The 230,686-nt window shown below is 46.1% G+C and carries 192 protein-coding genes, 2 tRNA genes, 2 pseudogenes and 1 riboswitch (1 of these 197 running past the window's edge); of the genes and pseudogenes, 89 read left to right on the top strand and 107 right to left on the bottom strand.

What is annotated here, in order from left to right:
* The 10 genes and pseudogenes from tssH to MD588_RS03500 all read right to left on the bottom strand — a co-directional run.
* Positions 1–804: the start of a type VI secretion system ATPase TssH gene (gene tssH / locus MD588_RS03545; protein ID WP_265695470.1), read on the bottom strand. Its footprint begins 1,809 nt before the window's first position; 804 of the gene's 2,613 nt are visible here — the first part of the coding sequence; the start codon lies at positions 802–804; the stop codon falls past the left edge of the window.
* A gap of 15 nt (positions 805–819) precedes the next feature.
* Entirely contained in the window at positions 820–1,797 is a 978-nt protein-coding gene (locus tag MD588_RS03540) for a type VI secretion system baseplate subunit TssG (RefSeq protein ID WP_265695468.1), read from the bottom strand.
* Positions 1,779–3,563 (bottom strand): type VI secretion system baseplate subunit TssF, encoded by a 1,785-nt coding sequence (gene tssF, locus MD588_RS03535; RefSeq protein WP_265695467.1) that lies wholly within the window; start codon positions 3,561–3,563, stop codon positions 1,779–1,781. Before tssF ends, MD588_RS03540 begins: the two co-directional genes overlap by 19 nt.
* Positions 3,556–3,978 carry a type VI secretion system baseplate subunit TssE gene (tssE, locus tag MD588_RS03530; protein WP_265695465.1) on the bottom strand — a complete coding sequence of 141 codons (423 nt, stop codon included), beginning with the start codon at positions 3,976–3,978 and terminating at the stop codon, positions 3,556–3,558. The genes tssF and tssE overlap by 8 nt, the downstream gene beginning before the upstream one ends.
* Positions 3,975–5,348, bottom strand: coding sequence for a type VI secretion system contractile sheath domain-containing protein (locus MD588_RS03525; RefSeq protein WP_322784225.1), 1,374 nt, complete (start codon positions 5,346–5,348; stop codon positions 3,975–3,977). The genes tssE and MD588_RS03525 overlap by 4 nt, the downstream gene beginning before the upstream one ends.
* Before the next feature lie 40 nt (positions 5,349–5,388).
* Positions 5,389–6,870, bottom strand: a complete 1,482-nt coding sequence (gene tssC / locus MD588_RS03520) for a type VI secretion system contractile sheath large subunit (protein WP_265695464.1) — start codon at positions 6,868–6,870, stop codon at positions 5,389–5,391.
* Positions 6,870–6,980: pseudogene (locus tag MD588_RS26050) on the bottom strand (type VI secretion system contractile sheath small subunit); the annotation flags it as partial. The pseudogene MD588_RS26050 and the gene tssC, both read right to left, overlap by 1 nt.
* 77 nt (positions 6,981–7,057) lie before the next feature.
* Positions 7,058–7,567 (bottom strand): type VI secretion system contractile sheath small subunit, encoded by a 510-nt coding sequence (gene tssB / locus MD588_RS03510; protein WP_265695461.1) that lies wholly within the window; start codon positions 7,565–7,567, stop codon positions 7,058–7,060.
* 82 nt (positions 7,568–7,649) lie between these two features.
* Entirely contained in the window at positions 7,650–8,168 is a 519-nt protein-coding gene (locus MD588_RS03505) for an Hcp family type VI secretion system effector (RefSeq protein WP_265695459.1), read from the bottom strand.
* Between the two features lie 44 nt (positions 8,169–8,212).
* A complete protein-coding gene (locus tag MD588_RS03500) occupies positions 8,213–9,577 on the bottom strand; it encodes a type VI secretion system protein TssA (protein ID WP_265695458.1) in 1,365 nt (454 codons plus the stop codon).
* 766 nt (positions 9,578–10,343) lie between these two features.
* On the opposite strand from MD588_RS03500, the gene MD588_RS03495 reads away from it, so the two are divergent.
* Genes MD588_RS03495 through MD588_RS03485 form a run of 3 tightly spaced genes read left to right on the top strand, consistent with a single transcriptional unit; the run spans position 10,344 to position 13,218 of the window.
* Entirely contained in the window at positions 10,344–12,350 is a 2,007-nt protein-coding gene (locus MD588_RS03495) for a type VI secretion system Vgr family protein (RefSeq protein ID WP_265695457.1), read from the top strand.
* Positions 12,350–12,919 carry a DUF6931 family protein gene (locus tag MD588_RS03490; protein ID WP_265695456.1) on the top strand — a complete coding sequence of 190 codons (570 nt, stop codon included), beginning with the start codon at positions 12,350–12,352 and terminating at the stop codon, positions 12,917–12,919. The genes MD588_RS03495 and MD588_RS03490 overlap by 1 nt, the downstream gene beginning before the upstream one ends.
* 2 nt (positions 12,920–12,921) lie before the next feature.
* The gene (locus tag MD588_RS03485) at positions 12,922–13,218 is read left to right on the top strand and encodes a PAAR domain-containing protein (protein WP_265695454.1); all 297 of its coding nucleotides are present in this window, start codon (positions 12,922–12,924) and stop codon (positions 13,216–13,218) included.
* A gap of 66 nt (positions 13,219–13,284) precedes the next feature.
* On the opposite strand, the gene MD588_RS03480 is transcribed toward MD588_RS03485, so the two are convergent.
* From MD588_RS03480 to ppsA, 4 genes are all read right to left on the bottom strand, one after another.
* The gene (locus tag MD588_RS03480) at positions 13,285–14,502 is read right to left on the bottom strand and encodes an L-lactate MFS transporter (RefSeq protein ID WP_265695452.1); all 1,218 of its coding nucleotides are present in this window, start codon (positions 14,500–14,502) and stop codon (positions 13,285–13,287) included.
* Positions 14,503–14,660: 158 nt separating this feature from the next.
* Positions 14,661–15,383 carry a LytR/AlgR family response regulator transcription factor gene (locus MD588_RS03475; protein ID WP_265695451.1) on the bottom strand — a complete coding sequence of 241 codons (723 nt, stop codon included), beginning with the start codon at positions 15,381–15,383 and terminating at the stop codon, positions 14,661–14,663.
* Positions 15,384–15,403: 20 nt separating this feature from the next.
* A complete protein-coding gene (locus tag MD588_RS03470; RefSeq protein WP_265695628.1) occupies positions 15,404–17,029 on the bottom strand; it encodes a sensor histidine kinase in 1,626 nt (541 codons plus the stop codon).
* Between the two features lie 238 nt (positions 17,030–17,267).
* Positions 17,268–19,637 (bottom strand): phosphoenolpyruvate synthase, encoded by a 2,370-nt coding sequence (gene ppsA / locus MD588_RS03465; protein WP_265695450.1) that lies wholly within the window; start codon positions 19,635–19,637, stop codon positions 17,268–17,270.
* Between the two features lie 218 nt (positions 19,638–19,855).
* On the opposite strand from ppsA, the gene ppsR reads away from it, so the two are divergent.
* From ppsR to MD588_RS03445, 4 genes are all read left to right on the top strand, one after another.
* Positions 19,856–20,689, top strand: coding sequence for a posphoenolpyruvate synthetase regulatory kinase/phosphorylase PpsR (gene ppsR / locus MD588_RS03460; RefSeq protein WP_265695449.1), 834 nt, complete (start codon positions 19,856–19,858; stop codon positions 20,687–20,689).
* Positions 20,690–21,015: 326 nt separating this feature from the next.
* Positions 21,016–21,714 carry a hypothetical protein gene (locus MD588_RS03455; protein ID WP_265695448.1) on the top strand — a complete coding sequence of 233 codons (699 nt, stop codon included), beginning with the start codon at positions 21,016–21,018 and terminating at the stop codon, positions 21,712–21,714.
* Between the two features lie 596 nt (positions 21,715–22,310).
* Entirely contained in the window at positions 22,311–23,045 is a 735-nt protein-coding gene (locus MD588_RS03450; RefSeq protein ID WP_265695447.1) for a protein-L-isoaspartate(D-aspartate) O-methyltransferase, read from the top strand.
* A complete protein-coding gene (locus MD588_RS03445; protein ID WP_265695445.1) occupies positions 23,045–25,453 on the top strand; it encodes a spermidine synthase family protein in 2,409 nt (802 codons plus the stop codon). The genes MD588_RS03450 and MD588_RS03445 overlap by 1 nt, the downstream gene beginning before the upstream one ends.
* Before the next feature lie 439 nt (positions 25,454–25,892).
* On the opposite strand, the gene MD588_RS03440 is transcribed toward MD588_RS03445, so the two are convergent.
* From MD588_RS03440 to MD588_RS03420, 5 genes are all read right to left on the bottom strand, one after another.
* Positions 25,893–26,498 (bottom strand): cytochrome b, encoded by a 606-nt coding sequence (locus tag MD588_RS03440; RefSeq protein ID WP_265695444.1) that lies wholly within the window; start codon positions 26,496–26,498, stop codon positions 25,893–25,895.
* A gap of 231 nt (positions 26,499–26,729) precedes the next feature.
* Complete coding sequence (locus tag MD588_RS03435; protein ID WP_265695443.1) at positions 26,730–27,146, bottom strand: putative quinol monooxygenase; 417 nt, start codon at positions 27,144–27,146, stop codon at positions 26,730–26,732.
* A 72-nt stretch (positions 27,147–27,218) separates the two neighbouring features.
* A complete protein-coding gene (locus MD588_RS03430; RefSeq protein WP_265695442.1) occupies positions 27,219–28,256 on the bottom strand; it encodes an alkene reductase in 1,038 nt (345 codons plus the stop codon).
* Between the two features lie 184 nt (positions 28,257–28,440).
* A complete protein-coding gene (locus MD588_RS03425; protein WP_265695440.1) occupies positions 28,441–29,001 on the bottom strand; it encodes a carboxymuconolactone decarboxylase family protein in 561 nt (186 codons plus the stop codon).
* 209 nt (positions 29,002–29,210) lie between these two features.
* Positions 29,211–30,110 (bottom strand): LysR family transcriptional regulator, encoded by a 900-nt coding sequence (locus MD588_RS03420; RefSeq protein WP_265695439.1) that lies wholly within the window; start codon positions 30,108–30,110, stop codon positions 29,211–29,213.
* A gap of 226 nt (positions 30,111–30,336) precedes the next feature.
* Between MD588_RS03420 and MD588_RS03415 the strand changes: the two genes are divergently transcribed.
* From MD588_RS03415 to MD588_RS03390, 6 genes are all read left to right on the top strand, one after another.
* Positions 30,337–30,660: a putative quinol monooxygenase gene (locus MD588_RS03415; protein ID WP_265695438.1), complete on the top strand. Its 324-nt coding sequence runs from the start codon at positions 30,337–30,339 to the stop codon at positions 30,658–30,660.
* Between the two features lie 70 nt (positions 30,661–30,730).
* Positions 30,731–31,267: a nuclear transport factor 2 family protein gene (locus MD588_RS03410; protein ID WP_265695437.1), complete on the top strand. Its 537-nt coding sequence runs from the start codon at positions 30,731–30,733 to the stop codon at positions 31,265–31,267.
* A 142-nt stretch (positions 31,268–31,409) separates the two neighbouring features.
* Entirely contained in the window at positions 31,410–31,943 is a 534-nt protein-coding gene (locus MD588_RS03405) for a peroxiredoxin-like family protein (RefSeq protein ID WP_265695436.1), read from the top strand.
* Between the two features lie 49 nt (positions 31,944–31,992).
* Complete coding sequence (locus tag MD588_RS03400) at positions 31,993–33,042, top strand: alpha/beta hydrolase (protein ID WP_265695434.1); 1,050 nt, start codon at positions 31,993–31,995, stop codon at positions 33,040–33,042.
* Positions 33,043–33,452: 410 nt separating this feature from the next.
* On the top strand, positions 33,453–33,896 hold the full coding sequence (locus MD588_RS03395; RefSeq protein WP_265695432.1) for a DMT family transporter: 444 nt from the start codon (positions 33,453–33,455) through the stop codon (positions 33,894–33,896).
* Positions 33,893–34,345: a DMT family transporter gene (locus tag MD588_RS03390; protein ID WP_265695430.1), complete on the top strand. Its 453-nt coding sequence runs from the start codon at positions 33,893–33,895 to the stop codon at positions 34,343–34,345. The genes MD588_RS03395 and MD588_RS03390 overlap by 4 nt, the downstream gene beginning before the upstream one ends.
* A 296-nt stretch (positions 34,346–34,641) precedes the next feature.
* On the opposite strand, the gene MD588_RS03385 is transcribed toward MD588_RS03390, so the two are convergent.
* The 9 genes from MD588_RS03385 to MD588_RS03345 all read right to left on the bottom strand — a co-directional run bounded on the left by MD588_RS03385 (position 34,642) and on the right by MD588_RS03345 (position 47,680).
* The gene (locus tag MD588_RS03385; protein WP_265695429.1) at positions 34,642–35,631 is read right to left on the bottom strand and encodes a CHAD domain-containing protein; all 990 of its coding nucleotides are present in this window, start codon (positions 35,629–35,631) and stop codon (positions 34,642–34,644) included.
* Between the two features lie 157 nt (positions 35,632–35,788).
* The gene (locus MD588_RS03380; protein ID WP_265695428.1) at positions 35,789–38,653 is read right to left on the bottom strand and encodes a response regulator; all 2,865 of its coding nucleotides are present in this window, start codon (positions 38,651–38,653) and stop codon (positions 35,789–35,791) included.
* A 16-nt stretch (positions 38,654–38,669) separates the two neighbouring features.
* Positions 38,670–39,599, bottom strand: a complete 930-nt coding sequence (locus tag MD588_RS03375; protein ID WP_265695427.1) for a 6-bladed beta-propeller — start codon at positions 39,597–39,599, stop codon at positions 38,670–38,672.
* A gap of 216 nt (positions 39,600–39,815) precedes the next feature.
* Positions 39,816–41,567, bottom strand: coding sequence for a PTS fructose transporter subunit IIBC (gene fruA / locus MD588_RS03370; RefSeq protein ID WP_265695426.1), 1,752 nt, complete (start codon positions 41,565–41,567; stop codon positions 39,816–39,818).
* A gap of 21 nt (positions 41,568–41,588) precedes the next feature.
* Complete coding sequence (pfkB, locus tag MD588_RS03365) at positions 41,589–42,548, bottom strand: 1-phosphofructokinase (RefSeq protein ID WP_407676537.1); 960 nt, start codon at positions 42,546–42,548, stop codon at positions 41,589–41,591.
* A gap of 17 nt (positions 42,549–42,565) precedes the next feature.
* Entirely contained in the window at positions 42,566–43,684 is a 1,119-nt protein-coding gene (fruB, locus tag MD588_RS03360; protein ID WP_265695424.1) for a fused PTS fructose transporter subunit IIA/HPr protein, read from the bottom strand.
* A 305-nt stretch (positions 43,685–43,989) separates the two neighbouring features.
* Positions 43,990–45,537, bottom strand: coding sequence for a GTPase family protein (locus MD588_RS03355; protein ID WP_265695423.1), 1,548 nt, complete (start codon positions 45,535–45,537; stop codon positions 43,990–43,992).
* Positions 45,512–46,633 (bottom strand): YcjF family protein, encoded by a 1,122-nt coding sequence (locus MD588_RS03350; protein WP_265695627.1) that lies wholly within the window; start codon positions 46,631–46,633, stop codon positions 45,512–45,514. The genes MD588_RS03355 and MD588_RS03350 overlap by 26 nt, the downstream gene beginning before the upstream one ends.
* 93 nt (positions 46,634–46,726) lie before the next feature.
* The gene (locus MD588_RS03345; protein WP_265695422.1) at positions 46,727–47,680 is read right to left on the bottom strand and encodes an SDR family oxidoreductase; all 954 of its coding nucleotides are present in this window, start codon (positions 47,678–47,680) and stop codon (positions 46,727–46,729) included.
* 398 nt (positions 47,681–48,078) lie between these two features.
* Here MD588_RS03345 and MD588_RS03340 point away from each other — a divergent pair, with 398 nt between their 5' ends.
* From MD588_RS03340 to MD588_RS03320, 5 genes are all read left to right on the top strand, one after another.
* The gene (locus tag MD588_RS03340; RefSeq protein WP_265695421.1) at positions 48,079–49,233 is read left to right on the top strand and encodes an acyl-CoA dehydrogenase family protein; all 1,155 of its coding nucleotides are present in this window, start codon (positions 48,079–48,081) and stop codon (positions 49,231–49,233) included.
* A gap of 91 nt (positions 49,234–49,324) precedes the next feature.
* Positions 49,325–50,938 carry an acyl-CoA carboxylase subunit beta gene (locus tag MD588_RS03335; RefSeq protein ID WP_265695420.1) on the top strand — a complete coding sequence of 538 codons (1,614 nt, stop codon included), beginning with the start codon at positions 49,325–49,327 and terminating at the stop codon, positions 50,936–50,938.
* Between the two features lie 23 nt (positions 50,939–50,961).
* Complete coding sequence (locus MD588_RS03330) at positions 50,962–51,774, top strand: enoyl-CoA hydratase/isomerase family protein (RefSeq protein ID WP_265695418.1); 813 nt, start codon at positions 50,962–50,964, stop codon at positions 51,772–51,774.
* A gap of 48 nt (positions 51,775–51,822) precedes the next feature.
* The gene (locus MD588_RS03325; protein ID WP_265695416.1) at positions 51,823–53,823 is read left to right on the top strand and encodes an acetyl/propionyl/methylcrotonyl-CoA carboxylase subunit alpha; all 2,001 of its coding nucleotides are present in this window, start codon (positions 51,823–51,825) and stop codon (positions 53,821–53,823) included.
* A complete protein-coding gene (locus MD588_RS03320) occupies positions 53,820–55,610 on the top strand; it encodes an acyclic terpene utilization AtuA family protein (RefSeq protein ID WP_265695415.1) in 1,791 nt (596 codons plus the stop codon). The genes MD588_RS03325 and MD588_RS03320 overlap by 4 nt, the downstream gene beginning before the upstream one ends.
* A 180-nt stretch (positions 55,611–55,790) precedes the next feature.
* Here MD588_RS03320 and MD588_RS03315 read toward each other — a convergent pair whose 3' ends face one another.
* From MD588_RS03315 to MD588_RS03265, 11 genes are all read right to left on the bottom strand, one after another.
* Positions 55,791–56,927, bottom strand: coding sequence for an AI-2E family transporter (locus MD588_RS03315; protein WP_265695414.1), 1,137 nt, complete (start codon positions 56,925–56,927; stop codon positions 55,791–55,793).
* Positions 56,920–57,591 carry a potassium channel family protein gene (locus tag MD588_RS03310; protein WP_265695412.1) on the bottom strand — a complete coding sequence of 224 codons (672 nt, stop codon included), beginning with the start codon at positions 57,589–57,591 and terminating at the stop codon, positions 56,920–56,922. Before MD588_RS03310 ends, MD588_RS03315 begins: the two co-directional genes overlap by 8 nt.
* Positions 57,592–57,641: 50 nt before the next feature.
* Entirely contained in the window at positions 57,642–58,523 is an 882-nt protein-coding gene (locus MD588_RS03305) for an HlyD family secretion protein (RefSeq protein WP_265695626.1), read from the bottom strand.
* Between the two features lie 17 nt (positions 58,524–58,540).
* A complete protein-coding gene (locus MD588_RS03300; protein ID WP_265695625.1) occupies positions 58,541–58,744 on the bottom strand; it encodes a DUF1656 domain-containing protein in 204 nt (67 codons plus the stop codon).
* A 5-nt stretch (positions 58,745–58,749) separates the two neighbouring features.
* On the bottom strand, positions 58,750–60,387 hold the full coding sequence (locus tag MD588_RS03295) for a TolC family protein (protein WP_265695624.1): 1,638 nt from the start codon (positions 60,385–60,387) through the stop codon (positions 58,750–58,752).
* 24 nt (positions 60,388–60,411) lie between these two features.
* Positions 60,412–62,727 carry an FUSC family protein gene (locus MD588_RS03290; protein ID WP_407676534.1) on the bottom strand — a complete coding sequence of 772 codons (2,316 nt, stop codon included), beginning with the start codon at positions 62,725–62,727 and terminating at the stop codon, positions 60,412–60,414.
* Between the two features lie 226 nt (positions 62,728–62,953).
* A complete protein-coding gene (locus tag MD588_RS03285) occupies positions 62,954–64,267 on the bottom strand; it encodes an amidohydrolase (protein WP_265695411.1) in 1,314 nt (437 codons plus the stop codon).
* A 45-nt stretch (positions 64,268–64,312) separates the two neighbouring features.
* Entirely contained in the window at positions 64,313–65,398 is a 1,086-nt protein-coding gene (locus tag MD588_RS03280) for a lipocalin-like domain-containing protein (RefSeq protein WP_265695410.1), read from the bottom strand.
* Entirely contained in the window at positions 65,398–67,857 is a 2,460-nt protein-coding gene (locus tag MD588_RS03275; protein ID WP_265695408.1) for an ABC transporter permease, read from the bottom strand. The genes MD588_RS03280 and MD588_RS03275 overlap by 1 nt, the downstream gene beginning before the upstream one ends.
* Complete coding sequence (locus MD588_RS03270; protein ID WP_265695407.1) at positions 67,838–68,509, bottom strand: ABC transporter ATP-binding protein; 672 nt, start codon at positions 68,507–68,509, stop codon at positions 67,838–67,840. Before MD588_RS03270 ends, MD588_RS03275 begins: the two co-directional genes overlap by 20 nt.
* Positions 68,510–68,773: 264 nt before the next feature.
* Positions 68,774–70,144: an MATE family efflux transporter gene (locus tag MD588_RS03265; protein ID WP_265695406.1), complete on the bottom strand. Its 1,371-nt coding sequence runs from the start codon at positions 70,142–70,144 to the stop codon at positions 68,774–68,776.
* A gap of 139 nt (positions 70,145–70,283) precedes the next feature.
* On the opposite strand from MD588_RS03265, the gene MD588_RS03260 reads away from it, so the two are divergent.
* A complete protein-coding gene (locus MD588_RS03260; RefSeq protein ID WP_265695405.1) occupies positions 70,284–71,744 on the top strand; it encodes an SDR family oxidoreductase in 1,461 nt (486 codons plus the stop codon).
* 65 nt (positions 71,745–71,809) lie between these two features.
* Here the strand turns inward: MD588_RS03260 and MD588_RS03255 are convergent, their stop codons facing one another.
* From MD588_RS03255 to rsuA, 3 genes are all read right to left on the bottom strand, one after another.
* Positions 71,810–72,460: a DUF2913 family protein gene (locus MD588_RS03255; protein ID WP_265695404.1), complete on the bottom strand. Its 651-nt coding sequence runs from the start codon at positions 72,458–72,460 to the stop codon at positions 71,810–71,812.
* Positions 72,461–72,468: 8 nt separating this feature from the next.
* Entirely contained in the window at positions 72,469–73,659 is a 1,191-nt protein-coding gene (locus tag MD588_RS03250) for a Bcr/CflA family multidrug efflux MFS transporter (RefSeq protein WP_265695402.1), read from the bottom strand.
* Positions 73,660–73,854: 195 nt separating this feature from the next.
* Positions 73,855–74,550, bottom strand: a complete 696-nt coding sequence (gene rsuA, locus MD588_RS03245; protein ID WP_265695400.1) for a 16S rRNA pseudouridine(516) synthase RsuA — start codon at positions 74,548–74,550, stop codon at positions 73,855–73,857.
* 256 nt (positions 74,551–74,806) lie between these two features.
* Here rsuA and MD588_RS03240 point away from each other — a divergent pair, with 256 nt between their 5' ends.
* Together MD588_RS03240 and MD588_RS03235 are read left to right on the top strand one after the other, a co-directional pair.
* Entirely contained in the window at positions 74,807–75,301 is a 495-nt protein-coding gene (locus MD588_RS03240) for a GNAT family N-acetyltransferase (protein ID WP_265695399.1), read from the top strand.
* A gap of 189 nt (positions 75,302–75,490) precedes the next feature.
* On the top strand, positions 75,491–77,233 hold the full coding sequence (locus MD588_RS03235; protein WP_265695398.1) for a DEAD/DEAH box helicase: 1,743 nt from the start codon (positions 75,491–75,493) through the stop codon (positions 77,231–77,233).
* A 70-nt stretch (positions 77,234–77,303) separates the two neighbouring features.
* Here MD588_RS03235 and MD588_RS03230 read toward each other — a convergent pair whose 3' ends face one another.
* Positions 77,304–79,472 (bottom strand): TonB-dependent hemoglobin/transferrin/lactoferrin family receptor, encoded by a 2,169-nt coding sequence (locus MD588_RS03230; RefSeq protein WP_265695396.1) that lies wholly within the window; start codon positions 79,470–79,472, stop codon positions 77,304–77,306.
* Between the two features lie 412 nt (positions 79,473–79,884).
* Between MD588_RS03230 and rplY the strand changes: the two genes are divergently transcribed.
* Positions 79,885–80,163 carry a 50S ribosomal protein L25 gene (gene rplY, locus MD588_RS03225; protein ID WP_265695395.1) on the top strand — a complete coding sequence of 93 codons (279 nt, stop codon included), beginning with the start codon at positions 79,885–79,887 and terminating at the stop codon, positions 80,161–80,163.
* A 58-nt stretch (positions 80,164–80,221) separates the two neighbouring features.
* On the opposite strand, the gene MD588_RS03220 is transcribed toward rplY, so the two are convergent.
* A complete protein-coding gene (locus MD588_RS03220) occupies positions 80,222–80,482 on the bottom strand; it encodes a DUF1289 domain-containing protein (RefSeq protein ID WP_265695394.1) in 261 nt (86 codons plus the stop codon).
* A 244-nt stretch (positions 80,483–80,726) separates the two neighbouring features.
* Here MD588_RS03220 and MD588_RS03215 point away from each other — a divergent pair, with 244 nt between their 5' ends.
* Together MD588_RS03215 and MD588_RS03210 are read left to right on the top strand one after the other, a co-directional pair.
* On the top strand, positions 80,727–81,038 hold the full coding sequence (locus tag MD588_RS03215) for a hypothetical protein (protein WP_265695393.1): 312 nt from the start codon (positions 80,727–80,729) through the stop codon (positions 81,036–81,038).
* A gap of 355 nt (positions 81,039–81,393) precedes the next feature.
* Positions 81,394–83,025, top strand: a complete 1,632-nt coding sequence (locus MD588_RS03210; RefSeq protein WP_265695392.1) for a methyl-accepting chemotaxis protein — start codon at positions 81,394–81,396, stop codon at positions 83,023–83,025.
* Between the two features lie 54 nt (positions 83,026–83,079).
* Here MD588_RS03210 and MD588_RS03205 read toward each other — a convergent pair whose 3' ends face one another.
* Complete coding sequence (locus tag MD588_RS03205; RefSeq protein WP_265695391.1) at positions 83,080–85,458, bottom strand: DNA polymerase II; 2,379 nt, start codon at positions 85,456–85,458, stop codon at positions 83,080–83,082.
* A gap of 121 nt (positions 85,459–85,579) precedes the next feature.
* A complete protein-coding gene (locus tag MD588_RS03200) occupies positions 85,580–86,353 on the bottom strand; it encodes a nucleotidyltransferase domain-containing protein (RefSeq protein WP_265695390.1) in 774 nt (257 codons plus the stop codon).
* A gap of 330 nt (positions 86,354–86,683) precedes the next feature.
* Here MD588_RS03200 and MD588_RS03195 point away from each other — a divergent pair, with 330 nt between their 5' ends.
* Both MD588_RS03195 and MD588_RS03190 read left to right on the top strand, forming a co-directional pair.
* Positions 86,684–88,279, top strand: coding sequence for an EAL domain-containing protein (locus MD588_RS03195; RefSeq protein WP_265695388.1), 1,596 nt, complete (start codon positions 86,684–86,686; stop codon positions 88,277–88,279).
* Positions 88,280–88,476: 197 nt separating this feature from the next.
* A complete protein-coding gene (locus MD588_RS03190) occupies positions 88,477–88,803 on the top strand; it encodes an HI1450 family dsDNA-mimic protein (RefSeq protein ID WP_265695622.1) in 327 nt (108 codons plus the stop codon).
* A gap of 250 nt (positions 88,804–89,053) precedes the next feature.
* On the opposite strand, the gene emrD is transcribed toward MD588_RS03190, so the two are convergent.
* Positions 89,054–90,262, bottom strand: a complete 1,209-nt coding sequence (gene emrD, locus MD588_RS03185) for a multidrug efflux MFS transporter EmrD (protein ID WP_407676533.1) — start codon at positions 90,260–90,262, stop codon at positions 89,054–89,056.
* Between the two features lie 306 nt (positions 90,263–90,568).
* Positions 90,569–91,480: a LysR family transcriptional regulator gene (locus MD588_RS03180; protein ID WP_265695387.1), complete on the bottom strand. Its 912-nt coding sequence runs from the start codon at positions 91,478–91,480 to the stop codon at positions 90,569–90,571.
* 106 nt (positions 91,481–91,586) lie between these two features.
* Here MD588_RS03180 and MD588_RS03175 point away from each other — a divergent pair, with 106 nt between their 5' ends.
* Entirely contained in the window at positions 91,587–91,964 is a 378-nt protein-coding gene (locus MD588_RS03175) for a nuclear transport factor 2 family protein (protein ID WP_265695383.1), read from the top strand.
* Positions 91,965–92,095: 131 nt separating this feature from the next.
* On the opposite strand, the gene MD588_RS03170 is transcribed toward MD588_RS03175, so the two are convergent.
* From MD588_RS03170 to MD588_RS03160, 3 genes are all read right to left on the bottom strand, one after another.
* Positions 92,096–92,695 carry a GTP cyclohydrolase II gene (locus MD588_RS03170; RefSeq protein ID WP_265695382.1) on the bottom strand — a complete coding sequence of 200 codons (600 nt, stop codon included), beginning with the start codon at positions 92,693–92,695 and terminating at the stop codon, positions 92,096–92,098.
* A 373-nt stretch (positions 92,696–93,068) separates the two neighbouring features.
* Positions 93,069–93,431, bottom strand: a complete 363-nt coding sequence (locus MD588_RS03165; RefSeq protein ID WP_265695380.1) for a hypothetical protein — start codon at positions 93,429–93,431, stop codon at positions 93,069–93,071.
* Between the two features lie 102 nt (positions 93,432–93,533).
* The gene (locus tag MD588_RS03160; RefSeq protein ID WP_407676536.1) at positions 93,534–94,826 is read right to left on the bottom strand and encodes an alpha/beta fold hydrolase; all 1,293 of its coding nucleotides are present in this window, start codon (positions 94,824–94,826) and stop codon (positions 93,534–93,536) included.
* Between the two features lie 205 nt (positions 94,827–95,031).
* Here MD588_RS03160 and MD588_RS03155 point away from each other — a divergent pair, with 205 nt between their 5' ends.
* Positions 95,032–96,555: an EAL domain-containing protein gene (locus tag MD588_RS03155; RefSeq protein WP_265695377.1), complete on the top strand. Its 1,524-nt coding sequence runs from the start codon at positions 95,032–95,034 to the stop codon at positions 96,553–96,555.
* Positions 96,556–96,825: 270 nt separating this feature from the next.
* Entirely contained in the window at positions 96,826–97,731 is a 906-nt protein-coding gene (locus MD588_RS03150; protein ID WP_265695376.1) for a manganese-dependent inorganic pyrophosphatase, read from the top strand.
* 62 nt (positions 97,732–97,793) lie between these two features.
* On the opposite strand, the gene MD588_RS03145 is transcribed toward MD588_RS03150, so the two are convergent.
* Both MD588_RS03145 and cydH read right to left on the bottom strand, forming a co-directional pair.
* Complete coding sequence (locus MD588_RS03145) at positions 97,794–99,017, bottom strand: patatin-like phospholipase family protein (protein WP_265695375.1); 1,224 nt, start codon at positions 99,015–99,017, stop codon at positions 97,794–97,796.
* A gap of 105 nt (positions 99,018–99,122) precedes the next feature.
* Entirely contained in the window at positions 99,123–99,212 is a 90-nt protein-coding gene (cydH, locus tag MD588_RS03140; RefSeq protein WP_265695374.1) for a cytochrome bd-I oxidase subunit CydH, read from the bottom strand.
* Between the two features lie 144 nt (positions 99,213–99,356).
* Between cydH and MD588_RS03135 the strand changes: the two genes are divergently transcribed.
* The 6 genes from MD588_RS03135 to panP all read left to right on the top strand — a co-directional run bounded on the left by MD588_RS03135 (position 99,357) and on the right by panP (position 105,638).
* A complete protein-coding gene (locus MD588_RS03135; RefSeq protein ID WP_265695372.1) occupies positions 99,357–99,959 on the top strand; it encodes a hypothetical protein in 603 nt (200 codons plus the stop codon).
* Between the two features lie 389 nt (positions 99,960–100,348).
* Positions 100,349–101,830, top strand: a complete 1,482-nt coding sequence (locus MD588_RS03130) for a sodium-dependent transporter (RefSeq protein ID WP_265695371.1) — start codon at positions 100,349–100,351, stop codon at positions 101,828–101,830.
* A gap of 2 nt (positions 101,831–101,832) precedes the next feature.
* Positions 101,833–101,934, top strand: a complete 102-nt coding sequence (locus MD588_RS03125; protein WP_265695369.1) for a MetS family NSS transporter small subunit — start codon at positions 101,833–101,835, stop codon at positions 101,932–101,934.
* A gap of 218 nt (positions 101,935–102,152) precedes the next feature.
* Positions 102,153–102,665 (top strand): hypothetical protein, encoded by a 513-nt coding sequence (locus tag MD588_RS03120; protein WP_265695367.1) that lies wholly within the window; start codon positions 102,153–102,155, stop codon positions 102,663–102,665.
* Positions 102,666–102,872: 207 nt separating this feature from the next.
* On the top strand, positions 102,873–103,853 hold the full coding sequence (locus MD588_RS03115) for a DUF2860 domain-containing protein (protein ID WP_265695366.1): 981 nt from the start codon (positions 102,873–102,875) through the stop codon (positions 103,851–103,853).
* A 138-nt stretch (positions 103,854–103,991) separates the two neighbouring features.
* Positions 103,992–105,638, top strand: a complete 1,647-nt coding sequence (panP, locus tag MD588_RS03110; protein ID WP_265695365.1) for a pyridoxal-dependent aspartate 1-decarboxylase PanP — start codon at positions 103,992–103,994, stop codon at positions 105,636–105,638.
* Positions 105,639–106,206: 568 nt separating this feature from the next.
* Here panP and torR read toward each other — a convergent pair.
* Entirely contained in the window at positions 106,207–106,920 is a 714-nt protein-coding gene (gene torR / locus MD588_RS03105) for a two-component system response regulator TorR (protein WP_265695364.1), read from the bottom strand.
* Positions 106,921–107,120: 200 nt separating this feature from the next.
* Between torR and torC (MD588_RS03100) the strand changes: the two genes are divergently transcribed.
* The 4 genes from torC (MD588_RS03100) (at position 107,121) to MD588_RS03085 (ending at position 112,544) form a co-directional block, all read left to right on the top strand.
* Positions 107,121–108,287, top strand: a complete 1,167-nt coding sequence (gene torC / locus MD588_RS03100; protein ID WP_265695363.1) for a pentaheme c-type cytochrome TorC — start codon at positions 107,121–107,123, stop codon at positions 108,285–108,287.
* Positions 108,288–108,368: 81 nt separating this feature from the next.
* Positions 108,369–110,900 (top strand): trimethylamine-N-oxide reductase TorA, encoded by a 2,532-nt coding sequence (gene torA / locus MD588_RS03095; protein ID WP_265695362.1) that lies wholly within the window; start codon positions 108,369–108,371, stop codon positions 110,898–110,900.
* A 208-nt stretch (positions 110,901–111,108) separates the two neighbouring features.
* Positions 111,109–111,762 (top strand): molecular chaperone TorD, encoded by a 654-nt coding sequence (gene torD, locus MD588_RS03090; protein WP_265695361.1) that lies wholly within the window; start codon positions 111,109–111,111, stop codon positions 111,760–111,762.
* A gap of 215 nt (positions 111,763–111,977) precedes the next feature.
* Entirely contained in the window at positions 111,978–112,544 is a 567-nt protein-coding gene (locus tag MD588_RS03085) for a hypothetical protein (protein WP_265695360.1), read from the top strand.
* A gap of 83 nt (positions 112,545–112,627) precedes the next feature.
* Here the strand turns inward: MD588_RS03085 and MD588_RS03080 are convergent, their stop codons facing one another.
* From MD588_RS03080 to MD588_RS02990, 19 genes are all read right to left on the bottom strand, one after another.
* A complete protein-coding gene (locus MD588_RS03080; protein ID WP_265695359.1) occupies positions 112,628–112,840 on the bottom strand; it encodes a hypothetical protein in 213 nt (70 codons plus the stop codon).
* 133 nt (positions 112,841–112,973) lie between these two features.
* Positions 112,974–114,092, bottom strand: a complete 1,119-nt coding sequence (eutH, locus tag MD588_RS03075; RefSeq protein WP_265695358.1) for an ethanolamine utilization protein EutH — start codon at positions 114,090–114,092, stop codon at positions 112,974–112,976.
* A gap of 213 nt (positions 114,093–114,305) precedes the next feature.
* Positions 114,306–114,854: a BMC domain-containing protein gene (locus MD588_RS03070; RefSeq protein ID WP_265695357.1), complete on the bottom strand. Its 549-nt coding sequence runs from the start codon at positions 114,852–114,854 to the stop codon at positions 114,306–114,308.
* Between the two features lie 67 nt (positions 114,855–114,921).
* Positions 114,922–116,256 carry a 4Fe-4S dicluster domain-containing protein gene (locus MD588_RS03065; RefSeq protein WP_265695356.1) on the bottom strand — a complete coding sequence of 445 codons (1,335 nt, stop codon included), beginning with the start codon at positions 116,254–116,256 and terminating at the stop codon, positions 114,922–114,924.
* A gap of 14 nt (positions 116,257–116,270) precedes the next feature.
* Entirely contained in the window at positions 116,271–116,927 is a 657-nt protein-coding gene (eutL, locus tag MD588_RS03060) for an ethanolamine utilization microcompartment protein EutL (protein WP_265695354.1), read from the bottom strand.
* 14 nt (positions 116,928–116,941) lie between these two features.
* Entirely contained in the window at positions 116,942–117,844 is a 903-nt protein-coding gene (gene eutC / locus MD588_RS03055; protein ID WP_265695353.1) for an ethanolamine ammonia-lyase subunit EutC, read from the bottom strand.
* Between the two features lie 10 nt (positions 117,845–117,854).
* A complete protein-coding gene (locus tag MD588_RS03050; protein WP_265695352.1) occupies positions 117,855–119,219 on the bottom strand; it encodes an ethanolamine ammonia-lyase subunit EutB in 1,365 nt (454 codons plus the stop codon).
* A 13-nt stretch (positions 119,220–119,232) separates the two neighbouring features.
* Positions 119,233–120,666, bottom strand: a complete 1,434-nt coding sequence (locus MD588_RS03045) for an ethanolamine ammonia-lyase reactivating factor EutA (protein WP_265695351.1) — start codon at positions 120,664–120,666, stop codon at positions 119,233–119,235.
* Positions 120,666–121,904 carry an iron-containing alcohol dehydrogenase family protein gene (locus MD588_RS03040; protein ID WP_265695350.1) on the bottom strand — a complete coding sequence of 413 codons (1,239 nt, stop codon included), beginning with the start codon at positions 121,902–121,904 and terminating at the stop codon, positions 120,666–120,668. Before MD588_RS03040 ends, MD588_RS03045 begins: the two co-directional genes overlap by 1 nt.
* A 3-nt stretch (positions 121,905–121,907) precedes the next feature.
* Positions 121,908–122,744 (bottom strand): ethanolamine utilization protein EutJ, encoded by an 837-nt coding sequence (gene eutJ / locus MD588_RS03035; RefSeq protein ID WP_265695348.1) that lies wholly within the window; start codon positions 122,742–122,744, stop codon positions 121,908–121,910.
* Positions 122,745–122,747: 3 nt separating this feature from the next.
* Complete coding sequence (locus MD588_RS03030; RefSeq protein WP_265695347.1) at positions 122,748–124,157, bottom strand: aldehyde dehydrogenase family protein; 1,410 nt, start codon at positions 124,155–124,157, stop codon at positions 122,748–122,750.
* 20 nt (positions 124,158–124,177) lie between these two features.
* A complete protein-coding gene (locus MD588_RS03025) occupies positions 124,178–124,477 on the bottom strand; it encodes a EutN/CcmL family microcompartment protein (RefSeq protein WP_265695346.1) in 300 nt (99 codons plus the stop codon).
* Between the two features lie 61 nt (positions 124,478–124,538).
* Entirely contained in the window at positions 124,539–124,814 is a 276-nt protein-coding gene (eutM, locus tag MD588_RS03020) for an ethanolamine utilization microcompartment protein EutM (RefSeq protein ID WP_265695345.1), read from the bottom strand.
* A 20-nt stretch (positions 124,815–124,834) separates the two neighbouring features.
* Positions 124,835–125,152 carry an ethanolamine utilization microcompartment protein EutM gene (gene eutM, locus MD588_RS03015; protein ID WP_265695344.1) on the bottom strand — a complete coding sequence of 106 codons (318 nt, stop codon included), beginning with the start codon at positions 125,150–125,152 and terminating at the stop codon, positions 124,835–124,837.
* 37 nt (positions 125,153–125,189) lie between these two features.
* Entirely contained in the window at positions 125,190–126,167 is a 978-nt protein-coding gene (gene pta, locus MD588_RS03010) for a phosphate acetyltransferase (RefSeq protein WP_265695343.1), read from the bottom strand.
* Complete coding sequence (eutT, locus tag MD588_RS03005; RefSeq protein ID WP_265695341.1) at positions 126,154–126,990, bottom strand: ethanolamine utilization cob(I)yrinic acid a,c-diamide adenosyltransferase EutT; 837 nt, start codon at positions 126,988–126,990, stop codon at positions 126,154–126,156. Before eutT ends, pta begins: the two co-directional genes overlap by 14 nt.
* 2 nt (positions 126,991–126,992) lie before the next feature.
* Positions 126,993–127,730, bottom strand: a complete 738-nt coding sequence (gene eutQ / locus MD588_RS03000; protein ID WP_265695339.1) for an ethanolamine utilization acetate kinase EutQ — start codon at positions 127,728–127,730, stop codon at positions 126,993–126,995.
* Positions 127,731–127,759: 29 nt separating this feature from the next.
* Complete coding sequence (locus tag MD588_RS02995) at positions 127,760–128,230, bottom strand: EutP/PduV family microcompartment system protein (protein ID WP_265695338.1); 471 nt, start codon at positions 128,228–128,230, stop codon at positions 127,760–127,762.
* Between the two features lie 3 nt (positions 128,231–128,233).
* The gene (locus tag MD588_RS02990; RefSeq protein ID WP_265695336.1) at positions 128,234–128,584 is read right to left on the bottom strand and encodes a BMC domain-containing protein; all 351 of its coding nucleotides are present in this window, start codon (positions 128,582–128,584) and stop codon (positions 128,234–128,236) included.
* Positions 128,585–129,187: 603 nt separating this feature from the next.
* Between MD588_RS02990 and MD588_RS02985 the strand changes: the two genes are divergently transcribed.
* Positions 129,188–130,324, top strand: a complete 1,137-nt coding sequence (locus MD588_RS02985) for a multidrug effflux MFS transporter (protein ID WP_265695334.1) — start codon at positions 129,188–129,190, stop codon at positions 130,322–130,324.
* A 129-nt stretch (positions 130,325–130,453) separates the two neighbouring features.
* Here MD588_RS02985 and MD588_RS02980 read toward each other — a convergent pair whose 3' ends face one another.
* The 4 genes from MD588_RS02980 to hutW form a co-directional block, all read right to left on the bottom strand.
* Complete coding sequence (locus MD588_RS02980) at positions 130,454–130,849, bottom strand: hypothetical protein (RefSeq protein ID WP_265695333.1); 396 nt, start codon at positions 130,847–130,849, stop codon at positions 130,454–130,456.
* 183 nt (positions 130,850–131,032) lie between these two features.
* The gene (hutZ, locus tag MD588_RS02975) at positions 131,033–131,590 is read right to left on the bottom strand and encodes a heme utilization protein HutZ (RefSeq protein WP_265695331.1); all 558 of its coding nucleotides are present in this window, start codon (positions 131,588–131,590) and stop codon (positions 131,033–131,035) included.
* A gap of 2 nt (positions 131,591–131,592) precedes the next feature.
* Entirely contained in the window at positions 131,593–132,120 is a 528-nt protein-coding gene (gene hutX, locus MD588_RS02970) for a heme utilization cystosolic carrier protein HutX (protein WP_265695329.1), read from the bottom strand.
* 122 nt (positions 132,121–132,242) lie between these two features.
* On the bottom strand, positions 132,243–133,610 hold the full coding sequence (hutW, locus tag MD588_RS02965; protein WP_265695327.1) for a heme anaerobic degradation radical SAM methyltransferase ChuW/HutW: 1,368 nt from the start codon (positions 133,608–133,610) through the stop codon (positions 132,243–132,245).
* Positions 133,611–134,081: 471 nt separating this feature from the next.
* Between hutW and MD588_RS02960 the strand changes: the two genes are divergently transcribed.
* From MD588_RS02960 to MD588_RS02885, 16 genes are all read left to right on the top strand, one after another.
* Positions 134,082–134,843: an energy transducer TonB gene (locus MD588_RS02960; protein ID WP_265695325.1), complete on the top strand. Its 762-nt coding sequence runs from the start codon at positions 134,082–134,084 to the stop codon at positions 134,841–134,843.
* Between the two features lie 3 nt (positions 134,844–134,846).
* Positions 134,847–135,533 (top strand): MotA/TolQ/ExbB proton channel family protein, encoded by a 687-nt coding sequence (locus MD588_RS02955; RefSeq protein WP_265695324.1) that lies wholly within the window; start codon positions 134,847–134,849, stop codon positions 135,531–135,533.
* A complete protein-coding gene (locus MD588_RS02950; protein ID WP_265695323.1) occupies positions 135,530–135,952 on the top strand; it encodes an ExbD/TolR family protein in 423 nt (140 codons plus the stop codon). Before MD588_RS02955 ends, MD588_RS02950 begins: the two co-directional genes overlap by 4 nt.
* Complete coding sequence (locus tag MD588_RS02945) at positions 135,949–136,785, top strand: heme/hemin ABC transporter substrate-binding protein (protein ID WP_265695321.1); 837 nt, start codon at positions 135,949–135,951, stop codon at positions 136,783–136,785. Before MD588_RS02950 ends, MD588_RS02945 begins: the two co-directional genes overlap by 4 nt.
* 22 nt (positions 136,786–136,807) lie before the next feature.
* A complete protein-coding gene (locus MD588_RS02940) occupies positions 136,808–137,860 on the top strand; it encodes a FecCD family ABC transporter permease (protein WP_265695320.1) in 1,053 nt (350 codons plus the stop codon).
* Entirely contained in the window at positions 137,860–138,687 is an 828-nt protein-coding gene (locus MD588_RS02935) for a heme ABC transporter ATP-binding protein (protein WP_265695620.1), read from the top strand. The genes MD588_RS02940 and MD588_RS02935 overlap by 1 nt, the downstream gene beginning before the upstream one ends.
* Before the next feature lie 426 nt (positions 138,688–139,113).
* Positions 139,114–140,121, top strand: coding sequence for an HTH-type transcriptional repressor PurR (purR, locus tag MD588_RS02930; protein WP_265695318.1), 1,008 nt, complete (start codon positions 139,114–139,116; stop codon positions 140,119–140,121).
* 206 nt (positions 140,122–140,327) lie between these two features.
* Positions 140,328–140,433, top strand: a riboswitch (cyclic di-GMP riboswitch).
* Positions 140,434–140,559: 126 nt separating this feature from the next.
* A complete protein-coding gene (locus MD588_RS02925) occupies positions 140,560–141,147 on the top strand; it encodes a TfoX/Sxy family DNA transformation protein (RefSeq protein WP_265695316.1) in 588 nt (195 codons plus the stop codon).
* 108 nt (positions 141,148–141,255) lie between these two features.
* Positions 141,256–141,819 (top strand): hypothetical protein, encoded by a 564-nt coding sequence (locus MD588_RS02920; RefSeq protein WP_265695314.1) that lies wholly within the window; start codon positions 141,256–141,258, stop codon positions 141,817–141,819.
* 162 nt (positions 141,820–141,981) lie between these two features.
* The gene (locus MD588_RS02915) at positions 141,982–142,572 is read left to right on the top strand and encodes a carboxymuconolactone decarboxylase family protein (RefSeq protein WP_265695313.1); all 591 of its coding nucleotides are present in this window, start codon (positions 141,982–141,984) and stop codon (positions 142,570–142,572) included.
* A 12-nt stretch (positions 142,573–142,584) separates the two neighbouring features.
* A complete protein-coding gene (locus MD588_RS02910) occupies positions 142,585–144,807 on the top strand; it encodes an FAD-dependent oxidoreductase (RefSeq protein ID WP_265695312.1) in 2,223 nt (740 codons plus the stop codon).
* Between the two features lie 4 nt (positions 144,808–144,811).
* Positions 144,812–145,993: an ABC transporter substrate-binding protein gene (locus tag MD588_RS02905; protein WP_265695311.1), complete on the top strand. Its 1,182-nt coding sequence runs from the start codon at positions 144,812–144,814 to the stop codon at positions 145,991–145,993.
* A gap of 52 nt (positions 145,994–146,045) precedes the next feature.
* The gene (locus MD588_RS02900; RefSeq protein WP_265695310.1) at positions 146,046–147,782 is read left to right on the top strand and encodes an ABC transporter permease; all 1,737 of its coding nucleotides are present in this window, start codon (positions 146,046–146,048) and stop codon (positions 147,780–147,782) included.
* Entirely contained in the window at positions 147,748–148,416 is a 669-nt protein-coding gene (locus MD588_RS02895) for an ATP-binding cassette domain-containing protein (protein ID WP_265695309.1), read from the top strand. The genes MD588_RS02900 and MD588_RS02895 overlap by 35 nt, the downstream gene beginning before the upstream one ends.
* Positions 148,410–149,021 carry a CDP-alcohol phosphatidyltransferase family protein gene (locus tag MD588_RS02890; RefSeq protein ID WP_265695307.1) on the top strand — a complete coding sequence of 204 codons (612 nt, stop codon included), beginning with the start codon at positions 148,410–148,412 and terminating at the stop codon, positions 149,019–149,021. Before MD588_RS02895 ends, MD588_RS02890 begins: the two co-directional genes overlap by 7 nt.
* Positions 149,022–149,148: 127 nt before the next feature.
* A complete protein-coding gene (locus MD588_RS02885) occupies positions 149,149–149,346 on the top strand; it encodes a DUF2986 domain-containing protein (RefSeq protein ID WP_265695306.1) in 198 nt (65 codons plus the stop codon).
* A gap of 159 nt (positions 149,347–149,505) precedes the next feature.
* On the opposite strand, the gene punR is transcribed toward MD588_RS02885, so the two are convergent.
* Positions 149,506–150,408, bottom strand: a complete 903-nt coding sequence (punR, locus tag MD588_RS02880; protein ID WP_265695305.1) for a DNA-binding transcriptional activator PunR — start codon at positions 150,406–150,408, stop codon at positions 149,506–149,508.
* 103 nt (positions 150,409–150,511) lie between these two features.
* Here punR and punC point away from each other — a divergent pair, with 103 nt between their 5' ends.
* The 8 genes from punC to torA (MD588_RS02840) all read left to right on the top strand — a co-directional run bounded on the left by punC (position 150,512) and on the right by torA (MD588_RS02840) (position 159,438).
* On the top strand, positions 150,512–151,720 hold the full coding sequence (punC, locus tag MD588_RS02875; RefSeq protein WP_265695304.1) for a purine nucleoside transporter PunC: 1,209 nt from the start codon (positions 150,512–150,514) through the stop codon (positions 151,718–151,720).
* Positions 151,721–152,031: 311 nt separating this feature from the next.
* Positions 152,032–152,760 (top strand): arginine ABC transporter ATP-binding protein ArtP, encoded by a 729-nt coding sequence (gene artP, locus MD588_RS02870; RefSeq protein ID WP_322784224.1) that lies wholly within the window; start codon positions 152,032–152,034, stop codon positions 152,758–152,760.
* 91 nt (positions 152,761–152,851) lie between these two features.
* Entirely contained in the window at positions 152,852–153,583 is a 732-nt protein-coding gene (locus MD588_RS02865; RefSeq protein ID WP_265695302.1) for an arginine ABC transporter substrate-binding protein, read from the top strand.
* 1 nt (position 153,584) lies between these two features.
* Complete coding sequence (gene artQ / locus MD588_RS02860) at positions 153,585–154,274, top strand: arginine ABC transporter permease ArtQ (RefSeq protein WP_265695300.1); 690 nt, start codon at positions 153,585–153,587, stop codon at positions 154,272–154,274.
* Positions 154,271–154,942 (top strand): arginine ABC transporter permease ArtM, encoded by a 672-nt coding sequence (gene artM, locus MD588_RS02855; RefSeq protein WP_265695299.1) that lies wholly within the window; start codon positions 154,271–154,273, stop codon positions 154,940–154,942. The genes artQ and artM overlap by 4 nt, the downstream gene beginning before the upstream one ends.
* A 606-nt stretch (positions 154,943–155,548) precedes the next feature.
* On the top strand, positions 155,549–155,725 hold the full coding sequence (gene torE, locus MD588_RS02850; RefSeq protein ID WP_265695298.1) for a trimethylamine N-oxide reductase system protein TorE: 177 nt from the start codon (positions 155,549–155,551) through the stop codon (positions 155,723–155,725).
* A 44-nt stretch (positions 155,726–155,769) separates the two neighbouring features.
* Positions 155,770–156,954 (top strand): pentaheme c-type cytochrome TorC, encoded by a 1,185-nt coding sequence (gene torC, locus MD588_RS02845; protein WP_265695297.1) that lies wholly within the window; start codon positions 155,770–155,772, stop codon positions 156,952–156,954.
* Between the two features lie 21 nt (positions 156,955–156,975).
* The gene (gene torA, locus MD588_RS02840) at positions 156,976–159,438 is read left to right on the top strand and encodes a trimethylamine-N-oxide reductase TorA (protein WP_265695296.1); all 2,463 of its coding nucleotides are present in this window, start codon (positions 156,976–156,978) and stop codon (positions 159,436–159,438) included.
* A 119-nt stretch (positions 159,439–159,557) separates the two neighbouring features.
* Here torA (MD588_RS02840) and MD588_RS02835 read toward each other — a convergent pair whose 3' ends face one another.
* Both MD588_RS02835 and MD588_RS02830 read right to left on the bottom strand, forming a co-directional pair.
* A complete protein-coding gene (locus MD588_RS02835) occupies positions 159,558–160,754 on the bottom strand; it encodes an alpha/beta hydrolase family protein (RefSeq protein WP_265695294.1) in 1,197 nt (398 codons plus the stop codon).
* A gap of 130 nt (positions 160,755–160,884) precedes the next feature.
* Positions 160,885–162,141, bottom strand: a complete 1,257-nt coding sequence (locus MD588_RS02830; protein ID WP_265695293.1) for a DUF5666 domain-containing protein — start codon at positions 162,139–162,141, stop codon at positions 160,885–160,887.
* 205 nt (positions 162,142–162,346) lie between these two features.
* On the opposite strand from MD588_RS02830, the gene MD588_RS02825 reads away from it, so the two are divergent.
* Positions 162,347–163,024 carry a type 1 glutamine amidotransferase domain-containing protein gene (locus tag MD588_RS02825; RefSeq protein ID WP_265695292.1) on the top strand — a complete coding sequence of 226 codons (678 nt, stop codon included), beginning with the start codon at positions 162,347–162,349 and terminating at the stop codon, positions 163,022–163,024.
* Positions 163,025–163,140: 116 nt separating this feature from the next.
* On the opposite strand, the gene MD588_RS02820 is transcribed toward MD588_RS02825, so the two are convergent.
* The 3 genes from MD588_RS02820 to MD588_RS02810 form a co-directional block, all read right to left on the bottom strand.
* On the bottom strand, positions 163,141–165,084 hold the full coding sequence (locus tag MD588_RS02820) for an LTA synthase family protein (protein ID WP_265695291.1): 1,944 nt from the start codon (positions 165,082–165,084) through the stop codon (positions 163,141–163,143).
* Between the two features lie 27 nt (positions 165,085–165,111).
* On the bottom strand, positions 165,112–165,483 hold the full coding sequence (locus MD588_RS02815; RefSeq protein ID WP_265695289.1) for a diacylglycerol kinase: 372 nt from the start codon (positions 165,481–165,483) through the stop codon (positions 165,112–165,114).
* A 439-nt stretch (positions 165,484–165,922) separates the two neighbouring features.
* Positions 165,923–166,255, bottom strand: coding sequence for a tRNA-binding protein (locus MD588_RS02810; RefSeq protein WP_265695288.1), 333 nt, complete (start codon positions 166,253–166,255; stop codon positions 165,923–165,925).
* Positions 166,256–166,465: 210 nt separating this feature from the next.
* On the opposite strand from MD588_RS02810, the gene MD588_RS02805 reads away from it, so the two are divergent.
* Positions 166,466–167,470: a substrate-binding domain-containing protein gene (locus MD588_RS02805; protein ID WP_265695287.1), complete on the top strand. Its 1,005-nt coding sequence runs from the start codon at positions 166,466–166,468 to the stop codon at positions 167,468–167,470.
* Between the two features lie 96 nt (positions 167,471–167,566).
* Here MD588_RS02805 and galM read toward each other — a convergent pair whose 3' ends face one another.
* The 4 genes from galM to galE all read right to left on the bottom strand — a co-directional run bounded on the left by galM (position 167,567) and on the right by galE (position 172,087).
* A complete protein-coding gene (galM, locus tag MD588_RS02800; protein ID WP_265695284.1) occupies positions 167,567–168,643 on the bottom strand; it encodes a galactose-1-epimerase in 1,077 nt (358 codons plus the stop codon).
* An 11-nt stretch (positions 168,644–168,654) separates the two neighbouring features.
* Positions 168,655–169,848: a galactokinase gene (galK, locus tag MD588_RS02795; RefSeq protein ID WP_265695283.1), complete on the bottom strand. Its 1,194-nt coding sequence runs from the start codon at positions 169,846–169,848 to the stop codon at positions 168,655–168,657.
* Positions 169,849–169,871: 23 nt separating this feature from the next.
* Positions 169,872–170,927, bottom strand: a complete 1,056-nt coding sequence (locus MD588_RS02790; RefSeq protein ID WP_265695281.1) for a UDP-glucose--hexose-1-phosphate uridylyltransferase — start codon at positions 170,925–170,927, stop codon at positions 169,872–169,874.
* Positions 170,928–171,076: 149 nt separating this feature from the next.
* On the bottom strand, positions 171,077–172,087 hold the full coding sequence (gene galE, locus MD588_RS02785) for a UDP-glucose 4-epimerase GalE (RefSeq protein ID WP_265695280.1): 1,011 nt from the start codon (positions 172,085–172,087) through the stop codon (positions 171,077–171,079).
* 395 nt (positions 172,088–172,482) lie between these two features.
* Here galE and ebgR point away from each other — a divergent pair, with 395 nt between their 5' ends.
* The 10 genes from ebgR (at position 172,483) to MD588_RS02735 (ending at position 189,595) form a co-directional block, all read left to right on the top strand.
* Entirely contained in the window at positions 172,483–173,457 is a 975-nt protein-coding gene (gene ebgR / locus MD588_RS02780; protein ID WP_265695279.1) for a transcriptional regulator EbgR, read from the top strand.
* A 307-nt stretch (positions 173,458–173,764) separates the two neighbouring features.
* Entirely contained in the window at positions 173,765–176,845 is a 3,081-nt protein-coding gene (gene ebgA, locus MD588_RS02775) for a beta-galactosidase subunit alpha (RefSeq protein WP_265695278.1), read from the top strand.
* Positions 176,845–177,297, top strand: coding sequence for a beta-galactosidase subunit beta (locus tag MD588_RS02770; protein ID WP_265695277.1), 453 nt, complete (start codon positions 176,845–176,847; stop codon positions 177,295–177,297). The genes ebgA and MD588_RS02770 overlap by 1 nt, the downstream gene beginning before the upstream one ends.
* A 126-nt stretch (positions 177,298–177,423) precedes the next feature.
* Positions 177,424–178,845, top strand: coding sequence for an amino acid permease (locus MD588_RS02765; RefSeq protein WP_265695276.1), 1,422 nt, complete (start codon positions 177,424–177,426; stop codon positions 178,843–178,845).
* 261 nt (positions 178,846–179,106) lie between these two features.
* Positions 179,107–182,265, top strand: coding sequence for a sensor domain-containing protein (locus MD588_RS02760; protein WP_265695275.1), 3,159 nt, complete (start codon positions 179,107–179,109; stop codon positions 182,263–182,265).
* A gap of 80 nt (positions 182,266–182,345) precedes the next feature.
* Positions 182,346–182,684, top strand: a complete 339-nt coding sequence (locus MD588_RS02755) for a hypothetical protein (RefSeq protein ID WP_265695274.1) — start codon at positions 182,346–182,348, stop codon at positions 182,682–182,684.
* A gap of 705 nt (positions 182,685–183,389) precedes the next feature.
* On the top strand, positions 183,390–184,613 hold the full coding sequence (gltS, locus tag MD588_RS02750) for a sodium/glutamate symporter (protein ID WP_265695273.1): 1,224 nt from the start codon (positions 183,390–183,392) through the stop codon (positions 184,611–184,613).
* 248 nt (positions 184,614–184,861) lie between these two features.
* A complete protein-coding gene (locus MD588_RS02745; protein WP_265695272.1) occupies positions 184,862–185,098 on the top strand; it encodes a YdcH family protein in 237 nt (78 codons plus the stop codon).
* Positions 185,099–185,463: 365 nt separating this feature from the next.
* Positions 185,464–186,690, top strand: a complete 1,227-nt coding sequence (locus MD588_RS02740) for an L-lactate MFS transporter (RefSeq protein WP_265695271.1) — start codon at positions 185,464–185,466, stop codon at positions 186,688–186,690.
* 580 nt (positions 186,691–187,270) lie between these two features.
* Positions 187,271–189,595 (top strand): cytochrome c peroxidase, encoded by a 2,325-nt coding sequence (locus MD588_RS02735; protein ID WP_265695270.1) that lies wholly within the window; start codon positions 187,271–187,273, stop codon positions 189,593–189,595.
* 227 nt (positions 189,596–189,822) lie between these two features.
* On the opposite strand, the gene MD588_RS02730 is transcribed toward MD588_RS02735, so the two are convergent.
* Positions 189,823–189,899 (bottom strand) — tRNA-Asp (locus tag MD588_RS02730).
* A gap of 42 nt (positions 189,900–189,941) precedes the next feature.
* A tRNA-Ser gene (locus MD588_RS02725) sits at positions 189,942–190,032 on the bottom strand.
* Between the two features lie 296 nt (positions 190,033–190,328).
* On the opposite strand from MD588_RS02725, the gene MD588_RS02720 reads away from it, so the two are divergent.
* The 4 genes from MD588_RS02720 (at position 190,329) to tusE (ending at position 194,283) form a co-directional block, all read left to right on the top strand.
* Complete coding sequence (locus tag MD588_RS02720) at positions 190,329–191,246, top strand: SPOR domain-containing protein (RefSeq protein ID WP_265695269.1); 918 nt, start codon at positions 190,329–190,331, stop codon at positions 191,244–191,246.
* Positions 191,247–191,492: 246 nt separating this feature from the next.
* Positions 191,493–192,719 (top strand): amino acid ABC transporter substrate-binding protein, encoded by a 1,227-nt coding sequence (locus MD588_RS02715; protein ID WP_265695268.1) that lies wholly within the window; start codon positions 191,493–191,495, stop codon positions 192,717–192,719.
* A gap of 431 nt (positions 192,720–193,150) precedes the next feature.
* Positions 193,151–193,816, top strand: coding sequence for a Bax inhibitor-1/YccA family protein (locus tag MD588_RS02710; protein WP_265695266.1), 666 nt, complete (start codon positions 193,151–193,153; stop codon positions 193,814–193,816).
* A gap of 137 nt (positions 193,817–193,953) precedes the next feature.
* A complete protein-coding gene (gene tusE, locus MD588_RS02705; RefSeq protein WP_265695263.1) occupies positions 193,954–194,283 on the top strand; it encodes a sulfurtransferase TusE in 330 nt (109 codons plus the stop codon).
* A 72-nt stretch (positions 194,284–194,355) separates the two neighbouring features.
* On the opposite strand, the gene yccX is transcribed toward tusE, so the two are convergent.
* Positions 194,356–194,628 (bottom strand): acylphosphatase, encoded by a 273-nt coding sequence (yccX, locus tag MD588_RS02700; RefSeq protein ID WP_265695261.1) that lies wholly within the window; start codon positions 194,626–194,628, stop codon positions 194,356–194,358.
* Between the two features lie 98 nt (positions 194,629–194,726).
* Between yccX and MD588_RS02695 the strand changes: the two genes are divergently transcribed.
* Both MD588_RS02695 and MD588_RS02690 read left to right on the top strand, forming a co-directional pair.
* A complete protein-coding gene (locus tag MD588_RS02695; protein WP_265695259.1) occupies positions 194,727–196,127 on the top strand; it encodes a methyl-accepting chemotaxis protein in 1,401 nt (466 codons plus the stop codon).
* Positions 196,128–196,356: 229 nt separating this feature from the next.
* Positions 196,357–197,547, top strand: coding sequence for a class I SAM-dependent methyltransferase (locus tag MD588_RS02690; protein WP_265695258.1), 1,191 nt, complete (start codon positions 196,357–196,359; stop codon positions 197,545–197,547).
* A gap of 146 nt (positions 197,548–197,693) precedes the next feature.
* Here MD588_RS02690 and MD588_RS02685 read toward each other — a convergent pair whose 3' ends face one another.
* Both MD588_RS02685 and MD588_RS02680 read right to left on the bottom strand, forming a co-directional pair.
* A complete protein-coding gene (locus MD588_RS02685; RefSeq protein WP_265695257.1) occupies positions 197,694–198,452 on the bottom strand; it encodes a sulfite exporter TauE/SafE family protein in 759 nt (252 codons plus the stop codon).
* A 153-nt stretch (positions 198,453–198,605) separates the two neighbouring features.
* The gene (locus MD588_RS02680) at positions 198,606–198,986 is read right to left on the bottom strand and encodes a VanZ family protein (RefSeq protein ID WP_265695256.1); all 381 of its coding nucleotides are present in this window, start codon (positions 198,984–198,986) and stop codon (positions 198,606–198,608) included.
* Positions 198,987–199,199: 213 nt separating this feature from the next.
* Here MD588_RS02680 and MD588_RS02675 point away from each other — a divergent pair, with 213 nt between their 5' ends.
* A complete protein-coding gene (locus MD588_RS02675; RefSeq protein ID WP_265695255.1) occupies positions 199,200–199,844 on the top strand; it encodes a YccT family protein in 645 nt (214 codons plus the stop codon).
* A 152-nt stretch (positions 199,845–199,996) separates the two neighbouring features.
* Here MD588_RS02675 and MD588_RS02670 read toward each other — a convergent pair whose 3' ends face one another.
* Complete coding sequence (locus MD588_RS02670; RefSeq protein WP_265695254.1) at positions 199,997–201,229, bottom strand: EAL and HDOD domain-containing protein; 1,233 nt, start codon at positions 201,227–201,229, stop codon at positions 199,997–199,999.
* Between the two features lie 533 nt (positions 201,230–201,762).
* Between MD588_RS02670 and MD588_RS02665 the strand changes: the two are divergent.
* The 3 genes and pseudogenes from MD588_RS02665 to MD588_RS02660 all read left to right on the top strand — a co-directional run.
* A pseudogene (locus tag MD588_RS02665) lies at positions 201,763–204,963 on the top strand (chitinase C-terminal domain-containing protein); the annotation flags it as partial.
* Positions 204,943–205,119: a cellulose-binding domain-containing protein gene (locus MD588_RS26195; protein ID WP_322784228.1), complete on the top strand. Its 177-nt coding sequence runs from the start codon at positions 204,943–204,945 to the stop codon at positions 205,117–205,119. The pseudogene MD588_RS02665 and the gene MD588_RS26195, both read left to right, overlap by 21 nt.
* 535 nt (positions 205,120–205,654) lie before the next feature.
* Complete coding sequence (locus tag MD588_RS02660; protein ID WP_265695250.1) at positions 205,655–206,302, top strand: murein L,D-transpeptidase catalytic domain family protein; 648 nt, start codon at positions 205,655–205,657, stop codon at positions 206,300–206,302.
* Between the two features lie 253 nt (positions 206,303–206,555).
* On the opposite strand, the gene MD588_RS02655 is transcribed toward MD588_RS02660, so the two are convergent.
* The 7 genes from MD588_RS02655 to MD588_RS02625 form a co-directional block, all read right to left on the bottom strand.
* Positions 206,556–207,536, bottom strand: coding sequence for a class I SAM-dependent methyltransferase (locus MD588_RS02655; protein WP_265695248.1), 981 nt, complete (start codon positions 207,534–207,536; stop codon positions 206,556–206,558).
* Between the two features lie 252 nt (positions 207,537–207,788).
* Positions 207,789–208,904: an alanine dehydrogenase gene (gene ald / locus MD588_RS02650; RefSeq protein ID WP_265695247.1), complete on the bottom strand. Its 1,116-nt coding sequence runs from the start codon at positions 208,902–208,904 to the stop codon at positions 207,789–207,791.
* Positions 208,905–209,537: 633 nt separating this feature from the next.
* Positions 209,538–209,804 (bottom strand): hypothetical protein, encoded by a 267-nt coding sequence (locus MD588_RS02645; protein WP_265695246.1) that lies wholly within the window; start codon positions 209,802–209,804, stop codon positions 209,538–209,540.
* A gap of 79 nt (positions 209,805–209,883) precedes the next feature.
* Positions 209,884–210,573 (bottom strand): HAD family hydrolase, encoded by a 690-nt coding sequence (locus tag MD588_RS02640; protein ID WP_265695245.1) that lies wholly within the window; start codon positions 210,571–210,573, stop codon positions 209,884–209,886.
* 141 nt (positions 210,574–210,714) lie between these two features.
* Complete coding sequence (locus MD588_RS02635) at positions 210,715–213,606, bottom strand: bifunctional diguanylate cyclase/phosphodiesterase (RefSeq protein WP_265695244.1); 2,892 nt, start codon at positions 213,604–213,606, stop codon at positions 210,715–210,717.
* A gap of 299 nt (positions 213,607–213,905) precedes the next feature.
* Positions 213,906–215,138 (bottom strand): organoarsenical effux MFS transporter ArsJ, encoded by a 1,233-nt coding sequence (arsJ, locus tag MD588_RS02630; protein WP_265695619.1) that lies wholly within the window; start codon positions 215,136–215,138, stop codon positions 213,906–213,908.
* 80 nt (positions 215,139–215,218) lie between these two features.
* Complete coding sequence (locus tag MD588_RS02625; RefSeq protein ID WP_265695242.1) at positions 215,219–216,220, bottom strand: ArsJ-associated glyceraldehyde-3-phosphate dehydrogenase; 1,002 nt, start codon at positions 216,218–216,220, stop codon at positions 215,219–215,221.
* A 289-nt stretch (positions 216,221–216,509) separates the two neighbouring features.
* Here MD588_RS02625 and MD588_RS02620 point away from each other — a divergent pair, with 289 nt between their 5' ends.
* Positions 216,510–218,147 (top strand): tetratricopeptide repeat protein, encoded by a 1,638-nt coding sequence (locus MD588_RS02620; RefSeq protein WP_265695241.1) that lies wholly within the window; start codon positions 216,510–216,512, stop codon positions 218,145–218,147.
* A 225-nt stretch (positions 218,148–218,372) separates the two neighbouring features.
* On the opposite strand, the gene MD588_RS02615 is transcribed toward MD588_RS02620, so the two are convergent.
* The 4 genes from MD588_RS02615 to MD588_RS02600 form a co-directional block, all read right to left on the bottom strand.
* Entirely contained in the window at positions 218,373–218,867 is a 495-nt protein-coding gene (locus MD588_RS02615; protein WP_265695240.1) for a phosphatase domain-containing putative toxin, read from the bottom strand.
* A gap of 38 nt (positions 218,868–218,905) precedes the next feature.
* Entirely contained in the window at positions 218,906–219,691 is a 786-nt protein-coding gene (locus tag MD588_RS02610; RefSeq protein ID WP_265695618.1) for a metalloregulator ArsR/SmtB family transcription factor, read from the bottom strand.
* A 152-nt stretch (positions 219,692–219,843) separates the two neighbouring features.
* A complete protein-coding gene (locus MD588_RS02605; protein WP_265695239.1) occupies positions 219,844–220,932 on the bottom strand; it encodes a PGAP1-like alpha/beta domain-containing protein in 1,089 nt (362 codons plus the stop codon).
* Positions 220,933–221,200: 268 nt separating this feature from the next.
* A complete protein-coding gene (locus MD588_RS02600; protein WP_265695238.1) occupies positions 221,201–222,838 on the bottom strand; it encodes a GMC family oxidoreductase in 1,638 nt (545 codons plus the stop codon).
* Between the two features lie 270 nt (positions 222,839–223,108).
* On the opposite strand from MD588_RS02600, the gene MD588_RS02595 reads away from it, so the two are divergent.
* Both MD588_RS02595 and MD588_RS02590 read left to right on the top strand, forming a co-directional pair.
* Positions 223,109–225,100: an SDR family oxidoreductase gene (locus MD588_RS02595; RefSeq protein WP_265695237.1), complete on the top strand. Its 1,992-nt coding sequence runs from the start codon at positions 223,109–223,111 to the stop codon at positions 225,098–225,100.
* Between the two features lie 60 nt (positions 225,101–225,160).
* Entirely contained in the window at positions 225,161–225,427 is a 267-nt protein-coding gene (locus tag MD588_RS02590) for an acyl-CoA-binding protein (RefSeq protein ID WP_265695236.1), read from the top strand.
* 61 nt (positions 225,428–225,488) lie between these two features.
* Here the strand turns inward: MD588_RS02590 and MD588_RS02585 are convergent, their stop codons facing one another.
* From MD588_RS02585 to MD588_RS02575, 3 genes are all read right to left on the bottom strand, one after another.
* Complete coding sequence (locus tag MD588_RS02585) at positions 225,489–228,269, bottom strand: hypothetical protein (RefSeq protein ID WP_265695235.1); 2,781 nt, start codon at positions 228,267–228,269, stop codon at positions 225,489–225,491.
* A 250-nt stretch (positions 228,270–228,519) separates the two neighbouring features.
* On the bottom strand, positions 228,520–230,184 hold the full coding sequence (locus tag MD588_RS02580) for a wax ester/triacylglycerol synthase family O-acyltransferase (protein ID WP_265695234.1): 1,665 nt from the start codon (positions 230,182–230,184) through the stop codon (positions 228,520–228,522).
* Positions 230,185–230,269: 85 nt separating this feature from the next.
* A complete protein-coding gene (locus MD588_RS02575) occupies positions 230,270–230,635 on the bottom strand; it encodes a phasin-related domain-containing protein (RefSeq protein ID WP_265695233.1) in 366 nt (121 codons plus the stop codon).
* Between the last annotated feature and the right edge of the window lie 51 nt (positions 230,636–230,686).

Here is a 230,686-nt window from a genome sequence, read left to right as displayed (position 1 = left end):
ACTCGCCCCAGCCTGAAGCAGTGCCAAATCCAGCGTGCGCAGTTCAACATTGGCCAATGATGGCGGTACATTGCCGTCTACAATCTGCTGTACCAGACCTTCGACAATCGCCGTCTTACCAACACCCGGATCACCGACCAAAATCGGGCTGTTCTGACGGCGACGACAAAGAATATCAATAGACTTTCGGATTTCGGTATTCCGTCCCGAGATAGGGTCCAACTCCCCGTTTCTCGCGGCTGCCGTCAGGTTCTGGGTGTATTTGTCCAACGCAACGGTGCTGGCCTCGCCACCTGCCAATACTTCGGCCGAGCCGGTGGTGAGTTCGGCACGCTGGGTTGGCAATTGCCTGGCTGCACTCGCTTTCAGCGATTCCGTCGACAGGGTATTTAGCCAGCCACTGAGATCACCGTTATAACCACCCTGTACCATCCGCTGCTTCAGAACCAGCAAAATATGATAGCCGTTCACTTCACCATGACTGTGATTAACCGATGCCAGCAACCAGGCATCTTTGAGTAGCTCTACCAAGGTCGGTGACAAGGCCGGCGAGTTATCGTTACCACGAGACAATCCGCTCAAATGACGAGATAGCAGATCCACGATTTGGTCACGACCAATATTTCCTTGCTGCAATAACTCAACCCAGCCACTCTTGGGCTCATTCAATAGCTGGTTAAACCAATGCTCTTGCTCAATACTAAAGTGAGTGCGTGCCATGCAATCACCCGCGGCAGCTTCAAGTGCACTCTTTAATGGTAAGGCAAGCCGTTTTACCAGGCTCTGTAATTCAACATTGATCATGCTGTGTCCTTGCTGTTATTTAAGTGGCATTACCACGTGTTCTCGAGTTATCTGTTTCGGGGCAAGCCAAGTCGATTGCGCCAGACGAATATCGGTACTACTTTCTGTGCTCAGGCGTAAGCCAGGTAGATACTTACCGTTAACCTTGATCATCAGTTTCAGCTTGATATCGACCCCCATGTAATGCCGAACGAAAGCATCTATTGCACTAACCAGCCGGTTGTCATTACGGATTTCGTTAAACTGGTGGTTATTATTGGGTTTGATCATAATTTCCAGACGCTGGAATGCGGTGACAGCACTTTTACCGACCAAGGCACCAAAACCTAATTGGTTGTTTTGTCCTGTTTTTCCCAGCTTGGTCACGCTACATGGCAGCAGTGGTACATAGTCAACATCGCCATATTCGACATCAAATTCGTACTCAAAATAGTCGCCAAGTAAGTCTTTCAACGTGTGTGGGCAGGACAATTTCAGTCCCAGCAAACCCGAATACTGGATCAGATGATCAGAAGGCAAAATACGGTTATTACCAAGATCACCATTAAGGTTGGCCAGCATCGTGGTCAGCGAAGCGCTATGACGATTCCAGCTAAAATGCTCTTCCTCGGCCTGGGCTGCTAAATCATTTTTTAACTCCGCCTGGCAATACAGCCGGTAATAACGGTTATTAAAGCCGTCCAGGAAATCGATCAGGGCATCGTTACCCTGTTCGAATAGCTCCTTGATCGACTCGATATAGCTATGGCGGGGCATAACGCCCTGACTGCCAGATAACGCGGGCAGATCACAGGTAAATGCCCATTGCCCGGCAACCGGGTTACTGACTTCAACAATATCCGCCTGCTGATAGGCAGGCAGCAGACTAGCAGTGAACGTCAATGCCGGTCGCTTGCCCAAGGTTGCTGCTTCATGCTTAACCAGCTGTACTGCGCGATGAAGATCGAAGGTATAGGGCTCTCGAAGAAGCTGAGTCAGAGCATGTTCTTGCATCCAGACCTCCTCGGAAAGACTTTATGTTCGCCTTCGGCGCCTTCAATCAGAATCACAACCTGAGTAAAGCTGTTAAAACCGGCAAAATATGCGAAGAACCGATCCAGCAACTGAGAGAGCAACTCAACCCCACCACCACCTAGCTCTTTGGTATTGAGGGTGACACTGATACGGGTACCATAGGCAAAACAGCTCTTGCCCGAAATACGGGTAGGTGCAACAACTTGCTCTTGTTCCAGAGATTGAATCGCAGAGATATACGCAACGTTTTGCGAGCTTTCGGTATGGTTATAAAGATTCAGCATGGCCTTTAAAGCCGATACAGGATCGTCTGCCCCAAGCAATGCATGATAGTTAAAGTGCAGATGCGCCAGTAGAGGCCAGGCATTTTGCTCAGCTGACTTAATTCGAATTTGCTTAGTCGGACGACGAAGCAGCTGTAATTTTGCAGGTAGCGAAATGGAATCACGGCAGCTAACCTGACTCGAAATCGATAACTTGCTGGCTGTGGGTCCGTCCGAGCATGTGGCGGATACCAGCCAGGTTCTTGCCTCACTGGCAGCACTTTTGTGTTCAAGATCGGCCACACGCAAGCTGCTTTGCAACGATGTCTCGTTCTGCCACTCTTGAACCAGCTGCCACCTTAGGCCAGTTTCTGCACCTTTGTATTTTTCACCGTATAGCGGCGGTACTGAACAACTATTCTGTTCTGTCACATCGGTCACTTGATCTATAGCAAACAGCTGCAGCTGTTGCTGCCCTCCCGCATCAAGCACAATAGGATATTGGCTATGACCAAAATTCACCGTAAGCGGCTCGGCGGTCAGGGTTTGCAAATTGACGATTGGGGTACAAAACAAATGAAAATTATCTGCCCCAAGGCTACGAGACAAATCAATCGCCATATCATCGAGAAAAATCTGGATCTTAATCTCGTTGGTATGTGCGTAGCGCAATGACTGAGCAAACGCTAAGTCAATGACATGAAACCGCTCCGGAAAAGTGAAGAATTCGGTCAGCAACTTAAAACCACCAAAACTTCGTGAACTATAAGGTAGCACCTGATTCTGACCATCAAAACCAACAGGCTTCAGTGCATCGCGGCCTAGCAGCACTCGATTTTCACCGAACTGGACACACACTTGTTTCACCCCGGACAACAGGTGATCATACAGCCGCAATACGGATTGCGTTTCACCACGCAAGAACAGCTCAAGAGAGGCCAGATCAAGATCAGAAAACAAAATACCGGGATCCGTTGTCTGCAACTGGATCTCAAGCATCGCCTTAGCTTGCTCGCCGCCTTGTGGCTTTTCAACATCAAACGGCGCCATCGCCACATAGGCCGAAGCTAGCTTGATCGGAAATAACGTCACATCCTGACAGGTACGAAAAACCGTCGTTTCAATCTCAGTGTCCGAGACGCCCAGATGAGTACCTTGTGGAATAAAATGCTTAGCACTGACTTCATCGGAAGGCTGCATCTTCATGATGCTGTATGCCGGGATCGGACGAAGATAGTGAGGAAACAGCAGACGCAACAGACTATCTGTCAGCTGCGGAAACGAATCGTCCAGTCGCTGTTGCAAACGCGCATTAAGCAATGCAACGCTGTCAATCAAGCGAGAAATTTGTGGGTCATCAACACTGTCATCACTAATACCCAGAGATTTCGCCGAGCCAGGATGACGACGAGCAAATTCACCCGCTTCTTGGCGAATAAAAGCCAGCTCTTGTTCAAAATAACTTAATAATGACTCAGACAAGGTTCGTCTTCCTTACATCTAAACTGCTAGTGGTAAAATCCAGACTTGAATCAAACACCACCACTTCTTCACCAAACTTACTGCTGATCAGGCCTTCAATCCGAAACTTCAGCTTATTGGTAGCAACAGAACTTTCGTCCAGCTCGACAACAACGTCTTGCAAGCGCGGCTCGAACTGAACAATTAGCTGCTTCACGTCATGGAGGATCAAATCACTACTGCTCTTACCTTGGCTGCGCAATGAGCTCACCATGCCAAATACAGCAATAGAGTCAGATGTTAACGGGCCCAAGTTGGCGCCATGCCACATCGGAGCCCGTGCCGATAACACAGCCGACAGATTTTCAATAATGGCATCGCGAACATCATCAACATCCCCACGCCACTGGCCTTTCAGCTTTGCCATCAAACTCATTGCGCTTCCCCTAGCTTGTCTGATGAAACATCAGTCATCAGCGTGATATGGGTATCCAACATTTCGTACTGGTATTGCGGCTGCAGTTTAATTTCACATCGATACCGGGTGGAGTCGTAGCGGTTTGCAATAAACCGAACCTCTGCGTGTTTGAGCGGATAACGCGCCATAATGGACTCGTCGCCATAGTCGACATTGCTGATATAAGATTGCAGCCATTTGCTCAAATCACGCTGGCAAGTTGCCGCGCTGTCAAAGCTACCGACACGATCACGCATCTGAGCTTTGATATAATGACCAAAACGGCAGGCCATCAAGTTGGTTTGCAGCATTCCGCTGGTTTTGCTGGCTTCGTTTACAGGTTTCCACACCGACTGGTTGCTAAACAGACCCAGCTGACCACTGAGATAAATACTCGATACCGGAACAAAGCCCTGATCGGCCCAGAAACCATCGCTCTCGCTGAAAATATCGATACGAGCTTTAAGTGGCGTACAGACACTGTCGTTTAAATCAACCAACACACCATGGTTTCCGGTGCTGTCGTGCGCCCTTAAAAAGCCGAACCAGCTGATACGGTCAAATTCACGAATCACATTGGCAGCTAATAGATAAGCAGCATTGCCCCACAACACACTGCTGTTAGTATTTGCTTCACTGAATACAAAGCCCGCAGGATAATGCTTCCTTGGTGTACGAATTCGGTATTCAGGCAATACAAGGTGTAAAAAACGGCTTGAGCTGTGTTCCCGCAACAATTGCCAGCTCTGTAAATCCTGGCTAGTTAAAATGCGATTAATTCGTGCATGGTCATGAACCAATCTTGCCGGATCATCACCGAAAAAATAGTTATCGACACCAAGTACGACAGGACACAGCGAGCGCTCACCCAGCTCTGCGAGCAATTGCAACGTGTAGAGGTCATCAAAATCACCACCTTCATCCAGATCAGAGCAAACATGGTGATCGACCACCAGCAAACCGAAAGGCTGGCCGCCTGCCGTATCAAGCTCTTTGGCATACACCTTTTTAAACAGTGCACTGCGGTTGATTTCAAACGACTGGTTTAAATCCGTCGATAGCATATGCCAGCTGAAATCAAGCAGTTTCACTTTAATGCGGCGACTAGATACCGGGAGTTGAACCAAGCTATGCAGCCCGGACCACGACGCTTCAAGTTGCTTGAACTCCTCGGCTTGAATAACAGCGGAGAGTTGCTCGCTCAATAATTGATCCAACTGAGTGATCACACGGCTGAGCAATGCTTTAAATTGGGAGACATCGTGGTTCTGAGCATGCTCGAACAGCATTCGCCACAGCCCTGTGTCATTAAAGACATTGGCGGATGATGTTGGATTGGTCACTGTCATAGATGCTCCATTCGGGAGCCGAAGCTCCCGAAAGTATTAATTAACCTGGAATGTTCGCGACCATACGTAGAGAGGTCGTTAACTCTTCCATTTGTAGCCATGGACGAAGGTGGGCAATAGCAGAATAGCTACCCGGACGGCCAGCCTGTTCCTCGACAACCACTCGAGCTTCCACAAGTGGATACTTGGCTTTCGCTTCATTACCGATCGCATTCGGGTTAACGTACTGCTGGACCCAATTAGTCAGTTCTTTCTCGACCTCGTTGGCGTCAATATTTGAGCCAATACGGTCACGCCCCATTACTTTCAGGTACTGAGCAATACGGCTGCTTGCCATGGTGTATGGCAGACGTGCAGAGATCGCCGCATTGGCCGTCGCATCCGGATCGGTATATGTTTTTGGCTTATGCGCCGTTTGTGCGCCCATGAATACGGCGTAATTAGTATTCTTGTAATGCACCAAAGGCAGGAAGCCTAGATCACTTAGCTCTTTTTCACGCTCATCCGTCAGGTTCACTTCAGAAGGACATTGCTGCAGCAAGTCACCAGCCGGAGAGTGATAGGTGAAGTTAGGCAGGTTTTCGACTTTACCGCCGTTATCCGTACCACGGATCGCTGTGCACCAACCGTACTGGGTATAGGCCTGGGTCAACAATAAACCGAATTCATAGGCCGCGTTGCTCCAGACAAAATCATCCTGAGATTGCGGTACCGCCTTGCCATTGGCATCAGTGGCGAACTCTTCATACTGGAAAGAACTTACTGGAACTGTACCTTGCCCGTAAGGCAGACGGGCAATAGTTTTAGGCAGTGTTAATGCGACATAGCGTGAATCATCACTCTCACGGAATGCATTCCAGCTGGCATACGCCGGAGAGTCAAAACCGGCTGCGACTGGCTTGCCTTCGTTGAAGCTCTCGAACGACTCAAAATCGAACATCTCGGGATTTGTCGCTGCAATGAACGGGGCATGTGAAGCGGCGGCCACTTCGCCCATATAGCGAAGCAAGGCAACATCTTCATCGCCGTAGCCAAATTCATAATCGCCCAGCAGCACACCGTAAGGCTGGCCACCTGCTGTACCAAATTCTTCCTGGTAAATCATGGTGAACAAACGGCTACGGTCAATAGCAGGCGCATCTTCAAACTGCTCAAGCAGCTCGTCTTTGGTATAATCCGCCAGTTTGATCTTAAGATCAGGGCCAAGTTCGCTGTTTTTTACCAGCTTTTGCAAACCTAACCACGTCCCTTCCAATTTCTGGAAAGCATCATTTTTCATCACTGTAGAAAGCTGATCTGAAATTTTCACATCCAGAGCTGCGATGGCTTTCTCAATGGTCAGCGTCAGGTTCTTATCCCAGGTTACTGTGCCTTCAAGTGCCTGTGACATCAGTACGGACAGCAGTTCTTTGGTAGTATCAACCGGGGTTTGTGTCGTGGCTGAAATAGCACGATCAAGAAAGCTGGATTCTGCACCAGCGGCTTCAGCCTGCTGAGCTACATTTTGTTGTTCTGTCGACATTATTTACCTTCCCCTTTTTGAACAGAAAGTTCACCTGCAAGATGTTGGATTGCATCTGCACTTTGCAGCAATTCTTTTAACAACCGTTCTAAATCGCGTGAACAATCAGAGATTGCACGATCAAGGACACTGACCTCAACAGCGACAGCTTCAGCCTGCTTGGCTACATTTTGCTGTTGTGGCGCCATTATTCAGCCTCACCTTTTTCTACACCCAGTTCACCGGCAAGGTGTTGGATAGCATCTGCACTTTGCAGCAACTCTTTTAGCAGTCGCTCCAGATCACGAGAGCGATCGGCTTTGCTCAATAGCACTTTCAGCTGGTTACGAGTCTCAACCAACTGCTTTAATGGTTCGATATTTTCAACCACGTGCTCAGGGTGGAAATCCTTCATAGATTTGAAGTTCAAATTCACTTCAAACTGGCTATTATCATCAGCCAATTTGTTGTCGACTTTGTAAGACAGACTTGGGTTAATTTGTTCCATCACAGTGTCGAAGTTATCTTTATCAACACCGGTAAATTCACGTTCTTCTAGATCGACTTTTTCACTTTCTGGTTTATGGCCAGAGAATTCACCAATAACACCCACAACAAAAGGCAGTTCTTTTGTTTCAGTTGCACCATTGGTTTCTACGTCATAAGTGATGCTGACGCGGTTTTTACTGACACGCTTATGTTGCGAGTTAAGAGCCATGCATTCCTACCTTTTGATTTATGCTGAAAACCTAACAAAACTGTGAATATGCGCCGCTGTAACAGCGGCGCATAACAGCAGATTACTTCGAACCAGAAAGCATCTTGCCTTGTGGTACGTGGTAAGAAACAAGACCACCTTTTTCCATTTTGCCGCCGTTGTCTTCATGCCAGTGCAGCTGGTCAAGCTGAACGTAAGAAAGTGCGATGCTTTCAAATGGCTGTGAACCGTCAGAGCCACTCACGTTGTATGAAACAAGACGGGCTTTATCTAGCTTCACCTGGAAGTAGATCTCAGCGCCAGAACCATCACGTGCAGGTTTAGTGAAAACGATCTCAACATCTTTACCTTCGGCACCAGGGCTGAATAGGAAAGACAGTAGGTCTTCAGAGGCACCGTCCACTTCTTTAGTGATGTTCACTTCGCTCATGGCAACCATGCCTGAGTCAGCATTTGTACCGTTACCAATATCCATAGCAACAGAACGTACCGCGCCCCAGCTGTATGAATTTAGTGCGAACCAGCCCTCACCCGGCAATCCTTCAATTGTTGCGCCGCCATCAACTTGAACGCCGTCTATACGCATGTAAATGCTCGCCATAATAACTATCCTCTTTTTTTATGATTAAGCAGTAACAGCACGCTCTACCACTGCAATGCACCGCTAGATTTTGATTGCTGCTCTGTTTTTTGTGGTTCTTGATTAGGTGTTTTCTCTGTTTCAATAACAGGGGAAACAGGCTTCATTTCTACCGCCGGCTCTGGCTCGCTTGTAACCGCCGGCGTAGATAAAACTGGTGTAGTAGCGACCGGTTGCTTAACTTCGGGTAATGTAATCACCCCGTCCTCGTCCAACCCTGTCAGGTTGAATACCCGGTCAATCGTCTCTTGCTGGTTTGATAGCAACTCAGTCATTAATTCCGGAAGCGGCATGTACCCCCAACGTATTGCCTTTTCAAGCAAATATGCGACCGGACTATGGGGCTCAGTTTTCCTGAAATAGTCTGCAATATCTCGCAGTTGGTGAAACACCTGATCGCGATTAACAACTTGCTGAGTGGCAAGCGAAGAAATTGAAACAGACTGATTAACCGCTGGAAGCTCTTGCATATCTTGATGTCTCGAAGTGGCTTCCTGCGTATGTTCTTCGGCCTGTGTTGATAAAATTGGTTGCGAATCATCAACCGGCGCAGCAGTCGCAGAAGGCTTCAATCCTGAAATAAACTCAATCGCACGTAATATCTTGTTGAAAAGGCTAATAACAAAATTAAATCCAACTGAAGGAAGAAGGTTTTGCTGGCAGATTGCAGTCACTTTCTGGTCAATCGCAACAAAAGTAGTTTTGATGCACTCTAGATTGTTGATTAAACAAACAACTTTAGTCCGCTCGGTTAACGCAAGATTATGATACTGACTGCGAAGCTCGGACAAATTGCCCTTATGCTCTTCGCTTTGGTAACGAGCAAAATCTAAATCGCCAATTAAAGGCGTCATTAATAAGGGGGAATACAGTAAGCCACTATCTTCACTTTCCCCCAACAGCTGAACAAATGCCTTTACTTTAAATGCATTAATCTCTTTTAACTTTTCACTCTCGCCTTCAGCTTTAATTTTATTTTCAGGTAATACTGGATGAAGCGTTTCCCAATGAGCAGTGACTAATTCCTCAAGCCACAAAGCCAATTCTTTTACTCCAGCTAAACTAGGATCAATAATGATTTGTGCAGCCATCATCCAACTGGCTAATTCGATATCACGAGATGAGTTCGCAAACACATTAGCAAGGCTATCTGACAATATATTCCAGTTCTTGATGTTCTCTTCGAGTAATACATCAAGTTCACTACGTTCAGGGTTCTGAGTCAGTTTTCTTAATGAAGTTTGCGCTAAATTGAACTCATTTCGAAGTGGCCTAAATGCCTGTCGATCTGACTTTAAATACAAGCCACAGAAGTTATCTTCTTTTAATGGCGACAATAAACTCTGACGTTGGCTCTCGGTAAATTTCATTGTATCTGTCACTTATATTTATTAGTAATCGCTAAATAAAAAAAATATTAATATTTTCCATAACAGCAACTATTAATAGAAAACACGTTGCATGCATTTATTTTTATATAATTTAAAAATCCATACACACCAATGAAAAACGTTGCGTACTAATCTCTCACACGAACCGCTGAACTAATATAATTTTTGAATGCTATCAGCTGATTATATAATTTGACAGTATTTTTTTGTCTCATCAGACCACACAAAATACCTGTATAGAATACTGGACATTTTAAATTGACACGTTGGAATAGTTTATTTCGAGGAATATGGGATAGAATAAAGCCACAGCTAATACTAAAGGGGTAGAAAATAGACCAGGAGGTACGGGTGCAATCGATTTCAACATAAAGAGGTTTTAAAAATACTATTTTATTTGCAAAGATAGTAACGATTAAAATAAGCAGTCTTAACTGGGCATATAAAAGATGCTATATATTTACACCTTTATATCAGAGCTCAAAATAAACGAGTTAAGTTAAGTTTTCGCATGTTGATTTAACAAACTCATCTGAGCTGTATAAAAGATATATTTAATATATAATTATACTTATTGCCTTTAATGATTTATAAATGATTGCAGCTTGTGTAAATGCATCTTTGACTGGCAACAAAAACAAAACAATAATAACAATGCAGCTACATTTGGAATTAAGCCTCAATTACTACACTTTCGCACTTTTGATTTTTAAAAAACTTTATAGAACAAAAAGAGAGTCACGACATGTCAGCCCCCAATTATAATGAAGAACAGCGGCCTATTCTTGCAAAGTTGGATGGCAAAGGGCCTTACATCGTTACCCGGCTAACGATTAAAGAACAGATCTCAGATAGTTCAAATTTCACGGCGACATTGGTATCAAAAGAAAAGCTATCTGCAAAGATGCTCGGAAAAGTGTTGGATATTCAATATTCAGCAGGAATTGAAGGAGACAGGGTCAAAAGCCGGCGCTTTTTTGCCTTGATTTCATCATTGGAAAATCTTGATTTTAGCATCAACAAGCAGCTCTATACTTATCGGGTCGAGGCCATCGATCCACTTTCCATCTTCGCTTATCGCACAACAAGCCGGAGTTTTCAGGATATGACGACTAAACAAATAATTGAAAAAGTCATATCCGACTCTGGTTTAAAAAGCCATTTCAAGCTATCTCCACGAAATGCGGGCACAAAGCATAGCTACTGCATTCAATTTAATGAAAATGATCTAAGTTTCATTAAGCGACTATTGGCTTATGAGGGCTGGCATTACCATTGCGATCATAGTGGAAGTCAACCATCGATTGTTGTTGCTGACAGTAACCAAGATTTCGCTAAAGCGGCAAACGACAAAGTGCCATTCATAACTCAGGCCAGCAACAAAACTTACACTATTAGCCAATGGCACTATCGTAGCCAGCTCGGCACCAGTAAATTGAGCTTGGCTGATCACAACGAAGAACTCGCTGAATGTTTATCCAGTGGCGAGAGGAATACAACGACTACAATCAAAAACAACGCCCTGAGCCAGTACTTTTTTGGCCAGGGAAATACAGCGAAGAGCGCGATTCGTGATGCAGCCAAGCGTCAGATGGAAAGCTTAGACTGCCAAAAAGTTGTCATCAATGCTGCCTCGGCCATCCCCTCACTGGGAGCCGGCCTGCGTTTTAGCCTGATCGATCACACTGAGTCCGACTATAACCAGGAATATGTCATTACCCAGGCAGAGCATTACTTCGAAGCCACAGAGAATAGCTTTGATGTCGAGTACAAAAATAGTTTTCAGTGCATTCCGGCAAGTACCCCCTGGCGCCCCGCTTTCATTGATAAGCCAAGCATACACAGTATTCAGAGCGCAGAAGTGACCGGGCCAAGTGGCGAAGAGGTCAACCAAGATAAATTTGGCCGAATCAAAGTTCACTTCCACTGGGATAAAGACGGCAAAAAGGACGAGAACAGCTCTTGTTGGATCCCTGTCGCGCAACCAACTGCCAGCAATGGTTTTGGCATTCAGTTCATTCCACGAATTGGTGATGAGGTTCTTATTAGTTTCATTGACGGTGACCCCGATCGCCCGGTGATCTCGGGTTCGATATACAATGGGAAAAACAAGCCACCTTACAGCACAGCCACACAAAGTGGTATAAAGACGCGAACCACTCCTAATGGCAGTAGTAATACCGCCAATGAGTTGAGGTTTGAAGACAAGAAAGACAAGGAAGAAGTATTTCTTCAGGCAGAAAAAGATCTCACCATCAATGTCAAAAATGACTTAAACCAAACGGTCAAAGGAAAAGCGAACCTTGATGTTGAAAAAGCCGTGAGCTGGACAAGCAAAGAAGCCATGAGTTTCAACACTGAAGATCAATTCAGCGCCACTGCCAAAAAAGATCTCATCGTAAAATCAGATGCGACGATCAGTAGTACCGCCGGTAAAAATGCTGAAATCAGTGCTTCATCAAAAATCATCGTTGACGGTCAAAGCATCGACCTCAAGGGCAAAACAAAAATCAAGTTATCTGTTGGCGGCAGTTCCATCGAACTGAGCCAAAGCGGGATCAAGATCTCTGGTACTCAAATCTCGATAAAAGGACAAGCCAAAGCAGAAATGAAGGCTGCAATGATTGCGATACAAAGCCAGGCCAAAACCGATGTAAAAGGCGCTTTGGTCGAAATTAACGGAAGCGCGATGACGCAAGTAAAAGCCGGCGCTATGGTGCAGGTTCAAGGAGCTATCGCGAAGGTTAACTAATGACTTACTTAAAAATTCCACATCAAACTGCAGATGACATTCTACGTCTGTATGAAGCTAGTGATGAACTCACTGATCTGGCAGAGCTGCACAATAAGCCTTCGACACTCATTCATGCGGCCATTGATGCCGAATTATTCAGTGATGCGGTGATCTTCATCGCACATGCACTACCGGTTAGAGAAGCCATTTGGTGGGCATGTTGCTGTGCGGAGCAGAGAGATGATTGGAACCCTGATGAAGCCAATGCCATTCGGGCAGCAAAAGCATGGGTTCATACCCCTGATGAAACATCGCGTCGATTTGCAGAAAAAATGGCAGAAAAAGCAGAGTTACAAACAGGTGCCGGCTGGGTTGCTCAAGCAGCATTCTGGAGTGGCGGTAGCATGATAGCGCCTGGAGAGCCGGTTGTTCCTCCCCCTGAATATTTATATTCGCATGCCGTTGCCGGTGCCGTGAACCTAACGGCGGTCATGCCTGACGGGTTGGAAGCCAAGCAACGTTACTCACGTTATTTCAAAATAGGTTTAAATATCGCCCAGGGTGGTAACGGTCAAATAGGTGCCTAATTATGCTACCAGCAGCAAGAGCAACCGATATGCATGTCTGCCCGATGCAGACCCCCGCACTAGTTCCGATCCCTCATGTCGGTGGTCCGTTGCTTCCTTTACCGACAACGGTTTTAATCGGCAATATGCCTGCGGCTACGTTAGGCCAAATCTGTGTTTGTGTTGGCCCGCCAGACAGTGTGGTTAAAGGAAGTGCAACAGTGCTCGTGAATAATAAGCCCGCAGCCCGTATGGGTGATACAACAGCTCACGGCGGAACGATCATCATGGGCATGCCGACCGTCTTAATTGGCGGTTAATATTAGGCTCGGAATTCACCGAGCCTTTTTTATACCAAACTGAATAATGGCTAGTAGTCCTAAATCCTAGTTTGCTGCCAGCGGTTCAGCCGTGAATTCGTCTTGCTCTGTACCCGGCGCTTTGATTGTCAGCGAAATTGCCAGTGAGACAATCAGCAGAACCAGCATCAGATCGAACGTTGCAGCAAAACCACCGAACAGCGAAGCAACCACCGAACCGATAAAGCTACCGATACCGAAATTCAGGTAAATAAAGCCGTAGTTTTGGGTCAGATTATTAAGGCCGAAGAAATCACTAACCAGTGATGGATAGACCGTGATTGTACCGCCGAAACAGAAAGCGATGCAGGCTACCGCAAAATAGAAGCTCATTGCACTTGCTGGTGCAAACAGCAGAGCACAAACGCCAAGCAGGCAGACAAATAGTGCAATGGCAATTGCTTTGGTACGGGCGATGCGATCAGACAGGATCCCCAGCACCAGGCGGCCCCCCAGGTTACCAACTGCGATAATCGCAACGGATGCCGCAGCTGTCGTCATCGACAGGTGAACGTAGTTTTCGCCAATATCTTTCGCCACACCGATGACATACAGACCGCTCATGCATACTGTCAGGAACATCACTGCCAACATCCAGAACTGACGGCACTTCATGGCTTCAGCCAAGCTATAGTCACTGGATACTGAGTTGTTGGTTCTTTGGGTTTCCAGTTTAGGCGCGTCTTTCATCATCAGGCCGCCGATGATCACCATAACCATACAAATGAAGCCCCAAATTTCAAATGTGATTTCAAGGCCTGTGTTGGTCAGAAGGTACATAAGGATGTATTTGAAGGCTAGCGCGCCAAGACCGTAAGCACCAATGGCACAGGCAGAAGCCAAACCTTTACGCTCAGGAAAGAATTTCACACAGTTCGACAGCACCATCAGGTAACCGGTGCCGTCAGCAAATCCCACCAGCAGCCCGGCAAAAATGTATAACATAATAAGGTTAGTGGCGTGGCCGGTCAGATACAGGCTGATGCCAATCATCAGGCCTGAAGCGATAGTGACTTTACGGATACCAAAGCGTTCTTGCAACTTACCCGATAACGATGAAGCAACTGCCAATGACAAGCTCATAATACCGAATGAAAATGCAACACGACTCACCGGCTCCGTAAGCTTGTCTGCAAGCTGAGCATTGAACAGACTCCATGTATACACAGAACCCAATGCAAACTGAGTAAGAATAGTGCCTAGCAGTGTAAGGCCGCGGGAGCGGCTCGATACCTGAGTGGCCATAATGTTAATCTCCAACGAATATAAAAGCGTTAAGATGGCTGTCTCGCCACCTCTTTTACACGCCAAGATACGGTTCCCGTTGGTGATAACAATAGGTAGAAAAGATTAAAAAATGAGATACCTTTACTGCGGAATGAAATGCAATATAGCGGCACGAATTACAATTGCATCAACTCTCGAAACGCCTTTATATTGCTGCGGCTAACAGGGATTTCAGCATCGATATCGAATACTTTGAGCATATAGGTGCTGTTTAGCCAAGGGACTATTTCCTGTATTTTATTTATATTCACACAATATGAGCGATGGGACCGGAAGAAGTCGCGCTCTGGCAAGCGCTTCATCAATTCACTAATGGTAAAAGGCGCCACATAAGCCCCCTCTTTGGTATAGACATCAGTCACTTTTTCATTGGCGACCGCATAATAGATGTCTTCTACCGGGGTGACTCGGATACGGTTATCTTTGCTCAGGTTAACTGTCTTCGGGCGCTGATTATCCTCGACTTGAGGCTGACATTGATGAGCCGCTTCAAGCTTATTTAACAGCCCGATAACCCGATGTTCATTCAACGGCTTTAAAATATAATCGAACGCCTCTAGTTCAAAGGCATCGACGGCAAACTCTTTGTAAGCGGTTGTGAAGACAATATGTGGCTTCTGAGAAAACTGATGGATATTCCGAGCCAGCAACATCCCGTCAATCGAAGGAATATTGATATCAAGAAACGCAATATCAACTTTGTTACTCTGTAAAAACTTAAATGCTTCCAGACCATCTTCAAAAGCGGCAACAATTTTTATATTACTATGTGTTTCAATCAAATACGTCAGCTCTTCCCTTGCCAGATATTCATCTTCAACAATTAGGGCTTTTAACATCACATTACCTACTACTTCGTTTATTTGACGTAAAACGTCATTTCCGTACCTTGAGCCAACCGCATAATATGCAAGCCTTCGCCATACAACAAGGTCACTCGCTGATGAACATTCATCAAGCCAATATGCTGGTTATCCAAAGATCCGCTATACAGCTTGTCGATCACATCCTGTCGAATACCCACCCCTGTATCACGTATCGTAATTTTGACGCGCTCACCGTCCTGTTTAACCGCAATCATGACTTTACCCGGTGACGAGGATGGCTGGATACCATGTAAAATGGCGTTCTCCACCAACGGCTGGATCAGCAGACAAGGGATCTCAAAATGAAGTTCATCAACATCAAAATCCACAGTTAGCTTTTTGCCAAAGCGTGCCTGTTCAATCGAGACATAATCACGCACTTGCTGCAAAGCTTCCTGGATATCAATCAATTCAGCATTGCGCTCGAGGTTATAACGTAGAAAATCAGCCAAATTTGCAATCAACTGACGCGCTTGGTCCGGGCGTATCCGAACTAAAGTTGAGATTGCATTCAAAGCATTAAACAGGAAATGGGGATTAATCTTGCTTTGCAACGCGGTAAATTCTGCTTTGCTTGCCATCGCTTTCAGGTGCTCTATCCGCGACACTTCCATTTGCGTGGAAATCAGTTGTGACAAACCTACCGCCATTTCACGCAGTGACGGCCGAATACGATGTGGCTGACGGTAGAAGATCTTCAAGGTACCGCTAACCGTACCATTTTCCCACAATGGGATGATCAGCAAAGAATGGAAGTCATGGACATTAAGGTTGTTGCTGATGATCAGCTCGCCGGTGGCAACCGCTTGCTGAGTCATGTCACTGATTTTATGGTAGGCATCCAGGTAATTCTCCTGACCTACCCCGCTATATGCTAAGACATCTTGGGCATCGGTGATCGCAACAGCATCCGCTTCAGTGTCTTCGCGGATGATATTACATACGTCTTCCAGAGATTCTCGACTGCTTTTACGGAAATACGGTAAGGTTTTATTGGCGATATCCAGCGCGAGTTTGGCCTGTCTGGCCGCAACCAGATCTTTTTCTTCGTCTAAATCCTGAACCAACTTAATGATCAAGCCAATACACAAAGCACCCGTTATCATGGGGATGCTGATATGGGAAACGATGCTATAGGCCAGCGTTTTATTCTCTGACAAAAGCACTATTAGGATCATTGTGAAAACTTCGCAGAACATGCCGGCCATAATCCCAAAACGGGCATAATGCTTTTTCGGACATTTGGTATAGATCCAGGTAGCGAGCAGCCCTGCAATAATACTGGTGATCAAACATGCTACCGAGGTAGGCCCGTCAACATCAATCAAGTAACGATGAACACCAGAAACGATACCGGCAGGGATCCCCACCCAAGGGCCAAAAATAATCCCACCCGATAGCACGGCGATAATTCGCACATTCACCAGCGATCCGTCTACTTCTATACCGGTATAGGTACTAAACACTGCGAACACAACGAACAGCAAAGAAATCATCGCAGTTTCGACGGGCCGGCGATGCTGCTTCTTGACTATATGCTGAAACAGGTGAGTTCGGGTTAACAAAAAAAGCATCATCAACATGAGTGCCGCTCGCTCAAAAACAGCCAGCAACATCATAAGTTGTTCGGTGTACACAAATTGCCTCGGGATAGAACCGTAAAGAAAAACGCTGGGATTGTACGCTCAAGTCCCTAAGAGCAACAGGGGCAATTGGATATGGAAATATAGTTTGCGGAAAAATCTAACACTTGCGCCAGAAGGTGAAAACTAAAAAGCCCACATAACCTTTAAGTTCTTCGAAAGAAAAGGCGATGCGGGCTTTATTCAAGTACCTAGGTAGTTATTACAATAATTCCTAACTTGATTTTTTACCTAGATGCAGCCAGGTTTCAACAACGGTATCTGGGTTGAGAGAAACCGAATCAATACCCTGCTCCATTAGCCAATCAGCAAGATCTTCATGATCCGAAGGTCCCTGGCCACAGATCCCAACATACTTACCCGCTTTGTTGGCTGCTTGAATCGCCATCGACAGCATGGCTTTAACGGCTTCATTTCGCTCATCAAACATATGGGCGATGTCACCAGAATCACGGTCAAGGCCGAGAGTAAGTTGGGTCATATCGTTCGAACCAATCGAAAAACCGTCAAAGTACTTCAAGAACTCTTCAGCCAGAATCGCATTAGACGGCAACTCACACATCATGATGACTTTCAGGCCATTCTCACCACGACGCAGATCGAACTTAGCCAGTAGATCTATGACAGAGGCCGCTTCGCTAACAGTACGAACAAACGGGATCATGATCTCGACATTTTTCAGTCCCATGCGCTCACGAACGCGCTTTATAGCTTCACATTCCAGAGAAAAACAATCTTGGAACTGTGGGGAGATATATCGAGATGCTCCGCGGAAACCGAGCATTGGGTTTTCTTCCGTCGGCTCGAAGTTCACGCCACCAATCAGATTACGGTATTCGTTCGACTTAAAGTCTGACATTCGCACAATGACACGTTTTGGCCAGAATGCCGATGCCAGCGTCGAGATCCCTTCGGTGAGTTTTTCGATATAAAATTCAACCGGGTCACTATAACCAACAATACGTTGGTCAATCACAGCTTTCAGCTCATCAGACTGCTCGTTATAGTTCAGCAGTGCTTTAGGGTGAACACCGATCATTTTGTTAATGATGAACTCGAGTCGTGCCAGGCCGATACCTTCATTCGGAATACAGGCAAAGTCAAAGGCTCGATCCGGGTTACCGACATTCATCATCACTTTCAATGGTAGTGTCGGTAAATCACTCACTTCTGAACGGCGAACTTCAAAATCTAACTCACCTTCATAGATAAAGCCGGTTTCACCTTGTGCACACGACACTGTTACCTGCTGACCGGTTGCCAGCAATTCAGTGGCGTGCCCACAACCGACAACGGCTGGAATACCAAGTTCACGGGCAATGATAGCGGCATGGCAGGTACGCCCTCCCCGGTTAGTGACAATTGCCGAAGCTTTCTTCATCACAGGTTCCCAGTCAGGGTCTGTCATGTCAGCCACCAGCACATCACCGGCCTGAACTTGATCCATCTGGCTTAAGTCAGATACAACCCGAACAACCCCAGAACCAATTCGCTGACCGATAGCCCGGCCTTCGATGATGGCCTTACCGTTACCATTAAGGTGGAATCGCTCCATAACCTGGGCATCATCACGAGAGCGTACAGTCTCTGGACGGGCCTGAACAATAAACAGCTCGCCCGTTACACCGTCTTTCGCCCACTCAATATCCATCGGACGATTGTAGTGCTTCTCGATAATCATGGCCTGCTTAGCCAACGACTCAATTTCTTCATCAGATAGCGAGAACTGCTTCCGTTCCGCATCTGAGGTATCCATCACCTCAACCTGAGTACCAAGTTCCTCGCCTTCGGCATAAACCATCTTGATCAGTTTCGAACCAAAGGTACGGCGAACAACCGCGGGTTTACCGGCCTGAAGGGTTGGCTTATGGACATAGAATTCATCTGGGTTTACTGCGCCCTGAACCACCATTTCGCCCAAGCCCCAAGAGGAAGTAATAAATACCACTTGGTCAAAGCCTGATTCTGTATCCAGGGTAAACATAACCCCTGACGAGGCCACATCGGAGCGAACCATACGCTGAATACCAGCCGACAAAGCCACACCTTTGTGCTCAAAGCCCTGATGGACACGGTAAGAAATTGCACGGTCATTGAACAGTGATGCAAAAACATGCTTAACGGCTTCAATGACGGCATCAATACCACGCACGTTAAGGAAAGTCTCTTGCTGACCGGCAAACGATGCATCAGGTAAATCTTCAGCCGTTGCAGAAGAACGAACAGCGACGGAAAGCATCTCGTCACCTTCACCCAATTCGCTATAGCATTCTCGAATGTCCTTCTCTAAATCTGAAGGAAGCGGCGCTTCAAGAATCCAATTTCGGATCGTTTCTCCTGCCTGCTGCAGCGCATTCACATCATCTACATCCAGTGCATCTAAAAGATCATGGATGCGATCATTCAAATCGCTTGCATCAAGAAACTGGTTAAATGCATGAGCCGTTGTCGCATACCCATTAGGTACTTTAACGCCTGCACCGGCAAGGTTGGCAACCATTTCACCCAGTGATGCATTCTTTCCACCCACTTTGTCAACATCATTCATTGACAAAGCATCATACCAAACAACATTCTGTTGCACGGCAACTCTCCTTTATTGGATTCAACAGTTTATGTGGGCAACCTCTCAACGGAAACGATTGCGTTAGCAGTCAAAAAAATACTGCGTCACAATATGTCCCCGTTAAGCATTCTTCTTTACTCAAAACATGTAAAAGAAGAATAGCCACCCTGTAAGGTTATTGTTATAAGTATTAATGACTATTAAGTTACAGAATAATTTTAAGGATTCAACTTTTTATGCAGCGCAAATCCAATTTTCGTGATGTGTTTTACGTTTCTGACGGTACAGCGATTACTTCTGAAACACTTGGGCATGCGGTTCTGGGTCAATTCGACATTGAGACCCGCCAAACAACCCTTCCGTTTGTCGAATCAGTCGATCGGGCGATAAGCGTACAGAAACAGATCGATCTCGCTTATGAGCAAACAGGCATAAAGCCTTTAGTTTTTTATTCAATTGTGGTTCCTGAAATCAAGGCTATTATCGAGCAAAGCCAAGCCAATCTTTACGACGTTCTGCACGCTATTGTCGAGCCTCTGAAGCACGATCTTAATATGGAACCTCAACCACAACTCCAACGTTCTCATAGCATCAATAAAGATGCTGCCAGTTATCAAGATCGTATCGCTGCAATCGAGTATACCCTCGCCCACGATGATGGGGTTTCACTGAACAATCTTGAACAAGCCGATATTATTCTTCTCGGTGTCTCTCGTTGCGGTAAAACCCCGACGAGCCTTTATCTGGCAATGCAGTTCGGGATCCGTGCAGTCAACTACCCTTTCATTGCAGAAGATATGGCAAGCCTGAAATTGCCCCCGGCCATCGAGCCCTTTCGTTATAAAACCTACGGGTTAACTATCAATACCGAACGCTTGGTTGCAATCCGTAATGAGCGGTATGCCAACAGCGATTATGCCAGCCAAAAACAATGCGAGGCCGAGCTGCATAAAGTCGAATCTATGTTCCGTCGCGAAGCGATTCCCTACCTGAACACCACATCGCTATCTGTCGAGGAAATCTCGACCCGCTTACTCGACATCAGCGGCCTTAAACGTCGTATGTGTTAGTGATACACATTTTTATTATCGAAAATTAATCGATTACATTTGGCTCTCACCGCCCCTAAAGAGAGCGTGATTTTCCCGCAGAGGGGTTGAAGCTGACAAATCACGTTCTCTTTTATGCCAACAACCTCAGATAGGATAAAAAACCAGCAAAAAAGCGCTTTGAGATTTTATATCTCCACAAATTCTCATATCTGAGAGCTTTATTCTTATTTCTTATCAGTCACTTACAAATTAGTGATTTTTCTCCCTTCTATTCATCAAAAAATCACTAGTTCTTGCAATATGCTTACTTTGAGCTTCACAAATAAATACAACGGGGTTCTAAGATGATGAGGCCAGCGCTAACAATTTTTGTTTCTCTGTGTATTGCCGGGTGTGGCGGAGGAAGCAGTTCATCAGATCAGACACCATCACAAGATGAACAAGCGGCGACTCGGCAAGTCAAGTTTGAGTTCGTCAATACCACGGATGATGCGACGGATTTTTTCCTTAAAGATGCTAGCAACGAAGCAAGCCTTTTTGATGAAAGCAACAAGGTTGTAATGAACAGCGAAAAGGCAATAAACCAACACACAGTAAGCTGGTCAACGCCGACTCCTCTGACAGTCGATATCGGCGCCTTGGAAACCAACAGTCTGTCTGAGATTGGCAAAATTGAGGACCTTGTAACCAACACTGGTGAAAGTTATTGGTTAATAGCCTGGGAAGATACAGAGCTTGGTGAAACGCTATTCGTTGCAGAGCGTCATGAAAAGCTCGATAACGAAGACCAATACGGCATTCGCATATTTAGCCTTCAAGATATAGAAATCAATATCATAAAACCGACAACTGGTGTTATGAGCAACAGCCAGATAAAAAAAGGCCAGATCTCGGAACAGAAGATTCTTGGGAGCTGCATTGGTGAACTGTTCATGAACAACCAAGCCACTATCGATTTTTGTGGGGATGGCGTAACGCCCGGTAAGTCTTACTTACTGGTTATAGATGAAGAGAGTGTACTATTTGCAGCAGAAGAAAAATAAATAATAACAACAAAACTTTTTGGGGACGATAACAAGCATAATAAAGCTAATGCGCAATTTCAGTGGCAACACTGCTTAGTGAACGCAAGGAGAGCCTACAACTAATAAGATGTGATTATCGATACAAGTTCAATTGTGCATCTGTACCTTGTACAGACCAATGGGGGAAATGAACTTAGCTTACCAGCTTTGCTGGAGCCATGATAAATCGCAAAGAATCCGTAGGCAGCGGTGGCAAAAGCCCCGGCATTAACAATGCCGGGGCTTTCTTTATATGTAAAGTGTACAGGCACACGTTCGATCCACATCAACTGTGTTGACTAATACTCTGACAGTGGCTCTTATCAAATATTAATTGATTCCAGAATGGTAAATTGTGCCAATTGCTCACATAAGTTCAGCACAAGCCTCATCTAGCGAAGCTTTCTATTAAATGACTTCTTCTATTGGATGAGACCTGATGGATATGCCACACAGGTTGTTGCCTACTTAAAATAAACACACGTTCATTCTTCCTATACTCTATATACCCAAGCATCTTGAGGTTACTTGGGTATAGTGATTTAGTTATTTCAAAATCCTGTAGGGAGTGCGCTATGGGTAGGTTATTGTTTCTATTTATTACCTTTGTCATATTTGGGATCCAGCCCCTTGCATCATTAGCGGTGACTGATTCCGAAAAAAATGTCCGTGCCCGAGAGATAATGGTCCAAAACCAGCTAACCAAGCGCGGCATTGTAGACAAGAGAGTGCTAATGGCAATGAGCAAGCTCCCTAGGCACCTTTTTGTTCCGAAGATTCTGGCTTTAAAAGCGTACTCGGATTCCCCCCTGCCGATCGGCGAAGGACAGACCATATCACAGCCATATATTGTTGCCCTGATGACGGAAGTGCTCGAACTCACTGGCAGTGAAAGAGTACTCGAGATAGGAACCGGCTCTGGTTACCAGGCAGCAGTGCTTTCCGAGGTAGCAAAAGAGGTGATTAGCATCGAGATCAAGGAAAAGCTCTGCACTAAGGCCAGCAAACTTCTGGACTCTCTTGGCTATACCAATGTTAAAGTACGATGTGGTGACGGCTACTTCGGCTGGAATAAGGGAGCGCCCTATGATGCTATTATGCTCACCGCTGCTGTTGACCATATCCCTCCGCCTCTTTTGGCGCAGCTTACGGATGGAGGGCGGCTGGTTCTTCCATTGGGAAACCCCTTCAGCTATCAGAACTTAGTCCTCGTCACCAAAAAGGGGGGGGACTATACGGTTTGGCAAATCGCTGGTGTTCTCTTTGTTCCCATGACCGGACACGCGATGAAGGCCTCCGGTAAAAAGTAATGATGCTCCCGACAGTTTTTCTTGTATCCCTATCTTCTCTTGCCTTCGAGATACTTCTGGCCAGGATATTCTCGATCAGCCAGTGGAATCACCTCTCTTTTATGGTGATCAGCATCGCTCTTTTCGGCTTTGCCGCAAGCGGCACCGTACTGAGTATTCTCGATTCAAGGAAAAATGGCTGGATAAAACGATTTGCAACAGAGAAAGCAACAACGGTTTTGGTGCTTCTCTACAGCTGCTCTACGCTTATTTCCTTTATTATTCTTACAAAGCTTCCCCTTGATTACTTCAGGCTATCGCTGGAGTCGATTCAGGCATTCTATCTTTTTCTCAGCTATACGCTTCTCGCGATACCGTTTTTCTTCGCAGGTTTTGTTGTGCTGGCAGCTTATGTAGAACAGCCAGAAAACACCGGTATAATCTACTTTTCCACTATGGCTGGTTCTGCTCTTGGAACAATTCTTCCCTCCCTATTACTGCCTTTTATCGGGGAAGGAAAACTCGTCATTACCGTTGCGATAGTCCCCCTTTGTTATGTCACTGCAGCCGCTTTTATAAAGAGCAAAATCAACATCGGTCCCCGTTTTCTGGTCCGGAATCTATTCTTCCCCCTAGTAAGCGTTGGTACTATGCTGCTTACTGCGACTCTGCTCTTTACCCCATGGGGAGGTGCTCAGCTGGCTGTCACCCCTTCGCCGTATAAATCGCTGAGCCAGCTTCTGCAGTTTCCACACTCAACAGTCACAGAATCGCTAAGCAGCATAACCGGCAAAATAGAAAACGTTACCAGCCCTTATATCCGTTACGCACCTGGCCTCAGTCTAAAATATAGCGGCAGCCTTCCTGAGCAAAAATCCATTTTTCGGGACGGAGACGAACAACTGGTCCTCTATGGGGCCGGCGGCAGTTCAAAGGCGTTCGATTTTGCGGCGTTTACCTTGCCAGCGGCAGGTTACGATCTTGTCCCCCTCCCTCAAAGCGCACTTCTTATCATAAGAAACGGAGGGACCAGCATACCTGCGGCACTTGCTGCTGGGATCCCCGAACTGATCGTGATTCATGAGAGCCCCAGTATATCCCGCGCCATTGGGGAGCATTATAATTTGCGTACAACCTCCGAAAATCCTCGAATATTTCTCAGGCAGTCGCAAAGAAGATACGACATCATCCATCTGGAAAGCTGGGGAACCTCCCTGCCTGGATCTGCAGCGCTGAGCCAGGAGTACCTTTTCACCAAAGAAGCCTTCGGGGAGTATCTGAACCATCTTTCTGAAAAGGGTATCATCGTTATTTCACGCAAGCTGCTTCTTCCTCCTTCCGACTCGATCCGCCTTTTTTCCACAGCACTTCAGGTCCTACGGGAGCGCGGTAAAAAAAATCCGCAGCATCACCTTGTTCTATTAAGAAACTGGGGCATTTTCACACTGATCGTTAGCAACAACCCTATTGAAAATATAGGCATTCCGGTGGACTTTGCTGAGAAGCTGAATTTCGACATTGTTTATATCCGGGATATACAGTCTTCCCTTGCCAATCGCTTCAATATTTTCGAACTCCCCCATCATTACCTTGCTATCAAGGAGCTGATCCAGCATTACAGTGAAAAAAGGGATGAACACTTTTTCGATAATTACCTTCTGGATACTGCACCACAGGATGACCACAGGCCGTTTCCAGGCCGCTTTATCAAGTGGGACAGGTTAGGTGATTTGTACCAGAGCATGGGAAGCAGACCCTATTCAATGCTTTTGTCCGGCGAAATCGTCATTGCTGTAGTTTTTTTAGAAGCGCTGGCTGTCGCTGCTTTGCTATTGCTGCTTCCCAGGCTCCTTGCCAAAGGGAGAAAAGAGCACGTTCCTTTAACGCAGAAGCTCTACTTCTTTTCCATTGGAGCAGGATTTATGTTCGTGGAGATCTATTTTATCAAGGCCTATATCCTGATCTTTTCCAGCCCGGTGTTCAGCTTTACTTTTGTCCTGGCAGGTATTCTACTCTCTTCTGGGATCGGCGGGTGGTGGTCTCAGAGAATGGGACGAAATGCTGTTATCTATTCTCTTACGTGTCTCTGCCTAGCGCTCCTTGGAATTATTTTCTTTATGGATCTGCTACTCGATTACCTTCTGAGGTTACCCGCACTACTTCGTTATCTATTTGCTCTGCTTATACTTTTTCCGTCGGGGATTTTAATGGGAGTGCCGTTCGCTCTGGGGATGCGCTGCCTTCTTACGACCCCTTTACAGCGGTCCTATGCCTGGGCGATGAACGGATGCGCCTCGGTTCTCACCTCTATTGTAGCGGCTGGACTTGCCCTGCATTTCGGCATCCAGTCCATTATGCTTTGCGCAGTAGCATTTTACTTCTTAGCGGCACTATGCTCGAAAGGTGTCAGGACAGATCATAGACAATAATTTAAGCAATATTAGAGACAGATACACACTTCGACGTACTACACTCTCCGAGCTTGCTCAGCTAAGTCAACGACTTGGGGGATTGTTGCATATGATTTAATATCTGTTATTACCCTTGTTCTAATCCATTAGATTGAGTTATGCTGAAAGTGGTTTAGCAAACTCACATTTGATTTATCCTTCTCATCTACCTGCATTATTCTCTAATGGAATAGATGACATTCAACCTTACATATTTACATTAATTAAAATCTATTATTCTTTTGCCTTATCTAAACCAGACTTTAATAAACGACAGGTAAGTAATGATATAGCGGTTAAATTTTGCAAACTCAAAACTCAACCCATGCTCTTAAATAATAGTTCAAGTTCAGAGGCCATAATAAGCATAACCTCTGACCGCTTGGAAAATGAGTGATTTCTGTTCTTACATAGCCGCTTATTTAATCCATGGTGCCATACGTTTTAGGACAATATCTTTTCGAGCAACATGATGATAAAGTGCAGCTCCAGCGTGCAAAGCAATCAGAAGCCAACTAATATATGCACCTGTGTTTTTATGAATTGCATCGATAATCGGCTCAAAGTGTTCCCAATCGGTTTGCAACCACCGTTCGACAATAAGGGAATATAGTGGTGTGTCATTAAATTTGGGAATGTCAAATAGGAAGAAAAAATTAGTATCTAATTTGGTTCCCATGTAACCCGTTATTGGCATAATAATCATGACAGCATATAAGCTCCAATGCATGGCATGAGCTGAAACGTGTTCAAACTTGCCTCCTCCTTGAACATCATTTGGCGTTTTATTCATCAGCTTCCAAAGTATGCGCAAAGCGACAAATACTGCAATAGTGATCCCAAAAGATAAATGCAGATAGAGTGCAATCATATTTGAGTTCAGCTCGGTCATGCTAAAGCCACCTTCACTAAACCAATGTCTATAGTAGACTGAAATGTAAGCACCTAAGAATCCAAATGCCACTAGCCAGTGAATAGCAATCGCAATTAGACCGTAGCTTTCCTTTGTATTTCCAAACTTCATATATATTTCCCGTTTTCGAACTTTAAAGCAGGTAATGAAAGATTGCCTATAGAATTCCATCCATTTCGTTACTGAACAATTAGTAAAAATCGACTAAGTTGTTCGATTAATTAGATAGAGTAGGATTATTTCTGGTAAGTGGTGAGAAAAGAAAGTTGCGCTGAAATCTCACCCGTCATGGCACGACGGGCGAATAAGGTTTCAACATAACAACCTAATGAGGAGCTGGTTTTATTGATGCCACTCTTTCAGCAAGTCCAGAAAGGTAATGCTCCTTGGACTAGTCAGCATTTTCGGCAAATTCTCTTCATATTCCTTACGGTAGTCTTTGGCATTCAACTGATTCTCGAAAAAGGCCTCACGGCTTGATTCAGACCATACCTCATACAGAGTGAATTTGTTTGGATCATTGGCATCGCGGTGCATGTAGGCGCTGACAAAAGTGTCCTCTTTTGACATCTTTTCGATCACGCCCAAGGCCCCCTGCTTCCACTCATCGATATATTCAGGCTTAAGATTGAATTCCACATAAAAAGCAAGCTTAGGTTGTTCCTCAGCGTAGGCTGGATTATAGCTAAGTGCTAATGTCAGCAAAGCCATTACAGCAACGACCCAACTGCTGATCTTTTCCATTTTCAAATATTGCATAGTGATACTCTCTTTAATGTTGTAGTGCTACTTGAGCAGGGATCCTTAAACATTCCTTTCTTTACTCATTCTTCATACCAGCTCGTTCAGCATCTCAACGCTGTAAGTGGTTAGAGGCTGTCGGGTACGCACCTTTTCAACGTAATCCGGGTTGGCGATCAGCGGACGGCCAATAGCGATCAGATCTGCATCCCCTTTGTGTAACGTCTTGCGGCCCCGCTCAGCATCATAGCCTCCACACGCGATCACAATGCCTTTATAAAGGCTGCGGATATATTGGGTTACCGTGCCGGCAAGATGCTCCTGCTCACTGTCTTCAAACATCCCCGTGTGAACATAGGTCAGATCGTATTGATTAAAGCGTTGCAATACATAATCCGAGACGGTTTTATCGCGTTCATCATGTTCCAAGTGTAAATAGCCCACCGGTGATACACGTAGGCCGACATGGGCAATTTCCTGCTTCACCGCATCCAGTACTTCAAACAGAATACGGGCCATGTTCTCTTCACTGCCACCCCAGTCATCTGTACGACGGTTGGTATCCCAATGCAGAAACTGATCCAACAGATAACCATTGGCAGCATGGACCTCTACACCATCAAAACCGGCTTCGCGGGCATTGGCCGCAGCCTGTGCGAAGTCCTGAATCATCAGCCGGATTTCCATCTCAGTCATTTCACGCGGCACATCGTATTGAAGATCATTAGTGCGCGGTACGCGTCCCTTCAAGGCAACGGCCGAAGGCGCTATAGGCTTCTCACCATTGAGGTAAATGGGGTGAGAAACCCGGCCGGTATGCCAGATCTGGGCGAAGATTTTGCCGCCTTTTTCATGGACTTTCCTAACCACCTTTTTCCAGCCTTCTACCTGTGCCGGGGTGAAGATAGCTGGGGTGTTGGGATACCCCTGGGCGCTTGGCGATATCATCAGAGACTCGGTGATGATCAGGCCAGTGTCAGCACGGCGGGCGTAGTAATCAGCCATCGCACCGGTCGGTACTAAATCATCATCGGCCATGCTACGGTTCATGGGGGCCATGACAATACGGTTGCTCAGAGTAAGATCACCGCTGAGCTCAAAATTGTTAAACAGGATATCTTGGTTCATAAAATACTTACCTTGCTTTAAATCGTTTTACTGGCCTCACTCCCGGCTAAACCTGGTTTACCCGGGATAACCCCGTTCAGGATTAATTTGCCCAGCGAGTCTGGTTCATACCGCCGGTAATAGCGGCCACTTTACCTTCAAGTTTCTTAGTCATAACGGTTTCCTTTAATTTACAATTTCGTATTTAACGTTCACTGGCTGGTGACCAGCGCTTGGCCATGGATATACCATCGAGCTCTGTGCCGACTAAATGATTGGTGTAATTGCTCATTACCTTTAAAGTGATCAGGGCGATTACTTCCAGTGCGTTTTGCTGGCTGTAACCGGACTTAAAAAAAGCGTCAACCAGCGTCTGTGACATCACCCCGCGCTGCTCGACAAGCTTTAGTGCGAAACTGCGTAACGTGGCTAATTTGGGATTCCCTATCGGCTGGTCATCGCGAATGGCATTGATCACTTCCATATCCACCCCGTGCGTCTCAGCGTACTGGGTATGACCAGCCATACAGTATCGACATTCATGAAAGCGATTGACTGTCATCAGTACCACCTGACGCTCGGTCGGGGTTAAGTCTGTTTTACCGGTTTGCTCAGACAGATAGACATAGCTATTGAGCAGAACCGATGATTCGGCCATGTAACCGAGCAGATTCGGTACAAAGCCCATTGATGCTTTCGCTGCCTCAAGCTGAGCCAGAGAGTCTTGTGGTGCGTTATATTGGCTGTACTTGATAAATTTACTCATTATCCCCCCTCCGGAAAGCCGTTGTTTTGCGATGGAAGAAAGATAACCGACATGCTTATCGAATAGAACGCATGGAATATGAATAGCAACTATTCCAAAACAGAATTGATAGAATGGGTAAATTGCACTTATTTGATATTTCACAAAATGGGGAGATCCGGCTCTGTATGCCGGAGAGAATTGTTATTGCCAGCCTAGTAGCCGGCAATTTACTGATAAAGAGTTTTATCAGATAACTTTTGTTTCAAGAAATCGACAAAGCATCGAACTTTAAGCGGCACATAGCGACTTTGAGGATAAATCGCATTAAAAGGAAGCGGTTTTGCTACAAAATCAGACAAAATCTGTTTCAGCTCACCCGATTTAAGATGTTCATCGACCATCCAAACCGGTAGCTGGGCAAGTCCCGTTCCATCAAGAACCAGCTTAAGGATCACATCACCGTTATCGCCCTGAAAGTTTCCATTAACAGCGACGGAGATATTCTTGTCCTGATGGAAAAAATGCCAAATGTTGACAGTTTTCAGCATCGAATACACCAGGCAATTATGGCGTCGTAATTCAGTGGGCTCTTTAGGTTCACCGTGTTGAGCCAGGTAGTCAGGAGCGGCGACTAACAACATAGGATTGTCGAACAGATGCCTGGCTATTAGGGATGAATCTTCCAGCTCTCTGGCCCGGATTGCCACATCAACACCTTCGCTGATAAGGTCCACATGCTTGTCACTTAATGTCAAATCCACCTTGATTTCAGGGTAGAGGGATAAAAACTCTGACAGTATTGGCGCGATGACAAGGCGACCAAAAACAACCGGTGCCGTGATCCTGATAATACCTTTTGGTGAAGCTACTTGGGAGCGAGCACTTGCTTCCGCTTCATCCAGTTCACCAATGATAGACACACATTTCTCATAGTATTCCGCGCCAACCTGGGTCAAAGAGAGCTCTCGGCTGCTTCTGGTTAACAACTTGACACCCAGCATGGTTTCCAGGGCTGCAACTTTTTTGCTGATTGTGGCTTGAGTTGTGTTTTTCTCTCGGGCCGCCGCTGAAAAACTGCCGGTTTGCACTACCCGGATAAAAGCCCGCATTGCACCTAACTGATCCACTTGCCTTCCTTATTAATTCCAATATCGAATAGATGGTATTCATTTTAGCATTCTTATATTCGATTTGGTTAGCGCCTATTATTGCTTCAACGTTAGGCAGCAGTCATGACCGGCCAGTTAGACCTACTGGCCAAAAATGCCCTGAAGAATATAAAGCAGCCTACCTGAATGGGAGCGATAGGCCCCTGATTAATAGAAAACATAACGTTTTAAGAGGTAAACCATTATGTCTAAACATCTCGTATTTTATGTCGAATTTGATGTAAAGCCTGAGTGTGTCGACAAGTTTGTCAAAGGCGCAACCGGTGTCCTAGAGGCGATGTCCCACGAAGATACCTTTGTATCGACCTACTTTCATCGCCACGCCGACAACCCTAACAAGTTCACCCTATACGAGCGCTGGGACGAGCCGTCCATGGATGACTTTATGAAGAACCAGTTGCAAGGCAAGTCATACCGCGACGAGTACGAAGCCTACTTGCCGGATCTACTGGCCAGCCCACGAAAGTTCACCGTACTGGATCCGATTGATGAATGGGAAAGCAAATAACCCCAGCTTTCGTTAATAACATAAACCCGCCTCAGGCCTCGCCAGAAGCGGAAAATCCGAGGAAATAATCATGAATATGCAACAAAAGATGCAAGAGCTTCTCGATAAGCAGGAAATGACAGAAATCATGTATAAGTTCGCCCGCGCCCTGGACCGGGTTGACGGTGAACTAATGAAGTCAACCTACTGGGAAGATGCGATTGAAGAACATCAGGACCCTATCTTCCCGGATCTGTTCTTTTATAACGATAATGCTCACGCCTTTGTTGAGCCTGCAATGGAAGGGTTCAAAGCCCTGAAAGTCACTCAGCACCGTATCAGCAATCCGCTGATCGAAATTGACGGCGATAAGGCGACAGCCGAGTGCTATGTCTGGGCTTACCATGTTCACGAAGAAGACGAGGTCGACAAAGAGGGCATCTTGGGTGGCCGACATCATTTCCGCTTTGAGCGTCGCGACGGCGTCTGGAAGATCAAGCACCGCTCAACCGTATTTGACTGGAACCAGAACCAGGACGCTACAGCGATCTGGGCGGAAAACTACAGCGATAAGTTACGCGGTAAACGTAATCAAGATGATGACAGCTATAACTACATCAGCATCTAAGCTGAAACCATTGTGATTGTTTAGCAGGCACAACATTTTCAAGCGGTAGTGAAGCAGTATATCCACTGCCACTGCTTCACTACTGCCTGATTTGTGCATTACCAGACGCTATTCGTATGCAAACTATGAGAAGGAAAACCCAATGACGGCGAACAAATTTAAGGCTGGCGATCAGTTTCCAATTATCGAGTTGCCCACATTAGACGGCGACAACATTTCCCTTGGTATTCCACAAACCGGCTTTGACTGGAAAATGGTGGTGGTCTACCGAGGCAAGCATTGCCCGCTTTGTACCCGCTACCTCAATGAGCTTGAAAAGCTCAAAGAAGACTTTTTTAAGCTTGGTATCGATATTGTCGCAGTTTCTGCCGACAGCGAGACACAAGTAACGGCCCATATGGCAGATCTGACGGTAAGTTATCCAGTTGCGTATGGCCTGAGCATAGAGCAGATGCAACAGTTGGGACTCTATATATCCCATCCTCGTTCGGCGCGGGAAACCGATCATCCATTTTCCGAACCCGGCCTTTATGTGATTAACGACAAGGGCCAGGTACAAGTTCTCGATATATCCAACGGTCCCTTTGTCCGACCTGAATTGGGGGTCCTGCTCTCCGGATTATCATTTATCCGCAACCCGGAGAATAACTACCCGATCCGCGGAACCTATGAGTAAACGCCAACTTAAATGACTTATTGCACGAGTCAATGAGGATATGATGAACATGAAATTACCCCAACAGTTATTAGTCACCACCTTACTATTCAGCTCTATGGTTGGTTGTGCAGCAGAACAGCCGGCAATAGAAAGTGCGGCTGCAGATCTACAGTCACAAAACGCCAGGGAATTTATCGATCCGGCTATCAAGGCTCCGCTAGAACAGCTTCCGCCAGCATTGTCTTTGATCACCAAAGATTCTGTCCTTGATGCCAGAGCCACTGTACACAAAATGCTGAAATTTCCGGACACCCCGGGCGTGAGGGTTGAAAGAAAGGAGATATTAACTACTGAAGGCGAGGTGCCTGTATTTGTATACCGTCCCGAAAATAGTACAGCGATCACCCCTGCTATCCTATGGATCCACGGTGGTGGCTATATTATGGGACGGGCGGACAGCAACGATTTTGCCGGAGAGTTTGCCAAAGAGCTAAACGCTACCGTGGTCTCTGTTGAATACCGGTTGGCTCCGGAACATCCATTCCCTGCCGGGCATAATGATGTTTATGCGGCCTTTTTATGGCTGGTAGACCACGCCAAGGAATTAGGAATCGATCCTGAACGAATTGCAGTTGGAGGAGATAGCGCCGGTGCCGGCATGGCGGCGGGGATGGTATTGCATAATCGTAATGCTCAGGGCCCGGCAATTGCTTTGCAGCTACTGATTTACCCAATGTTGGACAACTTGCACGATACCCCATCTGGCTCTATCGAAGACTATCCGGTTTGGAACAGAGAAACCTCGTTCAATGCCTGGGATATGTACCTGGGTGGCAACAACCCTGGTGAAGCGGCATCACCTTATGCGGCACCTGCCAGAGCAAAAGATGTCAGCGGATTGCCTAAAACCTTTATGACAATCGGCGCCGTTGATCTGTTCAGAGACGAAGTTGTCGATTATGCCCAACGATTAATGGCGTCAGGCGTGCCGACTGAACTGGCCGTCTTCCCGGGAATGTACCATGGTGGCCAGGTGTTCGTACCCGATGCGCCTGTTAGCCAGCAAATGCGTGGTGCATACCTATCAGCTCTGAAAGATGCACTCGCCGAGAAATAACCGTCTTTTACACAACGTCCACTCCCTTCACTTGCCTCTAAACCAGGTGAAGGGATCACCTTGGCTGTCGCTTCACTTTTCAGAAGCTTTATGTCGAGAAGCCAGCCTTTCTACAAGAAGTAAATATATGAAGATAATAAAAGAGGCATTAAGCCTCCGCCGTACAATAGGAGTAATGCTGCTCTTAGTATTGGCGATCACACCCCACGTATCCTTTGCTGGAGAAACCGCCAATGGTACTGGGTTTGAACGGCAATTCAGCGATAAAAACTGCAACAGTTATTAGATAAACAAGAAATGACAGAGGGACCAACTGCAGGGGAGCCATGGGGCATGCAGTTAGAGCTTATCTCTATTTCAAATGGCAAAACATTTATGAATCGTAACTTAGTTAACCGGTTTGACCCACGATGAACATTTTATTTGTAATATTAATTATTTTGGCTGGTATGGGGCTTTCATTTGAAGCAGGCATCCTTGGACCACTAGGCTCACAAGTTGGTAAGTTATGGGCGACGATGAGCATTGTTAGTGTGGGGGCTTTGGTGCTGTGGTTAGTTGATTACTTCACTCCACAGCAGAAGCAATATAAATGGGAAGAAATTCCTAGGTGGCAACTTATTGGTGGGATCCTTGGTTCCTTATATGTTGTCGTGTTAACGCTATCTACCCCAGTAATTAGTGTGGCAATGACCATGGTTTGCGTTTTATTTGGTCAAATCACTAAGAGTTTTGCGATCGATTATTTTGGATGGTTTGGCGTAGCTAGAAAACCAACAAACCCTATGAGAGTTATAGGGCTTATCTTCGTTCTAATTGCACTCTGCTTTAGTTATCTTGGAGCAATATTATGATTCTAATTATTTTACTGGCTATTGCCTCAGGTATGGCGTTAAGCACACAAGCCGCGATTAATGGTCAATTAGGTGAGAAAATCGGTGTTGTAAAAACCGCACTTATCACATTCGGTGTCGCTACGGTAATTACTGCATTACTTATTTTGTTTTTTGAACCTGTTTATGAATCAAATTTACTCACTGTACCTAAATGGCAACTGACTGGCGCATTCTTTGGTATTTTATATCTGGTCGTCATGGTGGCTTCAGTTCCTCGAGTTGGTATAGCAATAGCAACCGTTTCTACTATACTTGGCCAAATGATAATGAGCATGATCATTGATACGCAGGGTTGGTTGGGCAACACGCCTATCGAACTAAATCCGTGGCGAGTATCAGCCATGCTTTGTATCGCGGTAGCGCTATTTTTTATATATAAAGCAAACCAGCAAGAAATAGCACCATAAAATCTTTCTACAAAGTGACTCAGTATAGCGACGGTGATACTCATGCAAGCTTTAGAATAGAGCTTTCTGTTTCTCCGTCGCTGTAACTCAACCAGAAACTCAGTCTTATACTCCGATTTTTTTTGTAAAAGTGTTTTTTGTTTCGTATGATTTCGATTGACATCAGTTATACGTGAACATTTATATGAGAGTTATAAAAAATATCGGTATATATTTTAACTAGTTTCCTTGTTATTACTTAATATGCCAATCTGAAAGTAATTTAGAAGACTATAACCTAATCCACATCAACATTGTTAATGTAGTAGCGGTCTACTCGCTGGTAATTGGCACAATGCCTCATAATCGCTCTCAGTTTGCACTGCCAAAAAAATATCCAGCTGCTGCAATACATGAACTCTAGATTTCTGATGCTCCCTCTGAGTAATACGCAACAACTGGCTTACTGCTTTATAGCTGTGGCTGTTTTCTTTTTTACGCGCCAAATAGCGTAACAAAAAGTCCTGCTGTACAGAACTATCGTTAAAGTCCCCCAAGTAATTTTGCAGATGTTTTAACGTATTAAGCTCTCGTTGATACTCATTTGTTTTAAACAAGGGCTCAAAGTATTCCAGCAGATAACGCAACTTTTTGCAGTCAATTCTTAGCTGATGGATATCCGTATCTTTACTCTGCTCATTAATGTCTCCAGCCCGTACGCGGACTTTTTGATAACGCTTCCAAACGGCTTGCCGACCATAAACTTCGCAGGAGGTCGAGGCCGATTGCGGGGGAACATTAACCTGAATAGCATGGATATGAGCTTCAATATCCTGACAGTTTCTCCTATATAAATCTGAATTTAACCAACCGCACAGTCGTTTAAGCTCTGTTTTCCGGCGTAACTGAATATCATCAAAAAATAGCGCCAGTCCATTATGATGCTTCTGGCTAACCTGGCGGAAAAAAGTATTTGATTTCATCAGGTAGACATCTAGATCGCGCAACAAATTGGTTTCTTGCATCAGTTGCTTTAGCAAATCAGACAACCGCTTCTTATTCTCAGCTGGGTAAAGATCTTTAAGCAGGCTTATAATGGCACGGTTACGCCTGAGACAGACCCGGTATTGGTGGAGAAACTCGGGATCTACACCTTGTAATATCCCTGCTTCATAGCGACGTGCATTGGCAAACTCGATTTCAAAATAAGCATAGGTAGAAAGATAGATAGGCTTACCGGGATCCATGGTGACTTTATGTCTTTGAATTTTTTTCAATTCAACTTCACCTCGATCCTTTACACTCATGCCACTCTCCGTGTCTTTATTCTTTGATTAAGCTTAGTCAGCATAATGAGAATAAGCGATACGACATAAAGCTATCAGGCCTATAACGATCGAAGGGCAAAAAAGTGGTTCGCAACACAGTGATTTGAAATCGCTATGTCCTGAAAGTCGCCAACACTTATACCTCGATTATCTTTTCCTTATCTGTCTTAGCTAATTTTATTTTTTCAGCAAGTTCATCCTTTCTTAGCGGCTTGGCCAGGTAGTCATTCATCCCCGCATCAAGGCACTTATCCTTGTCTCCTTCCATTGCGTTTGCGGTCAAGGCGATAATATAAACATCTGAAAAAGCATGCTTGCTTTGGCGGATTTTTCTCGATGCTGTATAACCGTCCATCACAGGCATATGGCAGTCCATCAACACCAGGTCATAAGGAGACTGCATCAGCATAGCGAACGCTTCTTCACCATTCGAAGCTATATCCGCAGTGATACCAAGCTTTTTTAGCATTAAAGCAGCTACATTTTGATTCACCTTATTATCATCAACCAAAAGAACATTCATATCACTTTGCCCTATTGGCACCACTGCAGCAGGCTTTACTACCGATGAAGGCATATCTTCTGCTTGACTTGAAACTAACGCATGATGGGGATTAGTTTGCTCAAAAGCTTCGGTCATTACATTCAGTAAATCTGATGGTTTAACCGGATTGCGTAGTTTCTTAGTAAAACAAGGGGCGGCTGATTCTCCCCAAGCTTTTTTATCCATTGACTGAAGCATAACCAGTTGTACATTTTGGAATATTAACGGTAGATTTTCACGGAGAGAGAAATCTATTTCTGCCGATTCCACCAAGTCTTCATCAATTAACAAGAGATCATAGTGACTTTGTTCACGGCTACACCGTTGCATGCAATCCATCATCTGCTCAACTGTTGCTGCACGACTAAAATTCAACTCCCAGGTTTCAAGCTGTGACTGTAGCAACTTGCTACGTATTTCATGACTATCAACTAACAATATGTGTAGTTGCTGCAAGTACTTTACTGGAAATACGTTATGATTCTTCTGCTTATCGAATAGTATATTGAATTGAAAAACAGAACCTTGGCCGCTTTGGCTAGTAACTGACATTTGTCCCCCCATTGATTCTGTCAAACTTTTACTAATTGATAACCCAAGTCCCGTACCACCAAACTGACGGCTGGTTGAAGAATCTGATTGAGTAAATTGCTGGAACACCATATCCAGCTTATCTTCATCAATCCCGATACCGGTATCCGTAACTTTAAAGACGATATTCTCTTTACCGTCTAGTTGCAGCTGCTTTTCAATACTTAATTGAACATACCCTTGATGAGTGAACTTAATACCATTTCCAATCAAGTTAAGCAGAATTTGTCTGACTCGCCCAGGATCTCCTTTCACTATCTGAGGAACGCTTTGGTCAAAATACAGCAACAGATTAAGATTTTTATCTACAGCGCTATGATATAGCTGCTCTACAACGCCTTCGGCCAATTGCAATAAATCGAAAGAAACATTTTCAAGCTCAACCTTGCCCGCCTCAATCTTTGAGAAGTCCAAAATGTCATTTATTATTTTTAACAATGACTCAGCACTACTCGTTATTACGTTAAGATGCTTGGCTTGCTCATCGCTCATGCCTGTATCTTCAAGAACTTGCAGCATCCCCAATACACCATTCATCGGTGTCCGAATTTCATGACTCATTGCTGCCAGAAACTCGGACTTAGTTCGGGTCGCCTGCTGTGCTTCATCGCGTGCCAGAATAAGTTGCTGTGAGTTAATCTCCAGTTCAACTTTTGCTCTTTCGGCTTCTTCCTTCTGAAGTTGCAGCAAGTAGTTTTGTTGCTCCATTTCTTTAGAGGCGACTGCAAGTTGATGGGTCTGCTGCTCCGAATGCCTTAGGAGCTGATTTAAATTCTCTCTATATTCTGCCGAGTTAATCGAGATAGTCAGTATTTTCAGGCTTTCTTTAAGCAAAGCATGTTGATAACCACTAAGCGATGATAACAAGCCGAATTCAACGACCCCCTGTAACTCATCGGTTTGCTCCTTAAGTACTGGGATGGCCAATATCCGTTTAGGGTTGATGGAACCGAGACCGGATGTTATTTCAATATAGCCCTGCGGTACTTTATCCAGCTCAATCGCTTTTCTTTGCTCGGCTACTTGGCCAATAATACCCTCACCAAAATGATAAAGCTTATCGGTATCACCGCTATAGGCATAACCTTGCTTAAAGCACAAAACATCATTTTCTAGATAATAAAATGCAGCAACGCCTATCCCGAGTTCCGGGGCCAAAAAATCTAAAAAGGATTTAGTCAATCTACCTATGGAATACTCACCACTGAGTAAACGGGTTAGTTCAGCCGCCTTCTGCTGAACTTTACTCTGTTCTAATTTAGCTTTCGCGCGTAATGCTTGCTCTGAAGCCGCTTTTATACGTTTGAGACTATGATGTATAAATATTGTTCCCAAAAACAAAACCAGTGTAAGAAGAGACATTGTAATAACGGTTATCGTAAATACAACATTGAGCGATGAGTTTATATCCTTAACCCGGCCAAGGCTCTCTAATTGATCAAGCATAAAGTTAAAATTGCCACCAACCTCATCGGTAGAACGCCGACTTTCGTCAATCAGAATTCTCACCGATTTAATTTTGCTTGCGCCTTGTTCAGCCTTCGGTATCAAATTCTCTGTCGTTTTATTGTCTAGTTCGCTTGCACGTAATTCTTTAAGTAGTTTTTTGACATACGCATAACCAATATTCGCTTCAGATCTTGCTTTATCTATTCGTGCTATAACTTCTCTTTGCTCGTTAAGCATTGGCGTCAGCGTCGATAGCGAATATTGCGCACTATTGCTTACCTCACGAGCAATCTGCCGGCTTTGATACAGCTTATAGTTAATAAACAAACCACTCAGCAAACCAACAAAAGTAACCATAATTAGACATAGAACAATATATCGACTGTAACTGTGCTGTGAATTCAGGCCATCATTCATACCATGTCACTCTTATTTATTGGTTTTGAGGAGCAAAGACTTGTATGCGGTTATTGCCCGTATCGGCAGCAAAAACATAGCCTCTTTCATCGACAAGCAGCCCATGAAGATTTTTGAACTGACCGATACCACTGCCGTGCTCTCCCCAAGTTGCCAGCAAATTAAAATCCTGGTCGAATACCTGTATTCTATCGTTATGTGCCTCGCTAACGTAAATATGATCTCTGCCGTCTATTGCTAAACCAACAGGCTTATCAAATTCACCCGCGCGTTTTCCATATTTTCCAAGTTTACGTTTAAATATTCCCTCACGATTAAAGTGCAAAACGCGATCATTCCCCATATCGACAACGTAAATATCACCAGTCGATGTCGATTTGGCGGCCTGTGGGGCCTCTAGGGAACCTTTATGGTCAAATAAAAATAAAAAATTTCCCTCGAGGTCAAAAACATCGACTCGGTTATTTCCTTTATCAGCCATATACAGGCGATTTTCGTATATTGTCATAAACTCCGATTCCATATTTTCCCCAGGGTCTATGCCAAAATCACTGAAGGTAATAATATGAGTAAAATCTTTATCGTATTTTTTTATATACCCATTGACATAATCAGCGATATAAATATTTCCAACAGCATCGACAGCAATACCTTCAGGTTTTTCAAACTTTCCTGCACTTCCCCCTTCGAAGGTACCTAGATACTCGCCAGAATATTTGTCAAATATTTGAACGTTGCTATTTCTCGCATCGGTTACAAGTAACCGTCCCTGGCTATCAATAGCGAAATCTTCAACATAACGAAACTGCCCGATACCGGCGCCTTTGCTTCCGATCGTCATGACATGCTTAAACTTTGTTTTTCCAGCAATGACTTCTGGTGCTGCCGCCAGCGCATTAGCCGAACCAATCAACCAAACGCAAAGAATAGTAATCAATCCCTTCATTTTTATTCCTTATATTGGCTCTAAAGGCCTCACCATCTCAGTTGCGGTTTGCAATCTTTCTAAACTTTAAAAATCACGCTATAAATCAGTATAGTAAAAGATATGAAACCAGTCTTATATTTATATTAAACACTCACCACAGCTTAGAGCCGTGGTTTTGAGCTGACAAAAAAAAGCCCCGACATTCACAATGCCGGGGCTCTCTTTATTTCAATACTACTTTGCGGTTGCGGCTACCAACTGCTCTTCGTCAGATTTCTTCAAGAAGGCATAAGTCACACCAGTTACAACTGTACCCGCAGCGATAGCAACCAAATACATTAGTACAGGGGTAATCGCATTCGGAATGAACAGCACAAACAAGCCACCGTGTGGTGCCATCAGCTTCGCGCCGAATAACATAGAAAGTGCACCAGTCAGAGCTCCCCCTGCCATACAGCTTGGGATAACACGCATAGGATCACGCGCTGCAAACGGAATTGCACCTTCTGAGATAAAACACAGACCCAGTACAAAAGACGCTTTACCCGCCTCAGATTCACTCGCATTGAACTTACGTTTGGCAAGGAAAGTCGCCAGTCCCATACCAAGAGCCGGAACCATACCAGCCGCCATTACTGCAGCCATCGGCGCATAAGTTTGTGATGCCAACAGACCAACCCCAAAGGTATATGCCGCTTTGTTAACCGGACCACCCAAGTCGAAACACATCATACAACCAAGGATAATGCCCAGCAGTACAGCATTCGCCGATCCCATATTATTAAGGAAATCAGTCAGACCTGTCATCGCAGCAGATACCGGGCCACCAACAACGTATATCATGATCAAACCGGTGATTAAACTTGCGACCAAAGGAATAATCAAAATCGGTTTCAGTGCTTCCATCGACTGCGGCAACTTCACTTTATCTGCCACCAGCTTGGCGCTGTAACCCGCAAGGAAACCCGCCACGATACCACCGAGGAAACCGGCCCCAGTCGAGCTTGCCAACATACCGCCAATCAAGCCCGGCGCCAGACCGGGACGGTCAGCTATAGAGAAAGCAATGAAGCCGGCAAGTACTGGAACCATAAGGGCAAAGGCCGAACCGCCACCAATAGTCATCAGGGCTGCCGCCAGTGTCCCCTCTTCCTTAAAGGCTTCGATACCGAAAACGAAAGACAGCGCGATAGCCAAACCACCAGCAACAACCAACGGCAACATATGCGAAACACCTGTCATCAAGTGTTTGTAGGCTCCCGTTTTTTCTTGCTTTTGTCCTGCTTCAGAAGATGCCCCTGCTTCGTGTTTATACACCGTGGCAGTTGTGAATGCTGTATCCAGCTCCTGAGCTGTTTTCTTCAGAGCTAGACCAGTACTGGTTTTATACAGCTTTTTACCGTCGAAACGGGCCAAATCAACTTCAATATCAGCCGCAATAATCACCAGATCAGCCGCTGCAATTTCATCTGCGGTCAGCTGGTTCTTGGCCCCCACAGAGCCTCGGGTTTCTACCTTGATTTGGTGCCCTTGGCGTTTGCCCTCATCTTCCAACGCCTCGGCGGCCATAAAGGTGTGTGCAACCCCTGTCGGACAAGCCGTGATCGCTACAATTTTCTTCGCTCCTGTTGATACAGCCGTGACAGCACCTGCCGAAGGAGTTGTATTAACGACTTTCGAGACCCGAGCCTGGGCAACCGCTTGTTCAAGATACATTTTCGGATCAGCAAGACAAGCACCGATATCAGACTGATATACTTTCTTTCCTTTGAAACGTGTCGTGTCGACTGCCGTATTGGCAGCAATCACGATACAATCCGCGTCAGCAATCTGGGTATTCGTTAACGCCTTGACCGGCATTACCGTTGACTGACATTCAATATCAGCCGTCCATTTTAGTTCAGCTGCGGCCTTTTCCATTAAGCCCGCGGCAATCACGCTATTTGCAATGCCACTTGGGCAAGCTGTTACAACTGCGATTTTCATCTTGATACCCTCTGATCCGTGTTAGCTCTTCACGTTATTGTCTGATAGTTGCACGCTTTCTTTGACAGCCAGTACCGCGTTGAGATCTTCAACCCCGACGCCTACCTGGCTGACAGCCAGCGCTGAAAGCGCGGTGGCAAAACTAAGCGTCTCTTGTTTGTTCCAGTTATTAAGTTGCCCCCAGCACAGCCCAGCCACCAAGGTATCCCCGGCTCCGACAGTGCTCACAACATTCATTTTTGGCGGCAATGAGCGCAACCATCCTTCATGATTGAGCCACATCACGCCTTCTGCCCCTAAAGACACCACCACATTGGCGATATCTTTTCGAGCCAGCTGCTCCGCCGCCTCAATTAAATCGTGCTCTGTTTCTAACTCACACCCAGCCCAATCTGACAGCTCCTCATCATTCGGCTTCACCAACCAAGGCGCGGCATTCAAGCCGGCAGACAGTGCGGCCTTGCTGCTATCAAAAAAGACATGCTTACCACACGCTTGAAGTCGGGACACCCAGGTTGCACACAGCTCTGGGGTAATACCTCTTGGCAAGCTTCCCGCCATCACAAACACGTCGTGGCTTTCAGACAAGGCAAACAGGGTTTGCTCAAATTGTTGGATATCGTGCTCTGACACTACAACACCCGGGAAGTTAATGTCGCTGACCTGCCCACTGGATTCGACTAACTTGACGTTGATACGGCTCGCGCCTTGAACACGTACAAACTCGTCGTTTACCCCCAGCTCCTCAAACAGCTGGCAAAACGGTTCTTGGTTATCGGCGCCTAATAACCCGGTTACCGTCACCTCCGCACCCAGTTCAGCAAGCACTTTAGCCACATTCACCCCTTTACCGGCAGGATGCAGGCTTCCCTTTTCGACAAGGTTTACCGTACCAGTGGTCAAGGCCTTCAGGTTACCCGTCAAGTCCAGAGCCGGATTCAAGGTTATGGTGACGACCTTTGGCTTTTGACGACTAACCATTGTTTCGAAATCAGTCATTATTTGCCCTCACCCAAACCATCAGCGATAGCTTGTCCGATCGCGGCAAGCGCAAGCTCGGCATCATCCCCCTGGGCGGTAAACTGCAACTCGTGGCTCTGCTTCACACCCAATGCAATCACCTTCATCAGGCTCTTGGCATTCACCGCCTTGCCATCACCATTTAAGTTCGAAACCAGAATGTTCGATTCAAACTTCTTGGCGACACTTACCAGCATCGCACCAGGACGGGCATGCAAACCGTGAGGGTTGCGGATCTTGAACACATCCGTATTACCTTCGATGGTTTCTTGCGTCAGCAACGAAACAATTTTGTCTTTGTCTGCTGAAACAAGCTTTTCTGCCTGCTGCTTATAGAGCAGTTGGGAAAGATAATTCATGTTATTAAGGTGCGAACCATTGCACGCAGCTACCATCAGTAACCCTTTCACGGGTTTGCCCTGCTCTTCGAATTCGGTGGCAGGCGTAACAAAGGCCAGTGCTGTTTTGCTGACGTCTTTACTACTTTTGGCCAGCCACAAACCTTGTCCCAGATAACTGACACCTGATGAAATAGCATCCGCAACGCAGGCATTTCCTGCAGCTTCTCGGTTCTTAATCAAACCAGCAGCTACGGCCGTTAACTGAATAAGGTCTGTTGCCGGGAAAGCGAGTTGAATGAGTCCGGTATCAAATTCGGCTTCCGATTGCTCATCACCATTAAGGATAGAAATTAAGCCTTCAGCGCTATCACTTTGCTTCAGCTTTTCTTCAACGCCATCGGCAGACAGCACTTTTGTCAGTTGCTTCAAAATCCCGAGATGCTCATCCGACTTAGCAGCAATGCCAATTGCTAGGTAAGCGGTATTACCACCCCCCCAATCTACACCTTGCGGGAAGTGATGGATTCGTACACCCGTTTGCTTTACCAGCCCTCGGGTGTCCGTGGTTCCGTGAGGAATAGCAATACCATTACCGAGGAACGTTGAATTCTGGGCTTCACGAGCCAGCATGCCGTTGACATAACCGCTTTCAACCAGGCCTTGCTGTTCCAGACCTGCAGCCAATGCCTTAATGGCTTCTTGTTTATCAGCTGCGCCTTGCTTTAGCTGAATATCATTAATTGATAGTGACAACATTCACTCTCTCCAGTATTCGGTTAGTCGACGAAAGGCCAGTTCGCACTTTCTCTACACGCCTTTAATTTTAGTTAGCTTTCAACTTTGCTGAAACCTTTCAGCTTTTACTGAAATAAAAAGATTCAGAAGAACTGTGATTATTGCTGAAGCTCTGCTGAAACCTTTCAGCTCTAATGCTGAATTGTTTCAGCTTATTTTGCAAACACTACATAGCAAATCTGTTACGAATATATGATCAGTCGCACAATTACACGAATGATTATGCATCAATTTGAATGATGTAAGACAGGTATAGCCACTAGCGGCTATTTTTGAAGAAATGTTGTTTGCAGCGCCTTTTGTCCTAACCGGTACATTCGTTTGAATTGATCAGTAAGATGGAGATTACGAGTATCGATACGACGCCTGTTCAGCTGAACATTGACGCCGTTTTCATAATTAAAGAGTATAAATTCAGCTATTTTTTCGATGTTATAATTTTCGGCACCATCCCGCACAGCTATAGATAGGATCTCATCTGGCATTATTTGCTGCTGGTTAAAATCTTGCGCTGCCTTAATCGTCTTGGCTTTTGCGCTACTTGGTTGAACTAGATCATAAGGAGGTTGCCATTCATGTATTGGCTGCAACCTATCTATCTGATTAACAAGAGCTAAAATTAACGGTTTCTTCCGATTTCGATTTTTTTCGTCGCAATAAAATGCATCAAACTGACGTTTCAGTTCAACATCGAGCTGGCGAGCCGGTTGATTTGCTTTCATCACCCAAAATACCAAATCGCTGCTGACCATTTGCTCCAGCAGTAATTGATCAGTCACTTGCTTGCCATCAATACCGGGTAGATCGACAAGATGTATCCAATCAATACCATCAACATCACAACGGTGCACAGTCACATTCTCGGTTGATGGCAAGACACTAACCTCTGCGACCATACTGCCCGCAATAGCATTGATCAGCGAAGATTTACCTGCACTTATTTGCCCCACAACAGCGACTCGCAGAGGTTCTATCTCTGCAACAAACCTTTGCTGGTCGGCTAATGAAACTTTGCTAACATCAAGTTCATGATCTCTTTTCGTAAAACGGCCGCTGTATAAGTCGATGGCTACTGATGCGACTTCCTGAAGCAATACACGCTTCAATTTTGCTTGAACCTCGTCACTCACTTCATCAAACAAACGCCCCAACAGTTGCCCTCTCGCTTCCGCGACCAACCCTGCTGGTGTCATCATCCTAAATACCCGATAAATATCATAGGCATGCTTTGCGACACCTAATTTATCTTTTTGCTCATATCCTTGCTTAAGCGTCGTCAGGCGAATCTTTTCCACAAAGGGGACATGATCCAAGAGAAACTGGCGGTAACGCCGGCTGACTTCCTCAACCATCAGCAAGAATTCCGGTGCTGTAAAGGCTAATTCCTTCGCTGATTTGTCCGGGTGATATTGTTCTGCCACTTCGGTTGCGAGGTCTAGCGCATGTTCACGCAACTGGCTCCATTCACAGGCTGATGCCAGTTGGCTGTCTATCTTACAGTTAAGTTGTTGCCATACTGCCTGATCAAACTCACTCCACTGCCCCGAAGTCTCGACCTCGTAGTCAGCCAACGAGCCCACTTCAACCTCAGCCTGTTGCCTGTTCTTACGTAGCCAGAAATATGGTAACAGTACCGCTGCTGCAGACAGACCAAGCAACAGAGCAAACATAAGCCAATAGCCATTCTGGATCAGGCTCACAACCCCGATAAGCGCCAGCACCAATACCGGCAACACCAAGAGTGTCATAAGCAACGGTAATACCCCGCCTGAAAGCTGGGTTAATGCATTAATGCTGTTTTTTGTTCGCTTCACGCGCTGCTACATCCTTGCCATGATTAAAAGCTTGCTCGAAAGCCCGTTTGATTTCCCGCTCGGAAACAGGCTCGCCTTTACTGATATGATAGAGGTATTTACATACTGCTCGCCCGATGGCATATGTCGAGCCAAAACTCACCGCTGCAGCCGTCGCACTGCCTACAGTTTGCCCATAGACAGGAATTAATTTCACCAATTGTCGCAGCCCAAGCTTAGATAGGTACTGAACCACAAAGCTGGTACCAAGCAGGCCGGCAAATTCACCAAATCGTTGCTTATCCCACTCGACACCATATTGGTTTGCCAAACTGTGCAACATTTTTCCCTGGATAGCAGGTACGGAAACCAAACCGACAGCCGGAATAGCATCGCTTGCCCCGGCAGTACCCGCATACCACATCACTTCACGCTTCAATCGGCTAAAATTGGCTTCTTCACGGCTTTGGTGTTCTTTCTCATCCCCCAGCAGGTACAGGATCGGTAACATTTCAGCTAACGCTGCGTTAAGCTCAGTCATCCCAGCAGCCAGCTCTCTCTCAGAACCGAAATCTAGGCAAACTGATTTCACCTCACCGCCCCAAATCTGCTGTACCTGATCCTGGTTGTAGCCAATCGCCCGTTGCCGCTCCTCCTGACCAGGCAAAGCACAAATACCGGTATGAACGACTAACAACTGCTTAATTGCACCTGATTTTCGGATTTTCTTCAATGCATTAAGCACGCTGCTCTGTTCAGGCTCTTCGGCTTTCATCACCACCAGTAACGCGTGGCTCTGATGTTGGCAGGCTTCGATATCATCCTCGGGATCATAATCGGCTTCAGAAAGCCCACGGGTATCAAGAAAACAAAACAACGGATTAATTTCTGGATACCGGTAAGTCACCGATGTTTGGGTACACGGCTGAAAGCCATTACCCACCTCAATGGCCGAGTTGCCTGTAACCGCCTGAACCAGAGACGACTTCCCCGCCCCGGTCTTACCAAGCAACCAGATAGTCGGCAACTGCGACTGCCATTGAGATGCGGCAGGCTTAAGATCTGTATTTACCGTTGGATTGATATAGTCATATAGCTGTTTAAAGAAATGATTCATTGCCACAAAGACTCCCGACTGGAGCTGATTCAACTCCTGCATCACCGATAGTGTCTGTGACAATAGCATAACTATCAAGGACTAGGGTGTTTCCTAGCCTTCCAGAAAGAGATCCCGCTGCAAGCTCGCGCCCGGTTTACAGGCATAGCGGGAAAAATCAGTGATCCCTTGATGTTTGAGCACCTCTTCATCAATAAAGAAATTCCCTGAACAATGCTGAGCATCGCGAGTAATGATTTCATAGCAGGCGTCAGCCATGATTTCAGGATGCCGAGAGTGATCCTTCATCAGTTTACCCGTGCTCATATTCAATATCGCAGCTGTCGCAATCGATGTTTTCGGCCACAAAGCGTTAGACGCTATACCATAGGTATTAAACTCCTCAGAGAATGTCAGTGCCAGCATCGACATGGCATATTTTGAGGTGGTATAGGCACCGTAGTTCTTGAACCATTTAGGACTAAGATTAATCGGTGGTGAAAGCGTCACAATATGTGGGTTGTCTGAATTTCTCAGATAAGGCAGGCAGGCTTGGGTCAGTAAATAGGTGCCACGGACATTGATAGAATAGAGAAGATCAAACCTCTTACTGGGGGTGTTTTCGGTATTTTCCAGATGAATAGCGCTGGCATTATTGATCAGGACATCGATACCAGTCGTCTGCTCAACAGCTTGTTCTACGGCCTGTTTTATTGCGGTTTCATCCCGAATATCCAAGACGACAGGAATCGCCCTGCCTCGCCCCATTCGATTGATTTCGTCGGCTGCGGTATATATTGTCCCCGGTAATTTCGGATGTGGCTCGGTGGTTTTCGCTGCGATAATAACAGTCGCTCCTTCCTCTGCACAGCGCTTGGCAATGGCAAAGCCAATGCCTCGGGAACCTCCACTGATAAAAACCGTTTTGTTTGCCAAACTTCCTGAAAAATCGGTTAACGGTGCGCTGCTATTCGCTTCATCGGGTTTGACTTTAGGCAATCTATAGGTACTTGTGATCACTTCCAATCTGTTGATCAAGCGTCTGGCCTTATCGAATATTGTTCCCATGATTTTTCACTTCCTTTTGTGTTTTCAACTTTTTCAACGTTAATCCCGCACGTCACTTTCTTGTTTCGTTTCTTTCTGTTCCAGTATAGAGCAAATATTCAACTTTCCACTTATCCATCGCAGACCAAACCAAACTAGGGCTGCCGCCTTTTCTTAAATATTAGATTTTTACTAATTAGTTATACTCCCTTCCTAATAGATGGAACAATTACTCAGCAAGCTCATGAGTTGATGACTAGACTACTACAGGGTAGAAATGGCTGACCCCAGAAATTCCTACCAAAGACAGTCAGTTGCTCCGTACTAACCAGCAAGTACAACGCACTGGCTGAACAGTCAAAGTTAGCGATTATGCCTACAAACAGCGCAGTAATACTGTTTTTTGCATGGAGGCAAATATGAACTTTACCGAAGAGCATGATGCGATTCGCCAAACAATTTCCCGGTTTATCGACAAAGAAATCAACCCATACTGTGACCAGTGGGAAAAAGACGGAATATTTCCGGCCCATGAGCTTTTCAAAAAAATGGGGGATTTGGGCTTATTAGGTATAACCAAGCCGACTGAGTATGGAGGTCTAGGCCTGGACTATAGTTACCAAGTTGTATTTTCTGAAGAACTCGGCCGGATCACCAGTGGCGGTGTCTCCATGGGTATTGGGGTGCAAACAGATATGGCCACCCCAGCCTTGGCCAAGTTTGGCAATGATGAACTGCGTCGCGACTATTTATCCCTGGCAATTTCCGGTGAAGCCGTATTTTCCATAGCAGTCAGCGAACCTCATGCCGGATCCGATGTTGCAGCGATCAAAACAACCGCCAGAAAAGATGGTGATGATTATCTGATCAACGGGACCAAAATGTGGATCACCAACTCTACGCAAGCTGACTACCTGTGTGTATTAGCCAATACCAGCGAAGGTAACCCCCATCAAAACAAATCCTTGATCCTTGTTCCTACCAATCTGCCGGGCGTGTCACTTTCTAGCAAGTTGGACAAACTGGGCATGCGCTCCTCAGATACCGCACAGGTCTTTTTCGACAACGTCCGTGTCCCTCAATGCAACCGTATCGGGGAAGAAGGTGCCGGATTCGGTTATCAGATGTTGCAATTTCAAGAAGAGCGCCTCTTTTGCGCAGCTGGTCTCCTTAAGACCATGGAAGCCTGTATAAATAACACCATCGAGTACACAAGTGAACGCCAGGCCTTTGGCAAGGCGATCCTCGACAACCAAGTGGTGCACTTTAGGCTCGCGGAGTTACAAACTGAGATCGAAGCCTTAAGAGCGCTGGTCTACGATGCAGTCGAAGGTTATATCAGCGGTAGAGATGTCACTATGAAGGCATCTATGGCCAAGCTCAAAGCGGGCCGACTGGTACGGGAAGTAACCGACTCATGCTTGCAGTATTGGGGAGGGATGGGTTTTGCGTGGGATAACCCGATTTCCCGCGCGTACCGTGATACACGTTTGACATCTATTGGTGGCGGTGCCGATGAGATCATGCTGGGTATCATTTGTAAGCATATGAACACACTACCTAAAAAGAGATAGTAACGTATCGGGTAGTTTCGTAATTGCAAAGCTCCCACAACTTGTCATTTCAGGAACGGAATGACGCATTGACTACGGATAGGGTGGAAGTATGGCCATCATTGAATCACGGATTGACACAAATTCTGAAGCCTTTCGCCATAATGCCCGGATCATGGGCAAGGCTGTTGATGAGTTTCGAGAAATTGAACAGAAGGTTATCGCGGCGGCCGAGTCCAAGGCGCCTCGTTACATAAAAAAAGGCCTGCTCCCACCCCGTGAGCGCCTGGCTCAGTTACTCGACGCCGCGACGCCATTTTTGGAATTATCGACATTATGCGGCTACATGCAGGAAGAAGATACGGATGGCTCTGCGGCAGGAGGCAGTTGTATCACTGGGATAGGTTATGTTGCAGGTGTACGCTGTATTGTCATGGTGGATGATTACCTGACCAAAGGCGGAAGTATTACTGAGCTGGGCAGCCACAAGCGTCGTCGTATGATGCAGCTAGCCCAGGAAAATAAGTTGCCGGTTATCGTTTTGGCGCAGAGCGGTGGTGGCAACCTGAAACTATTAGGAGACTGGTTTGCCTTTTCGGGTGCCGGTTTTGCCCAACAAGCCCGGCTCTCTGCTGCCGGAATTCCCCAGATCACCGTTGTGCACGGCGGCGCCACCGCCGGCGGAGCTTATCAACCCGGTCTATCCGATTATGTCATCATGATCCGCAAGCAGTCGACCGTATACCTGGCCGGCCCTCCCTTGTTAAAAGCCGCTACCGGAGAAATTGCCACCGACGAAGAGATCGGGGGGGCCCAAATGCACGGCGAAGTTGCGGGCACCGCTGATTACCTAGCCGAAAATGATGCTGACGGTATTCGAATTTGCCGCGAAATCACGGAAAAGCTCGGCTGGAATAACAAGATGCCCGTACAAACAGAGCCTGAGTATAAAGCGCCACTGTACCCTACAGATGAATTGCTGGGGATTGTGCCGGAAGATCCCAAAACACCTTATGACGTACGCGAAATCATCGCCCGCATCGCAGACGGTTCAGACTTTCTCGAGTTCAAGCCCGACTATGACATGGGTACGATATGCGGCCACATAGAGATTGAAGCCCGGGCATGCGGCGTGATTGGAAACAACGCCCCCATCACTGCCAAGGGTGCTGCCAAGGCCGGGCAATTTATCCAGCTCTGCGAACAATCTGGAACACCACTGCTGTTCTTGCACAACACCACCGGCTTTCTGGTAGGAACCGAAGCAGAGCAAGCCGGCATTATCAAGCACGGAGCCAAGCTGATCCAGGCAGTCACCAATTGCAGCGTACCCCGTATCAGCATAGTGATCGGCGGCTCCTATGGCGCGGGCAACTACGCCATGAGTGGCCGTGGCATCGATCCCCGATTTATATTTGCCTGGCCCCGCAGCGTCGTTTCTGTGATGGGCCCCACGCAGGCCGGCAGTGTACTGCGCACAGTCGCTGAAGCCAAAATGAAACGCTCGGGGCAAGTGAACGAATCACTGCTGGATGCGCTGGAAAAGGACACGGTCGATACGATGGAAGCCAAGTCACATGCACTGGCCAACACAGCACGGTTATGGGATGACGGGATCATTGATCCGAGGGATACCCGTGCTGTGGTGGCATTTGTGCTGAGCGTCTGCCGAGAAGCCGAAATGCGTACCGTCAATACCAATACCTTCGGAATTGCTCGTTTATAAGCTTGTTTATAAGGAACCAAAACATGCTCCCTGAATGCCAAGAGATCCTGCTGGAAAATAGCGATGGTGTGCTTACCCTCACCTTAAACCGTCCCCACAAGCGCAATGCGATGAATGCTGGGTTAGTCAAAGAGATCATGAGTGTATTTGAGTCGATCAGCGATGATCGCAGCATTCGTGTCGTGGTATTGCGAGGTACCGGAGGCAACTTCTGTGCGGGCGGCGATATCTCGGACATGAATAGCACCGAATGTGATGCTAACGGCAATCTTATATCTGCTGAACAGGCCGCCTGGCATTTCAGCCGCCTTTTTGGCCATATGATCACATTAGTGAACAAGGCTCCCCAGGTAGTTGTTACCCTGCTCGAAGGAGCTGTCTTGGGTGGAGGTCTGGGTCTGGCATGCATCTCCGATGTGGCAATTACGGATAAACATGCCAGGTTCTCAATGCCGGAAACCAGCCTTGGCATTATCCCGGCACAAATCGCTCCTTTTGTGGTATCCCGAATTGGTCTCACCCAGGCCCGCCGTCTGGCATTACTCGGCGAGCGTATTGACGGTGAAGCCGCCCGTGAATTGGGTCTCGCTCATTACCTCACATACTCGGAAGACGAGATGCAGGCGCAACTCGAAGATGTCTTAAAGCATGTAAAGCGCTGTGCGCCAGAAGCCAACGCCAATACCAAAGCATTGATGCTGCAGGTTGGCAGCGTTGAGATCGAAATGCTGCTAGATAGCGCTGCAGATATGTTTTCAGCCGCATTGCAAAGTTCAGAGGGGCAAGAAGGCACCAAAGCCTTTATGGAAAAACGAAAACCCCATTGGACGCTATAGCTTATTGAAACATATTGCCTGTGATATAGGACATGGAGAGCCATACCCATGAGTACAAAACCCATCAATAAAATTCTGATTGCCAACCGCGGAGAGATTGCTGTACGGATCATCCGCACAGCCCGTGATCTCGGCTTCCGTACCGTTGCTGTCTACAGTGACGCTGATGAAAATGCCCTTCATGTGAGCGAAGCAGATCAAGCTGTACACATAGGCGCAGCAACAGTGGCTGAATCTTACCTGGCAACAGACAAGATCCTGGACGCAGCCCGAAAGACAGGGGCTGATGCGATCCACCCCGGTTATGGTTTCCTGTCGGAAAACGCCGGATTTGCCAGGGCATGTGAAGCTGATGGCATTATCTTCATCGGCCCTTATGCCAGTGCGATTGAATTGATGGGCAGTAAACGTCAGTCAAAAATTGCCATGATGGCAGCTGATGTACCATGTATACCCGGTTATCAGGGCTCTGAACAATCTGATGAGGCACTAATTGCCAATGCGCTGGAAATTGGTTTTCCGCTAATGGTGAAAGCATCAGCCGGTGGCGGTGGCCGCGGTATGCGTCTGGTATCGAAAGAGGGTGAGCTGGCCGAGCAGATCGCTACGGCACGCTCTGAAGCGGAAAGTGCATTTGGGAGCGGAGAGCTGATCCTTGAACGCGCGCTGATTGAACCGCGTCATATCGAGATCCAGATCTTCGCCGATGCCCATGGTAATGCCGTCTATCTGGGTGAGCGTGATTGTTCTATCCAGCGACGCCATCAGAAGGTCGTCGAAGAGGCCCCCTCCCCTTTCGTAGACGACAGCCTACGCCTACGGATGGGCGAAGCCGCAGTAAACGCCGCTAAATCCTGCCACTATCTGGGAGCCGGTACGGTGGAGTTCCTGGTCGATAAAGACAAGAATTTCTTCTTCCTGGAAATGAACACCCGCTTGCAGGTTGAACACCCCGTGACGGAGCTGATCACCGGACTGGATCTGGTAGCCTGGCAGCTTAAAGTCGCAGCCGGTGAAGCCCTGCCATTGACTCAGGCGCAAATCACACTGACTGGCCATGCGCTGGAAGTACGTCTATATGCCGAAGACCCACGCCAAGATTTTATCCCCCAGACAGGCCAGGTCCGCCTTTGGCATGTTCCTGTGCGGCACGGCGTCCGTATCGATCATGGAATCCAAACGGAGCAAGAGATATCCCCTTACTACGATCCGCTGCTCGCAAAGTTAATTACATATGGTGATAACCGGGACGAAGCGATCCGCCGGCTGGCATCTGCCCTGCAAGACACCCAGTTGCTGGGCGTGAATAACAACAAGCTATTTCTGCAAAATATCTTACAACACCCTGTCTATGCAGCCGGTGAAGCCACCACCGCCTTTATCGAACGTCACTTTACCACCGATCCCAGCATGATCCAGAAAGCGCCGTCGACCAAAACACTAGCCAAGGCAGCCCTGCTGTATTTTCATAAGGGCATTGCGGCTAGTCCCGGAGAACTGAGCTGGGGCGGCATAACCTCGCAGCGCTATGTTTACCAACTAGAATGTGGTGGCCAATCCCATTCTGTCTCTCTGGAGAGAAGGAGCCTAGAGAAGAAAGGGCACTATTATCACTTGACTGTCGGCGATGAAGAGCTGGTATTGGAGTGGGTTCGCTCTGACAACCCTTACTGCATACTCGTTGACGACGGAGTACGTGAGACCCTGCACTTTGCCTTCGATGACAAGACGCTCTATCTCGATGACGGCAGCGGCCACTTTATTTTTGAGGATATCACCCATAAGCCCGCGGCAACTGCTGGCGGTGTCGGCAGCGGCCAAATCCTCGCTTCTATGGACGGCATCATCGTTGATGTACCGGTAAAAAACGGCGATAGCGTAAAAGCAGGACAAACTCTGGTCGTATTGGAAGCGATGAAGATGGAACATCCGCTCAAGGCGGATATCAGTGGCGTGGTAACAGCCATCACCTGCCAGCCAGGGCAACAGGTCAGATCCAAACAATTGCTGGCCACAGTACGCTGTGACGCTGAAGAGGTATCATCATGATCAATGATAAAGATAAGAAAGTACGTATTGGCTGTGCCTCGGCCTTTTACGGCGACAGCCAACTGTCAGCTCGTCAGCTAGTGGAAAAAGGGAATATCGATTACCTGGTTTTCGATTATCTGGCTGAAGTGACCATGGCTATCCTCTCCCGCGCTAAAGCCAAAGACGAACAGTTGGGCTATGCGGTGGATTTTGTCACCGTTGCGATGAAAGATGTCCTCACAGACTGCGCCAGACAAGGTATCAAAGTGGTGGCCAATGCCGGTGGCGTCAATGTACCTGGCTGTATTGCCGCGCTGGAAAAACTCTGTGATATTTTGCAACTCGACTTAAAGGTTGCCGGTGTCTATGGTGATGATCTGCTGCCACGCAGCACTGCACTCGCGACGGGTGACATGCCCGAGATGCAAACCGGCGCACCGCTTCCAAACAAACTAGCCAGCATGAACGCCTACCTTGGGGCCAAACCGATTGCCGATGCCTTGGCGGCAGGCGCCGATATTGTGGTGACAGGCCGTATCGTTGACAGCGCCGTGGTACTCGGGCCGCTGATGCATGAGTTTGGCTGGCAGCACGCCGCCTATAACCGGTTGGCGCAAGGGGCTCTGGCAGGGCATGTGATTGAGTGCGGCGCTCAGTGTACAGGCGGCAACTTTACAGACTGGCACCTGGTGCCCGACTTTTCCAATATGAGCTACCCCATTGCCGAAATCAGTGCCGATGGCAGCTTTGTCATTGAAATCCCGCAAGGTACCGGCGGGCTAGTCAGTATTGGCACCGTGGCAGAGCAGATCCTGTATGAAATCGGCGATCCGGCCAACTACTTGCTGCCGGATGTGGCCTGTGACTTCAGCAATGTAAAACTGAAACAGCTAGGCAAGGACAGGGTCCACGTAAGAGGTGCCGTCGGACGCGCTCCGGGAGAGCAGTATAAAGTCTGTGCAACCTATGTAGATGGCTATCGCCTGATCGGTACTTTCTTTATGGGAGGTCTGCGTTGTGCGGACAAAGCCCGTACCAGCCTGGAAGCTTGGGTAAAGCGAACCCGTGATGTCTTTGAAAAAAAAGGCTGGGAGGATTACCGCGAGGTCAGCATCGAGATCATCGGTGCCGAAGCCACTTACGGCCCACACAGCCGCGTACAAAACACCCGCGAGGTGATAGGGAAATGCGGGCTGCACCATAACAGTCGCGAGGCACTGCAGTTTGCTTCCCAAGAGATGGCCTACCTCGCCACCTCGGCAGCACCGGGCTTAGCCGGGTTTGGCGCTGGCCGGGCGCGCCCCTCCCCGCTAATGCGCGTTCACTCCTGCTTGATCCAGAAAAGTCAGGTACCCGTTAAGGTTCAGCTTGGCACCGAGGTGATTATCGAGAAATGCTACGACAAGGACGAAACCTCCGACATGGCCTTGGGCATACATTATGCCTTAGATGCTACAGCCCCAAGTGAGGTATTAATTGACGTCCCTCTGGAAACACTGGCCTATGCGCGCAGCGGAGACAAGGGCAACAACGCCAACATTGGCATTATTGCGCGCAAACCGGAGTATTTGCCGTACCTCTATGAACAGCTAACTGCCGACGCTGTGGCCGGCTACTTCGCCCACACCGTCAAAGGTCAAGTAGAGCGCTTTGATGTTCCCGGCGTGAATGGGTTCAACTTCCTGATGACTGAGGCCTTGGGCGGAGGAGGTACCGCTTCATTATTGGTGGATTCTCAGGGTAAGGCATTGGGCCAGATGCTGCTTTCGATAACCATATCGGTGCCGGCATCCCTGCTTTTATAAGATGAAATTGATATTGCTTAAATTGCATCGCTCCATAACCTTCGGTACCGACAGTAATAAGCCACTCGAAAACGAGTGGCTTTGAAGCTGCCCCAAACAAGGCTATTGTTCACTTTACCATCCTAATTGCCTCTAATGTTCAGTACCTATTTCGGAGCCCTGGCCATAATGCTTATCCAATCATTGATTACTTTCAGATTGCGTGCTTTGGGCCAGTTTCTCTTCTGACGCTTCTACTGTTGCCTCATGCTGTTCCAGTTTTATCCAAGTGGTAAACAATTCATACCAAATTGCCAGAATTACCGCCCCTAAAAACAGGCCGATAATACCCGCAGAGATCATCCCCCCTATGGCACCGAATAAAATTACCGGCATCGGGATAGAAACTCCCCGTCCCATCAGTAACGGCTTCAAAAAATTATCCGACAAGCCTGCGATTAATACCCATACCGTAAAAATCGTCGCCGGGGTAGTATCTTGAACTGAAAATACATAGAGAACTACCGGCAACGCTACCAAGGTGGCTGGTAGCTGCGCAATACCAAAAATAAAGACGATAAATGTTAACAATTCTGCGGCCGGCACACCGAAAATAAAAAAAGCCGACCCCACCAAGATAGACTGGATGAATGCCACCCCAACAACCCCGAGCAATACACTGCGAACCGTTGCCGCTGTCAGGTTTGCCCACTCTTCCCCATGTTTGCCCACAACTCGGACCGAGAGAGTTTGGACGGCTTTAGACATCGATTCAGCATGCGTCATAAAGCCTGCCGCTATTAGTAATGAAATAATGAACATGACCAAAGTAGCAAGACTGCTGCCCAAGATACCTGCCGCGGCACCCACAGCGGCTTTTATTTCAGGCAAATAACGAGCAACTGCAGCCTCCAGGTTTGAGGCAAACAAGGCCCAGACTTCATAAAGTTGGCCTCCGATCAAAGGAATATCAGCAACGCGCTGTGTTGGCCCAGGGATTTTTACGTCACCCTGTTGCAAGACATCAGTCAAGCTTGTAGCGGCGTCAATGATTGAGCCTGATACCATCACAAAGGGAGTGACCAGCAAGGCAACACCTAACAGGGCCAATATAGTAGCAGCCCAACCGCGCCTGCCATTAAGTAACGCTGCCAGTTTTATCGTCAGAGGCATAAGTGCGACAGCAATAATAGCCCCCCAGAGTACTGGAATAATAAAAGGCTTAATAATGTCATAAGTCCAAACAATCAAGACAAATAGCAACCCAATCCTAATTGCAGACTCAACCATATTACTAACAAATATATTGCTTTGACGTTTTTCGAGTTGTTTATCCATCGCTCTTTTCCTGATTACTTTGGCTGGCGCCAACCAGACTGGCCACTACGATAGCCATATAGAACACACCCGCTATTGCTTCCAAATACACAATAACTTGGGCAACCGGTGAAATCGGGCTTATGTCACCGTAACCAAGCGTCGTTAGGGTAACAAAACTGAAATAGGTCGCTTTACCATAATTGTCGGCCCAAGGTAGCTGAGTCATTCCGGTGAAAGCTTCCGCCGAGAATTCGAGGATCATTAAATAGGCAATTGCCCACATTAATCCCAGCAGTAAAAACAAAGCCAGCGAACCGACAACCTTATTGCTATCAATGCTCCCCGTCATCAATATCTGACGGACGATAGATAAAAAAGTCCCCAAATAGAAAGTAAACATTAAAGTCAGAGCGACAATATCAGCCTCTTTAATCCCTAACACTCGCTGGATAACTGATACCACGGCCCAACAAATCGCCAACACCAGCAAAAAGCGGAACCATTTTTGGTCAAACTTGAGACTCAACAAACAGACAATAAAAGTGAATACCGTCACCCCCTGTAGTAGGAAATCCAGGAAGCCGGTGGTTAACACCTGTTCGAAAGAAGAGCACAGCAATAAGATAACCAGTGCTAAGGTCAGATAATAAAAATTATTCTGTTCTGTGATTTTTTTACCCATAGGTCCTCTTCACCCCTCTACACAGAAAATGCCACAGCCAAAACAAGGCATTATTTTTTTGTATCATCCTGCATAACCATAATAGAAGCCGTCAGGCCAAATCTCAGATCAACACCTTCCGGTAATTGCTTAAGTGCAATACGTACCGGTATACGCTGCGCTAGCCGGATCCACTGAAATACCGGGTTAACATTCGGCAGTAAATTGTAGCCAACGCTGCCGTCTTTCGGAGCGATCCCCCACCCCAATGAATCAACTACCGCATCAATGGGTTGCTCGGGATAAGCCATTAAGGTTACCCTCGCCGGATTACCAATACTGATGCTCTCTAACTGGCTTTCGCGGAAATAGCCAAAAACCCAGAAACTGGTAACATCAACCAAAGCAACCAGCGGCTGATTAGCAACGGCCTGAGTCCCTTCCTTAATATCAAGGTTCGAGACATAGCCGTCGACGGAGGCGACTACTTTTGTGAATGCCAAATTCAGTTTCGCGGCTTTTAATTGCTGCTCTGAGACTTTAATTTTCAGCAACGACTCCTGATAGGCTATCTGTCGTCGAACAAGATCTTTATGCGAAACCGCCCCCTTATCCCTGGCTCTTATATCTAGCAAGCGGTCATATTCAATTTTCTTACCACGCGAACTAATCACATCTCGCTCCAACGAGGCTTCTGCCTGAGCAAGTGACACTTCATAGGTGCTTGGATCAATTTGAAACAGTAAATCACCTTTGCGAACAAATTGGTTATCATTTACCGCCACATGGACAACCGGGCCGGACACTCTCGGAGCAACCTTGATCACGTTGGCCCGAACTTGACCGTTCCGGGTCCAGGGATTATTGAAGTATTCTTCATACTTTTGGTACCCAAAATAAACAGCGCCACCAATGATCAGGACGTTAAGCGCGATGACGAATAACTTTTTAATCTTGTTCACGTTCACACCTAAAACCGCAAGAAAAATGAATCGATAGCAACGATATACAACAGCGTAATTGCCAAAAACGTCACCGAAGGAAAAGCGATCAACCGTGAAAGCCGGGTCTTATTCAAAACGGCAACGGAAACCCACGTCGCAATAACGGCCATAATCACCACAAGAAGAAAGGGCGAGAAATACACATCTCCGATGGCTAGCTCGTGAGGCATCTCCATCATGGGTCTCCCCCATTGTCGACACTGTCTGTTCTTGCTTTGTCACCAAATGGAATTTGTGCCTTGTTCACTTGGTCGGTCGACAAAGGCGGAAGAACCGGTTGATCTAGCATGTCTCCCCAGTTTGTTCGGCCTCTCATTTGCTCAATATGCTGCTCTTTGACAAATGCCCTGCCGGTATATGCCTCCCAGCCACCACCAAGCGATTTATAAAGTGCAACCACCTGATTGGCGACATTACCTTTGACTAGCGCATAGCTATCTTCACTTCGGGTCATTTTCTCGATAGAGTTCAGCAAACGCTCAAACGATATTTCACCATTTTCATATTGCGTCAGAGAGATATTAAAAGCCCGCACTGAAGCATTAACTGAATTAAACGCCAATGCCTTCTGTTCTGTATTAAGCTGATAGGCCTCCAGCGCATTACTCACTTCCTGCACAGCAAGCAAGACTCGCTTGTTGTAGTTCGTCAACGTTTCCTGAAAACGTGCATCTTCAAGCCGAATATTATTTTTCACTCGCCCGTATTGAAAAATGTTCCATGAAAACGATGGCCCCAGAGACAAGGTTAGTGAATCACTGAAGCTAAAATCATTCCCCGCCGGGACCGTACTGTTGATGCCAATCGCACCAAACAGAGAAAACTTTGGAAATAATTCTGTTTCAGCAACACCAATTTGCGCGCTTTGAGCATGGGCCTGAAGCTCGGCCAACTGCAAGTCAGGGCGGCGTAACACCAGGGATGCATCAACTGCGGTACGTACTGAAGGCGGACGGGGGATCAGTGAGTACTGATCATAGCCGATTAACTTTTGCTGATTACGGCTTCTGGTATATTTGTCATCAAAGGAGTTGATCTTGGCATCAATGGCTGAAGACCCCAGCAGCCCCTCCACCTCTTCAGGCAAAATACCGAGCAGGACAGCCAATGCATTACGCGACTGCATCATTCCTATTTTAAGTCCCGGCAGTGCAGACTGAGTGGTATAGAGTTGAGTTTTGGCCTGTTGGACATCAAGTTCCGTCACATTCCCTGAATCAAACTGAACCTGGGTGATCCTGACAACCCGCTTCTGAATGTCGATATTGCGCTCAGAAAGCAACACCCTTTCCTGAAAAGTACGATAGTTAACGTAGTTTCGAGCGACCTCTGCCGTAATAATCACCATAATGTCACTGTATGAGGCTATAGAGGCATACAAGCCCGCTTCAGCAGACTCTATACCACGAGCAAACTTTCCCCATACGTCCAACTCCCAGCCAGCATCAAAACTCAGTGTGGCGTTATCGAAGGTCCTTTCATTTTGATAAACTTTTGCCAAGTTACCTGACACAGCCTGACGTTGTGGATACCGAAACGAATCAGCAATACCCAGAGCAGCACGTGCCTGTAAAATTCGCATCCCGGCGGCTTCCAAATCGAGGTTTTGTCTTGATGCCAGATCGACAAGGCGGTCAAGAACAGGATCACTAAACTGGGTCCACCATTGCGCGGTTTTCCAACCACTATCTAAATAATCCAGCTGGTTCCACTGCGCAGGCAAAGCGGCCTTTTCAACCCCTTCAAAGTCAGGACCTGATACAGAACAAGCTGTAAGCGTTCCAATCGAACAGAGAGCAATAATGGTTTTCATGACTTTCAGCACTGCCCCCTCCCACTAGAATTTACTTTCAGTTAACGATGACCAATTAATTGCATCGCTTGACTCTTTGCTCTGCATCAACGACTCAAAAACATTTTTTTTCAAGTTTAGAAAAATATAAAAGCCTGCTATGTCTGATTTTGAATACTCAGACCATTTTATATTTATAAAGAAAGTATCTAGCTGCTTTTCAAGCTCACTATAATCCTGTTTTATATTCGACAACTCATCGAGTTGATTATCGGTAATTGTCTTTTTCACATTTAATTCGGCCAACTGTCGTGCCACTACCGGTACAACATGGTCGCGATGTGCCACCCTTGCTTGAGCGACTAATCGATTTGCCCTGAGTCCAGGCTCAGCTTTGCTTAGAGTAACCAAATGATGACAAAGTAAATCACAGTGATTAGCGAACGCCATCAACTGCTCTGTAGACAGATTCTCATAGTAATCAGCATTGACCTTACTCCCCCACATTTTGAGCTTTTTTGCTGTCACTTTCATGGTTACTAGGTGCCACCTCAAACGCCATCGATTCCAAACAGTGAGTGATAAACGCTGATGACAGGAAATGACGCCAAATACATGTCTAAAAAAACGCTCTCTCATCACCAGAAATAGGTGTTCAGGCCGGGAAGAAAAAGGCAGGTAATAAGACAATACAACAACAAATACCACTATGTAAAATAGGGTTATAATGGTCATAATAATGCCAAAATGATAAATCATGTTGTTATCAATGCCTAAGGTAAACATCCCAATTAAAAAGAAGATAGTGATCGGCCCTTTAAATAAATAAAAGCCAACAAAAGTATAGATAAAAATAAAAATGGCCAACTCAGAACCAAGTGTTAGCTGCGGCAAAATAAACACATAGGCTGGTACTGAAAAAATAAACCCCAGGGTAAAAAGAATAAACAGCATGACCGGGTGCACAGGCAAAAACGAGAGGATTGAAGCAAACAAAGTCGAAAAAACAACAAAGGTATACCCGCCCGGGGGGTTAAATAAGATCCATATCAGGCCGGTGAACCAATAGACAACAAACACTTTTATGGCCGATTTGGCATTTTCGGCATCCCACCAGCTGAAACGTGGCTGTGCGCTTGGCAAGGATTCAGCAAACGCGACACGACCAGTTACTGAATCAATGCAGCTGATAGTACTGATAAGACGGTTCAACTTTTCACCCAGCTGATGATAAAGGTACCCAGTTGTAATCGTGGTACCTCGTAGTAAGTGACCACTTCGTTTCATCTGCTCAGTATCGTACAGAACGGCAATACTCTGCTCATGTGTTTTTAGATCTTTCTCCTCCCACGCCCTGGGAAGCAGCTGAAATCGTTGCCTTATATCACCTACAAGTTGGTCATAGTTTTCAATATAGTGGTGTGACTGCACCGAAAGTTGATCGTGGGCTTTTGCGGCAAAAAGCAGTAACTCGGTAATTTGCTTATAGTAATACAGCGCATAATCCCATTCTTTTTTATATGCTGAAATTTCACTGCATTCTTTGCTGATGCTGCTGTACCGAGATTCAAGAGCATCCTGGGCTGCATAGAGAGCCGAGATTAATTCTGAAACTGTAGGCTGAGGCGGGCAATCAGGCTCTACCGCTTCACCCTCAGTTCCAGTCTCTTCAGTCGCTTCACGCTCTTTGTCTGTTACGATAGCCTTATCACTGATTAACTCGAATAATTGGTACTGTATCTTGCCAAGTTCGTCAGCTAGCTGATGCAGATTTTGTTCGATACGGGGAGGAAAGATAAACACGCCGACCAGGGTGTAAATCACAACCCCAAAAACTGTCAGGTGTGTTCGGTCTAAACCATATATAAAAGCCCCTTCTGCCTCACCGCCATTAAACATCATCAAGATCATGACACCAGTCAGCATGAACAGTGTCGGATCCTCTAGGTAAGCATTGCGGATATAAAAAATGACAGTGACAACAATCGACACCGAAAGCATGTAAAGCAACCGATCCTGGGCAAAAAAGCCGACCAATATCAAACCAATGATCGCGCCGACAATAGTCCCCAGCACCCTAAGCGTACCTTTCGCTATCGACTCTCGACGGCTGCCCGTTGAGGCAATTAGCATAACAGTCGTTGCAGCCGTAGATGCTTGCGGCCAGCCCAGCGCCATGGGGATTAAGAATGCCAGCGTCAGACTAATCGCCACTCTGGTAGCAAATTTAAACTTTTCACTAAGACAAAATGGGATCAGCCAGTTATTGACGCTAAAAGACGCAATATTGATAGAAGTGGGATCTATTGATAAAAATCCACGTGCTGATGGCACATCTTTATCTGCGCTTTTTTCGGCCATCGGCAACCCCGCACATACTAATTAAAGTCTTTTTAGACTAGATGAATTTAGGCGCGCGGAAGCAAAGAAAGTGTCTTAGATGTAACACGGTTTTGTTCGTGGTTAGGAAAGATTTACTCTGAAGCATGGCTAGCAGGACAATGGCACCCGGCGGTGCCATCCCCCAAATAGCCAACTTAATATCGGCCGAACCGCGTCAAGACGAACGCTGACTATAATCTACTGATTATGCGATATCGTCTGGATCTACTGTCGTTTGTACCTGTCGAATTGCATTGATAAACAGCTTAACCGCAGGCAGCATCCGGCTTTCATCAATATCAAAATCACCGTTGTGGTGACCAGCAGTCAGGTCAGATCCCACCAGGCAGTAAATCGCTTTGCCGCCGCGCGACTGTACGCGGTCAACCAGATAGCCTGCATCCTCACTGGCACCAAAATCTTTTGCTTGGATAATCTCAGTAAAGCCGCTCTGAGGGCCTACCTTGGCGATTAATTCAACCAGTTCGGTGTCGTTTTGCAGCCCAATGGCTTCGCCTTGCGCTTTGATATCAACCTGAACGCCGTGCATCATAGCAGAGGCCTGTGCAATCTGCTCAACCTGCTGATACATATAGTTATTCAACTCGCGGTTCTCACCTCGGGTCTCTCCCATCAGCACAGCATTGGCAGGGATCACATTACGTCCATCTCCGGCATGCAACTGGCCTACATTAACACGGGTCATACCATCTCGATGACGCGGAATGGCTAACATTTGCGAGACTGCGGTACAGGCCGCCGCGAGGGCATTTCGACCGGCATTCGGTTCAATACCGGCATGAGCAGGTTTGCCCGAAAAATGAAGATCGAACTTAGAGCTACATAAAAAATGCTGTGGGTCACACACCAAGGTGCCGCTAGGTACGTTCATTCCAATATGGGCAGCAAAGAAGTAGTCAACGTCATCCAGCCAACCGCTTTCGGCAATTGCCTTACCAGCACGGCAGCCTTCCTCTGCAGGCTGAAAAAGTAACTTTATTTTGCCGCATAAGGTGTCTTTATTTTCTGCCAGCACCTCTGCGATACCCAGTCCGATAGCAGCATGGGCATCATGTCCACATGCATGGGCAACCCCCGGCGCTAAAGAGGCAAAGCCTAAAAAACGAGGGCGATGCGAATCATCTTGGCTTTCCATCACATCGACAGCGTCGATATCAAACCGAATGGCCATGACCGGGCCAGGACGTCCGGTATCTAGGATCGCCCCGACACCGGTAACCCCATCCATTTGGGCGAGGAACTCAAGCTGAGCTCCCCATGTAATAGCACGCTCTTGAGCTTTGACAATGTTAGCGTCATCCCGCCCCATAATGGTGTCACGCGCTATGATCGCATCAGAAAAACAAAGCTCGTATCCCAGCAATTGTAAATGACCCGCAATTCGGCTGGTTGTAAAAAACTCACACCATGCCGATTCAGGATAACGATGAAACTCACGACGATAGTTCATTAATCGCTGGGAGAGCGCTTGTTCATCAACTGTAAAATTATTTACCACTTTTTCGTCCTATTTATCTTATGGCGCACCGGTATGCGTTTGCACTTAATAACCGGTTAGCTCCATAAATCCTTGTCCAGAGTGACTGCCGCTGACTTTTATCGGTCCTTCCCAGTAGGAGAACACAAATGGCAACCACTGCTCCTTGCGGACAACATCCACTTTTAGTTCGATCTGATGTGCAGGCACATCTACACGCCAATCCAACGGATAATTCTTCCCTTTATGGGTCGTAAAAGACATTGGCGTCAGCCTAATATCACCAGGCTGTAAGATAATAGTCTTTCCATCCGGCCAGCTTAGAGAACCAAAATAATACGGTTTGGCATCTTTTTCCCTGATCTGATATACCATCAGGGCACTTCCGTCATCTAGATGAATAGAAAACCAATCCCAACCCAGTTGTTTTTCTGATAACCCGACACTGCTCCACTCGCGGTCATACCAGCCATTGCCCTTCACCTGGTAGGATTTTCCATCCAGTTGTAATGACCCGCTGATATCTAGAAACGGTGCGCTGAAATAGTAGGAAGCGATATCTTCGGTCGCATGTTTTTTGCTATAACCATTATCACCTTGGTAAATCAGCGCCCCCTGGTTACTGACCGTCAAATCACCAGCCATCGCCCCGTCAGCAAATTCTAGCTGCCCAGGAAAAGGCGTGTCACCGTAGGAACGCCATGACCAGTTATCTAACCAAGCCCGATAAGGCTTAGACACCACACCGGCCTGTCCAATTCCGCCACGGGCAAAGCGTTCCGCATGCCATGTTTTATTTTTGCTGGTAACAACCGTATGGGCCATATACATCTGCGGACTTTTCCAACCGTCACCTTTTTCCGTGCTGGTTGCAAAGCGAAACAGCGTCCACTGGACACCAAAGGTCTCCCCTGTGTCAGACTCAAGGTTAGCCGTCAGGTACCACCATTCCGCTCGGAAACCTGGATGAGCTAGGTGATCTTGCGGAAAGGACAGTGGCTTACCTGGCACCACAGGCTCGAAAGTACCAGTTAGATCCTGACGAAGAATATCAGACGCGTTTGACTGCTGTTCAACCGGTTCGCAGCCCACTAATGCGAGCGCACACAATAGTAATGCCACAATTTGACGCCGGGCTATATTAACTGTCATTAGAAAGCCTCCCTTAGCGACAAAATGGCAGAGCGTTTGACCAAACGCCAAACGGGCCAAGCTCCCGCCAGCAATAAAACCACCAAGGCTGAACCTAACGACGTCAAGTATTCAAACGGGAAGTACTGGACGGGCATCGTCCAACCAAAAGAGTACTTCAGCACAACATCGATCAGCAGCTGCGCGAGCACAAGCCCTAACGGCAAAGCAATGACGGCCGTAAGCAAGCCAATAAGCAATAACTGTCCGCCTCCCAAAGCCGCCAGCTCTCGTCCGGTCATCCCCATACATCGCAACAACGCAAACTGGCGTTGACGTGAGACTTCACCGGCAACCGTGGCAAAGAACAAGCCGCACACTGCAATAAATAGAGTAAGCTTACCCAGCGTCGCCGTCACGATAAACGTACGGTCAAACACCCGCATCGCCTGCTCCAACAGCTCGGTATTATTACGAACCCGTTCTGGCGATAACCGGAATCGCTCACCCATTTTTTTCATGACAGCCATTGAATCGGCTTCTGATTTCAGGTGTATAGCCAAACCAACCTGACCTTTATATGGCCACAAGCTTCGCCAACGCTTGTCAGAGAGGATGATCTGGCCATGGGGGTTTCCATAATCATAATAGACACCCGCAATTAACCAGCTTTTATTAATCGGGGCTGGAAGGTCAATCTTATCGCCAGGAGCCCAATTTTGCTTCAGTGCCATAGACTCGCTGACCAATACCGCTCGCTGATGATGCAAACGCTGCCAGTACTCAGGAATTGCCACCTTTATGGATAGCGCCTGCTTCTCCTCCAGGGTACCACCAACACTAACAACCTGGAGGATACCCGCGTCAGACGGCAGTTCTTTACGCCACTGCCACCATACCTGCTTCACTTCCTCCTGGTTATCTAGCCAACTAGCAATTCGGGGGGCAACGTTAAGCGACGGACGAACATAAATATCAGCAGCAAGGCGTTGATCCAGCCAGGTTTCCGTGGTGTTACGGAAACTACCGACCATTGTTTCCATCCCAATATTGGAAGCTAACGCCAGCATAAACGCCATTGCAGCAACGCCACGATAACTTAGGCTTGCCGCGGCATCAGAAAAGAACCACCGCAACCGGGCGGAACGCACAAACAGTCCCAATCCCCGGAAGAGCTGCCATAACAAAAACGGCATGACCAACGCAGAAGCAATCAGGATTAAGGCGATTAAAACAAAGCCTGCCAGTTGCCCATGAGGCAACTGATATACAGCGAGTGCTGCACCAATGAACATACAAGAAAAGAGCGCCTGCCACGCAAATTCCCGACCGCTGAACCGAACCAGAGACATATGCGTCGACAAACGGGCGGGCTGTGTTTTAATCAAGCGAACCAACGGCCAGCCACAGGCCAGCAAGCTGCCGAAGATAGCAATGGCTAAACTGGCGACGCCCCATTCCCAATGCCAACTTACCGATAGGCTAATATTGGCACCATACAAATCACTCAGAGACTCTGCGACAGAAGGCAATAACTGCTGGGCCAGTAACAATCCAAGCAAGTTACCCCCTATCAGCCCAAGTAGGATCCAGGCGACTAGTTCTAATAACAGAGCCTGAGTCAGTTGTAGTCCGGAAACCCCCGCCTGACGCAGAAGGCCGACTAACGGCTGCCGCTGTGAAAATGACAGGGACATTGCCTGATAAAAGATAAACAGGCCAACAACAAAGGCGAGCATCCCCATCGCAAAGAGATTTAAATGGAAGGCTTCGGTTAACGGCTCCAATGTTGCACTCTGATGCCGCTCCAGTTTCAGTGCCGGAGGCAGTTGGTCGGCAAGATCGGCAAGCTGTTCTGCACTCATCGCGCCACATAGAATTGCCGTAAGGCCAGAACCCGGATGCAGCTCACGCACTAGCGACATATCAGCGATCATTCTCGGACCACGAATCCGCTCTTCCTCAACCACTTTTAATGGGCCAATCTGTTTTCCGCTGTCTAACGTAATAAACTGGCCGTTACTCAGCCCCATATAGCTTGCTAGTTGCTCCCCAACCATAATGGGATATGGTGGGCGCATAAGAGACAGGATCTGAGCCTGGTTTTCACTAGTCACCTGGTGTTTAAAATTCGAGAACATTGCAATCGGGTCGACACCAACAATATCAAAATCACGGTTTTGATCGGTGACAACCCGATGCTGATCCATTGGCACACACTGGCTGAAACCTGCTCGGCGCAGCTGGATATAAAAGCCCTGCGGGACTTTAATTGCAGGCTGTTGATGGCGGATTCGGAGAGGAAATGGATTCGAAAAAAGATGCTCTCCCTGGCGATAGCTTTCTCTTGCCTGCTGGTTGACCCCCATGACACCAACCAACAGAGCGATCCCGAGTGTCAGGCCTAACCAGACCAACACAATTTGGAATGGGTGGCGCTTGTAATGCCCCCAAAGCGCTTTAGCTACGGGGCTTGACATGTAACTGGCCCCCCTGGAGTCGAATGCAGCCGCTCATATTCTCGGCCACTTTTTTACTGTGAGTCACAAGCAACAATGTACAATCAAGCTGACGGGTAAGGTTGACCAGTAAGCGAATGACAGCCCCAGCATTCCGCTCGTCCAGACTTCCTGTCGGTTCATCCGCCAGCAAGATAGCCGGTTCCATATACAAGGCACGAGCAATGGCTGCACGCTGTTGCTGCCCCCCTGACATTTCTTCCGGATAACGCCCTAGCAGAGGCATCAAGTCTAGAGCAGAAATAATCTGGCGCCATAATTCAGGTTTTTCTTCCAATCCTTTTAGCTGACGACAAAAGCGAATGTTATCTGCCGTTGTCAAGGTTGGTAGTAAATTGAACTGCTGAAAAACGAGACCAATATTGTTACGACGAAAGGCTGTACGTTCACGTTCTGAAATAGCATGAATTGCAGTTTTTCCCAACCAAATCTCACCAGAGTCAACGGTATCGAGACCTGCAATCAAGTTAAGCAACGTACTTTTTCCCGAACCACTTTCGCCCATGAGGGCAAGCTGCTCGCCTTGCTTTAGTTCCAGCTCTGCACCTTGCAAGACGGGATGATACTCTCCCCCATCCTGATAGCCTTTGCAAAGCTCCACTAGTCGTAACATCCTAATCCCCAAATCTTTGTAGGTGTTTTTTCCGAAAGTGAATTTACAGCAAAGCCCGAATTCGAGAAAGTACTTTAAAAGTCTCATTTGGAAATAAAATGCAATAAGTTACAAACCACCCACAATTTAAACAAAGCGCCTACATCAAAATCACAATAATCATGTAAATCAATATACTTAGCAGCACACTAAATCAATTCACCTAGCCTATTGATACGACAATTTAGACAGAAAACATTCAATAATGGCGCATAATTCTGAATATTATTCCGAAACTAAGTTATTCATCCATGCTCGGGTTTTAAGGCGAACGGTCGAAGCCACACATTTGACTAGGTCTTCAAGCATTAGCATGGCATAGATCCACTCTAAGGGTAATTTTAAAACAAAGGCACAAAAAGCTGTAATCGGAATACCGATGAGCCATTGAGCTGTGAGATCCTGATAGAAACAAAAGCGAATATCACCGCCAGCCCTTAACACGCCGACAATCATGGTCATCGGAATACTTTTCACGATAGTCGCCAGTGCAAACAGGACAAAGAACCGCTCTGTCAGCTCTCTGGTATCGCCTGAAAGCGCTGAAAATAAATCCAGCACATTATCTTTCATGATTAGCATGGTCGTGGCCACCAGCAGGCCACACATTAAATTAAACAAGGACACCGCCCATGCCTGATAATAAGCCTCTTCCATCTTGTTTGCACCGAGCTGGTTACCAATCATCACCGCCGAAGCATTAGAGACTCCAATCAATAAGGCCAGAGAAAATGACTCAATCGGCGTCATTACTGACAATGCCGCCAATCCTTGAACACCAGCCTGGCCAATAATGGCATGATAAACAAAAATACCTGCCGACCAAGCAAGATGATTCATCGTGGTGGGTAACGACAAAGAAAGAAACTGTTTTATTTTTTGTCGGTCCAGCGCCGCTAACAGCACATCCCCCCCAAAAGCCAGTAAGTGATTACGGAGATGCAAGTAACCAAAAAGTAGGCCCACTTCGACTAAGCCACTCACCACCGTAGCCCACGCCGCCCCCGCAATCCCCATAGCCGGCATGCCAAAATTACCGAAAATCAGTACCCAGTTGAGAAACATATTCAACCCGATACCAATCGCACTAAAGAACGTACTAATACTAGGTTGGTGCATGGCACGCAGCCCGACTGCCATACTGCTTCCCCAAGCCACTGCAAACAAGCTCATCGAAGTGATCTTAAGGTAATGTGCGCCTAGCTCTATTACAGCCGAAGAATGGGTGGCCAAGCCGATCACTTTTTCGGGGATGAAGAAAAAAATACCAGCCGCAACAAGGGCTGTAATCGTGGTCATGAACACAGTTAGTGCCGTAGCTTGCTTCACTCCCTGCTGATTGCCTGCCCCCCAATACTGTGCCGTTAACAATGCCCCGCCAGTAGTAACGCCAAAGAGCATTATCGTGACGACAAACAGCGCTCTCCCTGCAATACCAATAGCAGCAACATCAAGCTCTCCTAACTGCCCTAACATCAGAATATCAACCAGACTTCGGCTGGAGAACAGCATCGTCTGCAAAGCAATGGGAAGAGCAATCAGAAGCAGACGACGAAGGAAGTCACTTTTTAGGTGCAACAAAACAGGATGAGACATGCGAGTCCTTAGAACCAACGACTATGATAAGCAGACAGCTCGATATTTATCCGCTACATTTTTATAAACGACATTTTTCAGAGCAGAAATTATACCCGCCAATAAAACATTTAGCATTACAGCAAGGAGCATGTAATCAATGATAAAGAAAATTCTGGTTGTCGGAGCCTCCGGCTATGTTGGAAGCCACTTAGTTCCGGAGCTGGCTAACAGCGGGTACCAGGTAAAAGCCACGGGGCGCAGCCTCAGTTTATTACGCAAGCGGGGCTGGGAAGCTGTTTCAAATATTGAGCTGGTCGAGCTTGATCTGAACAACGACTCAAATCTAGATTCATTATTGGAAGATGTCGATGCGGTTTTCTTTCTGGTTCATGGCATGAATCATGGCCATGACTTCATTGATATAGAGCTGGGAGCAGCCAGGAATTTTAGTCAAGCTCTCAAAGGTAGCTCAGTCCAGCGGGTCATCTACCTGGGCGCATTACAAGCCGAGCATGGCAACTCAAAACACCTTTCAGCCAGAAAGGCGACCGGTGAAATACTCCGCCAGAGCGGTATCCCCATCACCGAGCTTAGGGCCGGGATTATTGTGGGGCCGGGGTCAGCCGCCTTTGAGGTAATGCGAGATTTTGTCTACCACTTGCCCATCATTATTACCCCCAAATGGGTTAAGTCCCGCACCTCCCCTATTGCCCTTCGTAACCTGCTCCACTACTTACTGGAATTACTTCACTTCACGCCTAGCCGCCATCAAATTATGGATGTTGCCGGTCCGGAAATGCTTAGCTATGAAACGCAAATGCGCAAACTGGGAATGTATGTCGGTAAAACAGTGCGCATTTTATCGACCCCTCTTATTACACCATCGATCGCCGCATACTGGTTGAAATTTATCACTTCTGTTCCCACTAACATTGCCCAAGCTTTAGTGGGTGGATTACGCTTTGACCTGCCCGCCGACGGCAGTGCAATCCAGTCCCTGATCCCGCAATACCTGCTTAGCTATGACGAAGCAGTGGAAGAATGCCTTGGCCATGAAAGCGAAGTAGTACGCAATGAAATCTGGGGCTTTGATCCCGATGCCCTCGCCCGCTGGCAAGTTGGTTATGGCTATTACCCTAAACAGGCCGGTTATACACTCAAAACAGATGCAACGAGCGAACAACTTTGGCGTCAAGTACAGCTTATCGGGGGCAAAGAAGGCTACTTCTACGCCAACTTTTTATGGCGGCTCCGGGAGTGGATGGATCATTGTATCGGTGGCGAGGCATTGACCCGCTACCGCCGCGATCCTGATGAGCTTCAACTCGGTGACAGAGTCGATTCGTGGAAAGTGATCAATATTAAACCCAATCGCTTTCTCTCGCTGTTGTTTGGTATGAAAGCGCCAGGCTTGGGTCGATTGGAATTCTCGATTGAAGACAAAGGAGAGTACCGTGAAGTGGATATTCGCGCATGGTGGCACCCTGCAGGGTTCTCGGGGCTGTTGTACTGGTTCGCCATGATGCCGGCGCATCTTTTTATTTTCAGAGGAATGGCGCATGCACTGGTTAAACGCTGCAAAGCCAAGGCGCAGGAAGGAAAATCCGTTACGTTATAACGGACAGTAAAAAACAGACAGAAGAACAAGTCGCTAGCGACTTGTTCTCCTTAACACAGCTATCATTATGCGATAGTCGGCAACTCTGGGATATGTGAACCAGCGTTATGCGGGTAGACAATATATTCACCGTGATACTTCACTTTCGATTTGTAATCGGTGACTTTGTACAACAGTAGCCCCTGCTGGTAAGCGGTATCAATCAAGCGCTTTACATCACCGCGAACATACAGTGAAATCGGCTTAACCAGTTCCCCCTGCTCAGAAATAGCGTCTTGATATTGCTTCGAGCACACCACCAATGAAGCCTGACCATCAGTATGGTGCGTCACTTTGCGACTCACTTCATAGCCAGTGGTCACAAGCCAGTCAGCCTGCTCCAGTTTCTGGTAAAAAGACTGTATCTGCGCTTGGGTAATTGGCTTGGCCACATTTTCATCACGAGGAATGCCTGAAAATGTTTGATGAATGTGCTCAAATTGCTGCTTAAGCTGGGCATTCTTCCCCATGCTCCGAGCTTGTTGCTGCCATGCTGCCAACGTTTTTGCCATGCAGTGTTCATAACGCTGCTGCTTAATCGCTTTCGTTACCCAAGCACTCAAAAAATGGGTTTCGCTCACCGGGTTTTGCGGTGTTTTGCCTGATTGCTGAGACTCTGCCAGCTCCTGCAGTCCTTCCGAGACCAGTTTATAGATTTCTTGATAAAAATAAGCCATGTGGTTCCTTAAGCCTCTCGGGACATAAACCAATAGAATCCAGCAGATAATAATGCACATGTCGCCATGGTTAGCGCCATAGGCCAAACCGTTGCGTCAGGCATCATTGCTACCATACCACCTACGACGGTTCCCGTTCCGAATCGCATCGTGCCAGCCAATGATGAGGCGGTTCCCGCCATATGCGGATATTTGCTCAACAGGCAAGCCATCGTATTACTGCCAATGATCGAAATGGTACCAACAAAGAGCATGACAGGGATAACCACTCCCCACAACCCAAGCTGGAATAACTGCCCACAAACCAAGCCAATACCGGCGATTAGTTGAACAATCAGACCGAATCGCAGCATCCAGTGGGAGCCCATCTTCTTCACGAGCCTACCGTTAATACTCGTCATCAGGATCAAGCAGACAACATTAAGCCCGAACAACAGGCCAAAATGCTCGGTACTGACATGGTAAAGATCGATATACACAAACGAGCCTACTGTCAAAAAAGTAAACATACCGGCAAAGGAAAAGCCACTACAGAAAATAAAACCAACAGCAGTTGGCGTGGTCAGCATTCTGGCGTAGTTTCTTAACGTGGAGCCAAGGTGGAACGGCAACCGTTTTTCCTGCGGCAAAGTCTCTGGAATTTTCCACAAGACCGCCATAATCACGATCACAGCAAACAGCGCCAGCACCCAAAAAATTGAACGCCAACCGAACCAGATAGATAAGTAACCGCCAATCATAGGCGCAGCAAGAGGCGCTATGGTCATCACCAAGGTAATAAACGACATAGTACGCGCGAATTCTTCGCGCTCGAACATATCCCTGACCAGTGCCTGAATAATTACAGCAGCGGAAGCACCGGCAAAGCCTTGTGCAGCTCGAATCCAGGTCAGCTCTACAATTCCCTTGCTAACAGCACTGAAACAGGCAGCCACGGCAAATAACACCACACCGATAATGAGTATTGGCCTGCGGCCATAGCTATCTGCCAGGGGCCCATGCAAAAGCTGCCCAATAGCAAAACCGGCGGTATAAGCAGTCAATGTTGTTTGAACAGCACTTGGAGAAACAGCTAAATCTCTTGCAATACTTGGCATAGCAGGCAAATACATGTCTATCGCCAAAGGAGTAAGCGCAGCAATCGCGCCCAATATAAGAATTAATAGCAAGCTCAGTTTCTGGCTGTCTTGTGTTGTCATAAATACTCTATCAATGGAGGTTCTAGCAGAAAGCCGACTATTGTACGACGAATTTATTGCCGTTACTCTTTCCTGGTGGGAAATTATTAGTTTCTATTTTTTTATCATTCAGCCAGCCTATTGCTAATGACATAACCATAATACCAAAACAAAAAAAGGGCGGTTTACCCGCCCTTCTCTACTGCTAACGCTTTATTACTTCAAAAAAGAGGCAATCTCTTCTTCTGTCAGCGGACGATACTCGCCCGGCTCCAGTTCTTCATCGAGTTCCACACTACCAATTTGCTCGCGATGTAGTCCTACAACTTTGTTGCCGACAGCCGCAAACATACGCTTCACTTGATGATATTTACCTTCAGAGATTGTGATCACAGCTTCACGTTCACCAAGAATTTCAAGCTTGGCAGGGCGAGTCAGATCTTTTTCACCACGAAGCTGTACCCCTTCGGCAAAAGTCTGAATGGTTTCTTCTGGCAGAGGATCTGCCAATTCAACATAATAAACCTTTTCGCAGACATGGCGGGGGGAAGTAATACGGTGTGACCACTGACCGTCATCAGTTAGCAGCACCAGACCTGTGGTATCACCATCTAAACGCCCCGCAACATGCAACTTCTCAGGGCTGACCTCGTCGAGCAAAACGAACACAGTCGGGTTGTAGTCATCAACATGAGAGCAGACAAAACCTTCAGGCTTATTCAGCATAAAGTACCTTGGCCCATTAAAGCGCAGAGAGCGTCCATTAAATTCGACATCGCAGTCGTCCGTCACTTTCAATGAACCGTTCTTCACGATTTCGCCGTTCACTTCAATTTGTTTGTCTTTTAATAGCTTACCGGCTTCTTTACGGGTAATACCCAAAGTGGTACCTAAGAATTTATCAAGCCTCATTACTGGCTCCGCATGGTGCAAAAACGCGTATCATACCAATTTTATTGGCGAGTACCTAGGTCACTTGGGTATACAATTACTGTGACAAACATTTCAGCTTTTTACTCGAACTCAAACTAAGCTCAAAAAGTCGAACATTTCTGGATTTTTGTGGTCTTTAATTATGAACATGTTACACATTGGTTACGTATAAAAATGTATACTCAAGCAATTTCAAATTGGATTTGATGAAAAGCCGAACAACAAAGGTCGAACTATGAACATCTCACTTGTTGCGCCAAGTCTGTCATCAACTGACATGCTACTTAAACTCGTTGAGGAGCTATTTGAATACGAAGTTCTCCCTCAAAAAATGGAACAGACGACTCACGCCGTCCATCAACTGCTGAGCAACCCCGATCTAGGCCAGGCTTGGTTTATAGAAGTCGAGCAAGAAGGCGAAAAAATAATCGCCGGCCATATCGTTATCAGTTATAGCTTCAGCCTTGAATATGGCGGTCGTATCGGTCTAATCGACCAATTCTACCTCAAGCCTGAATGGCGACAGCAAGGAATTGGCACCGAGCTTATCCCTCAAATAGAGCACCATGTTACTAAAGCTGGAGTTAAGGCCTTATCACTTGAGGTCAATATCGGAAATGCCGGTGCCAGAAGTTTCTATGAAAAGCACGGTTTCGTCCCTCGCCGTCAGTTTTGCATGATGACGAAAGTCATCGAGCAAGAAGAAGTGCCGCTTCACATTGCATCCTAATTGTTACCCCGTAACAATTGGAGTACCGTCGATTATATAAATGATATAGACACATAGTAGGCTCACTCATAGGTGGGCCGCTAACCTTGCTCAACTGTCTTTCCGCTATCGCCAATAACCTCCGCTTTCGGTTACACTCTCAATCTGATTTCAATCCTGCCATCATTGATGTCCAATAGTTAGTATTCTATGTATACCCTTCGTCCCTACCAGCAAGACAGTGTCAAAGCGACCATTCATTACTTTCGCAAGCACAGTACACCCGCCGTTCTTACTCTGCCAACTGGTGCTGGGAAAAGTTTGGTTGTTGCGGAGTTAGCGCGTATCGCCCGAGGCCGGGTACTGGTGCTTACGCATGTAAAAGAGTTAGTCGAGCAAAATCACAGCAAATACGAAAGCTATGGCCTTAAAGCCTCGATTTTTTCTGCAGGGCTGGGACGAAAAGAAACTGACCGGCAGGTTGTTTTCGCCTCAGTACAATCGATGGTTAACAGCCTTGACCAGTTTGCCAATGAATTCTCGTTACTGGTTATTGATGAATGCCACCGGGTGCCTGATGATGAAAACAGCGCTTATCGCCGGGTCATCAGTCACCTGCAGACAATCAACCCGGGTATCAAGATCCTGGGCCTGACCGCTACCCCTTATCGACTTGGGATGGGATGGATCTACAAATATCATACCCGCGGTCAGGTACGTACCGAGCAAGACCGATTCTTTCGTGACTGTATATTTGAATTACCGATACGCTATCTGCTGGATGAAAACTTTCTGACTGAACCGAAAATCATGGACATGGCAGTCATAGGCTATGATTTTTCCACCCTGACACCTTCGGCCAGCGGCAATTACCGCGAGGCTGACTTGGATAGTGTGCTTGAAAAATCATCCCGGGCAACACCAATGATCATCGAGCAGGTTGTCGACTACGCCAAAGATCGCCGCGGGGTAATGATTTTCGCTTCAACCGTAAACCATGCCCAGGAAATCATGGGATATCTGGCTAACGAGAACGCCGCCATGGTGGTTGGTGATACCCCTCTTGACGAGCGGGATCGTATTATCGAGGCTTTCAAACGGCAGGAAATTAAATATCTGGTCAATGTCTCGGTACTCACCACCGGATTCGACGCCCCTCATGTTGATCTCATCGCGATTCTACGGCCAACAGAATCTATCAGCCTTTACCAGCAAATCGTTGGCCGCGGCTTACGCCTGTTCGAGGGCAAGAAAGATTGTTTGATCCTGGAGTATGCTGGTAACTGTTACGATCTCTACCAACCAGAAGTCGGCGAACCCAAGCCCGACAGCGATAGCGAAGTGATCATGGTACCCTGCCCCGCCTGCGGCTTTAAGAACAGCTTTTGGGGCAAGCTCGATCCAGCGGGCTTTCTGATAGAACACTACGGACGGCGCTGCCAGGGCTATTTTGAGGACGATGACGGTGAACGTGAAGAGTGCGGCTATCGATTCCGTGCCAAATATTGTGAGGAATGCGGCGCAGACAACGACATCGCCGCCCGGCGCTGCCATTTATGTGATGCCGTGATGGTTGACCCCGACAAAAAGCTTCGCGATGCACTCAAGCTAAAAGATGCCATGATCATGAAGTGTACTGATCTGCGTCTAGAGCCGGGAAAAAACAAATTCGGTAAACCGCAACTCAAAGTCATTTATTCCAGTGACGAAGATGCCGAGATCAGCGAAGTATGGCCACTTGCGACTAAAACGCAAAAGGATAATTTTCTGAAGAAGTTTATCAACCCGCATTTGGTAGATCGCCATCGGCCGTTTACAGATACTGCGCCGACCAAAGTGGCTAACAATGAACATCGGCTTCGGCCACCAGAGATCATCATTGCTCGAAAGAGCGGTCGATTCTGGGCTATTCGCGACAAGCTGTTTGATATCGACCAGTACCAAAAAAACTAATCACCCTAATAAAACACATAGCAAAAAGCCGCATCAGAGATGCGGCTTTGTTATAGCTATAACAGCCCGATTAGAAATTATAGTCCAATGTCACGCCCCAGTTACGACCTGGTTGCGTCAGGCTATCAACACCACGTGTTGAAGCCGTTGCCCCCTCAAGATCCTGATACTGCCAGTATTTCTCGTCAAAGGCATTAAACAGGCCGGCACGAAGTGTTAGCTCATTCACCGGACGGTAATACGCCGTCAAATCAACTACGGTGTAGCTTGGTGCTTCCAGATTAGGCTCTTTCCCTGTCTCTGGCTCCTCCCAATCTGAACCCGATTTAGCCGCAACCAATGTGACGTTCATGGCACTGCCCCACATCTCGCTTGGTGCATCGTAGCCTAAGCCCATCACGGTGGTAAACGGGGCAATGGTATCCAGCGACTCTCCGGTATTCTTATCTTCACCTTCAAGATAAGCCAACGATAGACGGGCATACGACCCCATTGGTGCGCCAAAGGCTTCGTCTAGCCAGATACTACTTTTGAATTCCGCGCCATAAACTTTTGCGGCATCGATATTTTCATTGGTGGTGACATCTAGGCCACCCTCTTTTTGGGTATCACTCTTAATGAAGTTTTTGTAATCATTGTAAAACGCTGCCAGCTCGAGAGCACCAATCGTATTACTAGCACGTAAACCGATCTCATAAGACTGGCTCTCTTCCGGCTTCAGATCAGGGTTAGATACAATCTTATAACCATGAGCCGCATTATCTTTGTCATAGTAAAGCTCATGGATTGTCGGCGCTCGGAAGCCTTCGCTGTACTGGGCATAAGTACTGAAGTAATTGTTCCAGTGGTAAACTGCGCCTAAGCGTGAAGTCAGAGCGTCACTGTTATGCTCTTCCAGGCCTGAAGCACTATCCGGCGTCGCCTTAAAGTCGTCGTATCGAAGTCCCGCCGTTACAACCAACATATCATTCATAAAGAACATCTGATCCTGAGCAAAGATCGCTCGCTTCTCAGAGTCCGACTTTGGTACTTCGGCAGGACCCGGCTTCGATGTACCACTATCTAAGAAGTAGTCCATATATTCGAGTTCAAAAGAGTTGTCAGAAGCTGAAACACCATATGTTAGCTCATGACGGGTACTGGCAAGCTGGAGCTCTTTTTGTAGCTGGGCATCAAACTGCAGGCTTTCATCGGTTCCTGAACGTGCTCGGTTACGATTGCCATAATTATCGGTATGATCATAGCTATCGTGTTCGCTTTCGCTGCGGCTCCAGTTAAGTTTCCACTCTAACGAGTCAAAAGCAACATTGCTTGCCAGCCACTCATGCTCAAAGCCGACTCTTACGCGCTCATCTTTGTCGTCAGCGCTAACATTGGTATAGACGAAACCAGGCATGAAACCGCCGCCGCCGTCATAACCTTCACGGGATAGAATACGGCCGTCTCCGCTTCGAGTGTAATACTCACCAGTAAGCCCAACATGGTGATCATTGTTAATTTGATAGAAGAGCTTACCCAGTACATTATGCGAAGCGATGTTAAACGGGTTGGCAGTACCACGATCTGGGCCCACGATATCAGCGCCGTCACCATGCGCCTCAGTTTCATGGCCGTCACGATAGGTATATATCAATAGTGACTCTACATCACCGGTACGGTTAGCAACTTCAATCGTAGCTTTGTACTCATCGTTGGCACTTGCATAACCTGTTTTCAGACCAACATGCGTATCGTCGCCAGCTCCGAGTAAATCCTCTGGATTCTTGGTACGCATAAGTACCGTACCACCCAGTGCATCACTACCATACAAGCTCGATGATGGGCCTTTGTTCACTTCAATTGCTGTTAGCGTATCAACTTCGAAGGTGTTCGAGTTCTTACGCATCACATCAGCACCAGGGTTATAAGACGATGGCTGCTCTACTCCATCCACCATCACTTTGACACGATTACCGCTCATACCGCGGATCGTGAAATCTTCCATACCAAAACGACCGCGGCCATTTACAGTCACACCAGGCTCATACTTCAATGCTTGTTTGATATCTGTCGCTAGATTTTGCTCAATATCTTCTGATGACATTTTAGAAACACTGGAAGGAACATTCTTGATACTTTGTTCGGAGCGAGTGCCCGATACAACCACTTCATCAAAAATTGAAACGTCATCTTGAGCATGTAGTGAAGGTGACAGCGCTAGTACTACCGAACTAGCAATAAAAGTGAGCTTGTAATTCATATTTCCTGCTTAAAATTAGAGTTATCAATTCGTCAACGGAAAGCAGTATTACAAACCTTAATGATAATTACTATCATTATCAGTGTGATCTGGATCGTTTTTTTGCCTTTTTTAAAATACGACTAACGGTAAAATTTTGCTTCTATAGCCAATACTTGGCTCATTTCTAAGTAATAAGCGAAATAAAGAAAGGATAATAAATTAGAGACAAGAAATTGCGAATGGCTTAAATAACAAGCAAAGCGATAACTGAATAGCTTGATTAACGGTTTTTATGATATTTAGTTGATTATTTCATGTTTTTTTCTTGCCGGATTACACTTCCAATGTTAGTATCCGCGCTCGATTTAGGACATAGAGTAAGGTCGCATTACTCCAATGTCCGACTTAGTTAACTTAAAGAGTATTTAAGATGAAATTTGAAGCAGTAGTACGTACTGACCTAGGTAAAGGTGCGAGCCGCCGCCTACGTCACGCAGAGCAATTCCCAGCAATCGTATACGGTGGCGAAGCTGCACCGATTGCAATCGCTCTACAACACAGCGATGTTATCAACCAAATGGACAAGCCTGAGTTCTACGAAGAAATCACTCTAGTGATCGACGGCGCAGAAGTTAAGGTTAAGCCGCAAGACATTCAACGTCACGCGTACAAGCCAAAAGTTGAGCACATGGACTTCAAACGCATCTAATTGCGAGTTCATACTCTTCAAAAAAGCGCCTTCTTGGCGCTTTTTTTTTGCCTGCCTGTCATTCATCAAATAAATTCTGCTGATACCCCACAGGCTCTGCTGGCGTCGATACCTCGCTATTCTGATTCGTTGTTCGCCTCAACCTCAAATAACGTTGGCGACACAGGCGAATGGTATTACGTTGTTGATCCGCTGTCATATTTTGCCAATTGAATCGCTCTTCACGACTACGCATACAACCTTTGCAATAACCACGCTCATTAACCTGGCATACCCCAATACACGGGCTCGGAATCGAAAAAAACTCCAGCTGTTCCATTCTCTCCTCCCCCATCTGCAGACTCTCAATTGATAATATGCAGATCTTATAAGCACGTCCACTTTTGCTTTTCGCGTAAATATACTGAGTGCTAGCCAGCATAATACTTAGATCAATTACTTATCCTGATTGGTATGACTAAATTTCAAATGCTTGATTATTCATCTATCTTGCAAAAGCATGCCAGCTTCTGATACTGTCCTATGGCTATTTGGAATATAGCTTTGTTAACAAGGAGGGAACCATGGATTTTTTTGTACCATCGGCGTCTAGCCCGCAGCAGGCCGAATCTGTCTTTTCATCGATTGCCAATCACGTATCTGCCCCAGCTCAATCACAACGCGTGTTCAGGCTCGAATGGCAACATGAAGGGGTAAGCTGTTCCTGCGAAATTGGTAAGCCGTTACCAGCCATCTTCCGAACTGATGAAACGGTACTCGCAATCTTTGACTGCGGCGATGTTTTTAAAATATGTACACCGAACCGCGGCGCAATTAAGTTTGATCCTATTCATGCGATCAAATCTTCGGTCGTCAACATTGACTATTTCAACTGATCTTATTTGATCGCAAAAGATCAAACATATCAGAGTCACATAGGTACAAACGCGCTAATGAGCGCGTTTTTGCTTTCTTTTCCTAGCAAACAACAAGATTCCAACCACTTAACCTCAATAGTTTTTCAACACTTTTGCTATTCTATCACTTGCTCTTTATGCATACACGAGCACGCTTTTCCCCATAAGAATTATCCCCTTACATAATATTCACCCTGTGAATATTATAATTATCGATAATTGATAACTTACGTGATAGCATCCCCCGCAAATAAATAATCAATTCACATTGTCAATATATGGATGTATATCGCTTTGGCGACTTTGGACAATAAGAATCAAAGGTAACTCATTCATGTTTCTTAAAAACCTCTCTATTGGCAAAAAAATTGCCGTTGCTTTCACAACCATAGCGGTGATCAACTTAAGCTTTGGTCTGTTCCTTGTCAGTGAATTAGGAAAAGTAAAACAAGAATTACTTAACTTTACTGACGACACTCTGCCTGCGATGCAACATGTTGATGAGATCAGAGATAAAATGTCTTACTGGCGTCGTACGCAATTCGCTGTACTGGCTATCAAGGATCCAGCAGAAATCAGACAAACAATTCAACGCAATGAACGCATCCGTCAAGAGATCCAAACGGGTCTTGAAACGTATGGCCAAAGCGTATGGCCTGGCGAAGAAGAGCAAACTTTTAACCGGATGATGAAAAGTTGGAATCACTACATTGGTACAATGGCCAAGTTCAACAATGCCATGCTTGCGATGGATAAAACCACCGCGCACCCAATTTTGGCCCAATCACTTTCTCAGTTTGAAGGAATCGAATCGGATATCAATGTACTGATCGATATTTTACAAGGCGCGATGGATGATAATCGCGGTTCTATTTTACGCTCGGTGACCAATCTAAATACCACTTCTATCACCAGCAACATCGTTATTTTAGCGATTATGATAGTAATGACATTGTTACTAACACGTATTATTTGCGGACCACTCAGACTCGTGGTTGAACAAGCCAACGCCATTGCTGACGGCAACTTAGCGAAGAAACTCGACCGTGACGCTATCGGCAACGATGAATTAGGTGAACTGGCCGACTCTTCACTTAAAATGCAAAACAACCTACGTCAATTGATCGACGAAATCATCTCTGCTGTCACTCAACTTAGCAGTGCGGTTGAAGAAATGACCCAAATCTCAGATATGTCTGCTGATGGTATGAAAGAGCAGCAGCATCAGATCACTCAGGTTGCTACAGCCATGACAGAAATGAAAGCGGCTGTTGGTGATGTGGCGCGTAATACTGAAGATTCAGCCTCTCAAGCCATGGGCGCTAATGATAAAGCACAAGAGGGCGCCCGCGATAATGAAGTGATGGTTGGTTCAATACAGGATGTTGCTGTAACCATTGAACAAGCGGGTGAAACCGTTTCCGAACTGGAACAACAATCCAAACAAATCAACGTCGTGCTTGATGTGATTCGAGGCATTGCCGAGCAAACCAACCTGCTTGCACTGAATGCGGCCATCGAAGCTGCTCGTGCAGGTGAATCAGGTCGTGGTTTTGCCGTGGTAGCTGATGAAGTACGTACACTGGCAGGGCGTACGCAAGATTCAACCGGAGAAATCACTGCGATCATCGAAAAACTTCAACAAATGGCGAAACAAGCGAAGGACGCAACCGAACGTTCACAAACGAGTATCGCAACCTGTGTGGAACAAGGGACTCACTCGCAACAAATCATGTTGTCGATTGAAGAGTCTATCGCCCACATTGCCGATATGGGAACGCAAATCGCTAGCGCATGCAGCCAGCAAGATTCTGTCGCCGATGAGCTTAGCCGCAATATCGAAAATATCCATGTCGCCTCTCAAGAAGTGGCGCAAGGCTCAGAACAAACGGCACAAGCATGTCGTGAGCTCAGCCAGCTATCCGTGACATTGCAAGATGCAATGGGACGCTTCAAACTGAGTTAATAAATGTACATGCCCCCATCCTTTGGGGGCTTTTTTGCTAGCAGCTAAACTCAACTAAAATAACCCAAGCTGCGGTGCCGTGATCTCATCAAAATGCTTACCAATAAAAGGTAATATCCCATCAGCCACCGGCTTTAATTGCTTTTCAACATAATGGTTATAATCTACCGGGCTTTGCTGCGCTTCTTTGGGTTCAGGGCCATTGAGCGTGATCAGATATTCTATCCAGCCACCATTCTGGTATTGCAGCGGCCTACCCTGCTTTCTATTTAGCTCATCAGCCATTCTTGCAGCGCGAACATGAGGCGGCACATTTTTCTGGTACTCAGACAGGTTACGCCGTAACCTCTTCCGGTATATCAGCTTGTCGTCAAATAACCCGGCATTGGCTTTCTCAACATACTGGCGCACATATTCCTCAACATCCTGATTGTGAAAGACTTTGTAATATAGGGTTTTCTGAAATTCCTGTGCCAGCAGAGTCCAGTCCGTTCGTACCGTTTCCAGGCCCTTGAAGACAATCTCTTCCTTTTCGCCTTTCTTTACCAAGCCGGCGTAGCGCTTCTTGCTGCCCGTCTCTTGGCCGCGGATTGTTGGCATCAGAAACTTGCGATAATGGGTTTCATACTCCAGTTCAAGCGCCGATTCTAATCCATACTCATTGTGCAGATGCTCACGCCACCACTGATTGATATAAGCCACCAGCTCATTACCAATAGCATTGGCATCTTGTTCTGAATGAGCCTGCTTTAATGACACAAAGGTCGAGTCGGTGTCACCATAAATCACCTCATAGCCTTTCTCTTCTATCAAAGCACGTGTTGTCTTCATGATTTCGTGCCCACGCATGGTAATAGATGAAGCTAAACGATGATCAAAAAAACGACAGCCTGACGATCCTAATACACCGTAAAATGAGTTCATGATGATCTTTATCGCCTGAGAAAATGCTTTCTCGCCATCTCGTTTGGCCTGATCACGAGCGGACCACAGCTCTTCGATCATCTTGGGCAAAAAGTGTTTCTCCCGATGAAAGCGCCCACCGCGAAAACCGGCAATCGCCTGATCATCGCTTTTTCCTTCCTCTAGTAGCAAGCCTTCCACCAATCCCATCGGGTCGATACGGAACGAACGAATGATCGAGGGATAAAGGGATTTGAAATCCAACACTAACACTGAGTTATAGAGCCCAGGTTTTGAATCCATCACGTAGCCACCGGGGCTGGCAATCCAGTTCTCGCTATCCAAGCTCGGCGCTACATATCCGGCACGGTGAAGCTGAGGAAGGTAGAGGTTAGTAAACGCCGCGACCGAACCGCCAATGCGATCAAGCTCAACCCCTGTTAAACGGCTCCGTTCAACGGCAAAATCCAATAAATGAGTATACTCAAAAATACGTGTAACCAGTTTGCAGTCCTGCAGGTTATAGCGGGCAAGTGATAACTTGTCATGACGGAACATCTGGTTAATTTCATCCATCCGATCATGAACATTATGGATCTGCTTGCCTTCCCCCAGCAATTCTTGCGAAACCGATTCGAGCGACCAGGAACGGAAGTTATAGGTAGCGGTTTTTAATGTATCAATGCCATCGAGTACAATACGCCCAGGAATCGTTATAAAGCCCTGATTTGCGTTCTGGCTAGACTGCCGCCAATGTGGTGTTTGCCTACCGCGCCCTATTCGCAAACTAATCGCATTCCACTCAGCACGTTTGAGCAACAGCCGGAAATCAAAATCAATGACATTCCAGCCAATAATAATATCGGGATCATATTGGATAAACCAAGACTCCAAGGCCAGCAATAACTCTTTTTCCGATGCTACCCACTGAATCCAGCCCTCTTCAGCCTCGTCATTTTTGGGTTCCCCCACCATGATCACTCGGCTGTCCATCTTGCCGTGTAAACCTACCGAGTAGAGCACACCTTTTTCAGAACACTCAATATCAAGCGATACCAATGAAAGCCGGGGGATATAATCTGCCGCTTTGGTTTTCACCTGGTGATATTCATCATATCCCGCTTTATGCTGGCAATTTCCGCTAAAACTAATCCCACCGCGAATGAAACGCTCCATCAAATATCGATCAGCCAACCGAATATCGGCTTCATAGACATCTATACCCTCGGCACCAAGCAGAGGCATTAGTTGCAGGCTGTCGCGGACAGTCTGGGTATAGCAACCAGACATGGGTTTGTGCTGAAAATTCTTCAGCGATAGCGTCCGCCATGAAACGGGCAAATTGGCGGCCTGAATAACACGTTCAGCATGAGCCAGATCGTCATTAGCAATAAAACAAACAGGCTTGTCACCTTGTACAATCAAACGACAAGGTCCCTGTTCGGTTTTTACCCATAAAACAATCTCGGTTTGACCACGGAAGTCACGACTTTGCCTTGTTAGTACGAAGCCAGTTGATTGATTTTGCAAAAATACCTCAGGCACAAAAGAAAATTTAGTGCGGTAACAATGCTTGCTACCTCAGTAATACCAAACGAACAATGACCAGCTCCAGTCAGAGCAAGTGGCAAAGGCCGGACAGTCATAAAGCTTAACCGATTTTGCGGTCAATCTTCTCAAATTCAGACACTATCCAGCCACCAAATGATTCAATCATAAACAGTGCAGCCTTTTTAGGTACTTGAGTTCTTCCCGCTAAAACAAACAAGCGCTCTACCTCAAGTTCCTTGTCAGGATAATATTTGAGAAAAACATCGGCGCATTGCTCTATTGATAAAGCCAGTGTTTTCTCACGATGCATTACCAGAGAAAAACAGGTCCATAGCATTTTCTTGGCGATATATTCGCAATAGTCTAAGTAGTTTTGTACCACCTTGGTGGCCATGATTTTCTGACGAAACTCGCTGAGCTCGCTCTTAATATCACCATTAAATGACTTAGCTATATCCCAACTGGCTTCAAAACATCCAAATCTGGTCGACAGGTCGTCACCGTACAAACAGATACAGCAATGCTTAAGCCAAACTCCCCAGGTAAAAATAGAGGCCAATGACAATACCTCTTCTAATTCCCCAGTTTTCAGCTCGACCGAAGGCACGACAGCGTGCTTAATTTCAACTCGCCGCTTAATAGAACTGAGTATTGACTGTTCAGATGCATTGAGTGGTCGCTGCACAATGATAGTGAGGTTTAAATCCGATTTGCCGACCTTCGCTTCCCGACGGGCAACACTACCAAAAGCATAGACACTGTGAAGGTTACTACCCAAGCCCGCTCTTAGCTGCTTTACAGCATCGAGCAATACAGGTACGTATTCATTCTGTAAAGGGGCTTCGCCATCAAGTACAGGTAAAGCTTTCGCCACAGGTTTTTCCTTCCGACTAGTTGTTATACACGCTTTATTACAGGAGTAACCTGCTTAGATGATTCTATCAAATCACAAGTCTTTAGCGGTAACAATCATGCTAAATTCAGCTTAAGTATAAGTCTATGACCAACTATTTTTTCATAGAATCATTTCATTTGTTTACTATTATATTTTGACAGTTATTTGTCACTTAAAGTTAATTAAATGACAAGAAAATGACTAAAATATATTTAAAAAGATAAATCCCTAATTATTATAGGAAAAAGTAAAAAACTCAGATATCCTTCGTGCACAACAATATACTTAGGTTAATTTTTTTGGATCATGATGAATAAAAGTCATACCGTTACCATACTTATTGCTACTTTTGTTATTGGCCTTATCATTGATGTCATATTGGTCAAGCATCAAGCAAAGCAAGAATCTGAAAAAACGGTTACTCATCTGATCACATCCATGACTGAAACACTCAGTAAGATAGAGCGCAAATTAATACTCGCAAATCAAAGTCATGTTCCATGCAGTATCGAAAGTAAACAGGTTCTAGAAAGTATTGTTTTTGGTTCGAGTGTTATACAAGAAATATCTTATATTGAAGACTTCCGCTTTATATGTAGTGATCGTGATAACAAAACAAATACTGCAATAAACGAAGAACACGCCAAATTTATAAAAAATGCTAGTGACTATGTTATTTATCGAGCTAACAGTCAACGACGAAACATTGAAGGTCTTTTTTTCATGATACCCGTTAATAACGGATGGTATCGTATCCTGCTAGATTCTCGCTATATGGATTTCTGGCTTACAGAGCTGACAGCGCATCACAACTTGTATGGTTGTCTGCTTGATAGCCGTAATAGTGAACTTTATCGCTGTAATTCACATAAAGATGATCAAATTGCTTTCTCAGTGACCTTAACTTCTGAGAAATTCCCAATAACGGCCACCGTGGGATACACAGAACAAATGCTGTTACAGGTCATGCTTGATCAGCTACCGTATGCGACCTTAGTTATCTTGATCTTATCTGGGTTAGTTCTTCTGATTATTCACGCTATCTCTAACTGGCGACATTCCCTACTTTCGGATATTCAACGAGGCATTAAAAATAAAGAGTTCTACGCTTTTTACCAACCTATCGTTTGCTCAAAGAGCGGAAAGTGGCAAGGCGCTGAGTTATTAGCTCGTTGGTTCCCCCCTCATAGTGATATTATTTCGCCAGCAGAGTTTATTCCAGCTGCGGAGCAATCCGGGCTTATTAATGACATTACACTGCTGCTACTTGAGAGAGCGGCATTTGAAAAAGAAATGATTAATAGCGTATCGCCAGATAGCTATATTTCAATTAATGTCACAGCATCTATGATTGCTAACCCTAGCTATGTAACCGCCTTAATTGAGGTGATAGCTAAATACCCTTCCCTGCAGTCTAATATTGTATTGGAGTTTACTGAACGAGAAGCTTTCTCAAATACTGAGTTATCAGTATTACAATCCGGAATGCAAAGACTACGCGAAGTGGGTATTCGCTGGGCCCTTGATGATTTTGGTACTGGATATGCGGGCCTTTCGACACTTCAGGCACTGCGTTTCGATATTCTAAAAATTGATCGCACCTTCGTCGCGTCTTCAGTCACCGGGGCCGTCACCCACTCCATTCTTGGCAACATCGCCGAGATAGGCCATAAATTACAATGTTCACTGGTCGCCGAAGGCGTCGAAACCAAAGAACAAGCTGATCATGTTGCTCAGCTAGGCATCCAGCTTAGCCAGGGTTTCTATTTTGACAAACCGATGTCTTTTGATGACTATTTATCCAATCTTGAACGTATACAGTCCCCGATATCCACATTCCTTCAAGATGCTGGATTCAAAATGACGTCAGTCAGCTCAACCCATGGAGAATGTGCCGAGGAATGACATATCCTTTTGAGTGCATCTAACACGAAAGTGAATTGGCTGTAGCACTCCCAAAGCGCGAATTATCCAGTAACAGCGATTGTTACCCCTACGGCAGCAAATAAGCCTGGCAATGCTCATCTGCTGCTACGATTACCAATTTGATCTATCACTAGGTATACTGTCCGTTCAATCAACACCAGAGATTTATGAAGTTCATGGAAACACCAAACTTGATTTCTTACGACGACGTTATTGATACGGCTTACGATATTTTCCTTGAAATGGCTCCTGACAGCCTTGAGCAAGCCGACGTCCTTCTTTTCACCTTGCAGTTCGATGACCGTGGTGCGGCAGAAATTGTAGAAACTAAAGACGACTGGGCTGGCCACGTCGGATTTGATGTCGATAAAGAAGTGTTTGCTGAAGTTCGTATCGGCCTGGTGAATGACGCAAATGATGAGCTAGATGACGTATTTGCTCGAATGCTGGTGAGCCGAGATCCAGAGAACAAGTTCTGTCACATTCTATGGAAACGTGATTAAGTATCCGCATGTTACAAACAATGAAAAGGCGGAGCTGATGCTCCGCCTTTGCTTTTGGCTTCTTACTTAATACCAATCAGCATAAGTATTTGATCATTCTTGCTGGTTAAAATCACCTATTACTGCGTTAGTTTTTTTGTAATTAGAACCACTAGTTACTGCAAACCCTTTCTTGTCTTAGGTGACTTTCCCTGCGCAATTATCTGAACACTTACTTATCCCGATTGGTATAACAAGCAATACGCTATGACTATGCAAGAACAGGTGTATCTTGTTGGTGGCTGTGACGTACCCATAGCAGACTGACGACCACCAGCACGGCCATAACAGTCATCACAACACCTAAGCTGTATTGGTCTTCAGCTCGCATCAGTGAAGCTGCCAATGTTGCCAAGCCCGCACCAAGGTTCTGAAGCCCGCCAAGAACGGCTCCCGCAGTACCGGCATGATGCGGAAATGGCTGAATCGCTGCCGTTGTTGCTGCCGGGAATAAGATACCCGCACCAATAAAATAAATGAAAGCACCACCTATTAATGAGCTAACAGTCACCAAACCTGCCATGCCTGGAATGAGTATGGCCAACGCGCCAATGATAATTGCCAGCATCCCTAAATACATCACGCGAGTATTGCCTAGCTGCTTAACCAATGATGATGACAGCCAAGAGCCTGCGAGATAACCAGGCAAAGGTAGTACAAACAACCAGCTCACCGTTTTAGGGTCCAGCTTAAGCACACTCCCCAATAAAACACCAGCAGCGGCTTCAAATACTGCAATACCCGCAAAGGTTGCAACCAGACAAAGTACATAGCCTTGAAAACGACGGTTACCCAGCACATAACGGTAGCTTACCCACACCCTTTCCGCACGACGGCTCTCGACAGGCAAGGTTTCAGAAAACAGAAACATCATTGCCAGCGTCACAATCGAACCAAACACCAAGAGAAAGATATAGCTTGCATTCCAGTCAAATGTCGCTGACAAGTAACCGCCCAGCACAGGGGCAATCAGCGGCGAAAAGATCACCCCCATACTAACGAGGCTATTTGCACGGTGTAAATCAGCGCCATCGTAACAGTCACGTGTCACGGTACGACACATAGCGCCACTACAGCCTGTACCCAACCCCTGAACGAAACTTGCAATCAAAAACCATTCAAACGAAGGGGCTAGCAGTGCAGCCATTGTGCCAACCAAGAAAATCACCATACCGATAATGATCACCGGACGGCGCCCAATTCGATCTGATAACGGGCCATAGATGAACTGAGATAGGCCATAAGGGATCAGGTACGCTGCCATTACCGCCTGAAGGTACGAAGACTCAACCGCAAAAAACTCTGACATCGCAGGAATCGATGGCACATACATAGTTTGCGTCATTTGACCGACAGCAGCCAGAATGATTATTAAAAATAACAGCTTTGCCATATTAGCAGAAGAAGATTGTTGAGCCACAACCTTTGCCCTCATCACAGAATTAAATAAAGAATATTTGCCGAATATTTAGAAAAATCGCCAAATAGCAGCACAAAACACCAAGTCAAAGTAACTGACGGCAATTAATACTCAGTTATCGGAGGCACTTAGATTCAAGCTCTGTTTTGTGTGCGATGATAGTAATCGGGAAACCATTATCAGGCAAGAAGTTAGCGTGCCACGCAGCACGAAACTTTATTATGATTTGGATTAGTAAAACTAATGGAAGAAAGCCGAATTTTACTTAATTAACAACTGGCTGGCTGACGATGATACGATTAATGCTCAGACCGGTGTCGAAAGCCTCGACTCAATCGCATCAATACAAAGTCGAACCAACAGTGGCATAGAATTATTAAATGCATGCATAGCGTAAACCGATGTCGGAGCAAGGTAGCTCCCCGGCACAGCCTCTTTCAGCAATCCAGCCTGCTCCCGTTGATGAAAAATAAACTCAGGAACAATCCCTAAGCCAGCTCCAGCTTCAATGAGTGCCTGGGTTGTCGGTAATGAATCAGCGAAACGGGTAGGATGCATCATCAAAGTAATAGGCTCTGTCTTTGATTGATGATAAAGGTGGTGGATTACATATTTCCCCTGCCAGACATTGGCTACATAGTCGCACTGACTTAATCTTTCGGACAAGTCAGCAGAATAGGCAAGCGTTTCATCCAGTTGGCTAATATAGCCAGGTGACCCACACAATACATCCCGAAACTGGCCAATCCGGCGCTGTCGATAGCTGCTTGAAGGCGACTCTCCCACCCTAACAGCAAAATCAATACCGTGTTCGATAATGTCTATCCTGCCGTCGTCCGCGACCAAATGGGGAATAATGGCTGGATATACGGAGACTAATTCACCGATAGCCGGCGCAACAATGCTCCCCATCAGTGCATGAGGAGCAGTTATGGTTATTGCTCCAGTTGGGGTAAGTTGACTTTCCCTCGCCCCTTCCCAAGCTTCCTGAGCCAGTTGGTTCATTTGCTGACACTTTTCATAAAATGCAGTCCCTGCAGGCGTCAGGGTTTGCCTGCGGGTCGTTCGTTTCAGCAGCATGATCCCGAGTTCCTGCTCAAGCACTTTTAGATGCTGGCTGATCACCGACTTCGACAAGCTCAACGATTCTGCTGCAGCGCTTATTGAGCCGCATTCTACGACTTTGGCAAACACAGCCATATGGCGAAGATAATTCATAGTATTGTTCAGTTTTATCAAACAGTATTTACATATTAATCGGTTTTTCCCACCCAATATGTTTTTTATCCTTGTTTCACCAATAAAAAACATGACAGGACAACCAATGATTCTTTCTTCTCAAGTGCCCGTTGCTTTCAAAAATGGTATTACGAAATGGAAAAGTGCTTTTAATCAACAGGATGCAACAGGCTGTTCAGCCCAATACACCGATGATGCAATCATGCATGCCAGACCATTCGGTACTTTCACTGGCACAGAGGAAATTCAGGCTTTTTGGCAGCAGATTATCGATTCAGGTTATCGCGATGTCGCTTACCAGAACACGACCTGGGAGCTGAAAGACGACAATTGCTTCATTCTTCGCTCTGAGTGGACAATGAATAAGGCCTTTGGTGTCGTCCATGAAGAACACTGGATGCTCCAGCCTGATGGAACGGCCAAGCTAGCGTATGATGATTTTGAAGTACTGGGTGAAAGGTAATACCAATCGGGATAAGTAAGTGTTCAGATCATTACGCAGTTAAGCACTCAAATACTTATGCGAATTGATATAAATGCCCAATAAAGAAAAACCCCGCTTGAGCGGGGTTTTCAGTATAGAAACCATTAAGCCTAGTCAAAATTAAACCGGTGCTTACCGCGGCTCGCTTTTGTTTTCAGATAACTTTCATTACCTTCCTTAACGTGCGCTTTGGTTCCTACTACTTCAGTGATCGTAATGCCCAGCGCTTCAAGCTCATTAATCTTTTTAGGGTTATTGGTGATCAGGCGGATCGCAGTAATACCCAGAGCTTTTAACATCTGAGCGGCTTCAGTAAAGTCTCGTAAATCATCGCCGAAACCTAGGTGATTATTCGCCTCATAGGTGTTCATTCCCTGGCTTTGCAGCTCATAAGCATCAATTTTGTTGTACAAGCCAATACCACGCCCTTCCTGACGCAAGTAAAGTAATACACCACCCTGCTCACCCATTTTGACCAGAGTTTCATCGAGTTGCTCACCACAATCACAGCGAGATGAATGGAATACGTCACCAGTAAGGCATTCGGAGTGCATGCGAACCAGTGGAGGTAAAGACTGTTTATCTGCGTCCTGAAAAATGAGGGCTACATGCTCTTTGCCTGACTCAAGCCCATTGAAAGAAAGTAGATCTGCCGCTATATCACTATTCAAGCCGACTTTAAAAGGCACTCGCGCCCTTACATTAACCATGTTGTTCCTAAGTACTTCTGATTGGCTATTATGGGAAGACAAGGACTAACTGACGACTCAGCTGACGCTAGCCCATAAAAGCAGATAACCTTTACTAAATGCTCAATAATCATAATACCTTGATTCTAAAGTACTTGATTAGATATTGAACATTCCTCTTTAATGCTTAGATGATATCTAAAATTATTGCACTAAAACAGCACTACAACACCTACTTGCTGTGATAGCAACCGGATTGTGACTTTTATATCAGCCACGACCAACCTTGTAATTGTTATATTATAACAATTAATTTATCAACTCATTATGCTAACAGTTTCAAATATTGAATAAATAGGCTTAGCTCAGAACTAATTGATATATCCCTAATTTTTTATTTCACACCGTAGTGCTTTTCTAGGCGCGAGTGCAGGAAGGAACAGGCCGAAAGTAGGGTAAAACAAATCACTCCCCCCATAATTATCGTCAGCCTTTGCCAGTCTGCTCCCATTATCATTCTTTCCATCAGCATCTGGTAGGTAACCAGTCCCCAGGTACCCGCCACTGCAACAAGACAAAACTGGATAACACGAACAGTGATGGGATGCTTAACTAGCAACAATAGTGGGAAAATAACCAAGCCAAAGAACCAGGCCATATCCCCGACGCGCAAAAAATGCGCAGCCAGCAGCCAGAAGCTGAGCACTACGGGAAGCAGTAAACCTACAACACTAAAAGAGCCTGTTTTATTCTTCATTTCATTGCCCCACAGCTTAAAGTTGCAATATGAATACAACTTTAAGCTGTAAATTACCAGCCGATAATTATTAGCAGGAACCACAAGTAGTTAGAGCCTGTACTACTCGCCTTGCTGTTCAAGTTCATCAGCCAGCGAAATAAGCTTATCAAGAATACGCTCACCATCTGCACGTAAGCCGTTATGCTCGTACTCATTCGTCATCCAGGCGCGAGAGTTCGCCACCTGGGCTAAAGTCTCACTGCTAAAATCAAACTCTACATACATATCTTCCACATACACTGCAGCAACAAAAGGTACGGTATTTTTTGCCAGCTGTTCAGGGTTATAGAGTTGTGGCCAGTCTGTCTTCTCAGCAAGTATTTCCGCCGCTTCTTTTAACGGTTTCAGACACTCTAGCTGTTCAAACATCCATGGATAGACCATCTCACCGGTAAAGCAAAAGTCCGTACCAACCTCAAACTGGTACTGCGAGTATTCTGCACGAACACGATGAGCCGCCCAGTTAGAAGCCGCTCCCTGACAATAGATGGATTCATGCAATATAGCGTAAATCGGATTGGTCTGATAAGACTGCTCTGCCAGCATCGAGTTTAAGAAACTGTAACTGAGTTGCTCCTTGCCTCCAACCTGAACAAAGGCACCTTCAAGCAAATAATACATCGCGCTATTTGCACCACTGCGCCCCAGGTTAATGCCAAGCAGCTGGAATTGCTCTACGGTAAAACGCTGTCCGTTTGGCAGCCTTACATCATTATTGATTAAGTGCTCTGCAATGTGATTACACATCAACTGCGCCTGTGGGAACTCAGTGAAGAACTTCTTATTCTTGTCCATCACCCGCTGGTAAGTTGCTCGGTAGACTTCATCGGCTTGTCGAGTTAACGACGGTATTCCACCTGTGATATAGGCTCTTGATAGGCTAGCCGGATAATATGACAGATAGTGCAATGCACAAAAGCCACCAAAGCTTTGCCCAAGCAGCGCCCACTTTTCGACTCCTAACTCCTCACGAATCGCTTCGGCATCACGAACAATATTGTCAGCCCGGAAATGGGTAAGGTATTCAACTTGTTCTTCAACGTTCTTATCAGCCAAGGTTTGGGCATTCACGACTTGGCTATTACCCGTTCCCCGCTGGTCAAGCAATAATACTCGGTACTGCTGCAGCGCACGTTTTAGCCAGCCACTATTGGCATCAGGACGAGGGGAAGGAAACCCCGGCCCACCCTGGAGGTATACCAACCATGGCAGATCATCATTCTGCTTCTCTTTCAGTACCACTTCTCGGGCAAATACTGTAATTTGCTCGCCTTCCTGATTTCCATAATCAAGCGGTAAGAGAAAATGATGCTGTCGGCACAACATATTTTCGATGTAATAATTAGGCTGCACTCTATCTTTCCCTTTGATCTTTATTTTCATTGTTATTTAATCACCCGCATCTTACATATAAACAAGTAACTTGAGAATAAAGCCGTACTCACCTACCATCACCGCACAGTATAATAAAGCCCATAAATCGCTAAATGGTATATTCAATCATTCAAGCCACCTATAGCTTTGCTAGGCCTCATAACTAAAAGTTAAGAATTCAGCTATGAATACATCTCTCTGGTTGCGATGGAAATTACCGTTCACTCTCTTTTTGCTGGGCATTTCGCTTATTGCATTATCATCTCAGCCTTTAAGCAGCCTGCTATTCAAGCATGATGTATCAGTTCGATTAGATAACCTGTATTCCTTCTATCAAGGCCGCTACCTGAAAATTGGTACCGAAATCGATAACTTGGTCGAGCGCCTGTCCTTCACCTGTAATGAGGATGACCTTGCCTATCTAAGAGATACAATAGAGCAATCAACAGTAATCCAACTGGTTGAAATACAAAGTAAAGAAGCTAACTGCTCAATCTATGGCCATGGTATCAGCTTAATCAAAGAACAAGATGAAACCGATTCCATTGTTGATAACAGCTACCGAATGAATAGCTATAAAGTCGAGCCCTACTTCAACCACCGGATGAAACTGTCCCTTTACATGCCGGATACAACCTTGATAGCCATTACAGAGCCGTTTCAGCATATTTTCACTGAAAGTGAAACCTGTAAGGACTGTATCGCAATGGGACTTGAAAATGAAGGAGCCTTCATCCCGCTCTACCCCCGGGATCCCTCACAAAACTACCAGCACATAGGATCGAAGAAATTCAGCAGTAAATATATTGTCCATATATACGCAACCGACCGTGGTATTCGATTCACATCGCAGTCAGATTTATTTTTTGTCCAGCTATTTCTCGGTTCGATATGGCTTTCCGTCTGCCTGATTATTGGTCTGCGCCGTACTCCCAACAGAACACTGAAAGACTTGATCGCACAAGGGCTCAAGGACAATGAATTTGTTCCCTATTATCAGCCAATCATTAATACGGAGAAGCAGCGCGTGGAATGCTGCGAAATTCTTGTTCGATGGCAAAAAAGCAGCGGTGAGATTATTGCGCCAAACCAGTTTATTCCGATTGCCGAACATAATGGTCAGATCATAGAACTGACCTACTACCTGTTGAACTACGTAGCAGATCAGCTCAAGGAGTTACCAACAACCGAAACGCATTTCTACGTCAGCCTGAATGTCATACCCAAACAACTCGAAGACAATGACTTTGCAGAGCAAGTGTTTACCATTATGGATAACTTCGATATTTCGCCCAACAGCATTGCCTTGGAAGTAACCGAACGGACGCCATTCACCAACCTTAAAAAAGCCAATGCCGTTATTAACCGATTAAAGCATCGGGGAATAGATATCAAACTTGACGATGCCGGCACGGGCTATGGCGGTTTCAGCTACTTACAAGAACTTCCAATCGATACGCTCAAAATTGACAAGATGTTCGTCGAGACCATCGGTACCGACGATGTTAAGAGTAAGATTCTCAACTCAATCATCGTATTTGGTCAAAATGCGGGTTTGAAACTAATAGCGGAAGGTGTCGAAACCCAGGAACAAGTGGATTACCTTCATAGCAAGGGAGTCTACTTGATGCAGGGGTATTTCTTTGCCAAGCCAATGCCGTTCGCCGAACTCTGTGAGTTTTACTTGAGTGCTCGCGATCCACACTAAGCTTTAGGGCACAGTTTCAGCAGCAAAGGCGTAATTCAGTGAAAATTAAAAACAAGATCAATCCACTGAAAGGCAAATAACCTCGAAAATTAGGTGCGGATTTAAGCAACCTCACCTTTTTTGCGCAACTTCAATTGTTATTTATTTTAAAAGCTCTAAAATTGCCCAGTTTATTATTTCTGAACTGATTTTGAGCTTTGCTCTCAGGCAGATCTATTTTATTCAGTCTTACAGCATGTACGCTGTACTCGACGCAGTAAAGGAAACAACATGATTCAAGTAGTTGGGCACAAAAACCCTGATAGCGATAGCATCTGTTCAGCACTAGTTGGTGCAGAGCTTCTTAAAGCACGTGGCCTAGAGGCTAAAGCGGTTCGTCAAGGCGAACTTAACCGCGAAACCCAACACATCCTAAAAACTGCTGGTGTTGATCAACCAGAAATGTGTATGGGCGTTGCTGGCGAAAAAGTATGGTTGGTTGACTACACTGATCTAGCTCAGGCTCCTGACGATATTGCTGACGCCGAAATCGTAGGTATTGTTGATCACCACCGCCTAGGTGATGTGATGACAGTTAACCCGCTTGAAGCGTGGATCTGGCCAGTTGGTTGTACTTGTACCATCATGTTCAACCTGTTCAAGATGGAAAACACTGAAATCACTCGTGAACTTGCAACTCTAATGATGTCTGCAATTCTAAGTGATACGGTTGGCTTCGCTTCTCCGACTTGTACTCAAAAAGATAAAGACGCTGTTGCTGAACTTGCACCTCTTGCTGGTGTAGAAGATCTAGACCTGTTCATCAAAGAGCTTCTAATTGCAAAAACAGACATCGAAGGTCTGACAGCCGCAGAGCTTGTTGAAAAAGATCTAAAAGCATACCCATTCAACGAGCGTAACGTTGTTGTGGGTCAAATCGAACTTGCAACACTAGAGCAAGTAGATGGCATCATCGACGAGCTAAATGCAGACCTACAGCGTCGTTGCGACGAAGAAGGCCTTGCAATGGCTGCGCTTATGCTTACAGACATCACCACTAGCACCACACGCCTACTATACAAAGGCGAGTGGAACGCTGCACTAGACGCACATGCTAAAGATGGCGCTCTAATGATGGAAAACACGCTAAGCCGTAAGAAACAAGGCTGGCCATGGCTACAGACGGTACTTGCGTAAGCAATCCCCTCTGAGAAAGCAAAAAAGGAACGCAATGCGTTCCTTTTTTATTCCAAAGCCTTCTAGCGTTTAGATCCTAGCCTTGTAGTTTCATTAAGTATTTCGGAAAAATGTTCAACAAACTGTCGGCCGACAACCTTCCCTTCCCGGTAATCAATTTCCAAATCATCTTTGTCACTGAGTAATGCCCGACTTTTTAGCGAACGCTCAGGTGCAATTTGAATGACCTTCAGGCCACCAGGCGGATTAAGCAGAAAGCTATTAGCCTTACTATGTGTTTGATAATAACAGTTAAGCATTTCTAGTACTTCGGTACTCTTGCCTTTACCCGTGATAGATAGGAAACGCTCTATATTATCGGCGGACAAGAACCGCCAGCTACTCTCTTTGGGCGTACCTTTATCAACATCAATCTCGACTAAATTTGGTGGTTGTAGTCCAGGCTCATCCGTCGGCTTCTCGTTCCACATCAGTTTCCACTGCTCAAGCCGTTGGGTTAACTCACCGTGAATTGCTTTGACTCTGTCTAATGACTGATTCAGACTTAGCTTTTCAATGTACTCGGGCAATGCTGTCTCAATTTTATCCCGCCAATCATAAAAAACCCCCGCCTCTTCAGCCAAACTCTGGATCGGTTCGGTACGAACAACAACCACCAAGTCGGCACCACGTAACCAGGCCTCTTTGACAGGCACCGCAGCGCTAACACCACCATCAACCCATTCGAGATCACGTAAGTTCACAGGCTGATTGTAGATAATTGGGATCGCACAGGTTGCACGTAATACTTCGCGCCAGTCTTTTTGGTACATTGGTAAATAAATATCCTGGAGCGTATCCTTGCGCGTGGCACAAGCCAGTGCAGCCCGATGCTGAAGTACATCTCTTGCTGTTTCCAAATCTAACTGTAGTGAACCACCGGGCGCAACGGTTTGCAGTGCCCAGTCAAGATTCATGGGCTTTTGCTTGCTCAGATATTTATAGAGGTTAAAAAATTCGTTATCTGTGGTGTAATTAACAATAAAGTTATAACCAAACTGAGGCTGACGGCTGATATAAGAAGAAAGGTTCAAGGCTCCCGCAGAGGTACCAACATAAAGCTCGAAGGGATCAAATCCGGCCTCTAGGAACGCGTCGAAAACCCCTGCAGTAAATATTCCTCGCTGTCCTCCACCTTGTACGACCAAAGCAATTTTTTTCTTTCTGGCACCAACAAGCCGTGTTGAAAAAGTATTAACTAATTGTAAATCATGTTCACTTAAACTAAACGGCAAATGATTCATCATAGTCTACTCACAACAAAGAATACGAAAACTCACTGTCGGCAGTATACCATCCCTAGCTTAAGCAAAACGCAATACCCATCAAAATCCCCAGTATTAATTAATAACTTACGCAGTAACTGAGATAACGCCGAAGCTCAGTATCACTGTCATTGCAACAGCTGTAGCAAAAATAGCCAGCTTTAAATCAAACTCCATCTTTAGTCTCCCATTCGCTATTATTTTAACATTGCTTTAACCTTAGTTTAGGGGCACTTCAAGATTCTGACTATTAAAAAAGCATCAATTTCAGATTGCTGTCACAATTAGACATACATTGGATCAAAGGAATAGAGTCGAACAATGAAGCTCCCGATAATTGCAACTCTCATTGGCACCACCCTGGCCACCTTCGTTTCAACCCCTGTCATTGCCAGTAACACTTTTTACCTAACACCCTATATTGGTTATAGCTTTTCAAACGATATAAGTGACGAAGATGGTATTAAGGTATCGATTGAAGATGATCAACACTTTGCTATCGGGCTTGATACTGACATGGATGCTGGACGAGTCGGGTTATTCGTCAGCCACCAGCCTAACGAAGTCGAAGATATTGAAGGTGACAGTTCTTTTACCTACGTTCATTTTCAGAGCTCCCTTCGCTTCAACACTTTCTCCCAGGGAGATACCTTCTTCGGGGCCAGTATTGGCACCACTATTGTTGACGCAGACTGGACCGATGACGACATGTTTTTTTCAGCCGGATTATTTGGCGGAGCAGAATATAAAATCAGCAACAATACCCGAATTGTATTTGAGGGGCGCTGGTTGGCCAATCTCGTAGACAGCGACAACTCAGCAATTTGTAACCTTCCTACGGGAAATGAAAGCTGCCGTATCCGTATTGATTCAGAATGGCTCAGTCAGTTCCAAACAAATATAGGTATTAGCTTTTCCTTTTGAGCATTTATTCTAAAGGCCGGTTTATCTGGCCTTTTATCATCTTACTACCTCTAATCTCTGTAATTTGATGATTTAACAGTCACAATCATCAGCTATTGAAAATAATATTTCCCCCTACCCAAAAGCCAGCATCCAGTGAATTCCTCTAGATAACAATCGCCTCCTCTCTTGTTTGTACAAGCGCAACTCTCTTAACACAAAAGTTAACACCAACACACCACACCGTTAACAAAGTTACAGTCTATTGCTTTACATTTTGACTCTGGTTAATCTCAACTCATTAACGTGGTTAATCAATCCAGATTCTACGTTTCAGGAAGTAAGAATTCAGAAGAAAAATCTCATAACGATTTGTTTCATAGAGAATTGCAGTACATAAGGAGATGTTTATGAAACGCGAACAATGGGGCTCTCGCGCAGGGTTTATCCTAGCGGCAGTAGGGTCAGCAATCGGTCTGGGGAACATTTGGCGTTTCCCGTATATGGCCTACGAGAACGGCGGCGGCGCATTTTTTATTCCATACCTTTTCGCCATGCTAACTGCTGGTATTCCATTTATGATTATGGAGTTCAGCCTAGGTCATAAACTACGTGGTGCTGCACCACGTGCTTTTTCAAAAATGGGCGGTAAGCTTGAATGGCTTGGTTGGTTCCAAGTATTTATTGCTGCAATCATCGCCGTATACTACGTCGCGGTTATCGGCTGGGCAATTTCCTATCTTAGCTATTCATTTACCCAGAGCTGGGGAAGTGATACCAACGGTTTCTTCTTCGGAGAGTACCTACAGCTTGGTGAAAACTCACCGACTAAGCTTGGTAGCCTGCAAATGCACATTGCAATTCCGATGGCCATCGCTTGGGCGATCACTTTTGCGGCAATCTTTACCGGCGTCAAGGGCGGTATCGAACGAGCCAGTAAAATCATGATGCCGTTGCTGTTCCTAATGGTCATTGGTTTAATCACCCGTATCGTCTTCCTGCCTGGCGCACTGGACGGCCTTAACTACCTATTCCAACCAGATTTCAGCAAAATTTTAGATGCGAAAGTATGGTCAGCAGCCTATGGTCAAATCTTCTTCACGCTAAGTGTCGGCTTTGCCATCATGATTGCCTACTCAAGCTATCTGCCAGAGAAATCTGACATCAATAACAACGCATTCATGACAGTATTGATTAACTGTGGTTTCTCTATCACTGCTGGTGTACTGATCTTCGGTGTACTGGGTTATATGGCGCAAGAACAAGCCAAACCCCTGACAGAAGTTGTATCCGCCGGTGTAGGTCTGGCCTTTGTGACCATACCGGCCGCCATCAACTTACTTCCGGCACCGTATATTCTTGGACCACTGTTCTTCCTGGCATTGGTTGTAGCCGGCTTAAGTTCACACATCTCAATTATCGAAGCCGTTACGTCGGCAGTAATAGACAAACTGAACTGGACACGTAAAAAAGCTTCTTCTGTGGTGTGTGGTGTAGGCTTCGTCGTTTCGATGGCATTCGCAACCAACGGTGGCTTACTACTGCTAGACCTGGTGGATTACTTCATCAACAACGTGGCGCTATTAACCAGTTGCCTAATTGAACTAATCGTTATTGGCTGGCTATTTAAAGTGGCGGATATACGTAGCTATGTTAATAACATCTCCGAGTTCAGTATTGGTAAATGGTTTGAAATCTGTATCCGTTTCCTAAGCCCGGCAATGCTTGCGGTCATCTTAGGGACAAACCTAGTAAACACATTTAATGATGGTTACGGTGGCTACGCAATGTCTGACTTGCTGCTACTTGGTTGGGGACTGGTTGCTGCAATGTTCGTCGTTGCCGTCATCATCAACCTAACGTCGAAACCACAAACACATCAGGAGGCATAATTATGACATTCGGTGCAATTATCATGATGCTGTTTGGCTTTGGTATCACTTGGGGGGGAGCAGCTTACTGCATCTCTGTCGCCATGAAAAAGCAAGGCAAATAGCAGTAACAAGTAACAAGTAACACATATTAAAGAGGCTCATTAGAGCCTCTTTTATTTCCATACTCCAGGTAGATCACGGTAAAAACAAGCCTCAGACTAAAACTTTGTTAGCAGTGATTCATTCCCATAAAGAATCCTTTTCCTTATCTCTATCATATCGTTACAATCACACGAACTCAGTAATTATAATTAACAAAAGTCGTACTCAAGGAAAGGCAATGAAGCTATCTGCTATTATACTCTCTCTCGCGCTACTCCCAACGTCGGTACTGGCTGCATCCACAAGTTGTGAAAGTGATAAATATCATCAGTATGTCGATGCATCTCTATCTTGGTATCAGAGCCTCGTCGATTTAGCCGTAAAAAAAGATGAAAGCCTTAAAGAAGTCGGGCAATGGTTTCTTGATGGCCGCAAACACCATTTTGAGTTGAACCGTGAAGCGGTTGACTGGTACCTAGCAAATGACAAAGACGAGCTTGACCTTACCCAACCCGTTGAATCTTGGCTGAAGTTAACTCAGCAAGATGTTAAAGCCCTGTCTCAGCAAGACAACGAGCTCGGACAGTTTGCGAAGAAATCTTTCAATGATCGCCAAAGTAAACCCCACCCGCAGAATTATGAACTACGTAGTGCATTTGCAGAGCTACTGACTCACCCGGGTAATATTGATAAGCCACTTAATGCCTATAATGAGAAGATGACAGCAATTGCTGCTATCGACTGCAAGTAAGCAAACACAATGGCGCCGGGATGTGCTCACCATCCCGGTGTTATGCCCTGTCCCATTGCTGACAGCCCACAAAGTCGAGCATTTATCAAACATCAATTAACATCAGATATTTAACCTTTCACTGACTTTACGTATCCTATACCCAAGTATCTTTTTTATTTTAAAGTCATAGCCTTAAAATAATTATGGTTTTTCCAAGGAACAAAAATGAATCTTTTTAAACTGTGCCTATTGACGTGCGTAGTGTCATCGACAGCGCAGGCTGCGCCCAATATAGGGTGGACGCCGGGGCTCGGTGGAGATATATCACTATTAACGGGTTATACAAAAACCTCATCTCAATTCAATACGGATAATGACGTCACCACAGACCTCAACAAGAGCGGCGATTCCGAGAGTAAATTCATTGCCTCCCCATTAGGGACGATTAGCTATACCTCGGATCAGGCAGACAAGCAGATCTACTTTGGTACCAGTCGTTCTGATGTTGCCTTAGGACGTTTCCATGTCGAATTAGGTTATCGGCAGCGCCTCCCAGAAAAAGGAATGCTCAGTATTAGTTATGTACCAGGCCTTATGTCGAGCTCGACGTGGGAAGACCCACTCGCTGTTAACCAGAAACGCGAAGAAACAGACAGTAAAATAAAAGGGCTGCGTCTACAGTATGACCGAATACTAGGTTCTAACTTCTCCATTGAGCTATCTGGCGGCAAGCTTGATATCGAGGATGAAAAGAGTGGTCAGCAACAGTTCACCCCAGAAGACCAAGCTTTGCTTAAACGCGAAGGAAATATTCTTTTCTCTCAGTTAAGCTATTTCAAGCCTATCAATCGCGATCAAATTCTACGAAGTGCTATCAGCTACACTCGGCTTAATGCCGATGGAGGAGCAATGGCAAATGATACATACGGCGCTGAATTAGGGGTTATTCAGCGGCTACCCAGTTCGAGCCTAGCCCTGACACTCAGTTACGATATTGCAGAATTTGACGAAACCAACCCCGTTTTTGACCAGCGCCAAAAAGATAATCGCTGGGGTGTATTCCTCGCCTATGAATATCGTAAACCCTTTGGTTGGGAGAACTGGGGGCTCGTATCACTTGCCGGTTATAATGAAAGTAATTCAAACATTAACTTCTATGATGAGGATTCGTTGCTTATCAGTGCTGGTATCAACTATAAGTTTTAAGCAGACGGTGATTCTCCAATCCAAACGAATACTCAACTGTTCGGCTGATTATTGAAATCAAATATTTCGGGACAACCACCGCAAATTGCATTAAATTAGCAACAATTTGCCAACTTTCACCTAAAGTATCAACCTAATATGGCAGTGGATAACAGAAAAGCCGATGCTTCCGTAGAGTCGCTGCATCGCATATTTACGGTGCCGGAAGCACCCGATTCGACCTTAGGGCGAATAGAGAAAGAAATCTCGGAGAATCTCAATGCGTTTCTTCAAACGCACATTGCTGCCCGGGAAAAACCTCTTGCTGAAATTGAAAAGGATTTTTCATCTGCAGATATTCCGGAAAATCCCAGTTTCGTTTCAGAGCATACCCATTTCCTACTGGATAAACTCGTTGCCCAGTCGGTACACACCTCTGCGCCTAGCTTCATTGGCCACATGACATCGGCATTACCGTATTTTTTAATGCCTTTATCGAAGATCATGATCGGCTTGAACCAGAATTTGGTTAAAATCGAGACTTCAAAAGCATTCACCCCGCTTGAACGTCAGGTACTGGGGATGCTGCATAACCTGATCTACAATGAGAACGACCAGTTCTACCAGCGCTGGATGCATAGTGCAGACCACTCACTGGGCGCATTTTGCTCTGGTGGCACGATCGCCAATATTACAGCCCTTTGGGTTGCTCGAAATAATGTGCTCAAACCTGATGGTGAATTCCGTGGTGTCGCCCAGGAAGGACTGTTCCGTGCCATGAAACATTATGGCTATGAAGATCTCGCTGTACTGGTTTCAGAGCGCGGACACTACTCGCTTAAAAAAGCAGCCGATGTTCTTGGTATTGGGCGCGAGTGCGTTATTCCGATCAAGACGGATGATAATAACCGTGTCTGTGTTGACGAACTAAACAATACCCTTGATTCACTTAAAGCTCGCAATATTAAGCCAATTGCGATTATTGGCGTTGCCGGAACAACCGAAACGGGCAATATCGATCCGTTAGACGAGCTTGCCGATATTGCCGAGCAGCATGATTGCCATTTTCATGTCGATGCTGCTTGGGGTGGCGCGACACTAATGTCGAACAAGTATCGCCCGCTCTTGAAAGGGATCGAGCGTGCTGACTCAGTGACCATTGATGCTCACAAGCAACTCTATGTGCCGATGGGCGCCGGTATGGTGATATTCAAAAACCCAGCCCACATGACAGCCATCGAACATCATGCCGAATATATCCTACGGAAAGGCTCTAAAGATTTAGGAAGCCATACATTGGAAGGTTCGCGTAGTGGTATGGCAATGCTGCTGTTTGCAAGTATGAACATTATTAGCCGTCCGGGCTATGAAATGCTCATCAATAACAGTATTGAAAATGCCAAGTTCTTTGCGCAGCTGATCAAAGATCACCCTGACTTTGAGCTGATTTCTGAGCCTGAACTCTGTCTGCTTACTTACCGTTTTGTTCCTGAAGCAACGCAGCGTGCGCTGGATATTGCTACTGCTGAGCAAAGAGCAGAGCTACTTGATGCCATTGATGACCTGACTAAATTCATTCAGAAAAGGCAGCGTGAATCCGGTAAGTCGTTTGTATCTCGAACACGGCTCACCCCGGAGAAATGGGGGCGGAAAATTACGACAGTATTCAGAGTAGTATTGGCCAACCCTTTGACAACCGAAAGCATCCTTAAAGATGTCTTGCGTGAACAGAAGGATTTAGCAAAAGAAAGCGAACTGAGTTTCCCTAAAATTAATGCGCTCACAAAACGTATATTAGGCGAATAATCGAGATTGATTGGCATGTGTTTGGCGCATTCCTTACCAAAGCCTTAATGCCAAAATGGCTTAAATTACAAAATGGTAGACAATATAACAGTCAAATATATAGTTATATTCTCCAGCTTTCAGCAAATAGCCTGGCTATAGCCAGGCTATTTTTTTAAAAAAAACGATACCACGTTCAAAAAACAACCACACCACCGCACAGAAAATAAGCAATCAAACTTCAAAGCCTGTTTTTATTATCAAAATTCAGTCTTATTAGAAAATAAAGACTGAAATATAAGGTATCTTTTCCGCTGTTACATATATTTTTATTTTAAAAAAGTGCGAATTAAACATTGCTTTTGCGTATATATTGTACACCAGTCATCCAATAGACCTATAAAGTGTGGGTTATCTCGCGGTTAACTTGTTAACAACAATTAACACAACTTGATTTAGATCAATAAAAACGCCGATCTTAGATGCAAAAAAAAGCCGATATACTGTGTATACCGGCCCATTTATTACAAAATATTTCAGGCTAGAATAATGGTCAAAATGTGCAAAAAGCCATCAGCCACTTAAAACATCAATCACCGGCAAACATATATCCTTCACCATGGACAGTGACAAAAATCTGTGGGTTTTTAGGGTCCAATTCCATCTTCGAACGCATTCTTCTGATCAGTACATCAATGGTCCGATCGTTAGGTGCTTCCACTCGATGGCTCAGCATATTCAGAATGCGTTCACGGCTTAGCACGACGTTAGGATGGGATGAAAAAGCCACTAGAAGCTCATATTCAGCCTTAGTTAACTTAACTGGAACACCGTTACGGGTAAGCGCTCGCTTATTGATATCAAACTGCCAATCACCAAAGCGAATAATGCTGTCTTCCTGCAATTCGACCATGGTTTCATCACGTGCTTTTTCTACTAAAGACATGCGCCACAACAAGTTTTTCACTCGAACTAACAATTCTCTTAGTTCAAAGGGCTTAGTTACATAATCATCCGCGCCCATCTCAAGGCCGACGATTCGATCAATGCTGTCAGTACGTCCGGTAACCAAAATGATACCGACTTCAGAGCGGCTTCGAAGTTCGCGGGTTAGTAACAGGCCATCTTCACCTGGCAAGTTAATATCCAGCATTACCAGATCGATTTTTTCACTAGCCATGATCTCACGCATTTGATCACCGCTCTCGGCCTGGCTGACCTTATAACCCTCATTTTCAAAATACCCAACAAGCTTAGTTCGGGTAACAATTTCATCTTCTACAACAAGTACGTGATGACTCATTTTTATCTCTTTATTTATATCTGGGCAGTCTTTAAAAACGTAGCACAATAGACGGTTATTAACAATTTGTCATAAAGCCGACAATCCTGTTAATCCCCACCCTTATCCTTATTCATATCGTGGAATTAAGATTAAACCATAAAAATTTATACGTCACCGTAGTTTACGGTGACATTCATACTTTAATGGAATCTTCCACTATGAAAAAACTTTGGCAAAAGTTGATTAAACCAAGCAGCAAGTATCCAATTCTTGCGTTGGTATTAGTCGGTATCGGTATCACGCTTGCGGGCACATTTGTTGTCCACAAAGGCTTTGAAGTCACTTCGACTATCGAATTCTGTACCTCTTGCCACACCATGGAACAGAACTACGAAGAATACAAAGAAACTGTTCACTTTAAAAATGCTTCTGGTGTTCAAGCAATCTGTGTTGACTGTCACCAGCCTAAAGACTTCCCTGGTAAAGTATTCCGCAAACTTGAAGCCGCGAAAGATCTCTATCACCACTTCGTAACTGGCAAAATTGATACCCCAGAAAAGTTCGAAGACAACCGCCTGCACATGGCACAAACCGTGTGGGATCGTATGAGCAGCCAGAAATCCAAAACTTGTAAGAGCTGTCACTCTTACGATGATATGGATCACAGCAAACAATCTGCAAAAGCGGCGATGGAAATGAAAAAAGCTGCTGCTGCCGACATGAACTGTATCGAATGTCACAAAGGTATTGCCCACGAGCTTCCTAACATGGCTGGCGGCTTCCAGAAAGATTTCGAAGAGCTTCAGTCAACGGCTAAGAGCCAAGGCGCAACTTCAGAAACGCTTTACTCTCTAGGCGAAAAGGACATGTATGCGACTGCTGATGCCAATGCTAAGGCTGAAGGCAAGCTGCTACCGGCGTCTGAAGTTATCGTTCTTGAACGTAAAGACAACATGCTGAAAATCAAGGTTGACGGTTGGTTGGAAAAAGCAGGCAAAGGCCGTGTGATGACTGAGTACATGGGTAAACGTGTATTTAAGGCAACTATCCGTGGTGATGTTAAAGCGACTGAACAGCTAATCGAAGAACAAACTGACAGCGCGACTGACATCGTTTGGCAGCACGTTTCTGTTGAAGCATGGATCACTGCTGAAGACATGATTGACAACATTAAGCCTATCTGGAACTACGCAGAAGACATGTACGGTGCAACTTGCAATGCCTGTCATGCAGCTCCAGACCCAGCGCACTTCACAGCCAACGGTTGGATCTCTGGCCTGAACGCAATGAGTGCCTATTACCGTCTGAGCAAAACGGAAGAGCGTACTCTGCTGAAGTACCTACAGAACCACGGTAAAGACACTGGCGGCGCTGGCGCACACTAATTCCTGATGGGCGGGGCTGATGAATATAATCACTCCCTACCCCGCCCTTTGAAAAAGAATTTTAATTTAAGGATTTCCTCTATGGCGACTCAAATTCTAAATAAAGGCGTTTCTCGCCGTCGCTTCCTGTCTGGAATGTTTGCTGCAAGTGCAGCGACTGTTGTAGGTACAAGCCTGCTTGCACCACGCAAAGCAATGGCTGCGGCTGAAACCAAAGCAAGCTTCAGCGGTGAAGTACTTTCTGGCTCTCACTGGGGTGCTTTCCGCGCTAAAGTTGAGAACGGCGTTTGGGTAGATACTGTTCCTTTTGAAAAAGATCAGCACCCAACAACAATGATCAACGGTGTCCGTGAGGTGGTATACAACCCAGCTCGTGTTAAGTACCCGATGGTTCGTATCGACTGGCTAAAACACGGCTTCAAGTCTGATACGTCACAGCGTGGTGACAACCGTTTCGTGCGCGTGCCTTGGTCTCAGGCTCTCGATTTCTTCTATCACGAGATGGAACGCGTTCAGAACACCTATGGCCCAAGTGCACTATACGGTGGCCACACCGGCTGGCAGTCAGTAGGTAAACTACACTCTGCGGGCACCATGATGAGCCGCGCACTTGGCCTACACGGTACTTACCTAGGTAAGATGGGTGACTACTCAACAGGTGCAGCTCAGGTAGTTCTTCCTTACGTTGCTGGTGCGATGGAAGTTTACGAGCAGCAAACTTCTTGGCCGCTGGTACTAGAGCACTCTGACACTATCGTGATCTGGGGCTCTGACCCGATTAAAAACCTACAGGTTGGCTGGCTAGTACCTGATCACAGCCCATACGCTTACTATCAGCAACTGGCTGAGAAAGTGAAGAACAACGAAATCAAGGTTATCTACATTGATCCAGTTCGTTCTGAAACTCAAAAAGCAGTCGGTGGCGAGCAGGTGCCTGTTAACCCGCAAACCGACGTACCATTGATGCTGGCTATCGCGCATACCCTGTATACCGAGAACCTGTACAACAAAGACTTCATTGCAGACTACACCACTGGCTTCGACAAGTTTGTACCATACCTTACCGGTGACAAAGACGGTGTTGAGAAGACACCAGAGTGGGCTGAAAAAATCTGTGGCATCAAGGCAGATGATATTCGTGCCCTTGCTCGTCAGATGGCTTCTGGTCGTACTCAAATCATCGGCGGCTGGTGTCTACAGCGCATGCAGCACGGTGAGCAGTACGCTTGGATGCTGGTTGTTGTTGCAGCAATGCTTGGGCAGATCGGCTTACCAGGTGGCGGCTTCGGTTTCGGTTGGCACTACAATGATGCAGGTTCAACGACTTCAAACGGCCCACTAATGTCTGGCTTTAGCGGTGTGACAGGTGTTGACCCAATCCATAATGGTTCATTCAAAGGCTACTCAACCTACATCCCAGTAGCTCGTTTTGTTGACTGTATCGAAAACCCTGGCAAGACTATCCAGTGGAACGGCCACGATGTGAAGTTCCCAGAGATGAAGATGGCTGTTTTCTGTGGTAACAACCCGTTCCACCACCACCAAGATCGTAACAAGATGATCAAGGCGTGGCGTAAGCTAGAGACTGTGGTTTCTGTCGAACACCAGTGGACGGCAACTTGTCGTTTCGCCGATATCGTTCTTCCTGCTACCACAACGCATGAGCGTGACGACATCGAGCAGTACGGTAACCACTCGAACGCAGGTATCATCGCACTTCCAAAAGTGGTTGAGCCAATGTTCGAAGCGAAAGATGACTTTGATATCTTCCGTGAGCTTTGCCGCCGTTTCGACCGTGAAGAAGCGTTCACGGGTGGTAAATCACAGATGGAATGGATTGAGCAAATCTATAACGGTGCGCGTCTGCAGGGCCGTGGCCTTGGCGTTCGTATGCCTAACTTCAAGAAATTCTGGGAAGGCGAAGGCTTTATCGAGTTCCCTGAAGGCAAAGAGTGGGTACGTCACGAGTCATTCCGTAAAGAACCGGATCTGGAGCCACTAGGTACAGCGTCTGGCCTGATCGAGATTTACTGTAAGACTATCGCAGACATGGGTTACGACGACTGTCAGGGTCACCCAATGTGGTTCGAGAAGAATGAGCGTAGCCATGGCGGTCCTCGTTCGAACAAGTTCCCGTTGAACCTGCAGAGCACGCACCCGAACCACCGTCTGCACTCGCAGCTTTGTTCGTCAACTGAGCACCGTGCTACCTACTCGGTTGCAGATCGTGAACCTGTATACGTCAGCACGAAAGATGCGAAAGCGCGTGGTATCAAGTCTGGTGATATCGTTCGTGTATTCAACGACCGTGGTGAAGTTCTTGCCGGTGCCGTTGTTACTGACGACTACAAATCAGGTGTTTGCCGTATCCATGAAGGTGCATGGTACAGCCCGCTAGAAGGTGGCAAGCCAGGTACAATGTGTACTTACGGTGATCCAAACGTTCTGACTCAAGATGTCGGCTCTTCAAAACTGGCTCAGGCAACATCAGCCGCTTCTGCACTGGTAGAGATCGAGAAATACACCGGTAAGGTTCCTGCGGTTACTGGCTTTAACGGTCCAGTAGAAGTTACGGATATCAACCCGCTATTCCCGGCAATGGATCTGGCATAAGCCACCCTGCCGATTGTCAGAGGCGATTGCCTCTGACAATATTTAGCGTAAATGAAGGTAATGGCCTCGTTTCATTACCTTTTATTCCCCAAACAAAACCTATTCACATATAATCATTGATTACATTGATGTTCTATCTGAATATGTTTTATGCAGTCCGACAGGATAAAAACCTAATAAGTTGGCACTGCTTTACTCTGGAGTACCCATGCAAGAGTTTATTGCTTTCAACGAACAACGTGCAGAAATTTACTGGTGGATGTCTTCCCTACTCTCTCGTGAACTAAGCGAGAGTGACATCGCCGAATATCACGGTGATGAGATGCTAACCTTCCTGTCAGGCCTTGGTATGACATCTGAACTCAAACAACCTGTTGAAGCATTTCGCGATGCTCTCAATCGCTTGAAAACCCGTGAAGATGCCCAGCTTGAACTTGCCGCTGATTTCTGTGGCCTATTCTTGAGCACACCAAAATCAGGAGCGCTTCCTTACGCGTCAATGTACGTCGGTGAAAGCGGTCTATTGAACGATAAGCCGGCTCAAGACATGAACAAGCTCATGGAAGAATACAATATTGCTCAGCGCAAAGAGTTCAATGAACCAGCGGACCACGTGGCTGTTGAGCTGGATTTCATGGGCAACCTGATTATTCTTGCCAACCAGCAAGAAAACGAAGAGCAAGCTGAAGCGGTAATGCAAGCGCAGCTTGAATTCCTTAACACCATGCTACTGAACTGGCTACCGGCATTTGCCAAGGCGTGTGACTCACGCGATCAGTTCGGCCTTTACGCCGCAGCAGTAAACCTGCTTCTTGCGTTCTGCCACTTAGATGCCGCATTCCTTGCGGGCGAAGAACAATAACCTAATCAGTCACCACAAAGACTGAACCTCACTATCTCTAGTTGCCGGCATATGGATTGCCGGCTTTTTTTGAACATCACTCCTCACAAGCTATTCCTCCCAAACTGAACAATCATCCGTTCAGCAAACGCACAGCTTTCATGACATTGCACTGACATTTTCTTCCATCCAGTTTTATAGATTGAAACAACTCAGACAACAAAGAGATATCTGCAATGCACAATATCAACTCGCAAGTGAAACAACAGCCTTCTTTAAAAAACTGGTTTATCAAGATGTCTTTGCCTCTGGCCCTTTTATCCATGATGCTGCTTGGCCCACAAGCCAATGCCAGCGGTATCGCAACAGACTCTATTGCAAATCAGAAAGAAACCGTAAACCGTATCAATGCCATTCAACGGGATCTCACCAGCATCAGGCAACAAACCCTACAGGCTAACCCTGAATTAGCCGAGCAGTCTAAAGAGCTAGAAGCTAAGTTCCAGCAGAAAGCCGAAGAGGTTGGTTACGACCCAGAGACATTCATTACCAAAGCTCAAGAGATTCAAGAGCAGGTCAAAGACACTTCATTAAGCGAAGAACAGCGAAGCGAGCTGATCAAAGAGTTTGCCGCAGCCAAACAGAAAATGGCTGAACAACGTCAGGCTATCATTTCTGACAAGGAACTCATGGCAATGCAGGAGAAACTTCAGCAAGAAACCATGGTAGCGATGAAAGCCCATGATCCTAAAACAGAAAAATTGGTCGAAGAGTTAAACACTCTGGTTGAAACTATTCAGTAATCTCAGTAACAAACCAGATTCACTTCCTCAGTAAATGACTTCACCGCGGCATTCAAGCTACGGTGAAGTTTTTTGCGTGCAGGCTATTGCCTATCCTCTTCGAAATTACTCAGGCTTATTCCCATCTCTTCAGCAACATCGGCCCAGTAAGGCTCGGCCTCACAAACACAGCAATCGCACCAGGGAGCAACGCCTTCATGCATGCTCATTCGCTGATTTCGATCTGTCGAGCCAGCAGCCTGTGAACGAGCACTTTTTAAATGAGAACAGACAGGATTCGTTTGATTTACAGCCATTACTCATCCTCCATCCATAGCTCATTATTAAGTGTATTTGGGTATTTCTAAATAACAAATAGGCCCGCAATTGCGGGCCTATAAGCTAATTTTTCTAAGCGAATTGTTTAAGCAAAATATATTGCTAATGATTTTAGTGAGCAGCCGCTTCTTTATGCTCTTCTTTTGTTGATGGCTCATCAAAAGACATGTTGCGGGTCACGTAAACAGCAAGCACCAAGGCACTTAAACCGCCAACTAGCTTGCCTGCAACCACAGCTGAAATCATGTCGCTGTTTACTGCAGCGGTAAAGCCGAGGTGATCACCGAAAACAAATGAACCACATACTGCGAAAGCAACATTAATCACTTTTCCGCGGTTATCCATTTCTTTGAAAATGTTGAACATTGCAATGTTGTTCGCCATGGTTGCGACCAGACCTGCCGCCGCTTTTTCACCCATGCCCATTGCGCTACCCATCTTGATCAAAGGCTTGTTCAGGTGCTGAGTAATAAAGTGTACCATCGGGAAGGCCCCCGCCAGCACAATTGCAATTGCGCCAACAATCTCGATACCGTCAGAAATCGGCGCCATACCCGGGATCAACACCAAGCCAGTCAAGGTTTCAACAACGATTGCAGCAAGTGCCAAAGTGATCATTCCGATCACACCTTTACCGAATACCTCGAAGCCACGGATCATCGCGTCAGGCTTCAACCATAGGCCTACGGCAATCAGTGCGGCAACAATCACGATTGGGATCAAGTTGCCAAGGATCATCGCAACATCAAAACCAGCCACTAGGCCACCGACAAAACAACCGACAGGAATAGTCGTTAAGCCAATCAATACACCGCGAGCAAGATAAGGCGTATCCTCTTTCTCGATAATACCCAGTGCGACTGGAATGGTGAATACCAATGTCGGCCCCATCATTGCGCCCAAAATCAGACCAGAGAAGATACCTGCTTCTTCTGTTTCAGCCATGCTCTGTGCCAACGGATAACCACCCATATCGTTAGCTAGCAACGTACCGGCAAACATTGCTGGATCAGCACCTAACGCGGTGTAAAGTGGTACGACAATCGGGCTTAATAAATCAGCAAGCACCGGAGCCAAACTCACCACACCGACCATTGCAAGGGCTAACGCCCCCATTGCCATGAAGCCTTCTTCGAACTGCTCTCCATAGCCCCAACGATTACCCAGCACTTTGTCGACAGCGCCGAGCACCATAAAGCCCACCATAATATATAAAATAATGTCATTCATGATGTTTCTACCTTCCTGATAATTCATCAATAATCGCTAGTTCAGAAGGCGCTCCTAAATTTAGGGTGAACGAATCCTGCCCTATGCGATCACACATGGCTAAAATTGAATCTCAATAACACGCACTGTTAGTTATCGCGGAATTGCAATAACAAAAATCATCACAGCTTATTACTGGCGTTCGAGCAAACCACTGCCCGAACCGCCATTAAACTAAACTTTGCCTTCCAAGATTTCTTTTCTCGGCTGAGCAATAACAACTTTATCGACTAATACACCTTTGGTACGAATACGCTCGGCGGCCGCATCAACGGCAGCCTGTACCGCCGCGACATCACCGGTTAGCGTTACAAAGCCTTTTCCGCCAATAGCCATTGCCATATGAACTTCGAGAAGTTCGATATTCGCGGCTTTTACAGCAGCATCAGCGGCTTCCACAATCGCGGCAACCGAGAATGTTTCAACAATACCCAGTGCCGAGGTATGCTCAACCACGCGTGTACCGGCAATTGCCGGAAAGACGTCAGGATGGACATTGGCAATGATCAAGTCATCCACCACTTCACCACCACCAACCCGCAGCCCAGTTTCTACCGCAGCATTGATCGCAGCAACATCACCACCCACCATCACCATAAATTTGCCGGGACAAATCGTCCGATTAAATAGAATTTCGACACTCGCAGCTTTTAACATGGCATCAGCTACCAAATATCCACGGGCAATCGAATTTAACTCAATACAACCAATCGCATTAACCATTACTTGCTCTTTATTATTTGCTGCTATTTATTATTCAGCCCTATTTGAAGCACCGCATTCAGTGTACTCAAACAGGTTGGCACTCAATGACGACCTTCTCGCCTACAGCCGTTACTACACCGTCAAGGCTGGCATGAACTGCGACACTAAGCGCATCCGGTGCCGGTTGGCCTATCATCTGTCCTTTCTTGACGCTATCGCCCACTTTGACGGTTGCTATAGCCGGTCGACCAATATGCTGAGAAAGTGGGATCTCAAGATGGCTAACCTTTAGCTCGCACTCACGGTATTCCGCTTTTGTCAGGGCATAGTCGGCCAGCTCGAGGCGACGTACCAAGCGTTTAGTCGGTACCCCACGGTAGTCACGTAGCGGGTGCACATCCTTGGTTTTGGCCTGTAACTGAGCCGGAGACAACAGCTTCTGCTCATCTCGTAATGCACGTTTGGTCGTTGCACAGACTCGACTTGGATCCAGACCTTCCGGGCAAGACCACATGGTGCATAGGTTGCACTCACAACATGCCTGCGCAGCCAGAGCGTAGCTCAAGTTGTTGGCACCAGAAACCTGCAGCGAACGCATTGCCATATGCGGTTGCACAGGATAGCCCAGCAGGTTACGCGGACACATCGAGGTACATTGGCTGCATTGATCACAAGACGACTTCCCGATACGGCGAAGATCTTGCTCGCTGCGGGTCTTGATCTTGGCGATCCGAGAGGTTCGCGGCAGTACCAATAACCCACTCGACACTTTGGTGATCGGTTGTTCCAGGTTATCGGTCACCGAGCCCATCATCGGGCCGCCTTCGACCACAATAAAATCACTGCACGTCATACCACCAGCCAGTTCAATCGCTTCTCGGTAGGACAAACCGATTGGCAGCCAAGCGGTATATGGGTTACGCACTTCGCCATGTACAGTGATCATGGTTTCCGTAACCGGCACCCCTTGTGCAGCGCGAAATACATTGATGAACGACTCGACATTATTGACCATCACGCCAATTTCTTTGGGCAGGCCCCCCGAAGGAATACGCTTACCTGTCGCCTGATACACAAGTTCAACCTCGTCTCCGGCAGGATAAACGTCTTCCATCAGCAACAACTCGATACCCGCAGGTAAATGCGCCTGTAGGCAAGCAATCGTGTCGGCATTCTTTTTCTTAATACCAATCACCCCGCGAGCAGCACCTACCTGCTTCATCGCGATCAACATGCCGCCGCAAAGTTCTTTGGCCCAACGTTGCATCAACACCTGATCTTTATAAAGCAGCGGCTCGCACTCAGCACCATTGGCCAAAACCATTTCGACCTGGCAATCGAGTTTAACGTAGGTGGGGAAACCTGCCCCACCTGCGCCAATCACGCCGCCATGCTGAATCTGTTGTAATAACGGATTCACGACTGAACTCCTAACTAGTTCGCAATTGGATTACGGGCCACTTCCAGCACCGCTGCCTGAAATGCTTCACAAGCTGCACGGCAAGCTGCCTGTGAACCGGTCAGGTGACCACCACCGAAGTTAGTTTCTGACGGTGGCGCAAACATATTAACCAATCGCACATCTGCCGCTTTTAGTGCCGCATCCAGTGCATACATCGCTTCTAGTGGAGGCGCAATCAGGTATGCCAGCGCTTCGCCCTGCTCGACACCGGCTTCTTCAGACAGGTAAGTCCCGGTTGAAGAAACAAGGTGAGCAAAATAGGCAATATCACCGTTTTCATCGGCGCACTGGAATGCGGCTTCATCTTCGATAAAGGCTTTAGCGCGATCCAGACCGGCAATCACGTCCGCCGGACATGCTGCAGCCAGAATACCGATCACTTCGCCTGACGTAGGGCCAGATGAATGCGCCGCACCCGCGTAAAAAGAGCGAGCATACACAACATCGACATTAGCCGCTTTTGTCGCCTCATCAAGCGCACAATATGTCACATCATCACAATCGGCAGTGATAATACCGATACTGTTATGGTGAGGCTTCAAGCCCATCTTTTCTTTATATACCGAGTCAACCGAGGCAATAACTCGCGTTGCTAATACTGCTGGTTGAATTTTGTCTAGAATAGCCATTGTTCGTTCCTATATTAGCGCTTCAAGTTGATACCACTGGCTTTCTTCGCCAGCATATCTTTAACCAAGTCAACAATTACTGCTGCCGCTTCCACTGGCGGTGTACCACCGGCATGAATATTTGAAATTACAGTACGATCCGATTCCACCGTCTCGGCTGTCGGCTTGTAGATTGCGTAGCAACTCAGTGACTCTGACTGACCAAGTCCAGGGCGCTCACCGATAAGAAGCAGGTTCACTTCAGCATTCAGAAGCATGCCAATTTCATCTTGCGCCTTTACGCGGCCATAACGGAGAAAGAATGGTGTACCTACATCCAGCCCCGCATTCTTCAGGCCGTTTAACAATGGCGGTAGGATTTCGTCATGGTTTACAGTTACCGCATCAAGGCTCAAGCCATCAGACAGGACAACCTGAACCTGTGGTGTCTGCTTACAGCTATCTTTGATTAACGCTTTCGCCGCATCGTTAAGTTTCCGGCCTAGATCAGGACGGGTCAGGTACTCATCTTTGTCATTGGCGCACGACTGAACTTCCATCAGTTTGCGCTCTTGTAGCCAAGACGATTCTACGTTCTTGATCACCGTATCTTTAGAGCGAGAGTGGTCAGCAAGAAAACGTAATAATGCTGTTGTACGAGGACGCGGGCCGGTACGTCCGGTACCAACACGGGCATCTGTCTGTGACATCAGATCTTCAACAACTTTGTTGTCGAGAGCTCCCTCAATACCATTCCACTTTTTAAACTGGATATCACCCAGATCAGGCAGTGATTCCCCACTAACCTGTGGTACGTATCCGCCCGCGACAGGCGTAACCGCATCCACGACCTTAGTTACATCTGAAGTTGCTACATTGGTCTCGCCAAGCTGGGCGAGTACTGTTGCGACGATGTCCTGAATTTTTTGCTCGTTCATTACCAAACCCTTACTTGAAGAAGATTGACGGATCGCCCGCTTTACGCGTCAGACGACCGTTTTCCATCAGACCCATAGTTTCCATCCATGCTTCAAACTCTGGCGCAGGGCGCAGTTTCAGCAGCTGACGAACCGAGGCTGTATCGTGGAAAGAGGTAGTTTGGTAGTTCAACATGATGTCATCGCCCATCGGCATACCGATGACAAAGTTAACACCTGCGGCTGCCAACAAAGTAACGAGGTTTTCGTTCGAGTTCTGATCCGTATCAGCATGGTTGGTGTAACAGGCATCACAGCCCATTGGCATGCCTGATAGCTTACCCATAAAGTGATCTTCAAGACCGGCACGAATGATCTGCTGATGGTTGTACAGATACTCAGGACCAATGAAGCCAACGACGGTATTCACAATATGCGGGTTATAGCGCTGGGCCAGTGCATAGCAGCGTGCTTCCATCGTCATCTGGTCGGCACCGTGGTGGGCATCGGCCGATAGCTCAGAGCCCTGTCCGGTTTCAAAATACATCATGTTTTCGCCGGCAAGATTGCAGTACTGCTTACCAATTTCGTAAGCTTCATCCAGCATATCGACGCTAACACCGAATTCAGCCAAACCTTTTTCAGAACCGGCAATACTCTGGAACAACAAGCCGCCAGGCGCGCCACGACGAACCGCTTCCATCTGGGTAGTAATATGCGAAAGTACACAAGGCTGAGTCGGGATATCCCACTTGGTAATAACATCCTGAATCGCATTCAGCATCTGGGTCGTGTTTTCGACGCTGTCGGTAACAGGGTTAATACCGATTACCGCGTCACCACAGCCGTAGGTCAAACCTTCATAAGTCTGAGCCAGAATTGAGCTGACGTTGTCGCGGGTATCATTTGGCTGCAAGCGACAGCTAAAGTGGCCAGGCAAACCGACGGTCGCATTTGCCTTGGTTACCACCGGCATTTTACTCGCACCGTACATCAAGTCGCCGTTTGAACACAGCTTACCTACCGCAGACACGATCTCAGCGGTAAGGCCCTTGCGCAGACGCTGCATGTCTTCGTGTGTCATATCATCTGACAATACGTACTCACGCAGTTCGCTCACCGACCAGTTCTGAATTTTTTCGAACATCGCACGGTTCAGGCTATCTTGGTTGATCCGAGTGATGATATCGTTTTCGTAGCTGACCACAGGGTTTTCACGCAAATCCTTAAGGGTCAGTTCAGACAGAACATGCTTCGCAGCAACACGCTCCTGCGCAGTTTCTGCAGCAACACCGGCTAAGATGTCACCAGAACGTAGGTCAGAGGCTTTTGCCAATACTTCTTTTACATCCCTGAATTGGTAAGTCTGACCAAACAGGTGGGTTTTCAACTTCATGCAATAACTCCTATTAAGACGGGAAGGCGAGTGATTTGACTGTCAAAGGAACGATCTCCCCGCCGAAGTAACTGTTGCCAATATCGATGTAGTCACCTTCATGGGTGATCACTTCATCAATCACGCTCACGGGTTGTGGATGGAGCTGGGGCTGCAGCTCCATGCCGAGCGCTTTTCCTATATCGTTGTGAACCACGACAAATGCCGGGGCCTGATGGTTGCCGTGCTCGCGATAAAACCGGGCCAGCTCGCTGGCTACATGCTGAACAGCGAAATAGCGCACCGGCATACCACTATCAATGGCAACCGCGTAACGGTCACAGCCAAGGGCTAGATCCATTCGCTCTGCAGCAATGATGATTTCATCGCAGATCGACGGCGTCTCTTGCAGCCAATCCACGGCCGGGTGAACCACCGGGATATTTTTCAACGGCAACTCGTCAGAATTCAGCCAGATGGTTGAGCCGGATAATGTGAGTGAATAGGCACCGGCGCCAATCACCGTTGCCCGTACCGTCTGGTTCGGCTTTCTTACCGGTAGGGCAGCAAGCTCATGATGGCTCAGCAAGGCACTAGCCAGATGCGGTCCAATATCACCAAAATGTCCAGACTCGCTATTATGCTGGTACTGGTGTTGGTAATAGCATTCCCCCACACCACCACTTAAGAACACCGCATCAATGTCCGAAAGAGATTCGAGAGCCGGGGTTTGTAGTAGCTGAACCGCCAGCGGTGACAGCTGCCCGTTCATCACCTCGACAATCAAATCGGCCATACGCGTAACGATTCGGTTGAGATGATCAACCGTAACCTGTCGAGGATTCAGTGCTTCACCGAACAAGTCCTGCATTACCGCAATCGCAGGCTTGTGGACATAGGTGATTTCGCCCTGCCCGTTTAGCTCAACCAGGCGGCCACCGATGTTCAGGCACGCTGTCGACACGACACGGCCGCAGTCGAACACCACATAATTCGAGGTGCCGCCACCGATATCGATGTTCATCACCTTCAGGTGGTTATGCTGCGACAGCTCCTGCGCGCCGCTACCCCGTCCGGCAATGACCGATTCAAGGTTCGGCCCGGCCGTTGCAACAACGAAGTCGCCTAGCTGCTGTGACAGATCCATGATGGCATCACGGGCATTGTGAGCCTTGGCCGTTTCGCCGGTAATAATGATGGCCCCGGTCTCTACCCCTTCAGCGGCAAAACCGGCTTGATCAATCTGGTTCTCGATAAACTGACGCAGACGGTCAGCATCAATGGTCCCCTGATGATTAATCGGGGTAAACGACACCGGGCTCTGATACGAAATCTCTCGATCGACAAACTCATAGACCGGCACCTGCGACGCAGGCGCGCGGTTTACAACAGTCAGGTTCGAGAAAATCACCTGGGTGGTCGTGGTACCAATATCGATACCGACACTATGGACAATTTTCCTATCCATCAGCAGTATCCTTCTGGCAGCTGACCGACCATGACCTGCTTCAGCAATGTCACAATTTGCGCCGGGGTTACCTGACGCGGGTTGCCCTGCAGGCAAATATCCTGCATTGCCTGCTCAGCCAACTGCGGCAAGTCCTGCTCGGCAATCTCGACATCCGCCAGTGAGGTCGGCAATCCAAGATCCACCACCAATTGCCTTACCACCAAAATGGCAGCCCGGCACCGCTCACGACACGTCATGGCTTCGCGGCTGACACCCAATGCATTGGCAATCTCGGCATACTCGGCTTCACAGCTAAGAGCATTGAACGCCATGACATAAGGCAGCAAGATGGCATTGGCCACACCATGCGGCAGGTGATAACGGGCACCAATTTGATGAGCGATAGCATGCGTCAAACCTAATCCAGCATTACTAAATGCCAGACCCGCTTTATAGGCGGCCACCGCCATGTCGTAGCGCTTATCCATATCCTGCCCGTAGCCAACGGCTGTCGGCAGCGCTTTGATCAATGCTTCAATCGCGTGATAGGCATACGCTTTCGATAACGGATTCGAGTTTCGCGATACATAGGCTTCGATGGCGTGGGTCAAGGTATCGATGCCGGTTGCCGCAGTGATCGTCGCTGGAACACCAAGCATCAGAGCAGGATCAAGCAAGGCAAGGTCCGGAACCAATGCTGGCCCTTTCACCGGCACCTTGATATCCAAAGCTACATCTTTGATCACCGTAATATCGGTGACTTCCGAGCCGGTACCGGCAGTGGTCGGGATCGCCCCCAAGCCAACCTGACGTGAGGCAATTCCGCCGACCTTAAATTCAGTCAACGGTCCCTGGTACTCACCGATAACCGCAATCGCCTTGGCCGCATCAAGCGCAGAACCGCCACCTATCCCCAGCACAAAATCAGCTTTACTAGCACAAAGTGCCGTTTGACCGCGAACAATCAGATTGCTGTCCGGCTCACCCTCAACCTCACAGAACAAGGTCAGCTGGAGTCCTGCCAATGTGATCGCATTTGCACAGCCAGCGGTCAGTCCCAGCTGATGAACCATTTTGTCGGCGACCAGCAGAACGTGGCTGGCACCCAGCTCAACGAGAGCATCCCCAAGCTGGTTAACACAATGCCCGCCAGTTACCGTGATAGCCGGCGAGCGGAACGTAAAGCCACGGTAAGGCCGATACTGCTGCAGGGTTTGCTGCACAATACTGGCGATTTCGGTACTGGATACAGACATGGCTTACTCCTTACCTTTGAGGGTGAGGCCGTAGCTGGCAATCGCCAGCGGCGTCAGGTACAAAGCCCGAGACAGCTCGATCACTTCAATTTCAGGAAAGGTTTTACGGAAGATCTGGGCAAACCCCGCGATCAGCGTGCCACCACCGGTAAGATAAATCGCACCGGGCTGATGATCGGCAATATGATCGGCGACGATATCAGACATCTTCTCAATCACCGGTTTTGCCATTGCCGCAATCAGCGGGTCTTCATGGCTACGGCGTTTTTGCTGTTCCGCCTCCTCCATATCAACCCCCATACCACCGGCAATCGCCAAGCTGACATGGCGCCCCCCCGACGGTTCGTCTAGCGAACTGACAAGGCTACCGTTCTCAATAATCGCAGTACCCGTTGTACCACCACCGACATCGACCACGGCTCCCTGCTCAATGTGAAGCAATTCCGCAACACTCGATGGCTCATCAATCACATGACTCACCACGATCCCGGCAGATTCCACCACATTGATTGAAATACGCGGATCCGTACCCGGTGGGTATGAGGTAATCGCCTCTTCCACGAAAATGCCCAGCTTCTGCTGCACTTTGGCCAGCTGATCACGGACGATACGACAAGCACCGACATAATCGACAACCACACCATCGCGAACGACATCAGCCCAGTCCAGGAACGCTGCAACCGGCGTTCCTTCCTCATCAATAACAACGGTCTGGATATCTGCGGTTCCCAAATCAATACCGACATACCAGGTTTCAGGTGCACTAACCGGCGTTTCATCGTTAACTATCTCGTCGATAATCAACAAGTTATGATTGGCTTGTTCGAGATACGTAGTCATGATTTATACAATCCTGAAAGAATCAACAGCCGTGCAACGGCGCTTACGGGTAAAGGTCAGCGCGTTAGTCACACCTTCGCCAGTCGGCGTCGAGATGGTCATCGTGGTCCAGCCTTCGCCACCGGCACCAATTGCCGCAATTGAAGGGCCATTCTTGGCAAGGAGACTACAATCCATTTCGTAGGCCATACGTGTCAGCACATCGATGTTCTTCGAATGAATTGCTGCGGTATGGCGGTTGCTCTGCTCTAGCTCAACAGCCCAGTCAATGGCCTGATCAGCGTTGGCGGCACGGATCAGCGGCAAGATAGGCATCATTTGCTCGGTAACTGCAAATACATGAGACCTATCAGCATCAAATACCAACAGACGCGTATCGGCAGGTACATCGATACCCGCAGCGGCAGCAAGCTTGGCTGCATCACGCCCAACCCATTGTGGGTTGGCGGCTGGGTTGTCGCCCGGGTAGCCCTTAAGCACCACGCGAGCTATTGCTTCAGCTTGCTCTGGCGTAACTTCATATGCCCCATTGCGACACATCTGAGCCTTTAGCTCGTCGGCGATCGACGCCACGGCAATAATTTCTTTCTCGGTCGCACACACGATATTGTTATCGAATGATGCACCCTGAACAATTGAAATAGCAGCACGCTCAAGATCGGCCGTTTCGTCGACGACGACTGGCGGATTCCCCGGGCCTGCAGCAATCAAACGCTTGTCTGTAACCTTGCGAGCAGCTTCTACTACTGCATCTCCACCCGTCACAACCAACAGGCCAATTCCCGGGTAAGTAAATAGCAGCTGGGCATTTTCGAGTGACGGTGTTGCAACCGTTGTACAAATATTGGCAGGGCCGCCTACGCTTTCAGAGGCTTTATTCACCAGCTGAATGGCATACTGAGATACTTTCTTCGCTGCAGGGTGCGGTGCAAATACAACACCATTACCTGCCGCGATCATGCTAATCGCATTGTTAATCACTGTGCACGATGGGTTAGTACTTGGCGTGACAGAGGCAATGACCCCCCACGGTGCATTTTCCATCAAGCTCATACCTGCATCACCAGATACGGCCTGCGGTGCTAGAATTTCCGTACCAGGAGTACGGTGGGCGACCAACAAATGCTTGCTGATTTTATCTTCAACCCGACCAAAGCCGGTTTCTGATACCGCCATTTCTGACAGCTCGCGGGCATGCTTTTTCGCCATACGGCGAATTGCCAGAATAATGTCATCACGCAGGGCAATGGTGCGAATTTCTCGCTGGGCAGCTTTTGCCGCTGCCACGGCGCCATCCAACGTCGGATAAATACCGTAGTCACCTTGCTCGCTCACAGAAGGCGTGCCTGCCGCGCTGCCGCTAAGCTGCATGACGACACGTCTAACAATCTCTTCTATTTGCTGCTGATCCATAAGGAACCTTCTCCAAACAGCTAGTAATGCTTGTTGTACAATTGCTCGCTAGCTGCTGTTACTTCATCAATAATTCCGACCACACATAGGTCAACCGGAGAACCGTTTTCCGCACTGCCATATGCGGCGCGGGCAGAACTGCCGGCCACGACCATCACCCACTCCCCTTCACCAGCGCCAAGCTGATCCATCGCGATATGAATGTCACCCGTTGCCTCGCCGCATTTATCAACAAACTCAACCAGACACAATTTGTCCATTCGCATATGCTGACTACGTACCGTGGCAATCACATGGCCTATTACACGTGCAATTCGCATACGTTCTCCTACCTTTTCGAACGCCCCTTGACCCTTGGGTTAACGACCAAGGGGTATCGAATCACTTGACTTTAATGGGAAATACTTTTTCCAAATCGTTATGTGGACGAGGGATCACGTGTACCGCAACCAACTCACCCAAACGCTGAGCAACGACAGAGCCTGCATCCGTCGCCGCTTTACAAGAAGCCACATCACCACGGATCAGTGCCGTTACATAACCCGAGCCAATTTGCTGATAGCCAACAAGTTCGACACGTGCAGCCTTAACCATTGCATCTGATGCTTCGATTAATGCGGTTAACCCTTTTGTTTCTAGAATGCCTAATGCGTCCATTAATTTGTCCTCACTCAGACTTATTTGCTTGTGCTACGAGCTTTAGTAGCAGCCGGTTTTTCTTCTTCAGTAGTGATTGGGAAGATCGCTTCCAAGTCACCGTGTGGACGCGGGATCACATGAACAGCAACCACTTCGCCCAGGCGCTGTGCAGCCGCGGCACCTGCATCAGTCGCCGCTTTACACGCAGCTACGTCGCCACGAACCATTGCAGACACGATGCCGGAGCCGATTTGCTTGTAGCCAACCAGCTGTACACGTGCCGCTTTAACCATCGCATCAGACGCTTCAATCAGTGAAGTAAGTCCTTTGGTTTCGATAATGCCTAGCGCTTCCATTGTTAAATCCTCAGAGTTCTCTGTTGGTTAAAGTAAGTTATTGACACAGGCTGGATGCCAATACCGAAATATCAACGATATCGTTCGCACTACAGCCGCGAGATAAATCGTGCACCGGAGAAGCCAAGCCTTGTAGCATCGGTCCCAGTGCAATGTAGCCCCCCAAACGCTGGGCAACTTTGTAAGCGATATTGCCGGCATTAAGGGAAGGAAAAATAAACACATTGGCCTGACCGCCAAGGGGGCTGTCAGGCATTTTTTGAGCGGCAACGGCGGGCACGATAGCCGCGTCGAACTGCACTTCACCGTCAATAATCAAATCCGGCTGGCGTTGGCGAACGAGCTCAGTCGCTTCGCTAACCTTGCTAACCGTAGGATGAGCGGCACTGCCCTTGGTCGAAAACGACAGCATCGCAACACGCGGGGTATTACCCGTCAGTTGTTGATAGTTTCGTGCAGTATCAATGGCGATATCAGCCAACTGTTCGGCCGTAGGCAGCGGAATGACTCCTGCGTCAGAAAAGGCATGAACCTGTTCGCCGTCTGGTGAGAGCATCAGGAAGAAGCTAGACACCGTTTTCGAGCCCGGAGCCACGCCGGTACCACGTATTGCAGCCCGGATCACATCGCCCGTTGTCGAGATATTGCCGCCAATACATATATCAGCGTATCCCTGATCAACCATCATCATGGCGAAATCCAGCGGCTGCTTAAGCCTTTCAGTCGCCTCCTCAACCGAGATCGGCTTCCGTTGCTTAGCGACATAACTCTGGACCATTTCGTCAAAACAGCCAGCAGACTCCGGTGACAACAACGTCAGACATGGCACCGCAATACCGCTTCGGTGGGCAAGATCTCGTAGCTGGAAAGGGCTACCAAGCAAGATAGGTTCGGCCAGGCCGGCAAGCTTCATATCGTTGGCGGCATGGAGTAGACGCACGTCATTGGCATCCGGAAAGACAATTCGTTTCGGGCTCTTCAGACATTGGGTACGACACTGCTCAAGCAACTTCATGACGTAGGCCTCCCAGTACTGACTGCTGCCCTTTCTGGCACTGAAGCACTAGAATCATCACCACGTAAACCGCGCTCGATAGCCGGTTGAGGCCTGCGACGATATCGTCTCGTGTCAGCTTCATGCTGTGGTCCATATAAACCTGGCTAGCAGCAAGCTCTAGCTCCCGCACCAAGGCACGGAGGTAGTTCAACTGAGCCACTAACCCGCCGTAACTCACATCAGGCAACAGATGATCGTGGCCAAGATACCGCAATGGATGATGTGACCAGCGGTGTACCGTATCCGCACTGAACTCACCCAGTTCAGGTTCTGGCAACGGCTGCTCAGTAACTTCACATTGAAGGGTTTGTCCCAGGTAAGAACGGATATCGGCCAAGAAGCCCTGCAGCATTTCCGGTTGCTCGGACATTGCGCATTGCACCAGCACACAATAGCTAATACAGCTATCAAGCTTGCCACGGAGTTGGATCCGTGGATGCGTTTTAGGCACCAGCATTTGATCATTGAGGTGAGTCATCAATGCGGGTTTGTGCTCTACGTCAGAGCCACATAACATACAGGCATTCTCAGGGCGTACATTATTGTTCTTCAACGGATGTACCCGCTCTAGCGAGGCGCCTTTCTCTGTCTCGCTGGCAGCAAACACCTGACCTTTTTCATCTCGCCAGCGTACTGTGATCTGCTTTTCAGTCAGCATTTGCTGCGCTGACGGCGTAAAGCGAGTACCCGGAGGAAGATGAATTTCACCACCGTGACGCAGGCCTACATGCTGCCGCAAGTAGTCTTCGGTGATAAATGAAGGCGTAGCTGACTTGTCCATAGTTACGCCCACTCAACAGGATAAGTGATGTAGACATAACGAACGTGAGTCGGGGTGCCAAATTCCACAGAGCTGCCCTTAGGAATGAAAATTACATCCCCCGGTTTACCAATTGTGGTTCCGGCCGCAGTCTTAACGTGAAACTCACCTTCGAGGACAACATTGACCTCGTCATAGCACAGGGTCCACGGGAAGAACGCGTTCTCCCAGCCCATGTAGCCAACGCCCATATTGCTATTTTCTTGGGCGCCGATAACATCTGTCAGGCCAATATTTTTGCCAGGCGCCCCGTCAAATACGCCAAGCTGGACCGCATTGCCACGAACAAGTACGATGCCGTCATCGTTGATTTGACGCGGAGAATTCGGTGTTTGCTGATTAAAATCAGCCAGTGCCTTGGCAACGAGAGCTTGAATTAAATTGCTCTTTTCACCGTCAACATTGGCGAGCTTGGATTCAATTTCGGCCTGAATTTCTTTTGCCATCGCTGAAGCATCGTTGGCAGGCACTTCGGCAGGCTGAACCGCAACAGTCGGCGCTTTTTCCGGCGCGGAAGTCGCCGGTTGAGTGATCTGCGGTTGCGGCGCTAACGGCGCCTCATCGACGAACTCAATTCCTTCAACTTTTGCAACATCTCGAGCTTCTGGCGTAATAATAAAATCTTTCATGGGAGCAACAAGATAAGCACGGTTTTCCGCTTTTGCCTTGCGCACATCCGCAGCAGAGATTAATGTTTTCATTACTGCAATCCTTGGTGGTTTCACACAACTCATTCCAGCACTACGGGCTGGAACGAAAGTAAATGGTGATACAGCTGATCAATTGATGCCTGATCGAAAATGGATGTATGAAAATACGGCCCAGGAACACCGTGCTGCTTGAGAAGTGTGCCGGCTTTCGCACAGTCAGCCCCTTCGGCATCAACTTTACTGATCACCCCAACAATATTTTTGTTGGGATACACGCGTAACAGCCCACTAGGGGCACTAACCCGTTTTGCCGTAGCCGGTTGGAGGATCACAATTGTTTTGACTGACGATATCGTCGAAAGCAACGCGCCATTCCAAGAACGGTTATCAACAAACTCTCCCGGAGTATCAACAACACGCCCTTTATAAAATATCGGTGACTGTGTTTTCCCGGTATTAGTTTCTTGAACGATTAATTTATTAATAAGAGCTGATTTACCTGCATCAACCTCACCAATAAAGGCAATATTACCCAACTGATCCATTTTCATAATTTACGTTCTGGTTAAATCACAGGTGTTATAAGACAAGGTGTCACTAAGAACTCTTATCACCGTATTTAAAGATTCTTCTACAGCAGAAACACTGCCTGTAATAACAAGCGCCCCAGAAAAACGATCAAGAAAACCAATCCCAACATTCGCTGCTTTGGTTGCAATATCGCCTGCAATAATGGAGGTTTCACCTGGCGTCAAAGTTAAAATGCCTATCGCACCTTGGCTTTCAACGCCCACGCGTTCACATAACTCTTCAGTCGGATTTGCAACAAGATGCGCAAGTGTCACCTGCTTACCCGGCACAAACTCCTGAATGATACGCTCTTTACCAGCATCAATATCTATCATCAGATCACTTTTCAGAACAACATGAGTTTCCTATAATTTACACCTGAAATTAGAGCTATTACTCAACCTGTGTCACAGTTCTAATGTAAATAGTAATCACGTGTCATATGAAATACTGAAATCTTGAGCTTGATCACCTTATGCCTAGTGAGCATATGGGTATCCTATTAATTATCACCGTGAACTTATCAACAATATTCAAAGAATTGAAAACAATTAATTTAAACCATTAACAATATGGTTTAAATTAAAAATAAAAATCATATTTAAAACCCAGCAAATAGATTATTCACTTTTATTTGAACTTCTTATAGAAATAAATATTAATTATTTACGCTCTAAAATAATTAATATTGCTATCTGAGACCAATTACTTCCAGAGTTAACATAAATCCATAATAATCATTTCGATAAATTAATATCCCAAATAGCCTTTTATTGAAGTCAATAGCTCTTCCCTTACAACTCAGCCTTCATATGTCCCAATTCGTTCCTTATCTCTAACTTGTCCTTATTTTGATATTTAATGTACTTATATTTGTAATGCCCCCTCACTGAATTCTCTAAAATCGCCCCACTTCCACATCAAACATAAGATTACCAATGGCTAAAAAACCTCAACTATGGCTAATAATTGTTCTAATGATGTTTCCACAAATTGTAGAAACCATATACAGCCCAGTATTGCCACACATCGCCCATCAGTTTTCAGTGAGCGTAGAAACCGCAACCCAAACCCTGTCAGTCTATTTCACGGCCTTTGCTATAGGTGTTGTGTTTTGGGGGCGTATGGCAGATATCCTCGGCCGCCGATTCAGCATGCTGGCTGGTCTTTGCCTATACGGTGTTGGCGCAGCTCTTGCGATACTCGCAACCAGTTTCTCTATGATTATGATTGCAAGAATTCTGACAGCCTTCGGGGCAGCTGTTGGCTCTGTGGTTACCCAAACCATGCTGCGTGACAGTTATGAAGGTCCTGAGCTGGGTAAAGTGTTCTCGATTATGGGAATGGGGATTTCTGTCAGCCCAGTGCTAGGGCTGTTAAGTGGCGGTTTTCTAGCCGAACAAAGCGGACACTACGGTATATTTATGGCACTGATGGTTCTAGCCATTGTACTGGTGACTGCAACAATACTTCGTTTGCCCGAGACACGACCGGACTCAGTCAATGCTGTTCCTCTTACAACGTTGCTGGCAACAATGCTACGGGACAGCCAGATCTGGAAAAATGCGATTCTAGTTGCATTGTTTAACCTGATGTTATTTAGCTATTACTCACTGGCACCGTTCATCTTTTCCGACATGGGATTGAACTCAGAACATTTTGGCTACAGTGGCTTTGCTCTTGCGCTAGGCTCTCTTCTTGGCAGCATTGCCAACAAGCGTCTGCTGCAGAAAAAGCTAGAAGCCCAGACACTGGTTAACGCTGCAAGTATCCTGGCGCTGGTTGCCGCGATAGGTGTCTACCTGACACAGCATAGCTTACTGTTTCTGCTACCGATGATGGTTGTCGTAGTTTGTTTTGGTATCGCTATTCCTAATATTTTGGGTAGTGCACTAGCTAGCTATAAAGCTAGCGCTGGTACAGCAGGGGCCACCTTTGGCCTAATGTACTATTTAATGCTGGGCGCATTACTGGGTATTGCCGGAATGATTCACAACTTGGGGATTGTACTCATTGCCGCTGGAGTGATAGCGGTAGCCACAGTCTTGCTGGTGAATTTTCGTCGTACAATCTAGTAACTTGTCAAAAAGATACTAGTCCTCGATATATAAAAAAGCCGAAACGAATTATTCGTTTCGGCTTTTATTGTTATCCCATACTACTTCATGATGCAGAAGAACCATCTTGAATCATAATAATACCGCTTAAAGTGCAATAGGTTTATTCTGGCTAAGCAGTTTCAGGCCCTGGATATGCTTAACAAACCATTTCACGATAGCCAACGCAGCAATGATTAGGCCAACAACCGGAATTGCACTAAGTAACTTATCCAAAAACGGACTGTGAACCCAATATTCCGCACCGGCAACCATGCCGGTCATTGTCGCCGCAGTTACACCAAGCACCACAAAGAAAGTAAAAAACAAAAAGAAAGTGCGAATGATGGTGTAGTAATGGCTGTAAGTCAGCTCATCGGTACCTTTGTTCAGCTTGTAAGCGGCATATATTACCGCAACAATACCTGAAAGCATTAAGGTTAAAGGCGTCAGAAAGCTTGCAATGTAAGCAAAACGAACACCACTTTTATTATCACTGGACATAAATTTGACCTGATATCATCGTCATTAATATGATAATTATCACACGAAATTTAGCCACTTCAAGCGGGTGTGATTGTTACGATGATCCGGATCAAGCGATTCCGCTAGAGTCCGTTATAACGACCTAAACGAACAAAGGCCCAAGCATAATACTCAGGCCGTTGGTGAGATTTCAGGTAAAGATTACAGCTCTTCAGTCGGTTCTGTTACTTCGCTTCCATCCTTAATGCGCTTATGGCCTTCCTGCAAGTGTACAAAATCAACTAGATCATCACTTCCCACCTGAAAAGCCTGCCCGAAACCTTTAACGAACAGGCCCTGCGTTGGCTCCAACCGGAACAAAGTAAAGTCCTCAAGGCCTCTCAGCCCATCGACAATCTCGCCAAAGCGCGCTTTCAAGCCTGCGACCGCTTCTAGCCAGCGCTCGGTATTGCGCTCAACGACAACTACATTTGCTTCAAACGTCAGGCGCTTACGAGCATAAATTGTTTTCGACGTACCCTCGTCTTCAATCATCATCAAAGAGACTTGAGGGTTTTCTAGTAGATTACGCGCATGCTTGGCAATTTGGCTAATCAGTACATAATAGCCATCATCCAGCAAAGCAAACGGCGCGTAGCTTACATTTGGCTTACCATCAGCATCAACCGTAGCCAATTGCAGAGTCAGGCATGCTTCGCGAAACTCTTTAATCTCCGGGCCAAGCCGGTTTTGAAGGCGTTCTTGCTTTACTTGATTCATTGTTACTTTTCTCCGAGATTTTGTTGTTTTAATTGTTTGAATTTTTCGATTTGTTCAGGGAATAGCTGACGCTGTTTGTCACGACCTAGATAGACTTTAAATACACACTGGCCATCTTGAGCAAAGAAGCCAATGAAGTAACTTTCCTGTCCCATAAATGGTTTGCTGACAAGAGCAATGTCAGTCACCAAATCCAGGCGTAGGTGGCCATGCAGCTCCCCGGCTTTTCCCATCAGGTTATAATAACCCCGTGCCTCTTTCCCTTTGGGAAAAGGCGCTTTCACCTCAAAAATTGAGCCCATGGAATGCACGATGGTTGTCACCGGCCCCCATGATGGAAGATCTTCGAGAATTTGTTTTGCTTTTTCGCCTGCTACAGTGACAACCAGCTCTTCCGGATAGGCCATCACAACCTCACCTTCGGTTACGCCAAGTTCTTCGGCAATAGCCATGGCGTGGAGTTTAGGATCGGCGGCAAGCTGCTCTGCAACTTGTGACTTCAGTGCATCAAATGAAATTTTCTCGAACACAATTACTCCCCAGATAGTACCGTCTGCTGATTTTCGTTTTGATCTTAATAACGGCGTTTTTTTATTTAGTTTCCAGAACTATTCAAAACAGTTCTGAGTGTTGTTAAAGCTATAGTTCAATTCTAGGCGGCTTTCGACTGCTGCCCTTTCTGCAATACTTCGATCATGGCCTGTGCCAGAGAAACGGACCAGAATTCACCAGCCAGGGTCAATGACAAATATTCACCGTTTACATTTACTAATCCGTTTCGTTGCCAAACTTCAAACAAAGGACGGCAGTAATGAAAGACATCTCGCTCAAACTTGGAAATAAAATCTTTGGCTGACAGAAAACCACGGTCAAAACTTGCCTTTATTTCAGAGTGCAAGGCAGCTTGGGGGGACGAGCGGGTCATCATCGCCAGCGGGATATCTCCTGCATTTACAGCATCAATATAGGTATCTAAATTACGGTGCTGCATGAAACCAAATCCACCGACATTACCACCCGCTCCTGCCCCCAAAGGCAGCACTTCAGCCGACGTTTTAGCCAGGCTGTTATATATGCTGCGTTCTCTGTTATCTCGTGCCCAATGATTCACACTTAGGCGCCTTAAATGATGCTCAGCCATAAAATTAACGCCAGTCTCAAACATGGTCGCTTTCATCGGAGTATCCGCAGGCTCAGGCAGGCGGCCCTGGTCAATCATTCCTTTCATCGGGGTGCCCCCCATCTCAATGAGCTGATATAAGTCAACGCCATGGGCACCGCTTTCTAAAAAATCATTCAAATCTTGATGCCAGATCTCAAGGTCTTGATAAGGAAGCCCAAACAGTAAATCAATCACGATTGGCGCCGCATTCGTTGCACTCAAGGATTGAATACGCTTCAGGACAGGCTCTCGGTCATCCAATCGCTTGGCTTTTCTGCGCACTTTGGTATCAAAACTCTGCACGCCAAAAGAAAAGCGATTAAAGCCCCCCTCCAACGCAGCGTCAAACATACGATCATCAAAGCGATTAATCCGCCCTTCAAGCGTCAGCTCGCAGTCTGTTGTCAACGGAAAGTGCTGACGAATCATCTGGCCTAGCCGAGTGATCTGCTCCGGCGTCAAGTCAGTAGGCGTACCGCCACCAATATATACCGCATGAAATGGAGCCGTTTGAGTCCACGGCATTTGTGCCTTAAACACCAATTCGCTCATCAATGCTTCAAAGTAAGCATCAATCAGAGACTGACTAGATGCATACTGAAAGAAATTACAATACGTACACCGCACCCGACAGAAAGGAACATGGACATACAGACAGCGCTTTTGAGGTGATTCGGGTTTTACACAAAGCGCCGCCAGAGCCTGCAACTGGCGCTCTTCTTCTGAAACCATGGCACTCATTCCGCCAGCATGCGCCGAACGTTTGTTCTGGAAGGCAAAACGCAATGGATCTGGGGTATTTTTCCCCGTCACGTCATAACCCAGGTTATCAGGGTTGATTTGTTGTTCTCTATTCATAGGTAATACGAGCTAACGGACGTCAACTCCTCCTCAACAGGTATCTTTACCGGCTATCCAATCAATCATCAAATCAGGTATTACAACCGCATTGATTCCAGGTTGAGCAACATGTATCGCCGCTGACTTATACCCTGGCGACTTGGGTATGTACTTTCTTTTATTGAGCGACTACCACCTGATATCCAAAGCGTGTTGGCATCCGCTTCGAACAAGCAAAAACTTGCCACCAAATGATAATAACTCCTATTTGGGTGCAATATATCCATACAAAGAAGATATTGCAAATGATAATTGATATTATTCGCATTTCATGGATAATGAGAACCAATCTCAGACTGGAGTGATTTTTGATAAGTCACTCAATACCTTTTTTATCGTTAATTCAGTTAGTTAAAAGCATTATTTAGCTTCATTCAAAAATGCTTTTTAACTGGCAACGTAATAAGCGACATAGGCTAGGTGACAAAAGTGAACACGAAACGATACGTAATTGCTGGCACAGCATCAATAATCATACATAGTGTTGTACTCTCAGCGGTTCCCAATACAATGGTGATGGCTATGCCTGTCGGTACCGAATCCACCAGGGTATCGTTGAATCTCGTCTCGGCTCCCAAGCCAACCCCACAGCCTGTCGCTGAAACCCAAGTGGTTCAGGAAACCATACCTGTCGCCAAACCCAAGTCAATTGAAAAACAAACAGCGGTAAAGAAACTGGTTAAAAAGAAAAAACCGGAAGTCACTCAAGATAAACCGATAGAGAAAACCATAACCAAAACAAAGAAAGAACCGCCCAAGAAACCCGAGGAAAAAACCGCCAAAACGGTAACGAAACCGCAACCAGAAAAAAAAGTGGCCAAAAAAGAAACTAAGCCTGCGAACGCTAAACCGGTTGTTGAAAACCAACCGGAAGTAAAAGCACAGGCAGCTTCGGGGGTAAACAGCTCACCCAAGCTTGTTACCCAGCCAACTTTTTCAACCAGCCCGAGTCCGGTTAAGTACCCGAGACTGGCTAAACGGCGCGGGATCGAAGGTCAAGTGATGGTCGAAGTTTGGCTCGATCCGAATGGCAAACAAATTAAGCACACGCTGGTGAAATCTTCAGGCGCCCAGGTACTCGACAAGGCAGCACTTGAGGCCATCAAACGCTGGCACTTTTCTTCACATATTATCGATGGGCAAGCCATTGCCCATCGCGTACAGATCCCTGTTCGTTTTGAGTTGGATTAAATAATGGACACTATTAATAACCTACAAAATCAATTTGGCCTCATGGCTTGGCCTCTTCTCATCTGCTCGGCACTCACCATCATGATTTTGTTAGAGAGAAGCATACAAGTTCTGCTCTGTACCGGCGTTGGTCGAGGCAAAATCAATGCATTGCTGGCCAGGCAAAACCGTGATAGTGAAGAGGTGCTTGATCAGCTCGCAACTGAACTTAAACAGCAGCGACCTTTGCTTTACAAAGGGGTGGCAATGCTGATCTCCCACCGTCACTTCAACAAACCGCTACGCGAGGACGCCGCCGGTATTTGGCTCCAACAGAAACGGACCCAGCTTCGTTCTGGGCTTCGTCTACTAACGCTGATTGGTGTGATTAGCCCATTACTTGGGCTACTGGGCACAGTGTTAGGTTTGATTGAGATGTTCAAAGGTATCGCGGCAACAACGGGCTCTGTAACACCAAACGATCTTGCCGACGGGCTGGGTTTAGCTATGCGTACCACGGCTGCCGGCCTGATTATCGCGCTTCCCGCCATTACCGGGGCGCAATTACTTGGTCTATGGGCCGACAAGGTAACCTCCAAACTCGAGCACACCCTGAATCACTGCAACCTATGGCTTGAAGGGCTAAGCCTCGACCCTAACTGCCAACCTAAAACTGTACCGCCTGTTAACGTCAGCGAGGTCACGCAATGATCCGAGTAACAGACGACTTCAATAGTGGGGATGATCTTAAACCCGATCTGACCCCACTGCTGGATATCATCTTCATCGTGATGGTATTTCTGTTGCTGACAGCCAGCGTGAAGTTGCAGTCACTTGAGGTGGAACTGCCTCAGACGGAAACCAAAACATTACAGACAACCGAGGCGGATCCTATTACGGTCAACCTCACCGCTGAACCACCATACTGGGCTCTTCAGGGTAACCCTATCGAAAGCTGGGACGAGCTCAAGCAAGCACTGCTCAAAGAAGTTAAAGCTGGGCCAGATAAACCCGTAGTCATTGGCGCAGACAAAGCCGGTTCAGTTGAAAACATGCTCAAACTACTCGCATTTCTCCAGCAACACGAAATAAAAGCAACACAATTATTAATGGAAGAGGACAAATCATGAAGCGTATTGCTCTGGCTACCGCATTACTTATTTCGACTAGTTCCGCCTGGGCTAACGAACGCATCATCAGTGCCGGTGCTGCGATTACAGAAATAATCTACGCACTCGATGCTGAAAAACAGTTAGTCGCTGTCGACGCTACCAGTAAATCGATGATAGATGAATCTATTCCGACACTCGGCTACCACCGCCAGTTGTCAGCGGAAAGCTTAATTGCCCTCAACCCAAGCCGCATTTTAGGCTCCAACGAAATGGGTCCTCAATCAACACTGGATCTGATAAAGCAGGCAGGTGTTGACATTAATATCCTGAACTCAGGTGAAGCGGTAAACGATTTGCTTACCCGTATTGAAGAAATTGGTACGCTAACCGGGAAAGAAGACAAGGCAGCTCAACTGCAAACCAAAGTAAAACAACAAGTTGAAACCATCAGCGCCGCTCTTGCTAATCAGACAAAAGCCAAGAAAGTGCTGTTTTTGATGATTCATGATGGTCGGCCGGCCAATGTTGCCGGGCGCAATACCACGGCAGATACCGTCATCCAGCTAGCTGGCGCTATCAACCCTGCAGCCAGTGCGGTAACTGCCTACAAACCGATATCCACCGAAGCCATGATCGAGATGCAGCCAGACATCATTCTTATTAGTTCTCGTACTTTACATTCGCTCGGCAGCACCGACAAATTGCTTGAAAAGATGCCCCAACTGGCAGCAACACCGGCTGGGCAAAACAAAGCAATTGCAACTATCGACGGCACGGCACTTATTGGCGGTCTTGGTCTGAAAAGCCTGAGTGAAGCCGAACGCCTAAATAACGTGTTCTACGCAAACTGAGTCTGAGTAAGAAAGGCTTCCTATGCAATCAAGAATTATGCAGCGTCAACGAATGCCTGCCAGTATCGTGTTTCCTTTGGGATTGATCCTGCTTGGAGTAACTATTACTTCTTCAGTGGTGGTAGGCCCCATGTCAATCAGCTTCGCAGACAGTTTTCTGGCCCTTACTCCGTGGCAGTCTGAACTACCGGCTCATATCCAAATTGTTATTCACCAAATCCGCCTGCCTCGTACCCTGCTTTGTATCGCTGTAGGGGCAATTCTCGCCCTTTGTGGTGCCGTCATGCAGGGGCTGTTCCGCAACCCACTGGCCGATCCTGGCATCATTGGGGTATCAGGGGGGGCCAGTTTAGGCGCGGCACTAGCGATTGTTATTTTTGCTCCGCTTGCAGCTTCATATCCCCTGTTGCTTACATTAGGAACTGTTCCTGTGTTTGCCTTCCTCGGCGGCACCGTCAGTACTTATCTGGTATACCGCCTGGGAACGGATAAAAGCGGCACCTCCGTCACCATTATGCTACTTGCTGGTGTCGCAATCGGCGCCTTGTCTGGCGCTGCGCTCGGCTTGATGAACTATTACGCCGATGATCAGGCATTGCGCGATTTGTCTCTATGGACCATGGGGTCATTGGCTGGTGCGACTTGGCCAGGTATCACACTTGCCTTCAGCACCCTCGGCCTGCTGCTGTTCTTGTTTGACCGTAATGCCAATGCCTTGAATGCCTTCCTGTTAGGAGAGGCAGAAGCAAGCCACATGGGAGTCAATGTACAACGTCTGAAGCGAATCCTGATTTTACTCTGTGCCGCAGGGGTTGGCGTATCAGTCTCGCTGACTGGTGTCATCGGTTTTATCGGTTTAATCATTCCGCACCTAGGAAGGATGCTTACAGGACCGAATCACAAAACCCTACTCCCTTTATCGGCACTTCTAGGCGCACTGATTCTGCTTGTCGCTGATATGCTGGCACGTATTGTGGCAGCTCCTGCAGAGTTACCGGTCGGTATTATCACCGCAATATTAGGGGCGCCTTTCTTTATTTTCCTACTGATCAAACAAAAAGGAAGGTTGTCATGATGGCAACACCGGCAAATTCCGAGAAAAACGTCGCGATCGAGGTCAAAGGACTAAATTTATCTCTTTGTGGAAAAAAACTACTGGATAACTTTGATCTTACAGTTCATAGCGGTGAATTAACGGCGCTACTCGGCCCCAACGGCGCTGGTAAAAGTACGCTACTGAAAGTCATGTGTGGCGAGACCGCTGCTGAAGGTGAAGTCTGCATTTTTGGCAAGCGACGTAGCGCATGGGAGCCCGCCGTGCTGGCTAAACACCTTGGAGTCCTCCCTCAACACAGCAGCCTTAGCTTTGCCTTTACTGTCCAGGAAGTTGTGGAACTAGGCAGCTTGCCGTTAAAGATCCCCAACGCACAGACTTCTGCTCTCGCCAGTGAGAAGATGAAACTTGTTGATGTGGCACACCTAAGTACTCGGCTGTATCCGACGCTGTCAGGAGGCGAAAAACAACGAGTACATTTTGCCCGGGTGCTTACCCAGTTAAGCCAAGCCGGTCAGCAGTGTGTTCTTATGCTCGACGAACCGACATCGGCACTCGATCTCGCACACCAGCATAAAACCTTGCAGGTGGCCCAGGCATTGGCCCACGCGGGTGCTGCCGTCATTGTCGTGATCCATGACCTAAACCTCGCCGCCCAGTATGCTGATCGGCTGGTGATCATCAATCATGGCAAGATTCAGGCTGATGGAACACCGTGGGATGCATTACAGAGCAATACAATTAACAGTGTATACGGTTGGCCTGTTTACATTAGTAGCCACCCCGCAGATGATTATCCGGTGGTAATACCTGCCTCACCGGAAAAAAACCTTATGGCAGCAATTTAAGACACTCACCTTCCAATCGAGTGCTTTTAGGGCCAGCCCCACCATGCCTCTGCCAACGTGCAGAGGCATTTTATTTCACACTAATTAAATTTGATTACACAAACAGCAATATATATGCACCCCGTTTATATATAATTGCACTAAGTTTGTTGATATCCATCAATATTTGCCATGTTGGGATACAGAAACGTTGCACTGTGCGCTACACTCAGTAAAATGTGAGCGCAAGCGATTACACACTGCAACGCTCCGAAAGATGAGATATTACAAAGCCGCTAATTAGTGAAGCGGCTTTTTGGCGTTTTTGTACTAAGTACCAAACAGAAAAATTATCTGTGGCGTTCAGATTATTTCTCTGTTTGGTATTTATGTGATTATAAATGGTTGGACTGAAACCTCTGACCTCAAATTATTAGAAGAATAAGTATGGCAACGATTAAAGATGTTGCACGTATGGCTGGTGTATCAACCACAACAGTTTCTCACGTGATCAACAAAACCCGCTTTGTGGCAGAAGCTACGCAAAAGAAAGTTTTAGCCGCTGTTGAAGAACTTAATTACGCGCCAAGTGCGGTAGCACGAAGCTTAAAATGCAACACAACCCGTACAATCGGTATGCTGGTAACAAAATCTACCAACCCATTCTTTGCAGAAGTGGTGCATGGTGTTGAAGAGTATTGTTACGGCGAAGGTTACACGCTAATTCTATGTAACACTGAAGGCAACCTAAGCAAACAACGTGACTACCTGCGGATGTTAGCTGAAAAACGTGTCGATGGCCTGCTGGTCATGTGTTCAGATTTGGATGAAAAACTACTGGAGCTGCTTGAGCGCCAGAAAGATTTGCCAATGGTTATCATGGACTGGGGTCCAGAAAGCCCACACACAGATAAGATTCAAGACAACGCTGAATTAGGCGGTTATGTCGCGACGAAATACTTTATCGAACACGGTCACAAAAAAATTGGCTGCCTGTCTGGCCACCCTGATAAATCAACCTGCCGCGAGCGTCTGAAAGGCTTCTACAAGGCCATGAATGAAGCCAAGCTAACGGTGAATGAAGATTGGTTGCTGGAAGGTGATTTCGAGTGTGAGTCAGCCGTTATTGCAGCAAACAAGTTTATCGCAATGGAAGATCGCCCTACGGCAGTTTTCTGTTTTAACGATATTATGGCGATGGCAATGATCAGCACCTTTGAACAGGCAGGTCTACACGTGCCTGAAGACATCTCAATCATCGGCTACGATAACATCGATTTGGCACCGTATTTCTCTCCACCGCTGACAACGATCCACCAACCGAAACGTCGTTTGGGCAAAACGGCCATCGAAATCCTGATGGAGCGAGTGAAAGACAAAGAGCACGATCGCCGTGTCTTTGAAATGGCACCGGAGTTGGTAGTCCGTAAATCGGTTAAAGATTTAAACGTTTAACTCGTAACTATAAATAGAAATTTTAGGAACCGATAAATTCATTTATCGGTTTTTTTTTGCCACGAAACAGCGATTAATTTTGCATCATTTTTCAGGCATAAGGTTGCAGGTGTGAACTAAAAAATCAGACAATTTTATTGAAGCAAGATCACACTTTTCAAGGTGGGAGCAAGTTCAAAAATATTATCTAGGATATGCTTAATAAGTCACGAACAAGGCAAACTATTCGAAAGGATGGGACGCAAAGCTTCCGGCCTAAAAGTGTTTAGTTTTTCAATAACTAAGTCAACTTATGGTAGCGGGGTTGCCGATGGATATAGCGATGAGTCATGTCATATTATTTGACTGTATTCTGACATAACTTTTTTGTGAAATTTGCTAATCTGAAATCCTCGCTCTGTTGTTAGGTGACTCAAGATATTTTCACCGAGAAGAAGCATGGACAAACCAGTACTTAAAGAATCACTACGATTATTCAATTGTTTCGAGAATGTGAAGTCTCGTTCAATGTTTGGCGGCTTTGGTATTTTTGCAGGTGAAACAATGTTTGCTCTGGTAGTAAACGATAAGTTGCATCTCCGTGCGAATGCCGAAAACGAGTCAGAATTTAAACAAGCCGGCCTTAAACCATACGTGTATAAGAAGCGCGGTTTTCCTGTCGTAACTAAACACTATGCTATTCCCGAGGAATGGTGGGGAGAACCAGAAAAAATTCTTTGTCAGGCTAAGCGGTCATTTAATGCCGCAAAACAGGATAAAGAAACAAAAAGTAATTCAGGGCCTAACCGAATCAAAGACTTGCCTAACCTCCGCTTGGCAAATGAACGGATGCTTAAAAAAGCTGGGATCACTTCTGTGAATGAGCTTTTTGAAGCAGGCGCGATAAATGCCTACAAAGCACTACAAGAAACCCATCAAGACTCAGTCAGTATTGAGTTGCTATGGGCGCTTGAAGGTGCTGTAAGCGGTCAGCATTGGTCTGTCATTACGCAACAGCGTCGTTCAGAACTTCTTTCTGAGTTGTAATAACTGATAAGAAATAGGAGGTGATGACACCTCTTATTTCTTAATATTATTTACTGCCCCTATCAGCGCAAGCATACAGCACATTCCATCACGACTAGATTTGAGCAAATGAATGAAACTGCTTGGATATGCTACGTTCGTGTCGCCTTAATGACAAATTATTGTCAGAATCCGTCAAATATTGATTCTACTCACAAAGCTGTTCATAAATGCATCAATATTCTTTTATTCACTCAGTGCATTAGTAAAATTGGTCTGTCATTTTTGCCGGAGGTTGCCATGAACTGTTCAAAGCCTTTTCCTGGACAAGCAGACCAAATGTTCAAAGATAAGTTTTGCAAATGGCCAAAGCTTATGCGTGTACTGGTTTTAGTCAGCCTTATTCCGCCAGCAGCTCTCTTTTTCATGGTACAAAATCAACTTGTGCCGCAAGCCGCTTTACATGAAGTGCTGACCATCACGACTGGCTTCAACCTTCTGCTCCTTTTATGGGGACTCATTCTAAAAGTCCGATCAAAAAAGTACTGGTACCGCAACTACCATATTGGCAAGACCATGGTGATTGCTATGGTACCGGTACTCGCTTGTGGCTATGTCTTGGTTACTAATCAAGATATGCCCAATATGGCCAAGCAACAAGAAGCCCAAATTGTTCAGATATCGGTCAACTAATCGAATTTAAAGAATTTTTTTCATTTTTCTGAAATTTTCTTGCCTCTTATTCGGTCTCTGTCTCATACCAATCTAGTAATTTATCCGATCATGGCAACTACTAAATTGATATACTCGCGGTAGCATAAAGTTACAGCTAGACAGATAAATTAAGGGGCCCATGTGCGTATACCAGCCAAGCAACATTATTCTTTTCTAATCAAGCCGCTTCTTTGGCTGCAAAAACGTCATTACGGCAGTATCTTAAACCCGGCATTACTCTGGGGACGGCGCCCTACCTTATTCTGGCTTGTAGCTGGCTTCTTCGGCTACCTTGATCGTAAATCTTCCCCTATCACACCGATCATCCGCTCGCTCGTTTGCGTGCGGGTTTCTCAGCTGAACGATTGTGCATTTTGTGTTGATGCCAACGGCATGAAGCTCGCCGAGCGTTGCGGTTCTGAAGAAAAAATAAAAGCACTTGCGCACTGGCAGCAAAGTGAGCTCTTTGAGCAGCAAGAGCGTGATGTACTTAAATATGTAGAAGCAATCACCATCACAGGCCGCCGTGTTGATGAAGAGATGATTGCGCAGCTGAAACACAGGTACGATGATGATGCTATTGTTGAACTAACGGCTTTGATTGCCTTCCAAAACCTGTCTGCCAAATTTAACACCGCACTTGACGTACCTAAACAAGGCTTTTGTTCACTGCCGATCCAACCCGGTGATAATGAATCAACCTCATCGGCCCCCCCATCAGACAACAAGTAGAAAGGTGAAGTCATGGATAGAAAAAAACTGCTACTCCTTGGGATAATAGCCAGCCTTCTCGGTCTATGGTTTGCCTTTGACCTTGGCCAATATTTCACCCTGGAGCAAGCCAAAGCACAGCAGATAGCGCTGCAAGGTACGATTTCGGAGCAACCATTAGTATCCAGTTTTGTTTACTTTATCGCCTATATTGTCATTACAGCCCTTTCTCTGCCGGGTGCGGCTATTATGACACTGCTTGGGGCAGCCCTGTTCGGCTTCTGGTGGAGCTTGCTGCTCGTATCGTTCGCCAGTACTATCGGCGCGACTCTTGCGTTCATATTTAGCCGATTCATTCTAAGGGATTGGGTACAAAGCAAATTCGGTCATCGTCTGGCCCCAATTAACGCCGGAATAGCGAAAGACGGCCCCATCTATCTGTTTACTCTACGTCTGATCCCAGTTTTCCCCTTCTTTATGGTAAACCTGTTAATGGGTTTGACCCCCATTAGTACCCGGATGTTTTATCTTGTCAGCCAGTTAGGCATGCTCGCAGGCACTATGGTATACATCAACGCAGGTACGCAATTAGGTGAAATTGAGACCTTGAGTGGCATTATCTCCGCGCCGGTGCTGGTCTCTCTGGCATTACTCGGCGTCTTCCCGTTATTTGCCAAGCAGGCCATTAACCTCGTCAACCGACGTCGAGCCTATGCGAACTGGCAACGACCAGAGCAATTCGACCAGAACATGGTGGTCATTGGCGCTGGTGCCGGCGGTTTGGTGAGCTCTTACATCGCAGCCGCCGTTAAGGCCAAGGTGACATTAATCGAACGGCACAAAATGGGGGGCGACTGCCTGAATACTGGATGTGTGCCTTCCAAAGCCATTATCCGTGCAGCGCACACGATGGCTGAAATCTCGCGGGCTCACGAGTTCGGGATAACTACCAGCAAGCCCGAAGTAAACTTCGAAAAGGTAATGTCACGAATTCACAATGTCATCGCAAAAATCGAGCCTCATGACTCAATTGAACGCTATTCCAAACTGGGCGTAAACTGCATCGACGGTGAGGCACGCATCCTGTCGCCATGGGAGGTCGAAGTGAACGGCAAGCGTATTACCACCCGCAATATCGTCATTGCAACGGGTGCACATCCACTTGTCCCTACTATTCCCGGGCTAGATAACGTCAACTACCTGACCTCCGACTCTATCTGGTCGCTAACCGAACAGCCTAAGCGCCTGCTGGTACTTGGTGGTGGTCCAATCGGCTGTGAGCTTGCCCAAAGTTTTTGCCGCTTGGGTAGCCAGGTAACCTTAGTTGAGATGGCAGACCAGCTGCTCATTCGTGAAGACGCGGAAGCCTCTGAGCTGGTCAAACAAAATATGTTGGAAGATGGTGTCGACATTAAACTAGGTCACCGCGCCATGAGGTTTGAGTCTGTCACCAACGAAGACGGAAGTCGCACCCAGCGAGCCTATCTGGATGTCAACAATGAAAGCCAAGTCGTCATTGAGTTTGATGCTGTCTTATTGGCTCTGGGGCGAGTCGCTAACGTCCAAGGGTTTGGTCTTGAAGAGCTCGGCATTACCACCACCGAACGTGGTACAGTAGAAGTAAATGAATACTTGCAAACCCTATATCCAAATATTTTTGCTGTAGGCGATGTTGCCGGACCATTCCAATTAACCCACGCCGCCGCGCATCAAGCATGGTACGCCGCCGTTAACGGGCTATTCGGCCAGTTCAAGAAGTTCAAAGCCGATTATTCGGTTTTGCCTGCAGCGACATACACCTCGCCGGAAGTTGCCCGTGTCGGTATCAACGAGAAGGAAGCCAAGGCACAAGGAATTGACTATGAAGTCGTCACTTATGGGATCGATGACCTTGACCGTGCGATTACAGACGGCGAAGATCATGGTTTTATTAAAGTTATTACTCCAAAAGGTAAAGACAAAATCTTGGGAGCAACGGTTGTCGGTAACAATGCCGGTGAGCTACTGGCGGAATTTACCCTCGCCATGCGCCATGGTTTAGGCTTGAATAAAATACTTGGTACCGTCCATCCTTACCCGACAATGAGCGAGGCGGTGAAATATACAGCAGGGGTCTGGAAGCAGGCTAACGCACCGAAAGGTCTTCTGGCTTGGATCGAGAAATACCATCGCTGGATGCGCAAAGAAAACAAAACAACTGAAGGAAGCGAAGTCGTACCTTCCGAGCCCGTACTAAAAGAAGAAAGGGATATTTAATAACATGAAAAAAATGCTTTTGGGGCTAGCAATGTCGCTAGTCTCTAGCGTCAGTATCGCGCAAGCCTCAACTGAGCCATCAAGCCCCTCTAACTGGCAGCAAACCGTCGAAAAAGCGCAAGGTCAGACTGTCTATTTTAACGCCTGGGGAGGAAGCCAGGAAATCAATGACTACCTTCGTTGGGCTAGTCGTCAGCTACAGGCCCAATATGGTGTAACCCTCACACATGTCAAAGTTGCAGATATTGCCGAAACTACCCAGCGATTACTGGCAGAGAAAACTGCCGGGAAAAATGTCGGGGGAAGTGTTGATATGGTCTGGATCAACGGCGAGAATTTCCGCTCGATGAAACAAAGCGGCCTGCTTTACGGTCCGTTCACCGAAACACTCCCTAACTGGAAGCTAGTCGATAAAACGCTTCCAATTGACAAGGACTTTACCGAGCCAACCAACGGACTTGAAGCCCCTTGGGGAGTCGGGCAGTTAGTGTTTATCCATGATAAAAAGACCCTGAATAATCCACCACGAAGCTTCAATGAACTGCTGAGCCTGGCGCAAGCCTTTCCGGGAAAAGTCAGCTACCCGCAACCGCCGGAATTTCATGGCAGTAGCTTTTTGAAAGCCGCTTTAATCGAGTTGACCAATAACCGGGAAGCCTTATATCAACCGCTTGATACTAAAGCTGAGAAGGCAAAGTTTGATCAGGTCACCGCTCCACTATGGCACTACCTTGATCAGCTCCATCCCGTTGCTTGGCAACAGGGAAAGCGTTTTCCATCCGGTACCAGCGAAACGATACAGTTGCTTGACGACCAGCAGTTACTGCTCGCCATCACATTCAATCCCAATGCAGCTAATGCTGCCATTGAACATGGCAATCTAGCTGAAACCGCTCAAGCTTATGCGTTTAACCAAGGTGCGCTGTCCAATATCCATTTTCTGGCCGTACCGTGGAATGCCTCGGCAAAAGAAGGCGCCTTGGTGGCCATCAACTTCTTAATGAGCCCAGAAGCCCAGGCGAGAAAGGCCAATTCCTCAATTTGGGGGGATCCTTCAGTTCTCAGCCGAGAGGCACTTGCTAGTGGTGGTTCTCAGGGGTTTTCACTGTTTAAATCCATTCCAGAGCCCCATCCAAGCTGGCTGACTGCCATTGAGCTTGAGTGGCAGAAACGCTACGGTAGCTAAATAGTTCGGGTATCGGCCGTTACCGAGCTGATACCCGTTCACTAGGTTTTTTATGATTCGTTTGTTGTACCTGCTTGCCCTGTTCCTCTGTGCGCTGCCTTTAGCGCCTGGGATCTTAGGCATTTTGTTCCCTGCATTTTCATGGATTCCAACGTTAGGGCTTTCGACTCCTGACATATCGGCTTTTGAGACCGTGGCCCATTGGCCAGGGATTGCTAAGTCTATCGGCTTGTCGTTGCTGACCGGAATAGGCAGTACCATCTTGGCTATCGTTTTCTGCTTTCTGGTTTTGAGGCAATACTGGAATACTTCCCGCTGGCCGCGTATAGAACATAGCCTTTCTCCGATGCTTGCTATGCCGCACGTTGCTTTCGCTATTGGCTTTTCTTTCACATTTGCACCGACAGGGTGGTTCTTTCGTATATTGAACTCTCTCGGGTTTGATACCGCAGGCTGGTACAGCCTTGTGCAAGACCAATATGGCATTGGTCTTCTGTTGGCACTCGCGATAAAAGAAACCCCGTTTCTGCTGCTAATGAGTATTTCTGTCCTCCAGCAAATCAAAGTCACTCAGTTGCAGGCTGTCGCGTCAGGGCTTGGTTACAATCACAATGAGAGCTGGCTGAAGGTTATTCTTCCGCAATGGCTGCCCAAGATGCGGTTACCGATCTATGCGGTGGTTGCCTATGGCCTCTCTGTTGTAGACGTTGCCTTGATTATCGGTCCATCACGGCCTTCTACACTCTCGGTACTTGTCTGGCAGTGGTTTAACGAACCAGATCTTTTGCTGCTGCCTCGCGCTGCTGTTGGTGCGACCTTGCTTCTGGCCCTGGCTCTACTCACCTTAGGCGCCCTACGCGTGGCTGAGTGGTATCTGCTCAGACACTGCCGCCGGTGGCAAATCAGTGGCCCGAATTCCTCCTGTCATGCCGCTAGAACAGATGACACTATTGCTCAACAGAAGAAACATAAAGTGCCGAGCTATGCCCCTTTTGTCATCATTCCGCTGATTGTCATTCCTGTTCTGCTGCTGTGGTCTTTTGCCCAGCGCTGGCGTTTTCCTGATCTTCTGCCCAGCCGATATAGTTTGCGTTTTTGGCAGCAAGAATCCTTTTCGCTAATTGAGCTTACAGTCAACAGTATCAGTTTGGCGCTGGTCAGTAGCTTCTGCGCGCTTGTCCTGGCCATTGCATGTCTAGAGTATCGGCAGAAATACCAGAAAGGCTTGCCTAACTGGCTCATTGCCATACCGATGGTATTGCCTCAACTGTCACTGCTTTTCGGTATCCAGATTACGACTTATTTTGTACCCGGCCAGTATTACTGGACTTGGGTAGCATGGAGCCATCTATTTTTCGTCTTCCCCTACCTCTATTTGGCATTGGACGGTCCATGGCGCAGTTATGATATTCGTCTTGATCAGTCTGCACGTAGCCTCGGTTTAAATGGATGGCAAACATGGTGGCGAGTCAAACGCCCTCAGGTACTACCAGCCATCTGGTTGGCATTGGCTGTCGGGACCAGTGTCAGCCTGGCACAATACCTTCCGACTCAAATGTTAGGTGCAGGCCGCGTTTCTACCGTAACAACCGAAGCCGTCGCGCTTGCCAGCGGGCAGGATCGTCGTGTTAGTGCGGTTTATGGCCTGCTGCAGGGGCTTCTCCCTTTCATTTTCTTTACCATGGCCATTGCCGCAAGCCGTTACTCTTCACGCTTTAGCCGTCCAACCCAGCAACAACGGAGAAAAATCACGGATGACGTTATCTGTGGAAAACCTCACTATAAGTAATAGTGAACAGCCGCTATTCAACCCGGTCAACTTTCAGGTTGAGGCTGGCAGTATCCTCACACTGATGGGACCAAGTGGATGTGGTAAGTCAACAATACTCAGTGCCATTGCCGGACACCTTAGTCCTGTCTTCGTCCTTGAAGGAAAAATCACCCTTGGTGGCTTGGGTATGAATGCTCTCGCCCCGGATCAGCGCCGGATCGGTCTCCTGTTTCAAGATGATCTCTTGTTCCCGCACTTAAATATCTGGGAGAACTTAGCGTTTGGATTACCCAAAGCCATTGCCGGCCGGACACGGAAAGAAAAAGCCCTATCGACACTTGCCCAGCTCGGGCTAAGTAATCTAGCCGAAAAAATGCCGTCAGAAATATCTGGCGGTCAACGCGCCCGTATCAGCTTAATGCGAATGCTGTTATCTGAGCCCCATGCTGTGTTGTTAGATGAACCTTTTAGCAAGCTCGATAAAGCATTGCGCAGTGAGTTTCGTGAATTTGTTTATCAGCAAATCAGATCGAAAGGGATCCCTGCGCTCATGGTCACGCACGACGACGATGATATACCGCAAGGCGGCCACGTGCTGCGCTGGCCATGGGCAAATGAAACAAATAAGACAACTGAAGGAACACCATGTTAGATCGTTACGCTATTAAAATGATCCGCTGGCCTTTGACGGTCATTTCTGCTCTACCCGTCAAAGTTGGGATCACTGCCAACCAGGTAACAGTTTCAGGGTTTGTTCTCGGGCTATTTGCACTGCCATCACTTGCGATGCAAGAGTACCAATGGGCATTGGCCTTTATTCTATTGAATCGAGTATTTGATGGGCTTGATGGCGCGGTTGCACGACGTCAGGGTATTTCTGATTGCGGTGGTTTTTTAGATATTACGTTAGATTTTCTGTTTTATTCCATGGTGCCATTCGGTTTTGTTCTCGCAAACCCCGAGGCTAATGCCGTAGCCGGAGCCTTTTTAATATTTTCATTTATAGGTACTGGTTCGAGCTTCCTTTCTTTCGCAATCATGGCAGGTAAACGCAATATCGAAAGCCCGGTCTATAAACAAAAATCCCTGTATTACATCGGCGGGCTAACAGAAGGAACGGAAACTATCGCCTGCTTTGTGCTGTGTTGCCTCCTTCCCCAGCATTTTGCCACTATCGCGTGGATCTTTGGCTGCCTATGTTGGGTAACCACTGGTACCCGAATTTGGGCAGGATACCAAACTCTGAAAGCTGACTAAACACTGTTCATTCATCGCTCATGCAGACTGCTTCTTGCATGAGCGATGAAGATTACCGATTCTACTTGTCATAATTCCCTGTACGGTTACAATCTGCGGTCGTTTAACACGAGTGAATCCCGAGACTATGAACCGTAAGAAAAAAATTAACGAAGCGCTGAAGAAAAGAAAAAAAAGAACTAACGCCAAGCTTCACCGTAGCAACAAGCCTCGCTATATTTCTAAAGCCGAGCGCGCCAAGATGGAAGCCGAAGCAGAGCAGAACCAACAAGCCACCGCTCAGGAAGAATCACCGGCAGTTCAGCCAGACTCTGACAGCGAATAATAGTGTTTTAGGCGACCCCGCTTTTAGCCTCGAACATTATAGTCCTGTAGACTTATGCCCAAACGAACTAACTGAAGTCGTTTGGGTATCTTGTCAGCAAGTTCATAAGCATACGCAGTGCAATTGCTATTAACCATCAAACTATCGGTTAAACGCGCTTTAGCGCATCCATTCACGATGCAATTGCTCGCTGTCACCCAAGTACTCTAGCAACCAGTCGATGGCCGGATTCTGACTCTCCTTATTCCATGCCAGACAACATGGGCTTGCCGCCGGTTTGTTAGCCAGTATTTTTTCAACCAGCTCACCTGAGTCTATCCTTGGTTGCGCCATATGCTCCGGCACGACACAGATACCTAACCCAGCCTTCAGGCACTGAATCGCACTGTACCAGTTAGGTACCATAATCCGACGCTGATTATCTATCATCCAGGTCACCCGCTTTGGCAGAACCCGAGAGGTATCTTCAATACAAATAGCCGGGTACTGCATCAGCTCTTCCGGTTTTATCTCATAGTCGGCCGATGCTAACGGGTGATCAGGAGCCACAACAAATTTCCAGTAAAGTGTCCCCATATCACGGTAATCGAACGATCCACTTACCGGCACCGCAGCAGTAGCCCCAATCACAAGATCGGCACGTCCATCAGCCAGCGCATCCCACACCCCGTTAAATACCTCCATCGACAGGTGTAGCTCAACATCGGGAAACTCACGGTAAAAGTCTCGCACAAGGGTATTAACCCGGCTTTCCCTCACGACCGTATCCAGCGCAACCGAGACACTTTGCGACCAGCCGTTCGCTACCCGTTGAGTTTGTAGTTTTATCTGCTCCATCTGCTTGATCAGGTTTCTGGCTTCTTCTACGAAGAATTCTCCGGCTGGTGTCAATTTCACTTGTCGGTGCAACCTAACAAATAAATCAACAGCAAGACGCTCTTCGATAAGTCTAACCGTGTAACTGATTGCACTTGGAACCTTATGCAACTCTTCCGCTGCAGCCGAAAAACTCCCCCGTCTTGCAACAACATCAATAACTTGCAAATCGTTGTACGAAAACATATCAAATCAAATATTTTGAAAGCAATGTTGAAATATTACCGTTTCACAGCAAACGAAAGCAACATTAAACTGCAGGCAAAGTAATACAGAGAAAGACACCTTTATGAACAAACAACCTTCAAACATCACTCTTCTATGGTTTGCATGCCTAAGTATGCTGGGTTATCTCGCAACAGACATGTATCTGCCTGCTTTTGAAACAATGCGGACAGATTTCGATACATCACAGTCACTTATAGGTTTGTCTTTAAGTATTTTCCTATTGGGTATGGCTATGGGCCAATTGGTCTACGGTCCACTGTCTGATCGTATTGGTCGTATCAAAGTACTAATGGGTGGTATGACATTATTTAGCATTGCATCAGTGCTATGTGCATTCGCTCCCAACGTTGAGCTATTACTAATTGCACGATTCGCTCAAGCTCTAGGTGCTTGTAGTGCAACAGTTATTTGGCAAGCAGTCGTCGTTGATCGCTACGAAGGCAAAGTCTCAGAACGTGTTTTCGCAACAATTATGCCACTTGTTGCTCTGTCACCAGCACTAGCCCCTCTTGCAGGCGCCCTGCTTGAACACCAATTCGGTTGGCGCAGCATCTTTGTCGCTCTAGTTGGTTTTGGTGCAGTTTTGTCCATTATGACACTGAAAGAGCCTGAAAGTGCAAAATTAGACACAAAACAAGAAAAAATAAGCACTCAGTTGCGTCGTGACTATCAACAGATTCTGAGTTCAAAAAAATTCGTCGGCAATATGATGATTTTTGCTGCCTGTTCAGCAGCTTTCTTTGCTTACCTGACTGGTTCACCGTTCGTGATGTCAGCAATGGGTTACTCAGGCTCTGATATCGGCCTCAGCTATGCGCCTCAAACTGTTGCCTTTATTATTGGTGGCTACGGTTGCCGTACCTTGCTAAGCAAGTATGACAGCCAACAAATCCTACCGTGGATCCTTAAGCTATTTTTAGCTAGCGTGACGGTTATGTTCCTTATTTCAGTCAACACTGAACCTAAGACCATCTGGCCAATCCTGGTACCATTCTGTTTCTTGGCTGTTGCTAATGGTGCTATCTATCCAATCATCATCAGTAAAGCACTGGAAGACTTTAAGAGCTGTAGTGCAACAGCAGCAGGATTACTGAACTTCCTGCAGACCATGGTATGTTTCGCAGCAAGTGGCTTAGTTTCAGCATTCGCCGCGCACGGCCTGCTGACAGTAACAACAACCATGTTTGCAACTGGCTTTGTGGCTCTAACAGGTTACGCGCTGGTCGTTAAGGCTCGTCGTCAGACGCTGCAGCACGCTCAAACCGCATAATTTCAAATGAAAAATGCATAGATAATTAAGGCTGCCATATGGCAGCCTTTTTTATTTCGCGTTATTTATGCTTTATTTTAGCCATGTCAGTCTGACTAAAATCTCATTTCTCATAATTTCCCACAATCTACCACCCTGCCTTTTCTTAACAAACCCAAGATAAAGCACTGGTTTTACCAGTAGTAAACCCCAGCAACGGAACAATTAATAAACAAAAATGCAACACAATGAATTATTTATACGTTTTTCTTGCATAAGATCTCACTTTGGGTAATATAAAAATCCAGTAACGATTAATGCAGTATGTCAGCATGAGTATTCAAGTAAGCGGTATTAATAAATTCTACGGAACGACGCAGGTTCTTCATAATGTGAACTTCACTTGTAATAAGGGCGATACCTTGGTGCTACTTGGGCCAAGTGGTGCAGGTAAGAGCTCATTACTACGGATTCTGAACTTACTTGAAACCGCAAGCAGCGGTGAGTTACACATTGCCAAAGAAGACTTTGACTTTAGCGCAACTATCCAAGAAAAAGACGGGCTGAAACTACGTCGTAAGGTCGGTATGGTTTTTCAGCAATACAATCTTTGGCCCCATTTGACGGTATTGGAAAACCTCATCGAGGCGCCAGTCAAGGTTGCTGGCATAAATAAAGAAGACGCGAAGAAAGAAGCTATTGCCATTCTTTCAACACTTCAGTTGGCTGACAAAATTGATTCATGGCCGATGCAGTTATCTGGCGGACAGCAGCAGCGTGTCGCCATTGCACGCGCCCTCATGATGAAGCCTGATGTTTTGCTTTTTGATGAGCCAACTGCAGCACTGGATCCCGAGATCACCAACCAGATCGTAAAGATCATCAACCAATTAAGTGAAACCGGCATTACCCAGGTCGTGGTTACCCATGAAGTCGATTTCGCCAAAAAAATTGCCAGCCACGTTCTCTACCTAGAGCAAGGTCGAATCGTGGAGCACGGTAGCAGAGAAGCCTTCGTCAATCCCGCTACGCAGGAATTTGCCGAGTATCTCACTCACTAATTTAACTTTTTATATTATCTAACAACCTCATACCCTCTGTATCAATCCAGCATAGATCGATACAGGGAACAGTGACGCACGGAGTATTGCGATGAAAAAAATCTTATTGGCTTCCCTAATTGGCCTCGCTTCAACTAATGCAGCGGCTCAAGAAGATATCAAGTTTGCCATGGAAGCTACCTACGCCCCTTTTGAGTATGTTGATGAGAACAACCAGATTCAGGGCTTTGATGTTGATCTCGCCAATGCTCTATGTAAGGAAATCGAGGCTAAATGTTCATTCCATAACCAGCCTTTTGATAGCCTGATCCCCGCTCTGAAATTCCGCCGTTATGATGCTGCCATTTCAGGCATTGATATTACCGAACAACGTCTGCAGCAAGTGAATTTTACTCATGCCTACTATGACAACTCGGCTGCATTTGTGGCCATTGAAGGCAAAGTTGCCGATCAAGCTGCACTAAGCGGCAAGCGTGTGGGTGTGCAGAACGGTTCGACTCACCAGAGCTACCTAACAGAACAAATGGAAGGTGTCACAGCGGTTCCTTATGCCAGCTACCAAGATGCTTTCATCGATATGCAAAATGGCCGTATCGACTCAGTCTTCGGTGATACCGCTGTCGTAGCCGAATGGTTCAAGAAAAATAACACGCTAACTTATGTCGGTGAGCAAGTAACCAATGCCAAGTACTTCGGTAACGGCTTTGGTATTGCCGTGAACAAAAACAACCAGGAATTGGTAGACAAGCTCAATGCTGCACTGAAGACAGTTAAAGCAAACGGTGAATACCAAGTGATCTTCGATAAGTATTTCGGTAAGTAATATGGCTCTATCTGGTTATGCACTAACACTGGCAGAAGCGAGCTGGATGACAGTCCAGCTCGCTTTTGCCAGCCTACTTGTTGGTTTGGTGTTAGCGGTTATATTTGCAAGTGGTGAAATGTCCCGCCACCGCTTTATCTCATGGCCAACCACAGCATTGGTTACCGTACTACGTGGTTTACCTGAGCTGCTTGTGGTGTTGTTTATTTTTTTCGGCTCGACTCAAGTGCTGTTTATTATCACCGGGGATTATGTCGAAGTCAGTCCGTTTCTTTCTGGGGTTATTGCGCTTTCACTAATCTTTGCGGCCTATGCTGCGCAAACACTACGTGGGGCATTAAAAGCTGTTCCCAAGGGGCAGCGTGAAGCGGCAAGCGCACTTGGGATCAGCAAGCTTAGGGCATTTACCCGAATCGTACTACCACAAGCAATCCGCCATGCTCTGCCAGGGTTAACCAACCAGTGGCTGGTTCTATTGAAAGATACTGCACTCGTCTCTTTAATCGGTGTTACTGATCTACTCAAACAGGCACAGCTAACAGCCGCCGCAACGCACGAGAGCTTTACCTGGTATGCAAGCGCTGCTGTAATTTATCTGGTGATCACTCTCCTAACCCAGAGAGCGGTAAAAATGCTCGACAATAAATTTAGTGTTCAGGGCCTAAGTCATAATCAAGGAACCTCTGCATGAATGAACAACATGTCTGGCAGCTACTGGAAGGCCTCACAACGAGCATAGAATTAACGCTTGTTTCCCTATTGGTCGGCTGCATACTGGCACTATTGATGACCATCACCTTGATTTTACGCATCCCTTTCTTACATTGGCTTAGTCGAGGTTTAATTACCCTGTTTACCGGGACTCCGTTATTGGTACAAATCTTTTTGATCTACTACGGACCCGGGCAGTTTGACTCTGTGCGCGAGAGTATTCTGTGGAACTGGCTCAGCCAGCCATGGTTCTGTGCGATGCTAGCCCTAGCCTTAAATACAGCAGCCTACAGTACCCAACTGTTTAAGGGGGCCTTCAACGCTATCCCGTCAGGTCAATGGCAAGCATGCAGGGCCTTGGGAATGAACAAAAAAAATACACTGGGTGTATTGCTTCCCTATGCAATCCGTCGTGCTGTTCCTGCGTACTCCAATGAGGTCATCCTGGTATTTAAGGGCACGTCACTTGCGAGTACCATCACCATCATGGATATCATGGGCTATGCACAGCGTATTAATGCACAAACCTATGACACACTCATGGTATTTAGCATTGCAGGCCTGTTCTATTTAGCGGTAAACGGTATTTTGACCCTATTATTCCGTCAGGTAGAAAAGAAAGCACTGGCTTTTGAAGTAGCCCATTAATCTTTCCCTACTTTGTTCTTTGTGTTATTTCCTTGCCAGTAACAGTTGTTGCTGGCTTTATTTTTTAACTTAATCAATAAAGTATTTTTCAAAATATCCTCTCACACAAATAGGAATCAATCTTGTTTATGGGGCCGTTATTCTCTTAAATATGCACACTCACACTTATTAACAGTTATTACTAAATCCGTTTTTTGAAACAGATCATTAAAAATTAATTACCTCTTTATGGTAATTGGAAATATCCATCAAACTTATAACATCAACAAGGCATAACGATACTTTTGATAAACAGCGTATCGAGAAATGACAAACAAACATTATGACAACAAAAAGATAACAAATACAACTAACGAGCAACAAATCAACAGCCAAACCCTGCCTTAAATTCTATTAATAAATATTAATAAAATAAAACAACTGAATATAATTCTATTATTGCCATTCATCTTTCCGTTGAAGATCAAAAAACACAACGAATAAATATATTAATACCATCAAGCCAATTGAATAAGCCCAAAAATATATTTTATGATCTTTATAAAAATAGAATTGTTAAATTTCCTCTTTGTTTTTTGTTCAACTAATTAATATGCAGGTAGCTCTATGAACAATGGCATTAGCACAGCTGGCCAAGACAAGCAGAAGCTTGAGTGGCGAACGTTCTTTTTAATTACCGTCGTTCTCTTTCCGGTTCTCAGTGTAATGACAGTCGGCGGATACGGGTTCTTCATTTGGATGATGCAGGTATTTTTCCTTGGTCCTCCAGGCCACGGTGGCTGATCCCTACACGTCATTAACCAGAATCAACAATAAGAGAACGCAACATGAAATCATTTATAGTTAAAACTTGGCGGACATTGTCGCGTCCAAGTGTCCATATCAGCCTTGGTGTTCTGACACTCGGCGGATTCCTTGCAGGGATTATTTTCTGGGGTGGGTTCAATACCGCGCTGGAAGCAACCAACACCGAAGAGTTCTGTATTGGCTGCCACACCATGGAAAATAACGTCTACCAGGAACTACAAGAAACGGTTCACTGGAAAAACAACTCAGGTGTTCGTGCAACCTGCCCAGATTGTCACGTACCACACGATTGGACAGCGAAAATCGCCCGTAAAATGCAGGCAAGTAAAGAAGTGTTCGCCCAACTCTTTGGTGATTTAGACACCCGTGAAAAATTCGAAGAACGCCGAATTACCCTTGCCCAGCATGAATGGGATCGTTTCTCTGCCAACAAGTCGCTTGAATGTAAAAACTGTCATGACTACGAAAGTATGAACTTCGATGAGATGCGCCCTACTGCTCGTATCCAAATGAAGCAGGCCGCAGAGCGTGATCAGAGCTGTATCGACTGTCATAAAGGCATTGCGCATAACCTGCCGAAGAACATGGACAGCACTGGCGGCATGATTGCCGAGCTTGAACAGCTAGCTTCTAACACCAAGTTTACTAATGGCGAAGAGTACATCAGCGTACGCCACCTACCGCTATATGAAGACAAAAGCCTGGCAAATGAAGCTGGCCTGCTAAACCCAGCATCTTCAGTGAAAGTTATCGACCAAGCCGGTGATGCAATTCAAGTTGAAGTTTCTGGCTGGCGTAAAGACAAAGGCTTTGGCCGCGTAATCCAAGAAGACTTTGGTATGAACATTGCTGTTGCCTCTCTACTTAAAGAGTCTTCAACCAATGATCAAATTATCGAGAAATTCGAACGTAAAGAAGACGACCTGACTGGTCTGCCATGGCAACGTGTTACTGCCAAGCTTTGGATGAAGAAAGAAGCCCTGCTTGACGATGTTCAGCCAATTTGGGAACAAGCGAAACAGTCTTACCAAACCAACTGCTCTGTGTGTCACACCCAACCAGATGAAGCGCATTTTGACGCCAACACCTGGCCTGGGATGTTCAACGGCATGATGGCATTTGTTAACTTCGATACCGACAGTAAAGCACTGGTACTGAAGTACCTTCAGAAGCATTCCTCAGATTTTTCTGACGGCCACCACTAAGAATTGATGGAGTAATTAAGTATGTCTGTTAGCAGAAGAAGTTTTCTTAAAGGCCTGGCAACCACCAGCGCTGTCTCTGTCATTGGACCAAGCCTGCTGGCTTCAGCCAAAGTGAATGCCGCCGAAACCACCGGTAGCTGGAAAGTCTCAGGTTCTCACTGGGGTGCATTCCGCGCGAATGTTTACGCTGGTAAAGTACAAGAGATCAAGCCGTTAGAAATGGATAAACACCCGACTGAAATGCTTAACGGTATTAAGGGGATTATCTACAGCCCTTCACGTGTTCGTTACCCAATGGTGCGTCTAGACTGGCTGAAAAAACATAAATACAGCGGCGAAACACGCGGTAATAACCGTTTCATCCGTGTGACTTGGGATGAGGCTCTAGATCTATTCTATCGTGAGCTAGAGCGTGTACAGAAAGACTACGGACCATGGGCTTTGCATGCCGGTCAAACCGGCTGGCGTCAAACTGGTCAGTTCCATAGCTGTACCAGCCACATGCAGCGTGCTGTTGGCATGCACGGTAACTTCATTACCAAGGTCGGCGACTACTCTACCGGTGCGGGCCAGACGATCCTTCCTTACGTATTAGGTTCTACTGAGGTTTATGCGCAAGGTACATCTTGGTCTGAAATTATTGATCACAGTAAGAACATTGTATTGTGGGCAACGGATCCAGTGAAAAACCTGCAGGTTGGCTGGAACTGTGAAACCCACGAGTCATATGCTTACCTTGAGAAGCTAAAAGAGAAAGTTGCCAACGGTGAGATCAATGTTCTCTCTGTTGACCCGGTCAAGAACAAAACCCAGCGTTACCTAGGTAACGACCACATGTACATTAACCCGCAAACGGACGTGGCCTTCATGCTTGCCGTTGCGCATACCCTGTACACCGAAGATCTATACGACAAAGAGTTCATCAAAACTTACTGCCTAGGCTTTGATGAGTTTGTGCCTTACTTCATGGGTGAGAGCAAAGACAAGATCGAGAAAACGCCTGAATGGGCTGCTGAGATCTGTGGTGTTGAAGCAGACAAGATCCGTGAATTTGCCCGCATGCTGGTCAATGGCCGTACCCAGATCCTATTTGGCTGGTGTATCCAGCGTCAGGAGCACGGTGAACAGCCATACTGGATGGGTGCTGTTATCGCGGCAATGGTTGGTCAGATTGGCCTGCCGGGCGGTGGCGTCTCTTACGGCCACCACTATAGCTCTATCGGTGTACCTTCTACCGGCTTTGCGGCACCGGGTGGTTTCCCGCGTAACGTTGACCAAGGCCAGAAGCCGAAATGGGACAACAACGACTTCAATGGCTATAGCCGAACGATTCCTGTTGCACGTTGGGTAGACTGTCTGCTTGAGCCGGGTAAAGAAATCAAATACAACGGTTCTAAAGTCATTTTGCCTGACTACAAGATGATGGTGATCAGCGGCAACAACCCTTGGCACCACCACCAGGATCGTAACCGTATGAAGCAGGCTTTCCAGAAGCTGCAAACTGTGGTTACCGTTGATTTCGCCTGGACAGCAACGTGTCGTTTCTCCGATATCGTGCTTCCGGCCTGTACCCAGTTCGAACGAAACGATATCGATGTTTACGGTTCATACAGTGGCCGTGGCCTTATTGCTATGCATAAACTGGTCGATCCGCTGTATCAGTCCAAGACCGATTTCGAAATCTTTACCGAGCTGTCTCGCCGTTTCGGGCGCCACAAAGAATACACCCGTGGTATGGATGAAATGGAGTGGGTACGTTCACTGTATGCTGACTGTCGCGAAGCGAACAAAGCCAAATTCGATATGCCGGAATTTGATGAGTTCTGGGCAAAAGGTGTGCTTGATTTCGGTGAAGGCAAACCATGGGTACGCCACGCAGACTTCCGTGAAGATCCGGAAATCAATGCATTGGGTACGCCATCTGGCTTCATTGAAATTTCCAGCCGCAAGATCGACCGTTTCGGCTACGAACACTGTCAGGGCCACCCAATGTGGTTTGAGAAGAGTGAGCGTTCCCACGGTGGTCCAGGTTCGAAGAAACACCCGTTCTGGATGCAGTCTTGCCACCCTGACAAGCGCCTGCACTCTCAGATGTGTGAGTCGGAAGAATACCGTGCAACGTATGCTGTTAAAGGACGTGAGCCGGTTTACATCAACCCTAAAGATGCGGCAGAAAAAGGTATTAAAGATGGCGATTTGGTTCGTGTATTTAATGACCGAGGTCAGCTTCTGGCAGGGGCGGTGCTTACCGACAGCTATGCGCGCGGCGTGATCCGTATCGAAGAGGGTGCCTGGTATGGCCCGCTTAACGAAAAAGTCGGCGCAATTGATACCTATGGTGATCCAAATACCCTGACTCAGGATATTCCATCTTCAGAGTTGGCTCAGGCAACCAGTGCTAACACCTGTCTGGTTAACTTCGAGAAGTTTACGGGCAAAGTACCACCGGTGACCTCATTCGGTGGCCCGCTGGAAGTTAAGTAAACACCAATAAGGTAAATCTAGCGAGAAGCCCTCCCCCTTCGGCTTCTCGTGAAAAATACATCAATAATTTCAAAGCCCGGTTCTGACTAGTCGTCAGCAACCGGGCTTTTTTATGCCGCTCAATAATGACGCAAATCAACCCCTTCGGGCACACGCAGCGCTTGGCCTTCTCTCAGGTGGTGATTAAAAAATCCCACCGACAAGGCATTACTTGCACTATGCATCACTGCTGAGTCAATACTACCGAGAATACCAGCGTACTTCAGTGGCGGCAGGTGGTTAAGATCGCTAAAATTCATATGCCCGGCCCCCGTAAATACCACCTCGCAGCCACCTTCTGAGTTCGCTATTGCCACCTGCTGATTAATCCATGAATAATCATGGTTAATGCCTTCTAGCTGATTTTCAGTGGAATAGGCAAAGCATACTGGTGCACTGCTTGCTGGATTAACAGAGAAGGAGAAGTGCTGACCATCAAGGTTCAGACCGGCTTTCACTCGCTCGTCATTCATCGCTAAATGAGAAGCCACTGCACCGCCGAATGAATGCCCCAACGCGGCTAACTTGTCGAGATCCAGATGTCCTGTTAACAGCGTCGGTTGATTGCCACTGGCAATATCTGGCAGCGCATCAAGTAACAGCTGATTGTTCTTCAGCCATGGCTGGAAATTGATGACAGCCTTGCTCATAATGGCGCGCTCATACTGCTGCGCTTTTTGCTGCCATTCCGCCAAAGATTGACTTTGACGTAGTTGTTCAAGATGTATCGACATTTCTGTTGCGGTTTCAACATCGAAATCGTCAGCGCTGATAGCAACACTGTCCTGCTGAGGCACTAACTCGCCATTGAGCCGCTTAACAATCAGGCTATGACCTGGGTGGCCCAATGCCAATACGACAAAACCATGGCTCGCTAACTGCTCCATATTAGTCAAACTTTGCTGGGCAAAGGAGCCATAACCGTGATTGAAGAGAAGTACAGGATGTTGCCCGGCCAGCACCTTAGCATTAATAATAGATTCTGTAGGACGCTCATCCGTCATTAGCGCCCCCGGGAAACCCTGTTGCGCGCCTAATGCTTCAGCCAGGTAAGCTGGCATATAGGGTAACCGTTCACCATCAGCACTTGCGCTGGCAGGATACCAGGCCGTGACATGAACAAACTGCTCGCCCTCGGTGACTTCAAACTCAGTAGTCCCCACCTTGTAGGCGCCATCCGGCTTCGGCCTTTCCGGGGCTGGTAACAACAGCACCACTCCCGCTAATAGCACCACTAAGCAGAACAAACCGCTCCCGATTCGAAACAACCATTTCATCACTTATTCCTTATTGTTCATATAGATAGAAATATTTGATATTGGTTGCCAAACGAATACAAGGTGTTTTCTGCTTTCAGTGCTCATCCAGATATTTACAGATTTAAAATGCGTCTGGGTTCACAGTCCTTTAGTCAGGGTCTAAACGACAAAGGGTCAAATCGTCACCATTTCGTTGACACTCTATATCAACCCACTGTCCGTTGAATGTCGCCAGGGAACTATCTGAAGACATATATCCCCACATCGTATTATTTTCAACTAGCCCCTCAAGGCTGATCTCGTTGTCTCTTTCTTCGAGTTCTATTTCTTTCAGTACATTTTGCCCACCTCGTTGTTTACCAACGAGTTCCAGCCAGCTTCCATTGAGAGTGCCTACCGTTAAGCCATCATCAAACTGCGTGTTAGCCATAATCTCAAATGCAATCCCGTTAATCGACAATTCACCATTGAGATAAGCCGCTTCGCCTTCCACTTTAAATTCAAAGTTATCGGGTGTATCAAGTTGTGCTTCGAAGTCGACTCTAGTTGCAACCAAGCTATCTCCTGATTGCTCAAGTTCTAATTCAACTATTGCACCGCTAAGTAAACTTTCCCTGTTACCATCATCAAACACGGTACTGTCATCGACCGTAATAATTAAATGACCGGCGACCTCAAAGAGTGATTTATCTTCACTAACCCAAGTCACAATCCCTTCCAATTCCAGCCCTTCAAAGTCATCGTTATCTTTAATATCAATAACTGAAGCAACAAAACGTCCATCAACGAACTGACCGAAAACCTCAACCCACATCCCATTTACTAGCTGACGACTATCTTCAACACTTGCATTATCGAACTCAACAGTAACTGTACCAAGTATGAAAGTACTCAATGTACTATCCAACCCACTTAGACTGCCTTCAATTTCAGCACTAGATAGCGCATCAACTTTATTAATTGAGGTTGTTTCCCAGCTACCGTCAGGGTGCATTCTGGCAAACACTAGTACCCAGTCCCCAACAGCTAAGCCATTCGATGAATAGTTAAAGGTTAAACCGTTAACAGTAATCTGATCGGCGGACAAAGATGAGATTTGCCCAGTAACCGTTGGCTCCAAAACAATACGTTGCGCATTGCCATCGGAATAGCTAACTTCAACAGTCATACCAACTGTTACCTTATCAAAACCATACTCATTATCGTCATAACTAACTTCCGCCAATGATGCATCGAGACTACGTCCATTAAGGCCAATGACCGACTCAGTGTATGAGACCCGATCTACCGTGCCATTTGTCTTAGAGACTGCGCCATTACTTCCGCCACTGGAAGAATCAGAGCTATCACCACCGCAACCCACGAACAAACCGCAACACATCACCGCATACATCAATGCTTTCATATAACCACCAATTCTAAGTGTTAACAGCAACGAATATGTGGCTAGATTCTAGCTAATCCAATTTATTTCATCAGACTCCAAAATAAGACACGATAAAAATATCTCGACTAATGCCAACAATGAAATGCTGAAAAAAAACTAAACTATTGAAGCGGCCTGAAACCCGTATGCTGGTACATCGCGCCTATTTTGAGGAGTTTTACATATGCCTAAAGCATTAATTGTATTAACCAGTCACTCACAGATGGGTGAAACCGATGAAAAAACAGGCTTCTGGCTATCTGAACTCACCCACCCCTACTACGCTATCGTCGATCGTGGCATTGAGGTTGAAATAGTCTCGATTCAGGGAGGAGAAACGCCCGTTGATCCGCGAAGTTGGGATGAAGAAGATAAACGTAACGTACGTTTCATGGCAACGCCTGAACTAATTGATGCCCTTAAAAATAGCAAGTCACTGGATGATATAGAGCCTGCCGATTATCAGGCCATTATTTTTGCAGGCGGGCACGGTACTATGTGGGATTTTCCTAACGATCCTGATGTGCAAGACGCAGCTGCCGCTATTTACGAACAAGGTGGTATTGTTGCTGCCATCTGCCATGGGCCTGCCGCCCTGATCAATATTAAGCTATCCGATGGTCGTCTTCTTATTGATGATAAGCGAGTGACCGCCTTTAGTAATGCCGAAGAAAGTGCGGTACAGCTAACTGATATCGTCCCCTTCTCGTTACAGGATGAATTGATGATCGCAGGTGCACACTATGTCGAACTACCGGCCTGGTCCGCCAATGTGGTCGTCGATGATCGGCTCGTTACCGGGCAAAACCCGCAATCCGCAGCAGGTGTCGGCGAGGCAGTCTGTGATCTACTTTTGATGTAAATACGGGGGGAACTAGTGCAGGTATCAACCCATGAAATGGTAGTTTTTTTATTGCAGAAAAAGCCATATTGCAGGGCAGGCATTTCGCCTACCCTGCTTTGAAAAATGATCCGATGTTAACGTCGGTATAAGTTTTCCTTGTAAGCAAGGCTGCCCCACAGGGCATTCGCCTTAGCCATTTTGATCATCGACTGAGGAACCTCACGATCGCGCAATTCAGTCGTCCCTTCATCATAATAAAAACCTTGGGGAGCTTTATCTGGCTGAAACACAACAACATCATTATTGTTATCCATCCAGGCAAAGTTCTTGTAGAATTGCATCATTACACGCAATTTCTTGTTGTCGATATCCTTGGTCAAATCATGCCCAATCATCGGGTTGTAACTGCTTACGCCAATAAGAGACAACAGTGTTGGCGGTAAATCAATCTGGCTGGTTAGGCGCTTATCCTGTTTAGGAGTGATCCCCTCACCAATGATCACCGCCGGAATACGGAAGTGATCAATAGGCACAAGTTGGTTACCGTAAGCACGAGAGTCATGATCGGCAACCACGACAAAAATCGTATCATCCCAATATGAAGACTGTTTCGCCTGCTTAAAGAATTCACCTAAAGCATAGTCGGAATATTTGGCCGCATTTTCTCGTGTTTGTTTCGGCGCATTATACGGTTCGATTCGTCCATCAGGATAGTCGTAAGGACTATGGTTTGACGACGTGAACACTAAACTAAAGAACGGCTGATCTTGAGCGTTTAATTTCGTGAATTGCTTATGCGCTTTTTGGTAAAGATCTTCATCTGATGCCCCCCAAGCGCCCACAAATGTCGGATTATCAAAGGTTGGGAAATCCTGCATATCAGTGAAGCCATTGCCGAGGAAAAAGCTCTTCATATTATCGAAATGGCTCTCTCCACCGTAAACAAACTGGGTGTGATACCCCTTATCTTTAAGCAAATCGGCAATCGTAAAGAAATTGGTTTGACTCTTGCCTAGTTTTACAACAGCACGTGATGGTGTTGGTGAAAACCCGGTTACTACCGCTTCAATACCACGAACAGAACGGGTACCTGTGGCATACATACGGTTAAAGTTCCAGCCTTCCTGCATCAGTGAATCGAGGTTCGGGGTTAACGGTAACCCACCTAACGCGCCGACATACCTGGCACCTAGACTCTCTTGCAGCAGAATAACCAGATTTTTAGGCTTACCTTTATATGTCGATTCATGATAGGCCATAGTTGGTACTGAGCTTGATGTAAATTCAGCACTGTCTCTACCGGTGGATTCTCGAACCAGATCGACAATTTCACTGGTGTCCATCTTACCGTAGTATTTAAGAGCGCTGTCTTCCGAGCCCATCTGCTTAGCAGCAAAGACCATCGAGTAAGATGAATTTAAAGTGAGATCATTGATCAGCGGATCAGTTGAAAAGGCAACCATTGCCGGGTTAAGCGGGCGATGTCCAAGCGACGATCGTGCCCCCATCACACCAGTCACCACTACCAGCATAGCCAATACTATACGCCAGCGTTTTCGAGGGAAGGTCAAACCCGTTACTAAATGATGGGTAAGTTTCCAGCCCCAATATAGGGTTGCAGAACTGATCAGCGCACCAAGAAACAACTCCAATTTATATCCGCTCCAAAGCATACCAAACACTTCTTTGGGATAAATCAGGTACTCAATAAACAAACGGTTTGGCCGAACATCATACTCCATGATAAATGAAGGAGTTGCCGCTTCCATATAGACCAAAAACCAAAGGCCTAACACTATCCATACCCTTAAAATAAAGAGCCAAGCTTTTCCAATTATATTGTTTGCGGCTAATAAACAAGTTAATAGCCCTGGTAAAATCAGCAGATAGCTTAATGTCGCAAGATCGATTCGAACGCCACTGAGAATGATTTTTAACCATCCATTGGCATCAGTTACTCGCTCTCCTTGCCATAAGGCTAATCCAATTCGAGATAAGGTAAGAATAAAAAGAGAAATTATTATTGTTGTAAAGATTGGGTATAAGACACCCAGCCTTTTTTTGACAGAAGCTGTCATTGTTACTTCCTGTATATAAATCAGTAATTAAAGAACTACATTTGAAAAAACAATATACAACCAGGTTGATATCGCCATAATAAGAGTTAATAGGACAGCTGCAGACCCCATATCTTTAGCTTGTCCTGAAAGTTCGTGGTATTCAGATCCAATCCGATCTACGACAGCTTCTACGGCTGAATTAAGCAGTTCAACAATAATAACAGCCATTACCACGCCAATAAGCAGAAGTTTCTCCAGCCCACTAACCGGCAGCAACAACGCTATAGGCGACAATATACAAAGTGCAATAAGCTCTTGCCGAAACGCGGCTTCACAACGCCAAGCGGCGCATAAACCCAACCAGGAGTATTTTGTTGCATATAATAGACGTACAAGTCCTTTTTGCTTGTTGTTCACACGACACCTTTCGTTTAAAACGAATATCAAAGGTAAATATGAAATTATTAGGGTGAGTAATAATTAAAAAGTTCCGATGAATATACTTATTTATTTCCCTGTCGATATTATATTTCATAAATATAGAAGCAGAAAGATGCAATTATACACATATAAAAAACTCAGCCATGGGCTAATTTATTTCTATGTACTTGTTTGTAATGAAATGTATGGGGCGAATAGAATTTTAAATATAGTTTACCGCCTCACTATCGTTCAAAAAACGAGCGATTCAGTTCACATAATCGAACTAAAATAGGACAATACTTATAAAAGTAAAAGCAGACTCAAGAAATGAGCTAGAAAAGCGAAAACATGGCTTGAAGTTAAATACAAACATGACAGACCAAGATTGGATCTGTCACGCAATATAGTGTTACATGTCGTTGCTGTTTAGAAGTTAAACAACACGAACCCCAGACGACATCAAACGCTCTGGCGTTAATAAGACGCTTTCAGACTCGTCGTCCGTTTCGGCACAAAGCAGCATGCATTCAGATGTCTCACCCCGCATTTTCGCTTTTGCCAAGTTGACTAGTACCACAACTTGCTTACCCATCAGTTCTTCTTCAGTGTAGTAAGGCACAAGACTCGTTACGGTTTGCAATGTCTTCTCACCAATATCTATCTGAACAATATAAAGCTTATCTGCATTTTGATGGCGTGCGACTTCGATAATTTTACCAACCCGGATATCTAGCTTGGCAAAGTCTCCGTATGAAATAGTACTCACCTTCATCTCCTTGTTCTTACTGCATCAAATAAAAGTTTTACTAAACTTTACTGTTAACGATTACAATATCAACCAGGCCATGATTTACAAGGGATCTAAGTCTCATTTGCTAATGTTCACGATGGTAATAATTGCGTTATTTTCACTACCATTGTTAAATAGCAGACTTGCTAACAATGGCTGATACCAGCTGTCTGTACCGAGGTAATAATGGCAACCATCAAGGACGTCGCAAAAGAAGCTGGCGTATCCGTTGCGACCGTGTCGCGCGTTATCAATAAATCCCCCAAAGCCAGTAAAGCTTCAATTGAATCCGTAACGGCTGCGATGAGTAAACTGGGGTATCGTCCCAATGCGAATGCGAGGGCTCTGGTTAGCCAATCAACCAACACCATGGGCGTGCTGGTCGGTGATGTTTCCGATCCCTTCTTTGGCTCGATGCTTAAAGCTGTCGATAAAATTGGCCGTAGTCATGGTAAACATATACTCATCGGAAATGGCTACCACAATGCCAATACTGAGCGAGAGGCTATCGAGTTGCTGATCAACAGCCGCTGTGAGTCACTTGTCATCCACAGCAAAGGGCTGAGCAACAAGGAACTAATTGATTTTGCAAGTGAAGTACCGGGAATGGTGCTCATAAATCGCTTTATCCCGGAGATCGCAGAACGCTGTATTGCACTGGATAACCATAAGGGCTCTTATCTGGCGACGGAATATCTGATTAAACACGGCCACCAGCACATCGGTTACATTTGCTCTAACCATGAGATTGAAGATACCGAACAGCGAAAAGCGGGATACATCGATGCCCTAAAAGCTTACGGCCTGCCACATAGCGAAAGTTATGTTGAATATGGCACACCAGACGAACAGGGAGGCGAACAAGCCATGACAAACCTGCTGGCAAAAAATATCCCGCTTACAGCAATTGCAACCTATAACGATTATATGGCGGCGGGCGCGCTGTCCGTGCTTGATGAAAACAGCATTGATGCCCCGCACCAGATGTCGCTTATCGGTTTTGATGACGGCTTGATTGCCAAATACCTCCACCCCAAGCTAACCACCGTTCGTTACCCTATCCAGATAATGGCTGAAAAAGCCGCTTCGCTAGCACTGCAACTCGCAAAGAATGAGTCGGTGGAAAATGATACTCGGATTTTTGTACCCACACTGGTAAGGCGTTTATCAGTAGAAAAACTATCAAGTTAATCTAGCAAGGATTTCGAGGATAGTGGGAGCTCGCGAAAAATCAAAGCCCTTGCAACAACAAATAAACAAGGGCTTTAAGCAATATTCGAGCTATATCTAGAAGCTTATAGCCGAGGAAAAACGATAAACCGTGCTGTGGTCATACTCCGTTTCTGGCATTAATATACAGCTTTCCTGCGGCCATTCGGGATGGTTAGGGGAGTCAGGCAAGTACTGAGTCTCTAACGCAAAGCCCGCATAATTCTGATACTCACCTCCTTCACGATTAGGGCAACCAGCCAGGAAGTTTCCGGTATAAAGCTGCATAGCCGGCTTGGTCGTCAAGACTTCCATTGCTAGCAAGCCATCTGGTGATATGGCTCGTGCTGCAATATTCTCAGCATCTTTACATGTCCTGGCCAATAAAAACGAATGATCGTAGCCTGACGCTAGCTGTTGCTCTTCATCTTGAAGAAAGTCCGCGTCAATGTTTTTGCCTTCACGGAAATCAAAGCCGGTATTTGCAACTGCTCTTAACTCCCCTTTCGGGATCCCTTTGTCATCGGTTGGCAGAAAATAGTCAGCGGCAATGGTTAACCGATGCGCAAGACAGTTCTCGCCGCACAAGTCACCTTGCAAGTTAAAATAACCATGGTTGGTTAAGTTAACAGGACAGGCCTTATCGGTCTTTACATAGTATTTAATTTCTACCGCATTATCGTTGGTCAAGGTGTAACTGACAGTCACCAATAATGTGCCCGGAAACCCCTGGTCGCCATCTTCAGAAGTCAGTGAGAAGGCAACTTGCTGCTCATCTTGCGTTTCAACTTTCCAGCGACGACGGTTAAACCCATTAGGCCCGCCATGTAGACAGTTTTCGAATTGGTTTGTAGCCACCTGATAGCTTTCGCCATTGAAGCTAAACTTTCCTTGGTTTATCCGGTTGGCATAGCGACCCACCGTTGCCCCCAAGTAAGCCTGTTGCTGGTTAAACTGCGCCATCGTTGAGACTCCGAGTAACACCTCGCGCAACTCGCGACCAACGGGAACCAAGCAACTTAACCATGTGGCACCAATATCCATTAAAGTGACTGTCATACCATTCGGGTTAATTAGGGTTATCAGCTGTGCCGGTTTCCCGTCTGATGCTGGCTCCTGGGTCATACTCTGATGCAAAACATTATTCTCAGTCATGGCTAATGCCCCTAGACAAGCTCAGGGGAAAGAACACGTACCTCATCTGCACCTGCCATCGCTTTACAAACGTAGATACTCTCTTTCAGCCCTGTTTCTGCTTGATACTTGGCTTCAACGGCTTCTTTGACTTGGGTAACAAGAGCCGGAGGCATAATAGCGACAATACAGCCACCGAAGCCGCCGCCGGTCATACGTACCCCGCCCTGATCGCCAATCACCTCTTTGACCATCTCAACCAAAACATCGATTTCACGCACGGTGATCTCAAAATCATCGCGCATTGAGGCATGTGACTGCGCCATCAGTTCACCCATCAACGTCATATCACCATTTGATAGCGCCTCCGCAGCCCGCTCTGTCCGAGCATTTTCAGTGATTACATGACGAGCACGTTTGGCAACCATTGGCTCAAGATCGTTTTCACGCTCGTTAAACTGCTCAATGGTGACGTCTCGCAGTGCCTTCACACCAAAGATACGGGCTGCTTCTTCACATTGTTGGCGGCGGGTATTGTATTCACTATCGACCAAGCCGCGTTTTTTGTTGGAGTTGATAATGACAACGGCCATGTCTTCCGGCATCGATACTGTACGGGTTTCCAATGATCGGCAATCAATTAGCAATGCATGATTCGCTTCACCTTCGGCAGAAATAAGCTGATCCATAATCCCGCAATTACAGCCAACAAACTGGTTTTCTGCCTGCTGCCCGTTCAGAGCAATCTCTTGCTGAGAGATCGATAACTCATAAAGCGTTTTGAATGTCTGGCCAATCACGACCTCCAATGCAGCAGAGGAACTAAGTCCTGCGCCCTGAGGAACATTACCACTGACAGTGATATCTGCACCGCTAAATTCATAGCCACGCTCTAGCAAGCATTTCACAACCCCCTGAACGTAATTAATCCACATACAGTTTTGGTCAAAGATGATAGGTTCAGCAATATCAAACTCTTTCACTTCATTACCATAATCTACCGCAACCACTCGAACTCTGGTGTCATCTCGGCGACTGGCAGCAACAACCGTTTGGTAGTCAATCGCACACGGCAAAACAAAACCGTCGTTATAGTCAGTATGTTCACCAATTAGATTGACGCGACCCGGAGCCTGAATGATATGGCCAGGCTCGTAGCCCAACACATTAGAAAATACGGCCGATACAGTGTTGATAAGTACTTGTGATTTGCTAACTATTGTCATGTTGTTATTCCTAGTCATCATTCTTATTGTTCGCGGAAATGGATATCGCTAAGGGCGCGTAATTTCTCGGCGGCCTGCTCTGCCGTTAAGTCGCGCTGGCTTTCTGCCAGCATTTCATAGCCAACCATAAATTTTCGGACCGTAGCCGAACGTAGCAACGGCGGATAGAAGAGCGCATGTAGCTGCCAGTGTTCCGTCGAGGTATCCCCCTCTTTGAAAAATGGCGCATAATGCCAGCCCATCGAATATGGGAATGAGCATTTGAACAGGTTGTCATAACGGCTCGTCAGCTTTTTAATCGCGAGAGCAAGATCATCTCGCTGCTCATCGGTCAGCTCATCCATCCGACGGATGTGTACTTTCGGCAATAGCATGGTTTCAAATGGCCATGCCGCCCAATAAGGCACAACAGCAATCCAGTGCTCGGTTTCAACCACAGTGCGAGAGCCGTCAGCCATCTCACTCTGTGCGTAATCCACCAACAAGTTCGTGCCATGAATTTCAAGGTAATGACGAAGATTGTCGTCTTTCCGGGCAATTTCATTCGGCAGAAAGCTGTTTGCCCAAATCTGGCCATGTGGATGAGGTTGAGAGCAGCCCATTGCCGACCCTTTATTTTCGAATGCCTGAACCCAAACATATTCCTGGCCCAACTCTTCAATTTGCTCGTTCCAGGTATCAATGACATTACGAATTGTCGTTACGGACAGTTCGGGCAATGTTTTACTGTGATCCGGCGAGAAACAGATGACTCGGCTCAGGCCGCGGGCACTTTCAGAACGGAATAGCGGATTCTCTGACTCTGGGGCATCAGGTGTATCCACGGTTAGAGCCGCATGGTCATTATTAAAGACATACGTACCGGTATAGTCCGGATTTTTGTCACCAGAAACGCGGGTATTGGTTGGACACAGGAAGCACCCCGCATCATATTGGGTGTCTTCGGCGGCCTCCGGTGCTTCATCCGCACCTTGCCACGGACGCTTGGCTCGGTGAGGCGAAACGAGTATCCACTGCCCTGTCAAAGGGTTATAACGACGATGCGGATGATTGACAGGATTAAATTTTATTTCAGACATAAGCTTCTCAATGTTTGTTTGCCACCAGCCAATAGCTAATGGGAATAATTTCTAGTTCTGGGTCCTGCAGGTGTTTCTAGCGTCTCGTAAGTGCTACGAGAAGACTCTTCCAGGTACAGCTCTTACAACTACCGACACTTCCTTGATGCTTAATACCCCTGTGGGTTATTTGACTGCCAGCGCCAGGTATCTTGCGCCATCTCAGAGACGGTAAAACGCGCTTTCCAGCCTAATAATTCGTTTGCCTTCTGGGTGTCAGCCCAACATTCAGCAATGTCTCCTGCTCTACGAGGGCAAATTTGGAAGGCAATCTCATAGCCGCATGCTTCACTAAATGCGCCAACCATTTCCAACACACTGCTTCCCTGCCCGGTCCCCAGGTTGAAAATATGCAGGCCGGCGGTTTCACCGACAGATTTCAATGCCGCAATATGGCCATCAGCCAAATCCATCACATGAATATAATCACGTACACCCGTTCCATCTGGCGTCGGATAGTCATCACCAAATACAGATAGGTATTCACGTCGGCCAACAGCAACCTGAGCAATAAACGGCATCAGGTTATTGGGAATGCCTTGCGGATCTTCTCCCATCTTGCCTGAAGGATGGGCCCCGACAGGGTTGAAGTAACGAAGCAACGTAATACTAAATTCCGGTATCGCGAGCTGGATATCTCGCAGACACTCTTCAACCATGAATTTGCTGCGGCCATAAGGGTTGGTGACCTGCCCGGTGGCAGTAGACTCAGTGATCGGCATAATGTCGGGATCGCCATAAACCGTCGCAGACGAGCTAAACACCAAGCTTGTTACACCCGCCGTTTTCATGGCATCAACCAGCACCAAAGTGCCATGTACGTTGTTGTCGTAATATTCCAGCGGTTTTTCGACCGACTCGCCCACCGCTTTTAATCCTGCGAAATGAATAACCGAACCAATACGGTGCTCGTTGAAGATTCGAGCCAGTAACTCACGATCACGAATATCGCCTTGATAAAATACTGGCGTCACTCCAGTGAGTTCATGGATCCGTGTCAGCACGGCCTCTTTGCTGTTACAAAGGTTGTCAACAATGACAGGCTCAATCCCTTCCTCAATCATTTGGACACAGGTATGACTGCCGATGTAACCCATTCCGCCTGTAACTAATACCTTCACGGTTGTTCTCCTGCTGCCAGTTCATCATCAGGCAAGTAGTTTGCGCGCCCTATTGCCCCATCTGCTAAAAAGTCTAACAAGCAACCAGCAGGTCGATCCGTGATCAAAACCACACTTGTGTAAACGTTTCCACAACCTCTCACAAATAACTGCACGACCTAAAACAGCCAAAAGCCCAGCTATTTAGCGAGATTTAATGAAATAACATCAGATTGAAGTGAGGTTAAAGAAAAAGAAATGAAAGGATTTCGGCTCATTAGTGTAAACGATTTACACGCTATGGATACCGAAACAAGTAAAAGCACCAACAGAAACTCGATAATTTTACTAAAAAAACATAATATACAAAGTTAGTTGCACTAATACAGTGAATTACCCGCTACACCGGAGGAATAATGGCAACACTAAAGGAAATCGCCACCGAAGCAGGCGTTTCGCTCGCTACGGTTTCCAGGGTACTAAATGATGATCCTAGCCTGAGTGTTAAGGAAGAAACCAAGCGCAGAATTTTTGAGATTGCAGAAAAACTAGAATACAAAACAACGCAATCACGCAAGGCCAGCACCAAGCACCGCCTCCATTTTCTTGCAGTGTTTAACTATAAGCAGGACATTGAGGTCAACGATCCCTACTACCTATCCATCCGCCACGGTATCGAAACACAATGCGAGAAGCTGGCCATTCAGTTGACCCACAGCTATGAAGGCAAAGTCGACGGCAAGCTCAAAAATATTGACGGGGTTCTGCTCGTCGGCCGCCAGTCCGAGCAAACACTAGAGCAGATCAAAGCGCTTACCAGCAATATCACCTACATCGACTATACGGATTTCGATCATGAATTTGATTCGGTTGATATCGACCTTGCGAGGATCAGCAAAGAAGTCATCAATTTCTTTACTGAACAAGGGTATAGCCGCATTGGCTTTATCGGCGGACAAGACAGTATCGATCAACCCGATATTCGGGAGATTGCCTTTGCTGAATATGGTCAACTAAAGCAGGTTGTATCTGAACAGGATATCTATCGTGGGGATTTTTCCAGCTCGTCCGGTTACAAGCTGGCTAAAGTAATGCTTGATGGTGACTATCCTAATGCTTTGTTTATTGCTTCAGACTCTATCGCAATCGGTGTGCTTCGCGCTATCCACGAAAAAGGCTTACGTATTCCTGAGGATATCTCGTTAATCAGCGTTAACGATATCCCGACGGCCAAGTTTACTTTCCCTTCCCTCTCGACAGTAAAAATTCACTCAGAACTAATGGGCAGCCAAGCTGTAAACCTGTTACTCGATAGAAGCAGAGATGGCCGGGTTATCCCAATTCGAGTCTATGTACCAAGCAAACTCAAGCTACGGGATACAACCAAGTAAAATTTTCCCAAATATAAGCCCATGATTTATATAAAGACGGTACTAAAGCTACCGTTTTTTTTATTGCTCCAATACCATGAAACAATACCTCGAAACAGCCCCCTTGTGATTCCCGCTACCAACAGCAATCCACTTATACCCAAGCGATTTCAAGCTGCTTGGGTAAATAAACTTTTACTGTTATCCGGCTCACAAAGCTGAGCACAAAACGTGACCAAGTTAAAATAAACAAATTTTACCTGTTTGTTTTACTAAAACTTTAACTAATATCTTTTCTCAGATTATCGAGATATGTCCAGGAGGCATTGTGAATAACTGGGAAAACATCAACCGCCTTAGCGAAAACAGAATGGAGCCACGTGCTTACTTCTTTTCATATGACGCATTCAACACTGCCAAAACGTTCCAACGTGATTTAAGCAGCCACTTTATGCTGCTCAGTGGACAGTGGACATTTAACTTCTTCGAAAACCCACTGCTTGTTCCTGAAAAATTTTATTGCCAGGAAATGGCTGACTGGCCGCACATTAAAGTACCGAACATGTGGCAGATGGAAGGCCACGGCAAGCTTCAATACACCGATGAAGGCTTCCCCTTCCCGATTGATGTTCCCTTCGTTCCTACCGATAACCCGACAGGAGCTTACCAACGCAGCTTTACACTGTGCGATTCATGGGACGACAAACAAACCATCATCAAATTCGATGGGGTAGAAACCTACTTTGAAGTGTATGTGAACGGCCATTATATTGGCTTCAGCAAAGGCAGTCGCCTTACCGCTGAATTTGATATCTCTGCCTTTGTACAGTCAGGTAAGAATTTGCTCGCGGTTCGTGTGATGCAGTGGGCTGACTCAACCTACATTGAAGATCAGGATATGTGGTGGACAGCAGGGATTTTCCGCGACGTCTATCTCATCGGAAAACCACAGGTTCATGTACAGGATTACACCGTACGCACTGAATTCGATGAGCAATATCAAAGTGCTACGCTAAGTTGCTCTGTAGTGCTGGAAAACCTGCTCGACCATCAAGTCCATGGCTACCAGCTCGACTACGCCCTGTATGACGGCGGCCAGCTGGTCGCGAAAGGCAGCAATGACAATCTGCTAATTGCTGACCGTCATACCACCGAGTTTGCCATCGATGTAACAAAACCAGTTCAGTGGACGGCTGAAACCCCACACCTGTACCAGCTGTTCCTGACACTGAAAGATCACAGCGGCAAGGTATTGGAGATCATTCCGCAACGCGTTGGTTTCAGAGATATCAAAGTCCGTGACGGCCTTTTCTACATCAACGACCAGTATGTCATGCTGCACGGAGTCAATCGTCATGACAACGATCACCTTAACGGTCGTGCTGTCGGTATGGATCGTGTAGAGAAAGATCTGATCCTGATGAAGCAGCATAACCTCAATGCTGTCCGAACCGCCCATTACCCCAATGACCCGCGCTTTTACGAGCTATGTGATATCTATGGTTTATTTGTAATGGCCGAGACCGATGTCGAATCCCATGGTTTTGCCAACGTTGGCGATCTGAGCCGGATCACCGACGATCCCGCGTGGGAAGGCGTGTATGTCGATCGCATCGTCCGGCATATCCATGCCCAGAAAAACCATCCGAGTATCATCATGTGGTCTCTAGGCAATGAATCCGGCTACGGCCGCAATATTCGTGTAATGTACCAACAAGCCAAGCTCATCGATCCAACACGACTTGTTCACTACGAAGAAGACCGTGATGCAGAAGTTGTCGATGTCGTCAGTACTATGTATTCCCGTGCCCAGCTAATGAATTACTTCGGCGAGCACCCAATGGACAAGCCGCGCATCATCTGTGAGTACGCCCATGCAATGGGAAATGGTCCCGGAGGTCTTACCGAGTACCAAAATGTCTTTTACAAGCACGACCATATTCAGGGACACTTCCTGTGGGAGTGGTGTGATCACGGCATTTTAGAGCACGATGAAAATGGCCGGGATGTATATAAATATGGTGGTGACTACGGCGATTATCCGAACAACTACAACTTCTGTATGGACGGACTTGTCTACTCTGATCAAACCCCAGGGCCCGGCCTAAAAGAATATAAACAAGTGGTTTGCCCGGTCAAAGTCCATGACAAAGATATTGCCAACGGCATCCTTACTATCGAGAACAAGTACTGGTTCTCGAACCTTGACGATATTACGCTGCAAATTGATGTCCGCGCAGAAGGCGAAACCCTTGCCCACCACCAGCTCAGCGTGGCCAACGTGAAGCCCGGTGAACGCCGTGATATTCAGTTTGCCTTACCTGAGCTCGACGAGCGCGAAGTGTTTGCCAATATCGCGGTTCTGAAAAATTCCCGCACAGCATATAGTGACGCGAACCACCAACTGGGCGTATTCCAGTTTAGTTTAAAGCCAAACACTGCTCAGCATCCCCGCTTTGTCAATCATAATGCAACCCCGTTGGCTGTGGTAGAAGAGCGCCTGCAGTGGATTATCCAAGGCTATGACTTCACCCTCTCGTTCTCGAAAGTGAACGGTAAGCTTACCTCTTGGGTACACCAACAAACAGAGCTCATTGCCAGCACACCGAAGATGAATTTCTTCAAACCGATGATCGATAACCACAAACAAGAGTACGAGGGCCTGTGGGAACCCGCACACTTGCAAATCATGCAGGAGCACTTCCGCACTATAGAGGTTGAATCAATCGACGGCAAAGTCATTGTCACCTCCACCAGCATTGTTGCTCCGCCGGTACTTGATTTCGGCATGCGCTGTTCATACCGCTACGAAATCCACCCTGAAGGCCAGGTAAACCTGACACTTTCAGGCGTTAAATACGGTGAATACTCACATGTTATTCCTGCTATCGGCCTGGACATCGGGATCAGCAATCAATTTGAACTGGTTGAGTACTACGGCCGAGGACCAGAGGAAAACTATCTCGACAGTCAACAGTGCAACATCATTGATATCTACCAAACCACTGTCAGCGATATGTTCGAAAACTATCCGTTCCCGCAAAACAACGGTAATCGTCAGAATGTTCGCTGGGCTTCGCTGGCAAATCGTCAGGGTAAGGGCATTTTGGTCAAGCCACAGCAGCAGGAAATTAACCTGAGTGCATGGCACTACACCAGTGATCAGCTACATGCAGCACAGCATATTAACGAGCTAGAGCCAAGTGGTTTCATCACCCTGAACCTGGATCACAAGGTCATGGGATTGGGTTCCAATTCCTGGGGCTCTGAAGTTCTCGATTCATACCGTGTGTATATGGATGACTTTGAATACAGCCTGACTCTGGCTCCCTTTACCAAAGGGGACTGCAGTTCAAGCTTCTTCGCTAGCCAGGCCTTTACCGAAATCCCAGAGGGTGGAGACAAATAATGATCATATTAGCCAACCTGGAGCAATTCAAAACTCTTTACCGTGATGGCAGAAAGTGGAATCGCTGCGTCGAAGCCATCGAGAACACCGGCAATATCCGCGACGGTGTCTACCACTCTATCGGGGATTCACTGATTTATATGATTGAAGACGGTGTCGCCGGCAATACCGAGGATTTTGTCGGCAACCGCCGCTACTTTGATGTTCATTACTATCTCGAAGGTCATGAAACCATCGAAGTAGCCAATAAACAACAACTACATACATCCCAGCCTTATCAAGACGAGACTGACCGAGAGTACCTGAAGGGCCGTGGCGTACTGCATACCGTTGGCAGTGGCCAAGTGGTTATTTTCAATAACGACGAAGCCTATCGCTTTGCCGGTGACAAACGAGTTCGCAAGGTGATACTCAAAGTCACGGTTGAAGATGGCTACTTCCTAAACAAATAACAAAAACAACAGCGTCGGTTGTTCTGGCACACCGGAACAACCGACAACGATAAAAAAGTGGCCGAGGTCAATAACAACCAGGCCCATCCACCCTACAATCTTTAACGTGATTCATCGGAGTACCCTATGTCTCAATCAGCACGTAATACGATAGGTAAGTTCGGATTACTATCCATGACTTTCGCCGCCGTATACAGCTTTAACAATGTCATCAATAATAATATTGAAATCGGGCTGTCGTCCGCCCCCATGTTCTTTATTGCCACTATCATATACTTCATCCCATTTTGTTTGATTATTGCTGAGTTTGTATCGCTCAATAAAGATTCAGAAGCAGGGGTCTATGCCTGGGTAAAAAGTGCCCTAGGAGGGCGCTGGGCGTTTATGGCTGCCTATACCTACTGGTTCGTTAACCTATTCTTCTTCACATCCCTGTTACCACGTGTACTTGCCTATGCGTCCTACGCCTTTCTTGGTTATGAGTATGTACTTACTCCGCTTGCAACAACGATTCTCAGCACGATGCTGTTTGCCTTTGCCACCTATGTTTCAACCAATGGGGCAAAAATGCTCGGCCCAATAACCTCCGTCACCTCATCGTTCATGCTGCTTCTAACGCTGTCATACATCATGCTATCCGGCGCTGCTGTAATGGGCGGTGTACAGCCTGCCGATCCAATAACCATCGAAGCCATGACGCCAAGTATTAACTGGGCATTCTTTGGCGTTTCAGCATGGATTTTCATGGCTGCCGGCGGTGCTGAGTCTGTTGCTGTCTATGTAAACGATATCAAAGGCGGCCATAAGTCCTTTGTTAAAGTCATCATCTTGGCTGGTATCTTCATTGGTGCGCTGTACTCAGTATCTTCAATCCTGATCAACGTCTTTGTCGAACGTGAAGCACTAAAATTCACAGGAGGGTCGGTTCAGGTGTTTGAGGGAATGGCAGCTTACTTCGGCCTGCCAGAAATGCTGGTTAACCGTTTTGTCGGATTAGTGTCATTCACGGCTATGTTTGGCTCTCTACTAATGTGGACGGCGACACCGGTGAAAATCTTCTTCTCGGAAATTCCAAAAGGTATTTTTGGTGAGAAAACGGTTGCTCTTAACAAGCACGGCGTCCCTGCTCGCGCAGCATGGATTCAGTTCATGATTGTTATCCCACTGATGATTATCCCTACCTTGGGATCCGAAACCGCCCAGGATCTTATGAACACAGTGATCAACATGACAGCAGCGGCCTCAATGCTACCACCATTATTCATCATGCTGGCTTACCTTAATCTGAGACTGAAGCTTGATCACCTGCCGCGTGACTTTAAAATGGGCTCACGTTTTGCTGGTATTGCAATTGTCTCGGTACTGATCGGAATTTTCACGATAGGCTTTCTGGCATCAACCTTCCCGACAGGGGCTGATATCATGACCATCGTCTTCTATAACGTAGGCGGTATCGTAATTTTCCTTGGCTATGCCTGGTGGAAATACAGCCAGTACGAGAAAAACGAACAAAAACCTACGAAACAACTCCAAGCCGCTACCGAATAACTAAATAACGCATTTATCACTCCCTCTGAAAGAAGTTATGTCTTTCAGAGGGGATTTTCTAAGTAAGCCTTCCCTACCCTCTTTTTCGCAATGCTCTTCAATCGCAATTAGTTAGAATAAGCTTCCTACCTTATGTCTTTAAATAGCTTACAAAGTATTATGTGACGGATGAAGGTTTTACAACCATTTCTATATGCATCCTCTTTCAACCGTGAACTATAATGATTCCCGATAGGCATTCAATTGCACCATGGATGGTATATGAAGGTAGCTTTACTCAGATTCTTAGCCCTACTCCTCCCACTGCTTTCAATCACAGCAGCGGCCAGCTTTTATATTTACCATGAAGATGTAATACAACTGGAACAGCGAATCCAAGAAAGAGAACGAAGCCTTCACCAATCGTCCTTACACATAACCCGCCTTCACTTCGCACCAATTATTGATGACTTACGTTATTTAACCCAAAAAGCCCAAGAACTCTCGTTAACAGAGCTATCCGAAGGGGCGAAGATGGTTATATTAGCTAGCACTTTCAGACGACTAGCTGATACACGTAGTTATTACGATCAGGTTAGGCTTATTGACGCCAATGGAATGGAAATCATCCGTGTAAACCAGAGTAAAGATGGCGCGGTTGATGTACGAGAAGAACAACTACAAGATAAAAGTCATCGGCCGTATGTACAAAATGCACTGAAGATTCAGCCAGGATCTTTCTACACTTCGCAATTTGACCTGAATATGGAAAATGGCAAGGTTGAGGTGCCTAGCAAGCCGATGCTTCGATTTGTCAGCCACTTTGTAATCAACGGCGACAGCTGGTTAATATCACTAAATTACTTAGGTGCAGATTACCTTCTCGAATTGAACCAGCAATATAACTGGAACAATGGGCAAAACTGGCTCGTTAACAATAAAGGGCAGTGGTTATTAGGTCCTGAAACAGAGAGTGCCTGGCAGTTCATGGGAGCACAGCAACAAGTAAACAATCAAGACTTCTTTCAGGCATATGGCCAACTCTGGGAACAAATCAACGAAAGTGAAAGCGGCCAAATCAGAGAAGGGGAATATCTCTATACATTCACCCGTTTCTTCTCTGGCGATCAATTTTTAGGAGAAGAGCTGTTTACTCTACCTTTTGATGGCACAGATCTGCCTTGGACTATCATCTCAAGAGTGAATATGACTGAAGCTGTTCTTGAACTGGCCTTTTCCCAACAACGTATCGTGAAATTCGCTATTTTCAGCATCTTAATTATGGCGTTAGTTTCAGGTTGCATGGTACTTGCCTGGCACCTTCTCCATATGCTCCGAGACGAAAAGAAGTTGAAGGAAGACATTGAAGACGTTGCCTTGAAATATTCAACCGTATTGAAACATGCCCGCGATGGTCTTATCACCATCAGTGACGACATGACGATCAACTCGATAAACAAAGCAGCAGGACAAATCCTAAACATTAACGAGGATACTGCAAAAGGGAAAAACCTCCTAAAACTTGTCACTGGACAGAAGACTCGAGAGCAAATTAAAGATATCGTTCAGCAGGTTCACGAGAAGAGTGATAGCAAAACCTCGCAAGCGATAAAAGCTCGTATTCAGTTAATCAGTTTAAAACCCCGCCATATCGAGTTTATTGCATCAGAAACCTTCTACCACTCTAGCAGTGAAATACTACTAAATATTAGAGATATTACTTACTGGATAGAGCGGGAAGAAAAGCTTAAGAGCATGTCTCGTGCACTTGAACAAAGTAACGACTCAATCATCATTACCAATAATCGTGGGATTATTGAATATGTTAACCAGTCTTTTGAAAACCTTACCGGAGTGAAGTCCAAAGACATTATCGGCGCGCAGTCCTCTACTTTACTTAAGCGGACACTTGATGATGAAAAAGAAGCTCGTAAGGTTCAGGAGCAATTAAAAGATGGCAGAACCGTCAACCGTGTCATTGCCCGCCGGCAACAAGACAACTCCGTTCTATATGAAGAAAAAACGATTTCGCCGATCCGCAACAGTCGCGGAAAGATCAGCCACTATATTTCTACCGGTAAGGATATTACCGAAAGAGTACTGTTTGAGAGTAAACTGCACAAACTGGCTCATTATGATCTGTTGACCGAATTACCAAACCGTACGCTTCTACAACAATTTCTCGAGACAGCAATACAACAAGCTAAGCGAACTTCGACCAGCATCGCCTTACTGACTATTGATCTTGACCATTTTAAACAAGTCAACGACTCGCTGGGTCATGATATCGGCGATAAAGTACTACTTGCGGTAGCAAAGCGTATCAATGGAGCGTTAAGGGAAGACGATACACTTGCTCGGTTAGGAGGAGATGAGTTTGCGATCATTATTAAAGATAGTGTAGAGCCCGCAAATATTATCACCATGGCCAACCGCATCCTTCGCCATATCAGCAAACCTCTATGTATAGATAGCAGGGAGCTGTTTATTGCTGGTAGTATCGGGATCAGCATCTCTCCCGACGATACAGACGAAGTAGAGAGCCTCTTAAAACAAGCCGATATTGCCTTGTATCGCGCTAAAGAGGAAGGCCGTAATAAATTCTGTTTCTATACTCAGCAGATGGGGGTGGATAGCATTAATCGCATGCAACTAGAATCAGAGCTGAGAAGAACAATAGGTACAAGTCGTTACCATTTTTATTACCAGCCTAAAGTTAATGCAATTACCCATGACATTTGCGGTGTTGAAGCGTTACTTCGTTGGGAAAACGAAAACGGAGACATTCAATCACCACTTGAGATAATTCCAATTCTTGAACATTCAGGTTTAATTATTGATGTCGGAGAATACCTTATCCACAGCGCATGCGAACAACTTGTAAAGTGGCGAAACAATAATTTCAATTTACATTTTGCCCTGAATATTTCTGCCCGTCAGTTGTTAAATTCCAACATCGTCGAAACAGTACAAAAAGCCATCAGTGAAACGGGGTGCGATCCGCAGAGCCTTGAGCTGGAAATTACCGAAAGCGTAATCATGTCGGATGTTAAAATCGCATTAGACAAACTGATAAAACTTGAAGCGCTAGGAGTTAAAATTGCCATTGATGACTTTGGAACCGGCTATTCTTCGCTGGCCTACCTCAGTCGCTTCCCTATCCACATCCTGAAAGTTGATCGCGAATTTGTGAAGGATTTACCGAGGAATAAAGATAATATTACGATCACACGGTCAATCGTTGAACTAGCACATAATCTGAATATGAGAGTCGTTGCCGAAGGCGTCGAAACTGAAGCCCAGGAAAAATTTCTTGCGAGCCTTGGCGTTGAAGAGTTTCAGGGTTACTACTTTGGACGGCCGATGCCGCAGAAAGAATTCGAGCTTCAATATCTCAGCTCGCCTGAAGACATTTTTACCTCCGAAAAAGTTACGGGTTGAATTACGTTTGTTGCTTCGCCTAATCGAGCATATAATTCGGCTATGTACCCCAGCACCAAGATACCCTTAAGGTTAGCAATATGAGCTTTAGTGATCATTTAGACAACTTCATTAAACAACGAGACAAACAGCCTCAAGGTGCTTCGAAACCTGCTTATCAACGAAAATCGTTTGTTCAAGAACCGACAAATCAAAGTGTTGCCCGAGAAGCTATTGCTAAAGCTCAGGAAGATGCTTCAAAGCAGGCAAGTATCGATACCAAAGCTCCCCATGTACGAATTAATGGACGTTGTGTCACTGAAAGTGAAGCTCAAACTGTTGATCAAATGAAAGTTGATTCCAAACCGGCCAACCCAGACCGTATCGACTACATCAAGCAATTAAGAAAAGAGCTTAAGCTCAAAAAGCGTTCATCATAATTCCCACTCCATACAACTGCGCTAATGAGCAATCGTACAAAAATCCAGCTCTTTAGCGCCAAATTGATCTTAACGCCTACCTTCACACTCTAGAGGTGCTCAATTTATTTATTGAACAGCGTTTGGCTACGTGTTTTTAATTTTGTTTATTTTCTCACCAAGAAAATAGCTCGAAAAACACTCTAACAAGAGTCCAATGCGATGCTCAATGTTTCCACCATATAAAAAAAACCAACAAAATAAAAAAAATATTTGCCAAAATAAATCTCCAATCAATCAATATTTAACCAATTACGAAGATTTGTCTGTTTTTAATACAGAAAACATTCATCTCAACATTATAGTTACATGGAAATATAAGCAATTATGTTTGTAATAGACATAAAATGACATCAACCACAAACAATAAGTCATTGAAATAAAAGAACTTAAGTTCGAGTGGTGATATTGACGAGTAAATAAAATGAGCAGTGTGATCTCACTTTAACAGATATGACATTAAATACACCAAGACCAAACAACCAACAATTGGAAACATATTGGCCGCAGTTAAAAAACAGCATGAACATATATCACCAACCATACAAATATTTACCCAAAGTTATTATCGCAGGCACTACACCATAAGGACAAAAAAAGCAATATAGGCACAGGGGGTTTTAGAGAGTAAAATTGCCGTCTGAAAAAAGTATGAAAGACATAATCATGAACTCAATAATTCAAATAAACGAGCTGGAATCTCTGCTTATTGCGATTATCGTGCTTTTTCTTGGCTACTTTATTAATAGCAAAGTTAAGGTTCTTAGAAAGTATAATATCCCAGAACCCATTGTCGGTGGCTTGATCGTAGCGGTCATCATCACAATACTTCACCAACAGGGCATAGATGTCACATTTAAGCTAAGCATCAAAGACACCTTAATGCAGATGTTCTTTGCAACCGTTGGTCTGGCTGCAAGTTTCAAGTTACTTGCAAAAGGCGGTACCCGTGTATTTTTGTTCCTTGGTATCGCTACACTATATATCACGATTCAGAATGCTGTCGGGGTCAGCCTCAGTACCCTACTCGGCCTAGATCCGCTACTCGGGCTCATTGTTGGCTCAATTACGCTTTCTGGAGGCCATGGGACAGGCGCAGCATGGTCACAGACCTTCGCTAGCGACTTTGGACTACACACGCTTGAGCTTTCAATGGCTGCGGCAACATTTGGCCTTGTTATGGGTGGTATTATTGGTGGACCGGTCGCACAACGTCTAATCAACAAACATCAGTTAAAATCTGAGTTTGGTGACGGGGAACACCACCATCTCGAGCACCCTGATCTCGTGACATATAGCGATCATGAAGAAGATCGTATCACCGCGAAAAACTCCATTGAGGTACTCTTTATTCTTCTTGTATGTGTTGCTGGCGCTTCACATGTAAAAGAGTTCATCGATAGTTTCGGTGTAAATTGGCTGCGTATTCCTGATTTCGTTTATGCCCTGTTTATCGGTGTGTTTATCACTAACGTATGTGAGACCACCAAGGTATACAAAGTTAACAAAGAAACGGTCGATGCCCTGGGGACAATATCACTGTCACTATTCTTGGCTATGGCGCTGATGAGTCTGCAGCTTTGGGAGCTGCTTGAGCTTGCGCTACCAATGCTACTGATCTTGTCAGTACAGACCATTACCCTGGCGATTTTTGCTTATTTTGTAACTTTCCGCCTAATGGGGAAAACTTATGATGCGGCTATCATTTCAGGCGGTCATTGTGGCTTTGGTATGGGTGCGACACCAACAGCTGTAATGAATATGGGCTCGCTGGTATCAAGAAATGGACCTTCACCGCAGGCATTTATGGTTGTACCAATTGTTGGGGCCTTCTTCATTGATATTGCGAACTTAATTGTATTGCAAACCTATATCAGCTTTATAAACTAACAAGACTGATAATTGAAAAGCCCAAGTGACAATGTCACTTGGGCTTTTTTCTTGCCTTAATTCACCTAAATCCCGCATTTACGTTCTATGATTAATACAAACAGATAATGTATAAGGCCTTCTTGCCATTTTGCTCAGGGTGCGCATGGAAAGTTCTCATATCAACTCGTTTCCCGCAGCTTGATATGAACATAATAATACACATAGAAAAAGCAGGGCTAAACACACAAAACGTATGGGGTATTAAGATGTTAGGTGAAAATCACGCACTCTTCATTGAGTTCCCAGATATGCAGGACAAGATTCAGGAACTAAAAATGGCGGATGAAAACTTTAAAGCCATGTCTGACAGATACCACAAACTCGACCATAGAATACGAGGATTAGAAGGCAGCAATATTCCTACGGAAGACTCCCACTTTTCCCAACTCAAATTTGAACGGGCCCAACTAAAGGACAAAATCTACAGCATCTTAACCAATTAACGTCATTGCTAATTACATTCCTTACGAAAAATCCCCCGTTCATTTGAACGGGGGGATCAATATGCTTATATATTACACATTGGTTTACAAATTCCTCCCTCGTTTCCCGAACGGTTTCACAGCCACCAGCCAACCATAAACTACTGAGATTAATAAAAAACACTTACCACTCACTAGGTTTATTAGATTAAAGAGTCGAAACATTTGTAACAATGTATGTCTACCTATTCTCTATTAAAAAAAAGTTGATAGAATCCGCGCATCCTATCAACAATGCAACTTTTGTTGATAAATACCAAAAAAAATTAGAGCCTATGCTGCAGCAATGTTTCCTGGCTGCATTTGTCGTGGTGATTGAGAGAAAAATGAAAAAATTTGATAAAGCTATGCAGATCCTGCTTGCAGGTTTCTGTATCAATCTTTGTATGGGTATTCTATATGCTTGGAGTGTTTTTAAGCAGGCTCTGGTCGTCGATCTAGGTTGGTCTAATGCCGACGCATCGATGCCCTACACCGTTGCTGTAATCACCTTCTCACTATCACTTCTGGTAGCAGGCGTACTTCAGGATCGTATGGGGCCTCGCCGTATCCTTATTCTGGGTACTGTAATGGTTGGCTTAGGTATGATCATTTCCAGCTTTGCTACGTCACCAGTACTTCTAATCCTAACCTTCGGTCTACTAACAGGCTGCGGTATTGGCTTCGGCTACGCGTGTCTGGCCCCATCAGCCATGAAATGGTTCCACCCTTCTAAAAAAGGAATGGTAAACGGTCTGATTGCTGCAGGTTTTGGTCTAGCGGCGGTATATCTTGCCCCGCTAACCTCTGCACTCATTGACGGCTTTGGCATTAACACCAGCTTCCTTATCCTAGGTGTTGCTGTTCTGCTTATTGCGGTTCCTCTAGCTTGCACTATCTCCAATCCGCCAGCCACTTATACGCCAGAAGCTCCTGCAGGGACCGCAAACAAAGCAACAGCTAAGCCAGTTGATATCAACTGGCGTGCAATGCTGAAAACACCTCAGTTCTACTCATTGTGGCTGATGTTTGCCCTAGCATCTTCTGCTGGTCTGATGGTCATTGGTAACATCACGTCTATTGCTGCGGCCCAAGCGAATATTACTGAGGCGGCTTACCTGGTTGTAATCCTATCTATCTTCAACTCTGGCGGCCGCATTGCAGCAGGTATGCTGTCTGACAAAATTGGTGGTGTTAAAACTCTGATGCTTGCATTCATCATGCAAGGTATCAACATGGCGATGTTCGCGAGCTTCCAGTCTGATTTCACACTAATGGTTGGCGCGGCACTAGCTGGTATCGGCTACGGTACGCTTCTTGCCGTATTCCCATCCATTACAGCAGACTACTACGGCCTGAAAAACTACGGTGCAAACTATGGCGTACTTTACACGGCATGGGGTATCAGTGGCTTTATCGGCCCTGTTGTTGCGGCAGTTGCAGTTGATACTACTGGTACGTACACACTTGCCTACACCATCTGCGCTATCATGATGGCCGTTGCCGTGATTCTGTCCTTTATCACTAAGCCTGTTGATGCCGAAGCACTAGAGAAAAAGTTAGCGCAAGCATAAACAATTTACAAAATAAAAAAAGCACAGTATAAGCTGTGCTTTTTTACGATTAATATAATAACATACGCGCAAAATTTTATTTTTAAGAAACATAACCATGTTAATTCCATGGCTATATATGAGGAATACTTTATTTTATCATTTACCACAAATGATAAAATAACCAAATTCACTACATAAGTAGTATCAACTGTAAATATAATCATCTTCAAGCCAGCCTGTCTATATCAACTCACACCCGCATAAATTACAACACACTAATCAATAACCATCTGAAGTAAACTATAAATTTGGATACCCATAAAGCTCGAACAACAATTCCTATAGCTGTATTTACAGCTCTGTCTAACATTCAATAATTAGCTTAATATCAAAAACAACAATCTTGATATTAAAACAACAACCGATCTTTAGTATATCCAACTACAACCACATACCAGCCAAATTAAATTTGCACTCTCTTGGTTTTCACAAAAATAATAATTAAGAAATTAAATCACAGCCATTATTAGATGGCGGGTGAAAAGCTCGTTACTCAAATATATTTTTCATCATTATGAATGGAAGCTAGGAGCGAGTAATGAAATATAAATATACATTAAAGCGCCACCACCTCGGCGTGCTAATAACAGCAGGGTGCATATTCGGACTGTCAAATAGCCTGGTTTATGCTGAAGCCGAACCGGTTGAGCCCCCTTCAATTGGCTCATTGAAGGGGATTCAACCAGCACCAGTTCCAGGTCTAGAGGAGTATGTCAAAAACAAAAAAGCAGCAATCAAACTGGGTAAGGCACTATTTTGGGACATGCAAGTAGGAAGTCAGGGGCAAAGTTGCGGTAGTTGCCACTTTAATGCTGGCGCAGATAGTCGGCAGAAGAACCAGCTAAGCCCAAGCCTCAACCATACCGACCCATTATTTCAAGGAAAATTTGACCCTACTCTTTCAGGGGGAGCCGGAGGACCAAACTACACACTTACTGCATCAGACTTTCCGTTCAGGAAATATGAAAATCCTGATGATCGTAAATCAACCGTTCTGTTTGATAGCAATGATGTTACATCTTCACAGGGGGTATTTGCATCTACCTTTACTGACCTATCAGGTAATGAATATCCGCCAGAGTTTAATGACGGCAAAGAAAACTGCACTACCGACGCAGATATCTTTAATGTGGTACATATTGCAACACGAAAGGTTGAACCACGAAATACGCCAACCGTTATCAATGCAATATTTAATTTCAGAAACTTTTGGGATGGTAGAGCCAATAATACATTTAATGGTGTCGATCCCTTTGGGCTCAGAAACAAAGACGCCCATGTTCTCCGTTATGACATAAAAACCAACAAGCTTATACCTAAAAAAGTTGCTCTTATCAATTCAAGTGCCGCTTCACAAGCCGTTGGCCCTGTTACTAGCCCGTTCGAAATGACCTGCGACGGAAAATCGTTCCAGATGATGGCCAAAAAGCTTCTTGATTTAAAACCTTTGGCCTTACAACAAGTTGATCGTTCAGATAGCCAGCTTGGACTTATAAGTGCCCACCCATCTAATGGCCTAATACCTACTTATCGTACAATGGTTATGGATGCTTTTAATAACGAGTACTGGATGAGTCCGCAAATGAGTGACGGTTTTACCCAGATAGAGAACAATTTCTCCCTATTCTGGGGGCTCGCGATTCAATTGTATGAAAGTACGTTAATTTCTGATGATTCACGGTTCGATAGATATATGGACGGCGACTCTACGGCATTAACTGCCTCAGAATTACGTGGGATGGGAATTTTCCTTGGTAAAGGTAAGTGCGCAAACTGTCATAGCGGTCCAGAATTCTCTAAGGCAGCCACACACTTAATCGGTGAAGAAGAGGAAGAAGGACTTGTTGAAAGAATGGTTATGAGTGACAACCATATCGCGCTTTATGATAATGGTTTTTACAATATCGGGGTGCGTCCAACCAAAGAAGACATTGGTGTTGGTGGCGAAGACCCTTGGGGTAACCCTCTCTCATTCACTCAACAAGCAAAAGATATTGCAGCTGGTAAAAATGCCCCGGATAACTTCGAAGTCGACCCTTCAACCTTTGAAGAAAATCCAGAAGACCCTGTCGATCCTTATGAAAGGGATGCGGTATTTGGTGCTTTCAAAGTTCCAGGACTACGTAATGTAGAGCTGACAGGCCCATACATGCACAATGGTGGTATGTCTTCATTAATACAAGTAGTGAACTTCTACAACCGTGGTGGTAATCGAACTGGTGATAGTAGCTCAGATTCTACGGGGTTTGACGGTAACAACACAACCTCTAACCTTGATCCTGACATTCGATCACTGGGGCTTACTGAAGATGAAAAACATGACCTTGTTGCATTTATGAAATCGCTCACCGACGAACGTGTACGCTGGGAAAAAGCGCCGTTTGATCGCCCACAACTATTTGTACCCGTGGGTGGAATTGGTGATGAGTTTACAGTCCAAGATGACGGCAGTGGTCGTTCCATTGAAAAATGGCTTGAATTGCCGGCCATCGGTGCTAACGGACGATCGGCAAAAAACCTACCGGCAATACAACCATTTCTTAACGGCGGTGAGATCGATGAAACATCTGGTCCTGTTGAAGCGGCAGAAGCTGTTGATGATAGCGTGTCTGGTTCATACCGCAGACCTATCGCCATCGATGTCCTAGCCAATGATCAGGCCGGTACCTATCCGATAGATCCGAGTTCGGTTATTATTGTTAGCCAGCCAAACTCTCGTAATGGCTCGCTAACGGATAATGGTGACGGAACATTTAGCTACCGGGCTTTCCGAGTGACTGATAATTCGTTCAGCTATCAGGTAACGGATGAAAATGGCATGCTGTCAAATGTCGCTACCGTGACTATTGGTGTTACGTTTTAAGCATTAGACATGCTTTAAGCGCAAGCGGGACTCACTCGACCTGCAGGCGAACACAGTTTATACGCATACGAAAAAGCCCTTGTCTTTCGACAAGGGCTTTAATCAGTGGCGGAACGGCTGGGCTTGCGTACAAGCGGGACTCTTCGAGAACTCATTCGACCGAAGGCCGAATTTCATTTAAACACATACAAAAAAGGCCCAGTCTTTCGACTGAGCCTTCTGTGTAGTGGCGGAGCGGACGGGACTCGAACCCGCGACCCCCGGCGTGACAGGCCGGTATTCTAACCAACTGAACTACCGCTCCAATTCTTTGTGAAGCTCGATACTAAATCAAACCTCTAGAATATGGCGGAGAGATAGGGATTTGAACCCTAGATACGCTACAAACGTATGCCGGTTTTCAAGACCGGTGCTTTCAACCACTCAGCCATCTCTCCGTAAGTGCGGAGAATAATACGGATTTCAGGTTTTTCTGTAAAGCCTTTTTTAGTAAAAAAATACCAACCACTCAGATATAAAGCAAGATGCTGAAATTAAAGGCTATAAAACCCATTATTCATGCAAATACAATCATAATAGCGCAACAAAGCTCATGTCATATTTAATGCTCTAGCCCTCAATTTCGACATAAATCCATTTCAATTAATATTTTCTGGTTTACATTTCACTTTATTGTGACAAATTCTATGTTTTCATAAATGTGTAAACACATTTAATGCGAGTAGTAAGCACCATGAACTGTAAGAACAAGCAACTTCTCTCTTTCTGGTTGTTGCTCCCCCTTGCCTCACTTCTCTCTCAAACTAGCCACGCGGAAGAACAGGGGTCAACTACCTGCCAGGTGGAAAAAACAGTATCAGGTTGGAAACTCCTCAATTCACAATGTGATATTGGTAACGGCCTTTGGGGACGAAAACCAAAAAATATTCCTAGTAGCTTTTGGCTTCAGTGCAATTATGGCAAAGCGCTACCCAATAAAGAGCTGACCGCACAGCTCAGCCGCTTCTATCATGAAGAGAGCTATCTTGTTCCTGACAACGGAAAGTTACGCTGCCTAATTGGCCCTTTCCAAAACTACAACCAAGCTAAAACCGCAAAAAACCAACTGAATAGCCAAAAGCTAAAAAACACTTTTATTCGCCAAACAACCTCTGTTGTATCGATTAATAACAGAACGTCTGGCTATGCCAGAACAGACACAAGCTCGACATCAGCGCAATCCCCAGCAGCAACTCAGCAAAAAAAGAAATTGGTTGATAATAGAGTTATCATGAACTCAATTATCTATTCTTTTACCTTCAACAACTTAAGCTATCACTTACCCAAGAACATCAATTCAACAAAGGAAATGCCACCAGCATTTACTCAAGAAAACAACCAATACTGGTCAAAAGTAAATTTCTTGCCCGCAGAAAATTGGTGTAAAAAATATGGCTTAAGACTGCCTACAGCAGCTGAGCTAAAAGAGCTTCAAACATATGGTCAGTACTTACTTCTACGCCACAAATGGCCAATCAAGTCCAGTTATTGGAGTAATACAATCAATCCGTATACGGGCGAAATAAAAACCCTAAATCTGCGCAATGGCCAGGATGATGAATATCGTCCCTTAGCTCAGCTATACGTAACTTGCGTGACAGAAGCGAGTTAATATTAAGGGTATCCCCCTTTCCTGACAGCTTTTCATATCAAGGCCACATAACGTGGCCTTTTACTGCTAAAAAGTTTTTCCTTCCACTCTTTTCTAAGCTAACTAATAAGTCGATTACTAGAAGAATTGCAATCTGTTCCTATACTGAATATTGATACGAATAACATACATTTATTGAATCAGTGCTTTACATAAGAAATGTAATGTTGGTTTCTCTTCTTATAAAAAGAATGACAGGACACAACTATGAAGCAAACGATACAGTTTTCTATCGCAATTTCGACCTTGGTATTTGTACTCTCCGGTTGTGATAACAGCAATGTTCAAGACAAAGAACTAATCAAATCACTCGAGGCTAAAATCCAATCCCTTGAACAGCAACTGGAACAATCAGCGCAGGCAACAGAACTGACTAGCACTGACTCTGGAGCGGCCAATCAGAAAGCGTTAGAAGACAAAGTTGCCAGCCTCGAAAAGCAATTAGCTAGCGCAAAAACCAGTGCTCCAGCTAGTAAAAACCACCCATCAACACTAGAAAGTGCAAAAAAGCTCGGCTACATAAAATGTGGCGTCAGTACCGGGCTAGTAGGGTTCTCATCGCCTAACGCCAAAGGCGAGTGGGAAGGCCTCGATGTTGAATTCTGCCAAGCAGTTGCCGCGGCAGCAATTGGTGATAAAACAAAAGTGAAGTACATTCCGCTTACAACCAAAGAGCGCTTTACCGCCCTCCAGTCCGGTGAAGTTGATCTGCTAGTTCGTAATACGACTTGGACACTACACCGAGACACCGCATTGGGTGTCAATTTCGCTGGTATAAATTACTATGATGGCCAAGGCTTCATGGTTAAAGCCGACGCCGGCATAAAGAGTGCGACAGAATTGGATGGCGCGACCGTTTGTGTCCAATCAGGTACGACAACCGAGCTTAATCTGGCCGATTACTTCCGCTTCCGTGAAATAAAGTACACTCCCATTGTTTTTGATACCGAAGAGGAAACCGTTGAGGGCTTCAAAACGGGAAGTTGCAAAGCAATGACAACCGATCAATCAGCTCTCTATGTACACCGTTTGAGCATGGAAAACCCTGATAGTGTACTCGTTTTACCAGAGCTTATTTCCAAAGAACCTCTTGGACCAGCAGTACGTCAAGACGATAATCAGTGGTTCAACATTGTCAGATGGACACTCAACACCATGATCCATGCTGAAGATCTCGGGGTATCATCTATCAGTGTTGACGATATGAAAAAGTCTAACGATCCGAACATTCGTCGTCTTATTGGCCTCGATGGTCCAAAGGGCAAAGGTCTTGGACTCAATGATGACTGGAGCTACCAAGTGATCAAGCAGGTCGGTAACTACAGTGAAAGTTTCGAGCGCACGGTCGGAATGAGCTCCCCACTCAAGGTTGAGCGCGGCGTTAATGCAACATGGCGAGATGGCGGGATTATGTACGCTCCACCACTTCGCTAAATTCTCTTTCGGCTAATCACGAGGGGGGAGCTACTCTCGCCCCTCGCCCATTTTCATTCAATACAACCATCAACTCGACAGCAGTTAAAATCACCAACAACATGAATTCAGTCATAGCCAGAAACAATAACCAGCTCTGCACTTGATGACTCCATCTCACATTAAATTGCCTATCTAGAGTGACGTTAAAAGCAGCAATTTCCGAAGCACGAGCTTTCAGTTTTGTGAGCCAGATAGGAGTTGAAACATTAATTTACAACTTTGAGAGCAAAGATAATGAATTGTTAAGTATCATCTGACTCAAAGACTTAAAGAAGACATATCGTTAAAGGTAATCACTCATATGCGTATTGATGACTTGCAATTATAAGTGAAAGCCTCAATATATGACTTATCAGCTATCACCATAACTAACCCTAAGGGGAGCATTTATGAACGATCGTATTGTCAATCGTAGCTCAGCATACGAAAGCGTACTTTCAACCAATAAAGTTCTACGCAACACATATTTCCTACTATCGCTCACACTAGTATGGTCGGCGGTAGTTGCTGGCTTCGCGATGGCAATGAACATGCCTCATCCAGGCCTAATCATTACCTTGGTGGGCTTTTACGGTCTAATGTTCTTAACTGAAAAAAATCGTAACAGCAGCTTAGGTATCGTATTTACATTCGCATTGACCGGCTTCATGGGATATACCCTTGGGCCAATCTTAAATATGTACATTGGTGCTGGTATGGGCCAGGCCATTATTCCTGCACTAGGTGGTACGGCACTGACCTTTATGGCGTGTTCTGCTTACGCACTTACCACCAAGCGTGACCTATCGTTCTTGAACGGTATGATACTTGCTGGCTTCGTGGCGATCATTGTTGCTGTTATCGCTAACATCTTCCTACAGATGCCGATGCTATCTCTAGCAATCAGCGGGATGTTCGTACTGTTCTCGTCTGCAGCTATCTTGTTAACGACACAGAATATCGTACGCGGTGGTGAGACTAACTACATTTCTGCGACTGTGACACTTTATGTGTCTATCTACAACCTATTCCTGAGCCTTCTTCAGATCCTAGGTATCATGGGTGGTGACGATTAATCGTCGCAATTACTCCAGTTGCTAAAAGCGCCCTTCGGGCGCTTTTTTATTATGGAGCCTTTCTCAAAACATACTTTTACTTGCAGCAACACGCCTTAATCACTATCCTTTCCCGGTTCCAAAGATCGAGGCACATCATGCTTGAATTTGAAGGCAAACAAATCGAAACCGACGCTCATGGCTATCTCAAAAATGTTGATGACTGGGCTGTCGAACTGGTTCCTCTTCTAGCAAAAGAAGAAGGAATCGAAATGAGCGAAGCTCACTGGGAAGTGGTTCACTTTGTCCGTGATTTCTACAAAGAATTTAACACTTCTCCGGCTATTCGTATGCTAGTGAAAGCGATGGCCAAGAAATACGGTGAAGAAAAAGGTAACTCGCGTTACTTATACAAACTATTCCCGAAAGGTCCAGCAAAACAAGCCACCAAACTGGCGGGACTACCTAAACCAGTCAAGTGTATTTAACACTTAGAGCTCGGTGACTAGATCCTGGTTCCTGGCTACTGAATGTTCAGTACTAGGTTCTAGGTTCTAGACCTACATAATTTCAAACCCATCAACATGACGCCATTCCACTTCTTCGGCTTCCACACTTTCAACGCTTGATGTTCTCGGCCCCGTATTCAACCAAAGCAGCAGCTGACTCACTTTCTCCTCATGCCCACAGGCCAGGACTTCAACACTCCCATCAGGCAAATTCTTTGCGTAACCTGTCAGCCCGTATTTCAAACCTTCATGCGCAGTATGAAACCTGAATCCAACTCCCTGAACCATTCCCTTAATCAAAGCTTTTACACAAATCTGTGACATTAATCACCTCAAGAATTCTATTTATTTCCCGATAATTACTTAGTATGAACACTGTCAGTAAGACTACGGAAAAATCTGCAAAATAATAGGATGCAATAATGAAAGAAGTTGCCTTTCGATGGATCGATAAGTATCTCATTCACCTCACTTTACAAGAAAAATTCTATCTCCTTTTCCTTCTCCCCATTATTGCCGTACTGGGTGTAAGTGCAATTTTAGTCGATGCGGCTGATGAACAACGTATTGAAATCACGACTAATCAACTAAATTCAACAGCTGCCCTATTATCCGAATACCAAGTCAGTCAATCTGATGCTTCTATTCTGATTGCTCAAAACGGCCTTACAATTGGTGGCGGCGAACGTTCTGCACTGGTGTCAGGTATGAACTACTCCATCACAACCAGTGATGTTTCAAGTCTATTGAGCTACCTAACGACAGTTCAAATCAGCGTTGCATCTATTTTACTCTTTATTGTATTGGCTGCTGTGTACTACATCATGACTTTCATCGGCGGCGCGATGTACACCACCAACAAAGCACTCCAAGCACTCGCCGATGGTGATTTAACAAACCGACTGAACTTTTTTAAAGTCCGTGACGAATTCAGTACATTGGCTATTACAATTGACCGTGTTAGTGAAAGAGAGCAAAAACTGGTTCAGGCAACCCAAGAAGCAACCGCTCTCATGCAACAGATAAGCAGTGATTTACGCCAGCGTAGTCATCAGAGCGAGTCTCTCTCTTCTGAGCAGCAGCAACATTTGGACTCACTTGCCAGTGCCACTGAAGAAATGGCGACATCGGTCCGAGAGGTTGCAACCCATGCCCACGAAACTTCTGAGCAAACCCGGGAAGCACAACAGGTATCTGAGCATGGCCGAGGACAAGTCAGCCAGACCCGTTCAGCTATTTCGGTACTGAGCTCTGAAATTGGCCAGGCTGCCGACGCCGTCGCTGAGCTCGATAGCAACGCTGCAAAGATTGATGACGTGGTAACAACTATTAATGGCATCTCTGAGCAAACTAACTTGCTGGCACTGAATGCCGCCATTGAAGCAGCCCGAGCCGGTGAACAAGGTCGTGGCTTTGCTGTTGTGGCCGATGAGGTCCGTACCCTGGCGGGTCGAACTCAGGGTGCCACGGTAGAAATCCAGCAAATGATTGAGTCTTTACAGCACAACAGCCAGCAGCTGATGGCGGTAATGAAAAACACGGTAGATAACGCACAGAGCAGCGAGCAGCTAATGGACTCCGTTGACAATGAAATCTGCCAGATCACCGAGCGTAACCAGCATATCTCAGATCGCAGTACTGAAATTGCGGCAGCCGCAGAGCAACAAGGCGCCGTGGCTGACAACATTGCTTCAAATGTTGAACAAGTTCGAGCACAATCCCATCAAATCTGCGACGTTATTACTCAGTCAGCCAACCAAATCGAGCGGCTTAACCAACAAGCCGAAGTACTTGAGTCTCTTATGAGTGGGTTGAAGGCATAACTTCACTATCTCAGATACTAAAGGGCGTGCAGTGCATGCCCTTTTTTGTTTTGGTTGCTCAGACTTGAACGACATCAATCTGGCTCAGCCGTCTTTAGCTACCGCAATTTATAGCCCAATACCAAACAGAACAATGACTCTGTTTGATATAACTGTTAACTTTAATTTGCTTTTCCGCTTTGCTGACAACATAATACGCGACCATTCTGAACTCCATACTGGGCATGTCATGACAGCTTCAATTTATCTGGTAAAAGGCCGTGAGAAATCACTTCGCCGCCGCCACCCTTGGGTATTTTCACGTGGTATTCAACGTATCGAAGGCAAACCTTCGCTCGGCGAAACTGTTGAAGTATTCGACCACAAAGGTGAGTGGCTAGCTCGCGGTGCTTATTCTCCACAATCTCAGATTCGTGTTCGCGTATGGACATTCAATAAAAACGAAGCCATCGATGTCGATTTCTTCGTAAACCGTCTGAACAGCGCACAAGGCCTGCGTGATATTTTGGCCGAGCGAGACGGGCTAACTGGCTACCGCCTGATTGCTGCAGAGTCAGACGGCCTTCCGGGCATCACTATTGATCGCTACCAGAACTTCCTAGTTTGCCAACTATTAAGTGCAGGTGCTGAAGCGCAAAAAGATGCGTTGGTTGAAGCCCTGAATATCTGCTACCCAGAATGCAGCATTTACGAGCGCTCTGATGTTTCAGTTCGCAAGAAAGAAGGTCTAAAGCAACGTACCGGTGTACTTTCAGGCGAAGAGCCACCTAAGTTCGTAACCATCGAAGAAAATGGCGTTAGAATTAATGTTGATATCGTTGGTGGCCACAAGACAGGTTTCTACCTTGACCAGCGTGACAGCCGCCAAGGCGCTGTTAAGTATGTCAATGGTAAACGCGTACTTAACTGCTTCTGTTACACAGGTGGTTTTGGCCTTTACGCCCTTAAAGGTGGGGCGAGCAAAGTGGTTAACGTCGATGTTTCTCAGCCAGCACTTGATACAGCTCGCCTAAATGCAGAGATGAACAACCTACCAGTTGAATACGCAGAATTCTTGAATGCCGATGTATTCAAGCTATTGCGCGAATACCGTGAGCGCGGCGAGCAGTTCGATGTTGTTATTATGGATCCACCTAAATTTGCTGAATCAAAATCTCAGCTTGTTGGTGCATGCCGTGGCTACAAAGATATCAATATGCTGGCGATGCAGATCCTCAAACCAGGTGGCACACTACTGACTTATTCATGCTCGGGCCTAATGGACAATAACCTGTTCCAAAAAATCATTGCGGATGCAGCCCTGGATGCAAAACGTGAAGTACAGTTTATTGAGCGTTTCAGCCAAGCAGCCGATCACCCTCTAGACAGTGCTTACCCTGAAGGCTTCTACCTGAAAGGCTTTGCCTGCTACGTAAAATAATAGCTCTGCTAAATTAGCACCACGGCATACTAAAACATAAAAAAAGGCTGACAATTTTGTCAGCCTTTCTCTTACTGGTTCTAAACCGCCACAACTTAAATAATACCAATCTACATAAATATCTGATCTACTAGTCCAAATTGGCATTAACTCAGCATTGCAGCCCCGCAACCACATAACGTCATAATGAACAAAAACCACTTCAATGTTTCCGGCTTGGCATTGATTGCCATCTTCACCGCCATATTTGCCCCGAACATTGTCCCGAAGGCCAGAATAACGCCCGGAATCCACATCACCAATCCTTCAGCGATAAACAGCCCCAAGGCCACAACGGTAAACACGAGGGTACACAGCATTTTGAGGGCATTGGCTCTGACCAGATCATAGCGCAGCGTTCCAGCAAGAGCCGCTAGCAAGACAAACCCTACCCCAGCCTGTACAAAACCTCCATAAAACCCAGCAAGCCCGAGCCCCCACCATGAGCTTGGCGTACTTAACACCTTTCGGCTCTGCGTTCCCGGCTCAGGAGCAACAATTGACGGCTTAACCAAGATAACTAAAGCCATGGCCAGCATAGTGCCTAGCAATAAGGGTTTAATCCATTCTGTAGGCGCATAGGCCGCACCAGCAGCACCTAGTAAGCCACCGATAACCGATGGGATCAGGATCGGCACCGTATCGTCGGTATCTAACTTGCCGTGCTTACGGAAACCAGCCACTGCCGTCAGCCCCTGAATAGCAACGCCGACACGGTTGGTCGCATTTGCGACCTCAGCAGGCATACCCATGACCATTAACGCAGGTAGTGTTAAATTCGAGCCGCCACCAGCAAGCGTGTTAATAATGCCAGCCAAGAATCCCGTTACCAGCAGCAACACGACTTGGAGCAGAGTAATATCCATATAGTGCTCACTATCCTATTTCACTTCAAACCTTCCCTGTCGCCTTAGCTCAACCTTGACAGAGGCATCATTGGCAATCTCATTACAAACAATTAAAAGCAAGACTGAACAATGCGTTTTTCAGACTACGAATCACACCAATAAATTGCAAATCTAGGGGATCGATTTACGATTTGTTGGAGCAAGCGGAAAGATCCGATTTATCACACTAGCCAGAATTGCCCCGCAAATCAGGCCACCAACATTTGCCGCAAAATCCCACCACTCGCCATGGCGGTTTACATAGGGTTGTAATAGCTCGATCCCCCCACTCCAACAAGCAAAAAATAACGCCCAAAGTAGCCAATATTTGGGCTTTCTCAGTGCAACCGAAAACATCAGTGCCGCATAGGCTACAAAGTGATGCGTTTTATCCGTCCCCGGAACAGCAGGCAAAGCCGCCAGAGGAGATAGTGATAGAAAAGTAATTGTGAATAAGATTAGAAGTGTGATTACTATCCAAAATCGGTGGATAAACCGTAAAAGAGGAGTCATTGAGTCCCTATCAAGTAATATCTGCTGTATATCTAACGAGGCAAAGAGCAGCCCATGTTACCAGAACATGCAAAACAGATAGCGCTTATTTTCCTTATCTTGAGCGGGAAGTATTAATACATTATTCTCTGCCATATACGCTACAGCGTTCAGCCTCTATTCAGGCTGTAAGCGCCAAACTGCCGTGACAAATATAACCATCAAGGAACTGACATGAAATTTCGCACTGCCATTCTAGCCGCAGCCGTATGCGGACTGAGCTTTCCGACTCTTGCAGATATAAAGCTAGATCTCCCTTACAGCGCCGAGCTGGTACTAGTGAATGGTTATGAAGCCGAAGGAAACGATCCCCTAACCCTAGAGAACGGAGAAAACCAGATTGCCTTCCGTTATCAAGACGGATACCGTGAAAACGGCGAGCACAAGCTATTTAAATCTGACGTTATCATCGTGACCTTCGAAGGCCAAGACTCAGCCTACAAACTTGAAGTGCCGAAACTACGTACAGCGCAAGACACCCAGAAATTTAACAAGCGCCCTTCCGTATCATTGAAAGATAGCGAGGGGAGCGACGTAAGTTTTGCACAAGACAAGCTCATCAAGAGCGGCCTACAGTTTGGCCGTGACTACGAGGCTGAAATCGCAGCCTATAACCAAACAGACAAGCCAGCGGCCTTACAGGCGGCCGTTGCTGTTACTACCCTTCCTGCCGCTGTTCCTGCTCAAACAGCGAAGCCAGCAGTTAAAGGCCAACAGCCTCAGGGAAAGAATGTCGCCGAGAATATGCTTAACTACTGGTACGAGCAAGCTGATGAAGCGACCCGCGCTCGATTTAAGGCGCGTATCAACCAGCAGTGATAATGGTTACAAATATCAGTACTCTTTTTGAACAGCTTCTCAAGCGAAGTGTGTACTGATTAGCGATAGCAAAAGGCCCAGCAGTGCCGGGCCTTTCTATTTGATATATTTAAGCGATATCATAGACTTATGATTGGGCATCGACTCAAATGCTAGTGGACATGATAAGTCTCCGCTTTGACTTCTTTTAGCATTTGCCGATATAGCCGCGGAACCAAGTCGACCGAGATATTACTCCCCTCGGTAAGTTCTTCCAATGTCTGCCAGTCGGCAGCTTCATAGGCAATAACCATATCAACCAAACGCTTCAATTCACCCTCAGTGCCAGTTAGTGCCTTCTTGATATCATCATGAATTTTTAGCATATCCAAGGCTTCTTCCATATCTAACCCTAGAATATCGGGAAGATTTGAAAACAGACCGCACAAGAAGACTCTGTCCACCACAGCTCTTTTTTTACCCATTGTCATCGCCAGTAATTCGCAAAACCTCGCCCGACTCGCTGCCTTGGTATAAATATCACCCGGACGGGTATCGGTAAGCTCTTGTGCGGTTAACAGAGAGACAAACTTGCGCATTTTATTTTCCCCCATAAAGCAGACAGCCTGCTTGATGGAGTAAATACTTCCTTTTCTTCCGTATAACACAGAATTCAAAAAGGAGAGCAGCTTATGGGTTAGCTGAATATCTGACGCTAATATATCCGTTAATTCCTGATAGCAATAATCATCGGACATAACATGCTGAAATACACCAAGTAGTGTTCCTTCATTGAGTTTACTGGTACGTACTTCGACCAAGTCTTGCTTAGAGAACACATCGCCTTTAAAGAAGTCCACACTAATAGTGCTGTATTTTTGAAACTCTTCATCTGAAGTAATATTGTCAATAATAACCCGAACATTATTCTGCTGTGCTTTATTTACAAGCGCCTGCACCAGTTCAGGAGGTTTATTGGCCACATCTAATTTCACATGGCTAATATATTTCAAAAACTCTTCATTACCCGTAAGTAATACCTTCTCACCAAGAATCATATGATAATTGCGACTTTTACCGATACGTACAAGTTCAAGAAGATCGTCATCCAGCTTCTCCATGGGAGAGAGTTCAATAACCAGGCCTCTTGAAGGAAAGAAGTAGTCAAACACCCCCCTCAATGTCTCGCGCTCAAAAGCAATGATCACTGTTTTATTATCGGAGTAATAATCAATTCCTGCTTTAGTCAACAGTTCATAAAGTTTTCTGGGATCAGATTTATCTTGAAAAACAACCGATGGAATACATTTATTCACCAACTGCTTCCGGTTCAGAAAACTGACCTGATAAGCAACTTTGTTTTTTCTAGCATTATAAATGGGCTGTCTTACTGCGGAAAATTCCATTTAGGTCATTCTCTAACACTTGTTCCTATTATGAACAAACATCGCAATCCATACGTTATTGAAGGAAGATTATATTTTGCTTTATACAAGTGCTTTATAAACAAGTCAAATGATTACCAACCAAGCATTCAACCCGCCTATCAAACACTTCATCTGTGTCTAAGTAAATCTATATGTCATAATCCTAGCACAACAAAAGCAACCAGATGCATACACTTTTAAATCCGATCATAAAAACAATATGTAAACCTGAAATAAACAAATTAGTTATTGATGCAAAATAAGCTGTTCCATATTGCACTAGAACAACACTTTTTTGCGAGTTGCCATGTAAAACACGACAAAACCTAATGCACTAGAAAGCCTGTTTTCTATAGTTATTTTACGGCGTAATTTAAGCAAAACCAGCCGTACTGATTTTTTTACCAATAATAGAACAATGACTTAAGGATGAATCAATGAATCATTCAAAACAAGGAAAGGTGATAACGAGAGTGTTCAAGCTCAGTACCCTCACCGCTTCATGCATACTGGCTTTTAATGCTCAGGCAGCAATGGATTGTAGCACTATTGATGTATGGGATAGCACAACCGCTTATACCGGCGGAGCCCAAGTACAAGAAGCCAGTAAGGTCTATAAAGCCAACTGGTGGACACAAGGGCAGAATCCAGCTAGCCACTCGGGCAACTATCAGGAGTGGAGCTTTGTTGACGAGTGTAGTACCGGAGCAGACAACGTTGCGCCGAGTGTTTCACTGACTTCACCCTCAGCCTCCGATGCTATCACCGAAGGCGATACTGTCAGTATTGCAGCCAATGCTGACGACAGTGACGGAACCGTTGCCAAGGTAGAATTCTATATCGATGGCCAGCTGGTCGGTAATGATACCTCCTCACCCTATGCAATTGCATGGACAGCCGTTAAAGGTTCGCACACCCTTTCAGCCAAAGCATTCGATAACAAAGGCCTTAATTCTACACTTAGCTCTGTCAGCATTACGGTAGACGCAGCGCAAGGTATAAACCAACCACCTTCTGTTTCTCTTACCTCCCCTACAGACAGTGACGCTATTGCCGCAGGTGATGTAGTCGCTGTTTCAGCCAACGCTTCTGACTCTGATGGTGTTATCCAGAAAGTTGAGTTCTATATTGGTAATACACTGCTCGCAACAGTCAAGAGCGCACCATATGTCGTAAACTGGTCGGCTATCGCAGGTTCTCACACAATTAAAGCCAAGGCATTTGATGACAAAGGTGCAGTGTCTGAATCCGCCACAGCTGTTGTTGTCCAGGAAGTCGGCAATGTGCCACCGTCGGTTGATCTCACCCTTTCAGCCAATTCAATTGATATTGGCGGTACAGTAACACTTTCATCCAGTGCTACCGATACCGACGGCACCGTCGATAAAGTCGATTTCTTCGTCAACGGCGCCTTAATAGGCACCTCAGCGACTGCACCTTTCACATTAGCTTACACAACAGCACAAGCAGGTACCCTGAACATCTTTGCTCGCGCAACCGATGACCTAAGCGCTACCACCGACTCCACTGTCAAGCAGCTGATTGTTAATGGTGGCTCCACTGCGAAAGATTGTCGCCCTGACGGGCTATACCAAACCGAAGGTGTTAGTGTTCCTTACTGCACAATTTATGACGAGCAAGGTCGTGAACTAATGGGCGCCGATCACCCTCGCCGTGTGATTGGCTACTTTACGAGTTGGCGAGCAGGCAATGATCCGCAAAGCTCTTACCTGGTAAAAGATATTCCATGGGAGCAACTAACCCATATCAACTACGCCTTTGTCAGCATCGGCTCTGACGGCAAAGTCAATGTCGGCGATGTGAATGATCCCGAAAATGCCGCAACAGGTAAAGAATGGCCAGGTGTCGAAATTGATCCGACTCTAGGTTTCAAAGGTCACTTTGGTGCCCTCGCAACGGCAAAAGCCAAACACGGGGTGAAAACACTCATTTCGATTGGTGGCTGGGCTGAAACAGGTGGCCACTTCGGCGCGGATGGCAAGCGTGTGGCAGATGGTGGCTTCTACACCATGACCACCAATGCCGACGGCAGCATCAATCACGCTGGAATCCAGAAGTTTGCCGATTCCGCTGTGGCTATGATGAAAAAATACAAGTTCGATGGCCTTGATATTGACTATGAGTACCCAACCTCAATGGCAGGTGCCGGTAATCCAGACGACAGCGCCTTCATGGAGCCGCGCCGTAAGTACCTATGGGCATCATACCAAGAGCTCATGAAAGTGCTCCGAGAGAAGCTTGACCAAGCATCGGCTAAAGATGGCACTCACTATATGCTCACCATCGCGGCTCCGTCTTCGGGTTACCTGCTACGCGGCATGGAAACATTTGATGTCACTCAGTATCTGGACTACGTCAACATCATGTCCTATGACCTGCACGGTGCATGGAACGATCATGTTGGCCACAATGCTGCGTTGTATGACACAGGTAAAGACTCAGAGCTGGCCATGTGGAATGTCTACGGTACAGCAGCCTACGGCGGTATTGGTTACCTGAATACTGACTGGGCTTACCACTACTTCAGAGGCTCGATGCCTGCAGGCCGCATCAATATCGGGGTTCCATACTATACGCGTGGCTGGCAGGGAGTAACTGGCGGAGAAAATGGTCTATGGGGACGGGCAGCTCTTCCGAACCAAGCTGAGTGCCTACCAGGAACCGGTGAAGGCGAGAAGAATAACTGTGGGAACGGCGCGATGGGCATCGATAACCTTTGGCATGACAAAGGAGCCGCCGGTGACGAGATGGGCGCAGGTTCAAACCCAATGTGGCATGCGATGAACCTGACGCAAGGCATATACGGCAGCTACACGGTGACATACGGTCTAACCCCGGAAACGCATCCATTAGTGGGTACCTATGCACGTAACTACGACAGTGTCGCTGTTGCTCCGTGGCTATGGAATGCAGAGAAAAAAGTCTTCCTGTCTACCGAAGACAAAGAGTCAATCAATACCAAAGCTGACTATGTCATCGATAAAGAAATCGGTGGTATCATGTTCTGGGAGTTAGCAGGTGACTATAGCTGTTATGTTCTCGATGCCAACGGTAACCGTACCACTGTCGATACCACTGAAAATGCCTGTAAAACTGGCAACGGTGAATATCACATGGGTAACACCATGACCAAGGCGATTTACGATAAGTTCAAGTCTGCCACACCTTATGGCAATACGATTGCGACGGACCCTATTCCAACTGAAGCGCTTGATATTACAGTATCAATTGGTGGATTTAAGGTCGGCGATCAGAACTATCCGATTAACCCTAAGCTCACCTTCACCAACAATTCCGGCCATGAGCTACCTGGTGGAACTGAATTCCAGTTCGACATCCCGACCTCTGCACCTGATAATGCCAAGGATCAATCTGGTGGTGGCTTAAAAGTTATCGCATCAGGCCATACCGCTGCCAATAACATTGGCGGGCTCCAGGGCGACATGCACCGTGTCGCCTTCACATTACCTAGTTGGAAGAACCTTCCGGCAGGCGGCACCTATGAACTTGATATGGTTTACTACCTACCAATCTCAGGTCCTGCAAACTATGCCGTTAATGTGAACGGAAAAGACTACGCCTTTAAATTCGAGCATCCAGATCTTCCAATCGGTGATATCGCTACTGGCGGCGGAAACGGAGGCGGTGACAACGGCGGGAGCGGCGAATGTGTGACTAACGGTATTAACACCTACCCTAACTGGCCACAAACTGACTGGTCAGGTAACCCAAGCCATGCCAACCAAGGCGATAAAATCATCCATAATGGCGTCGTCTACCAAGCAAACTGGTGGACAAGCTCGACACCAGGCAGTGATGGCAGCTGGGCAAAAGTGTGCACAATATAACCAACTGTTAACCTGAAAACCAAGCGCGGGAAATTTCCCGCGCTTTTTTATTGAAATAGCTGTATTTACAGCTGCTTAGCAATTACACATAGAAAAAATACGCCTTGTCTCATCCCGCCCCCATGCGCAACAAGGTGCGCAACACCAAAATCACAGCTCATCTTTTTGAACGAAAAAGTGCGATATTGTGCTCAAAAAACAGCCAAACAGTTCAGGTGCTAATAATTCAATGTTTATAAGATATGTTTGTGATTTTGTGGTTAATAAACAGACAATTAAAGCTTTATGAATAACAACTTTTCCAGATTTACTCAACATTCCTCAGACTTGAGACTGATGTACCAATAAATTTAAAAATGCAATTTAAAGTAATGTAATCTAATACATTTGACTTGCTTTATTTTAATAAAACCGGATTTTTTTGCTTTTTTGGGGCTCAAGAATAATCACATCCAAGCCTAAAATTAAAATTATTTTATGATAAAGTCTCGCCATCACAGTTATAAATCAAACAATAGAGTGTTTAACAAGGACAATGAAAAAAGCGATTTACCTGCTCATTTTGGTTTTTTGCTATTTGCCGTTACAAGTATCTGCAAGTAATATTCATAGCAATTCATACAATGACAATAATAATCCTGACGTTATCGTCAAACATGTATACGAACAAGCAAATTTAAAGGGAATTCTTGATTATCAAGTATTTAAGGATGGCTATAACGCTTATTATAAAACTAAGGGGCGAAGAAAGCAGTTACTGACAATTATTGATTACAGCAAACCTTCAACAGAGAAGCGTTTTTTTGTTATTGATTTAAAAGCTAACAAGCTCGTATATAACACATATGTTTCGCATGGCGTCAATAGTGGTGGTAGAACTGCTAGTCGCTTTTCAAATACCGTTAACTCTAGGAAGACTTCACTAGGTACCTTCCTCACTGATACGACATACTACGGCGGTAATGGGTATTCACTTAAGCTAGACGGCTTAACCCGTGGTGTGAACGACAATGCCCGTCGTCGATACATCGTTATCCACGGTGCAGATTATGCGACGGAATCATTTATCAATCGTCATGGGTATCTTGGACGTAGCTGGGGATGCCCTGCCCTACCAAAAGGTTTATCTCGTCAAATTATTGATATGATTAAAGGTGGAAGTGTAATTTACGCTCATGCTTAATATGTATTAATAAGGCTGTTATATTTAATAGCAGCCTTATTAAATTAGAACCTCAAAAATCAAGCATTTATAAAACATCAACCCTCATCCTAAATTTTCAAATCAATTAAAAACCGACGCACTAAAAACAAGTCAACATAGGTATATTAAATAATTAAAGGAAACATTAACTTATCCTCAGGAACTATCCGTTAGTTGGCCATCACAATAGCAATACCTTCAATCAACCAGTATGAATACTTTTCTAACACCTTCAGTTAGTAACAATCGCCTCCAACACAACCATAAATATTCCTTTCTCTGTTTTCTCCCCCATCAAATATCGTTCTTTCATCAGCATTCCTTCACTAGCCATAAAATCAGATAACACTTGGACTGCATTTTCAGAAAGGTTCAAGCCAAAGCCAAGCCCTTCACCAGTAACCTTCAGAACTTTCAGTGAACTTTTCATACCTGAAACGTAAGTGCCTTCCACGAAGCGGTTAGCGTAAATATCACAGACTACAACGCTGCCCAAAGCAGAGTGCTGCCGAATTTCCCTCAGCGCCTGCCTGACCGACCTTTCATCAAGATACAGTGTCACCCCTTCCCATAAGAACAAGGTCTTTTTACCTGGGTCAAACCCTGCCTGGTGCAACTTCGCATACCAACACTCAGCAAAGAAATCGACATCAACAAAATTCACATGACTAATATCAATACCCGCTTTATCAAGGCTCGAAATCTTTAGCTTTTGAGTATTCACTTGATCCAGCTCGAAGTAACGTATTTGCTTATGCTTAAACTTCCCATAGCAACGCGTATCGAAACCTGCTCCCATAACAACTAGCTGCTCAATACTATCTATATGCTTTTCAATCAGCTGATCGAAATAGACAGTGCGGGCCGTTACCAAATGTGAGAGTCCTTCTTTTTCTCTCTCAGGGATCGCTGGATAGCCATGAGTTTGACCGCTCATTCTGTAGCGTAAGTAGCTGGGAAACAAAATCAACCATAAGCCAAATAGCGAATTATTCGGTAGTACCCGGTTAAGTCGGCAAGAGGCTTCATCTTCCCTCAGGCCAAAGACATGCATCGTCCAGCGACCATTTATCACCTCAACTGCTGTTGAAGCCACATCAAGCTTTTTACTCACATAAACCTGTTTGTAAAACACCATCACCAAGCCAATAATTACCAGCGGAATAAATAGGATCTGAACGACGGCGAAGGTAATAAAAGCGATAACGTTCATATAGTCAGCAATCCTCGCAACTTTGACAGCCTAATGGCTACTCATCTGACATTGGCAAGACTTTACTAAGTTCCATTATTCGTGATAATAGTCTCAGTGGAACATAGCATTCCCAAACTGCGGCTGAATACAGGCAACCCAACTGAACAAAAATTAGACGTTAAGGAAATGTTCGGCAAGTAGGTGATGAGAAACATAAAAAAATCCCTGCCAAGGCAGGGATTTAATGATTACTGCTGATGCTTATAGGAATTAAGCAATCACGTCTGTCGCAGGAACATACGGTAGGTCTAGTGCAACAGCAACTTCATCACAAGTGATTTGGCCACGGTATACGTTCAAGCCGTTCAGCAGGTGTTTGTCTTCCTGAAGTGCCGCTTTATAGCCTTTGTCCGCAAGTTTCAGAATATACGGTAAGGTTACGTTGTTCAGCGCGAAAGTTGATGTGCGAGCAACAGCACCCGGCATGTTGGCTACGCAGTAGTGAACAACATCATCAACAATATAAGTTGGCTCGCTGTGTGTTGTAGCGTGTGAAGTTTCTACACAGCCACCCTGGTCGATAGCAACATCAACAATTGCTGAACCTGGCTTCATCTTCTTAATCATTTCAGCCGTAACCAGTTTTGGAGCAGCAGCACCAGCAACCAGTACACCACCAATAACAAGGTCAGCTTCCAGCACATGCTTTTCAATAGCATCTTTGGTTGAGTACACACACTGTACATCGCCGCCAAACTGAGCATCAAGGCTGCGTAGAACATCAATGTTGCGGTCAAGTACAACAACGTTTGCACGCAGACCAACAGCCATTTGTGCAGCATTGGCACCTACAACACCACCACCGATAATAACTACTTTAGCTGGTTCTACTCCCGGAACCCCCGCTAGTAGCATGCCGCGGCCACCTTTAGACTTCTCAAGTGCAAATGCACCAGCTTGAATTGACATACGGCCAGCAACTTCTGACATTGGTGCAAGTAGTGGCAGGCGGCCTTTATCGTCAGTCACGGTTTCGTAAGCGATACATACTGCTTTGCTGTTCACAAGATCCATTGTCTGCTCTGGATCTGGGGCAAGGTGAAGGTAAGTGAATAGGATTTGACCTTCACGTAGCATCGCACGCTCAACAGCCTGCGGCTCTTTAACTTTAACGATCATTTCCGCTTCAGCAAAAACAGCTTCAGCTGTTGGCAAAATCTGAGCACCCGCTTCAATGTAATCCTGATCACTGAAGCCGATACCTGTACCTGCTTTTGTTTCAACATATACAGTATGGCCATGTGCTACTGCTTCGCTTACTGAAGCTGGAACCATACCCACACGGTATTCATGAACTTTAATTTCCTTAGGTACACCAATAATCATTTTTGTATCCTTGCTGACTTGTTTAGAAGTTATGTACACAATAAAGAAAACCTTCTGAAATGTGCCACCATTTTTTAACCTATTTACAACAAATGCATCTAGTATTTTCTTCTGATGTAGCACAATAAACCGTTTTTGACCCAGGTCACACAAGATTAATTCAGATTCTTTAGTTAAAGCAGGCCACAAACCCATGTTTTAGCAACAAACCAGATGAAACATCCAACTTCAAATCATTGCATAGTTTTAATCTCTACTTAGAAATCGTCTTTTTCTGGTGTTTCTGGAAGGTTGACGCAAGTCACAGAAGTATAAAATGCAGATTATTGACGCCAAATAGCATAATAGGCCTAAAACACCGAGCAAGGCCGCCTCACAAAAAACCAACGCCAGCAACACAGGGGTAACAATTTGTTGCGTGTATCGTTAAAGAAGAAACTGGAGAGGCAAATGAAAGCATATTGGCACAGCGAATACCCACTTCTGGTGACGAAGGCATGAGACCAATACTAATAGGAATAAGTAAATGTTCAGATAGTGACGCTAATTGGTATGACGGAATCCTTGCTGCACGGAGATTAGAACAAAAAAAGCCGCACAAGCGGCTTTTCTGAAAAAGAATGCATCTGGAAATTAGTCTTCGAAATCCCATGGCATATCAGGCAAGGCGTTAAGATTCTCGCTGTAACGCTTCAAATCAAAACTGCCTTCATTTTTAGCAACATCAAACACTTCAATCGACAGAGCACAAGCAATCATTTGGATGGCTTCATCTCTTGGCGTACCGGTCATCATCAAACGCATTAAAGTCTCTTTGACTTTAATAGGGTTACCTTCCGCCAGCTGATTCTCTACCGTTTCAACCAGCATATCACCAGTCATAATTTCATCATTTTGCATATTTAAGCCTGTAATTACTTTAACAACTCTATCTTATCCTCATGTAACTAGGATATATACCCAGGTACATGGATATACACTATATCGCCTCAAGCAGTGCCTCTTTTATATCATTACCCTTTGGCCGTTGAACCAAGCCCATCACCACCGGGTGAGCCTCGAACATCGTAGTGAAATGATAATCCGGTATTATTCGCCAGTCAGGCTGTTCATCATTAACAAGCACTACTTTCAAGCCTGCGGAACACGCGGACTTCACACCAGTAAAACTATCTTCAATGGCTATCACTTGCGTGGCTTTGTAACCCAAGGTTTCACATGCCAGATGGTAGATATCTGGAGCAGGCTTATTATTGCTAACATCTTCACCACAGAAAATATGCTCGAACATATCAAGCCAGCCATGCAGGTGCAAAATGCCCTCAACATATTCGCGAGGAGCTCCAGTGACGACAGCCAACGGTACCTGACCATGCAATTGACGCAGCATATTATCCACACCAGCTTTGGCTGGTATTTTCCCATGCCGCAACGCATTGCGAGTAATCAGTTCCATCTGTACTAGCATTTGCTCGATGGTGATATCCAGTGAAAAACGCTGCTGCAATGCGCCGGCAACCTTATCCCAGGTAACTCCCGCATAGTCACGGAGAAATTCATTAGAAGTCAATTCCGTTCCGCACTGTGCCAAATATGCCGACCAGTTAGAAGCATGAAAGACCTCGGAATCGACCAGCGTACCATCAAAATCAAAACAAATTGCCTGCATGTAACTCTTGACCTTTAGCTTTCTGCTGTCATAAAGCCGCTATAGTATTGAGTCACAGGCGGTTTCGCAAACTGTTCGTATGTGATTCGCAATGAGTTAGTAACCGACTCGCAAAAAAAACGATATCAATAGGGGAAAGGATCAGTATTTATTTAATAGAGCAAAACATTGTTCAAGCGGAACGGCTTTGCTGAAGTAAAAGCCCTGAACATACTTACACTTCAACTCACGTAAGATATCCAACTGGTCTTTGGTTTCAACGCCTTCTGCAACCACTTTGATTCCAAGCTTGTGGCTAAGGTCAATGATCAAAGAAACTAACGTCAGGCTATCTTGACTCTGTCCTATCTCTTTGATGAAGTTTCGGTCAATTTTGATGATGTCTGGTCGTAACTCAACAACAGCGCTAAGCGATGAATACCCTGTACCAAAATCATCAAGCGCAACCTGGATATCACGTTGCTTGAAATAACTCAGTAAACTCTGAATATCACTACTTTCTTTTGACGCCGTCGATTCCGTAATTTCAATGATAATGGACTTATCAGGTAAACCATACTGCCGAGCTACCTCCCAAATTTGAGGCTCTTCACTATGATTTACAAACTCTTTCACCGAACGGTTGACCGAGAAACTCACATGGGTATAACCAGCATCATGTAACATCCTCAAATCACGGCACGCCTGATGAAGTACAAAAGAGCCAATTTGTTTGATTAGGCCGTACTTCTCCGCCATCGGGATAAACACCGCAGGTGATATATCTCCATCGACCTCGTCTTGCCAACGGACCAGCGCTTCAAATTTATTGATTTGGCCGGTCTGAGCATTAACGATGGGTTGGTAATGTACCTTTAGCGCCTCTTCCGCGATAGCTTTTTTAAGTCGGTCACGCAGTTTTAGTTTTTGAATGTATTCAGACTGTAGCTCACCATCATATTCACAAACCCCGTTTCGTCCCTGCCCCTTCATGTTATACATCGCGTAGTCAGCGTTCTTCAGCAGAGCATGGTGTGTCAGACCGCTTTCAGGATAAGCAGAGACGCCGATACTGACGGTGGTATTGATCTCTATTCCATCAATTTCCAATGGTTTTGATACTGCTGCGACTGCTTTCTGAGCCCAGTCTTTTGCTTCATAGGCCGCAATATCCGGTAACAGCACGCAAAATTCATCGCCACCGTAACGGCAGATATTATCCTTTTCGGTAAACAGACCGCTCAATCGCTCTGCAATATGGGTTAGCACCCTGTCACCAAAATCATGACCGTACAGATCGTTAATTGACTTAAAATCATCCATATCAATGAACAGCAAGGAGAAAACATGCCTTTTCTTGTGAACTGCATTGATATAATTTTCGACGCGGTGAATGAAACTACGGCGGTTTACCAAGCCGGTGAGGGGATCATAATAAGCAAAAAAAGTCAGTTGCTCTTCGGCCTTTTTCCAGTGGCTAATGTCTCTAAAAACAGCAACGTAGTTAACAACTTCATCGTTACTATCTCGAATCACATTTATCGACATTTCTTCGGGATAGATTTCACCATTTTTCCGCTTATTCCAAACCTCCCCTTTCCAGTGGCCACTATTGTTCAGGCTAAACCATAGCGATTGGTAATACTCCTTGTCATGTAACCCTGAAGATAACTTATTCGGAGTGAGGCCAAGCAGTTCTTTTTCTCGATAGCCCGTTGTTTGCTCGAAGGCACGGTTTACCGAAATAATTTTATTGGCTTTGTCGGTAATCAATATACACTCGGAGGTATTGTCGAATACCACTTGGGCACGGCTTAATTGCCGCCTTGCTTCAACACTGCTGGTAATATCTCGCTGGATACCCGCAATTCTGATCGGGTTACCATTAGCGTCCTTGGCAATCACGCTGCCCTTGAGCTTCAACCAACGTTCATTGCCCTCAGACACTTGCGGATAGTGTTTTTCACTCAAGCGAAACTCAAACTGGAAAACACTGGTAAACTTTTGCTGAATAAAGCGCTGGAAAAAATTAAGGCCTTCAACCCGATCTTCAGAATGAATACAATCGATCCATTCAGAGAAATCACCGCCATTATGGGGCTTGTCCTTATCCAAGATGCTCCAGAACTTGGGCGAAGTAAAGAATTCCCCGCTGACTAAGTCATATTCCCAAATGCCTTCTTCCACGGAGTTGAACGTTGTATTCAGTTTATGGGAGGTTTTGGTTAGCTTAGCTGAAATTTGATAGACATCTGTAACATCATGCACCGTACCCCGCATCAGCAGTGCTTTACCACTGCTATCACGTGTTACGTCGGCACGTTTACGCAAATACTTGATTGTACCGTCAGGTAATAGTGCCCGGTGGACAAGGTTGTAGTTAACCGATTCTGACTCAACCGAGCCATTTAGCGTACTCAGCACCCACTCTCGATCTTCGGGATGGATAAACTCTGACAGCAAATCAATGGAAGGGGTAACTGTATTATCTTCGATCCCATAAATACGATACACTTCCTGGCTCCAAGTTATAGAACCTGAAACTAAATCCCAGAACCAACTACCGACTTTCGCAACTCGCTGACCTTCCTCAAGTTCCCAAAGCAATTTTTCTTGCTGGGACAATAATGCAGAATATTTAAGCTCAATGCCTAGAAGGTAGCTAAGCTCTTTACACCAGTTATCGACCTCTTCCGAATGTTCGTACAAACGCTCAAAGAGGCAGACAATAATCCCTACGGGTTCTTGCCCTCGGACAAAAATTGGTATCCCGAGATAACCTTCAGCATCAAGTTCCTGCAGGGCAATATCTTGGGGAAAAAGGTTGGTAACGCCTGAAGGATAACAGCAAGACTGGCTGTCTTCTTTTACGATTTGACAAGGCGTGCCTGACAGCGAATAAGTAAAATTATCTTTGATAATCCCCGCATCACGATAACACAGGGTATGTGCATACTTCCCAGACTCATCAAAGTGGCCAATGAAGCAATGCTTTGGTGCTAAGCGCTTGTAAAGAAGGTCGGTGATTTCATCAAACAGCTCGTTTCCGTTCAAGTTTTGTATTTTCTTATCTATTGTTGTATTCATCACTCGTTTAACGGTACTCGAAGCTGAAATCATTAAGCCGGAATAGTTATCTGACTATATATGCAAAACGAATGCGACCTTACAACATGTTGTATGTTTATTAAAGAAAACTCTACAAGTTGCTTATGCAATTATCGATAAATATTGATAAGCATCACTTTCAACCAACCGACAACAACAAATCATACCCATGGGTATGATTTGTATCATCTGCAGATCGAAGCATACAAAACAAGGTATTATGCATGCTTAAGTGAAAGGGGGGGTTAACTTGCAACCTGAGTCTTTGGATGAGCCGGTAGCCACAAAGAGATCACTGTTGTAACAGCAAGAAATACGAACGAGACCCAGAGGCAAGCCGCCAAACCGGATACTTGATACAACCAACCAGATAAAATCGTACCGATCAAACGGCCCATTGCATTTGCCATATAATAAAAGCCGACATCCAGCGAAACTCCATCATCTTTGGCATAACTTACGATCAAATAAGAATGTAAAGATGAATTCACGGCAAAAACTGCACCAAAAACCAGCAAACCAACAACTATGGTAATTTCAGGCTGCCAACCACTCTGTACACCCAGAGCAACCGCTGCCGTAATCACCGACAACAGACCAGCCCAGCCTAGTGCAGCTTTTCCGTCTGGGACAATACCTTTTGCCTTACCCGTAATTCGCGGCGCTATACCCTGAACAAAACCGTAGGCAATCACCCAAACCGCCAAAAAGCCGCCAACATAAGCGTGATCCCAGCCGAACACCTGACCCAGATAAATGGGAAGCGCAACTACAAACCAAACATCACGCGCTCCAAACAGGAACATTCGTGCCGCCGATAGGATATTGATACTGCCACTCTTTGAAAAAATATGGCTGAACTTTACTTTGTTCTTAGCCTTCCCCATCCCCTTCTCAAGCCATATCAAACTCATGGCCAGTACGACGAACAGTACCATAGCCATTGCAATGACAGCCCCTTTAAAACCAATCGTCGCTAGAAGCAAACCACCAACAAAGAAACCAGCTCCCTTTAGGGCATTCTTTGAGCCGGTCAGGATGGCGATCCACTTATAAAGGGCTCCTTGCTGATCGCCTGGTACCAGCGTCTTGATCGCACTTTTAGCACTCATTTTATTGAGATCTTTTGCTATCCCTGAAAGTGCCTGCGCCAACATGACCCACGGTACAGTCAAATAAACAGAAGGGACAGCCAACATGAGTAGCGCCACCACCTGCATTGCCAAACCAATATTCATCGTGCGGTTAAGCCCCAGTTTTGCCCCTAGCCATCCCCCGAGCAAATTGGTCACGACACCAAAAAATTCATAGAAAAGAAACAAGGAGGCTATCTGTAATGGGCTGTAACCCAACTGATGAAAATGCAGAACCACCAGCATTCTCAAGGCCCCATCGGTAACCGTAAAGTTCCAGTAATTGAAGGTCACCAGCATATATTGGCGCACATCTTTAGAGAGGTGTGAAAAAGCAGCTATCATGCGGAATTCTCTTATTGCGGTTCCATAACTTCGCCAACCTTGCCAGTAGATTGGCGAAGCTGTCATTACCTAGTCCTGAATTAAGCCAAACCAACTTTACGGATCAACTCTGAGGTACGGGTCGCATAACCCATTTCATTGTCATACCAGGCGTATACTTTTACCATACGATCATTGACAACCATGGTAGATAAAGCATCGACCACCGTTGAACGTTGATCGCCTTTGTAATCAATTGACACTAGCGGACGGTCTTCAAAACCAAGGATGCCAGCTAGCTCTCCTTCTGCAGCCTCTTTAAGCAACGCATTGACTTCTTCTGCAGTTGTATCACGGCTAACATCAAAAATAATATCGGTCAGAGATGCATTAGCCAGCGGAACACGTACAGCGTGGCCATTGATCTTACCGGCAAGCTCAGGGAAAATTTCAACAATTGCTGTAGCCGATCCGGTTGTTGTCGGGATCAGGCTCATGCCACATGCTCGCGCACGACGCAGATCTTTATGCGGCGCATCAAGAATCGTTTGAGTATTTGTCAGATCATGAATCGTAGTGAAAGAAGATTGCTCAATACCCAACTTTTCGTGGATCACTTTAACTACCGGGGCAATACAGTTCGTTGTACAAGATGCCGCCGTCACGATACGGTGCTTTTCAGCATCGAACAAATTATCATTCACACCAACAACAACATTTAGCACCCCTTCCTCTTTTACCGGTGCAGAGACAACAACACGCTTTACACCCTGATCCAAGTACTTCTGTAACAATGTGGTTTTACGGTGAACACCGGTTGCTTCCAATACAACATCACACCCCGACCAATCGACTGCATCGATATCACGCTCTTGGCTACAACGAATGGTGTGCTCACCAATCACAATGGCATTTTCTGCTGACTTGACGGCATGGTGCCAGCGGCCTTGAACTGAATCAAATTCAAGCAGATGCCCCAGCGTATGAGCATCACCAGCAACATCATTAATCTGAACAAATTCAATTTCAGCCCAGTCATAAGCCGCTCGTAAAGCCAGACGCCCAATACGGCCAAAACCATTAATTCCTACTTTAATCGCCATTTTTACTGTCCTTTTCTCTAAGTGCTCTAAGCAATATAGCCCACATTTAAATACGGTTAGCCATATATATGGCATTTCGCATATGGTAATCCTATCCAGAATACATAGCCAGATCTTTTTTATGAACGATTCAAGTACCTGCTCATCGTGCTCAATTTCTTATCTATACTTTTTCAATAACTCAACCTCACCGGATGCCCTATGTATTTTCATAACGATGGGGGCGCCTCCTCGGATGACTCTAAACAAAACCAACGCAGTAACTCATCCATAGTTTTGGAGAAAGAAAATGAAGACTAATCGTAGGAATGGCTGGCTACTGGCGACAATAATATTTGCCTGCACTGCATTACTCGGCCAGAATCTCCACGCAGCCTCGCACAGCAATCACAAAAATAGGCTTGGTGCGGTTCTGTTCCCAACATCTTGCAGCAAAGACAGTCAGGCGATGCTGGAAAAAGGTCTAGCCTTACTCCATCACATGACCTATAGAGGTGCCAGTACAGCCTTTGAAACTGTGGCTCAAAAAGAGCCAGATTGTGCAATAGCTTATTGGGGAATTGCGATGTCAATAATCCACCCCCTCTGGTCGGATCCACCAAGTGAAGACAGCTTTGCCAAAGGCCTGAAAATGCTTGAATTAGCTAAAAGTAAAGGCAAGAAAGATCCACGAGAACTTGCTTATATTGAGGCCGTCGAGAGCTATTATTCCCAGGGAAGAAAAGCCAAAGAAACTGATAACCTCGCCGCTTTTGAACAAGGCTGGAAAAAAGTGCATGAAGCATTTCCGTCGGATCCTGAAGCGACCGCCTTTTATGCCCTGGCGCATTTGGCTACCGCCTCTCCAGAAGATAAAAGCTATGTGAAGCAGAAAAAGGCTGGAGAAACTGCCGCTACGGTTCTGGAAAAAATACCGACACACCCTGGAGCCCACCACTATATTATTCATGCTTACGACTATCCTGAACTGGCGCCAAGAGCATTAGAAGTTGCACGCAGATATGGTGATATAGCCCCATCGATCCCGCACGCACTGCATATGCCGACTCATATTTTTACCCGACTGGGTCTATGGGAAGAGTCGATAGCCATGAATATTCGCTCGGCAAATGCGGCTGAGCAACACCCTGCCGGTGATAAGGTTTCTCTTCATTATCTCCATGCGCTTGACTACATGGCATATTCATACCTTCAGCGAGCACAAGACAAGCAGGCGCTAAATGTTGTTGAAACGGCCCTGGCGATCAGTGATCCACTACAACCGCATGTTGCCTCGGCCTATACCCTGGCCGCAGTTCCGGCTCGTTATGCACTGGAAAGGCAACAATGGGCAGAAGCTGCCGAACTCACCCCAAGAGTACCTAGCAGTTATCCATGGGATAACTACCCTGCTATGGAGGCAATTACCCATTTTGCTAATGCACTAGGTTCGGCACGAACTGGCAATGAAAAAGCAGCAGAGCAAGCTCTGAACAACCTAAGCAGATTACATGCCCAAGCCGAAAAGGGGTCGGCTTACTGGGCCAAGCAAGTTGAAATTCAACGTTTGTCAGCTTCAGCTTGGCTTCTCTTCCACCAAGGCCGGCACGAACTGGCATTACTGACCATGCAAAATGCAGCCGATATGGAAGCAACGACAGAAAAGCACCCGGTAACCCCGGGGGAGGTATTACCGGCCAGGGAACTGCTAGCCGATATGCTGCTGGAAATGGAAAGGTATCCACAGGCCTTAGCTGAATATGAAAAATCCCTAAACCGAAGTAAAAACCGTTTTAACAGTATGTATGGTGCAGCAAAAGCGGCTGAACTTGCAGGTGATAAAGACAAAGCAAGGCACTACTATCAGATGCTGGCTGATGTGGCGGTAATGGGAGATACTGAACGAGAGCGATTACAGCAAGCTAACAGCTTCCTAGCTGCCCTATAGCCTGCTAAGTAAAGTAACGACAGGTAGAAAACTATAATGAAGCCCCACCATTGTGGGGCTTTTGTGGTTATACCAAACTGAACAGATTCCAGGCGCTTGATAGCAACCCTAATTGATGAAGATATAGTGGCTTCTACATCAAAGCAATTTGGGACCGATAGCGAGCGGCTGGCACGCTCCCGAAGGGCGAGTTGCTGATAGGCCCGATAATTATTCAGTTTGGTATTATTTAAACTGCTGAATATAATCAATATGCGCCTGACGGGTAAATGCTCCCGGACGCAATGCCTGAATTTGCTCAATTGCACTATCAAGGGCAATGCCGCGATCCAGCATAATACGGGCCGCAATCAATCCGGTTCGACCTGATCCACCCATGCAGTGAATAGCAAGGCCGGCACCACCGTCTAGCATTGCCTGGGCAGCTTTATTCGCTTCAGGCCAATTTGCATTAAACAGTGCACCGGGAGCACAATCATCTTCGATAGGTAAGTGAAACCAGCTCAAGCCTAATGCTTCGCATTCTTCAGCCAATTGTTGCAGGCCGTTATCAGGAAGATCCGTCGGTTCAAGTGCTGTCAGTACGGCTGTCGCACCAGCTTCTTTTAACTGCGATAATGAGTCACGCAGATTTGCTTCCTTGGTACCGGGGCATGGTGTGAGTAAAAGCTTAGCGCCATTCGCTAGAGATAACGTCCAGAATGGGTGTGAATTAGACATAGTGCCTTCCTGTTTATTCAATAAGAGATCCAGCTAGCTTAAGCGCTAACTCGAGTATCTGTTTTAAGGCTAAATCCGGGCTTCTTTCTGTCTTTTATCTGGCTGAGTTTTAATTTTTCTTTATTAATCAACCCCGGATTACCATTTCTGACGGTCGCCAGAGTATGACGGATCCATACCGGCAATTGATCTGCCAACCGGTAGAAAATCCACAGTCCTTCCCGCTGATCTTGAAGTACCCCACCATCACGGAGTAAAGCCAGGTGACGAGAAACCTTAGGCTGACTGACTTCAAGCACCTTCGTTAAGTCTCCAACGGTTAACGCAAGTTCATCTTCAATCAGCATTAAAATCCGTAACCGAAGCGGATCACTCATGATTTTGAATAGCTCCACCGGTCCAACAACATCACTTTGCTCTTCGCCGTTTAGCATGAGAAACAACGCAATCCTAGCCTGTAAACCTTCAAAGGCTTCCTCGAAACCTTCGATACCTTCCATCGACTTGGGATCTTTAAAATCCCAGTGAATCAAGGCATCAGAATCAGAGAACAACGCACACTCGTTACTTGCTCTGTCACACAAGGTAATAACCACATCAAAGTGTTGTTCGTGAAGCTCAGCAGCAGAAATACTGTGTAGGTTATCGGCACAAACACCATGCTGTTCCAAAACCTGATAAACACGAGGATCGACACCTTCAGGCTTCATACCAGCACTCACTACCTGATAATGCTCACCTGCCATATGGCGCATTAATGCTTCGGCTAGTTGTGATCGGGCGGAGTTACCCGTACAGAGAAAGAGTATTCGCTTCTTCATGATTATCTCGAAAAGCTCAAATTGCTGACAGTATATCTGACTTTATATATATAACAACATCCATATATAAAAAGACTAGACATACTCCATGGAGGGGAGGGAAATATAACAACGCCTCGAAAAACGAGGCGCTGAAGGATTGAAACATTGAAGGGTTAAGTTAAAACATCTGGTTCATCAAAGGTATTGCCCAACACCCACTGTTCTAGCTTTCCTGTCACTTGAGGGTGAGTAAGCAAATCAAGATGATTAATCCCTACCCCTACCCAAGTGTTTTCTTTTTGGTAGTTCAACGCCTCTTGCTCACATGTCGACTCACCTAGTGCGCTAGAGACTGGGACAAGCCCGTCGCCCAGCTTTAAGTTTTTATCATCGTCCAGATTTTGGCCGAGGCAACTGGCTATCGCGCAACACACGACCCCATCAGGTAGCAGCGGACGAGAAGGCTCATCAGATACACTATTTACTTTAGTTTCCCAGTCACTATGGCGAATAAACCCTTTGCTCAAGTCTTTGGTACCACTGCTTCGGATATCCGATAGCTTGTTCAGCATCTTTAAGTAAGGAGCCTCTGCCACACGATCATCAATCCAACATGCCAACTGTGCTAATGGGGCACCATTATGAGGTGTGCCCAGAGTCACAAAAGTACGAAGTACCGATAGCCAGTTCAGTTGATGCTGCTGAGCGTAGTAGCAAGCACTACGAGTCACCAATCCCCCCATACTATGTCCGATAATCACCAGCTCTTTAACCTTGCAAGGCCAAGATGATATCAACTGATCTAACATCAGTGAGAACTGCTCACCATTGACAGAGATGTGCTGACCGGTGTTGTAGCGCAGATAAACGGGTGTATAGCCAAACTTCTCTAAGCTCCGGCCATGATCATGCTCCTTTCGTTTCCACTGTACGTCATTCATACACCAGCCATGAACACACAAAACAATGCGATCACTGCATGCAGGCAGTTGCTGGTTAAGTTTATCGACGTCAAGGCTCAGTGTTTGTTGTTGATCTCGAAAGGCCATTTCCATCTTAAAGCGACTATCGCGCTGTACCAGATAGTCACCCAATAAGCCATTTAGCGTCGCTATCACGGCATCACTCTGAACAGGGGGTAACCCATGCTCGATAAAATCGCCAAGCTTATCTTTAGCCACGACTCTATTTTCGGCCACCATCGATGATAAATCATCCATCAATGTCTGAAACTTCTGATTAAGGTTATTCCTAGAAATCATACTGCAACCTTTGTTAAGCGACTTTCAACAACCATCATCGATTAGCTGAATAACTAAATCAAGCGGTTCTCGCTGAGCAAGGTCTTATTTTTAGCTTTATTAAAGATTTGATTATTTAATTCGAGGAGTTGAAATGATGGATTAATTATATAGATAGAAGTGCGAGACAATTATGGCAATTAAAATTAGAAAAATCACTCTAACTTTTCATTAATGAATAAAAACACAGGCTGTATATTTACAACCTGCATTTTATCAGCCAATAAAACTATAAAACCTCAACTTCTAGCTCCTGAGATTTTTCTGACTTTTTTAACTGTTCATCCAGGATCATATCTGAAGCTTTCTCGGCAATCATTATTGTTGGCGCATTAGTATTGCCGCCAATTAACGTTGGCATAATAGAAGCGTCAACAACTCGCACCCCTGTTATTCCCCTCACTTTTAATTGAGGATCGACGACCGCCATGTCATCTATCCCCATTTTACAAGTGCCTACCGGATGATAGATTGACTCTGCCTTACGACGGATAAAGGCTTTCAATGCTTCATCACTCTGTACATCTTTACCTGGATAGACTTCTGCTCCGCGGTAGCAATCAAACGCTGGTTGTTTCAATATTTCTCGCGACAATTTAATGCCTTTCACCATGACCTCAATGTCTTCCTCATTGCCAAGATAATTCGCATTGATGCGTGGTGGCGTCGCAGGGTTGCTATCACGAAGAGTCAGGCGGCCGCGGCTTTTAGGCCTCAGGTTACAGGCATGGAGCGAGTAGCCATGTCTAACCGTCTGCCATAGATTCAGGCCATGGTTATCAAGAAAACAAGGAGAAAAATGAAATTGAATGTCAGGTACAGCGAGCTCCGGAGAACTCTTTACGAAACCACCAGCCTCTGCAATATTACTAGTGAAATTTCCCTTCCTAAACAATAGGTAATCAACAATACCTTTCATCGAACGCAACAAAGCTACTGGCGAAAAACCGACGGAATAAAAGGTTCGTTCACGGGTAACAGCCAGCACATCAAGGTGATCCTGCATGTTTTCACCGACCCCCGGCAAATCACAAACAACAGGGATACCATGCTGATTTAGTTGATCTTTATTACCGACACCAGAAAGTAACAATAGTTGCGGGCTATTGATGGCACCGCCACTTAATAACACTTCACCACTGCACTGTAAGGTATGCGTACTTCCCCCTTTAAGGTACTCAATTCCAGTGGCCTTTGTTCCATCAAAGGTCACCTTGGTTGTTAGTGCATCGGTTATGACCGTTAGATTTTCTCTCTGCTCGGCAGGTCGCAAATAGCCGACAGCGGTACTGCAACGCTGACCATTTTTTTGTGTAACTTGATAATAACCAACACCTTCTTGTTCATCTGCATTAAAGTCTTGGGTCAGTTTATGACCGGCCTGCTTGGCGGCTTTGATAAACGCTTCCGAGAGTGGGTTTTTGATCCTTAAGTCAGAAACGCTGAGTGGACCACTGTCACCATGATAGGCATTACCTCCCCGCTCCTGACATTCTGATTTCTTAAAGTACGGCTGTACATCCTGATAACCCCACCCTTCATTACCCAGGGCTGCCCACTTATCATAATCACAGGCATGACCACGAATGTAGCACATCGCATTCGATGCACTGCTCCCCCCTAGCGTTTTTCCTCTCGGCCAAAATAACCTTCTCCCGTTTAGATTGGGTTCTTGTTCGGTATAGTAACGCCAATTCATTTTCTTCGAATGCATCATACCGATAATGCCAAGTGGTACATGAACCATTAAACTTGAATCTTTTGGTCCGGCTTCTACCAAGCAAACTTTAATATTCGGATTTGAAGACAGTCTATTTGCAAGTACACACCCTGCCGAGCCTGCCCCCACAATTATGAAATCATACATAACATCCTCTCAAGTTAATTATGAAGGTTTACCAGCCAATTAAAATTTCCCAGTCTAAAGCTCTTACTTTTATTACATTTCAATCATAGGTTATCTTGCCAATATTTGATGTAATTACATGGTTAATACGTAAATTGCGCATCTTTCTTAAATAAAAAGGTGATCTATATAATAAAAATCACTTTTTATTGAAGACAACTACTCTGACCAGTGTAGTTTATATTTCCTAAAGGAATATGAAAAATGTTGCCGGTACATTAAGGAGAAAGAATGGCATATTTTCTAACAGGTGGTACGGGGTTTTTAGGCCGTAACCTGCTAACCCGTCTTTTAAAACGGGAAGGTAATATATATGTACTATGTCATGATGAGCTCGCAAGGGAACGACTAGCGTCAAGCTTACAAGAGTGGGATGTACCTGCCGACCGTATAAAAGCGATTCAAGGCAATCTAACCCAGGAAGGCCTAGGCTTATCGGAGTCTGATATCGCAGCACTCAGAGGGAAAATTTCACACTTTTTCCACCTCGCTGCTATCTATGATCTCAATGCGACAGCCGAAGCCCAGGAGGCCGTCAATATAGCAGGGACTCAACATGCCGTTGATGCTGCCGAGGCACTGAATGCAGGTTGTTTCCATCATATCAGCTCCATTGCTGCAGCAGGTATGTACGACGGCCATTTCAGCGAAGATATGTTTGATGAGGCGGAGAATCTAGAACACCCGTACTTTTCAACCAAGCATCTATCGGAAAAAGTAGTACGAGAAAAATGCAAGGTGCCGTTCCGCATCTATCGCCCAGGCATGGTTGTCGGGGATTCTAAAACAGGCGTAGCAGAGCGTGTAGACGGACCGTACTACTTCTTCAAAATGATCCAGCGCATTCGTGATGTATTGCCTGCATGGGTACCAACGATTGGCCTAGAAGGCGGACGCCTGAATATCGTACCAGTCGATTATGTAATTGATGCTCTTGATCATATTGCTCACAAAGATGAGCTTGATGGCAAATGCTTCCACCTGACCGATCCGAAGCCTTACCGTTCTGGCGAAGTACTCAACATTTTTGCTGAAGCAGGTCATGCCCCTCGCATGGCACTTCGCTTTGATACCAGGTTATTTGGCTTTATCCCAAACCAGGTAAGAAATGCCGTTCTTTCAGTGCCGACAATTAAGCAAATTGCTGATGTCACGATGAAAGATCTTGGTATTCCTCCTTCAGCGCTGCAATTTTTCACGTACCCAACTGAGTTCGACTGCCGCGAAACCAAAAAGGCTTTGAAGGGCTCTGGCATTGAGTGTCCGCGTTTGCCGACCTATGCCCCTGCTATCTGGGACTACTGGGAGCGTCACCTTGATCCGGCGATCTCAGGTGATCGCAGCTTGAAAGCTCGTGTAGCTAACAAGATCATCTTGATCACTGGTGCAAGCTCAGGCATTGGCCAGGCGACTGCCTACAAGCTGGCTGAGAATGGTGCTGAAATTCTGCTTGTGGCTCGTGACGAAGAAAAGCTCGCTCATACCAGAGAAGAAGTTGAAAAACGCGGCGGCATTGCACATACCTACCAGTGCGACCTGTCCAATATCGCACAAGTTGAAACACTGGTTGAGAATGTTCTGGCTAACCATGGCCGTGTCGATATCCTCATCAACAATGCAGGCCGCTCTATCCGTCGTTCGATTGCCAACTCGATTGACCGTTTCCATGACTTCGAGCGCACAATGCAACTGAACTATTTTGGTTCATTGAAGCTGACCCTCGGATTGTTACCAAGCATGGAAGCACAGGGTGGTGGTCATGTCATTAATGTCTCCTCAATCGGAGTATTGACGAATGCGCCACGCTTCTCGGCCTACGTCGCTTCAAAGTCTGCACTTGATGCATTCACCCGTTGTGCGGCATCTGAATATTCAGATTTGAATATCAACTTTACAACGATTAATATGCCACTAGTTGCAACACCAATGATTGCACCGACCAAAATCTATAAGTCGGTACCGACATTAGCACCGGAAGAAGCAGCCGATCTATTGGCAACCGCTATCATTGATAAGCCTAAACGCATTGCAACCAAGCTAGGTATTTTCGGCTCACTTGTACACGCGCTATTCCCGAAACTGGCTGAAATCATTATGAACAGCAGTTTCCGAATGTTCCCTGACTCCAAAGAAAGCGAGCAAGGAAAAGAGCAAAAAGGTGAAAAAGCCTCTTCGGCAGAGCTCATTGCATTCTCAGCACTGCTAAAAGGTATTCACCTGTAACAAATCAAACACTTACTCATCAAGTGTTGGTTAGGTAATTATTATTTAAGGAAATAAATCATGGCTGATTTAAAAGCAAACTTCGAACAAGCTCAACTAGACGTTAAAAAACTTACCAAGCGACCATCTAACGATGAACTGCTAGCTTTGTATTCTCTGTTCAAGCAAGCGACAGCAGGCGATGTGCACGGTAAGCGTCCTGGTATGTTTGATTTCAAAGGTGCGGCAAAGTACGAAGCATGGGAAGGCCTGAAAGGCATGGATTCAGAAACTGCAATGCAGCAGTATGTTGATAAGGTTGCGGACCTAGCCGCTACTTACGCATAATCACCTGCTGAAGGTATAGAAAAGGCCGCTTAGCGGCCTTTTTATTTATATCAATGAAATCTTAATCTTGAACTTTAACACCAGAGCGGTACCAGTGTTCGGCATCCCAGCCATCACTCGTACGATCTCGGTTGATAACCCCCATATTGTCACGCCATACCGTCTCATCAATAAACTCAACTACCGGCTTATTCTCTTCATCCAGTAACGGCGAGCCATCTGGCTGATAGTACGTCGTCTCTAGCCGCGAATAATACTTACAGGCGGGAACATCTTCGGTCGTGGTAAAGTCAAGTACCTGCTCCGAGCCTGCAAACACGACTGACTGAACCTGTTTGAAACTGGCTTGCTGTTCTGGCGCGCTTAATAGTTTACCTGCGTAATGATGAACTTCAGGGATAAAATACGATCCATCTAACGACAATTGCTCCGATGCCGTGATCTCATTCCCCCAAGCAATTTGATCGCTGCCATTTTCTCGCCCTTCGAAGCCAACCATGGCGCCATTACCATTGCTAAAATATCGCTCTATAAAAAAACTCCCATCGTAGAACGAGCCAGTTATACGGCTTTCTGACAGACCACTTTGGCCATGCCAGTCTATATCAGAGTCAACCAGTAACACATACTCATAGCTGGCGTCTTGCTGTAACTCCTTTTCCGTATTGAAACGATACATATCATACAGCAGCGTATCATTCTGCTTTGGCTCATACTCGGCATCAGGCAGTTCAGCAAGACACTGTTCCATGGTCACAGGCTGACCTTCAGGCACTAGCCCTGCCACCGGATTCACCCCATACAACTGATCATCTTGGATCATCCCGGTTAGTTCCTGAACATAATCCGAGTATCCCCAAGTCGGCGTCGATTTGTCCTCAAGATTATATTCTTTGTAGTCCTTCTCAACGCGAAGAGGCACACGTCCTTTATCGAGGTAACTCTTGGAATCATGCACGGCATAGACACTACTTCGTTTCGATTCTTCAGGCACTGAAGTCTGATCAACCAGTTCCAGTTCATTCTTGCTTTGTACTACGCAAACCTCACGGTAACCTAAAATGGTCTCGATGATCTCTTTACCCAAATACACTGACATAACATTTTCATGCCTGGCAGGTACTTCAGGTGAGTACTGGTCTAAACGCTCTATCCAGCCTACTGTTTCCACATTCAGCGGTAAATCGACTGGTATATTGGTTGCTGTGATGACAGACCACCAGCGGCGGAAAACATCCTCTGTACCAAGATACTGCTGGCTATCAGAATCGGTATACATGAGCTCAAAGCCTGGATTCCACTTGTCGAGGTTAGCCCCTTTCGCACCGGTAATAACCTGAGTGACATCAAGGTTGCGTCCCGCCATGCTCCCGTCGGGCAAACCATTTCGCTGACCGACATATTGTTCAGTACGGGTAAATTCGACAGCAGCTTCAGACCCCACATTGATACGAGTAATATGATAGCTGCGGCTATCAGTCATATCTTCAATCCCTTCACCTTCGGGATAATCTGGCAAACTATCAAGACATACATTCAATGATGTCGGGATCTGAAGCGGCTCTAACGGGTCATTATCCTCACCATCTTTATAGCCATCACCATCATCATCATCATCGGTAATATTATCTACCCCATCATCATCAGTATCTAACGGGAAATCATCATCCCCGTCATCAACGCCGTCGTTGTCATCGTCGGTATCTGCATTGTCACCAATCCCATCATCATCGGTATCCGTATCTTCATCCGAATCAAACGGGAAAGCGTCATCACCATCTTCGACACCATCATTATCATCGTCGGTATCTTCATTATCACCAATGTCATCATCATCGGCGTCTGCATTTTCATCATGCTCTAACGGGAAGTCATCATCCCCGTCATCAACGCCATCGTCATCATCATCGGTATCGACTTCGTTTCCCTCACCATCGCCGTCACTGTCATACCATTCGCTAGCATCTTCAGGGAATGCATCAAGTGCATCGATCACACCATCATCATCGCTATCGGTTGTCTTGACAATACGTATCCCTTCAGCTTCATCGGCAACAACAATTTCATCATCGGCTGCATCTTTTACTGCGCTATTGATGGTATCCGAAAAGGCTAGCGTTTTATCCGCTTGCTTGAGCAGTTGTTCAACGGTCGAAGGCATCGCACCTGCAGCAATAAGAGATGCTGCACCTTGTTCCGCCTTAGAAGCATCAACAGAATCAAGCTTTTTGAAGTCAGACAAGACAATATCGGCATTTTCCTGTGCTATACCAAGTTGGGTTGCGACCTGCTGTATGGCAACAACTATTGACGCTTCACTGGCCAATAACGATGGCTGTCTTAGCTTCATCTCAACCAGTGTGGTTAAAGGACTTATCACACTTGCATGAAGCTCCGGAGCCGGAGAGGTGCGTAGAGTACCGTCGACCTCCGTTACCGGTGCGGTAAGGAAGAATGTTTTGGCAACCGGCTTTCCATTATCATGGTCAATCGTTTTACCCGCCGTTGCCTTGGCTACCAAAACATACTCATCAAGAGACAAGCCACCCAAATCTTTAAAAGTTAACATTCCCTTCGAATCGGTAACTGCACGCGGCTCATCGCCGTCTGGCGAGAAGTTTTGATTCATTTTTTTATCTAGCCAAACCGTTGCGCCTTCGAGATAGCCGTCAATAACAGTGACTGTTAGTGATTTGCCTTCTGCAGGAGGTGTTACTACCGGTGGTGGTTCAGGGGGATTCGGGCCAATTTTACCGCTACCACTATCACCGCCGCAGCCAGATAAAAGTCCCGATAAAAGAGTCGTTGTAGAAACTGCTAATGCTACCTTGCTTATATTCATAACCTAACCTATTAACAGACGAAATATTGCAATAATCAATGTTAATGAATCAGGTATATAGCATTTCGTACGATATGAAATCCTACGACATATTTCACAGTAAAATAGTGCCTTTAATATAAAAGATCCTTCATTGACCCACACGATAAAAATCAGGTTATATTGTTTAATTTCAGCGAGTTGAATACAAACGACAAAAAGCCACATGAATCATCCTCATGTGGCTATATTTGTTAAACGAAAGGAAAAACTAGTGCAGGTTGGCGGCTTTTATCTCTTCCTGGTTTTCAAGACTATCTTGATTTTTTGCAGCTACCTGAGGATCAACATCCACAGTTGCAGCTAACATTTCTGTTAGCTTTGCCAATTGCTTCTCTAACGCTTCGACTTTCTTTTGCTTTTCACAGAATAAGCGCTCAAACTCTTCATCCTCTGGTGAAATTGAGTCTTGTGCGGCTTCCACTGCCGTCTCAACGGCTAATGTTTCATCGTTACGATACTCAAGCTGTTCAGACACTGCCGATACAGCGGCATTCATAACTTCAGACTCAATGTCTTCAAGAGCTTCAATCATATACTCTGTAATAACTTCAAAGCCAGGCAAAGACTGGTTACAAGCGACAAGCGAGAAATACATGGTATCGGCATTACTAAAGAAAGTGATATTGAGTGTTTGCCCTGGCATCAGTAGAGATACCGGGTATTGCTCCTGCACTTTTGCGCCCATGAAGTAGAGCTTTTCTTTTGCACCGGGCACATTTGAGATAAGCAGGTTACTCGCTGGCGGAATAAAGTTATTCAAACCAAACTTTCCGCTAAACAGCGAAACACCATTGATCAGCAATGAATAATTCACATACGCATCAGGCGAAATATTTAACGCTTCTTTCTTAAGGTCGAGCGTAGCATGCTGGATAGCCTCTAAACGCTCCAATGCGCTTAGGTGTGGCTTACCGAGCTCTACATGTCCCACCGACATTTTGTTTCCTTTGGCAGCAGCATCATCTTTCCCTCTCAGGTTCATCGGCATCATTGCGACCAGTGGTTTTCGCAACGGTAAAGCACGATCGTTTAAATAACGATTCAGGGCAATGTCACTCACCGTGAACAATACATCATTCATCGAAGCGCCGGTAATACGACTGATATGCTTTAGCTGAGTAATAGAGAACTGGCCCAGACTAACAGCCCTGCTCCGTTTTGGACTCAGGTTAAACGGTGTCTTAGGTGCAGTAAACGGTACTTTCAAATCACAATCAGCCAACTTGACGGCCTTAAGCGCCAATTTGCTTCCCAGTCGAAACATCGATGGGATCAGCGAAATCTGTTTTGTTGCAGCCATCGCTGTTTTCATCACCATGTCCGTAAGGTGCGTTTCCTCACGACGTTGCGACGAACTCTTACGTAAATCACACTGCCAGAATGGCTTGGTGTAAGAATCATCAATATCAGCAGAACAAGTGCCAGTAAAAATACGGCTTGCGCGAACACCATCAGCCATTGAGTGATGAATTTTCATCACTAGGGCAACGCGGTTATTTTCAAGCCCACCAATAACCCACAGTTCCCACATTGGACGGCTACGATCCAGCACCTGGCTATGTAAACGCCCAACTACTTGCTGAAGTTGCTGCTCTGATCCTGGAGATGGCAACATGGTGATCCGCAAGTGATCCTCAATATTGACATGAGACAACGCCTGCCAGCTAGGTTTACCGGTCAGCGACCAATTTAACTTCCAGTTAAACGGAGGCACAGTATCCGTTTGCTGCAAGAAATGGCTGTAAAGATCTTGGGCAAACGTTGCTGCCTGTTCTTTTGGCGGCTCCAAAGTAATCAACCCAGTTACATGCATTGGAGTCTTCGCTGTTTCAAATGCGATGAAACTGAAATCTAGAAGAGACAAACTTGGCATATGATGTTCCTTTATCTCGTTTGCTTGGGGGCCAATCTGCCTCAAACAACAATCCGTGGTCCTAAACAATCGTCGGTATCAATTACTACTTATGTTCTTTCGCTAGTTTTTCAACAGCTTGCTGCAGTCGATCAACTTTCGCTTCAAAATCAGTCAGACGATCACGGTCAATACCGCAGGTCATATTCAAACCACGATTGAACTCTGATTCCGCTCTGCTCACAATGGCTGACTGAGTCGTTTTAAAACGCTTCAACGTTTCAGTTTCAACTTCCTGGCCTTTCTCAACAAGACCGCTAAAACGCTTAACCGCCAAATGCTGAGCCATACCTACTTGCTCAATCCCTTTGCTATATGCGCCTAACCCCGCCCATACGGCAGTCTTTAGCGATGTTTCGCCCATATCGGTCACTGACTTAATATTATTGATCACTTTTGCTGGATTAATCATTATTATTTTCCTACTCAATTAATATTTATGAATGGAATTAAACCTATCACT

Source organism: Photobacterium obscurum (assembly GCF_026191635.1).
In the GTDB taxonomy this organism is placed as follows: domain Bacteria; phylum Pseudomonadota; class Gammaproteobacteria; order Enterobacterales; family Vibrionaceae; genus Photobacterium; species Photobacterium obscurum.
The sequence above is the reverse complement of the archived record's forward strand: the minus strand, read 5'-3'. Positions and strand labels throughout refer to the sequence as shown.

Bases quoted from the DNA above. Each gene is read 5' to 3' on its own strand.
- MD588_RS02600 (WP_265695238.1), bottom strand. From the start codon at position 222,838: ATGTATGATTTCATAATTGTGGGGGCAGGCTCGGCAGGGTGTGTACTT.
- punC (WP_265695304.1), top strand. From the start codon at position 150,512: ATGAACAAACAACCTTCAAACATCACTCTTCTATGGTTTGCATGCCTA.
- MD588_RS02830 (WP_265695293.1), bottom strand. From the start codon at position 162,141: ATGAAAGCATTGATGTATGCGGTGATGTGTTGCGGTTTGTTCGTGGGT.
- MD588_RS03485 (WP_265695454.1), top strand. From the start codon at position 12,922: ATGCTACCAGCAGCAAGAGCAACCGATATGCATGTCTGCCCGATGCAG.
- pfkB (WP_407676537.1), bottom strand. From the start codon at position 42,548: ATGGTTAGTCGTCAAAAGCCAAAGGTCGTCACCATAACCTTGAATCCG.
- arsJ (WP_265695619.1), bottom strand. From the start codon at position 215,138: ATGATAGCTGCTTTTTCACACCTCTCTAAAGATGTGCGCCAATATATG.
- MD588_RS02670 (WP_265695254.1), bottom strand. From the start codon at position 201,229: ATGGAATTTTCCGCAGTAAGACAGCCCATTTATAATGCTAGAAAAAAC.
- MD588_RS03230 (WP_265695396.1), bottom strand. From the start codon at position 79,472: ATGAATTACAAGCTCACTTTTATTGCTAGTTCGGTAGTACTAGCGCTG.
- eutQ (WP_265695339.1), bottom strand. From the start codon at position 127,730: ATGAAAACATTAATCTCTGCTGCGGATGTGCGCAAGGCAAAAGCGGAA.
- MD588_RS03340 (WP_265695421.1), top strand. From the start codon at position 48,079: ATGAACTTTACCGAAGAGCATGATGCGATTCGCCAAACAATTTCCCGG.
- MD588_RS03380 (WP_265695428.1), bottom strand. From the start codon at position 38,653: ATGAATGATGGCCTGAATTCACAGCACAGTTACAGTCGATATATTGTT.
- hutZ (WP_265695331.1), bottom strand. From the start codon at position 131,590: ATGAATCAAGTAAAGCAAGAACGCCTTCAAAACCGGCTTGGCCCGGAG.
- MD588_RS03265 (WP_265695406.1), bottom strand. From the start codon at position 70,144: ATGTCTCATCCTGTTTTGTTGCACCTAAAAAGTGACTTCCTTCGTCGT.
- MD588_RS03320 (WP_265695415.1), top strand. From the start codon at position 53,820: ATGATCAATGATAAAGATAAGAAAGTACGTATTGGCTGTGCCTCGGCC.
- tusE (WP_265695263.1), top strand. From the start codon at position 193,954: ATGCTTGAATTTGAAGGCAAACAAATCGAAACCGACGCTCATGGCTAT.
- MD588_RS03085 (WP_265695360.1), top strand. From the start codon at position 111,978: ATGCACAATATCAACTCGCAAGTGAAACAACAGCCTTCTTTAAAAAAC.
- MD588_RS02640 (WP_265695245.1), bottom strand. From the start codon at position 210,573: ATGCAGGCAATTTGTTTTGATTTTGATGGTACGCTGGTCGATTCCGAG.
- MD588_RS03030 (WP_265695347.1), bottom strand. From the start codon at position 124,157: ATGGATCAGCAGCAAATAGAAGAGATTGTTAGACGTGTCGTCATGCAG.
- MD588_RS03215 (WP_265695393.1), top strand. From the start codon at position 80,727: ATGGATTTTTTTGTACCATCGGCGTCTAGCCCGCAGCAGGCCGAATCT.
- MD588_RS03435 (WP_265695443.1), bottom strand. From the start codon at position 27,146: ATGCAATATTTGAAAATGGAAAAGATCAGCAGTTGGGTCGTTGCTGTA.
- MD588_RS03400 (WP_265695434.1), top strand. From the start codon at position 31,993: ATGAAATTACCCCAACAGTTATTAGTCACCACCTTACTATTCAGCTCT.
- MD588_RS02765 (WP_265695276.1), top strand. From the start codon at position 177,424: ATGTCTCAATCAGCACGTAATACGATAGGTAAGTTCGGATTACTATCC.
- MD588_RS03455 (WP_265695448.1), top strand. From the start codon at position 21,016: ATGATGAGGCCAGCGCTAACAATTTTTGTTTCTCTGTGTATTGCCGGG.
- MD588_RS02590 (WP_265695236.1), top strand. From the start codon at position 225,161: ATGGCTGATTTAAAAGCAAACTTCGAACAAGCTCAACTAGACGTTAAA.
- artM (WP_265695299.1), top strand. From the start codon at position 154,271: ATGAATGAACAACATGTCTGGCAGCTACTGGAAGGCCTCACAACGAGC.
- eutT (WP_265695341.1), bottom strand. From the start codon at position 126,990: ATGGACAAGTCAGCTACGCCTTCATTTATCACCGAAGACTACTTGCGG.
- MD588_RS03080 (WP_265695359.1), bottom strand. From the start codon at position 112,840: ATGGCTGTAAATCAAACGAATCCTGTCTGTTCTCATTTAAAAAGTGCT.
- MD588_RS03525 (WP_322784225.1), bottom strand. From the start codon at position 5,348: ATGACAGTGACCAATCCAACATCATCCGCCAATGTCTTTAATGACACA.
- artP (WP_322784224.1), top strand. From the start codon at position 152,032: ATGAGTATTCAAGTAAGCGGTATTAATAAATTCTACGGAACGACGCAG.
- MD588_RS03345 (WP_265695422.1), bottom strand. From the start codon at position 47,680: ATGGGAACAATATTCGATAAGGCCAGACGCTTGATCAACAGATTGGAA.
- MD588_RS03405 (WP_265695436.1), top strand. From the start codon at position 31,410: ATGACGGCGAACAAATTTAAGGCTGGCGATCAGTTTCCAATTATCGAG.
- torA (WP_265695362.1), top strand. From the start codon at position 108,369: ATGGCGACTCAAATTCTAAATAAAGGCGTTTCTCGCCGTCGCTTCCTG.
- MD588_RS03290 (WP_407676534.1), bottom strand. From the start codon at position 62,727: ATGGCCGAAAAAAGCGCAGATAAAGATGTGCCATCAGCACGTGGATTT.
- MD588_RS02580 (WP_265695234.1), bottom strand. From the start codon at position 230,184: ATGCCAAGTTTGTCTCTTCTAGATTTCAGTTTCATCGCATTTGAAACA.
- MD588_RS03445 (WP_265695445.1), top strand. From the start codon at position 23,045: ATGATGCTCCCGACAGTTTTTCTTGTATCCCTATCTTCTCTTGCCTTC.
- torA (WP_265695296.1), top strand. From the start codon at position 156,976: ATGTCTGTTAGCAGAAGAAGTTTTCTTAAAGGCCTGGCAACCACCAGC.
- MD588_RS02645 (WP_265695246.1), bottom strand. From the start codon at position 209,804: ATGCAAAATGATGAAATTATGACTGGTGATATGCTGGTTGAAACGGTA.
- MD588_RS03145 (WP_265695375.1), bottom strand. From the start codon at position 99,017: ATGATGAATCATTTGCCGTTTAGTTTAAGTGAACATGATTTACAATTA.
- gltS (WP_265695273.1), top strand. From the start codon at position 183,390: ATGAACTCAATAATTCAAATAAACGAGCTGGAATCTCTGCTTATTGCG.
- purR (WP_265695318.1), top strand. From the start codon at position 139,114: ATGGCAACGATTAAAGATGTTGCACGTATGGCTGGTGTATCAACCACA.
- MD588_RS02920 (WP_265695314.1), top strand. From the start codon at position 141,256: ATGAATGAAACTGCTTGGATATGCTACGTTCGTGTCGCCTTAATGACA.
- rsuA (WP_265695400.1), bottom strand. From the start codon at position 74,550: ATGAGGCTTGATAAATTCTTAGGTACCACTTTGGGTATTACCCGTAAA.
- MD588_RS03190 (WP_265695622.1), top strand. From the start codon at position 88,477: ATGGAAACACCAAACTTGATTTCTTACGACGACGTTATTGATACGGCT.
- MD588_RS03260 (WP_265695405.1), top strand. From the start codon at position 70,284: ATGATAAAGAAAATTCTGGTTGTCGGAGCCTCCGGCTATGTTGGAAGC.
- pta (WP_265695343.1), bottom strand. From the start codon at position 126,167: ATGAAGTTGCTTGAGCAGTGTCGTACCCAATGTCTGAAGAGCCCGAAA.
- MD588_RS02605 (WP_265695239.1), bottom strand. From the start codon at position 220,932: ATGATTTCTAGGAATAACCTTAATCAGAAGTTTCAGACATTGATGGAT.
- MD588_RS02865 (WP_265695302.1), top strand. From the start codon at position 152,852: ATGAAAAAAATCTTATTGGCTTCCCTAATTGGCCTCGCTTCAACTAAT.
- MD588_RS03480 (WP_265695452.1), bottom strand. From the start codon at position 14,502: ATGGCCACTCAGGTATCGAGCCGCTCCCGCGGCCTTACACTGCTAGGC.
- MD588_RS03115 (WP_265695366.1), top strand. From the start codon at position 102,873: ATGAATCTTTTTAAACTGTGCCTATTGACGTGCGTAGTGTCATCGACA.
- MD588_RS03050 (WP_265695352.1), bottom strand. From the start codon at position 119,219: ATGAAGTTGAAAACCCACCTGTTTGGTCAGACTTACCAATTCAGGGAT.
- MD588_RS02985 (WP_265695334.1), top strand. From the start codon at position 129,188: ATGGCTAAAAAACCTCAACTATGGCTAATAATTGTTCTAATGATGTTT.
- torC (WP_265695297.1), top strand. From the start codon at position 155,770: ATGAAATCATTTATAGTTAAAACTTGGCGGACATTGTCGCGTCCAAGT.
- MD588_RS02990 (WP_265695336.1), bottom strand. From the start codon at position 128,584: ATGATAGATATTGATGCTGGTAAAGAGCGTATCATTCAGGAGTTTGTG.
- MD588_RS02790 (WP_265695281.1), bottom strand. From the start codon at position 170,927: ATGTCTGAAATAAAATTTAATCCTGTCAATCATCCGCATCGTCGTTAT.
- eutM (WP_265695344.1), bottom strand. From the start codon at position 125,152: ATGGAAGCGCTAGGCATTATCGAAACCAAAGGACTTACTTCACTGATT.
- MD588_RS02760 (WP_265695275.1), top strand. From the start codon at position 179,107: ATGAAGGTAGCTTTACTCAGATTCTTAGCCCTACTCCTCCCACTGCTT.
- MD588_RS02910 (WP_265695312.1), top strand. From the start codon at position 142,585: ATGGATAGAAAAAAACTGCTACTCCTTGGGATAATAGCCAGCCTTCTC.
- MD588_RS03125 (WP_265695369.1), top strand. From the start codon at position 101,833: ATGACATTCGGTGCAATTATCATGATGCTGTTTGGCTTTGGTATCACT.
- MD588_RS02835 (WP_265695294.1), bottom strand. From the start codon at position 160,754: ATGAAATGGTTGTTTCGAATCGGGAGCGGTTTGTTCTGCTTAGTGGTG.
- MD588_RS03275 (WP_265695408.1), bottom strand. From the start codon at position 67,857: ATGTCAAGCCCCGTAGCTAAAGCGCTTTGGGGGCATTACAAGCGCCAC.
- MD588_RS02695 (WP_265695259.1), top strand. From the start codon at position 194,727: ATGAAAGAAGTTGCCTTTCGATGGATCGATAAGTATCTCATTCACCTC.
- MD588_RS03470 (WP_265695628.1), bottom strand. From the start codon at position 17,029: ATGATGTTGCTGGCTGTTTTTGAGCGAGCGGCACTCATGTTGATGATG.
- tssC (WP_265695464.1), bottom strand. From the start codon at position 6,870: ATGTCGACAGAACAACAAAATGTAGCTCAGCAGGCTGAAGCCGCTGGT.
- eutL (WP_265695354.1), bottom strand. From the start codon at position 116,927: ATGGCTATTCTAGACAAAATTCAACCAGCAGTATTAGCAACGCGAGTT.
- MD588_RS02720 (WP_265695269.1), top strand. From the start codon at position 190,329: ATGAACTGTAAGAACAAGCAACTTCTCTCTTTCTGGTTGTTGCTCCCC.
- MD588_RS03250 (WP_265695402.1), bottom strand. From the start codon at position 73,659: ATGACAACACAAGACAGCCAGAAACTGAGCTTGCTATTAATTCTTATA.
- ppsR (WP_265695449.1), top strand. From the start codon at position 19,856: ATGCAGCGCAAATCCAATTTTCGTGATGTGTTTTACGTTTCTGACGGT.
- MD588_RS03450 (WP_265695447.1), top strand. From the start codon at position 22,311: ATGGGTAGGTTATTGTTTCTATTTATTACCTTTGTCATATTTGGGATC.
- MD588_RS03410 (WP_265695437.1), top strand. From the start codon at position 30,731: ATGAATATGCAACAAAAGATGCAAGAGCTTCTCGATAAGCAGGAAATG.
- MD588_RS02615 (WP_265695240.1), bottom strand. From the start codon at position 218,867: ATGTCTAATTCACACCCATTCTGGACGTTATCTCTAGCGAATGGCGCT.
- MD588_RS02925 (WP_265695316.1), top strand. From the start codon at position 140,560: ATGGACAAACCAGTACTTAAAGAATCACTACGATTATTCAATTGTTTC.
- tssE (WP_265695465.1), bottom strand. From the start codon at position 3,978: ATGAGTTTGATGGCAAAGCTGAAAGGCCAGTGGCGTGGGGATGTTGAT.
- tssB (WP_265695461.1), bottom strand. From the start codon at position 7,567: ATGGCTCTTAACTCGCAACATAAGCGTGTCAGTAAAAACCGCGTCAGC.
- MD588_RS02940 (WP_265695320.1), top strand. From the start codon at position 136,808: ATGCAATCAAGAATTATGCAGCGTCAACGAATGCCTGCCAGTATCGTG.
- MD588_RS02655 (WP_265695248.1), bottom strand. From the start codon at position 207,536: ATGAACGTTATCGCTTTTATTACCTTCGCCGTCGTTCAGATCCTATTT.
- MD588_RS02945 (WP_265695321.1), top strand. From the start codon at position 135,949: ATGAAGCGTATTGCTCTGGCTACCGCATTACTTATTTCGACTAGTTCC.
- MD588_RS03130 (WP_265695371.1), top strand. From the start codon at position 100,349: ATGAAACGCGAACAATGGGGCTCTCGCGCAGGGTTTATCCTAGCGGCA.
- MD588_RS02620 (WP_265695241.1), top strand. From the start codon at position 216,510: ATGAAGACTAATCGTAGGAATGGCTGGCTACTGGCGACAATAATATTT.
- MD588_RS02770 (WP_265695277.1), top strand. From the start codon at position 176,845: ATGATCATATTAGCCAACCTGGAGCAATTCAAAACTCTTTACCGTGAT.
- torE (WP_265695298.1), top strand. From the start codon at position 155,549: ATGAACAATGGCATTAGCACAGCTGGCCAAGACAAGCAGAAGCTTGAG.
- MD588_RS02955 (WP_265695324.1), top strand. From the start codon at position 134,847: ATGGACACTATTAATAACCTACAAAATCAATTTGGCCTCATGGCTTGG.
- MD588_RS03170 (WP_265695382.1), bottom strand. From the start codon at position 92,695: ATGGTTAATGTAAGGGCGCGAGTGCCTTTTAAAGTCGGCTTGAATAGT.
- MD588_RS03310 (WP_265695412.1), bottom strand. From the start codon at position 57,591: ATGGGTAAAAAAATCACAGAACAGAATAATTTTTATTATCTGACCTTA.
- torC (WP_265695363.1), top strand. From the start codon at position 107,121: ATGAAAAAACTTTGGCAAAAGTTGATTAAACCAAGCAGCAAGTATCCA.
- MD588_RS03505 (WP_265695459.1), bottom strand. From the start codon at position 8,168: ATGGCGAGCATTTACATGCGTATAGACGGCGTTCAAGTTGATGGCGGC.
- ebgR (WP_265695279.1), top strand. From the start codon at position 172,483: ATGGCAACACTAAAGGAAATCGCCACCGAAGCAGGCGTTTCGCTCGCT.
- MD588_RS02905 (WP_265695311.1), top strand. From the start codon at position 144,812: ATGAAAAAAATGCTTTTGGGGCTAGCAATGTCGCTAGTCTCTAGCGTC.
- MD588_RS03430 (WP_265695442.1), bottom strand. From the start codon at position 28,256: ATGAACCAAGATATCCTGTTTAACAATTTTGAGCTCAGCGGTGATCTT.
- MD588_RS02995 (WP_265695338.1), bottom strand. From the start codon at position 128,230: ATGAAAATGGATCAGTTGGGTAATATTGCCTTTATTGGTGAGGTTGAT.
- MD588_RS02585 (WP_265695235.1), bottom strand. From the start codon at position 228,269: ATGAATATAAGCAAGGTAGCATTAGCAGTTTCTACAACGACTCTTTTA.
- MD588_RS02745 (WP_265695272.1), top strand. From the start codon at position 184,862: ATGTTAGGTGAAAATCACGCACTCTTCATTGAGTTCCCAGATATGCAG.
- MD588_RS03425 (WP_265695440.1), bottom strand. From the start codon at position 29,001: ATGAGTAAATTTATCAAGTACAGCCAATATAACGCACCACAAGACTCT.
- MD588_RS03220 (WP_265695394.1), bottom strand. From the start codon at position 80,482: ATGGAACAGCTGGAGTTTTTTTCGATTCCGAGCCCGTGTATTGGGGTA.
- yccX (WP_265695261.1), bottom strand. From the start codon at position 194,628: ATGTCACAGATTTGTGTAAAAGCTTTGATTAAGGGAATGGTTCAGGGA.
- eutJ (WP_265695348.1), bottom strand. From the start codon at position 122,744: ATGACTACGTATCTCGAACAAGCCAATCATAACTTGTTGATTATCGAC.
- MD588_RS02820 (WP_265695291.1), bottom strand. From the start codon at position 165,084: ATGACAGCTTCTGTCAAAAAAAGGCTGGGTGTCTTATACCCAATCTTT.
- MD588_RS03385 (WP_265695429.1), bottom strand. From the start codon at position 35,631: ATGAGTGTAAAGGATCGAGGTGAAGTTGAATTGAAAAAAATTCAAAGA.
- MD588_RS03415 (WP_265695438.1), top strand. From the start codon at position 30,337: ATGTCTAAACATCTCGTATTTTATGTCGAATTTGATGTAAAGCCTGAG.
- MD588_RS02900 (WP_265695310.1), top strand. From the start codon at position 146,046: ATGATTCGTTTGTTGTACCTGCTTGCCCTGTTCCTCTGTGCGCTGCCT.
- MD588_RS03040 (WP_265695350.1), bottom strand. From the start codon at position 121,904: ATGTCTGTATCCAGTACCGAAATCGCCAGTATTGTGCAGCAAACCCTG.
- MD588_RS03540 (WP_265695468.1), bottom strand. From the start codon at position 1,797: ATGCAAGAACATGCTCTGACTCAGCTTCTTCGAGAGCCCTATACCTTC.
- torR (WP_265695364.1), bottom strand. From the start codon at position 106,920: ATGAGTCATCACGTACTTGTTGTAGAAGATGAAATTGTTACCCGAACT.
- panP (WP_265695365.1), top strand. From the start codon at position 103,992: ATGGCAGTGGATAACAGAAAAGCCGATGCTTCCGTAGAGTCGCTGCAT.
- MD588_RS02740 (WP_265695271.1), top strand. From the start codon at position 185,464: ATGAAAAAATTTGATAAAGCTATGCAGATCCTGCTTGCAGGTTTCTGT.
- MD588_RS03210 (WP_265695392.1), top strand. From the start codon at position 81,394: ATGTTTCTTAAAAACCTCTCTATTGGCAAAAAAATTGCCGTTGCTTTC.
- MD588_RS03165 (WP_265695380.1), bottom strand. From the start codon at position 93,431: ATGAAGAATAAAACAGGCTCTTTTAGTGTTGTAGGTTTACTGCTTCCC.
- MD588_RS03180 (WP_265695387.1), bottom strand. From the start codon at position 91,480: ATGAATTATCTTCGCCATATGGCTGTGTTTGCCAAAGTCGTAGAATGC.
- cydH (WP_265695374.1), bottom strand. From the start codon at position 99,212: ATGGAGTTTGATTTAAAGCTGGCTATTTTTGCTACAGCTGTTGCAATG.
- MD588_RS03070 (WP_265695357.1), bottom strand. From the start codon at position 114,854: ATGGTTAATGCGATTGGTTGTATTGAGTTAAATTCGATTGCCCGTGGA.
- MD588_RS02690 (WP_265695258.1), top strand. From the start codon at position 196,357: ATGACAGCTTCAATTTATCTGGTAAAAGGCCGTGAGAAATCACTTCGC.
- MD588_RS02595 (WP_265695237.1), top strand. From the start codon at position 223,109: ATGGCATATTTTCTAACAGGTGGTACGGGGTTTTTAGGCCGTAACCTG.
- MD588_RS02715 (WP_265695268.1), top strand. From the start codon at position 191,493: ATGAAGCAAACGATACAGTTTTCTATCGCAATTTCGACCTTGGTATTT.
- MD588_RS03325 (WP_265695416.1), top strand. From the start codon at position 51,823: ATGAGTACAAAACCCATCAATAAAATTCTGATTGCCAACCGCGGAGAG.
- MD588_RS03300 (WP_265695625.1), bottom strand. From the start codon at position 58,744: ATGCCTCACGAGCTAGCCATCGGAGATGTGTATTTCTCGCCCTTTCTT.
- MD588_RS03500 (WP_265695458.1), bottom strand. From the start codon at position 9,577: ATGAAATTTACCGAGAGCCAACGTCAGAGTTTATTGTCGCCATTAAAA.
- torD (WP_265695361.1), top strand. From the start codon at position 111,109: ATGCAAGAGTTTATTGCTTTCAACGAACAACGTGCAGAAATTTACTGG.
- eutM (WP_265695345.1), bottom strand. From the start codon at position 124,814: ATGGACGCATTAGGCATTCTAGAAACAAAAGGGTTAACCGCATTAATC.
- MD588_RS02890 (WP_265695307.1), top strand. From the start codon at position 148,410: ATGTTAGATCGTTACGCTATTAAAATGATCCGCTGGCCTTTGACGGTC.
- MD588_RS03295 (WP_265695624.1), bottom strand. From the start codon at position 60,387: ATGAAAACCATTATTGCTCTCTGTTCGATTGGAACGCTTACAGCTTGT.
- eutC (WP_265695353.1), bottom strand. From the start codon at position 117,844: ATGAACGAGCAAAAAATTCAGGACATCGTCGCAACAGTACTCGCCCAG.
- MD588_RS02895 (WP_265695309.1), top strand. From the start codon at position 147,748: ATGACGTTATCTGTGGAAAACCTCACTATAAGTAATAGTGAACAGCCG.
- MD588_RS03390 (WP_265695430.1), top strand. From the start codon at position 33,893: ATGATTCTAATTATTTTACTGGCTATTGCCTCAGGTATGGCGTTAAGC.
- MD588_RS02980 (WP_265695333.1), bottom strand. From the start codon at position 130,849: ATGTCCAGTGATAATAAAAGTGGTGTTCGTTTTGCTTACATTGCAAGC.
- MD588_RS02825 (WP_265695292.1), top strand. From the start codon at position 162,347: ATGCCTAAAGCATTAATTGTATTAACCAGTCACTCACAGATGGGTGAA.
- ald (WP_265695247.1), bottom strand. From the start codon at position 208,904: ATGATTATTGGTGTACCTAAGGAAATTAAAGTTCATGAATACCGTGTG.
- MD588_RS03440 (WP_265695444.1), bottom strand. From the start codon at position 26,498: ATGAAGTTTGGAAATACAAAGGAAAGCTACGGTCTAATTGCGATTGCT.
- MD588_RS03270 (WP_265695407.1), bottom strand. From the start codon at position 68,509: ATGTTACGACTAGTGGAGCTTTGCAAAGGCTATCAGGATGGGGGAGAG.
- MD588_RS02710 (WP_265695266.1), top strand. From the start codon at position 193,151: ATGAACGATCGTATTGTCAATCGTAGCTCAGCATACGAAAGCGTACTT.
- rplY (WP_265695395.1), top strand. From the start codon at position 79,885: ATGAAATTTGAAGCAGTAGTACGTACTGACCTAGGTAAAGGTGCGAGC.
- fruA (WP_265695426.1), bottom strand. From the start codon at position 41,567: ATGAAAATCGCAGTTGTAACAGCTTGCCCAAGTGGCATTGCAAATAGC.
- MD588_RS02950 (WP_265695323.1), top strand. From the start codon at position 135,530: ATGATCCGAGTAACAGACGACTTCAATAGTGGGGATGATCTTAAACCC.
- MD588_RS02680 (WP_265695256.1), bottom strand. From the start codon at position 198,986: ATGACTCCTCTTTTACGGTTTATCCACCGATTTTGGATAGTAATCACA.
- MD588_RS03350 (WP_265695627.1), bottom strand. From the start codon at position 46,633: ATGAATCATTTCTTTAAACAGCTATATGACTATATCAATCCAACGGTA.
- MD588_RS03175 (WP_265695383.1), top strand. From the start codon at position 91,587: ATGATTCTTTCTTCTCAAGTGCCCGTTGCTTTCAAAAATGGTATTACG.
- MD588_RS02660 (WP_265695250.1), top strand. From the start codon at position 205,655: ATGAAAAAAGCGATTTACCTGCTCATTTTGGTTTTTTGCTATTTGCCG.
- MD588_RS03495 (WP_265695457.1), top strand. From the start codon at position 10,344: ATGTCAGCCCCCAATTATAATGAAGAACAGCGGCCTATTCTTGCAAAG.
- MD588_RS03255 (WP_265695404.1), bottom strand. From the start codon at position 72,460: ATGGCTTATTTTTATCAAGAAATCTATAAACTGGTCTCGGAAGGACTG.
- MD588_RS03045 (WP_265695351.1), bottom strand. From the start codon at position 120,666: ATGGATAGGAAAATTGTCCATAGTGTCGGTATCGATATTGGTACCACG.
- MD588_RS03475 (WP_265695451.1), bottom strand. From the start codon at position 15,383: ATGTTAAAAGCCCTAATTGTTGAAGATGAATATCTGGCAAGGGAAGAG.
- MD588_RS02755 (WP_265695274.1), top strand. From the start codon at position 182,346: ATGAGCTTTAGTGATCATTTAGACAACTTCATTAAACAACGAGACAAA.
- fruB (WP_265695424.1), bottom strand. From the start codon at position 43,684: ATGTTGTCACTATCAATTAATGATATTCAGCTAAAGCAAGGCGCAGCT.
- MD588_RS02935 (WP_265695620.1), top strand. From the start codon at position 137,860: ATGGCAACACCGGCAAATTCCGAGAAAAACGTCGCGATCGAGGTCAAA.
- MD588_RS03150 (WP_265695376.1), top strand. From the start codon at position 96,826: ATGATTCAAGTAGTTGGGCACAAAAACCCTGATAGCGATAGCATCTGT.
- MD588_RS03335 (WP_265695420.1), top strand. From the start codon at position 49,325: ATGGCCATCATTGAATCACGGATTGACACAAATTCTGAAGCCTTTCGC.
- MD588_RS03155 (WP_265695377.1), top strand. From the start codon at position 95,032: ATGAATACATCTCTCTGGTTGCGATGGAAATTACCGTTCACTCTCTTT.
- MD588_RS03240 (WP_265695399.1), top strand. From the start codon at position 74,807: ATGAACATCTCACTTGTTGCGCCAAGTCTGTCATCAACTGACATGCTA.
- MD588_RS02625 (WP_265695242.1), bottom strand. From the start codon at position 216,220: ATGGCGATTAAAGTAGGAATTAATGGTTTTGGCCGTATTGGGCGTCTG.
- MD588_RS03195 (WP_265695388.1), top strand. From the start codon at position 86,684: ATGAATAAAAGTCATACCGTTACCATACTTATTGCTACTTTTGTTATT.
- MD588_RS02885 (WP_265695306.1), top strand. From the start codon at position 149,149: ATGAACCGTAAGAAAAAAATTAACGAAGCGCTGAAGAAAAGAAAAAAA.
- eutH (WP_265695358.1), bottom strand. From the start codon at position 114,092: ATGAATGACATTATTTTATATATTATGGTGGGCTTTATGGTGCTCGGC.
- MD588_RS02685 (WP_265695257.1), bottom strand. From the start codon at position 198,452: ATGGATATTACTCTGCTCCAAGTCGTGTTGCTGCTGGTAACGGGATTC.
- MD588_RS02675 (WP_265695255.1), top strand. From the start codon at position 199,200: ATGAAATTTCGCACTGCCATTCTAGCCGCAGCCGTATGCGGACTGAGC.
- MD588_RS03375 (WP_265695427.1), bottom strand. From the start codon at position 39,599: ATGAAGGGATTGATTACTATTCTTTGCGTTTGGTTGATTGGTTCGGCT.
- MD588_RS03280 (WP_265695410.1), bottom strand. From the start codon at position 65,398: ATGACAGTTAATATAGCCCGGCGTCAAATTGTGGCATTACTATTGTGT.
- MD588_RS03395 (WP_265695432.1), top strand. From the start codon at position 33,453: ATGAACATTTTATTTGTAATATTAATTATTTTGGCTGGTATGGGGCTT.
- MD588_RS03235 (WP_265695398.1), top strand. From the start codon at position 75,491: ATGTATACCCTTCGTCCCTACCAGCAAGACAGTGTCAAAGCGACCATT.
- hutW (WP_265695327.1), bottom strand. From the start codon at position 133,610: ATGAATAGAGAACAACAAATCAACCCTGATAACCTGGGTTATGACGTG.
- MD588_RS03315 (WP_265695414.1), bottom strand. From the start codon at position 56,927: ATGGATAAACAACTCGAAAAACGTCAAAGCAATATATTTGTTAGTAAT.
- galK (WP_265695283.1), bottom strand. From the start codon at position 169,848: ATGACAATAGTTAGCAAATCACAAGTACTTATCAACACTGTATCGGCC.
- MD588_RS03330 (WP_265695418.1), top strand. From the start codon at position 50,962: ATGCTCCCTGAATGCCAAGAGATCCTGCTGGAAAATAGCGATGGTGTG.
- MD588_RS02575 (WP_265695233.1), bottom strand. From the start codon at position 230,635: ATGATTAATCCAGCAAAAGTGATCAATAATATTAAGTCAGTGACCGAT.
- artQ (WP_265695300.1), top strand. From the start codon at position 153,585: ATGGCTCTATCTGGTTATGCACTAACACTGGCAGAAGCGAGCTGGATG.
- MD588_RS03490 (WP_265695456.1), top strand. From the start codon at position 12,350: ATGACTTACTTAAAAATTCCACATCAAACTGCAGATGACATTCTACGT.
- MD588_RS03025 (WP_265695346.1), bottom strand. From the start codon at position 124,477: ATGCGAATTGCACGTGTAATAGGCCATGTGATTGCCACGGTACGTAGT.
- MD588_RS02805 (WP_265695287.1), top strand. From the start codon at position 166,466: ATGGCAACCATCAAGGACGTCGCAAAAGAAGCTGGCGTATCCGTTGCG.
- punR (WP_265695305.1), bottom strand. From the start codon at position 150,408: ATGTTTTCGTACAACGATTTGCAAGTTATTGATGTTGTTGCAAGACGG.
- MD588_RS03120 (WP_265695367.1), top strand. From the start codon at position 102,153: ATGAAGCTATCTGCTATTATACTCTCTCTCGCGCTACTCCCAACGTCG.
- MD588_RS02735 (WP_265695270.1), top strand. From the start codon at position 187,271: ATGAAATATAAATATACATTAAAGCGCCACCACCTCGGCGTGCTAATA.
- MD588_RS03135 (WP_265695372.1), top strand. From the start codon at position 99,357: ATGAAGCTCCCGATAATTGCAACTCTCATTGGCACCACCCTGGCCACC.
- galM (WP_265695284.1), bottom strand. From the start codon at position 168,643: ATGACTGAGAATAATGTTTTGCATCAGAGTATGACCCAGGAGCCAGCA.